Source organism: Picosynechococcus sp. PCC 7117 (assembly GCF_001693275.1).
Classification (GTDB): Bacteria; Cyanobacteriota; Cyanobacteriia; order Cyanobacteriales; family MRBY01; genus MRBY01.
In genome coordinates, this window is record NZ_CP016477.1 from 1,831,809 (window position 1) to 2,058,549 (window position 226,741).

Annotated in this window: 222 protein-coding genes, 2 tRNA genes, 1 other RNA gene and 1 pseudogene (2 of these 226 only partly in view); 123 read left to right on the forward strand and 103 right to left on the reverse strand. The window is 49.4% G+C overall.

The genetic code is table 11. The annotated features are described in order from the left end of the window. Positions 1–1,613 carry the 5' portion of a DNA polymerase III subunit gamma/tau gene (locus AWQ22_RS08815; RefSeq protein WP_065710845.1) on the reverse strand. Its footprint begins 622 nt before the window's first position, so the window shows 1,613 of its 2,235 coding nt (coding positions 1–1,613); it begins with the start codon at positions 1,611–1,613; the stop codon falls past the left edge of the window. A 170-nt stretch (positions 1,614–1,783) separates the two neighbouring features. Here AWQ22_RS08815 and AWQ22_RS08820 point away from each other — a divergent pair, with 170 nt between their 5' ends. The 5 genes and pseudogenes from AWQ22_RS08820 (at position 1,784) to phoU (ending at position 6,184) form a co-directional block, all read left to right on the forward strand. After that, positions 1,784–2,923: a tetratricopeptide repeat protein gene (locus AWQ22_RS08820; protein WP_065710846.1), complete on the forward strand. Its 1,140-nt coding sequence runs from the start codon at positions 1,784–1,786 to the stop codon at positions 2,921–2,923. A gap of 53 nt (positions 2,924–2,976) precedes the next feature. Continuing rightward, positions 2,977–3,402, forward strand: a pseudogene (gene rnhA / locus AWQ22_RS17385) (ribonuclease HI); the annotation flags it as partial. A gap of 162 nt (positions 3,403–3,564) precedes the next feature. Further along, entirely contained in the window at positions 3,565–3,858 is a 294-nt protein-coding gene (locus AWQ22_RS17390; RefSeq protein WP_315862037.1) for a hypothetical protein, read from the forward strand. Beyond that, complete coding sequence (locus AWQ22_RS08830) at positions 3,842–5,356, forward strand: DEAD/DEAH box helicase (protein WP_065710848.1); 1,515 nt, start codon at positions 3,842–3,844, stop codon at positions 5,354–5,356. The genes AWQ22_RS17390 and AWQ22_RS08830 overlap by 17 nt, the downstream gene beginning before the upstream one ends. A gap of 159 nt (positions 5,357–5,515) precedes the next feature. After that, positions 5,516–6,184, forward strand: a complete 669-nt coding sequence (gene phoU / locus AWQ22_RS08835) for a phosphate signaling complex protein PhoU (protein ID WP_065710849.1) — start codon at positions 5,516–5,518, stop codon at positions 6,182–6,184. Between the two features lie 116 nt (positions 6,185–6,300). On the opposite strand, the gene AWQ22_RS08840 is transcribed toward phoU, so the two are convergent. Beyond that, a complete protein-coding gene (locus AWQ22_RS08840) occupies positions 6,301–6,972 on the reverse strand; it encodes an L-threonylcarbamoyladenylate synthase (RefSeq protein WP_012307321.1) in 672 nt (223 codons plus the stop codon). A gap of 13 nt (positions 6,973–6,985) precedes the next feature. On the opposite strand from AWQ22_RS08840, the gene larC reads away from it, so the two are divergent. Further along, a complete protein-coding gene (larC, locus tag AWQ22_RS08845) occupies positions 6,986–8,224 on the forward strand; it encodes a nickel pincer cofactor biosynthesis protein LarC (protein ID WP_065710850.1) in 1,239 nt (412 codons plus the stop codon). Between the two features lie 29 nt (positions 8,225–8,253). Here larC and AWQ22_RS08850 read toward each other — a convergent pair whose 3' ends face one another. Together AWQ22_RS08850 and AWQ22_RS08855 are read right to left on the reverse strand one after the other, a co-directional pair. Beyond that, a complete protein-coding gene (locus AWQ22_RS08850; protein WP_157094604.1) occupies positions 8,254–9,402 on the reverse strand; it encodes a hypothetical protein in 1,149 nt (382 codons plus the stop codon). Between the two features lie 212 nt (positions 9,403–9,614). Then, positions 9,615–10,151, reverse strand: a complete 537-nt coding sequence (locus tag AWQ22_RS08855) for a hypothetical protein (RefSeq protein ID WP_232321326.1) — start codon at positions 10,149–10,151, stop codon at positions 9,615–9,617. Positions 10,152–10,833: 682 nt separating this feature from the next. On the opposite strand from AWQ22_RS08855, the gene AWQ22_RS08860 reads away from it, so the two are divergent. Continuing rightward, positions 10,834–12,033: a YihY/virulence factor BrkB family protein gene (locus tag AWQ22_RS08860; protein WP_065710853.1), complete on the forward strand. Its 1,200-nt coding sequence runs from the start codon at positions 10,834–10,836 to the stop codon at positions 12,031–12,033. A 38-nt stretch (positions 12,034–12,071) separates the two neighbouring features. Here the strand turns inward: AWQ22_RS08860 and metK are convergent, their stop codons facing one another. The 3 genes from metK to AWQ22_RS08875 form a co-directional block, all read right to left on the reverse strand. Then, the gene (gene metK / locus AWQ22_RS08865) at positions 12,072–13,325 is read right to left on the reverse strand and encodes a methionine adenosyltransferase (protein ID WP_065710854.1); all 1,254 of its coding nucleotides are present in this window, start codon (positions 13,323–13,325) and stop codon (positions 12,072–12,074) included. A 133-nt stretch (positions 13,326–13,458) separates the two neighbouring features. Further along, positions 13,459–14,451 carry a UDP-glucose 4-epimerase GalE gene (gene galE / locus AWQ22_RS08870; protein ID WP_065710855.1) on the reverse strand — a complete coding sequence of 331 codons (993 nt, stop codon included), beginning with the start codon at positions 14,449–14,451 and terminating at the stop codon, positions 13,459–13,461. Between the two features lie 91 nt (positions 14,452–14,542). Then, on the reverse strand, positions 14,543–14,890 hold the full coding sequence (locus AWQ22_RS08875) for a hypothetical protein (RefSeq protein WP_012307328.1): 348 nt from the start codon (positions 14,888–14,890) through the stop codon (positions 14,543–14,545). A 132-nt stretch (positions 14,891–15,022) separates the two neighbouring features. Between AWQ22_RS08875 and AWQ22_RS08880 the strand changes: the two genes are divergently transcribed. The 3 genes from AWQ22_RS08880 to AWQ22_RS08890 are packed head-to-tail and all read left to right on the forward strand — an operon-like array spanning position 15,023 to position 17,617. Then, positions 15,023–15,613, forward strand: a complete 591-nt coding sequence (locus AWQ22_RS08880) for a DUF3727 domain-containing protein (protein ID WP_030007472.1) — start codon at positions 15,023–15,025, stop codon at positions 15,611–15,613. Then, positions 15,603–16,691: an endolytic transglycosylase MltG gene (mltG, locus tag AWQ22_RS08885; RefSeq protein WP_065710856.1), complete on the forward strand. Its 1,089-nt coding sequence runs from the start codon at positions 15,603–15,605 to the stop codon at positions 16,689–16,691. Before AWQ22_RS08880 ends, mltG begins: the two co-directional genes overlap by 11 nt. Before the next feature lie 20 nt (positions 16,692–16,711). Next, entirely contained in the window at positions 16,712–17,617 is a 906-nt protein-coding gene (locus AWQ22_RS08890) for a tRNA (5-methylaminomethyl-2-thiouridine)(34)-methyltransferase MnmD (RefSeq protein ID WP_065710857.1), read from the forward strand. On the opposite strand, the gene AWQ22_RS08895 is transcribed toward AWQ22_RS08890, so the two are convergent. From AWQ22_RS08895 to AWQ22_RS08910, 4 genes are read right to left on the reverse strand one after another with little or no spacing between them, the layout of a single operon-like run. After that, entirely contained in the window at positions 17,568–18,698 is a 1,131-nt protein-coding gene (locus tag AWQ22_RS08895; protein WP_065710858.1) for an ABC transporter permease, read from the reverse strand. The two genes, AWQ22_RS08890 and AWQ22_RS08895, sit on opposite strands and share 50 nt — an antisense overlap. Positions 18,699–18,708: 10 nt before the next feature. Further along, on the reverse strand, positions 18,709–19,815 hold the full coding sequence (locus AWQ22_RS08900) for an ABC transporter permease (protein ID WP_065710859.1): 1,107 nt from the start codon (positions 19,813–19,815) through the stop codon (positions 18,709–18,711). 3 nt (positions 19,816–19,818) lie between these two features. Beyond that, positions 19,819–21,780: an ATP-binding cassette domain-containing protein gene (locus tag AWQ22_RS08905; RefSeq protein WP_232321327.1), complete on the reverse strand. Its 1,962-nt coding sequence runs from the start codon at positions 21,778–21,780 to the stop codon at positions 19,819–19,821. 2 nt (positions 21,781–21,782) lie between these two features. Continuing rightward, positions 21,783–23,024, reverse strand: a complete 1,242-nt coding sequence (locus AWQ22_RS08910; protein ID WP_065710860.1) for an HlyD family secretion protein — start codon at positions 23,022–23,024, stop codon at positions 21,783–21,785. Between the two features lie 66 nt (positions 23,025–23,090). On the opposite strand from AWQ22_RS08910, the gene AWQ22_RS08915 reads away from it, so the two are divergent. The 4 genes from AWQ22_RS08915 to AWQ22_RS08930 all read left to right on the forward strand — a co-directional run bounded on the left by AWQ22_RS08915 (position 23,091) and on the right by AWQ22_RS08930 (position 25,576). Next, positions 23,091–23,930, forward strand: a complete 840-nt coding sequence (locus tag AWQ22_RS08915) for a hypothetical protein (RefSeq protein ID WP_157094605.1) — start codon at positions 23,091–23,093, stop codon at positions 23,928–23,930. Beyond that, positions 23,927–24,310 carry a hypothetical protein gene (locus tag AWQ22_RS08920; protein WP_065710862.1) on the forward strand — a complete coding sequence of 128 codons (384 nt, stop codon included), beginning with the start codon at positions 23,927–23,929 and terminating at the stop codon, positions 24,308–24,310. Before AWQ22_RS08915 ends, AWQ22_RS08920 begins: the two co-directional genes overlap by 4 nt. Before the next feature lie 2 nt (positions 24,311–24,312). Beyond that, positions 24,313–24,945 (forward strand): hypothetical protein, encoded by a 633-nt coding sequence (locus AWQ22_RS08925; RefSeq protein ID WP_065710863.1) that lies wholly within the window; start codon positions 24,313–24,315, stop codon positions 24,943–24,945. A 124-nt stretch (positions 24,946–25,069) separates the two neighbouring features. After that, positions 25,070–25,576, forward strand: coding sequence for a hypothetical protein (locus AWQ22_RS08930; protein WP_065710864.1), 507 nt, complete (start codon positions 25,070–25,072; stop codon positions 25,574–25,576). Between the two features lie 297 nt (positions 25,577–25,873). Here the strand turns inward: AWQ22_RS08930 and AWQ22_RS08935 are convergent, their stop codons facing one another. Further along, positions 25,874–26,182, reverse strand: coding sequence for a type II toxin-antitoxin system prevent-host-death family antitoxin (locus tag AWQ22_RS08935; RefSeq protein ID WP_030007484.1), 309 nt, complete (start codon positions 26,180–26,182; stop codon positions 25,874–25,876). Between the two features lie 167 nt (positions 26,183–26,349). Here AWQ22_RS08935 and AWQ22_RS08940 point away from each other — a divergent pair, with 167 nt between their 5' ends. From AWQ22_RS08940 to AWQ22_RS08960, 5 genes are all read left to right on the forward strand, one after another. Next, positions 26,350–28,233, forward strand: coding sequence for a serine/threonine-protein kinase (locus AWQ22_RS08940; protein WP_232321328.1), 1,884 nt, complete (start codon positions 26,350–26,352; stop codon positions 28,231–28,233). 38 nt (positions 28,234–28,271) lie between these two features. Further along, positions 28,272–29,366, forward strand: coding sequence for a redox-regulated ATPase YchF (ychF, locus tag AWQ22_RS08945; RefSeq protein ID WP_065710866.1), 1,095 nt, complete (start codon positions 28,272–28,274; stop codon positions 29,364–29,366). Next, the gene (locus tag AWQ22_RS08950) at positions 29,359–30,147 is read left to right on the forward strand and encodes a DUF6816 family protein (RefSeq protein ID WP_232321329.1); all 789 of its coding nucleotides are present in this window, start codon (positions 29,359–29,361) and stop codon (positions 30,145–30,147) included. The genes ychF and AWQ22_RS08950 overlap by 8 nt, the downstream gene beginning before the upstream one ends. A 71-nt stretch (positions 30,148–30,218) precedes the next feature. Beyond that, positions 30,219–31,082, forward strand: coding sequence for a shikimate dehydrogenase (locus AWQ22_RS08955; RefSeq protein ID WP_065710868.1), 864 nt, complete (start codon positions 30,219–30,221; stop codon positions 31,080–31,082). Positions 31,083–31,209: 127 nt separating this feature from the next. Further along, positions 31,210–31,851, forward strand: coding sequence for a hypothetical protein (locus AWQ22_RS08960; RefSeq protein WP_012307343.1), 642 nt, complete (start codon positions 31,210–31,212; stop codon positions 31,849–31,851). A gap of 11 nt (positions 31,852–31,862) precedes the next feature. Here the strand turns inward: AWQ22_RS08960 and AWQ22_RS08965 are convergent, their stop codons facing one another. The 4 genes from AWQ22_RS08965 to AWQ22_RS08980 all read right to left on the reverse strand — a co-directional run bounded on the left by AWQ22_RS08965 (position 31,863) and on the right by AWQ22_RS08980 (position 35,347). Further along, entirely contained in the window at positions 31,863–32,498 is a 636-nt protein-coding gene (locus tag AWQ22_RS08965) for an L-threonylcarbamoyladenylate synthase (protein WP_012307344.1), read from the reverse strand. 156 nt (positions 32,499–32,654) lie between these two features. Beyond that, entirely contained in the window at positions 32,655–33,518 is an 864-nt protein-coding gene (locus AWQ22_RS08970) for a metal ABC transporter permease (RefSeq protein ID WP_065710869.1), read from the reverse strand. Continuing rightward, positions 33,515–34,315, reverse strand: coding sequence for a metal ABC transporter ATP-binding protein (locus AWQ22_RS08975; RefSeq protein ID WP_065710870.1), 801 nt, complete (start codon positions 34,313–34,315; stop codon positions 33,515–33,517). The genes AWQ22_RS08970 and AWQ22_RS08975 overlap by 4 nt, the downstream gene beginning before the upstream one ends. Before the next feature lie 54 nt (positions 34,316–34,369). Next, positions 34,370–35,347, reverse strand: a complete 978-nt coding sequence (locus tag AWQ22_RS08980) for a metal ABC transporter substrate-binding protein (RefSeq protein WP_065710871.1) — start codon at positions 35,345–35,347, stop codon at positions 34,370–34,372. A gap of 199 nt (positions 35,348–35,546) precedes the next feature. On the opposite strand from AWQ22_RS08980, the gene AWQ22_RS08985 reads away from it, so the two are divergent. After that, on the forward strand, positions 35,547–36,005 hold the full coding sequence (locus tag AWQ22_RS08985; RefSeq protein ID WP_065710872.1) for a tetratricopeptide repeat protein: 459 nt from the start codon (positions 35,547–35,549) through the stop codon (positions 36,003–36,005). A 10-nt stretch (positions 36,006–36,015) separates the two neighbouring features. Here the strand turns inward: AWQ22_RS08985 and recJ are convergent, their stop codons facing one another. Then, a complete protein-coding gene (recJ, locus tag AWQ22_RS08990) occupies positions 36,016–38,301 on the reverse strand; it encodes a single-stranded-DNA-specific exonuclease RecJ (protein WP_084448980.1) in 2,286 nt (761 codons plus the stop codon). 111 nt (positions 38,302–38,412) lie between these two features. Next, positions 38,413–39,084, reverse strand: a complete 672-nt coding sequence (locus AWQ22_RS08995) for a J domain-containing protein (protein WP_030007494.1) — start codon at positions 39,082–39,084, stop codon at positions 38,413–38,415. Positions 39,085–39,228: 144 nt separating this feature from the next. Between AWQ22_RS08995 and AWQ22_RS09000 the strand changes: the two genes are divergently transcribed. The 13 genes from AWQ22_RS09000 to AWQ22_RS09065 all read left to right on the forward strand — a co-directional run bounded on the left by AWQ22_RS09000 (position 39,229) and on the right by AWQ22_RS09065 (position 51,057). Beyond that, positions 39,229–40,485, forward strand: a complete 1,257-nt coding sequence (locus tag AWQ22_RS09000; protein ID WP_065710874.1) for an MgtC/SapB family protein — start codon at positions 39,229–39,231, stop codon at positions 40,483–40,485. A gap of 345 nt (positions 40,486–40,830) precedes the next feature. After that, positions 40,831–41,007, forward strand: a complete 177-nt coding sequence (rpsU, locus tag AWQ22_RS09010) for a 30S ribosomal protein S21 (RefSeq protein WP_012307353.1) — start codon at positions 40,831–40,833, stop codon at positions 41,005–41,007. Positions 41,008–41,150: 143 nt separating this feature from the next. Beyond that, entirely contained in the window at positions 41,151–42,257 is a 1,107-nt protein-coding gene (gene cobT, locus AWQ22_RS09015) for a nicotinate mononucleotide-dependent phosphoribosyltransferase CobT (RefSeq protein ID WP_065710876.1), read from the forward strand. Between the two features lie 122 nt (positions 42,258–42,379). Further along, positions 42,380–44,110 carry a diflavin flavoprotein gene (locus AWQ22_RS09020; RefSeq protein WP_065710877.1) on the forward strand — a complete coding sequence of 577 codons (1,731 nt, stop codon included), beginning with the start codon at positions 42,380–42,382 and terminating at the stop codon, positions 44,108–44,110. A gap of 64 nt (positions 44,111–44,174) precedes the next feature. Further along, positions 44,175–44,768 carry a recombination mediator RecR gene (gene recR / locus AWQ22_RS09025; protein ID WP_083500703.1) on the forward strand — a complete coding sequence of 198 codons (594 nt, stop codon included), beginning with the start codon at positions 44,175–44,177 and terminating at the stop codon, positions 44,766–44,768. Positions 44,769–44,770: 2 nt separating this feature from the next. Next, the gene (locus tag AWQ22_RS09030; RefSeq protein ID WP_065710878.1) at positions 44,771–45,268 is read left to right on the forward strand and encodes a TIGR00725 family protein; all 498 of its coding nucleotides are present in this window, start codon (positions 44,771–44,773) and stop codon (positions 45,266–45,268) included. Positions 45,269–45,368: 100 nt separating this feature from the next. Continuing rightward, on the forward strand, positions 45,369–45,734 hold the full coding sequence (hypA, locus tag AWQ22_RS09035) for a hydrogenase maturation nickel metallochaperone HypA (RefSeq protein WP_065710879.1): 366 nt from the start codon (positions 45,369–45,371) through the stop codon (positions 45,732–45,734). Positions 45,735–45,746: 12 nt separating this feature from the next. Further along, positions 45,747–46,442: a hydrogenase nickel incorporation protein HypB gene (gene hypB / locus AWQ22_RS09040; protein ID WP_065710880.1), complete on the forward strand. Its 696-nt coding sequence runs from the start codon at positions 45,747–45,749 to the stop codon at positions 46,440–46,442. Positions 46,443–46,524: 82 nt separating this feature from the next. Further along, complete coding sequence (locus AWQ22_RS09045) at positions 46,525–47,565, forward strand: ABC transporter substrate-binding protein (protein WP_065710881.1); 1,041 nt, start codon at positions 46,525–46,527, stop codon at positions 47,563–47,565. A gap of 65 nt (positions 47,566–47,630) precedes the next feature. Beyond that, positions 47,631–48,461 carry an ABC transporter permease gene (locus AWQ22_RS09050; protein WP_065710882.1) on the forward strand — a complete coding sequence of 277 codons (831 nt, stop codon included), beginning with the start codon at positions 47,631–47,633 and terminating at the stop codon, positions 48,459–48,461. Positions 48,462–48,468: 7 nt separating this feature from the next. Next, positions 48,469–49,245 carry an ABC transporter ATP-binding protein gene (locus AWQ22_RS09055; RefSeq protein ID WP_065710883.1) on the forward strand — a complete coding sequence of 259 codons (777 nt, stop codon included), beginning with the start codon at positions 48,469–48,471 and terminating at the stop codon, positions 49,243–49,245. 97 nt (positions 49,246–49,342) lie between these two features. Next, positions 49,343–50,515, forward strand: a complete 1,173-nt coding sequence (locus AWQ22_RS09060) for an agmatinase family protein (RefSeq protein WP_065710884.1) — start codon at positions 49,343–49,345, stop codon at positions 50,513–50,515. Positions 50,516–50,592: 77 nt separating this feature from the next. Further along, positions 50,593–51,057, forward strand: a complete 465-nt coding sequence (locus AWQ22_RS09065) for an LCCL domain-containing protein (RefSeq protein WP_065710885.1) — start codon at positions 50,593–50,595, stop codon at positions 51,055–51,057. A 138-nt stretch (positions 51,058–51,195) separates the two neighbouring features. Here AWQ22_RS09065 and hemB read toward each other — a convergent pair whose 3' ends face one another. After that, positions 51,196–52,179 (reverse strand): porphobilinogen synthase, encoded by a 984-nt coding sequence (hemB, locus tag AWQ22_RS09070; protein ID WP_065710886.1) that lies wholly within the window; start codon positions 52,177–52,179, stop codon positions 51,196–51,198. A gap of 480 nt (positions 52,180–52,659) precedes the next feature. Between hemB and AWQ22_RS09075 the strand changes: the two genes are divergently transcribed. Further along, positions 52,660–53,787: a helix-turn-helix domain-containing protein gene (locus AWQ22_RS09075; protein WP_065710887.1), complete on the forward strand. Its 1,128-nt coding sequence runs from the start codon at positions 52,660–52,662 to the stop codon at positions 53,785–53,787. A 187-nt stretch (positions 53,788–53,974) separates the two neighbouring features. Here the strand turns inward: AWQ22_RS09075 and AWQ22_RS09080 are convergent, their stop codons facing one another. Next, positions 53,975–54,595, reverse strand: coding sequence for a Uma2 family endonuclease (locus AWQ22_RS09080; RefSeq protein ID WP_065710888.1), 621 nt, complete (start codon positions 54,593–54,595; stop codon positions 53,975–53,977). A gap of 154 nt (positions 54,596–54,749) precedes the next feature. Here AWQ22_RS09080 and ileS point away from each other — a divergent pair, with 154 nt between their 5' ends. Together ileS and AWQ22_RS09090 are read left to right on the forward strand one after the other, a co-directional pair. Continuing rightward, a complete protein-coding gene (gene ileS, locus AWQ22_RS09085; RefSeq protein ID WP_065710889.1) occupies positions 54,750–57,641 on the forward strand; it encodes an isoleucine--tRNA ligase in 2,892 nt (963 codons plus the stop codon). Positions 57,642–57,683: 42 nt separating this feature from the next. After that, the gene (locus tag AWQ22_RS09090) at positions 57,684–58,388 is read left to right on the forward strand and encodes a diacylglycerol/polyprenol kinase family protein (RefSeq protein ID WP_065710890.1); all 705 of its coding nucleotides are present in this window, start codon (positions 57,684–57,686) and stop codon (positions 58,386–58,388) included. Here the strand turns inward: AWQ22_RS09090 and AWQ22_RS09095 are convergent. The 8 genes from AWQ22_RS09095 to AWQ22_RS09130 form a co-directional block, all read right to left on the reverse strand. Next, entirely contained in the window at positions 58,385–58,693 is a 309-nt protein-coding gene (locus tag AWQ22_RS09095; RefSeq protein WP_012307370.1) for a YkvA family protein, read from the reverse strand. The genes AWQ22_RS09090 and AWQ22_RS09095 overlap by 4 nt on opposite strands. Before the next feature lie 203 nt (positions 58,694–58,896). Next, positions 58,897–60,420, reverse strand: coding sequence for a photosystem II chlorophyll-binding protein CP47 (gene psbB / locus AWQ22_RS09100; RefSeq protein ID WP_012307371.1), 1,524 nt, complete (start codon positions 60,418–60,420; stop codon positions 58,897–58,899). Positions 60,421–60,789: 369 nt separating this feature from the next. Further along, positions 60,790–61,107: a hypothetical protein gene (locus AWQ22_RS09105; RefSeq protein WP_012307372.1), complete on the reverse strand. Its 318-nt coding sequence runs from the start codon at positions 61,105–61,107 to the stop codon at positions 60,790–60,792. A gap of 168 nt (positions 61,108–61,275) precedes the next feature. Further along, a complete protein-coding gene (locus tag AWQ22_RS09110; RefSeq protein WP_065710891.1) occupies positions 61,276–62,100 on the reverse strand; it encodes an MBL fold metallo-hydrolase in 825 nt (274 codons plus the stop codon). 22 nt (positions 62,101–62,122) lie between these two features. Beyond that, complete coding sequence (locus AWQ22_RS09115) at positions 62,123–62,737, reverse strand: aminodeoxychorismate/anthranilate synthase component II (protein WP_062436612.1); 615 nt, start codon at positions 62,735–62,737, stop codon at positions 62,123–62,125. A 48-nt stretch (positions 62,738–62,785) separates the two neighbouring features. Continuing rightward, entirely contained in the window at positions 62,786–63,274 is a 489-nt protein-coding gene (locus tag AWQ22_RS09120; protein ID WP_065710892.1) for a diacylglycerol kinase family protein, read from the reverse strand. Between the two features lie 25 nt (positions 63,275–63,299). After that, complete coding sequence (gene ybeY, locus AWQ22_RS09125; protein WP_030007516.1) at positions 63,300–63,791, reverse strand: rRNA maturation RNase YbeY; 492 nt, start codon at positions 63,789–63,791, stop codon at positions 63,300–63,302. Positions 63,792–63,797: 6 nt separating this feature from the next. Continuing rightward, positions 63,798–63,977 (reverse strand): DUF3285 domain-containing protein, encoded by a 180-nt coding sequence (locus tag AWQ22_RS09130; protein WP_030007517.1) that lies wholly within the window; start codon positions 63,975–63,977, stop codon positions 63,798–63,800. A 209-nt stretch (positions 63,978–64,186) separates the two neighbouring features. On the opposite strand from AWQ22_RS09130, the gene AWQ22_RS09135 reads away from it, so the two are divergent. The 9 genes from AWQ22_RS09135 to AWQ22_RS09170 all read left to right on the forward strand — a co-directional run bounded on the left by AWQ22_RS09135 (position 64,187) and on the right by AWQ22_RS09170 (position 72,846). Next, complete coding sequence (locus AWQ22_RS09135; protein WP_065710893.1) at positions 64,187–65,119, forward strand: NAD-dependent epimerase/dehydratase family protein; 933 nt, start codon at positions 64,187–64,189, stop codon at positions 65,117–65,119. 12 nt (positions 65,120–65,131) lie between these two features. Continuing rightward, complete coding sequence (locus tag AWQ22_RS09140) at positions 65,132–65,569, forward strand: DUF1493 family protein (RefSeq protein ID WP_065710894.1); 438 nt, start codon at positions 65,132–65,134, stop codon at positions 65,567–65,569. Positions 65,570–65,613: 44 nt separating this feature from the next. After that, positions 65,614–67,155: an NAD(P)/FAD-dependent oxidoreductase gene (locus AWQ22_RS17215; protein ID WP_065710895.1), complete on the forward strand. Its 1,542-nt coding sequence runs from the start codon at positions 65,614–65,616 to the stop codon at positions 67,153–67,155. 140 nt (positions 67,156–67,295) lie between these two features. Next, positions 67,296–68,273, forward strand: a complete 978-nt coding sequence (locus AWQ22_RS09150) for a YafY family protein (RefSeq protein ID WP_065710896.1) — start codon at positions 67,296–67,298, stop codon at positions 68,271–68,273. Between the two features lie 183 nt (positions 68,274–68,456). Beyond that, the gene (locus tag AWQ22_RS09155) at positions 68,457–71,765 is read left to right on the forward strand and encodes a type ISP restriction/modification enzyme (protein ID WP_065710897.1); all 3,309 of its coding nucleotides are present in this window, start codon (positions 68,457–68,459) and stop codon (positions 71,763–71,765) included. A 24-nt stretch (positions 71,766–71,789) separates the two neighbouring features. Then, positions 71,790–72,062 carry a hypothetical protein gene (locus AWQ22_RS09160; RefSeq protein ID WP_030007523.1) on the forward strand — a complete coding sequence of 91 codons (273 nt, stop codon included), beginning with the start codon at positions 71,790–71,792 and terminating at the stop codon, positions 72,060–72,062. Continuing rightward, positions 72,059–72,472 carry a type II toxin-antitoxin system VapC family toxin gene (locus tag AWQ22_RS09165; protein WP_065710898.1) on the forward strand — a complete coding sequence of 138 codons (414 nt, stop codon included), beginning with the start codon at positions 72,059–72,061 and terminating at the stop codon, positions 72,470–72,472. The genes AWQ22_RS09160 and AWQ22_RS09165 overlap by 4 nt, the downstream gene beginning before the upstream one ends. Position 72,473: 1 nt before the next feature. Continuing rightward, the gene (locus tag AWQ22_RS17285; RefSeq protein WP_255447889.1) at positions 72,474–72,599 is read left to right on the forward strand and encodes a hypothetical protein; all 126 of its coding nucleotides are present in this window, start codon (positions 72,474–72,476) and stop codon (positions 72,597–72,599) included. Between the two features lie 16 nt (positions 72,600–72,615). Continuing rightward, positions 72,616–72,846, forward strand: coding sequence for a hypothetical protein (locus AWQ22_RS09170; protein ID WP_065710899.1), 231 nt, complete (start codon positions 72,616–72,618; stop codon positions 72,844–72,846). An 84-nt stretch (positions 72,847–72,930) separates the two neighbouring features. Here AWQ22_RS09170 and AWQ22_RS16730 read toward each other — a convergent pair whose 3' ends face one another. The 3 genes from AWQ22_RS16730 to AWQ22_RS09185 all read right to left on the reverse strand — a co-directional run bounded on the left by AWQ22_RS16730 (position 72,931) and on the right by AWQ22_RS09185 (position 73,939). Then, positions 72,931–73,419, reverse strand: a complete 489-nt coding sequence (locus tag AWQ22_RS16730) for a hypothetical protein (protein WP_065710900.1) — start codon at positions 73,417–73,419, stop codon at positions 72,931–72,933. 126 nt (positions 73,420–73,545) lie between these two features. Next, positions 73,546–73,737 (reverse strand): hypothetical protein, encoded by a 192-nt coding sequence (locus AWQ22_RS09180; RefSeq protein ID WP_065710901.1) that lies wholly within the window; start codon positions 73,735–73,737, stop codon positions 73,546–73,548. Between the two features lie 128 nt (positions 73,738–73,865). Then, positions 73,866–73,939, reverse strand: a tRNA-Met gene (locus tag AWQ22_RS09185). A 169-nt stretch (positions 73,940–74,108) separates the two neighbouring features. Between AWQ22_RS09185 and AWQ22_RS09190 the strand changes: the two genes are divergently transcribed. Together AWQ22_RS09190 and ffs are read left to right on the forward strand one after the other, a co-directional pair. Beyond that, positions 74,109–74,576, forward strand: coding sequence for a YidH family protein (locus AWQ22_RS09190; RefSeq protein WP_030006344.1), 468 nt, complete (start codon positions 74,109–74,111; stop codon positions 74,574–74,576). Positions 74,577–74,613: 37 nt separating this feature from the next. Further along, positions 74,614–74,710: signal recognition particle sRNA small type (ffs, locus tag AWQ22_RS09195), an RNA gene on the forward strand. Positions 74,711–74,737: 27 nt separating this feature from the next. Here ffs and AWQ22_RS09200 read toward each other — a convergent pair. Continuing rightward, positions 74,738–75,328 (reverse strand): PAP/fibrillin family protein, encoded by a 591-nt coding sequence (locus tag AWQ22_RS09200; protein ID WP_012307392.1) that lies wholly within the window; start codon positions 75,326–75,328, stop codon positions 74,738–74,740. 58 nt (positions 75,329–75,386) lie between these two features. Then, the gene (gene proB / locus AWQ22_RS09205) at positions 75,387–76,511 is read right to left on the reverse strand and encodes a glutamate 5-kinase (RefSeq protein ID WP_012307393.1); all 1,125 of its coding nucleotides are present in this window, start codon (positions 76,509–76,511) and stop codon (positions 75,387–75,389) included. Between the two features lie 190 nt (positions 76,512–76,701). Here proB and AWQ22_RS09210 point away from each other — a divergent pair, with 190 nt between their 5' ends. Both AWQ22_RS09210 and AWQ22_RS09215 read left to right on the forward strand, forming a co-directional pair. Continuing rightward, positions 76,702–77,658: a class I SAM-dependent methyltransferase gene (locus AWQ22_RS09210; RefSeq protein WP_065710902.1), complete on the forward strand. Its 957-nt coding sequence runs from the start codon at positions 76,702–76,704 to the stop codon at positions 77,656–77,658. 22 nt (positions 77,659–77,680) lie between these two features. Further along, positions 77,681–79,384 (forward strand): NAD+ synthase, encoded by a 1,704-nt coding sequence (locus AWQ22_RS09215; RefSeq protein WP_065710903.1) that lies wholly within the window; start codon positions 77,681–77,683, stop codon positions 79,382–79,384. 15 nt (positions 79,385–79,399) lie between these two features. Here the strand turns inward: AWQ22_RS09215 and sfsA are convergent, their stop codons facing one another. The 3 genes from sfsA to AWQ22_RS09230 all read right to left on the reverse strand — a co-directional run bounded on the left by sfsA (position 79,400) and on the right by AWQ22_RS09230 (position 81,568). Further along, positions 79,400–80,158, reverse strand: coding sequence for a DNA/RNA nuclease SfsA (gene sfsA, locus AWQ22_RS09220; RefSeq protein ID WP_065710904.1), 759 nt, complete (start codon positions 80,156–80,158; stop codon positions 79,400–79,402). Between the two features lie 29 nt (positions 80,159–80,187). Then, on the reverse strand, positions 80,188–80,766 hold the full coding sequence (locus AWQ22_RS09225) for a late competence development ComFB family protein (protein WP_065710905.1): 579 nt from the start codon (positions 80,764–80,766) through the stop codon (positions 80,188–80,190). Between the two features lie 160 nt (positions 80,767–80,926). Further along, positions 80,927–81,568 (reverse strand): class I SAM-dependent methyltransferase, encoded by a 642-nt coding sequence (locus tag AWQ22_RS09230; protein ID WP_030006350.1) that lies wholly within the window; start codon positions 81,566–81,568, stop codon positions 80,927–80,929. 82 nt (positions 81,569–81,650) lie between these two features. Between AWQ22_RS09230 and AWQ22_RS09235 the strand changes: the two genes are divergently transcribed. The 5 genes from AWQ22_RS09235 (at position 81,651) to AWQ22_RS09255 (ending at position 86,940) form a co-directional block, all read left to right on the forward strand. After that, positions 81,651–83,861, forward strand: a complete 2,211-nt coding sequence (locus tag AWQ22_RS09235; protein WP_084448981.1) for a PP2C family serine/threonine-protein phosphatase — start codon at positions 81,651–81,653, stop codon at positions 83,859–83,861. Between the two features lie 97 nt (positions 83,862–83,958). Further along, positions 83,959–84,669, forward strand: coding sequence for a Crp/Fnr family transcriptional regulator (locus AWQ22_RS09240; protein WP_065711693.1), 711 nt, complete (start codon positions 83,959–83,961; stop codon positions 84,667–84,669). A gap of 51 nt (positions 84,670–84,720) precedes the next feature. Further along, positions 84,721–85,452 (forward strand): DUF2232 domain-containing protein, encoded by a 732-nt coding sequence (locus AWQ22_RS09245; RefSeq protein ID WP_065710907.1) that lies wholly within the window; start codon positions 84,721–84,723, stop codon positions 85,450–85,452. An 11-nt stretch (positions 85,453–85,463) separates the two neighbouring features. Continuing rightward, positions 85,464–86,321 (forward strand): methyltransferase domain-containing protein, encoded by an 858-nt coding sequence (locus AWQ22_RS09250; protein WP_030006354.1) that lies wholly within the window; start codon positions 85,464–85,466, stop codon positions 86,319–86,321. A 55-nt stretch (positions 86,322–86,376) separates the two neighbouring features. Next, entirely contained in the window at positions 86,377–86,940 is a 564-nt protein-coding gene (locus AWQ22_RS09255; protein ID WP_065710908.1) for a Uma2 family endonuclease, read from the forward strand. 101 nt (positions 86,941–87,041) lie between these two features. Here AWQ22_RS09255 and AWQ22_RS09260 read toward each other — a convergent pair whose 3' ends face one another. From AWQ22_RS09260 to AWQ22_RS09310, 11 genes are all read right to left on the reverse strand, one after another. After that, positions 87,042–88,286, reverse strand: coding sequence for an MFS transporter (locus AWQ22_RS09260; protein ID WP_065710909.1), 1,245 nt, complete (start codon positions 88,284–88,286; stop codon positions 87,042–87,044). Between the two features lie 219 nt (positions 88,287–88,505). Further along, entirely contained in the window at positions 88,506–88,910 is a 405-nt protein-coding gene (locus tag AWQ22_RS09265; RefSeq protein WP_065710910.1) for an NIL domain-containing protein, read from the reverse strand. A 184-nt stretch (positions 88,911–89,094) separates the two neighbouring features. Then, complete coding sequence (locus tag AWQ22_RS09270; RefSeq protein ID WP_012307407.1) at positions 89,095–89,430, reverse strand: ribulose bisphosphate carboxylase small subunit; 336 nt, start codon at positions 89,428–89,430, stop codon at positions 89,095–89,097. A gap of 30 nt (positions 89,431–89,460) precedes the next feature. Then, the gene (locus tag AWQ22_RS09275; protein WP_065710911.1) at positions 89,461–89,865 is read right to left on the reverse strand and encodes a chaperonin family protein RbcX; all 405 of its coding nucleotides are present in this window, start codon (positions 89,863–89,865) and stop codon (positions 89,461–89,463) included. A gap of 68 nt (positions 89,866–89,933) precedes the next feature. After that, positions 89,934–91,349: a form I ribulose bisphosphate carboxylase large subunit gene (locus tag AWQ22_RS09280; protein WP_012307409.1), complete on the reverse strand. Its 1,416-nt coding sequence runs from the start codon at positions 91,347–91,349 to the stop codon at positions 89,934–89,936. 472 nt (positions 91,350–91,821) lie between these two features. Continuing rightward, positions 91,822–92,529: a hypothetical protein gene (locus tag AWQ22_RS09285; RefSeq protein ID WP_198166481.1), complete on the reverse strand. Its 708-nt coding sequence runs from the start codon at positions 92,527–92,529 to the stop codon at positions 91,822–91,824. Between the two features lie 102 nt (positions 92,530–92,631). Further along, positions 92,632–94,620 (reverse strand): ribulose bisphosphate carboxylase small subunit, encoded by a 1,989-nt coding sequence (locus AWQ22_RS09290; protein ID WP_065710913.1) that lies wholly within the window; start codon positions 94,618–94,620, stop codon positions 92,632–92,634. A 134-nt stretch (positions 94,621–94,754) separates the two neighbouring features. Continuing rightward, positions 94,755–95,054 carry a EutN/CcmL family microcompartment protein gene (locus AWQ22_RS09295; protein WP_012307412.1) on the reverse strand — a complete coding sequence of 100 codons (300 nt, stop codon included), beginning with the start codon at positions 95,052–95,054 and terminating at the stop codon, positions 94,755–94,757. 35 nt (positions 95,055–95,089) lie between these two features. Further along, positions 95,090–95,428, reverse strand: coding sequence for a carbon dioxide-concentrating mechanism protein CcmK (locus tag AWQ22_RS09300; protein ID WP_012307413.1), 339 nt, complete (start codon positions 95,426–95,428; stop codon positions 95,090–95,092). Positions 95,429–95,524: 96 nt separating this feature from the next. Then, positions 95,525–95,836 (reverse strand): carbon dioxide-concentrating mechanism protein CcmK, encoded by a 312-nt coding sequence (locus tag AWQ22_RS09305; protein WP_012307414.1) that lies wholly within the window; start codon positions 95,834–95,836, stop codon positions 95,525–95,527. 354 nt (positions 95,837–96,190) lie between these two features. After that, positions 96,191–97,867 carry a SulP family inorganic anion transporter gene (locus tag AWQ22_RS09310; protein WP_065711694.1) on the reverse strand — a complete coding sequence of 559 codons (1,677 nt, stop codon included), beginning with the start codon at positions 97,865–97,867 and terminating at the stop codon, positions 96,191–96,193. 405 nt (positions 97,868–98,272) lie between these two features. Here AWQ22_RS09310 and AWQ22_RS09315 point away from each other — a divergent pair, with 405 nt between their 5' ends. Genes AWQ22_RS09315 through AWQ22_RS09325 form a run of 3 tightly spaced genes read left to right on the forward strand, consistent with a single transcriptional unit; the run spans position 98,273 to position 102,875 of the window. Beyond that, complete coding sequence (locus AWQ22_RS09315; RefSeq protein WP_062434703.1) at positions 98,273–100,171, forward strand: NAD(P)H-quinone oxidoreductase subunit F; 1,899 nt, start codon at positions 98,273–98,275, stop codon at positions 100,169–100,171. Positions 100,172–100,225: 54 nt separating this feature from the next. After that, positions 100,226–101,707 carry an NADH-quinone oxidoreductase subunit M gene (locus AWQ22_RS09320; protein WP_065710914.1) on the forward strand — a complete coding sequence of 494 codons (1,482 nt, stop codon included), beginning with the start codon at positions 100,226–100,228 and terminating at the stop codon, positions 101,705–101,707. A gap of 31 nt (positions 101,708–101,738) precedes the next feature. Beyond that, the gene (locus AWQ22_RS09325; RefSeq protein ID WP_041443893.1) at positions 101,739–102,875 is read left to right on the forward strand and encodes a CO2 hydration protein; all 1,137 of its coding nucleotides are present in this window, start codon (positions 101,739–101,741) and stop codon (positions 102,873–102,875) included. A gap of 96 nt (positions 102,876–102,971) precedes the next feature. On the opposite strand, the gene speA is transcribed toward AWQ22_RS09325, so the two are convergent. After that, the gene (speA, locus tag AWQ22_RS09330) at positions 102,972–104,906 is read right to left on the reverse strand and encodes a biosynthetic arginine decarboxylase (RefSeq protein ID WP_012307419.1); all 1,935 of its coding nucleotides are present in this window, start codon (positions 104,904–104,906) and stop codon (positions 102,972–102,974) included. 282 nt (positions 104,907–105,188) lie between these two features. On the opposite strand from speA, the gene AWQ22_RS09340 reads away from it, so the two are divergent. Then, on the forward strand, positions 105,189–105,947 hold the full coding sequence (locus AWQ22_RS09340) for a hypothetical protein (protein WP_065710916.1): 759 nt from the start codon (positions 105,189–105,191) through the stop codon (positions 105,945–105,947). Between the two features lie 50 nt (positions 105,948–105,997). Here AWQ22_RS09340 and AWQ22_RS09345 read toward each other — a convergent pair whose 3' ends face one another. From AWQ22_RS09345 to sufB, 4 genes are all read right to left on the reverse strand, one after another. Continuing rightward, positions 105,998–107,260 carry a SufS family cysteine desulfurase gene (locus tag AWQ22_RS09345; protein WP_065710917.1) on the reverse strand — a complete coding sequence of 421 codons (1,263 nt, stop codon included), beginning with the start codon at positions 107,258–107,260 and terminating at the stop codon, positions 105,998–106,000. Between the two features lie 57 nt (positions 107,261–107,317). Continuing rightward, on the reverse strand, positions 107,318–108,676 hold the full coding sequence (sufD, locus tag AWQ22_RS09350; RefSeq protein ID WP_157094606.1) for a Fe-S cluster assembly protein SufD: 1,359 nt from the start codon (positions 108,674–108,676) through the stop codon (positions 107,318–107,320). Between the two features lie 2 nt (positions 108,677–108,678). Beyond that, on the reverse strand, positions 108,679–109,452 hold the full coding sequence (gene sufC / locus AWQ22_RS09355) for a Fe-S cluster assembly ATPase SufC (RefSeq protein WP_062434719.1): 774 nt from the start codon (positions 109,450–109,452) through the stop codon (positions 108,679–108,681). A gap of 66 nt (positions 109,453–109,518) precedes the next feature. After that, a complete protein-coding gene (sufB, locus tag AWQ22_RS09360; RefSeq protein ID WP_012307425.1) occupies positions 109,519–110,958 on the reverse strand; it encodes a Fe-S cluster assembly protein SufB in 1,440 nt (479 codons plus the stop codon). 178 nt (positions 110,959–111,136) lie between these two features. Between sufB and sufR the strand changes: the two genes are divergently transcribed. Beyond that, on the forward strand, positions 111,137–111,793 hold the full coding sequence (sufR, locus tag AWQ22_RS09365; protein WP_065710919.1) for an iron-sulfur cluster biosynthesis transcriptional regulator SufR: 657 nt from the start codon (positions 111,137–111,139) through the stop codon (positions 111,791–111,793). A gap of 13 nt (positions 111,794–111,806) precedes the next feature. Here sufR and AWQ22_RS09370 read toward each other — a convergent pair whose 3' ends face one another. The 3 genes from AWQ22_RS09370 to AWQ22_RS17430 all read right to left on the reverse strand — a co-directional run bounded on the left by AWQ22_RS09370 (position 111,807) and on the right by AWQ22_RS17430 (position 113,408). Then, the gene (locus tag AWQ22_RS09370) at positions 111,807–112,640 is read right to left on the reverse strand and encodes a DNA-formamidopyrimidine glycosylase (RefSeq protein ID WP_065710920.1); all 834 of its coding nucleotides are present in this window, start codon (positions 112,638–112,640) and stop codon (positions 111,807–111,809) included. Positions 112,641–112,746: 106 nt separating this feature from the next. After that, a complete protein-coding gene (locus tag AWQ22_RS09375) occupies positions 112,747–113,157 on the reverse strand; it encodes a type II toxin-antitoxin system VapC family toxin (protein ID WP_065710921.1) in 411 nt (136 codons plus the stop codon). Beyond that, on the reverse strand, positions 113,154–113,408 hold the full coding sequence (locus tag AWQ22_RS17430) for a ribbon-helix-helix protein, CopG family (RefSeq protein WP_084448983.1): 255 nt from the start codon (positions 113,406–113,408) through the stop codon (positions 113,154–113,156). Before AWQ22_RS17430 ends, AWQ22_RS09375 begins: the two co-directional genes overlap by 4 nt. Before the next feature lie 125 nt (positions 113,409–113,533). Between AWQ22_RS17430 and AWQ22_RS09385 the strand changes: the two genes are divergently transcribed. Together AWQ22_RS09385 and AWQ22_RS09390 are read left to right on the forward strand one after the other, a co-directional pair. After that, complete coding sequence (locus AWQ22_RS09385) at positions 113,534–114,481, forward strand: NAD-dependent epimerase/dehydratase family protein (RefSeq protein ID WP_065710922.1); 948 nt, start codon at positions 113,534–113,536, stop codon at positions 114,479–114,481. A gap of 34 nt (positions 114,482–114,515) precedes the next feature. Next, complete coding sequence (locus AWQ22_RS09390) at positions 114,516–114,998, forward strand: Tab2 family RNA-binding protein (protein WP_065710923.1); 483 nt, start codon at positions 114,516–114,518, stop codon at positions 114,996–114,998. Positions 114,999–115,121: 123 nt separating this feature from the next. On the opposite strand, the gene AWQ22_RS09395 is transcribed toward AWQ22_RS09390, so the two are convergent. Next, entirely contained in the window at positions 115,122–115,286 is a 165-nt protein-coding gene (locus AWQ22_RS09395; RefSeq protein WP_030006375.1) for an NblA/ycf18 family protein, read from the reverse strand. 228 nt (positions 115,287–115,514) lie between these two features. On the opposite strand from AWQ22_RS09395, the gene AWQ22_RS09405 reads away from it, so the two are divergent. The 6 genes from AWQ22_RS09405 (at position 115,515) to AWQ22_RS09430 (ending at position 122,170) form a co-directional block, all read left to right on the forward strand. After that, on the forward strand, positions 115,515–116,111 hold the full coding sequence (locus tag AWQ22_RS09405; protein ID WP_030006376.1) for a phycobiliprotein lyase: 597 nt from the start codon (positions 115,515–115,517) through the stop codon (positions 116,109–116,111). Positions 116,112–116,256: 145 nt separating this feature from the next. Further along, entirely contained in the window at positions 116,257–116,526 is a 270-nt protein-coding gene (gene rpsO, locus AWQ22_RS09410) for a 30S ribosomal protein S15 (RefSeq protein ID WP_012307434.1), read from the forward strand. 15 nt (positions 116,527–116,541) lie between these two features. After that, the gene (locus tag AWQ22_RS09415; protein ID WP_062434734.1) at positions 116,542–117,021 is read left to right on the forward strand and encodes a PAM68 family protein; all 480 of its coding nucleotides are present in this window, start codon (positions 116,542–116,544) and stop codon (positions 117,019–117,021) included. Positions 117,022–117,245: 224 nt separating this feature from the next. Next, positions 117,246–118,301 (forward strand): 3-deoxy-7-phosphoheptulonate synthase, encoded by a 1,056-nt coding sequence (gene aroF, locus AWQ22_RS09420; RefSeq protein WP_012307436.1) that lies wholly within the window; start codon positions 117,246–117,248, stop codon positions 118,299–118,301. Positions 118,302–118,456: 155 nt separating this feature from the next. Further along, positions 118,457–120,430: a glycine oxidase ThiO gene (thiO, locus tag AWQ22_RS17395; protein ID WP_065711696.1), complete on the forward strand. Its 1,974-nt coding sequence runs from the start codon at positions 118,457–118,459 to the stop codon at positions 120,428–120,430. Positions 120,431–120,610: 180 nt separating this feature from the next. Further along, complete coding sequence (locus AWQ22_RS09430; protein ID WP_065710925.1) at positions 120,611–122,170, forward strand: ferredoxin--nitrite reductase; 1,560 nt, start codon at positions 120,611–120,613, stop codon at positions 122,168–122,170. 111 nt (positions 122,171–122,281) lie between these two features. On the opposite strand, the gene AWQ22_RS16735 is transcribed toward AWQ22_RS09430, so the two are convergent. Beyond that, positions 122,282–122,431 (reverse strand): hypothetical protein, encoded by a 150-nt coding sequence (locus AWQ22_RS16735; RefSeq protein WP_157094607.1) that lies wholly within the window; start codon positions 122,429–122,431, stop codon positions 122,282–122,284. Positions 122,432–122,848: 417 nt separating this feature from the next. Between AWQ22_RS16735 and hemF the strand changes: the two genes are divergently transcribed. The 3 genes from hemF to lnt all read left to right on the forward strand — a co-directional run bounded on the left by hemF (position 122,849) and on the right by lnt (position 126,508). Next, complete coding sequence (hemF, locus tag AWQ22_RS09435; RefSeq protein WP_065710926.1) at positions 122,849–123,883, forward strand: oxygen-dependent coproporphyrinogen oxidase; 1,035 nt, start codon at positions 122,849–122,851, stop codon at positions 123,881–123,883. Positions 123,884–124,098: 215 nt separating this feature from the next. After that, positions 124,099–124,887, forward strand: coding sequence for a 3-methyl-2-oxobutanoate hydroxymethyltransferase (panB, locus tag AWQ22_RS09440; protein ID WP_065710927.1), 789 nt, complete (start codon positions 124,099–124,101; stop codon positions 124,885–124,887). 28 nt (positions 124,888–124,915) lie between these two features. Further along, positions 124,916–126,508 (forward strand): apolipoprotein N-acyltransferase, encoded by a 1,593-nt coding sequence (gene lnt / locus AWQ22_RS09445; RefSeq protein WP_157094608.1) that lies wholly within the window; start codon positions 124,916–124,918, stop codon positions 126,506–126,508. Positions 126,509–126,604: 96 nt separating this feature from the next. Here the strand turns inward: lnt and AWQ22_RS09450 are convergent, their stop codons facing one another. The 3 genes from AWQ22_RS09450 to AWQ22_RS09460 form a co-directional block, all read right to left on the reverse strand. Further along, positions 126,605–126,946 carry a DUF760 domain-containing protein gene (locus AWQ22_RS09450; protein WP_065710929.1) on the reverse strand — a complete coding sequence of 114 codons (342 nt, stop codon included), beginning with the start codon at positions 126,944–126,946 and terminating at the stop codon, positions 126,605–126,607. Positions 126,947–127,132: 186 nt separating this feature from the next. Beyond that, positions 127,133–128,089: an RNA polymerase sigma factor, RpoD/SigA family gene (locus AWQ22_RS09455; protein ID WP_012307443.1), complete on the reverse strand. Its 957-nt coding sequence runs from the start codon at positions 128,087–128,089 to the stop codon at positions 127,133–127,135. Positions 128,090–128,396: 307 nt separating this feature from the next. Beyond that, complete coding sequence (locus tag AWQ22_RS09460; protein ID WP_030006384.1) at positions 128,397–129,104, reverse strand: TerC family protein; 708 nt, start codon at positions 129,102–129,104, stop codon at positions 128,397–128,399. A 283-nt stretch (positions 129,105–129,387) separates the two neighbouring features. On the opposite strand from AWQ22_RS09460, the gene psaM reads away from it, so the two are divergent. Further along, on the forward strand, positions 129,388–129,483 hold the full coding sequence (gene psaM, locus AWQ22_RS09465) for a photosystem I reaction center subunit XII (protein ID WP_012307445.1): 96 nt from the start codon (positions 129,388–129,390) through the stop codon (positions 129,481–129,483). 67 nt (positions 129,484–129,550) lie between these two features. Here the strand turns inward: psaM and AWQ22_RS09470 are convergent, their stop codons facing one another. Both AWQ22_RS09470 and AWQ22_RS09475 read right to left on the reverse strand, forming a co-directional pair. Continuing rightward, complete coding sequence (locus AWQ22_RS09470; protein WP_065710930.1) at positions 129,551–130,288, reverse strand: 2-phosphosulfolactate phosphatase family protein; 738 nt, start codon at positions 130,286–130,288, stop codon at positions 129,551–129,553. Between the two features lie 163 nt (positions 130,289–130,451). Next, positions 130,452–130,877 carry a Fur family transcriptional regulator gene (locus AWQ22_RS09475; protein ID WP_030006386.1) on the reverse strand — a complete coding sequence of 142 codons (426 nt, stop codon included), beginning with the start codon at positions 130,875–130,877 and terminating at the stop codon, positions 130,452–130,454. Between the two features lie 646 nt (positions 130,878–131,523). Between AWQ22_RS09475 and AWQ22_RS09480 the strand changes: the two genes are divergently transcribed. Beyond that, entirely contained in the window at positions 131,524–132,741 is a 1,218-nt protein-coding gene (locus AWQ22_RS09480) for an ABC transporter substrate-binding protein (protein WP_065710931.1), read from the forward strand. A 294-nt stretch (positions 132,742–133,035) separates the two neighbouring features. On the opposite strand, the gene acs is transcribed toward AWQ22_RS09480, so the two are convergent. The 3 genes from acs to AWQ22_RS09495 all read right to left on the reverse strand — a co-directional run bounded on the left by acs (position 133,036) and on the right by AWQ22_RS09495 (position 137,282). Next, the gene (gene acs / locus AWQ22_RS09485; protein WP_065710932.1) at positions 133,036–135,000 is read right to left on the reverse strand and encodes an acetate--CoA ligase; all 1,965 of its coding nucleotides are present in this window, start codon (positions 134,998–135,000) and stop codon (positions 133,036–133,038) included. Positions 135,001–135,137: 137 nt separating this feature from the next. Next, positions 135,138–136,487 carry a hypothetical protein gene (locus AWQ22_RS09490; RefSeq protein WP_065710933.1) on the reverse strand — a complete coding sequence of 450 codons (1,350 nt, stop codon included), beginning with the start codon at positions 136,485–136,487 and terminating at the stop codon, positions 135,138–135,140. A gap of 129 nt (positions 136,488–136,616) precedes the next feature. Next, positions 136,617–137,282, reverse strand: coding sequence for a nuclease-related domain-containing protein (locus tag AWQ22_RS09495; RefSeq protein ID WP_065710934.1), 666 nt, complete (start codon positions 137,280–137,282; stop codon positions 136,617–136,619). Positions 137,283–137,401: 119 nt separating this feature from the next. On the opposite strand from AWQ22_RS09495, the gene AWQ22_RS09500 reads away from it, so the two are divergent. Further along, entirely contained in the window at positions 137,402–137,998 is a 597-nt protein-coding gene (locus tag AWQ22_RS09500; protein ID WP_065710935.1) for a nitroreductase family protein, read from the forward strand. On the opposite strand, the gene AWQ22_RS09505 is transcribed toward AWQ22_RS09500, so the two are convergent. The 3 genes from AWQ22_RS09505 to AWQ22_RS09515 form a co-directional block, all read right to left on the reverse strand. Next, positions 137,995–138,660, reverse strand: coding sequence for a cytochrome b/b6 domain-containing protein (locus AWQ22_RS09505; RefSeq protein ID WP_065710936.1), 666 nt, complete (start codon positions 138,658–138,660; stop codon positions 137,995–137,997). The two genes, AWQ22_RS09500 and AWQ22_RS09505, sit on opposite strands and share 4 nt — an antisense overlap. A gap of 74 nt (positions 138,661–138,734) precedes the next feature. Next, a complete protein-coding gene (locus AWQ22_RS09510; protein WP_012307454.1) occupies positions 138,735–140,705 on the reverse strand; it encodes an AarF/ABC1/UbiB kinase family protein in 1,971 nt (656 codons plus the stop codon). Between the two features lie 116 nt (positions 140,706–140,821). After that, a complete protein-coding gene (locus AWQ22_RS09515; RefSeq protein WP_045441624.1) occupies positions 140,822–142,159 on the reverse strand; it encodes a S41 family peptidase in 1,338 nt (445 codons plus the stop codon). 738 nt (positions 142,160–142,897) lie between these two features. Here AWQ22_RS09515 and remA point away from each other — a divergent pair. From remA to clpP, 3 genes are all read left to right on the forward strand, one after another. Then, on the forward strand, positions 142,898–143,170 hold the full coding sequence (remA, locus tag AWQ22_RS09520) for an extracellular matrix/biofilm regulator RemA (RefSeq protein ID WP_012307456.1): 273 nt from the start codon (positions 142,898–142,900) through the stop codon (positions 143,168–143,170). Positions 143,171–143,205: 35 nt separating this feature from the next. Continuing rightward, a complete protein-coding gene (gene gmk / locus AWQ22_RS09525) occupies positions 143,206–143,760 on the forward strand; it encodes a guanylate kinase (protein WP_062434770.1) in 555 nt (184 codons plus the stop codon). 78 nt (positions 143,761–143,838) lie between these two features. Next, complete coding sequence (clpP, locus tag AWQ22_RS09530) at positions 143,839–144,435, forward strand: ATP-dependent Clp endopeptidase proteolytic subunit ClpP (RefSeq protein ID WP_012307458.1); 597 nt, start codon at positions 143,839–143,841, stop codon at positions 144,433–144,435. A 52-nt stretch (positions 144,436–144,487) separates the two neighbouring features. Here the strand turns inward: clpP and AWQ22_RS09535 are convergent, their stop codons facing one another. Continuing rightward, positions 144,488–145,300: a methyltransferase domain-containing protein gene (locus AWQ22_RS09535; RefSeq protein WP_065710937.1), complete on the reverse strand. Its 813-nt coding sequence runs from the start codon at positions 145,298–145,300 to the stop codon at positions 144,488–144,490. A 303-nt stretch (positions 145,301–145,603) separates the two neighbouring features. Between AWQ22_RS09535 and lexA the strand changes: the two genes are divergently transcribed. After that, complete coding sequence (gene lexA / locus AWQ22_RS09540; protein WP_012307460.1) at positions 145,604–146,221, forward strand: transcriptional repressor LexA; 618 nt, start codon at positions 145,604–145,606, stop codon at positions 146,219–146,221. 93 nt (positions 146,222–146,314) lie between these two features. Here lexA and AWQ22_RS09545 read toward each other — a convergent pair whose 3' ends face one another. Further along, positions 146,315–146,593: a DUF1816 domain-containing protein gene (locus AWQ22_RS09545; RefSeq protein WP_012307461.1), complete on the reverse strand. Its 279-nt coding sequence runs from the start codon at positions 146,591–146,593 to the stop codon at positions 146,315–146,317. Between the two features lie 279 nt (positions 146,594–146,872). Here AWQ22_RS09545 and AWQ22_RS09550 point away from each other — a divergent pair, with 279 nt between their 5' ends. Then, the gene (locus AWQ22_RS09550) at positions 146,873–147,232 is read left to right on the forward strand and encodes a ferredoxin-thioredoxin reductase catalytic domain-containing protein (protein WP_012307462.1); all 360 of its coding nucleotides are present in this window, start codon (positions 146,873–146,875) and stop codon (positions 147,230–147,232) included. Between the two features lie 5 nt (positions 147,233–147,237). Then, positions 147,238–147,621, forward strand: a complete 384-nt coding sequence (locus AWQ22_RS09555; RefSeq protein WP_062434776.1) for a DUF309 domain-containing protein — start codon at positions 147,238–147,240, stop codon at positions 147,619–147,621. A gap of 19 nt (positions 147,622–147,640) precedes the next feature. Here AWQ22_RS09555 and AWQ22_RS09560 read toward each other — a convergent pair whose 3' ends face one another. The 3 genes from AWQ22_RS09560 to AWQ22_RS09570 all read right to left on the reverse strand — a co-directional run bounded on the left by AWQ22_RS09560 (position 147,641) and on the right by AWQ22_RS09570 (position 149,922). Further along, positions 147,641–148,879 carry a lipid-A-disaccharide synthase-related protein gene (locus AWQ22_RS09560; RefSeq protein ID WP_065710938.1) on the reverse strand — a complete coding sequence of 413 codons (1,239 nt, stop codon included), beginning with the start codon at positions 148,877–148,879 and terminating at the stop codon, positions 147,641–147,643. Positions 148,880–148,882: 3 nt separating this feature from the next. Continuing rightward, positions 148,883–149,503, reverse strand: coding sequence for a YqiA/YcfP family alpha/beta fold hydrolase (locus AWQ22_RS09565; protein ID WP_065710939.1), 621 nt, complete (start codon positions 149,501–149,503; stop codon positions 148,883–148,885). A gap of 71 nt (positions 149,504–149,574) precedes the next feature. Further along, on the reverse strand, positions 149,575–149,922 hold the full coding sequence (locus AWQ22_RS09570) for a Uma2 family endonuclease (RefSeq protein ID WP_315862444.1): 348 nt from the start codon (positions 149,920–149,922) through the stop codon (positions 149,575–149,577). 41 nt (positions 149,923–149,963) lie between these two features. Here AWQ22_RS09570 and recG point away from each other — a divergent pair, with 41 nt between their 5' ends. Further along, complete coding sequence (gene recG, locus AWQ22_RS09575) at positions 149,964–152,432, forward strand: ATP-dependent DNA helicase RecG (RefSeq protein WP_065710940.1); 2,469 nt, start codon at positions 149,964–149,966, stop codon at positions 152,430–152,432. On the opposite strand, the gene AWQ22_RS09580 is transcribed toward recG, so the two are convergent. Next, positions 152,429–153,274 carry a DMT family transporter gene (locus AWQ22_RS09580; protein WP_065710941.1) on the reverse strand — a complete coding sequence of 282 codons (846 nt, stop codon included), beginning with the start codon at positions 153,272–153,274 and terminating at the stop codon, positions 152,429–152,431. The two genes, recG and AWQ22_RS09580, sit on opposite strands and share 4 nt — an antisense overlap. A gap of 239 nt (positions 153,275–153,513) precedes the next feature. On the opposite strand from AWQ22_RS09580, the gene AWQ22_RS09585 reads away from it, so the two are divergent. Continuing rightward, positions 153,514–154,152, forward strand: a complete 639-nt coding sequence (locus AWQ22_RS09585; RefSeq protein WP_012307469.1) for a DUF3386 domain-containing protein — start codon at positions 153,514–153,516, stop codon at positions 154,150–154,152. A gap of 40 nt (positions 154,153–154,192) precedes the next feature. Here the strand turns inward: AWQ22_RS09585 and AWQ22_RS09590 are convergent, their stop codons facing one another. Both AWQ22_RS09590 and pap read right to left on the reverse strand, forming a co-directional pair. Continuing rightward, complete coding sequence (locus AWQ22_RS09590; RefSeq protein ID WP_065710942.1) at positions 154,193–155,905, reverse strand: bifunctional diguanylate cyclase/phosphodiesterase; 1,713 nt, start codon at positions 155,903–155,905, stop codon at positions 154,193–154,195. 335 nt (positions 155,906–156,240) lie between these two features. Beyond that, positions 156,241–157,752 carry a polyphosphate:AMP phosphotransferase gene (gene pap, locus AWQ22_RS09595; protein WP_065710943.1) on the reverse strand — a complete coding sequence of 504 codons (1,512 nt, stop codon included), beginning with the start codon at positions 157,750–157,752 and terminating at the stop codon, positions 156,241–156,243. A gap of 241 nt (positions 157,753–157,993) precedes the next feature. Between pap and AWQ22_RS09600 the strand changes: the two genes are divergently transcribed. From AWQ22_RS09600 to AWQ22_RS09625, 6 genes are all read left to right on the forward strand, one after another. Continuing rightward, on the forward strand, positions 157,994–158,674 hold the full coding sequence (locus AWQ22_RS09600; RefSeq protein ID WP_065710944.1) for a Crp/Fnr family transcriptional regulator: 681 nt from the start codon (positions 157,994–157,996) through the stop codon (positions 158,672–158,674). Positions 158,675–158,690: 16 nt separating this feature from the next. Beyond that, positions 158,691–160,493, forward strand: a complete 1,803-nt coding sequence (locus tag AWQ22_RS09605) for a M61 family metallopeptidase (protein WP_065710945.1) — start codon at positions 158,691–158,693, stop codon at positions 160,491–160,493. Between the two features lie 61 nt (positions 160,494–160,554). Next, the gene (locus AWQ22_RS09610; RefSeq protein WP_065710946.1) at positions 160,555–161,469 is read left to right on the forward strand and encodes a branched-chain amino acid transaminase; all 915 of its coding nucleotides are present in this window, start codon (positions 160,555–160,557) and stop codon (positions 161,467–161,469) included. Positions 161,470–161,538: 69 nt separating this feature from the next. Beyond that, positions 161,539–162,318, forward strand: a complete 780-nt coding sequence (gloB, locus tag AWQ22_RS09615) for a hydroxyacylglutathione hydrolase (RefSeq protein ID WP_065711697.1) — start codon at positions 161,539–161,541, stop codon at positions 162,316–162,318. A gap of 349 nt (positions 162,319–162,667) precedes the next feature. After that, positions 162,668–165,001, forward strand: a complete 2,334-nt coding sequence (gene glgB / locus AWQ22_RS09620) for a 1,4-alpha-glucan branching protein GlgB (protein WP_065710947.1) — start codon at positions 162,668–162,670, stop codon at positions 164,999–165,001. Between the two features lie 175 nt (positions 165,002–165,176). Continuing rightward, positions 165,177–165,389, forward strand: coding sequence for a hypothetical protein (locus AWQ22_RS09625; RefSeq protein WP_030006408.1), 213 nt, complete (start codon positions 165,177–165,179; stop codon positions 165,387–165,389). A 179-nt stretch (positions 165,390–165,568) separates the two neighbouring features. Here AWQ22_RS09625 and AWQ22_RS09630 read toward each other — a convergent pair. Further along, positions 165,569–165,640: transfer RNA gene (locus AWQ22_RS09630), tRNA-Cys, on the reverse strand. A gap of 59 nt (positions 165,641–165,699) precedes the next feature. Here AWQ22_RS09630 and hisA point away from each other — a divergent pair. After that, positions 165,700–166,470 carry a 1-(5-phosphoribosyl)-5-[(5-phosphoribosylamino)methylideneamino]imidazole-4-carboxamide isomerase gene (hisA, locus tag AWQ22_RS09635; protein WP_065710948.1) on the forward strand — a complete coding sequence of 257 codons (771 nt, stop codon included), beginning with the start codon at positions 165,700–165,702 and terminating at the stop codon, positions 166,468–166,470. A gap of 133 nt (positions 166,471–166,603) precedes the next feature. Then, the gene (locus AWQ22_RS09640; protein ID WP_062434811.1) at positions 166,604–167,722 is read left to right on the forward strand and encodes a SpoIID/LytB domain-containing protein; all 1,119 of its coding nucleotides are present in this window, start codon (positions 166,604–166,606) and stop codon (positions 167,720–167,722) included. A 268-nt stretch (positions 167,723–167,990) separates the two neighbouring features. On the opposite strand, the gene AWQ22_RS09645 is transcribed toward AWQ22_RS09640, so the two are convergent. From AWQ22_RS09645 to rpmF, 3 genes are all read right to left on the reverse strand, one after another. Then, positions 167,991–168,437 (reverse strand): hypothetical protein, encoded by a 447-nt coding sequence (locus AWQ22_RS09645; protein WP_065710949.1) that lies wholly within the window; start codon positions 168,435–168,437, stop codon positions 167,991–167,993. Positions 168,438–168,700: 263 nt separating this feature from the next. Then, on the reverse strand, positions 168,701–170,242 hold the full coding sequence (gene crtH, locus AWQ22_RS09650; RefSeq protein ID WP_099240789.1) for a carotenoid isomerase: 1,542 nt from the start codon (positions 170,240–170,242) through the stop codon (positions 168,701–168,703). A 229-nt stretch (positions 170,243–170,471) separates the two neighbouring features. Then, complete coding sequence (gene rpmF, locus AWQ22_RS09655; protein WP_012307503.1) at positions 170,472–170,639, reverse strand: 50S ribosomal protein L32; 168 nt, start codon at positions 170,637–170,639, stop codon at positions 170,472–170,474. Positions 170,640–170,851: 212 nt separating this feature from the next. Between rpmF and AWQ22_RS09660 the strand changes: the two genes are divergently transcribed. The 6 genes from AWQ22_RS09660 to AWQ22_RS09685 all read left to right on the forward strand — a co-directional run bounded on the left by AWQ22_RS09660 (position 170,852) and on the right by AWQ22_RS09685 (position 177,161). Then, complete coding sequence (locus tag AWQ22_RS09660) at positions 170,852–171,952, forward strand: DUF389 domain-containing protein (protein WP_030006411.1); 1,101 nt, start codon at positions 170,852–170,854, stop codon at positions 171,950–171,952. A 344-nt stretch (positions 171,953–172,296) separates the two neighbouring features. Continuing rightward, the gene (gene pstB, locus AWQ22_RS09665) at positions 172,297–173,100 is read left to right on the forward strand and encodes a phosphate ABC transporter ATP-binding protein PstB (RefSeq protein ID WP_012307505.1); all 804 of its coding nucleotides are present in this window, start codon (positions 172,297–172,299) and stop codon (positions 173,098–173,100) included. A 293-nt stretch (positions 173,101–173,393) separates the two neighbouring features. Then, positions 173,394–173,870, forward strand: coding sequence for an FHA domain-containing protein (locus tag AWQ22_RS09670; RefSeq protein WP_012307506.1), 477 nt, complete (start codon positions 173,394–173,396; stop codon positions 173,868–173,870). A gap of 56 nt (positions 173,871–173,926) precedes the next feature. Continuing rightward, positions 173,927–174,721: a TIGR03943 family putative permease subunit gene (locus AWQ22_RS09675; RefSeq protein WP_012307507.1), complete on the forward strand. Its 795-nt coding sequence runs from the start codon at positions 173,927–173,929 to the stop codon at positions 174,719–174,721. 33 nt (positions 174,722–174,754) lie between these two features. Further along, positions 174,755–176,317, forward strand: a complete 1,563-nt coding sequence (locus AWQ22_RS09680) for a phospholipase D-like domain-containing protein (RefSeq protein WP_065710951.1) — start codon at positions 174,755–174,757, stop codon at positions 176,315–176,317. 55 nt (positions 176,318–176,372) lie between these two features. Next, positions 176,373–177,161 (forward strand): tetratricopeptide repeat protein, encoded by a 789-nt coding sequence (locus AWQ22_RS09685; RefSeq protein ID WP_065710952.1) that lies wholly within the window; start codon positions 176,373–176,375, stop codon positions 177,159–177,161. Between the two features lie 11 nt (positions 177,162–177,172). On the opposite strand, the gene recQ is transcribed toward AWQ22_RS09685, so the two are convergent. From recQ to AWQ22_RS09710, 5 genes are all read right to left on the reverse strand, one after another. Then, complete coding sequence (gene recQ / locus AWQ22_RS09690; protein ID WP_065710953.1) at positions 177,173–179,311, reverse strand: DNA helicase RecQ; 2,139 nt, start codon at positions 179,309–179,311, stop codon at positions 177,173–177,175. Positions 179,312–179,333: 22 nt separating this feature from the next. Next, positions 179,334–179,969, reverse strand: a complete 636-nt coding sequence (locus AWQ22_RS09695) for an exopolysaccharide biosynthesis protein (RefSeq protein WP_065710954.1) — start codon at positions 179,967–179,969, stop codon at positions 179,334–179,336. A 120-nt stretch (positions 179,970–180,089) separates the two neighbouring features. Beyond that, on the reverse strand, positions 180,090–182,063 hold the full coding sequence (gene htpG / locus AWQ22_RS09700) for a molecular chaperone HtpG (RefSeq protein WP_065710955.1): 1,974 nt from the start codon (positions 182,061–182,063) through the stop codon (positions 180,090–180,092). 119 nt (positions 182,064–182,182) lie between these two features. Beyond that, a complete protein-coding gene (locus AWQ22_RS09705) occupies positions 182,183–182,776 on the reverse strand; it encodes an HAD-IIIA family hydrolase (protein WP_012307513.1) in 594 nt (197 codons plus the stop codon). Next, a complete protein-coding gene (locus tag AWQ22_RS09710) occupies positions 182,769–183,728 on the reverse strand; it encodes a glycosyltransferase family 9 protein (RefSeq protein ID WP_065710956.1) in 960 nt (319 codons plus the stop codon). The genes AWQ22_RS09705 and AWQ22_RS09710 overlap by 8 nt, the downstream gene beginning before the upstream one ends. Before the next feature lie 82 nt (positions 183,729–183,810). On the opposite strand from AWQ22_RS09710, the gene ispD reads away from it, so the two are divergent. Continuing rightward, positions 183,811–184,506 (forward strand): 2-C-methyl-D-erythritol 4-phosphate cytidylyltransferase, encoded by a 696-nt coding sequence (gene ispD / locus AWQ22_RS09715; protein ID WP_065711698.1) that lies wholly within the window; start codon positions 183,811–183,813, stop codon positions 184,504–184,506. Here the strand turns inward: ispD and AWQ22_RS09720 are convergent. The 3 genes from AWQ22_RS09720 to AWQ22_RS09730 all read right to left on the reverse strand — a co-directional run bounded on the left by AWQ22_RS09720 (position 184,503) and on the right by AWQ22_RS09730 (position 187,231). After that, positions 184,503–186,170: an adenylate/guanylate cyclase domain-containing protein gene (locus tag AWQ22_RS09720; protein WP_065710957.1), complete on the reverse strand. Its 1,668-nt coding sequence runs from the start codon at positions 186,168–186,170 to the stop codon at positions 184,503–184,505. The two genes, ispD and AWQ22_RS09720, sit on opposite strands and share 4 nt — an antisense overlap. Before the next feature lie 228 nt (positions 186,171–186,398). Beyond that, on the reverse strand, positions 186,399–186,935 hold the full coding sequence (locus AWQ22_RS09725; protein WP_065710958.1) for an AMIN domain-containing protein: 537 nt from the start codon (positions 186,933–186,935) through the stop codon (positions 186,399–186,401). After that, the gene (locus tag AWQ22_RS09730) at positions 186,920–187,231 is read right to left on the reverse strand and encodes a DUF3067 family protein (protein ID WP_030006422.1); all 312 of its coding nucleotides are present in this window, start codon (positions 187,229–187,231) and stop codon (positions 186,920–186,922) included. Before AWQ22_RS09730 ends, AWQ22_RS09725 begins: the two co-directional genes overlap by 16 nt. A 227-nt stretch (positions 187,232–187,458) precedes the next feature. Between AWQ22_RS09730 and petC the strand changes: the two genes are divergently transcribed. Further along, positions 187,459–188,001: a cytochrome b6-f complex iron-sulfur subunit gene (gene petC, locus AWQ22_RS09735; RefSeq protein WP_012307519.1), complete on the forward strand. Its 543-nt coding sequence runs from the start codon at positions 187,459–187,461 to the stop codon at positions 187,999–188,001. A gap of 50 nt (positions 188,002–188,051) precedes the next feature. Next, complete coding sequence (gene petA, locus AWQ22_RS09740; protein WP_065710959.1) at positions 188,052–189,029, forward strand: cytochrome f; 978 nt, start codon at positions 188,052–188,054, stop codon at positions 189,027–189,029. 49 nt (positions 189,030–189,078) lie between these two features. Here petA and AWQ22_RS09745 read toward each other — a convergent pair whose 3' ends face one another. The 4 genes from AWQ22_RS09745 to miaB all read right to left on the reverse strand — a co-directional run bounded on the left by AWQ22_RS09745 (position 189,079) and on the right by miaB (position 191,843). Beyond that, positions 189,079–189,663: an HD domain-containing protein gene (locus AWQ22_RS09745; RefSeq protein WP_065710960.1), complete on the reverse strand. Its 585-nt coding sequence runs from the start codon at positions 189,661–189,663 to the stop codon at positions 189,079–189,081. Between the two features lie 81 nt (positions 189,664–189,744). Continuing rightward, positions 189,745–190,002 carry a hypothetical protein gene (locus AWQ22_RS09750; protein WP_065710961.1) on the reverse strand — a complete coding sequence of 86 codons (258 nt, stop codon included), beginning with the start codon at positions 190,000–190,002 and terminating at the stop codon, positions 189,745–189,747. Between the two features lie 3 nt (positions 190,003–190,005). Then, a complete protein-coding gene (locus AWQ22_RS09755) occupies positions 190,006–190,482 on the reverse strand; it encodes an MEKHLA domain-containing protein (protein ID WP_065710962.1) in 477 nt (158 codons plus the stop codon). 5 nt (positions 190,483–190,487) lie between these two features. Next, the gene (gene miaB, locus AWQ22_RS09760; protein ID WP_065710963.1) at positions 190,488–191,843 is read right to left on the reverse strand and encodes a tRNA (N6-isopentenyl adenosine(37)-C2)-methylthiotransferase MiaB; all 1,356 of its coding nucleotides are present in this window, start codon (positions 191,841–191,843) and stop codon (positions 190,488–190,490) included. 281 nt (positions 191,844–192,124) lie between these two features. Between miaB and pipX the strand changes: the two genes are divergently transcribed. From pipX to AWQ22_RS09805, 9 genes are all read left to right on the forward strand, one after another. Beyond that, complete coding sequence (pipX, locus tag AWQ22_RS09765) at positions 192,125–192,394, forward strand: transcriptional coactivator PipX (RefSeq protein ID WP_012307526.1); 270 nt, start codon at positions 192,125–192,127, stop codon at positions 192,392–192,394. A gap of 43 nt (positions 192,395–192,437) precedes the next feature. After that, a complete protein-coding gene (locus AWQ22_RS09770; RefSeq protein ID WP_065710964.1) occupies positions 192,438–193,106 on the forward strand; it encodes a YggS family pyridoxal phosphate-dependent enzyme in 669 nt (222 codons plus the stop codon). 418 nt (positions 193,107–193,524) lie between these two features. Beyond that, a complete protein-coding gene (locus AWQ22_RS09775) occupies positions 193,525–194,118 on the forward strand; it encodes a cell division protein SepF (RefSeq protein ID WP_012307528.1) in 594 nt (197 codons plus the stop codon). Positions 194,119–194,272: 154 nt separating this feature from the next. Next, on the forward strand, positions 194,273–195,082 hold the full coding sequence (proC, locus tag AWQ22_RS09780; protein WP_065710965.1) for a pyrroline-5-carboxylate reductase: 810 nt from the start codon (positions 194,273–194,275) through the stop codon (positions 195,080–195,082). After that, entirely contained in the window at positions 195,079–196,236 is a 1,158-nt protein-coding gene (cofH, locus tag AWQ22_RS09785) for a 7,8-didemethyl-8-hydroxy-5-deazariboflavin synthase subunit CofH (RefSeq protein WP_065710966.1), read from the forward strand. Before proC ends, cofH begins: the two co-directional genes overlap by 4 nt. A 91-nt stretch (positions 196,237–196,327) precedes the next feature. After that, on the forward strand, positions 196,328–197,344 hold the full coding sequence (ccsB, locus tag AWQ22_RS09790) for a c-type cytochrome biogenesis protein CcsB (RefSeq protein WP_065710967.1): 1,017 nt from the start codon (positions 196,328–196,330) through the stop codon (positions 197,342–197,344). 146 nt (positions 197,345–197,490) lie between these two features. Next, positions 197,491–199,254: a KGK domain-containing protein gene (locus AWQ22_RS09795; protein WP_065710968.1), complete on the forward strand. Its 1,764-nt coding sequence runs from the start codon at positions 197,491–197,493 to the stop codon at positions 199,252–199,254. 53 nt (positions 199,255–199,307) lie between these two features. Continuing rightward, entirely contained in the window at positions 199,308–200,336 is a 1,029-nt protein-coding gene (gene tilS / locus AWQ22_RS09800) for a tRNA lysidine(34) synthetase TilS (RefSeq protein ID WP_065710969.1), read from the forward strand. Between the two features lie 329 nt (positions 200,337–200,665). Beyond that, positions 200,666–201,445 (forward strand): RNA polymerase sigma factor SigF, encoded by a 780-nt coding sequence (locus tag AWQ22_RS09805; protein WP_012307534.1) that lies wholly within the window; start codon positions 200,666–200,668, stop codon positions 201,443–201,445. Here AWQ22_RS09805 and AWQ22_RS09810 read toward each other — a convergent pair whose 3' ends face one another. The 6 genes from AWQ22_RS09810 to AWQ22_RS09835 all read right to left on the reverse strand — a co-directional run bounded on the left by AWQ22_RS09810 (position 201,446) and on the right by AWQ22_RS09835 (position 207,785). After that, positions 201,446–202,423 (reverse strand): DnaJ C-terminal domain-containing protein, encoded by a 978-nt coding sequence (locus tag AWQ22_RS09810; protein ID WP_065710970.1) that lies wholly within the window; start codon positions 202,421–202,423, stop codon positions 201,446–201,448. 121 nt (positions 202,424–202,544) lie between these two features. Next, positions 202,545–204,779 (reverse strand): PBP1A family penicillin-binding protein, encoded by a 2,235-nt coding sequence (locus AWQ22_RS09815; protein ID WP_065710971.1) that lies wholly within the window; start codon positions 204,777–204,779, stop codon positions 202,545–202,547. 196 nt (positions 204,780–204,975) lie between these two features. After that, a complete protein-coding gene (locus AWQ22_RS09820; RefSeq protein WP_012307538.1) occupies positions 204,976–205,179 on the reverse strand; it encodes a phycobilisome linker polypeptide in 204 nt (67 codons plus the stop codon). Between the two features lie 225 nt (positions 205,180–205,404). Further along, the gene (gene apcB / locus AWQ22_RS09825) at positions 205,405–205,890 is read right to left on the reverse strand and encodes an allophycocyanin subunit beta (RefSeq protein WP_012307539.1); all 486 of its coding nucleotides are present in this window, start codon (positions 205,888–205,890) and stop codon (positions 205,405–205,407) included. An 83-nt stretch (positions 205,891–205,973) separates the two neighbouring features. After that, positions 205,974–206,459 (reverse strand): allophycocyanin subunit alpha, encoded by a 486-nt coding sequence (locus tag AWQ22_RS09830; protein ID WP_012307540.1) that lies wholly within the window; start codon positions 206,457–206,459, stop codon positions 205,974–205,976. 465 nt (positions 206,460–206,924) lie between these two features. Then, positions 206,925–207,785 carry a DUF72 domain-containing protein gene (locus AWQ22_RS09835; RefSeq protein WP_065710972.1) on the reverse strand — a complete coding sequence of 287 codons (861 nt, stop codon included), beginning with the start codon at positions 207,783–207,785 and terminating at the stop codon, positions 206,925–206,927. A 258-nt stretch (positions 207,786–208,043) separates the two neighbouring features. Here AWQ22_RS09835 and AWQ22_RS09840 point away from each other — a divergent pair, with 258 nt between their 5' ends. The 4 genes from AWQ22_RS09840 (at position 208,044) to crtB (ending at position 212,021) form a co-directional block, all read left to right on the forward strand. Further along, positions 208,044–208,223 carry an NblA/ycf18 family protein gene (locus tag AWQ22_RS09840; RefSeq protein WP_030006436.1) on the forward strand — a complete coding sequence of 60 codons (180 nt, stop codon included), beginning with the start codon at positions 208,044–208,046 and terminating at the stop codon, positions 208,221–208,223. Between the two features lie 249 nt (positions 208,224–208,472). Next, entirely contained in the window at positions 208,473–209,345 is an 873-nt protein-coding gene (locus AWQ22_RS09845) for a universal stress protein (RefSeq protein ID WP_065710973.1), read from the forward strand. Between the two features lie 182 nt (positions 209,346–209,527). Then, a complete protein-coding gene (gene pds / locus AWQ22_RS09850; protein ID WP_030006437.1) occupies positions 209,528–210,943 on the forward strand; it encodes a 15-cis-phytoene desaturase in 1,416 nt (471 codons plus the stop codon). A gap of 136 nt (positions 210,944–211,079) precedes the next feature. Beyond that, a complete protein-coding gene (crtB, locus tag AWQ22_RS09855; protein WP_012307546.1) occupies positions 211,080–212,021 on the forward strand; it encodes a 15-cis-phytoene synthase CrtB in 942 nt (313 codons plus the stop codon). A gap of 62 nt (positions 212,022–212,083) precedes the next feature. Here crtB and AWQ22_RS09860 read toward each other — a convergent pair whose 3' ends face one another. Further along, positions 212,084–212,479: a response regulator gene (locus AWQ22_RS09860; protein ID WP_012307547.1), complete on the reverse strand. Its 396-nt coding sequence runs from the start codon at positions 212,477–212,479 to the stop codon at positions 212,084–212,086. Positions 212,480–212,798: 319 nt separating this feature from the next. On the opposite strand from AWQ22_RS09860, the gene AWQ22_RS09865 reads away from it, so the two are divergent. Beyond that, a complete protein-coding gene (locus tag AWQ22_RS09865) occupies positions 212,799–215,315 on the forward strand; it encodes a DNA topoisomerase (ATP-hydrolyzing) subunit A (protein ID WP_065710974.1) in 2,517 nt (838 codons plus the stop codon). Here AWQ22_RS09865 and AWQ22_RS09870 read toward each other — a convergent pair. Further along, positions 215,290–215,481 (reverse strand): hypothetical protein, encoded by a 192-nt coding sequence (locus tag AWQ22_RS09870; RefSeq protein ID WP_030006439.1) that lies wholly within the window; start codon positions 215,479–215,481, stop codon positions 215,290–215,292. The two genes, AWQ22_RS09865 and AWQ22_RS09870, sit on opposite strands and share 26 nt — an antisense overlap. A 134-nt stretch (positions 215,482–215,615) precedes the next feature. On the opposite strand from AWQ22_RS09870, the gene AWQ22_RS09875 reads away from it, so the two are divergent. From AWQ22_RS09875 to AWQ22_RS09885, 3 genes are all read left to right on the forward strand, one after another. After that, positions 215,616–216,407 carry an ABC-2 family transporter protein gene (locus AWQ22_RS09875; RefSeq protein WP_065710975.1) on the forward strand — a complete coding sequence of 264 codons (792 nt, stop codon included), beginning with the start codon at positions 215,616–215,618 and terminating at the stop codon, positions 216,405–216,407. Between the two features lie 50 nt (positions 216,408–216,457). Further along, positions 216,458–216,685, forward strand: a complete 228-nt coding sequence (gene psb34, locus AWQ22_RS09880; protein ID WP_041443557.1) for a photosystem II assembly protein Psb34 — start codon at positions 216,458–216,460, stop codon at positions 216,683–216,685. A gap of 383 nt (positions 216,686–217,068) precedes the next feature. Beyond that, positions 217,069–217,392, forward strand: coding sequence for a translation initiation factor (locus tag AWQ22_RS09885; protein WP_065710976.1), 324 nt, complete (start codon positions 217,069–217,071; stop codon positions 217,390–217,392). Here AWQ22_RS09885 and AWQ22_RS09890 read toward each other — a convergent pair. After that, a complete protein-coding gene (locus tag AWQ22_RS09890; protein WP_065710977.1) occupies positions 217,389–218,282 on the reverse strand; it encodes a ChaN family lipoprotein in 894 nt (297 codons plus the stop codon). The two genes, AWQ22_RS09885 and AWQ22_RS09890, sit on opposite strands and share 4 nt — an antisense overlap. Before the next feature lie 137 nt (positions 218,283–218,419). Between AWQ22_RS09890 and AWQ22_RS09895 the strand changes: the two genes are divergently transcribed. The 8 genes from AWQ22_RS09895 (at position 218,420) to AWQ22_RS09930 (ending at position 224,841) form a co-directional block, all read left to right on the forward strand. Continuing rightward, the gene (locus AWQ22_RS09895; RefSeq protein WP_065710978.1) at positions 218,420–218,833 is read left to right on the forward strand and encodes a VOC family protein; all 414 of its coding nucleotides are present in this window, start codon (positions 218,420–218,422) and stop codon (positions 218,831–218,833) included. Between the two features lie 46 nt (positions 218,834–218,879). Beyond that, positions 218,880–219,476, forward strand: a complete 597-nt coding sequence (locus tag AWQ22_RS09900; protein ID WP_012307556.1) for a hypothetical protein — start codon at positions 218,880–218,882, stop codon at positions 219,474–219,476. Positions 219,477–219,555: 79 nt separating this feature from the next. Further along, positions 219,556–220,212: a YdcF family protein gene (locus tag AWQ22_RS09905; RefSeq protein ID WP_065710979.1), complete on the forward strand. Its 657-nt coding sequence runs from the start codon at positions 219,556–219,558 to the stop codon at positions 220,210–220,212. Positions 220,213–220,242: 30 nt separating this feature from the next. Next, positions 220,243–220,707, forward strand: coding sequence for an NADAR family protein (locus AWQ22_RS09910; protein ID WP_065710980.1), 465 nt, complete (start codon positions 220,243–220,245; stop codon positions 220,705–220,707). A gap of 88 nt (positions 220,708–220,795) precedes the next feature. Further along, the gene (locus AWQ22_RS09915) at positions 220,796–222,007 is read left to right on the forward strand and encodes an FAD-dependent hydroxylase (protein WP_065710981.1); all 1,212 of its coding nucleotides are present in this window, start codon (positions 220,796–220,798) and stop codon (positions 222,005–222,007) included. Positions 222,008–222,097: 90 nt separating this feature from the next. Further along, entirely contained in the window at positions 222,098–222,616 is a 519-nt protein-coding gene (locus AWQ22_RS09920) for a hypothetical protein (protein ID WP_065710982.1), read from the forward strand. Positions 222,617–222,674: 58 nt separating this feature from the next. Continuing rightward, entirely contained in the window at positions 222,675–223,565 is an 891-nt protein-coding gene (locus AWQ22_RS09925; RefSeq protein ID WP_065710983.1) for a hypothetical protein, read from the forward strand. A 97-nt stretch (positions 223,566–223,662) separates the two neighbouring features. Continuing rightward, positions 223,663–224,841: an esterase-like activity of phytase family protein gene (locus AWQ22_RS09930; RefSeq protein WP_065710984.1), complete on the forward strand. Its 1,179-nt coding sequence runs from the start codon at positions 223,663–223,665 to the stop codon at positions 224,839–224,841. Here the strand turns inward: AWQ22_RS09930 and AWQ22_RS09935 are convergent. Both AWQ22_RS09935 and AWQ22_RS09940 read right to left on the reverse strand, forming a co-directional pair. Further along, on the reverse strand, positions 224,787–225,560 hold the full coding sequence (locus AWQ22_RS09935) for an HAD family hydrolase (protein ID WP_065710985.1): 774 nt from the start codon (positions 225,558–225,560) through the stop codon (positions 224,787–224,789). The two genes, AWQ22_RS09930 and AWQ22_RS09935, sit on opposite strands and share 55 nt — an antisense overlap. 113 nt (positions 225,561–225,673) lie before the next feature. Continuing rightward, positions 225,674–226,741: the 3' portion of a sensor histidine kinase KdpD gene (locus AWQ22_RS09940; protein WP_065710986.1), read on the reverse strand. 249 nt of this gene lie beyond the right edge of the window; only the last 1,068 of its 1,317 coding nucleotides appear in the window; the start codon falls outside the window, past its right edge; the stop codon is at positions 225,674–225,676.

Below are 226,741 nucleotides of genomic sequence, written 5' to 3' on the forward strand. Positions count from 1 at the left end.
TTATTTTTGGCAATTTTGAGTAAATTGGCGCTTTTAATGCCAATAAGGGCAGTGTGCTCTGTAAGCTGAAGCAGTTTGCCATGGTCTCGAAACAAAGACTGGCTCAACAGGGGCAGTTGGCGCACAATGCCTTGCCACAGTTCCTCCCGTTCCAGGGCCGAAATTGTCGGGCTTGTGGTTGCAGGAGGTGACGGTGATAAAGGGGGGGGCTCGGTGGGCTGAACCGTTGGGGACGCGACATTCTGGGGCGGTGGCGCTTTGGCGATCGCCTTTGCTTCTGGTACAGGGGCCGGAACTTGGGGAACTTCGGGTTTGGGAGGAACTTGGTGAACTTGAGTATCTACCGGAGAGGGGGGCGTTCCAGAACCGTGGCCATTGGTTGCAGGGGGTGTTTCCCCAAAGGGATGGGGGATGTCCTGCTGTGGTGGCGGAGAAGTCGGCAGTGTCGCAGTAGGCTGCGTTTGTAGATTGATCTGAGTATTTAAAGGAGTGGTCGCGGTTCGAGTAGTTTGGGTCTGTCCAAAAGCAGCGGGAAGTAATCCCAAAAGGGTAATTTCTAACCACAGACGCGGTTGGGTCGTATTTTTGAGTTGATATTCACTTTCTTTGAGGTGTTGCTGTCCCTGCAAAATAGTTGAAAGCTCCCACTGGTTTGCTTCCTGGCAAAGGATTTCCCACGTCGGTTGGGTCACAGCGATCAGATCTCCCCGTTGGGGGGCAGTTTTGGCAATGAGCAAATTTAGATAAAAACTCGCCAAATTTTGCAGCACAACCAAGGGTTCCCGACCTCGGTTTAACAGGCTCCGGCATTGTTGAATAACTGCCTCTGGATCATTGCTGTGAATCACCTGGAGCAATTGCAATAGATCCCGCTCCGGCACGGCCCCTACTAAATCCCAGACCTTATCAGGGGTAATTTCACCGGACAATAAACTCAGTTGATCCAATAAACTTTCTGCATCCCGCAACCCTCCGTTGGCAATTTGCGCAATTAACGTCACCGATTCGAGGGGAATATCGATATTTTCTAAATGGGCAATTTTCCGTAGGTGGGCGACCATCGCATCGAGGGGAATGCGTCGATAGTCAAACCGTTGACAGCGGGAAATAATCGTGGGTAAAACCCTTTGGGGATCCGTTGTTGCTAGGACAAAGACGACGTGGGCAGGGGGTTCTTCGAGGGTTTTCAATAGAGCATTGAACGCCGCCACACTCAACATATGGCATTCGTCGATGACATAAACTTTGTAGCGGCACTGGACAGGGGCAAACTGCGATCGCTCGATGAGTTCGCGAATATTATCAACGCCCGTATTACTCGCCGCGTCAATTTCAATCACATCTAAGGCTGACCCATTGGCGATCGCCCGACAAACTTCACACTCGCCGCAAGGGTGGGGCGTCGGTTGGGCTGCATTTAGACAATTTAGAGACTTAGCCAAGATCCGCGCACTGGAGGTTTTCCCTGTTCCCCGTGGCCCTGAGAATAAATAGGCTGGGGCAATGCGTCGCTGTTCGAGGGCATTACTCAAGGTTGTGGCGATCGCCTCTTGGCCAACCAACTGCGCAAAAGTCTGGGGACGATATTTGTGGTGGAGCGGTTCGTAGGCCATGGGAAACAACGAAAAATTCGGTAAAGGACGGCGATCAGTAAACAGTTATGGATCCAGCAGCAACGATAAAGAATCGATATCTAACGTCCAATGTCTAATATCTGGGGGTTAACAACATAAAATGGGTGAGTACAAGAACGACTAGAGCAAGCAAAAGGATTATTAAGGATATGGCGGGTTGGTTAAAAAAGCTATTTTCTCCCTCTCAGGGTCGGGGCCAAACACCCACCGTAGACCTTCCCCCCCTCACCGACGCAGATTTTGAATTTTTATTGGCGCAGCTCCTCCAGGGAATCTCGCGGGGATGGCAGCCTGATCGCCTAGAAGTATTTATCGCTGATTTGGGGATTCGCGGTAAAGTCACCGCCTGGGAAGCATGGTTAGAACGCTACAGTACGCAAATACTAGCACAGGCACAACCCCCCCAACAACAACAGGTTGGCACACGACTGCTCTATATCAGTAATGCCTTTAAAAACTCACCAAAGCTACAGCGTTTCGCCCGTGCTTTCGGGGATACAGGGCAACAATTAGTGACCGGACGCGGAAAAATCGCCATTGAAATTTGGGAATATGCTGGTGCCGATAAACTCGCTGAGCAAGAAGTGGCCCCAGAAAATACCCCAACATCAGCACAACCCCAAGAAGCGTCCCCAGAAGTAGCAGAACCAGTTGTCACCCCCGAAGCAGAAATGATGGTGGAGCCCCTGCCTGAAGTTCCGGAAACAATCAAGCCAGAAGTAGCAGAACCCCCAACCCAAGAGGCACCAGAGGAATTCACCCAAGAAACCACGACCGAGGACACCACTCAAACAATCGAGGCCTTATTTCAGGCTGGTCTGACAAAAGCTGATCAAGGGGACTTTGCCGGGGCGATCGCCGCCTGGGATGAGGTGATTGAACTTAATCCAACAGTTTCTGCAGTGTGGCATAACCGGGGCAGTGCCTTTGGTCGCCTCAAGCAATATGACCAAGCCCTCGAATCCCTCAAACAAGCAATTCTGTTAGCCCCCGATAACGTTCTCATTTGGCGCGATCACAGCTATGTGCTTATGGCCCTTGAACAATGGCAGGCGGCTCTCAAGAGCTGGAATACCACCATCGAATTGCAAGAAGACCTCACCGAAGCTTGGTACCAGCGGGGCCTCACCCTCGAACAACTCAACAAACTAGAAAACGCCCAAATCAACTACCGTCGCGTTTTGCATCTTGCGCCGGATTTTGCCCAGGCCCAGGAGCGTTTAGAGGCCATCGAAGCAGTGCTCAATGCCCCGTCCTCACCGCTACCGACAGATCCTTGGGCTGAATAATTAAGCGCGGCCACTGCTCTGTCCCCATCTCCATTGTTCTTTCCCCGTATTTCATGGCACAACAACGCACAATTGACCGCATTTATACCGACGGTGGCTGTATTCGCAATCCTGGCCCCGGTGGTTGGGGAGTGGTGATTCAGTTTACTGATGGCACCGTTCTGGAAATGGGCGATCGCCAACCCGAAACCACCAATAACCGCATGGAAATGCAAGCCGCAATCCAGGCCCTCGAATTTGTCCGCGACTGTCCCCAGCCAGAACCAGTACGCCTTTTTACCGATAGCAAATATGTCATCGATGGCATCACCAAATGGATTAAAGGCTGGCAAAAAAAGGGCTGGAAAACCGCCACCGGCAACCCTGTTTTAAATCAAGACCTCTGGCAGCAGCTCAATCAACTGAATCAACCGACCATCTCTTGGTGTCACGTCAAAGGCCATAGCGGTGAGGCGGGGAATGAACGGGCCGATGCGATCGCCAATGGCTTTGCCCGGGGTCAAGCTCCTAACCTACGCAGCCCTAATGCAACCAAAGATCTACCAAAATCTAGAGGTACGAGCGCCAACAGCCCGCCACAATTGACGATAGATTACCCAAAATCTAACGTTGTAACGCCGAATCCATCTCCCCAAGAGCCCATGACAGATCTCACCAGCCTTGCCCCTGAAGACATTACCCTGCCCTACCATGAACGAGTTAAGCGCTTAACAGACCTCATCGAAAGTCTCCGTATTGCCGATGAAATTGCGGAAAATGGTTATTTTATTAGTAGTTCTGAGTTGGCAGATCTAATGGATGTGAATGCCAGTGCCGTCACCAGTCGGGGCCATGAATGGACTTGGCGCAATTGGATTGTCTCCCGGGTCAAACGAGAAGGTAATCAGATCCTTTGGCAACTCGACCGCATTATCGGTGATGAGACGACGACCTAAACTCACCTATGACCGGGGCACCCTGATCCTCCATCCCCCACCCCAGGGTAAAACTTGGCTAGATTTCGTCACTTGGGATGACCGCATTGAAAAATTTAGGCTCTCGGCCCAGGATTATCGCCCCCTCGTGGAACAGTTACGAAACGAAGGGGTAGATTTTATTGATGCGGCCCAACAATTTTCCCCCCTAGATTTTGATCCGGCTTTCCCCCTCGAACCCTATCCCCACCAACGGGAAGCTCTGTTAGCCTGGAAAAAAGGCGATCGCCAGGGGGTTGTGGTCTTACCTACTGCTGCCGGAAAAACCTACCTCGCCCAACTGGCCATGGCCAGCACTCCCCGCACAACCTTGGTGGTGGTGCCTACCCTCGATTTGATGCACCAATGGTATGCCCAGCTCAGCACCGCTTTTCCGAACATTGATGTGGGGCTGTTGGGAGGCGGCTCCCGTGATCGCACCCCTATCCTCATCGCCACCTACCACAGCGCCGCGATCCACGCCGAAACCCTCGGAAACCAATATGCCCTGATTATTTTCGATGAATGTCACCATTTACCCAGCGACTTTTTCCGGGCGATCGCCGAATATTCCATTGCCCCCTATCGTCTCGGTTTAACTGCCACCCCCGACCGGAGCGATGGCCGTGAGCAAGATCTAAAACACCTCATTGGGCCTGTCGTATATGACCGCACTCCCAGTTCCCTCTCCGGGAAAGCCCTAGCCGAGCACCAAATTATTCAGCTCAAAATTCCCCTAACTACCACCGAGGCCGACCAATATCAACAACTCATCGCCACCCGCAATCAATTTCTCCAGGACAATCATATCTATCTGGGTTCCCTCGAAGGTTGGCAAAATTTTGTTGCGCTCAGTTGTCGTTCCGCTGCGGGTCGCCGTGCCATGTTAGCCCACCGTCAGGCCAAAGATATCGCCGCTGGCACCGCCGGAAAATTGCGCACCCTCGCCCAGTTGATCGAGCGTCACTACCCCGAAAAAATTCTGATTTTCACCAACGATAACGCCACTGTTTATCGTATCTCCCAGGACTTTTTAATTCCCGCCATTACCCACCAGACTCCGGTCAAGGAACGACACCAAATCCTCGAAAAATTTCGTCGCGAAACATACCATATCCTGGTGACTTCCCATGTTTTGAATGAGGGGGTTGATGTGCCCAATGCCCGGGTGGCGATTATTCTCTCCGGTAGTGGTTCGAGTCGAGAATATGTACAACGTTTAGGGCGGATTTTACGCAAAGGTAAATCATCGACAAAGTTGGCCCTTTTGTATGAATTGGTAGCAGAAAATACAAATGAAGAGCAACTTTCCCAACGGCGACGTTCTCCCCTTAACCAAACAAAGCAACCACTTACCTCTGTCAATTTAAACAGCAATTTACCACGGGTTGCAGAATCTCAGAATTCTTACAGAACAAACTCTCCAGGAGAATCTACACCCCCCAAAGTTCCACCAGAGTTAGGTCTTCCTGACGACTAAAATGCCCTTGATTTCGCCCATAAAGTGCCTCTTTTTACAAAGAAAACTGCTCAGAAAAATCGTTAACCAAATTATAACTTAATCTTTTTTAAACTTTGGAATTATAATGTAAGAATAGTCTCTATAAAAAGCGATATAAAGAAACGCAATTTAAAATCTATGCAATTGTTTCATCAGCCACCCCAAAGAGAACGAACGCAATTTGAACGTTCCTTACAACGTTTAGAACAAGAAGTTTTGCGGATGGGGGCGCTGGTCGAGCAAGCCTTTCGTTTGGGTCATAATTGTCTGTTTAAAGAAGATTTAGAGGCCTATGAAACGCTCCGGGCCTTAGATAAAGAAATCGACCGCTACTATCGCCGGATTGAAGCTGATTGCTCGGCAATGCTGACTCTGAAGGCCCCAGTGAGCCAAGATTGTCGGTTTGTGAGTGCGTTTATGCAGTTGGTGCGAGATTTGGAGCGGATCGCTGATTATGCTGAGGATTTGGCGGAAAAGTCGATGCGTTTAGTCCCCTATCCGACCCACATTCTGATGGCGGATATTGAAGGGATGTCGGAACATGCCCAGTTGATGTTGTCCACAAGCTTGGTGGCCCTGGCGGATCTAGATCCCAATGCCGGTGCTTATGTAAAGAGATTAGATGATCGGGTCGATGATGATTATGATCGCATTTATGCAGCCCTGGCCCAGCAGCAAAATCAGCCTGGGGTGATTGAACCATTTATTTTGATGGCGTTGATTATTCGGGATCTAGAACGGATGGCTGACCACGCGACAAATATTGCCCAGCGCGTTTCTTATATCATTACTGGACAACGGGGCTAACGATAGAAAGAATACCCTTCTAGCTTTTCTCAAGTATTGACACCCCTCTAGCTCCCCTCAAGGGGAGAAGCCCCTTCCGGCCTAACGGCCACCTTCCCCAGGGAAGGATAGTGGGTTTATTGTGTGGCGTCGGAGAGGTCGACCACGTCAAGCCAGCCTTCGAGGGCATCCCAGCCGAGGCCTTTACGGATGAGGGTCGGTTGGCGATCGCAAAAGTCGAGAATCGTTGAAGTCTTGGTGCCGGGCTCGCTGTCACTGTCGATGATGATATCCACAAGGGGCTCTAGGGCATCAAAAAGGCGCGCTTTTTCAAGGCCGAGGGTAAAGGGTTCACCATCTTCATCAGGCAAGTGGGCCGAGGTGGAAATAATCGGATTGCCAAGGGCCTGGAGTAAACCCTGACAGATCGCATGGTCAGGGACACGGATCCCGGTGCTGCGGCGTTTGGGACTCATCACCAGTTTCGGCACCTGTTTTGTGGCGGGAAGCAAGAAGGTATAGGGGCCAGGAATTGCCCGTTTCATAATCCGGTAAGCTTCGTCACTGACCAGGGCATATTCAGAAATATTCGACAGGGACGAGCAGAGGAAAGTGAGGGGTTTGTCATTGGCGAGGCGCTTGAGTTGGCGCACTTTTTGCACGGCTTGCTTTGCGGTGAGATCACAACCAATGGCGTACACTGTATCTGTTGGATATAACATCACGGCCCCAGCCCGGAGTTGTTGGGCGATCGCCTCTAAATCCCGTTGTTGGGGATTTTTCGGGTGGAGTGAATAATAATTAGCCATTGTTTTTGCCGCTATGAAAAAAATTGCCTATCTCGAATGCCCGACGGGGATTGCAGGAGATATGTGTCTCGGTGCATTGGTAGATGGGGGCGTACCGCTGGAATATCTCAAAAATCAGCTAAATCGCTTGGGAATCGCCGCTGAATACGATCTTCGGGCGGAAACGGTGATTCGTCAAGGACAGCGGGCGACAAAGGTCTTTGTGGATCTCAAAACTAAGGCAGCTCACCATGACCATGATCATTCCCAGGATCAGACTCATCACCATCATGCTGACCATGCCCCCCACCGCCATCTGCCAGAAATTCAGGCCATGATTAAAGGGGCAGGCTTACCAGAGCGGGTTGAACGCTGGAGTTTGGCAATTTTTCAGAATTTGGCGATCGCCGAAGCAACGGTTCACGGTACAACCCCAGAGCAAGTACATTTCCACGAAGTTGGCGCGACCGATGCCCTGGTGGATATTGTGGGGACTTGTTTAGGGCTAGATTGGTTAGAAATTGATGAACTATATTGTGCGCCCATGCCCACTGGGGGCGGCACGGTGAAAGCGGCCCACGGAATTTTGCCTGTCCCGGTACCGGCGGTGCTCCAACTCTGGCAACAACGCCAGGTTCCGGTTTATAGCAATGGCATCGAAAAAGAATTAGTCACTCCCACCGGCGCGGCGATCGCCACCACTTTAGCAACGGACTTTTGTCAGCCACCCGCCATGACCCTCGCAAAAATTGCCCTGGGTTCCGGCACCATTGATTTACCCTTGCCGAATTTATTGCGGCTCTGGATCGGCCACCAGCCAGAAACGCCCCACTTAGAAACCATAGCTACCCTCGAAACCCAAATTGATGATCTCAATCCCCAGGCGATCGCCTATGCCTGCGAAAAATTACAAGCGGCCGGGGCATTAGACGTTTTCACCCAGGGGATTATGATGAAAAAAAATCGCTTGGGTACTCTCCTAACGGTGATTTGTCCCGTGGCATTGGTCGAGATTTGCGAAGAAATTCTGTTTACCGAAACCAGCACCCTCGGCATCCGTCGCCACACCCAAACCCGGTCAATTCTCCACCGGCGCTTTGAAACCGTTGCCACCCCTGCTGGAGAGATTCAACTGAAAATCGGCTACCGGGGTGACAAAATCTACAACGTCCAACCGGAATACGAAGACGTTAAGGCGATCGCCCAACGAACTGGACAATCCTGGCAGGCGATCGCCCAACAAGCCCTTTGCCAATTCCACACCGAGTCTTGACCCCTCAAAAAATCCAGCACCGTCGTCCCCTATGCCTTACGAATATTCAAAAAACGCTGGTATTTCTGATAGAGGGGTAAACCGGGGAAATCCTGCTTAAAAATATCCGGCACATCATAATCATTGGGGGGATAGGTGTCTTTAATCGTCTGTAACTCCCCGGCAATTTGTTCCCACTTTCTGAGATCCCCCAGGAGAGCCTTAAACTCAGCCCCTGCATTTTTATTGCGGTAGTTCAATGCGAGAAAGTGAAACACTTTGACGTGGCCCAAAAGGTTATTTTGGTTCCTCGGCATCCCCATCGCCGAACACAGCGTGTAAACCGTTTCCTCGATCTCCGAAACCCGCTGTTCCAAAACCTCTAGATCGGTGCCAATCGGCTGTGTCAACACTTCCTGGGCCAGTTTAAAGGTTGATAACAGCAGAGAATAGCGGGATTTCAGGTTTCTCAAAATGTTCAGCAACTTCACGCCACTTTTGTAGCGACTAACCTCTTTAATTGCCAAAATATAGTTTTTGGTGACCCGCAGGCCCTCATCGGTTTTAAATTCCTTGAGGAAAGGGGTAACTCTCGCTTTCATTTCGAGGACAATTTCGGTGCTGTCGGTGTGGTTGTCTAAGATATCGGCGATCGCCTCGTAGACCTTAAGCTGAGTCGGGCTGCGATACAGAAATTCCGTTTCGTTAATCAAGACAAAGCTTTCAAGGGAAAATAACATCACCTCAAACAAATCAATCGTATTCTTGAGGTTTTTGAAGGTGCCCATGTTCAGATCGATTAAAATCCGAATCCGAAAGAAATCAAGGAACTCCTGATTGCCGAATTTTCGATTTTCCAAGCCCTGGAGAGTGATCGCCTTCGTTTCAAGTTGCTTCCAAAGCTGCCCATAGCGATCAAGAGAATAAGGCGGAACCGCAGGCTTCGCAAAATAGTTTGTGACCTTCTCCACCAAGCTCTTGTTGCCAAAAATCGGCTTCTTCCAAAAAGAATCGGCGGTTTTTTCTTCCGTCGATGGAGACTCTGGGGCCGCAGTCGCCTGATTCGTCGTACCTTGAGGGGTGGGAGTTATTTTGAGGTCAAAGTGAGCCTGGAGTACACCAAACTCCTCCTGGGTAAGCTGACCTTCCTTGACTAAAGAGAGTAGACGCTCTAATTGTGGTGCGTTATTGATGGGCATGCTTTCCTCACTGATTTGATCAAATAACCCCAGCGCTACCATGTAGTGTATCTCTCCCCTGGGGTTTGTTACATTGCGTTGTTGATCTTTTACGAAACCGCCGAAAAATTACTGAAATAATTTTCCCATTGAGCGAGGCGTCAACCCAAGACCAAAAATTCCCCACCCCTTGCCCAAGATTGGGCCTCAACATTGGGTCTTACTATCCGTTCCTAGAAGCGAATTTGGCTAGAGTGAATCATCCCCATGCCGCCGCAGACATCGGTATAGAACCAATTTCCTTGGTTGCCGTAGAGGTTGATGGTTTGGCGCGATCGCACGGTGCACAAAATTGGTCTATTGGGGTAAGTGCGGACATTCGAGGGGGGAGCAAAGACAAAAGCAGTATCATTCGCGCCCGTATTACCAGGATTACCATCACAGACAAAGTTCAGCATATTTTGGGTGGCCGTGGATCTGGGGCTATGGGTCACACCATCATGGAAGCTCGTCCAGGTGTTATCCCAACAATGGGCCTGGGCATTAATCTTCATTTGGCCGAGGTAGTACGTAAAGTTAACACTACGTTCACTGGCCCGCCGGATGGAACAACGATCCACATTGATACTCGCGCCAGTCACCGCTTGACCCATATAGACGTTGCAGGATTGGGCATTGAGATTTTTCTGGGGGCCTAGGGCTGTGGCCAGGACTAAACCGAGGGGGACTAGCAACAGACTTAGGGATTGGTGCATTGTAGGGTGTAACATCTCAGTTACCTCCACCATCGAAAAAGTAATGTAGGGCTAATAATATTGTCGCTATTTTTCCCTGCAACAACGGCTTGTTTTTATAAAAAGTAATAACAAATGGCTTAAAAAATTTAATTTTTTCTTTATTTTATTTTTTGATCGATTTAAAAATTATTCAATAAGAGAATTGTCCTTAAAAACAGAGGATTTAAGCCATTAACCAGAAAAATCACTTTAGAAAATAAGGCTTGCCCCGATGGGGTTGAGGGGGGATTCCCCACATTCGGGGATCATTTGACTCTTTTAAAGGATTTATAACCCAGAGAAAAATAAAAAGTTCTGGGTCGTATTTCTATATTTTTTTATTGATATTTTCTCGCTACTTTTTATTCAGATTGAAAAAGATTTTTTTTCGGCAGCAATCTATCAAATATCGCACCATTGGTAAACTTTGGGCGTGATTTTCGTCATAAAGATGTACTTGATAATCCTGTCAGCTGACCAGATAATTTTTGGGTAGTGCGACAGCGGCCTGATGTGGCTTTGTGCTTTGGGGGGAGAAGCGAGGCGATCGCCAAGGGAGTTTTGACCGATAAACTAATAGGTAGTGGTACTGTACTTCTTGGAATCTCAAAATGTTTCAGCAAATGCAGCTGCATAAACGCGCTCCAGAAAATATGTTGCCCCGATCGGTCAGGCGATGAAACGTTTTTTGCGATTTTTTTTATTTCTTAATCACCGAACGCTGTATTGGACGATCCGCCAGGCGTTACGACGGCGACTGTTGGGGCTTTCGGCGGAGATTGCCTTTAACGTCATGCTGTCCTTGTTCCCGACGATTATTATGGCGTTGACGGCCCTAGGCTTATTCACGGCCACCCTCGATAACCAAACCATTCTACAGTTGGCGAGCTATTACGAAGATGTGATGCCGGTGTCGGTATGGACGCTTCTGCGGGAGTTCGCGGCAGAAATTAGCAAAACTCCCAGTAGAAGTTTATTTTCGGTTAGTTTTGTCGCGACGATCTGGGTCTCGTCCGGAGCGCTGAGTGCGGCAATGAATGCCCTCGATCAAATCCACGAAATCCCCCCGGAACAACGGCGTCCTTTCTGGAAAGCAAAGTTGATGTCGATTTTTATTACCCTGGGGGCGATCGCCCTTTTGATTTTTGCCTCATTTCTGGTGCTGGTGGGCGATAGCGTCATTAAAGTCGGACTCGATTTAATTGTGCGCTTACCTGTAGATACGACGGGGGTCAATGTTTTGGTCACCCTCTGGCGGCTGCTGAGTTTCCCGTTAGCGTTGGGGTTAGGGACGGGCATTATTGCGATGGTGATTAACATTCTGACGAGTCCCCCTGATCGGCGTCATCCCCTGCGCAAACTCAAACAGATGTCCTTTGGCTTAGTGATCGCCCTCATTGCCTTTTTCGCCCTGTGTTTTTCGATTCTCTTTATCCAAAATCTGATTGTCGATATGAAGATCAACTACGATCTGGCCAATCTGTTGGTCATTCTCTGGCGTTTTTTGAGCCTGCCCGTCGCCTTGGCGATCGTTTCCATTGCCTTTGCTTTTATCTACAGCATGGGTTCTAGTCGCCTGATTAAAGGGATGCCCATTTTGCCCGGTGCCGTTCTGGGGGCCGTTTCCTGGGCGATTATCTCTTCTCTATTTCGCCTCTATGTTGCCAACTTTGGCCAATATAACCGTGTTTATGGGGCTGTGGGGACGGCGATTATTCTGATGCTCTGGCTCCAACTCAGTGCCCTGGTGATGCTCCTGGGAGATCAGCTGAATGTCGTTGTCGGCGAAGCAATGCTTGCAGATGCCCTCAAACGCGGCGATCGCCAACTCAACAAAAATCCCCCACTGCCAGAAGAAGCACCAGGGGAAATTTAATTAGCTTTTTAGGTTTAGGACGTCAGTACGCAAGAAAACTAGGCAACTGTTGCCGTGGCCAGTTCCTGTTTGAGAATATCTACCTTATCCAAACGTTCCCAGGGAAGATCTAAGTCTGTCCGACCAAAATGTCCATAGGCGGCCACATCCTGATAAAAACGCCCATTACGTTGGCTCGGTAAATTGCGCAGATCGAAAGCTTGGATAATCCCCGCCGGACGCAGTTCAAAATGTTTCTGCACGACTTCGAGCAACCGATCCTCATCCACAGTGCAAGTACCAAAGGTCTCGATCATCACACTCACTGGACGAGCCACCCCAATCGCGTAGCTCACCTGCACCTCACATTTTTCCGCAAGGCCCGCTGCGACAATATTTTTCGCCACATAACGGCAAGCATAGGAAGCACTGCGGTCTACTTTAGTGGGATCTTTGCCGGAGAAAGCACCGCCCCCGTGACGAGAATAGCCACCGTAGGTATCGATAATAATCTTGCGGCCCGTAAGTCCAGAATCTCCCTGGGGGCCACCAATGACAAACTTACCAGTGGGGTTTACCAGGAACTTCGTACTGTCACTTAAACCCACCGTTGCCCCGACAAAAACAGGTTTAATCACTTTTTCCAACAGATCCGCCTTGATCTTGGCCTGAATCTCCGTATTGTCTGTGAGTGCCCCAATGGTCTCTGTGTGTTGGGTCGAAATCAAAATCGTATCGATCCCCACGGGTTTGCCGTCCTCGTAGATCACCGTTACTTGGGTTTTACCGTCGGGGCCGAGGTAAGGCAGTTCACCGCTTTTGCGCACTTGGCTCAATTTCAGAGACAAACGATGGGCCAAACTAATCGGGAGGGGCATGAATTCGGGTGTCTCGTTGCAGGCATAGCCAAACATTAACCCCTGGTCTCCGGCACCAATTTCATCGAGTTGGTCGTCACTGAGTTTGTCCCGTTGCTCCTGGGCGCTGGTGACCCCCTGGGCGATGTCGGGGGATTGTTCATCCAGGGCAACCATCACAGAGCAGCTATTGGCAGAAAAGCCATTGTCGGCATTGGTGTAGCCAATTTCTTTGATTTTCTGGCGAGCCACCTGGATAAAATTCACATTCGCTTGGGTTGTTAGTTCACCCGTAATTAGTACCAAACCGGTATTGGTCACAACCTCAGCAGCAACACGGCTACTGGGATCAGCAGCAAGTACGGCGTCTAAAATTGCATCGGAGATTTGGTCACAAATTTTATCGGGATGTCCCTCGGTGACGGATTCGGAGGTAAAGAGATAACGACGAGACAATGTTGTATATCCTCTTGAGTTTAGAAAGTGGACAAGCGGGGTAGTGGCTTTTTATTTTATCTGGTTGAGTTCCTTTCTCTTTCAGAATTCGGGAGTTTCTGCTGGGCGATCGCCAATTTTCCTGACTGCTAGGTTAACCATGCCGCCGTTGGTGCCAGTGCCAAGCGTGTTGCAAAATAGTTTCTAGATCAGCATATTGGGGTTGCCAACCCAGAACTGTACGGGCTTTTTCACTGCTCCCCACAAGGCTGGGGGGATCACCGGGGCGACGGTCGGTGGCGATCGCCTTGATCTCTTTGGCGGTAATTTTGCGGGCGGCCTCAATTACCTCTTTAACCGAAAAACCGTTGCCATTGCCGAGGTTAAAGGCATTGGTTGCCCCGCCTTGCCGTAAATATTCCAGACCTAAAACATGGGCGTCGGCGAGGTCACTCACATGGATATAATCCCGGACGCAAGTGCCGTCGGGGGTAGGATAATCGGTGCCAAAAATTGAAATACTGTCTCGCTTACCGAGGGCCGCAAAGAGCACCAGGGGGATCAAGTGGGTTTCGGGGTTGTGGTCTTCTCCTAGGTTGCCCTCTGGGTCTGCCCCAGCGGCGTTGAAATAACGGAACATCACTGACCGCAAGCCATAGGCCCGGTCAAAATCCCAGAGCATTTTTTCGACCATCAGCTTGCTCATGCCGTAGGGGTTGATCGGGTTTTGGGGATGAGCTTCGGGGATGGGAATTTCGCTTGGTTCGCCGTAGGTGGCACAGGTGGAAGAGAAGACAAACTGCGTGACTCCCGCTGCGATCATCGCCTCCAGGAGTGTTAAAGTCCCGACCACGTTATTGCGATAGTATTTGGCGGGCGCTGTGACCGATTCTCCCACATAGGCATAGGCGGCAAAGTGCATCACCGCATCGATTTTGTGGTCTGCAAATATTTGATCTAACAAAGGGCGATCGCCTGTGTCCCCAACGATCAATTCCGCTTTGAGTACCGACGCCACTAGATCTCGATGACCATAGACCAAGTTATCCAGCACGATGACCCGATAACCGCGCCGTTGCAGACTCAATACCGCCTGGGAGCCAATGTAACCCGCTCCCCCCGTGACTAAAACTGTTTTGTCTGCCATGGCTGTCCCCCTGTTTCTCTATCTAAATGACCGCTAGAACATTCGTGCAATTAACTGGTTCGGCATCCAATTCTTTTCTCAAATTCAGAAACTAGAATTTAGACACTTTCCCATGGAGCCAATTTACCAGGAGAGTCGGGCAATTTTTCATAAACCAACGCCAGGCCAAAATCCGAAAAATAGGCTTAGAAAATCGGGCAATGTATTTCGCCAAGCGATTGAGGGGGCGGCGGCGGACTTTTTTGTTGATTAAATTCACCGAGCCAATGTCGTAGAGGCATTCTAAAACCAGTTTGACCGTGGTCTCTTCCCGCAAAAACATGGTTTCAATGAGCAGCAACATATCCTGGAGGCGTTTCTCTTCAAATTCTTGCTCCTGGACGGTTTTTGTGAGGGGGGCTGTAACCTCGGATTGGACAGTAATTGGGGCTTTGGACATGGGCAGATCACAATGGGCGCATTGAAAACATCATAGTGGGAGTTTAGGGGGCCTGTACAAATCAAAACTTTGGCCCACTGCGTGATATTCTGAGAGAAATTATTTCTGTTCCTTTTTTGCCAGCCACTGTCTATGTCTTCGCCTTCTTTTGATTCCGGACGGGAGCTTGATGCTCAGGACATCGTTACCCTCACCGATGCCATGGGGCGATCGCTAGATTGTTACGTTGAGAATGAAATTACCCAGGATGGCACTGAATACTATTTTTTGATGCCAGTAGACCAGCCAGTGGTGATCCTCGCTTGGGACGAAGATGAAGCCGAGGAGAGCGATTTACCGGAAACGGAACTGGTTGAAGATCCAGAGGAACTTGCAGAAATTTTCCCCGATGCCAAGGCGGTACTGGCAGAACATGATTTAATCCTCCAGGATACAGCCCATGTGATGACCGTTCGTGGTGAGTTGCCCCCCCTGGAAGAGGATAAAATTCTCTCTTTAGAGATTGAAGATGATGACTTTGAAGACGAAGAGCTAGAGGCCGAAGAGTTACAGGAATTAGCGCGCTTCTACCACCTCGACCAACTGTATAGCATCTACACGCCCCTAGAGCCGATTCCTATTTTTGTGAAGGTGACTGAGGATGAAGAAATGGAGATCCTCGAACCTGGGGATCCGATGATCCAAAGTTTAGTTGATACGCTCCTGCTCCAAGATGCCGACTAATGCGCCCCCCAAAACGCAACCCTTAGCACAGCGAAAACGGGGCTTTCCTTGGTTTTCTGGGATCCTCGCCCTGACAGTGGGGATCGCCTTTTGGCAGAGTTGGGCCTGGTGGCGGTGGGCGATCGCCCCTGGGGAAAATGCTGACCAGACGGTACAACTCGACATTCCAGTTGGTACAGGCGCAGCCCAAATTGGCGAAGATTTAACGGCTTTGGGTTTAATCCAATCGCCCAAGGCATGGCAGATCTGGGTAAAGTGGCTCAGGCTCACGGATCGGGGCGGCAGTCTCAAGGCGGGCACCTATCAATTTCCGCCCAACCAAGATCTCCCGGCGATCGCCCAGCAAATTTGGTCGGGGGACGTGGTACAGACGAGCGTGACCATCCCCGAAGGTTGGACGATCCAACAGATGGCAAACCGTTTTGAAGCTCTGGGGTTTTTTCCGGCCACGGAGTTTATTGCGGCGACCCAAACCATCCCCCGCGAGCAATTTCCCTGGTTGCCAGCAGATTTAACCTCCTTAGAAGGCTTTTTATTTCCCGACACCTATTTTCTCGATACCGCCCAACCCAGTCCCCCAGCGATTATTGAGCAGATGTTAGGCCAATTTGAGGCGGTGGTCCTGCCCCTCTATGAGGCCGAAACGGTGCCTTTGGATTTGTCCCTCGCGGAATGGGTAACCCTAGCGAGCATTGTGGAAAAAGAGGCGGTGATCCCGGAGGAGCGGCCGTTAATTGCCGGGGTATTTATCAATCGCCTGGAACAGGGTATGCGCCTAGAAACAGACCCAACGGTGGAATATGGCCTGGGCATTCGCCAAACGAAGGAACAGCCCCTGACCCTTGAGCAGGTGCGCACCCCTAATCCCTACAACACCTATCTCAATGAAGGTTTACCACCAGGGGCGATCGCCTCACCGGGACTAGCCAGTTTTCGGGCCACCTCCAATCCTGAAGCGACGGACTTTTTATTTTTCGTGGCCAACTACGACGGCACCCATGTTTTCAGTGAAACCCTGGCAGAACATGAAGCCGCCACCCAACGGATCCGCGCCGCCATCGACGGTGAGACGGAATAGTTAAAAAAGCAATCGTGACGATGTCTAGCTTGGTGCCCCAGTTAACAGCCGACGGTTCCTATACGTTTTTCTCGGAGGAATTTCAGGAGCATTTTCACTCCCAGGTGGGGGCCAAACGGGAGGCTGAGGAAAAATTTCTTCTGCCCTGTCGGATCGCCGAACTCGCCCAACAACCCCAACTCCGGCTTTTGGATGTTTGCTATGGCTTGGGTCATAATACCGCAGCAGCCCTCACGGAAATTTGGCGCGTTAATCCCCACTGCCAAGTGACCTTATTTGCCCTAGAAAAAGACCAGGCGATCGCCCTCGATAGCCTTCAGCAAAATATCCTGGCGGCCTATCCCAAAACGGTAGTTTCCCTACTCCGGGAATTGAGCGAAAATCTTCAGATCGAAACAAGTCTATTCAAAGCTCAATTGCTCACAGGAGATGCACGGCAAACTATCCAACGGGTGATTCAAGCAGATTTCCAGGCTGATGCTATTTTCCTCGACCCCTTTTCACCGCCAAAATGTCCCCAGCTCTGGACGATGGAATTTCTCAATTTAGTGGCCCAATGCCTTGCCTCCGACGGCTATTTGGCGACCTATTCCTGTGCGGCGGCGGTGCGGGTGGCTCTCCAGGCAGCAGGTTTACAGCTCGGCAAAACTCCCGGTGTCGGTCGAAAGTCTCCCGGAACCCTAGCGCGGTTTATTCCTGAGAATCTGACGCCTTTGTCCCAACAGGAGCAGGAACATCTTCTCACCAATGCGGCGATCGCCTACCGCGATCCGACCCTCCGGGATGACGCAGACACAATCTTGCAGCGGCGACGGGACGAACAACAGTCCAGCCAGCGGGAATCCACGAGTCACTGGAAAAAACGTTGGTCAGCCCTCAATTCAACTGCGCCCGAAAACGATGCACACTCACCGACAACAAAATAATCGCAAACCCTAGCAATGCCAAAATATTCGGCCACAGGGAGTCAATCGCCACCCCTTTAAGAATCAAACTCCGGGCGATCGCCACATAATGGCGCAACGGATCAAACCACGAGAGAATCTGGAAAAATTTCGGCATACTCTCAATCGGGGCGATCGCCCCCGAAAGCTGGATAATTGGCGCATTAAAAAAGAATGACGTTAAGACCACCTGTTGCTGGGTGCGGGATAGAGTTGCCAGTAAAATTCCTAAACCGATACTCACAAAAACATACAGGCCAGAGAGGGCATAAAAAATCAAAAAATTGCCGCGAAAAGGCAAGTGAAAGATAAATTTTCCTATCGCCGATGCAATTAAAACATCCCCCATTAAAAGAATAAATAAGGGGATTATTTTTGCCAACAAAATCTCCCAGCCCGATGCCGGAGTCATGAGTAATTGCTCTAGTGTACCCACATCTTTTTCGCGAATGACAGTCACTGAAGAAATCAGAGAACCCGTTAATGTTAATACTAAACCAATCACTCCCGGTACAAAGAACCAACTACTGGTTAACCCCGGATTATATAAAAAACGGCTTTGGGTTTCGACGGGGGGCATTTTAAATTCAGGATTTTTTTGGCGAGTGTATTGATTTACAATTTGATTAATATAGCCATTTGTAATGCCTGCAGTATTGGCATCAACCCCATCAATAAAAACTTGTACTTCCGTTGAATTGCCTTGGTTTAAATCTCGATCAAAGTTGGGCGGAATAATTAATCCGGCGGTTAATTTACCATTCCGTACTTGCTCCTGTAACTGAGCTTCATTTTTAGGGATTGACTCAATTTGAAAGATGTCATTTTCCGTCAAGGCAGAAACAAATTCACGACTTTGGGCAGAGTTGGCGTAATCGATTAAACCTAAACTGAGGTGATCGACATTGGGGCTGAGGGCTAAACCAAAAACTAATAATTGAATCGTCGGCGGAAAAATTAACAGAAAAATAGATTGGCGATTTTTGAGGATTTGGCGAATTTCCTTGAGGGTTAATGCCCAGAAACGACCATCAAAAAAGCCTTGTAGTAAATTAATTTTCATACATCAATATTTAGTCCGATATCTGCATATTTTTCATGATTTTTGTGGCAGCCTTAAAAAGGATTAAACCAATAATCCCAACCACAATGGGTACATACCAAATACTGCGCCAACCACTACCCCGTACAAAGGCATCACGGGTGAGCAAAATGTAATAGCGAGCGGGAATAATATTGGAGATTAATGATAAGGGAAAGGGAATATTTTCTAAGCGATAAATAAATCCAGAGAGTAGAAATGAGGTTAAAAATCCGGCGATCGCCGTGCCTTGGACGGCGGCATTTTGGTTGCCACCCCGTGCGCCGATAAATAACCCGAAGGACACCGCCGCCGCGAGGTAAATACCTGTGCCGATAATTAATGGCAGGGGACTGGTTTGGAGGCGGATATGGAACAACACAAAGGAGATGGTCATCACAACAATGGTTTCGGCGATCGCCACTAGCCAGTACGCCAATCCTTTCCCTAACAGCCATTCCGTAGAACTGAGATCGGAGGCATAGACCTGCACAGCGGTTCCCTGTTCCTTTTCTCGCACGACTGCAATAGCGGCAAGCATCGACGGAAACACCCAGAAGACGACCCCAAAAATCCCCGGCACAATATACAGGGCTTCCTCCCGACCGGGATTAAACCAAATTCGCACCCGTGCTTGAATGCCTTCGGGACGCTGGGCATTGGGCAGAGTTTGGATAAAAAAGTTGGTTACCGCCCGCACGCTGTTTTGAATCACCCGCGCATTATTCACATCTGTCCCGTCAATCAACGCTTGCACCTTGGCATTGCCCGCCGCCACATCTGCCGCAAAGGTCGGGGGAATGACGATGGTCGCCTTGGCTGTGCCCCGATCCAGTGAGGATAACGGCGAAGTTCCAGCGAGGGGCGTGGGGATAAATTGATTGGTGGCAAAGAGCCGCTCCACGTAGCTGCGGCTCAGGGGCGAATTGTCGAAATCCTGAATGCTCAGGGGAATATTTTTGGTTTCTAACCGGATCGCGTAGCCATAAATTAACAACATTCCCAAGGGCAGCACCAACGCTAAAGCCACCGTGAGGCGATCGCGGCTAAATTGTGCCAGTTCCTTTTTCGCTTGGGACAAAATTCGTTTTAGGCTCATTATTTAACGTAGATCCTCCGCCCGTTGGACTGTGCCGATAAAGGAATCTTCGAGGGTAAAGGGAATGGTGCGCTGGCTATAAATTTCAATCCCTTCTTGCTGTAAGGTTTGCTGGACAAAATTTAAGTCTTGGGCGGGATTATCTAAAACGAGGTGCAGGCGATCGCCAAAAATCGACACCCGCCAATGGGCTAATTTTTCCTTGAGTAAATCCGAACTGTGCTGAATTTGGTTGGTACAAAACTCGATCAATTGTCCCGGTTGCGCCGCCTTAATTTCTGTGGGGGAACCCTGCGCCACGATCTCCCCCGCCACCATAAACGCCATCCGATTACAATTTTCCGCCTCCTCTAAATAGTGGGTCGTGACGAGGATCGCCGTCCCCTGCCGCGCAAAATCCCGAATTAAGCGCCAAAATTGCCGTCGCGCCACCGGATCCACCCCCGAAGTCGGTTCATCGAGAAATAAAATATCCGGCTCGTGCATCACCGACGCGCCAAATGCCACCCGCTGTTTCCAACCCCCCGGTAAACTGCCCGTTGTGATTTTTTCCCGACCGAGTAACCCACAGGTTTCCAACACCCACGCGATTTTTTCCCGTCGCAATTTTCGGGGAATGCCGTAAACGCCGCAATAAAATTCCAAATTTTGCTGAATACTCAGATCATCGTACAGGGTAAATTTTTGGCTCATGTACCCAAGGCGCGATCGCACCTCAGACCGATGCAAATTTTCGCTTTCGCCCGCTAACTGTATCAGTCCTGCTGTCGGTGGCAAGAGACCGCAGATCATTTTAATCGTGGTAGTTTTGCCTGCGCCGTTTGCGCCGAGGAGTCCATAAATTTCGCCGTAGTGGACATCGAAGGTGACATTTTTCACTGCCTGAAATTCCCCAAAGGTTTTTTGCAGTTGTTGGGCAGAAATGGCGAGTTTTGGAGCTTTTGGGTTGGCATTTCCCCGTTTTCGGTAATAGGGGAATGATTTATACACCGGATCTGCCCCTTGCTGCCGCAGATGGTTTACAAAGACATTTTCGAGGGTCGGTTCATTCGCCTCTAAACTTTGCACCTGAATGTTCGCAGCGGCTAGGGTTTGCGTAATATCTCGCCGGGCTTGGTCAACGTCGGGGGTCAAAATATCGAGGCGATCGCCAAAGGATTGCACATCGATCACCGTTTCCGGCGCCTGGTTGCGTAACAATTTTTCCGCTGCGGTTAAGGGAGTCGCCCGCAATTCCAAGCGATGTAACCCTAAATTTCGTTGCAATTCCCCCAGTGTGCCAAGCTGCTGAATTTCCCCCTCATAAATCAGGGCGAGGCGATGACAGCGTTCCGCCTCATCCAGATAGGGCGTTGCCGTCACAATCGTCACCCCCTGCGCCGCAATCCCCGCCAGCAAATCCCAAAACTCCCGCCGCGACACCGGATCAACCCCCGTCGTCGGCTCATCGAGCAACAAAATTTTCGGCTGGGCAATCAACGCACAACATAACGCCAGCTTCTGTTTCATCCCCCCCGACAACTGCCGCGCCAACCGATTTGGAAACTGATCCAAATTCATCAATTTCAGTAAATACCGATGGCGATCGCCAAATATCCGCTCTGGCACATTCCGTAAGCCCGCCACATAGCGTAAATTTTCCAGAATGCTCAGATCCAAATACAGCGAAAACGTTTGCGTTAAATAGCCCACATCCAAGTGGGACTCCTGCGGTGTTTTGCCGAGCATTGCCACCGTTCCCGCCGTGGCCCCCATTACCCCCGCCAAAATCTGAAACGTACTCGTTTTCCCCGCCCCATCCGGCCCAATCAGCCCAAAAATTTCCCCTGCCTTCACCGAAAAATCAATGCCCCGCACCGCCCGCACCGCGCCATAGTCTTTCCGCAGTCCCGCCACCTGAATCGTCGTTTCCCCGTAGCGTAACCCGTTGCTAAAAGTTGAATGATTGCTCGTCGCTGTCATCATCACTATCGCTGCACATTTTGGGTCGCATCCGTCAAAATCGTCGCATCCGCAGGCATTCCCGGTTTCGCAAAACCCGCTTCATTTTCAATCTGCAATTTCAAACCGAACACCTGGGTCACCCGATCATCCCGAAAATAAATATTCTCCGGCGTAAAGGAAGCCTCCGTATCAATTGCCGCCACCGTTGCCCGTAAAGGTTCCTCCGGCGCAGAGTCCAAAAACACCGCTGCCGTCTGCCCAATTTGAATCGCCCCTACTTCCTTTTCCGGAATAAAGCCCCGTAGATACACATCCCCCAAATTCACCAGGGTTAACAGGGTTTTTCCCGTCGCCACCACTTCCCCCGGTTCAGCAGTGCGGGTTAATACCACCCCATCGATGGGACTGACCAATTCTAAATCCTTGAGTTTCGCGGCAATTTCGTTGTAATTGGCTTGGGCATTTTGCACTTGGGCTTGGGCGGCATTGAGTTGGGTTTGGGCTTGGGCGAGTTGGGTTTGCAACCGTTGCACCTGTACAGCACGAATATCTGGATTGAACTGGCTGGCTTGGGTTTGGGTGAGATTTCCTTCGGCGGTTTTCACCTGTTCAGCGGCGGCAGCCACCACGGCACGGCGGGCATCGAGGTTTTCCTTCGTCGATAAATATTGGGTTTGGGCCTGTTCTAAGCGCTGCTTGGACACCACACCGGATGCGTACAATTCCTGAAAGCGATCGCCATCGGCTTTGGCAAGGGCGAGTTCTGCTTCGAGTTGTTTGACCTGAGCTTGGGCTTGGGCGAGTTGGGCTTTCGCGGCGGCAACATTGGCTTGGGCGGCATTCACCCGTCCGGTGGTGTCATCCTGGGCCTGCTGTTGGGTGAGTTGGGCTTCGGTGATCTGATTTTCAATGACGGTAATTTGCAGTTGGGCTTGGTTCACCTGTTGTTGGGCAGCGTTAATCCGTGCCTGGGCGCCATCAAGGGATGCTTGCAATTCCGCACTGTCGAGGGTGACGATAACTTGCCCCTTTTGTACCGTATCTCCTTCCCGCACGGCGATCGCCTCTATTTTCCCGCCCACCTTGGCGCTAATATTCGTTTCATAGCCTTCGATTCTGCCGCTGAGTTCGATGCCTTGGGTGGGTTCTGGACGGAGGAAATAGTTCACCAGACCAACGCCCAATCCCCCCACCAGCACGATGGGCAGCGCAATTTTAAGAAATTTTGGAATGCCTTTGTTTTGGGTCGTTGCGGCGGCAGTCATCACATTTCTAGGAGATTTTCGTCGTTAATCTAACTACCTTTCATTATGGAAGGGATAAGCCGGGGGATGGCTCAGCACGTAGTATTTCGACAAATTGCCATCGCTGATAAGGTTTATCTATTTTTGGCGACACCCGGCAAAATTCCAGGGAAAATGGTGGGCAACTTCAGGCGATCGCCCATGGCCAATCTCAAAATCCCGAAGCAAGAGTATTGCCCCTACGCCCAATATTGGGAACCGAAATCGACCCCAGAAGGTTATGTGCTCTCAGCAGAATCTCCCCAATCGAGAAGCTGGGCCGCGATGGGCTGTGCGGGTCTTTTTATTACGGTGTGGCTCGGCATTTGGTGCGGGGTTTCTTTTACGATGTTTGCGATCGCCTTAGTACAGATCTTCCAAGGCCCGACGTTGGGAGCCATATTTATGTTGCTGTTCCTAATTCCCTTTGTGGCCATTGGTGTGGGCGGACTGATTTGGGTGGGGCGACTCCTCTACCAAAAATACCGCATCAAAACTGGGGTACTGATTTTACCGACCTATCCGCTCTATGCTGGGGAAACCTATCGGGTGCGCTATCGTCGTCCCTTGCGTAACGGGCAAACAACCCAAACCGCCCTTTTATCTGCCACTTGGTTGCATTACGAATGGGTGCAATATTATCGCGGCACAGACCTCGAAACTGTGACCCACGGGCTTTCAACCCAGGCTTGTTTGGAGCGCGCCATTGGTCGGGGAGTCAAGCAACTGGAATACACAATCGATCTGACCATTCCCGCCGATGCCAAGCCGAGCATCTACGCGCCGCCCCACAATCAACTGCGCTGGGAACTTCAGGTGCGTTGTCATTTGCCCCAGGTTGTGCGGGATACATCTTTTTTTAAGTTAAGGGTGGTGAGTAGACCATGACAACGCTGAAAACGCCCATTACGCTACATCTCGACCGTGATGCAGTCAGTTTAGGCGGCAGATTATCGGGTGACTTTGTCTGGCGGTCAGAAAATCCAGACCGTTGCCCGAAAAAAGCGACGGTTTCTATCCTGTGGTCAACGGAAGGCCGAGGCAAAGGCGATCGCCACCGGGTCAGTTCCCAAATCCTTGACCAAAATATGGTGCTGAATCTCATGGGGCGAAACCATCCTTTTACGTTTGAGATTCCGTTGGATGCGCCTATTGCCTACGATGGCTTTTTATTTCGGTTGATGTGGTCTGTGGAAGTGCGGATCACGTTTCCAGGCTTGTTTAGCGACAAAGATACAGCGGTAGCTCCTTTTCAGGTATTGGCTTAGGCATGGCGACAAATCCTTACCAGGCCATCGGTTTACGGCACAATCCCTTTATCGGCACGGAACAACTGGCGCAGACGGTCACTTTTTGGCTGGATCACGGTTATTCTGAAGCGCCCTTGCCAGGGGGAAATCAATTTGTGCAAATCCTGGGGGAAAAGGGTTTCGGGAAAACGGCCCATCTGCACCATTGGCGATCGCAAACGGGGGGAAGTTATTGTTATGTGCCGCCCAATTATCTCCAGCGCTGGCAATGGCTAAAAACGGGGGCGATCGCCTATTGGGACGAAGTGGATCGCCTGCCCCTGGGGTTATTTCTGGGGGGACTGCTCCGGGTGCGTTTCCGGCGGGGGACGGTGGTGGTTGGTAGCCATGTGGATATTAGTTTTTGGGCGAAATTGGTGGGGCTAAAAACAATAACAATTCAGCTGCCGCCCCTCGACGTACCCACTTTGCAAGCTTGGGCCGCGTTCAAAATTGCGGCGGCCACCATCCCGGATCAGACTTGTCCTCTAACCCTTTCCCCAGAAAAGGCGGCGGAAATTGTGACCCAATCCCAGGGATCTTGGCGACGGGCCGCAGATTATCTCCACATCTGGGTGGCGGCGATCGCCTTTTCAAATTCACAACAAGATTGACTTAACTGTAATGGAAAAAAATTCAAGTCATCTTGTCGAGCCACTGCATCAGTAATTTGTTTGATTCACTACAAAAGTGCAGATATTCACCATCAGTTCTGTTTTTTTAAGTGGAGAAAAACCAATGACTATTTCTTTCAAAGCCCTTTCTTTCGCAACCCTCGGTACCCTTTCTTTAACTACTGGCTTCATGCTCAACGCAGCGAATGCTTCACCATTGCTCCGATCCAAGCCCCTGACTCAAATTAGTCAATCTAGACAATCCCAAACCTTTGATCTGCGACCGATTCCCGCCCAAAATATTTTTCAACCCCAGTTCGATCTGGCTGCTCCCGTTTCTCTCGTTGGTCGTTGGCAGGGGAATATGGGCAGTGTTGGCGATGATGTTTTAACTAACTTTGATGTGACGTTGTCCCCTGGGGGCAATGGTTCCTGGAAACTTTACGGTGGCCAGGGTGTGATGCAACAAGGAACCGCTTCGGCTTCACTTCAAGGGAGTAATGTCACCATTCAGCTCAATGGTTTTTCTGGGCAAACTGTCGTCCTCGAAGGCACCCTCCAAAATGGCGGCACGAAAATCTCTGGGAAATTAGCGGGCTATCCCAATAGTTTTTTCAATCTTCAGAAGTAAGACAATGTACAAATGATGCAAAATTTGGCAGCAGCACTGAAATTATCCCGCAAGATAATGGCAGTGCTGATTATTTTGTTGGCGATCGCCTCAATGTATGTATAGAGCATTACCCTCCTTTAGCAATAGCTTCATGTGGTAGGCAGAAATGGGTTAAACACAGGCACTTCCGCTTTCTCAAAATCTTCTACTCTGAGATCACGTTTGTATCCAGTAACCAGCCCTTCATAGCTCCACTTCTCTAACGGGACTCTGAACACGGGCTTTTGGCGATTTTCTGCCATTCATCCCAGACCTTCATAGCTCCACTTCTCTAACGGGACTCTGAACACCCGACGACTCAAAATCCAGGCTATTCAAAGGGGATTGAGAGAGTAGTTCGTGAATATTGGGTTGTTTCAATAAAGGTAAAAGTTTAGCGAATTGATCCGCAGCGAGGATAACAACTGCATCTTTTCCTCGTACTGTGACCAGTTGTGGATCAGCATCCCGCGCTAGACGCACCACCTCACTAAACCGGGCTTTGGCGTCTTCTAATTTCCAAGTCTGAAGATTCTCTAAACTGTGGACTACCGCATCGCCAGAAGAAACCGAAAATGAAGTCATTTTTCTTACCTGACTATATCTAGTTAGATACTAACCTAGAGGCGATCGCCTTGTAGATTGCACCTAAGGGATCTACAAAAATCTCCGGAAAAATAGGGAATCAATTTTCACTTTGGAAATTACAGGGACTATCCCCGTTAGTTTACGGGGAAAGTTTTAACGGAACGATGGCTTCCTGCCACAATGGAAAGGTTTCTGTGCGATCGCCACTGATGATTCTTTGCCTGAATCCCACTTGTTCCCAACCCCGTAACCCTGATCAGGGGAAATTTTGCATGGCCTGTGGTCAACCCCTGGTGTTAGGCGATCGCTATATAGTCCGGCAAGTTCTGCACCAAGGAACTAAGGGACGCACCCTCTTGGGCATTGACCGGGGCACTTTTCCCGAAAGTTATTGCATTCTTAAGCAAGTTTTTCTGACCCAGAGCGTGCAGGCTCAGCAGTTTGTGGAAATGTTCCAGGAGAATGCGGCGCGGTTAAAAACGTTAGGCGATCGCCCGGAATTTCCGACGGTTTTAGGGCTATTTTTACCGGAACATTGGCATCAAATCACGATTCCACCGACCCTTGTGTTTGAAAAAATTGCTGGGGAAAGTTTACGGCAGCGGCTCGATCTTATGGGGCCATTCTCCGAGGCAAAATTACGGGAGTTTCTCCAGGACATTCTCCCTTTAGTGCAGTTGATCCATGACCACGGGCTCATTCACCGGGATCTGAATCCGGATAATCTTCTGTTTACTCCAGCACAGCATTGGGCGATCGTCGATTTTACGGCGGCGAAGGTGACCTCAAAAATGGCCAGCGCGGAACCCGGCACCCTAATCGGTTCGGGAATTTACACCGCCCCAGAGCAACTGCGGGGTCAAAGTTATCCTGGCAGCGATCTTTACAGCCTGGGGGTGATCTGTCTGGAACTGCTCACCTCAATTCATCCCTTTGATCTCTACAGTGTGCGCGAAAATCGCTGGGTCTGGCGGGATTATCTCACAATACCGATTAGCAATAATCTGGGCCACTTGCTGGATCAAATGCTGGCTGAAGCCGTTGGCGATCGCCCCCAATCTGCCCAGGCGATCCTCGATCAACTTTTCCCAACCGCCAGACCAGTCACCCCAAAACCGATACCACGAGTTGCCCCCGAACCGCCTCAAATTATTTCCCTAATTGAACCCAGCCCCGTGCCCCAATGGTATTGTTTTCGCACCTTTACGGGTCACCACGCCTATATCACCGCTTTGCAGTTTGCTCCAGATGGTCAGTTCCTTGCCAGTGCTGCCGCGGATCAAACCATTCGCCTCTGGGATCTAGACCGCCGCCGGGAGTCTCGTTGTTTGCGGGGGCACCGGGGAATTATTTCTGGATTAGCCTTTTGGGGCGATCGCCTCATTTCTGGCAGTTGGGACTACACCATTCGTCTCTGGAATTGGCAACAGGGAGAACAGACCGCTTGTCTCCAGAAAAGATCGACTTGGATTCAGGGGCTTGCTTGCTGGGAAAAAACAGGGCAATTAGCCACTTTGGGGGCCGATCAAGAAATCGTTGTCTGGGATTTAACGACACAAAAAATTCTCTACACTTTTACCGTATCGGGTGCTCAACTGATCCGAGCATCCCAGACGAAAAACCAGCTCTGGCTCGCCCAGGGAAATCATTTAACTTGCTATGAACAAAGCCAGTCTGTTCAAACTCTCCCGGAACATCAGGGAGACATTCTTGATTTTCAAGTCAGTGCCGATGGTCAATTTTTAATCAGTATCGCCACGGATCGGACCCTCAAAATTTGGCCCCTCGCTTCTGATTACACACCCAAAATTCTTCGGCCAGTCATTCCCTTTACCCAATTGGCGATCGCTCCAAACCAGCGCTTTTTTGCCGGCGGCGATCGCCAAGGAAACCTTTCCCTCTGGCAACTCGGTCAGGAACAACCTTTCGTCGAACTAGTTGCCCACAGTGGTGAAATAAAGGCGATCGCCATTGCCCCAGACAGTCAGATTATTGCCACCGCTGCCGCCGATAAAACCATTAAACTCTGGCGATTCGGGATACAATGACCACCGAGCAAAAACAAGAATTTAAAACATAAAGCCCCATGCTACGAGCCGGAATCGTCGGACTGCCCAACGTTGGAAAATCCACCCTTTTTAATGCCCTCTGTGAAAATGCCAAAGCAGACGCGGCCAACTTTCCTTTTTGTACCATCGAGCCCAATGTGGGGGTGGTGGCGGTTCCCGATGGGCGTCTTGATGTCCTCGCCGATATTTCCAAATCCGCCAAAATTGTCCCCACCCGCATCGAATTTGTCGATATCGCTGGCTTGGTAAAAGGGGCAAGCCAAGGGGAAGGTTTGGGCAATCAGTTCCTCGCTAATATCCGTGAAGTGGATGCGATCGTCCATGTGGTGCGCTGTTTCGACGACGATGACATCATCCATGTGTCCGGTTCCGTTGACCCGATCCGCGACATTGAAGTGATTAGCCTAGAGTTGATCCTCGCTGATTTGGCCCAGGTGGAAAAACGCCTCGACCGCGCCCGCAAACAAGCCAAGAGTCGCGCCAAGGAAGCTCTGTTGGAAGTGGCCGTTTTAGAAAAGATTTTGCCCGTCCTTGAAGATGGTCGTCCGGCCCGGGAAGTGGAATTGGATGAAGAGGAAGAACTCGCGATCAAAGCCCTCGGTTTGCTGACCCGTAAGCCTGTAATCTATGCGACAAATGTTTCTGAGGAAGATCTCGCCGATGGTAATGCTTGGGTAGAACAGGTCAGGGAGTTAGCCCAAGGGGAAAACGCCCAGGTGGTCGTGGTTTCGGCCCAGGTGGAAGCAGAATTAGTGGAATTAGACGCCGCCGAAAAGAAAGATTTCCTCGAATCCCTCGGCGTAGAAGAAGGGGGGCTGCAATCTCTCATTCGCGCCACCTATGAACTGTTGGGTTTACGAACCTATTTCACCACTGGCCCAGAAGAAACCCGCGCTTGGACGATCCATGTGGGCATGAAAGCGCCCCAGGCCGCCGGGGTAATTCACACAGACTTTGAACGGGGCTTTATCCGGGCGGAAACGGTGGCCTATCAAGATTTGGTGGATTGTGGGGCAATGCCTGCGGCCAAGGAAAAGGGCCTAGTGCGTGCGGAAGGAAAAGAATACTTAGTCCAGGAAGGGGATGTAATGTTATTTCGTTTTAATGTCTAGGGAAATGGTCAAGGTTTGGGGGAAGGTTCTTGTTCTGGGTTTGTTGATTTGGTTTTTGGGGTGGAGTCCGGTTTGGGCTGAATCCCTAGGCGATCGCCTTGATCATTATCCCCAGTGGCAGGATTTACCAAGCTTGAATCCGGTGCAAACTGGAAAAGATCTGATTTATCCGGATTGGTTTGCGGGCACCTGGCAGGTGACGAGTACCCTGATCGACCAAGTGGCTCCCCTCGCGCCGGATTTAGTGACACCTGGCTTTGCTGCTAACGAAACGTTAATTGGTCAGCCTTTTGTGTTTCGGGTTCGGTTTCAACTCCAGACGAACTTTTTGGTAAAACCTTTATCTTTGCCGAGGCAGACTGGGGCGGCGATTGTGGCAGACCGGGCGTTTAATGGTGCTGAAATTGCCCAGGCTTATCTAGGCGAAAAAACGGTACAAAAAGTAGAAGTCGATCCCCAACATCCCAACCGCCAGTTAACGATTTTAAAAGGCGATCGCCGCCTCATTTCCACTGTCACAGGCCGCGCCCAAGCTCAACCTAAACCCGACCAGTTTTTCAGTAGTGAACTCACCCAACAGCAATTTCAAAGTAGCGAGCAAATCTACCTGAATCGCGTTGAAACAACGACGGATTATCAACAGCTTGACTCCGATCATGTTACAGCCAATCAAGTAACTGCGATTTATTTGTCTCCCAGTGATCCAGACTTTTTCCAGGCCCAAAATAAACCTGTAGCCCTTTACCATTACCATTTAGATTTAACGAAAATTTCTGAATAAATCAGGAATTTTAAACACGTTTCAGAACGATTTTTAATACAAAGCTAATCTTTTAAAAATTAAGGTGAATCATGAAAATTCTTGGCACAACAAAACTCCTCGGTGTGATTGGGGATCCGGTTAAACATTCCTTCTCGCCGATCATGCACAATGCGGCGATCGCCGAACTGGGAGTGGATTATGTTTATCTCGCGTTTCCGGTAGCAGGCGCGGCTCTAAAAACGGCCCTGGATGGGTTTTGGGCGATTGATCTCCAAGGATTTAGCATTACCATTCCCCACAAACAGTCAATCATGGCGCACCTAGAGGCGATCGCCCCGGAGGCTGAACTGGTGGGCGCGGTGAATACCGTTTGGCGCACGGCAACGGGTTGGCAGGGGACAAATACAGATGTGGCGGGCTTTGTGGCTCCTTTGCAGACGTTGGAACGGGACTGGTCGAACGTCACCCCGGTGATCCTCGGCAATGGCGGTGCGGCGCGGGCAGTGGTAGTCGGTTGTCATCAACTGGGTTGTCCGCAGATCCATGTCTTGGGTCGTGATCCCGAAAAATTGGCGCAATTTAGCGAAAGTTGGCAAAATACGCCCCTGGCGGGCAAGGTACAAACCCATCTTTGGGGCGATCGCCAACGGCTAATTCCCCAGGCCCAACTGCTGGTCAATGCCACTCCCATTGGGATGTCTCCCCAAGTAGATGCGTCTCCAGTCAGTGACGAATTAATGGCCAATCTTCCCCCAGGGGCGATCGCCTACGATTTAATTTATACACCTTCTCCTACCCAGTTTCTTAAACAAGCCCAGGCCCAGGGCGCAGCAATTATTGACGGGAGCGAAATGTTGGTCCAGCAAGGGGCGATCGCCTTAGAAAAATGGCTTGGTCAACCGGTTCCTGTCGATACCATGCGTCAAGCGTTACTTAATCATCTCGCTCGGTAAAATCAGAACCAGACAGATCTATCGGTTCCTCGATCAAAACTGCGTATGATAAAAGCATCTCCCTTGGCTAGGCCAGGGCCAACTCTCCCACTCTTCCTCGCCAGGCACTCACAAAAGATAAATTCCCATGGGCCTATACAAAAGAGTCTATAGAATCCAGAGCATCAGTCCTTCTGACCTCGTGCTCAAACAAGGCATTGATAAAAACACAGCGATAATCCTTGCCTTCGTGCCAACCCTCGCGATTATTTTATGGCCAATTTCTGATTTTTTGGGCTATCGCTATGCCGTTTATCTTGTGGGTTTATTTATCTATACTTTTATCTTTTTTCCCTTTTATCTTATGCCCTACGCTCGCTATCTAAAAGTAGATGCCGATGCGAACCAAATTATTTATTTAGAAGCCTATTTAATACAACTCTTTAAGCGGGGCCGCCCTTGGTTTCAATTCTTGCCCCAACCCAAGGTTTACGCCCTCAAAATTCCCCAACTCAAAGCACTCCACGTTACTCAATACGACACCCTGCGTTTCTTGGGCAAAGGAGAAAAAATTCTCTTTCCAGATTTTAAATTCGATAATATCTACGAATTAACGCGTACAGTGGTGCGAATTTTCCCCCTCCTGGAAGCGGAAGTTTGGGTTAACCCTTGGGAAGGGAATTATGGCAATCCCTACACCTACCTCCGCCGTAAATTAAAAGGGGCAAATATTATGTTTTTAACGGGCAGTTCTGGCTCAGAGCTGTTGGGTGATGATGAGCAACTGTGAACGACAAGCTTTTATTTCCGCAGGTGGGAAGGCAATTCGATGTGGGGAATGATCTCCCGCAAATCATCAAAGGACACCAGACCAAAATTCAAAATGGTCGGTAAAGGCAAGTGGCAATCAATGAGGGTAGTGCGGATGCGTTCCTTGGCCTTGCCGCCATCGATAATGAGTGAAACTTGTTGCCCAAAAAAGGCTTCAGCGGTTTTTGCATCATTTGCACGCATCTCACTCCCTAAACTTGCGGTGCCAGCGGCAATGGGAAAAGGAGCTTGGGCGGCGAGGTCGTAGATAAATTGGTCAGGACAGGACACAAAAACCTCACTATGACCAGCAGTTACGCCTTCAGCCAAGTTGTTGCGGTGGGGAAGAATAACGCTAATGGGATAGGGAAATTGATTGACGAGGGTTTGGGCCTCGGCACTGAGGATGCCGTATTCAGGCACCTTTGGGGGCGTTAAGAGAAGGGTCAGGGGCTTGCGGGGCTCCCAGCCTTTGAGTTCGTGGATCTGATTGGTCGCCTGGGGATTTAGGGCATTGGCAATGAGCAGATACACCACGTCGGTATGGATCACGACGACCTGCCCACGGTCTAGTTGTTCGATGATGGGGGCGATCGCCTGGGGAGATTTGGGCAAAAATGTTGCCATAGTAATTGCACCTAGCTATTTTTTCCATCCTAAGTGATGCAATTGCTGCATGATGCGTTTTTCGCATTAAAATATTTAATTTTTCGCATATCTAATCTAAATGGCAGCGAGGCTCGCCCTTTCTCAAGGCCAATGAACTGCTGGCAATATTTTTTCCTATGGCGAAGATTCCAGCGGTATCGAGGACTTGCCCTGGCTCAAAATGCCATACTTCGGCGCAAAAAACATCGCCAACACAAAGACAATCGTCAGTAAAACCACGATCGCCCCTCCTGTCGAAACATCAAAGTGATAGCTCAAGTAGGTGCCGAAAACACAGGAAAAAATGCTGCTCGCCCCAGAGATCCACAGCATATGATCAAAGCGGTCTGTCAGTAGATAGGCGATGGAGCCTGGGGTCACGAGCATCGCAATGACGAGAATAATGCCCGCTGTTTGTAGGGCCGTCACAATGGTCAACGCCAGCACAGACAAAAGCGTGTAATACATCAGTCGAGTATTTAGGCCGATGGCTTTAGCGTGATTTGGGTCAAAGCAAAAGAGTAACAGATCCTTCCGTTGAATGAGGATCACTACCAAGGTTAGGGTGCCGGCGATCAAGGTTTGCACAATATCACTGTTGGAGATCCCAAGAACGTTGCCAAACAGAATATGGAAAAGATCGATATTACTGGGGATTTTTGTAATTAAGACAAGGCCAAAGGCAAAGAACCCCGTGAAAATCACCCCGATGACAGCATCTTCTTTGAGCCTTGTTTTTGACTTTACATAACCAATGGCCACAGTTGCGCCAAAACCAAAGATGAAAGCGCCAATGGCGAAGGGAATATTTAGGGCATAGGCCACCACGACTCCTGGAACGACGGCATGGGAAACAGCATCCCCCATCAGTGACCAACCCTTGAGGGTGATATAGCAGGACAACACCGCACAGACGAGGCCGACAAAGGCACTTACCCAAATGGCTTTGACGAGAAATCCATACTGTAGGGGTTCAATAATCCAATTCACTAAGCTCATTGATCTACTTCTTCTAAACTGTTGGGCTGCTGTTGGTAATGGGAGGATAATTTTTCAAGACTAGTGACGGGTAACCCCCCAAAGGTCATCACGAGGTTTTCCTCTGTGAAGGTATCGGCGGTATAACCTTCGGCGAGGACGGTGCGATTCAGTAAGATAGTGCGATCGCAGAACGTTGAGATCGAAGCAAGATCGTGGGTCGAGATTAAAATCGTGTGCCCCTCATCCCGCAACTGCACCAACAGATCGATGATGCTTTTTTCTGTTTTGATATCAACTCCCGTAAAGGGTTCATCAAGCAAAATAATTTTGCCTTCCTGGGCCAAGGCCCGCGCGAGGAAAGCCCGTTTTTTTTGGCCGCCGGAGAGTTCGCCAATTTGACGGTGACGGAATTCCACCAGATCTACCCGCTCTAGACTTTCCATCACTAAACGACGGTCTTTTTGACTGGGAATCCGCAGCAGATTCATATAGCCATAGCGACCCATCATCACCACATCAAACACGCTCACGGGAAAGTTCCAATCCACTTCATCGGCTTGGGGAACATAGGCCATCAGTTGTTTTTTCTGGGCCTGCTGCACCGACTGACCCGCAATGGTGACACGCCCCTGGGTCGGTTTCAAAAACCCCATAATCGATTTAAACAGGGTTGATTTGCCACAACCATTGGGGCCAACCAGGGCGGTGATGGTGCCTGGTTTGACGTGACAACTGGTGTTGTAAAGGGCGAGGCGGGTGTTGCTGTAGGTGACGCTGATATTTTCAACGGCGATTTCTGGGATTGGGTAAGTCATCGCATTTTACCGGGGTAGTGGGTTTAGGAAAGTCTGATTAGAGCGGGTTTTCTCCTACTGGGCTGTTCCCGCGAGGAGGCCATTGGCGATCGTCCGCACATCATATTCGAGGAGATCTAAAAATGTTGGCACTGGGCCATCGGGGGTTGAGAGGGAATCAACATAAAGGTTCCCCCCAAAGCGGGCGCCCGTCGCCTTAGCCACTTCTTTTTGGCCTTCGTCGCTGACGGTGCTTTCACAGAAAATGGTGGGGACATCGTTAGCTTCAACTTGGGTGATGACGCTCTGGACTTGCTTGGGGGTAAATTGTTGTTCGGCGTTGATGGGCCAAATGTAGATTTCTTCGAGGCCGTAATCCTGGGCCAGGTAAGAAAATGCGCCTTCACAACTGACGAGGAACCGCTGTGCTGCGGGAACAAGGTCGAGATCAGCTTCAAATTCGGCGGCGATCGCCTCTAGTTCGGCACTGTAGGCAGCGGCATTGGCGTTATAGGTTGCCGCATTGTCTGGATCGAGTGCCACAAACGCTTGACGGATATTTTCGACATAAACCAGGGCATTTTTTGGCGACATCCAAGCATGGGGATTGGGCTTGTCGGTATAGGGGCCTTCAGCAATGGGAATCGGTTCAATGCCTTCGGTCACAATGACGGCGGGAACATCGTTGAGATTGCCTAAAAATTGCTCAAACCACCGTTCTAAATTCATGCCGTTATAGAGCAATAAATCCGCATCCTGGGCCCGCACGAGATCACTGGGGGTGGGTTCATAGCCGTGGATCTCGGCTCCAATTCTGGTGATGGATTCAACGATTAATTTATCCCCAGCCACATTCTGGGCGATGTCGGCGATCACGGTGAATGTGGTTAAGACTTTTTTGCGCCCGTCTGTGTCATTAACCGTTGTTTCGTTATTAGTCGAAACATCACTATTGACTGACGGAGCCGCTTGCTGGGTACAACCCACTAACCAAATGCCGCAGACAATACCGACTAGGCTGAGGGTTTGACGCGGTAAGTTTATCCGAATCATGAAACAATTATGAAAAGATCGTAGCCAGATTATCTCATTTTCTTTTCATATTTGCCAAGGTTGCCCTCCTAAAAACTGCTTTTGTAAAGTTTCTTTACTATTCGTTCCGTAGGTACTCCATCGTTAAGCTAGAGGAGTGGCCATAGTTGCCGATATCTAATGGGTCGTCGAAAAATTTATGTTGAATGTTGTATTTGCAATGGTTTCAGAACCCCAATTTCCCGTCGTTTCAGAGGTAGTACCGCCCTTAGCCCAGAGTTTGGAGTTGCCCCCAACTGCCGCGGGGAAAGCAGCTTATCAGTCGGGGGTTGAGTTCCATGAACTGGCTGATTTTGACCAAGCGATCGCCGCCTACCAAAGGGCGATCGCCGTTGATCCGAATTTTGTTGATCCCTACATCAATTTGAGCTTGATCTACATCAGTATGGGCCAGTTGGACGACGCAGAAGCGTTGTTGCAGACGGTGTTGTCATTGCCGGATCACCCGGAGGAACCCGCAAGCATCCATGCCCTCGCCCATTACAATCTGGGCATTATTTATAGTCGCCAAGGGGACTCAATCCAGGCATTGTCCCAGGTGAATCAAGCCCTGGCGATCGCCCCAAATTTTGCCCAAGCCCAAACTTTCTACCAACAGTTACAGACTGCGCCGGAGTAAGCTTTGCGATTTAGACCGGAATTTTTTCGAGGGTGGCTTGGATAACGGCGAGGGGAACCTGGGCAAAATACTGCCTTTGAAATTGCTCTTCGAGGATTGCCTGTTTAAATTGGGCAAAGGCTTCTGGATCAGGAGTGGCGGTCGTCTGCTGAAAACGCACTTGTTCCCCTTTAATTTCAGCGACAAAGCCGACATTCTTTAAAGCCTTCAGACCGAAATCTAAGGGGCGATCGCCACAATGGAGTTTTGCTTTCAGGTCAGCCAGGGAAACCGTTTGATCCTGGGCCAGTACATATTTCGCAATGCCAATCAGGGTTTTAAAACACTGTTCCGGAGTGTCGGCAGTTGGGGAAGCATAGTGGAGGGCCAAGGGTTTCCCCGTGGCGATCGCCTGTTGATAATTTCCATAAAGGTCCTGCCAAGTGACAGGGCAATCCCTTTGCAACACATACTGATCCAAAGCTTCCTGGGGGAGAGACTGATGCCGAAAGTCGAGTAATGTTTGTGGAGCCGATTCTGCGGTGGTCTTTGCGGTCGGCGCCACAGCCAAGAGACGCACAAAATATTGATCCTGGGTCTGGGCCTCTTTGCGGTCTAGCTCAACCACCACGTCCAGCCCCGCCCCCTGGGTTAAATCGTCGGGATGGCCGCCCCACCAAATGCCACTAATTTGATCCGTTTCATCCCAAAGTTCAAAGTTTGTCTTGAAATAATTCAGTTTACGATTGAATTTGTCCCGCAATTTGCTAAACCCAGTCATCGTCAGACCACAGTCTTTGATCAATAGTTTTGGTTTTGGATTCCCCATCCCAAAGGGTTCTAGGCATTCTAAAGATTGAAATAATGATTCCCCCAGGTCGGCGATCGCCACCACAAGATCAACGGTGATTTCTCCCTGATTCGTCTCAATGTGCTCGCCCCACTGCTGCCGGGCCTGCTGATTAATCGCCGTTTTAAACATCGCCAAATTTTCGGGCCGTATACTCAAACCCGCCGCGAAAGGATGCCCCCCAAAGTGATGCAGTAGATGGCCTTGGGCTTGCACCAAATCATACAAATCGATGCCGTGGGCGGAACGGGCGGATCCTTTCCAGAGATCTTGCTCCGGGTCGTAGGTTAAAAGAATGGTCGGGCGGCCAAAGGCTTGGGCAATTTGGCTGGCCACCAACCCTAGCACGCCTCCTTGCCACTGGGCATCACACAGCACTAAAACGCTCGTGGTCGACAAATCCAGGGTTTCGATCTGGGCCTTGGCCTGCTGGACGACCTTTTGCTGAATCTCTTTACGACGGGCATTGGCGAGTTCTGTCTGTTGGGCGAGGTAACCACAGCGGCCCCGTTCACGACTGGTGAGTAATTCGACACAAAAGCTTGCCTCTCCATAAATGCGACTGACGGCATTAATTCGTGGCCCGATGCCAAAGGAAATATCGGTTGGGCGATCGCCGGTTTTATGGCAATTGTCGAGGAGCGCTTTAATGCCTGGATGGACGACAGTTTTAGGGTTTGTTTGTTTTTGCAGGGCTTGGATCCCCACCTGGGCCAGATAGCGACAATCTCCTTTGAGGGCCACTAAATCTGCAATTAAACCAATCGCCACGAGGTCTAAGAGATCGGTAACAGGCGGCCTTGCCGAATTCGGTAGAGTTTCCGATAACGCCTCAACTAATTTATAGGCCACGGCAACCCCAGACAGATGAAATAGGGGATGATTTTCAGCAAAATAACGGGGATTAATAATCGATAAAACGTCGGGCCTAGTTTCCGGTAAAGTGTGGTGATCGGTAATAATCAGGTCAATATCAAGGCTCTTGGCGTAGGCAATTTCTGTCAAGTTTGTGCTACCAGTATCGCAGGTGATAATTAAACTTGCGCCCCAAGTTTTCAGGCGGTCAATGCCTGGATTATTTAAGCCGTGGGATTCCGTTAAACGATTGGGAATGTAATAGGTTAATTGGGTTTCTTGGGAAAAAAATTGCCCTAATCCTTCCCATAAAACACTTGTTGCGGTGACGCCATCGGCATCAAAATCTCCCCAGATGGCGATCTTTTTGCCCCGTTCTTTCGCTTGTATCAAGCGGTGTATTGCTCGTTTCATTTCTTGGCCAAAGGCAAAGGCAGAAGTTGGCGCGTAAGCCTCTGGGTTAAGGAAGCCAGCTAAGGTATTTTCATCATTAAAGCCCCGTTGCCATAGGAGTTGGGCTAAATGGCGATCGCCTTTGCCATCGGTCAGGATTTCGACCCGCCGAATAAAAGAGTCCGGCACCTCTGGTGTTGCTAAAACCTGCCAATTCACTTTAATGCTTTTTCCTCTGGGTTTAATAGCTTGACTGTTAGATTTTACTCAATAGCCAATTACGGCAAAATTATATTTTTATAATTTTCAAGCTTCGCTTAGATTGATTTCTTATAATTGAGCGATCGCCTCCTGGGCCTGCCAAGAAAACTGGTCGGCACGGCGAAACATTTCCTGGCCACTGTGGAGGTATTCTTCATTGTAATTAAGGGTAAACCATTCCAATTGCTCTAGCCCGTCACCCAGATGATTTAAACAATAATATAAATCCCGTGCGGCACGGGCGACATTGGCTGGATTTGGCAACGATTGAAATAATTTTTGGGCCTGGTCTAAAATGGCTTGGCAATCTTCTAAATAGGTTTGGAACGTTGCCATCAGATCATCATCAAAGGGGTCGGCTGCCAACTCATCAATTTGATCTTCTAGGGGTTTAATAATCTTTAAAATTGCCTGGTTTAACGGTCGATAAATGTGCTGTAACCAAACATCTAAATCCGTCTCTGTGGTTTGGCGGGGACGCACCGTTGTCCCCTGGGCCGAGCGAATTCCGCGATAGTTTGCCGCATCCCGACTGAGATCATACTGCTTGCGCTGGTGGGCATCCCCCAAGATTTCGTAGGCATGGTTTAGGGCCACAATGCGATCGCCGTTGGCGGTTTGACTTTTATCGCAGGTGTCTGGGTGGTATTGCTTCGCGAGGCGACGATAGGCGTTTTTGATCTCCTGCTGGGTGGCCTTCGGAGAAATGTTGAGCACTTTGTAATAATCTGGCGTTGTCATACTCCGAAATTCGCTGAAAATTGCGAGAAATTGCGGCGAGATTACGAGCTATGCTAACCGAAATTGGCGGCTGTTTCAGGCGTTTTTTAAATTTTTGTGACCCCTAAATGTGGGTAAGCTAAGGTTGAAAATTTGAGGAATGCGATGAATTTAGATGTGATTGTCGAGTTGGCGATCGCCTTAGCCTTGGGGGTGATTATTGGCCTAGAACGGGGCTGGCGCAACCGGGCCGACGATGAGGGTTACGGCGATAGCGGCCTCCGCAATTTTTCAATTTGTGGCTTACTGGGGGGAATTGCCGCTTTACTGGCGCAAAGTTGGGGATTTAGTATTCTTGTCGGCATTTTCCTCGGTTTAGCGGGTTTGGTGGCCACCTCCTACGTTTTAACCGCGAAAAAATCTGGTGATTATGGCAGCACGACAGAATTGGCCTTAATGATCACCTTTTGTCTGGGAGCCTTGGCCTTGAGTGGCTTTACCCAAGAGGCGATCGCCGTGGCGGTGGTGGTGGCCTGGATCCTAGGGGCAAAACCGGAACTCACAAAAACCCTCAATTGGCTCCAGCGCCAGGAATTAATTGCGACCCTCCAACTACTGCTGATTGCGGTGGTCGTGTTACCCCTTCTGCCCAACCAAGCCATGGGGCCTTGGAATGCTCTCAATCCACGGGCGATCGGTTGGCTGGTGCTCTTGATTGCGGGCATTTCCTACATCGGTTACTTTGCGATTCGCATTTTAGGTAGTCAAGTCGGGCTGATGTTAACGGGCTTTTTCGGGGGGATTGCTTCCTCCACTGCCTTGACGGTTTCCTTTTCTCGCATGGCCAAACAACAACCCAGCGAAACCATTTCCCTTGCGGCTGGCATTGTCCTTGCCAATGGCATTATGGCTCCTCGTTTGTTGTTGGTGATTGCTGTAGTCAGTCAAACTCTGGCCTACAAGTTAGCGGCTCCTTTATTAATTTTAGGTTTGATTCCTGTGATTGCCGCAGTGGCGATCGCCCGTTGGAAAACCCAACCCCAGGACAGACCCGCCGCCGAAGTGAGCGTGAATAATCCCGTTGAACTGGGTTCTGCACTCCAATACACCGCCCTCCTGGTGATCTTGTCGCTGTTGGTGCGGTGGGCCCAGGAAGAATTCGGTGAACAAGGGATTTATCTCCTCTCTGCCCTGTCTGGCTTTGCTGATGTCGATGCCGTGAGTTTATCCCTCGCCAACGCGGTACAAGACGATCTTCCCGAAAAAGTTGCCATGTACGGAATTTGGTTAGCCGTAACAGCCAACACCCTTGTGAAAGTCGGCTTCACTCGGACGATTGGCAATCTCAAACTCGCCTATTGGTGTGGCAGCATTATGTTGAGTGGTTTAATTGCCGGTTTTTTGGTATTGTTGGCAGTCTGAGTGAAATATTTTTTCCCATCAAGATTCACGAGCCTTTTGAATACCCCCTTTGGAGGTGGTGTACGGGACTTTAATTAAAGAATCAGCTTTATTGGCTGATAAACCTCGAAAAAACGACACTGACTACCGTGTTTTGATCCGGTGTTGCCTTTCCTTAAGTGGCTTTCGATTAAGCTCATTTTTCTGAATGCCTCACAGGACAAACCTTGCAACTCCCCCCAAAAAGATCCTAAGATCGTATATCTGGCAGTTTGCCAAATGTTTTTCGAGGAAATGACGTAAAAAATCATTTGCCCGGCTCCATTCATTTCAATTAATAACATCACCAACAAAGGAGGATACCCTATGACCCAAGTGGTTGTTGGACAAAACGAAAATATCGAATCTGCATTACGTCGCTTTAAGCGTCAAGTTTCTAAAGCTGGTATTTTTGCTGATATCAAACGTCGTCGTCACTTTGAAACGCCCATCGAGAAGCGTAAGCGTAAGGCTGTGGCCCGTCGGAAGAAGCGTTTCCGCTAAAGAATTTCTGTCTTGAGTTATTGAATCTTGATGTTCGGAAATATCACGAATAAGTAGGAAGATTAGGGGGATCATTGCGATTCTCCTAATTTTTTTAGGAGAGAAATATAGTTCTGGCTAGACTGAGGGCAAGAAAAGGCAAAATGATCCGCATTTATACACAACAGACCCAGGGCCAGGCTTGGCTCAGTAATCACCAGCAAAAATCGGTCGTTTTCGCCTGTGGCTTGGGCTTTACAGATACGGCTTTAATTCCGAACATTTCCGCTGCCGGGGCCACCCCAGAGGCGCGCAAATATACGGCGATCGCCGATGCCGAATGTATTTGTCATGGTTTCCGAGAACAGGCAATTTATCCCTTGCCGCCGTTAATTGTCGGGGCGTCGCCGGCGATTTTATCCCGTGCTATTTTGCAGCATTATCAAATTCCTGCCTATTTATTCGACACAGGATTATGGCTTAAACCAGACAAAAATACCGTGGATTGTATTGATGTTGGTGGTCAAAAAGCAAGGTGTGTTTCGACAGGAAAGGCCCTCGAACTTTCAACGGTGAACAAACTTTTCGAGCAAGGTTTAACCTGGGGCGAAACATTAGCAACCCAATATCCAAATCATTTATTCGTGTTAGGAGAATGTGTGGTCGCAGGCACCACAACGGCATTGGGGGTGTTAACAGGATTAGGTTATGACGCCAACCAGAAAGTGAATAGCAGTTATATCGAATGTAACCACGATTTAAAGTGGCAAATTGTGCAAACAGGTTTAAAAAAAGCGAATTTAAACCCAAACCCTGATCCTTTTGCAGTAGTGGCGGCAGTGGGCGATCCGATGCAGATTTTCGTCGCTGGCGTGGCGATCGCCTTAAGCAGGACTCAAGGAGTTTTGCTCGCAGGGGGAACACAAATGTTAGCGGTGTATGCCTTGATGGAACGGATTTGTGGGTACCATTCGCTTGATTTTGATCCGAAAAATATTGCAGTGGGAACGACGCGCTGGGTCGCAGAAGATCCGACGGGGGACACGGTGGGTTTGGCCAATTTAATCGGGAATGTGCCCCTATTAGCGACGCAACTCAGTTTTACGAATTCTCAATACTCACAACTGCAATCCTACGAACAGGGTTACGTCAAAGAAGGAGTCGGCGCGGGGGGATTGGCGATCGCCGCCCATTTGGCCTACGGTGCGACCCAGGCGGAATTGTTAGCGATGATTGAACGTACCATTGCCCCCTATCTCGCGGCAAATTAAGGGATTGGGGCATTGAGTTTGCCAATTGGGGCGATAAATTTTACGCATTGTCACCGAATGGCGATCGCCCGCCGAAGTTTGCGATACTGGGATTTGAAGCACATTTTGATCCCCAAAATTTTATGGCCGTTGCAACACCCCCCAGAGATATCCAGCCCTATTTGGTGAGTGATGACGTTCTGCTGCTGCGATCGCGCACCTGGGATCGCCTCAAATTCGAGATTGAGTACGGCTTACAAAAGGGGACAACAGCTAATAGCTACCTGATCACTGGGGAAAAAACGGCATTGCTTGATCCCCCTGGAGAATCTTTTTCTGAGCTATTTTTAACAGAAATTCAAAACCGCACAGACCTAAGCCAACTGGATTACATCGTCCTCGGCCATACCAACCCCAACCGCTGTTTTACCCTCAAGGCACTGCTCAAACTTGCGCCCCAAGTGACGTTGGTTTGTTCTAACCCAGCGGCGATCGCCCTCAAGGATTTACTCAAGGATGAAACCCCCAAGGTACAGATCGTTAAAAGTGGTGACACCCTCGATTTGGGCAAAGGCCATGGGCTGGAATTTATCCCGACGCCGACTCCCCGTTTTCCCGGTCACCTCTGCACCTACGATCCCCAAGAGGAAATTCTCTTTACGGATAAATTTTTTGGTGCTCACGTTTGCGGCAACCAAGTTTTTGACGAAGGCTGGCAATTTTACGACGAAGACCGCCGCTATTATTTCGATTGTGTGATGGCCAGTTCCATCCGCCAAACCCTCGCTGGTTTGAACAAAATTGAAGATATCCCTGCGAAAATCTATGCTCCTGGTCACGGCCCCTTAATCCGCTACAGTCGCCAGGAACTGTTTAATAACTACCGCCACTGGATCGAAAAACAGAAAAACGAACTGTCCGTGGCCCTCATCTATGCCTCTGCCTATGGGAATACGGCTACTGTCGCCCAGGCGATCGCCCATGGCATTTCCAAAGCGGGGGTGATGGTCGAAACCTTTAACGCCGAACATGCTGACCCAGAGGAAATTAAAGGGGCCATTTCCCGGTGCAGTGGCTTTGTGATGGGTTCCCCGACCCTCGGCGGCCATGCCCCGACCCAGATCCAAACGGCCCTAGGAATTGTCCTGAATAATGCCGATAAAAATAAACTGGCTGGGGTCTTTGGTTCCTTCGGTTGGAGTGGTGAGGCGATCGATCTCCTCGAAGGCAAATTTAAAGATGCGGGCTACCAAATGGGCTTCGAGCCAATCCGCGTCAAATTTAAACCTACGGCAGTGACCCTGAAAACCTGCGAAGAAACAGGGACAGACTTTGCCCAGGCGATTAAAAAAGCGGCTAAACGGCGGCAACCCAAACAAAATGTCGCTTCCACATCCCAATCGGACAACCTGGAACAAGCCCTGGGCCGGATTGTCGGTTCTCTCTGTATCGTTACAACCCAACAGGACAACCTTTCCGGGGCAATGCTGGCTTCCTGGGTTTCCCAAGCAACATTCAATCCCCCTGGCTTTACGGTAGCTGTGGCCAAGGAACGGGCGATCGAATCTTTATTACATAAAGGTACCAATTTTGTGATTAATGTCCTCCAGGAGGGGAACCATTTAGGGCTGATGAAACATTTCCTCAAACCCTTTGCCCCTGGGGAAGATCGTTTTGCTGGGGTGGCAACGGAAACGGCGGACAATGGCTGTCAAATCCTCACCGATGCCCTGGCTTATCTCGAATGTACTGTGGCGAATCGGCTCGAATGTGGTGACCATTGGGTGATCTATGCGACCACCGACAAGGGGCAAGTGCTGCAAAATAACGGCATGACCGCCGTCCACCACCGGAAATCAGGCACCCACTATTAAGGCTGAGGCGATCGCCTTTTAGAATAGGGTTCGGAGAATTTGACCGTCCCTGGAGGAACCTGCCATTTATACGCCCCCCCTCGCCCGCTTGATCGAACAGTTCCAGCGCTTACCTGGTATTGGCCCGAAAACCGCCCAACGCCTTGCCTTATACGTTATCAAGCGTCCGGAAAAGGATGTGGAAGCCTTTGCCCAGGCACTGTTGAACGCGAAAAAACAGGTGGGCGTTTGCCAAAAATGTTTCCATCTGTCGGCCACTTCGGTTTGTGATATTTGTCGCAATCCCCAACGGGAGCCGGACGTGATTTGTGTGGTGGCGGATTCCAGGGATGTGATCGCCCTCGAAAAAACCCGGGAATATCGAGGCAAGTACCATGTACTGGGAGGCGTAATTTCGCCGATGGATGGCATTGGCCCGGAGCAACTGACAATCCAGGCTCTAGTACAACGGGTGAGCGCCGAGAAAACCAAGGAAGTGATTTTAGCGATCAATCCCAGTGTGGAAGGGGAAACGACGACGTTGTACCTGGCGCAACTGCTGCGACCCTTTACTAGAGTCACCCGCATTGCCTTTGGCTTGCCCATGGGCGGTGATTTGGAATATGCCGATGAAGTCACTTTGGCCAGGGCCTTAGAAGGTCGCCGGGAACTAGATTAACAATGCGCAAACTGATCATCGGGGTGATGGGGCCGGGGGGCGGCGCTACTCCAGAAAATTTAACCGCCGCTTACGATCTGGGAAAGGCGATCGCCGAAGCAGGGTGGGTGCTGCTCACCGGGGGCAGGGCTGCTGGGGTGATGGCCGCTGCTAGTCAGGGAGCAAAAGTAGCTGGGGGGTTAACGGTGGGCATTTTGCCGGGAAAGAATCACCAGGGTTTAGCCGACAGCATCGACATTGCTATCTGTACGGATTTGGGACATGGGCGCAACAACGTTAATGTCCTCAGTGCTGATGTGGTGGTGGTAGTGGGTAATGGTTTGGGCACCGTCTCAGAAATTACCCTCGCCCTGAAAAACCACAAGCCCGTCATTCTCTGGCAACCCAGCCCGGCCACCCAAGCCTTTTTTACGGAACTTGCCCCCGGTCAGTTTTCGGTCGCGAAAGATATTCCAGGGGCGATCGCCCAAATTCAAGCCCTCATGGACAACCCCGCATGAGCATTCATCCATTCCTCCAGTCAACAATAAACTAAACATTTCTGTCCCAATTCCTGTTGTATCGTGGACGAAAGTAGCCCTCAATCCGGAGCCTCTGGCGATGCATGAAGTGGACATGACCAAGGCACTCATCTTGACCATTAAAGATTGGCAGGATCGCCATCCCGAACCCGTCAAGATCGAAAAAGTCCACCTCATCGTGGGGCAATTTACCTGCGTTGAACCCGTCAGCTTGGAGTTCACCTTTGCCGCCCAAACCAAAGGCACGTTTCTCGATGGGGTAACCCTGGTGATCCAAGAAACGCCCCTGATTGCCTACTGCCACACCTGCCAACAAGAATATGCCCCTAATATCGGCCTGCAATATTCTTGCCCAGACTGTCATCAGCCCATGGATGATATCCGCTCCGGTCGTGAGCTAAAAATCGACCGCATTGAATACGCTCCCTTAACTCTCCATTCCTAGGAACCAACCACCATGCACCAGACCTTTGACGCTGCCCTGGGGGTCAATCTCCTCCATGCCAACCAAGACCTTGCTGACCACAACCGTGAACATTTTGATGCCTGGGGCCTGACCTGCCTCAATGTGATGAGTAGTCCCGGTGCTGGCAAAACTGTTTTACTCGAAAAAACCCTGGCCGCCCTAAGAGATGACCTCAAAATGGCCGTCATCGAAGGGGATATGACCACAGAACTCGATGCCGATCGCCTCCGTCAATACGGCGTGCCTGTGATTCCCATTAATACCGGGCGTTCCTGTCATTTGGATGCCAAGATGGTCTCTGGGGGACTACACCGCCTCGAACAGGAATATAACCCCAATAACTTTGATTTGTTGCTTGTGGAAAATGTGGGCAATCTCGTTTGTCCCGCCGAATTTGAAGTGGGTGAACATGCCAAAATTGCCCTCCTTAGTGTGACGGAAGGAGAAGATAAACCCCTCAAATATCCCGTTATGTTCCAAGAAGCGGACTGTTTATTGGTTACAAAAATTGACCTGGTTCCTTATCTAAACATTAATGTTCAACGGATTATTGATCATGTCCGCCAAATGAATTCCCACGCGACGATTATCCCCGTTTCTGCCCAGACTGGGGAAGGTTTAGAAACTTGGTACGACTGGGTTAAAAAAAGTTGTCATCGAGAAGATGTAATGAAAGTTACAGCATAATTTGTCTGAAAACAGGATAAACAACAGGCAAGGTGCGATCGCCTTTTAATTGATCCCTTGCGTTTATTCTTGTCATTTTCCTATGCTAAAACTGCCTAGTCTTCTGATCCGACCGGCGCTATTTTGTGCGGGTCTTGCCCTGACCGTCGGCTGCCAAAGTACACCGCCCACAACAACAGGTGAAACTCCGGAAACCCCAACAGCGGAAACAGAAACAATTACCCTTGGTTTTAGCGCGTGGCCCGGTTGGTTTCCTTGGCAAATTGCCGCAGAAAAAGGCCTATTTGAAGCGAATGGCGTTGATGTAAACCTGACTTGGTTTGATGGTTATTTAGACTCAATTAATGCTTTTGCGGCGGGACAGCTAGACGCAAATACCCAAACCCTGAATGACACGATTAGTTCAGTGGCAGCGGGTTCTGAACAAGTGATTGTTCTGGTGAATGATAACTCCACAGGGAATGATCAAATTATTGTCAGCGAAGGCATTAATAGTATTGAGGATTTACAGGGAAAAACCATCGCCATTGAAGAGGGCACCGTCGATCATTTTCTCCTATTGCTGGCACTCCAGGAAGCTGGCCTTGGCCCCGATGATGTGATTATCAAACCCCTAGAAACGGGGGCCGCCGCTGCTGCATTTGTCGCTGGTCAGGTGGATGCGGTGGGAGCCTTTGCCCCTTTTACGACCCAGGCTTTAGAGCGGGAAGGCAGTAAAACGCTCATTTCTTCGGCGGATTTTCCGGGGGCAATTCCGGATCATTTGGTGGTCAGTCGGGAGCTAATTCAAAATAATCCCGAAGCCGTCCAAGGGTTAGTGGATACTTGGTTTGCGGTGCTAGATTTCATTGAAGAAAATCCAGAGGAAGCCCTGGAAATTATGGCCGCCCGGGCCAATGTTTCCGTCGAAGAATATCAAGAATATGATGCGGGAACGACAATTTTTAGCCTTGAAGATAACCTAACGGCCTTTGATTCTACGGAAGAAAGCATGATCTCCCTGAACTACGCCGCCCAGGAAATTAATACTTTCTTGGTGGATGCGGGGTTAATTGAGGCGCCAGCAGATCTCAGTGGTTTATTTGATCCTTCTTTCGTTAAAGCCTACGCAGAAAAACAGTAGCTTTTTGCACCCCTCGGTCTTCTTATTCCGGGGGATTTTTTAAATCCATTATTTTGGCGATCGCCATGACTAAAGCGCCCGTTATCAAACCCTCTTTCCGGATGCTCAAGCCCTCTTTATTTTGGGATATCACCTCTGGAATTCCCCCAAAGTTACGTTGGCTGTTGATGTCTGCCTCGATTCTGTTGCCTCTCATTTTGTGGGGGATTATCTCCAGCCAGGGCTGGGTTAAACCGCTCTTTCTACCGACCCCCATGGCTGTCTGGGAGGCGATCGCCAATTTGTGGGCCAGCGGCGACCTGCAAAAAGACATTATTTACAGCGTTTTGCGGGTGCTGACGGGGTTTAGTCTGGCGGTCATCATTTCGATTCCTTTAGGCATTTTGATGGGGGCCTTTGCCAGTATCCGGGCGCTGTGTGAGCCGATCATCGGCATTGTCCGCTATATGCCTGCCCCCGCTTTTATTCCCTTGTTGGTTTTATATTTCGGCGTCGGGGAAATTCCCAAGGTTTTATTAATTTTTATTGGCACCCTTTTCTTCAATACCTTGATGATTATGGACGCCGTCAAGTTTGTCCCCAAAGAACTGATTGAGGCCACCTACACCCTGGGGGGAAATCGACCCCAAATCGTGATCAAAGTGATTTTTCCCTATATTTTGCCCAAAATCATTGACGCTGGCCGGGTGAATATCGCCGCCTCCTGGAACTTGGTAATCGTCTCAGAATTGGTGGCCGCCACAGAAGGGCTAGGCAGGCGCATTAGTGTCGCCCAAAGATTTTTAAATACTGACCAAATTTTTGCTGGCTTAATTGTGATTGGCCTAATTGGCCTCCTCATTGACCTCTGTTTTATTTGGCTCCAAAGATTCCTCTGCCGCTGGTCTCTCGACTAGAAACATCATGCATTTAGAAGTTGATCAAGTTCACAAGTTTTTCCAAACCCGCCACGGAAAAATTACCGCCCTCCAAAATATTAGTCTCCACGTCGAAGGAGGCGAATTTGTTTGTGTAGTCGGGGCGTCTGGTTCTGGAAAATCGACCCTCTTGAGGATTATTGCGGGCCTCGAAACCCAGAGTACGGGCAAAGTCACCGTTGACCAGCAAGAAATTATTGGGCCTGGGGCCGACCGGGGCATGGTCTTTCAACGCTATACCCTCTATCCTTGGCTTTCTGTTTTGGATAATGTCACCTTTGGGTTGAAATTGCAGGGAGTACCGAAAAAAGAGCGTTACGAACGAGCTTATTACTACCTCAATGTGGTCGGCTTAGGGCCTTTCCAAGAAGCACTGCCGAAACAGCTTTCTGGGGGGATGAAACAACGGGTGGCGATCGCCCGCGCCCTCGCTTCCCAACCAAAGATTTTGTTAATGGATGAACCCTTTGGGGCCTTGGATGTTCTCACCAAAGAAAATATGCAGCAATTTCTCCTAGAAATTTGGGAGCAAACCGAAACCAGTATTCTTCTGATTACCCACGATGTCGAAGAAGCCATTTTTCTTGGTCAACGGATCTACGTCATGGCAGCCCATCCGGGACGTATCAAAGAAGAATTAAAGGTAGATTTTTCCCACCACCACGGCGACGAAATAAAGCGATCACCGGAATTTATCGATTACAAATACCATGTGATGCAACTAATGCGTGAAGTCCCCGTAGAAGCAGTACAGACCCCATAAAATGCAAAGCTATCTTGCGTAATTTGCCCAAAAACCAAGAATTTGCTTGGTTACTGCTATCGTTAACTAAATTCGTCCCAAGAAAGGCCCGATCACCATGAGTGAACAACCGAATTTTCGTCCCCCCAGCGAAGCCCAAGCAGCCCTCGAAAAAGAATCCCACCTCCCCCTCACCGGTTGGCAACAGGAAGTAGACCGGGGCCTGGAATACGGCCTCGAAGCTGCCGCCAGTATCAAAGACCGCAGCATTCCGACTTTTTCCCGGGGAGAACTGCCCCACTATGCCGGGATTAATACTTTCCTGAAGGCCCCTTACCTCGAAGATGTCCGCAAGGTCGGTGAATATGACGTGGCGATCCTTGGCGTACCCCATGATTCTGGTACCACCTATCGCCCTGGTACTCGCTTTGGCCCCCAGGGGATTCGCCGAATCTCTGCCCTCTACACGCCCTACAACTTTGAGATGGGCATTGATCTCCGGGAGCAAATTACCCTCTGTGATGTGGGGGATGTCTTTACGATTCCGGCCAATAACGAAAAATCCTTTGATCAAATTTCTAAAGGGGTCGCCCATGTGTTTAGTTCCGGTGCCTTCCCGATTATTCTCGGCGGCGACCATTCCATCGGCTTTCCCACGGTGCGGGGAGTTTGTCGGCATTTAGGCGATAAAAAAGTAGGCATTATTCACTTCGACCGCCATGTGGATACCCAGGAAACAGACCTAGACGAGCGGATGCACACCTGTCCTTGGTTCCACGCCACCAACATGGCCAATGCTCCCGCCAAAAATTTGGTGCAGTTGGGGATTGGCGGTTGGCAGGTACCCCGACAAGGGGTCAAAGTTTGTCGCGAACGGGCGACCAATATTCTCACGGTGACTGATATTACCGAAATGGGTATCGATGCGGCGGCGGAGTTTGCCCTAGAGCGTGCCCTAGATGGTACCGATTGTGTTTATATCAGCTTTGACATTGACTGCATTGATGCGGGATTTGTCCCCGGCACAGGTTGGCCAGAACCAGGCGGTTTATTACCCAGGGAAGCTCTGGCCCTCCTCGGTAAAATCGTCCGGAATGCCCCCGTCTGCGGTTTAGAAATCGTCGAAGTTTCACCGCCCTATGACATTAGTGATATTACATCCCTGATGGCGACGCGGGTGATTTGTGACACCATGGCCCACCTCGTTTTATCGGGTCAGCTACCCCGCAAAGAAAAGCCCGCCTACATTCACCCCGAAGCAAATATGGCAGTGGATCAGGCTTGGATTTAAACTTTGAGGAAGAGTGTTCTATTTCCTTAGCGGCAAAGCATAATCTTTGTCTGTGTTTTCTAGAGTAATTGTTTGCAATGAAGTATTTGACCCTTGGCAGTTGTGTGTTTTTGGGGTTGGCGATTGCCCCCGTTGCCCCCGTTGCCACCCTTGCCCACCATGACCCTGCACCCACCGTAGCCCACCACCAACCCACTACCCAGATCAGCCACCACCAGCCCAGCACCCAAACGGCCAAAGTCCGGGCCATTGACTGGGAAACAACCCCAGGAATGCTTGGTCTGCGGAGCCAAATAGGCCAGACCCTCAGCGTGATTTGTCCGGCGGGACAACCCACAGAAAAAATTTGGGGCACGGATATCTACAGTGATGGCTCATCGATTTGTACGGCGGCTGTCCACGCAGGCCTGGTAGAACCAACGACTGGGGGCAATGTGACGGTCAAAGTGCTGGGTTCCCAAACGGATTTTGTCGGCACAGAACGCAACGGCATTACAACCTCTAGTTATGGGCCTTGGGGTGGCAGTTTCGAGGTGGAATAGTTGTTAAAGTTCCCGAAAAAAATTTGGCTCCGTACATCCTACGGGGCTTTTTTTGGTCACAAAAAAGGGGACAACTGAAAAGCTTCCCCATGATTCATTCATTTGTTTGTTCGGGGAAAATATACCCCAGGCTAAGATTTACTCTGCTAACCAGCGCACAGCGTCTTTGGCGTGGTAGGTGAGGATCAAATCTGCGCCCGCCCGTTTAAAGCTCGTGAGGGTTTCGAGGACGACTTTTTTCTCGTCAATCCAACCGTTTAAGGCCCCGGCTTTCACCATGGAATATTCCCCAGAAACGTTGTAGGCGGCGACGGGTAGGTTGGTCATTTCCTTGACGCGCCAAATTATGTCCATGTAAGCGAGGGCCGGTTTGACCATGACGAAATCTACTCCTTCGAGGATGTCGAGTTCCACTTCCTTGAGGGCTTCGCGACCATTGCCCGGATCCATTTGGTAGGTGCGGCGATCGCCAAATTGGGGGGCAGATTCGGCCACATCCCGGAAGGGGCCATAGTAAGCCGAAGCATATTTTGCGGAATAGCCCATGATCGGAATATTCGTAAACCCAGCTTCATCTAAACCTTCACGAATCGCGGCGACAAAACCATCCATCATCCCCGAAGGCGCAATAATATCAGCCCCAGCTTTTGCCTGGGACACAGCGGTTTTTTTCAGCAATTCGAGGGTGGGATCGTTCAATACTCGTCCGGTTAAATCCCCCGTTTGCAGGTAGCCGCAGTGGCCATGGGGTGTATATTCACAGAGGCAAGTGTCATTAATGACGGTCATTTCCGGGATTGCTTCCTTGATCGCCGTGGTTGCCTTTTGGACAATGCCGCAGTCGTGCCAAGCCCCGGTTGCATCGTTATCTTTTTCGGGGGGAATGCCAAACAAGATCACCGCCGGAATGCCCAGTTCCCAAACTTCCTTGGCCTCGGTGACGATCTTATCGATGGAGAGTTGATACACGCCGGGCATCGACTTTACTTCGTTGGCGATCGCCTCTCCGGGCACTGCAAAGAGGGGATAGATCAAATCATTGGCCGTAAAGGTATTTTCCCGCACCATGCGGCGAAGCGACTCACTTTGGCGAAGGCGACGGGGGCGGCTAGAAGGGAACATAGTTGGCAAAAATAAAATCCAGATGAAAAATTGCTTCTGAATAGTTTAGGCGATCGCCCCCATTCCTTTACTGAAACGTAACAGTCCTCAATGATTAGCAATCTTTGGCTGGTCTGAGAGGGTTTTCGCCCACTCTCGAATGGCACAGCGGATGACCCAACCTCTCAAGAGTCTATTTTTAAGAATGACCCTAAAATCAAAAATCGCCTTTTTGCTCTGATCAAGCCCAGTGTCAGGGTCACTATGCTCAGGCTAATCACTCCCCAGAAAAAATCCAGAAGCTTATGCAGAGGTTATTGTTTATGATAGAAACGAAATCTGTACAATATCTGGATAACCACTTTATATGGATGTCGTCTGCATAACATCCTAGTAGGGAGTTTATACGGAATTATTCCAAATAAAAGTACTATGAGACATTTTAGATGGACTTTTTCCGCATAATCACTAGTTATGCCTACAAGTTTAAGCTAGTAAATTATGGAGTTGAAATTGGAATCAGAAATACTCCAGCTAATAAATAAAAGAAGAGAGGGCACATATTGGGACTTCAAGGAGAAACACCATGAAAATAAAGCAAGCCTACTACATGATATTTTGTGCTTGTCGAATGCAGTCTCTAAAAAAGATAAATATTTGATATTTGGAGTTTCAGATCCTTCATCAGGATGTGCAATAGTTGGTGTTCCAGAAGAAAATAGAAGAAGTCAATCTGACATCATTGACTTTATCCGTTCCAAAAAATTTGCTATCGATAATCGTCCAGAAGTAGAGCTTAGAACCTTGATTCTTAATGAGAAAGAGGTTGATGTGCTTATAGTGTATGACGATAGACGTAAGCCATATTACTTGAGAGAGAACTACAGAGATAAAGACAAGATTGTAAGAGCCAATTTTATTTACACTAGAAACTTAGATACTAATACACCTATTGATCAAAGTACGGATAATTGGCTGATTGAAAGTATGTGGAGAGAACGCTTTGGTTTAGATCTTCAACCTGCACAACGCATGGTTGAATTACTTAGAAAGCCACAAGAATGGGATAAAGATGTAGGAAATAAAAAGTTTGCCTATCATAAGTACAGTCCCGAATATCAAATCGAATTTGGCGAAGTCTCTGAATTCAAAGATGTTTACAGTTACTTCTACATCAATGAAAAATCTTTCATCGGTACCGCATCCTTTAGGTATCTAAATACTGAATTGTTTAGCCTGCCATATGTATATTGTGATGAAATGAGGGTTCAATTAGTTGATCCTACTAACGGGAGTATCAGAGTACAGGGACGAGAATTATGGTATCAGTATTTTATACTCAATAGTAGAGTCGGTGCATTTCTTGAATTTATTACTGATGGCACTTTAGATTTGAATAGCAGAATGAGCGAATCTGCTTTTGTAATTTATCGTGACGAGAAAGAACGAGATGATTTTGAGAATTATCTTTCGAGAAATCTAGACCAGTTGGATGCATTTCAAGATTCTGAGTTGGGATTGATGAAACAACAAAGAATCGTAGAGAGTGGTGAAAGCTTTGTGTTTAATCCTGTCGAAATGATCAAAATTTGCGAACTTTTTGAAGAATGGAGTTTACGAAAGGCATAACAACGCCCATGCACACCGACCGCCGAAAGCTTGTCTGTTGAGTGTTCAAGGTTGTCTGCGGCGGGTGATGGGCAACGTTAACACTACAGAGCATAAGGCAAGAGAGCATTCTATCGATCATCCCTCAATTTGAGAAATCAATCTATTAAGTGTTTCACATTGGCGATAGCGATTGATGGTTTAAGGATTACAGGGTTTTTGCCCACTCCCGAATGGCGCGGCGAATCGCTCGACGGCCTAGAGGACGATTTTCTTCGATCAAAGCCATCATTGTCGTCACTGAAATTTGCGGCAGGGCTAAACTCGTTTCTGAAACGCGATATTCTCCCTGGTCGAGGAGATAAATGGTGATTTTGCCATCCTCATAGCTCCAAATTTCCGGCACTCCTAACCGTGCATAGATGGGAAACCGTTCTAAAGATCGGCTTGTCAGTTCAATTTCTAAAGCCAAATCGGGAGGCGGATCTTTAGCGAGATCATAGTCCAACTGGCCCCGAATTAACGGCTCATGCTGGAAGTAAAAACAATTGTCCGGCTCTAAACCTGCTTTGGCCGCTGGTTTACGCCAGGTCGTCGAACCGAGACTTTCGTAATCAATCTCTAGTTTGTCGGCGCAATCTTTGATCGAGATACTAATCACTTCTTTGTAAAACTCATGCCTTGGCAGAGGCGTCATAATTTCCAAAGTTCCATCACAATAGGCCACGCGACTAGAACGAGTTTCTCCCAGATCCCGCAGAATATTTTCAAACTGCTGCCAACTGATATTACTCAACAGCACCCGATCCGCCCGTTGTTTTGTCAGCATCACTTTATCTCCCCTTGCCGATCACCCTCCATTCTATTTAATGAATCCCAGGACGTTGGCGATCGCCTTTTTTCACCGAGATTCACGGGACAAGCCACAGCAAGTTAAAATCAGCCATAGCAAACATTTGTAAACATCAGCCACCACAGCCACCGTGACAGACGCAAAGAGCTACAAAGATACCGTTAATTTGCCGAAAACTACCTTTAATATGCGGGCGAATGCTCCCCAAAAAGAGCCAGAAATCCAAAAATTCTGGCAAGAAAACCGCATTTATGAAGAATTAGCGCAAAATAACCCCAAAGACTTCTTTACGCTGCACGATGGCCCCCCCTATGCCAACGGTGACCTTCACATGGGCCATGCCCTGAACAAAGTGCTGAAGGACATCATCAATAAGTACAAGCTCCTACAAGGCTACAAAACCCACTATGTCCCCGGTTGGGATTGTCACGGTTTACCCATCGAATTAAAGGTACTGCAAAACCTCAGCGCCGATGCCCGGCAAAATCTCACGCCCCTCAAACTCCGCTACAAAGCCCGTGACTTTGCCCTCAAAACCCAAAAAGCCCAAGCAGCCGGATTTCAACGGTATGGCGTTTGGGGCGACTGGGAAAATCCTTATCTCACCCTCACCCCAGAATATGAAGCGGCTCAAATCGGCGTATTTGGCGACATGGCCCTCAAAGGCTATATCTATCGCGGCCTAAAGCCCGTCCATTGGAGTCCGAGTTCCCAAACGGCCCTCGCCGAGGCAGAACTTGAATACCCCGAAGGCCATACCTCCCAGAGTATCTACGTTTCTTTTCCGATCACGGATCTAAGCCCGGAAGCTAAAGCTGTTTTAGGCGAGTTTGCCGATAGTTTGGGCGTGGCGATCTGGACAACCACGCCCTGGACATTGCCCGGTAACTTAGCTGTGGCGATCAACCCGGCCCTGGAATACGCCGTCGTCGAAACCGATGGCAGCCTGTGCGCTCAGAAATATTTAGTGGTGGCCAAGGATCTCGCAGAAAGCTTAACGAAAACTTTTGACGCTGCCTTAACGATTAAAACCAGTTTTAAAGGGGAAATTCTCGAACATTGCACCTATCAGCATCCCCTCTATGATCGTCAAAGTCCGGTGGTGGCTGGTGGTGATTACATCACAACGGAATCTGGGACGGGCCTCGTCCATACCGCGCCGGGCCATGGTCAGGAGGACTATATCACAGGCCAGAAATATGGTTTGCCGATCCTTTCCCCAGTAGATGCAGAAGGCATCTTAACTGAAGAAGCAGGCGAGTTTGCAGGCTTAAATGTCCTCAACGGGGCTAACGACGCAATTATCACAGCTTTAACGGAAAAACGCGCCCTTTTAAAGCAAGAAGCTTACCAACACAAATATCCTTACGATTGGCGGACGAAAAAACCGACCATTTTCCGGGCCACAGAACAGTGGTTTGCCTCCGTCGAAGGGTTCCGCGATGAAGCCCTAAGCGCGATCAAGAACGTCCGTTGGATTCCGGCCCAGGGGGAAAATCGGATCACGGCGATGGTTGGCGATCGCAGTGATTGGTGTATTTCCCGGCAACGCAATTGGGGCGTCCCCATTCCTGTTTTCTACGACGAGGAAACCGGGGAAGCATTGTTAAATGAAACCACCATTAACCATGTTAAAGAAATTATTGCCAAGGAAGGTTCTGACGCTTGGTGGAAACGTTCGGTAGAAGAACTTTTACCGGAGGAATATCGCAATAATGGTCGCACTTACCGCAAGGGCACCGATACCATGGATGTGTGGTTTGATTCGGGTTCTTCCTGGGCGGCTGTGGCCAAACAACGGGACGGTTTAAATTATCCTGTGGATCTGTATTTAGAAGGTTCTGACCAGCATCGGGGTTGGTTCCAGTCGAGTCTTCTAACCAGTGTGGCTGTTAATAATATAGCCCCCTATAAAACGGTATTAACCCACGGTTTTGTGCTCGATGAAAAGGGCTACAAAATGAGTAAATCTCTGGGGAATGTGGTCGATCCCAATATCATTATCAATGGCGGCAAGAATCAGAAAACCGAACCGCCCTATGGTGCAGATGTGCTGCGGCTATGGGTTTCTTCGGTAGACTACTCTTCAGATGTGCCTATCGGCCAAACGATTTTGAAACAGTTGGCGGATGTTTATCGCAAAATTCGTAACACAGCCCGTTTCCTCTTAGGAAATATCCATGACTTTGATCCGGCGAAAGATGCAGTTGCTTACAGTGATTTACCGGAATTAGACAAATATATTTTGCACCAAACCCACAATGTTTTTACAGAAGTTACAGAAGCTTTTGAGGAATTCCAATTCTTTAAATTCTTCCAAAAAGTGCAAAATTTCTGCGTGGTGGATCTGTCGAATTTCTATCTCGATATTGCCAAGGATCGCCTGTATATTTCCGATGCGAATGCGCCCCGGCGCCGCAGTTGTCAAACGGTGATGGCGATTATCCTTGAAACTCTGGCCAAGGCGATCGCCCCGGTATTGTGTCACATGGCGGAGGATATTTGGCAGAACTTACCCTACGAAACGGGGCATCAATCGGTGTTTAACGCGGGTTGGTATCAACTCGATCCCCAATGGGCAGCGGACGCAACTTTATTCCAACGGTGGGAAGAACTGCGCAAAATCCGCAACGGCGTGAACCTCGTTCTCGAAAAAGCCCGCACAGAAAAATTAATCGGTGCTTCCCTCGAAGCAAAAATTCTGATGCGCGATGTGGATGGGGCCTTAACAGACTGGCTCGCGGCCCTAAATCCCGCCGACAGTTTAAGTGAGTCCCCACGGGTGGATGAACTGCGCTATTTGCTCCTTGTTTCCCAGGTGGAATTTGTGACGGCAGCCCTCGACGATCAGCAGTACCAAGACACCCTGGAGTTGGCTGCTGGCAAGCTCCAAATCGCCGTGGTCAAAGCGGACGGTCACAAATGCGATCGCTGTTGGAATTACTCCACACAAGTGGGCACCTTTACGGATGATCCCACCATTTGTGAACGTTGTAATGAGGCGCTAGTTGGTAACTTCTAAGTTGTGCTTTAGGGGTGGGAGTAATCTTGCCCTTAATTTTTTATGGATGTCAATCATCTCGTCGCGGAAATCTTTTCCCCAGCCCTCCGGATGCCCCTCGGAACGGTCATCACTTATCTGGGGGCGCTGTTGGCGATCGCCGAAGGTCTCAGCCGCAAAAATCACCTAAGCCCAGAACTGACCCGCAAGATTGTCCATATCGGCAGTGGTAATGTCATTCTCCTCGCCTGGTGGTTTGATATTCCGATGGAAATCGGCATTGCTGCCGCTTTTATTGCAGGCTTAATTGCGCTAATTTCCTACTTCCTGCCGATTTTACCCAGCGTGAACAGCGTCGGTCGCCAGAGCCTCGGTACCTTTTTTTATGCCCTTAGTATGGGGGTGTTGATCTGGTGGTTTTGGTCAATTCAGCAACCCGTATTTGCGGTGCTCGGCATTTTGGTGATGGCCTGGGGCGATGGTCTGGCTGCCGTGGTCGGTAGTCAATTGGGCAAACATCCCTACGAAATTCTTGGCAACAAAAAAAGCCTCGAAGGCACTGCCACCATGTTTGGGGTGGGTTTCTTGATTTGTGGTTTATTATTTCTCGGTTTTGACCTCATGCTTTGGCAAAAAGTGGCGATCGCCCTCGTTGTTGCCCTTTGTTCTACCTTGCTCGAAAGCATTGCCCAGTTTGGCATTGATAACTTTTTGGTGCCCGTCGGCAGTGCGGCGATCGCCTTTTTACTCGTACAAGCTTTGATCTAGGATTCGTCTACCGAAACCGAAGGGATATCCACCGTTGCCGTCGTTTCTCCCTGGGTTGTCGTTTTCCCTTGGGAATTTTCTTGGCGGGCTTGGAAAAAAGCCAAGGCCATTTGGGACAGTTCCGCAATCAACAAGGTCGCCAGCATCACATCATCAATCTGACCGGCAATGGGGAAAAAGTCCGGTGAAATATCAATGGGGCTGATCAAATATGCCAAAGTGCCTAGAATAATCCACCACCGGTATTTCGGATTGCGCAGGGTGTTGCGGTACCAATCATAAAGAGCCTTGGGAGAAAGCGACATAATATTTTTTTAATTCATTCAGGGAATACCTCAATTTTGCATAATCCTCTTCTTTCGCAACCAGTGTAGAAAACCGCCACCATCTCCCCCGAATTCAGTTAATTTTTCCCAAGAAAAAAGAGGCTAGGCTTAAAGGCCCAACCTCCTCAAAATGAATTATTGGAAAAAACTTTCCGATCGATGCAATAGATACCTGTGTTTAATTAGCTAGCACGGGTACTCTTGTCACCAACCTTCTGGAAGAAGCCCCATTCCACTTGCTCTTCTGCCAGTTCAGGGTCAACCCCAGCAAATACGTCACGGTACAACGTCCGAGAACCATGCCAAATGTGACCAAAGAAGAACAGCAGCGCAAATACAGCGTGACCAAAAGTGAACCAACCACGGGGGCTCGTCCGGAATACACCGTCAGAACCAAGGGTTTCAGTATCAAACTCGAAAGGCTCACCCAACTGGGCACGACGGGCGTATTTTCTGACAGTGGCAGCATCGGTGAAGGTTTGACCATTGAGTTCGCCACCCAAGAAGGAAACCGTAACCCCAGCCTGTTCAACGGAGAACTTAGACTCAGAACGACGGAACGGAATATCAGCCCGGAGGACGCCATCCGCATCGGTCATGACCACAGGGAAGGTTTCAAAGAAGTTGGGCATCCGACGAACAAAAAGCTCACGACCTTCTGCATCTTTGAAGACAGGGTGGCCGGCCCAAGACTGAGCAATGCCATCACCTTGATCCATCGGCCCTGTACGGAACAAACCACCTTTCGCAGGGCTGTTACCGACATAGTCATAAAAAGCAAGTTTTTCAGGAATTGTATTCCAAGCTTCCGCAGGTGTTGCCCCTGACGCAATTTCAGCATCCACACGGCGCTGAATTTCGTTTTGGAAATAACCCTGGTCCCACTGATAACGGGTCGGGCCGAAAAGTTCGATGGGGGTGGTAGCGTTGCCGTACCACATGGTGCCAGCGACGACGAATGCGGCAAAAAATACCGCTGCAATACTGCTGGATAAAACCGTCTCAATGTTACCCATCCGGAGTGCCTTGTACAGACGCTCAGGGGGGCGCACACTGAGGTGGAAGAGACCAGCAATAATCCCAACGATACCAGCGGCAATGTGGTGTGCAACAACGCCGCCAGGGTTAAAGGGGTTAAATCCACTGGGGCCCCAATCGGGGGCAACGGCTTGGACATGGCCTGTTACACCATAGGGGTCAGAAACCCACATTCCAGGCCCCCAGACGCCGCTGAGGTGAAAGGCTCCAAAGCCGAAGCAAAGAAGACCAGATAGGAACAGGTGAATCCCAAACATTTTCGGCAAGTCTAGGGCAGGCTTACCGGTACGGGAGTCAACAAAAAGATCGAGATCCCAATAAACCCAGTGCCAAACGGCAGCGAGGAACAGAAGACCGGACAGAACGATGTGTGCTGCGGCGACGCCTTCAAAAGACCAAAAACCGGGGTTAGTGCCTACGGCACCAGTGATATCCCAGCCATTCCAGGAGCCGGTTACGCCCAGCCGTGCCATGAACGGCAGTACGAACATGCCCTGCCGCCACATGGGATTGAGGACGGGATCACTGGGATCGAAAATTGCTAGCTCATAGAGGGCCATTGAGCCAGCCCAACCTGCGACAAGCGCAGTGTGCATGAGGTGTACAGAAATCAGACGACCTGGGTCGTTAAGGACGACTGTATGTACGCGGTACCAAGGTAGTCCCATTGACTACTCTCCTCCTAAACAATCGTGTCTACTATGACCAAATATTTTCTCATTATTAACGAGGATTGGTCTGAACCGAGAAAAACAACTTCAAATCTATAGGAAGATTTTGAGTTGAAATGGCTTTTTGACGGCAATGTCTTCGTAGACTTTAATAAAAACTTCCTCGGAAAAATTTACAAAAGTTTACAAAGCATCCTCAAGAAAGTTGTTTTGTTATTGCTAGTTGTCCCAAGGACTTAAGCGTTTTTTTCTTCTCTCTAAACTACGATACAAAGGGTTTGTGCTGGGTTTAGGGGGAAGATTGTTTAAAGAAGTGTAACTATTGTTAGAGGGCTTGGCAAGCGTATTACGGGAAATGTAATGGCGCTAATGGCTTGGAGTTGGGTCTTTGTAGAGGGTGTTGGCTTGGTTTAATTGGGCGATCGCCTCTTCGGGACTGATGAGGCGTTTGATCATCACTTGACCGATGTTCTCGGTTTTGACCTTCGTGGGATCGGGGGTCACTTCCAGCATCAGGATCGGGTCGTCTACTTGGTAGAGCCAGAGGCGCTCCCCCTGGTTTTCCATGGCGATGTTGGTGCGCTGAATCTTGGGGGGACGTCGCCAGGACAGAATATCCCAGGGGCCACCGGGTTCCCAAACGCGGCCAATGTGCCACCCTTCGGTGAGAAAAAAATATTGCATAAGCGAGAATTTAGGGCAGATCAATGTCCAAAATGATAGGCTCGATTGCCCTTTATACCCAGGGGTGGGGTCAATAAATCGCAAATATTTTCTAGGTTTTACCATCGCGATCAAAAAACCCCCAAGGATTTTGGAGGTTGTTCAATCAAAGGAAAAATGATGATCCGCCTAGGCCCGCAACAGGGGGCGATCGCTTAAAACTTTAATCTCTGAATTGGCTTGGGAAAGAGCCGCTCGATTGACCTGGAGGCGATTGGAAGCCACCGTTGTCACCTTAATTTCGTTACGGTCTACCAAGTTTAAAAAGGATTCAATGGACTGGAGCCCACAGGTGTCGTCCCCGGCCGTTGTTTTGTAGTGGGTCGGGATAACAATCTTGGGACGCAGCAACTCTAGGGCTTGGAGCGATTGGGCTGGGGTGTAACCCTTGGGGGGAATATTCTGTGGATCAGCATCGGTGCCCCCAACGGGGATCATCAGAATATCTGGGCTGCCCCCGGTCAAAATAAAATCATCGATGTCTACTTCTTCCCCAGCGCCGCCGAGGTGCAAGAAACTAATGCCTCCCTGGCGCCAACTCCAGGCAATGTTGGGCGGGAAACGCCAGCCTCGATAGCGTTCGATGTTGGCATGGGCGAGGCTAATACCGTCAAAGGTGATGTTATTCACGGGATATTGTCCGGCTTGGAATAAAATCCTGGGGTCTCCGGGTAAACCATCGGTATAGCCTTCGTCGAACAGTTGGCTACTCAACAGGACAATGTCTGCTTGGGGAAATGTGTCCCGATAACCTGCGGTACAACTGAGGGCACGGAAGGGATTAATGAGAACCTTAGTCCCCGCACCACTGACGGAAAAACAGGTGTGGCCCAGCCATTCGATGTCAAGGTTGCCGGTTTGGGCTTGGACGGCGTTTTTTTGCAATAGGGAAAAGCCGGCGATCGCCCCAAAAGCACTAATCCCTGCGGTCTGAATAAACTGTCTACGTTTCATGGTTATGTCGGGGAGCCCCTCACTAATTCGTTACAAGCAGCGGTACAGGCGACAGAGTAGCGAGGAAATTCCGCAAAAGCTGTTTACCTGCCGTGGTTAAGATACTTTCGGGATGGAATTGTACCCCCTGGATATGGGGATAATCCCGATGTTGTACGCCCATAATCGTACCGTCATCCACCCAAGCAGTGACCTCTAAACAATCAGGACAATTATTTTTGTCGATCACCAAGCTATGGTAACGGGTGGCGGGGAATGGATTTTCTAAACCAGCAAATACCCCTTTGTTGGCATGGTGAATCACGGAGATCTTGCCATGCATCAGGGTTGCGGCACCGATAATTTTGCCCCCAAACACCTGGCCGATGCTTTGGTGTCCCAGACAAACCCCAAGGATAGGAAGTTCCTGGCCCAATTCTTTGATCACCGCCAAGGAAATCCCCGCGTCTTCTGGACGGCCTGGCCCCGGCGAAATGACGATGCCCGCAGGTTGTTTGGCACGAATTTCAGCGAGGGTAATTTTGTCGTTCCGATACACTTCGATGTCCTGGGCCACGGGTAATTCTTTGCCTAATTCGCCGAGGTATTGGACAAGGTTATAGGTGAAACTGTCATAGTTGTCGATGACGATGATCAAAGGGGTCACACTCCTTTAGATAGTGATGGGGATTTGTACGGGGTTGAGCTAGGAAAACAAGGAAATTTTTTGCGGTAAAAAATAGGATTTTACAGGGGTTAAGATAGCAGGCTCTAGGAGTGCTTGGAAGTGGGGCCAAGCGATTAATCCGGCAATGGCTACAGAGGCGATCGCCCCGATGAGTACCGCCGCCGCCGCGCAGTCTTTGGCAATTTTTGCGAGCTCATGGTAACTCTGCTGTACTGTAAGATCCACCACCGATTCGAGGGCTGTATTCAGCAACTCCAGGACGAGCACTAGGGCGACCATGGCTGTGAGGATCGCTATTTCTAGATAATTGAGGGACAACAGCCAACACATTGTCCACACAAAAACGGCGATCGCTAAGTGAATCCGAAAATTTCTCTGGGTGCGGGTGGCGTACACAATGCCCTGCCAAGCGTAACGGAAGCTCGCGAGGAGGTCAGGGGCCACTTTCCAGGCTAGCGATCGCCGTTCCCGGTCGGGGGGTGAGAGGATTTTTTTGTGTTGTGTCATCTTCTCCCTCAATAGAATCACCCCATTATGGAATAAGTTGAACGTTTCGCAAGAGTACGGCTTGACGATCGAGCATTTCAATTAACCGGGCTTCATCGGGATGATCCCACCCCAGCAGGTGCAATAAACCATGGCTCACCAACCAACCCAGTTCCGTTTGGAGGCTGTGCTGCCGTTCCTGGGCCTGGCGTTGGGCCGTTTCTACCGAAACAATGATGTCCCCCAGATAGAGCGGTTCCCCAGGGGGTAAGGGGCTAGCAAAGTTGTCTTCGAGGGCCGCAAAGGAAAGGACGTCGGTGGGTTGGTCTTTGTGGCGATATTGGTGATTGAGATTGTGGATTTCGGCGTCAGTGGTAAAGCGGAGGGTTAACTCGTAACCGTCGGCTGGGGGTAAAGCCGCTGTTAATTCCGGTAGCCACTGCTCCAGGTAGTTTTCCCAAGGGGCGATCGCCAATTCAGGCAGTTCTAAACCAGAAGCATTTTCGACAAAAATTTCACACTCAAGCACGGGCTGCATCCCCATCTAACGGGTGAGGTAGGCCATGGTGACGAAAAACCCCAACAGGCCAGCGGTGGTGAGGAAGAAATGCCAGAGGGACTTACCCCCTTTGCGCACCATATTCCGCATGGCGAGCTTGACATAGCTGGGTTTAGGTTCAGTGGCTTCTGGGGCCTGGTCGAGGGAAGTTTGGGATTCAGACATGGTTCGGGACGAAGAATTTATTGCAACGGGTCGGAATTTTGAAAAAAATATTTGTTTGAAAAACGCCTCTCTAATGTAACAGTTTGTTGCAAAAAATAACGGCGGAAAGAGCCAACCCATTGAGACGAGTTTTTCTGATACGTCGCTCCAGTTCTGGAACCCCATCCGATACACTGAATGCTTAAGGCGATCGCTGTTTGGGAAAAATTATGCGCATTTTAATTATTGGTGGTACCCGGTTTATTGGGGTTTATCTCACCCAAGTTTTATTGGCGGCAGGCCACGAAGTAGTGCTGTTTAACCGGGGCAATCATCCGGCACCGACGGGGGTAGGGCAAATTATTGGCGATCGCCAGGATCCCGCTCAACTGAAAGAAAAACTGGCTGGCGAAACCTTTGACGCCATCTTTGATAACAATGGCCGCGAACTCGCCCACACCAAGCCCCTCGCCGAGATTTTTGCTGGAAAAGTGAAGCATTTTGTTTATGTCAGTTCCGCTGGCGTTTATCTCCCCACTGACCAGCCGCCCCATAAAGAAGCGGATCCCGTTGACCCCAACAGTCGCCACAAAGGTAAGCATGAGACCGAAGCCTATTTGGCCCAGAGTGATTTGCCCTGGACGTCGATTCGTCCCACCTACATTTACGGCGCAAAAAATTACAACGACCTGGAAGCCTGGTTTTTTGACCGCATCGTCCGCAACCGACCGATCCCAATTCCTGGAGATGGACAGCTAATCACTCAGTTTGGCCACGTTTACGATCTCGCCACGGCCATGGCAGCGGCGCTAGATAATCCGAAAGCGATTGGGCAAATTTACAATATCTCAGGCGATCGCTTTGTCACTTTTACCGGACTCGTCAAAGCCTGTGCGGTAGCAGCCGGGAAAGATCCAGCGGCTGTGGATCTGGTTTACTATGACCCGAAAAAATTTGACCTCGGCAAACGGAAGGCTTTCCCGATCCGCGCCCAGCACTTTATGGCGGATATTCACAAGGCCCTAAATGACCTGGATTGGCAACCGAAATATGATCTGGTGGGTGGCTTAAAAGATTCCTTCCAAAATGATTACCTTGCCAACGAACGAGACAAGGCTGCTATTGACTTTAGCCTTGATGACCAGATCCTAAGCCAGCAGTAGAGGAAAAACCCCATGCCCACCCTCGACGATATTTATCAGTTCATCCAAACAGAACTCCCCAAAACAGAAGGCGATCGCCTCAACGCAACAACTGATCTTTTTGGCACTTTTGACATCCAGGCCGATGACTGTGCCACCTTTATAGAAAAATTCGCCCAGAAATTCAAAGTCGATCTTGATGGCTACCTTTGGTATTTTCACCACGGCGAAGCGGGCCTTAACCTTGGCGGATTTTTGATCAAGCCTCCCTACGAACGGGTTGAACGCATTCCTATCACCCCAGAAATTTTATTAAAAGCAGCCACCAAGCGCCGCTGGAAACTCAGCTATCCCGACCACACCCTCCCGAAAAAACGTTGGGATATGGTGGTCAATAAAATTATTCTGTTCCTCGTCTTTTTCTACATCCTGAATCGTTTTGCGCCCCTCCTCATCGAAAAATTCATCTAAAGGCGTTTACCATACGTCGAAGCAGTATTAGGGAAAATGTGAAGATGAGTGCAAATCCAGAGGTAATCGTCATTGGTAGCGGCATTGGCGGGCTTTGTTGTGCGGGTCTTTTGGCTCGTTATGGTTATGACGTTTTGGTCTTAGAAAGCCATGCGATCGCCGGTGGTGCGGCCCACAGTTTTACCCGACAGGGCTACCATTTCGACTCCGGGCCATCCCTTTATTCCGGCCTTTCCTACAGCCCTTCCCCCAATCCCCTGCGCCAAGTCCTTGATCTCCTCGAAGAAGATTGCCAATGGCTCACCTACGATGCCTGGGGTGTTCATTTACCCGAAGGTTATTTTCGCGCAGCAGTGGGAGCCGATGGCTTTTGTGAAATGTTGACCCAGATCGGTAAGGCTGATGTGATTCCCCAATGGCGCCAGCTCCAAGAGACCATGCGTCCCCTCGGTGAAGCCGCCACCAAACTCCCCTTGGCGGCCTTTCGTAACGATCTTGGTGTTGTCCGCACCGTCGGTAAATATGCCAAAACTCTCCTGCCTTATCTCCCTTACACTCCCCAACTGAATGCCCCCTTTAGCCGGGTGATGGATCGCGTGATTACTGACCCCTTTATCCGTAATTGGCTGGATTTGCTTTGTTTTATGCTCTCTGGATTGCCAGCCAATGGCACAATTTGCGCGGAGATGGCCTTTATGTTCGCCGATTGGTATCGTCCGGAGGTGATTTTAGATTATCCCCAGGGAGGCAGTGGGGCGATCGTGGCGGCTCTGGTACGAGGCCTCGAAAAATTTGGAGGCAAATTGCGCCTGAATAGCCATGTGGAAAAAATCCTCACTGAAAATGGCAAGGCCACGGGAGTTCAACTGCGCAACGGTGAAATCCTTCAAGCACGACGGGCAGTGGTTTCTAACGCTTCTGTTTGGGATACCCTCAAGTTGATTGAGCCGCAAAATATTCCCCGAAAATTGCAAAAACAGGCCGATAAAATGCAGTCTTGTCGCAGTTTTATGCACCTTCATTTAGGGATTGACAGCAGCAATTTACCTGAAGATTTGGAGTGCCATTACCTCATCGTTGATGACTGGGAAAAGGGAGTTGATGCGGCTCAAAATGTGGTCGCTGTTTCGATTCCTTCACTGCTGGATCCGAGCCTAGCGCCCCCAGGAAAACATAGTATCCACGTTTATTTGCCTGCTACTGAAGACTATGCACCCTGGACAAACCTAGACCGTCGTTCCCCAGAATATGCTGCTTTGAAAGAAGAACGTTCCCAGGTTTTGTGGCAAGCTTTAGAAAAAGTGATTCCCGATATTCATCAACGCACGGAATTAACCCTTGTTGGTACACCTCTCACCCATAGTCGTTTCCTCAGACGCGATCGCGGTACCTATGGCCCCGAATTAAAAGCGGGGAAAGAACAGTTTCCGGGTTGTACAACGCCCATCGCCCAACTTTTCTGCTGTGGAGATTCCACTTTTCCGGGGATTGGCATTCCGGCAGTGGCCGGGTCTGGGATGATTGCCGCCAATACCCTCAGTCCCCTGGGTCAACATTTACAAATTTTGCAGATGATTGCCGATTGAAACCATCCTGCCATACCCTTCTCAGGCATCCTCTAAGACTTGATGTTTCTTTTAGTCACGCAATAAATATTTTTTGACCCGGTAAGTCTTTTGCCGGGTTTTATCTTTATGATGAAGAGCGCAGTCGATTTAGTGACACTATGTCCCGCCAATTAGAGCGCCTACTGGAAATTGATCGCCTGATCCGTTCAAGAGAGCGGCAAACACAAGTGAGTCTTGCTCAGACCTTGGAAGTTTCAGAAAGAACAATTCGTAATGATGTTAATTTTTTGCGAGATCGCTATGATGCCCCGCTGGAGTACGACAGAAATCAGGGTTGGTACTATACCGACTCTAATTGGCGATTGCCCACTATTCCGGTGACCCAAGGGGAACTTTTTGCTCTCACCCTCGGAGCAAGGATGCTGGAATCTTATTCAGGTTCTATTTATCAAATTCAATTGCGGGAAACTATTGAGCGAATTGCAGAACGTTTACCAGAACAGAGTGTGATTAATCTGCGACAGTTGGCAGAGGAGCGGGTTCATTTTCGGGTTGGGGGAGAAATCCAGCTTAATCCAGAAATTTGGCAAGCTCTCATTGAAGCCAGTGAGCGATCACAGTCGGTTTTGATGCGCTACTACTCTCCTAAACGACAGCAAATATCAGAACGTATTTTCGATCCCTATGTCCTGGATATTTACCGGGCGAGCAATCCTTATGTCTGGGGCTATTGTCACTTGCGCGAGGAGGTTCGGCAATTTCGGATTGACCGGATTCGTAAGCTTGAACCCACAGGGCAAACCTTTGAGCGGCGGGAATTCGATTTACAGGAGAAATTAAAAAATAGTTTTCAGTGTGAGGTGGGGGGAAAAACCTATGATGTGGCGATCGCCTTTGATGCTCAAACTGCACCCTACATCACTGAACGGCAATGGCATAGCACCCAAAGGATTGAGACCCTTGCTGATGGATCGATCACGCTGCGGTTTACGGCTTCGGGTTTGAACGATATGAAGCGTTGGATTCTTGGTTATGGCAGGGGGGCGATCGCCAAATCTCCTCCAGAACTAGTGAAGATGCTGGAACGAGAAACGGCGCAGATGGCACGACAAAACGAAACAGGAGAATTTGAGTAGATGAATTTTTTGGAAGTGCAGTTTGAGCTGCGGGGTAAAACGCTGCCTGCGGATCACGGTTACAGTCCCTATTCTGGGATTACATAAATTTGCCAACATTCTGCATCATGTTGTTGAACTTGATTCTTTGCGAATCTAGTAAGTCTATGATGAATACTATCGGCATTCTGAGTCAGTTATTCGATGTCTATTACTCTTCAATCAGCGATCGCCACATTTGGAAAAGCAGTTAAGGAAAAACTGTCTAACCCTGTAATGACAGGTCAACCAGAAGATCAGTTAAGAGCACCTTTTGAGACGTTATTGCTCGATCTTGCAGAACTTTGCCAAATCAAACGTGATGATGTGACGGCAGTGGGTGAGTCGGCTCTAACCGAGCTAAAAACAAGACCTGATTATTCGGTGACTGTCCGCAATGCCTTGGTTGGTTTTGTGGAATTGAAAGCGCCGGGGAAAGGGGCAAATCCGAAAAGATTTAAAGGGCATGACAAGGCTCAATGGCAAAAGCTTCAGACTCTACCTAATCTGATTTATTCGGATGGGAATAGTTTTAGCCTCTGGCAAAATGGGGAATTGGTTGGCTCTATTGTTTCGTTTGATGAGGATATCGAAACTGCTGGAAAAAATCTAACGCCTCCACAGGGATTGCTTGATCTGTTTCAGTCTTTCTTTCTCTGGGAACCAATCCCACCCACTAATGCCCAAGAGCTTGCCAGAATTACCGCTAATCTATGCCGTTTGCTACGGGATGAAGTCGTTGAACAGATGGCTTTGGGGAGTGAAGCTTTAACTTCTTTGGCAGAGGATTGGAGAAACCTGTTATTTCCTGATGCAACCGATGAGAAATTTGCTGATGGTTATGCTCAGGCTGTGACCTTTGGGCTACTTATGGCGCGGGCGAAAAATATTGAATTGGCGACGGGGTTAGATCGTGCAGCAAGAGATCTAAAAAGTGTTAATTCATTGATGGGGACAGCCCTTCGTTTATTGACTGACAATCTTGATGATGAAGCAATTCTGAAGACTTCGCTCAATTCTCTTGTTCGTGTACTTGATGCCGTGGACTGGGAGCAGATCAGTAAAGGTGATCCAGAGACATGGCTCTATTTTTACGAAGATTTTCTGGAAGTTTATGACAACAAGCTCCGTAAAGAAACGGGATCTTACTATACGCCTCCCGCAGTAGTGGAAAATATGGTGCGGCTCGTTAATGAATTGCTAAAAGATCCGAGTTTTGGATTGCAGGAAGGTTTAGCTTCTTCTGCGGTGACAGTGGTTGATCCGGCGACTGGTACAGGCACATATATGTTGGCAGTGCTCAAAAAAATTGCGGAATCTGTGAGTGATGATTATGGAGAAGGATCTGTAACATCGGCGATTAATGCGGCATTAAAACGATTAATTGCGTTTGAGCTTCAGTTGGGACCTTTCACCGTGGCGCAGTTACGAATTTTGGCGGAAGTGCTGGAATTAACGAATGGTTCGCCAACGGAATCCCTCAGAATGTTCGTCACAGATACCCTTGGTGATCCGGAAGATGATCAGGGCTGGATTCCCCAGATGTTTGCGCCTATTGCGGAATCTCGTAGGGCAGCAAATCAGATTAAGCGCGAGGAGCCTGTGACGGTTGTGATTGGCAATCCTCCCTATAAAGACAAGGCAAAAGGTCGTGGTGGTTGGGTTGAGTCCGGTAATCCTCGAACGGATACGCCTGCGCCCCTAGATGATTGGCAACCGCCTAAAAACTGGAAGATTGGAACCCACGCAAAACATTTGCGTAATCTATACATCTATTTTTGGCGGTGGGCGACGTGGAAAGTTTTTGATCATCATCCAGAAAACAATTCTGGGATTATCTGTTTTATTACTGTGGCTGGATTTATTGCGGGTCCTGGTTTTCAGAGAATGCGGCAATATTTACGGGAAACTTGTGACAATATCTGGGTGATTGATTGTTCACCAGATGGTCATCAGCCGGGAGTGAATACCAGGATTTTTCAGGGGGTACAGCAACCTGTTTGTATTGTCTTGGCAAGTCGTTCTAAAAAGAAACAAGATGGAAGCCTTGCGAATGTTAAATTTCGAGCTTTGCCCTTGGGAGCGCGGGAAGATAAATTCGCGGCTTTAGATCGAATTACGTTGTCTGGTGAGGCTTGGGAAGATTGTATGGAAGGAAGTCGCGCTCCTTTCTTGCCGGAATCTGAAGGAAAATGGTCAACTTATCCGACGCTCAATGATTTCTTTAATTATGATGGCTCTGGGGTTATGCCCGGTAGAACATGGGTAATTGCACCGGATGTCGAGTCTTTAGAAAAACGTTGGCAGGCACTTCAAAATGCTCCTATTGATAAGAAAGAAGAACTGTTTCATCCCCATGGTTCTGGGGATCGAACTGTTGCGAAAAAAATTTCTGATTCTCTGGCAGGACAGCCACAACGTAATCTTTCAGTAACAGAAGATAAAAATGATGTGGTTACTCCTGTGAAATATGGTTATCGTTCCTTTGATCGACAATGGATTATTCCTGATAAAAGATTGATCAATCGACCAAATCCGAAATTATGGGAGTGGCATTCAGATAATCAAATTTATTTAGCAACTCCTGATCGTCCTCCCACAGATAATTGTGCTGTGACGTATATGTCACTAATTCCAGACTTAAATTCTTACAATGGCAGAGGAGGTCGGATCATTCCACTTTGGCAAACAGCGGATTGTAGTGATAGCAATGTTAAACGAGCATTTTTAGATTTTTTGAGCAACTTTTACGAGGATAAGATTTCTGCTGAAGATTTCTTTGCTTATATTGCTGGTGTTGTGGCAAATCCTGCCTATACCAAACGCTTTCAAGAAGACTTACAAACCCCCGGTATCCGAGTCCCTTTAACCGCCGATCTCAAGTTATTTCAGGAAGCTGTAGCACTGGGTAAGCGAGTCATTTGGTTACATACCTTTAGCGAGAGGATGATTGATGCCACTGACAATAGACCATCAGGTCACCCTCGCTTACCCAAAACAGAACGCCCCACAATTCCCAAAGACGGCACAATTCCCAATACTCCAGAAGAAATGCCTGACGACATCAGTTACGATGCAAACAAAAAGCGTTTACTCGTTGGCTCTGGTTTTGTCGAGAATGTTCCACCGGAAGTCTGGCATTACAACGTTTCCGGCAAGCAAATTGTTAAACAGTGGTTTAGTTATCGTAAGAAAGATCGTAGTCGTCCGATTATTGGCGATCGGCGACATCCTTCTCCTCTGAATCAAATTCAACCCGATCATTGGCTAGATGAATACACGAGAGAACTTCTCAATTTGCTAAATGTGCTGGGATTACTCATCAAACTAGAACCTCAGCAAGCGGACTTGCTAGAACATATTTGCGAAGGAGAAACCATTTCCCTACAGACTCTGAAAAAGACAAATGCCTTAGCAGAATCATCAGTCTCTTGTTCACAGAAAAACAACCCAGATCAATTATCTTTACTCTAACTATTTAGATTGGAGAATTTTGTCATGACAGAACGCGAACAACTCATCCAAGAACTAGAGAAAACCCCAGATATCCTCGTGGGGGAAGTCTTAGACTTTTTGTTATTCATCAAGAAGAAAGCTTCCCAAGCAATTCCTCAAGAGAAGACTCAAATGGTCTCACAAACTTCTCCTTTTCTGAATTTTATTAATCAACTAGAAACTGATTTGCCTGTGCAAGAGGAAGAGAAGTTGCCGAGTGATTTTGCAAAAAATCTTGATCATTATCTGTACGGTTTAGCAAAAGAGGCAGAATGAAGAAAGTCTTTGCAGATACAGGTTATTGGATCGCTTTACTTAATCCTGATGATGACCTTGCTGATAAAGCTAAACAGCTTGCTTCATCCCTAACTTCAGCCAAAATCGTCACGAGCGAAATGATCTTTAGCGAACTACTGAATGCTTTTTCTAAGAAAGGTAGCATTTATCGAGAACGGGCAATTCGTTTGATCGATTACGCATCTCAGAGTTCAGAAATAGAAGTCATTCCCCAGACGACAGAACTTTTTAGCTCAGCCCTCGATCTCTACAAGCAAAGACCGGATCAAGGCTGGAGCCATACTGATTGTTCATCATTCTGCATTATGCAACAGCAAGATATTTTAGAAGCCCTCGCCTATGACAAGCATTTTGAGCAAGCTGGTTTCATAGCTCTCTTGAGAAGATGATATGGAAAAAGTTGAAAGTATGCCCTACAGCAAAACAGTTGAGACATTAAGCGTAAACGTTTGTCGCGGTGTGAAAGAGGCGATCGCCCTCACAAAACAATCTTTGCAGACTAAGCTAGAGGCATAATTTGGGAGAACAACCGATGCTGATCCAAAAAATTATCGATGAACTCCATGAAATTCCTGAAGATAAACTGAATCAGGTCTATGAACTCATTCATTATTTTCAGTTGGGGCTCAAACAAGAGCAAATAAGCATTCCATCAAACGATACAGTCCAAACTTGGTCACAGGGAAATCCTCTCAAAAATACGGTTATTGCCGAAGAGGATATTGTGAGCCCTATTGATGTTGCTTGGGATGCCCAAACATGATCATCCTAGATACCCATGTCTGGATCTGGTGGATGACCGAATCACCAAAATTATCTAGTCCAGCAGCAGCGGCGATCGCCGTTTTTATTTGCCGTAACGCCGTGTGTTATCTAGGCGCGTTTTCATGGTCTCGATCTGCTTCTGGATCTGGATTTTCTGATCCGTAAACCCATCAATCTGGGCCTGTTGCTCTTTAACTTTCAACTCAAGCCGCTTGAAATAATCGAGCTGGGAAACCGAGAAATAAGCAATAGGAAACCATATCCCTAGGAATGCAATCCAGGCTAAGTCAGATTCTGCTCCCATCAAAAACAGCCAAGGGATACTAGCAAAGAAGGCCGCAAAATGAGTGATCATATAGTTCAAGAAAACGATCCGCCATTTTTTATAAAACTTTTTGTAGATCCAGACTTCCAGGCTGAGCGCAAGCATCATCAAAAATAAGACCGCAAGCCACTCATCTCCATATTTCGGCCCCGTGGTTACAACTCCGTTAACGATAAAAGCAAATCCAAGGGAACCAAGACAAAATACCCCAAGCAGTTTCAGGGTTTTGAGGAAAGTATCAATCATGAGCTTTTTCCAGGGGCGCGAGGACGGTCGGGATTATCCGTAATCTATTGGGTAAGTGTTAAAATGCCGTCCTTCTGTTACTAATGATGATAAGTCCTAAAATGCGTATCTAAACCTGTGATTTAATCAAAATTCCCGCTTTAATCCTTCTTCACTGGCATAGACCCCAAGGGCGATCCGTTGCCGATGGGGAGCTGTCCGCCCCGTCCCAGGTTTAGGGGGGAGAAAGGCCCGCAGATAGACCCGTTTCCCCCGAATTTCCACAGACACGCCGATGTTTCCGGCGCTTAAATCCCGGTTAATCTCTTGAATGTTCATGGCTTTTCTGGCCTATATTTGACCTAAGCCTTACGAGGGGACAGGCATCCCAGGCCACCATGAAAAAGTAAGCGAAAATTCCCTACGCTACCGATAGCGCAATGGAAATTTGACCTACACTGTAAATATGGCTCGAGGCAGATTTGAACTGCCGACCTTGGGCTTATGAGTCCCCTGCTCTAACCAGCTGAGCTACCGAGCCAAAACCGTAAACAATAATAACTACCACAATAGTAGTTGTCAAGACTTTTCCTAAAAAAACTACCACAATGGTAGTTGTTGAGATTTTGCTGAAAATAACTACGGAAAGTCGAATATCGCAATGGAGTTTGCCCAATCCCCATACAATACGGGAAACTGCTGAAATCGTTATGCCCCAACTCCCAAAAATTGACCGACAGCGGGAACACCAAGCCAACGAACGCACCTTTCTGGCTTGGTTGCGTACCTCGATCGCCTTAATTGGTTTTGGCTTTGCGATCGCCCGTTTTGGTTTTTTTGTGCGTCAAATTGAAGAAACCCTAGTCTCCCAGAGTAATTTGCCCTTGCCGAACCTGGCCTCTTCCGAAACACTGGGTCGAGCCTTTGCGATCGCCGGCATTGTGATCATTGCTTTGGCTCTGTGGAACTATCACCAACATTTTCGCCAAATTGAACAGGGAAATTATCAGCCCAATCGCTGGATGATCACCACAACGGCGCTGGTGGCGATGGTTTTAGGGGGGCTGAGTTTGATTTTGATGATTGGCAGTAAACCCGATCCGACTCGGGAGGATTTTTCTCGATCCCAGGCCCTTCCTAGAGCCTCAAATGTGTTTAAGCGCCACACTAGGTACTAATTCCCAAGGGGAAGACTTCTGTGTTATATTTTTAGACGACTCGGATCTATGCGATCTCGACGCCCAAACCTTGTCAGGACCGGAAGGTAGCAGCAATACGGGATGCTCGTGGTAGGCGTAGGCTCCGGGTCTTTTAGTTTTTTGGGGATTGCAGCAGTCAGTTAGTACTTTTCACGGCTTAGGACAAACACGCTACCCTCATTCCCCCGGCCAATGCGCAGATCTTCATCAAGATAAGTGATATCAAGCCAGCCATTATTATTTTTGCTGTTAATTCCCACATCAACAGGAAAGAATTTTTTCCCGGCTAACATTTGCTCGACGAGTCCTTTCGGAAAACGGTAGTTCATCAGGCGTTGGGAGCCAATCACGTAGCGATTAAAGAAAACATTCACCCGCTGATCAGAGACAGGAGTGAAAGAGGCTTCCACGAGCACTAAGCCTTCAAGGAAAGGAATCCCCTCTAGTTCGGCGATGTTGTAGATTTTTTGCTGGAGTGGCCGCACACATTGGTAAACTTGCCCTAACTGCAAAAGGGGAAAGCGATTGATCCCCAAAATGCCTTTGCTGGTGGTATAAATCAGTCGCCAATCCCCTTCGAGTAAGGTTGTCGCTTCTAGGGGCTTGGGGGTCGGGTTTTGGTCTTCGAGGCGATCAACGATGGCGAGGATATTGGCGCGGTCTACTTCAGTGGCGATCAGACCACGATTTTTTCCGGCAATAGTTTCGAGGAGGTTCGTTTTTAGATTCATGGAAAGGTGAGCAGTGGTCAGCGCAGGTCTAAGGAAATTTAGGCCATAGATTATTTTCTCATATCCCTTCAGCGGCGATCAGCAGGGCCAAGTTATCTCTGTGAATCACGGTGTCGGCGCTGCCATAGCCGAGAATTTGGCGAATTTGGGTCGAATGTTGCCCTTGAATTTTTTCAATATCTTGGTGGTTGTAGTTTACTAACCCTCTGGCGATCGCCTGACCTGTTTGGGTTCTCAATTCTACGGGGTCATTAATGGTAAATTCCCCTTCCACGGCAACAATACCTGCCGCGAGGAGAGAACGACCATTTTTCAGGAGAGCCTGGGTTGCGCCATCGTCAAGGGTTAAAATTCCCTGGGGCACGAGGCCGTAGGCAATCCAACGTTTACGGGCATTATCGGCCTGGGGTTGGGCCTCAAAGTGGGTGCCGATATCTTCCCCAGCAACAATTTTCAGGAGATTCTGGGGGGTTTTGCCCTGGGTAATCACCGTGCGTACGCCAGCGCTGGTGGCAATGCGAGCAGCAGTGAGCTTTGTTTGCATGCCCCCTGTCCCCCATTGGGAGCCGCTAGATCCAGCATCGACTTGGAGGTTAAACAGTTCGCTGGAACTGACCAGGGGAATGGGGCGGGCGTCAGGATTTTGTCTGGGGTCAGCGGAATAGAGGCGATCCACATCGGTGAGCAGCACCAACCAGTCGGCATTCACCAAGCTGGCGACCAGGGCAGAGAGGGTATCGTTATCGCCGAATTTCAGTTCATCGACGGCAACGGTATCGTTTTCGTTCACAATCGGGATCACGCTGAGATCCAACATCGCGTTGAGGGCTTCCTGGACGGTCAGGTAGGAAGTGCGATCCACGAGGTCTCGACGGGTGAGTAATACCTGGGCGATCGCCTGTTGCAGACTGGTAAATAGATCATCATAGAGACGAATTAAGCGGCCCTGACCCACGGCGGCGATCGCCTGCTTTTCGGCAATTTTTTTCGGACGTTCTGAACGTTTTAACACCCCACAGCCCACGCCCACGGCCCCAGAGGAGACGAGGATCACCCGGTGGCCCTTTTGTTTGAGGCGGGTCAAGGTTTCCACGAGGGTACCGATGGTTGCCAAAGCCAACATGCCTGTTTTGGGATCTGTGAGGCTAGAGGTGCCAATTTTAACGACGATGGTTTGGGGCATAGAAGACTGTGAGGCTAGGTGAATTTTTCTATTATTTCAGCAAAAATTCCCTTGAGCCGAAAATCTTACCCCACGTCCACAGCATCCTTCTGGTCTTCCGTTAGGGAAAACAAGGGATTTCAGCAATGACGGTAAAATAGACCCAGTTTCTGTGTTTTACATCCGCTGACAAAAGCCCCCAACGTTATCCATGACCCACACTGCGATCACCAAAGAAAAACCCGATTGGGCTGGGGAAGACTGGTTATCCCGCCTCGTCAACCGTCTGATCCAAACAAAGCCCCTCTACGCTCTGATGAAACAACAGGCCCGGCGCGTTCTGATCAAAACCGCCGAAAAAAATGGTGTTCCCTGGCGGCAGACTGTGAAGGAACTGGAGCAATCCCCCGCTAAACAATATTTCCAAGACATCGCCAATCCCCACCTGGACTACCCCGACTATTACCGAGTCCCCTTCCATGCCTATAACGAAGGAAATTTGTGTTGGCAAGCAGCCTTTGAGGCAGCCCCAGCGACGGCAGCAATGGCCCTACGGGTTTGGAAAACGGAACCCCTCACCCCAGAAGTGGCCCAAGCCCGACTCCGCAATAGTTTTTTAGATGTTCTTGAACAATATTTACCTCAGAACGTAAACGAAGCCTTGGATATCGGCTGTTCCGTGGGGATTTCGACCTTTGCGCTTTTAGAACGACTCCAGGCCAAAAATCCAGCAGTCAAGGTAACGGGCCTCGATCTTTCGCCCCACATGCTCGCGGTGGCTAAGGTTCAAGATAAAAATCAAGTGATGCAATGGTGCCATGGCAAGGCGGAAACGACGGAGTTTACAGACGATCAGTTTGATTTAATTACCTTGCAATTTGTCCTCCATGAACTGCCCAACCAGGCCACCCGTGAGATCTTCCAGGAATGCCGACGCATTTTGCGGCCCGGAGGTTGTTTGGCGATCGTCGATAACAATCCGAAATCTCCGGTGATTCAGGGTTTACCGCCAGCCTTGTTTGTGTTGATGAAGAGCACAGAACCTTGGAGTGACGAATATTATACTTTTGATGTAGAATCGACACTAAAAGAAGTCGGTTTTGATTACCGCACCACCGTCGCTAGTGATCCGCGCCACCGCACGATCATTGCCCACAAGCCCCTTTAATTGTTTGCCAAATGTTTGCCGAATGAAAATTGCGATCGCCCAACTGAACCCCACCATCGGGGACTTGACTGGTAATGCAGAGCGGATCCTGGTCGCAGCAGAAGAAGCGGCGATCGCCAATGTCCGCTTATTGCTCACGCCGGAACTGTCCCTCTGTGGGTATCCGCCCCGGGATCTCTTACTCCATGCGGATTTTATTGACCGGATGCAGGCCCAGCTCACGACCCTAGCGGCAAAAATTCCGCCGACCCTCGCCGTTTTAGTCGGTTTGGCGACCCCCAACCCAGAGGCGATCGCCAAGGGGGAAAAAGCCCTCCACAACAGCATCGCTCTCATTGACCAGGGGAAAGTCCAGCACATTTTCCATAAGCAACTGTTGCCCACCTACGATGTGTTCGACGAAGACCGCTATTTTGAACCCGGCAAGCAGTCCAACTGGTTTTTCCTCCATCCCAGCCCGACGGTCGCCCCTTTAAAAATTGGCGTCACCATCTGCGAAGATCTCTGGAATGACCAAGCCTTTTGGGGCAAGCGCCAGTACGAAATTAATCCCCTCGAACAATTGGCCGAGGCCGGGGTCGATTTAATCGTGAACTTGTCGGCTTCTCCTTACACCGTCGGGAAACAGCGCCTGCGGGAAGGGATGCTCCACCATGGCGCCCAACGTTACCGCACCCCCATTCTCTACGCGAACCAAGTGGGGGGGAATGACGATTTGATTTTTGACGGCGGGAGTGTGGCCTTTGACCGAGAGGGACAACTGGTTGGGCGATCGCCAAGTTTTCAAGAGTCCCTGTTGGCGGTGGAATTTAGCCCCGACCCACAAACCCTATCACTGCCCCAGGGTTTACCTGCTGCTTTTCAGCAAACCATTAGTCCCGAATATGATGCCGATGAGGCGGAAATTTTTGCGGCCCTGGTGTTGGGTCTCCGGGACTATGCCCGTAAATGTGGCTTCTCGAAAATTGTCCTGGGTTTGAGTGGTGGCATCGACTCGGCCTTGGTGGCGGCGATCGCCGTTGCAGCGGTGGGGGCAGAAAATGTCCTGGGGGTGCTGATGCCTTCCCCCTACAGTTCGGAACATTCCCTCAGTGATGCGATCGCCCTGGTGGAAAATCTCCAGATTCGCCACGAAATTATTCCCATTGAGCCAGCAATGCAAGCCTTTGAGACGATGCTAGGCGATTTATTTGCGGGCACAGAATTTGGGGTGGCCGAAGAAAATCTCCAGTCCCGCATCCGGGGGAATCTGCTGATGGCGATCGCCAATAAGTTTGGTTATTTGCTGGTGTCAACGGGCAACAAGTCCGAAATGGCGGTGGGTTATTGCACCCTCTATGGTGATATGAATGGCGGCCTGGCGGTGATTGCTGATGTCCCGAAAATGCGGGTGTTTAGCCTTTGTAAATGGTTAAACCGCGACCGAGAACTCATTCCCCCGGCAATTATTACCAAACCCCCTAGTGCGGAACTGCGCCCCGATCAATTGGATCAAGATTCCTTGCCCCCCTATCCGGTGTTGGATGAGATCCTCAAACGGGTCATCCACCGCAATCAATCAGCCCCAGAACTCCACGCCGCTGGCTATGACCACGATACTGTGGCCCAGGTTTTAAAGCTCCTCCATCGTGCCGAATTTAAGCGCCGTCAAGCTGCTCCTGGTTTGAAAATTACCGATCGAGCCTTTGGTACGGGGTGGCGGATGCCCATTGCCTGCCGCTGGTAAAGCAGATCCCAAACGTTAACCAACCCCAGATATTTCAGTTGATTCCCAGGGAGCTAAACCCAAGTAACGAATGCCTTCTGGACTAACCGCAAAGCGACAGGGAAGAATTTGAATGTTGGCGGCGATCGCCTGACGAAATAATTCCCCATATTTCGGGTCTTTGCTATCCCCAGGGGCAAACCGGGTGCAATCGCCTCGATTGATGAAATAGAGCATCACCGCTTTTGCTGCGGGCACAATGTCGATGAGTTCTTGGAGGTGCTTTTGGCCCCTGGTGGTTTCAGTATCCGGGAAAAGCGCCAGTTCTCCCTTTGTCCAGGTGGTATTTTTAACTTCCACATAAATAGGCGATCGCCCTTCCCCCGTCAAAAGAAAATCAATGCGACTTTTGTTCTCTGTGCCATAGCGCACCTCTGGTCGCACCGTGTCGTAATGGTCGGCTAATTCAGGGATTTGCTTCGCCAAAAGCATCGCTTTGATCACCCGGTTGGGTAACGCTGTATTGACGCCGACCCAGGTCGGTTCTGGGGTGTGTAACTGGATCATCTCCCAGGTATAGGCTAGTTTGCGCTTGGGATTATCACTTTTTGAGAGCATCACCGGCGCTCCCAACTCACAAATCCCCGTCATCGGCCCCGTATTGGGACAATGGGCCGTAACGATTTCTCCGGAGGCCAATTCAATGTCTGCTAAAAAACGTTTGTAGCGTTTCCGCAGGATGCCAGGGATCAATTCAGGATAACGATAAACAAAAGGCTGTGTGGTCGCGGTCATCGGTGGAAAAATTAAGCTGGCGATCGCCCCTAAAACTTGTAATGGGGATCTTGCCAATCAAAGACAGGGGGAACGTAGGTTTGATATTCCCATTCTGTGATCACATCTTCAATGCGGCGGTGCACAATCCCCTGGGTGGCTGCTTTTTTGAGGGCTTTGGCCACAATGATTTTTAGGGTATCCCAATCCATATCCGGGGCATCTGATTCGATGAGATAGGAATCCCGTAGGAGTTTTTCGAGGTCCCGTAGGCAGGTTTCGGCGATTTCGTATTGGGCATATTGGGCTGGCACTAGGGGCGTTGAAGAACGCAAAGGATCCCGTTGGACAGCGGCGATCGCCTGGCGCACCGCAATATTAATTTGTTGCTTGAGATCCAGAACGCCTTTTTCTTCTTGGCGCTCTTTACCCCGTTCGCTGGAGGCATAGAGGGGAGGCACCCGGTTCAAAGCATAGGTGGCCACCTCCACCACATCAATATATTCAGCTAATTTCTGTGGGAGGCGCTTGAGTTGCCGATGGATTTCCTTGTGCACCAGGTTTTCCATAATATTTTGGTAAGCACGGCGATTGCCCTTTCCTGGTGAGGGCGCAGATGACTGATTCATAATAATGGCCCCTGGAGAGCAACGGGGGATTTTTTAGCAAAGACTGCAGATTTTGGCGAAAACAAGGGCAAAAAATACTTTTCTCTAAGTACCCATTTAATACTATAGTTTGCTTTCCCTGCAGACCCAGATTAAGTTAACAATTGTTGCGGCTCCCCATTTACTGCTTTCTGGCAGAAACCGCATAGAACGGATCCCGATGGCCCAGGCCCAGCATTTGTAACAGCAGGGGTTGGTCGCTCCGCTGTGTCACCACGGTCGGTTTGGCAAAGCCTGGGGTTTGCTGAAAGTAATGCTGCACGAGCTGGAGATGTTCGGCGTCGGTACTGTCCCGCCAAGCGGCGATCGCCTTTTGATAAAACATCCGATTTGAAAAACTAACAATACAAATTCCCCCTGGGGTCAGCACCCGTTGAATTTCTGCAAACACCGCCTCTGGATATTGGAGATATTGCACCGAGACCGCCACCAAAACCGCCTCAAAGCTTTGATCGGCCAAGGGTAATTTGGGATCGGCATTGAGGTTTTGAACAAAATAGCGATCCAGACGACGGTTTTTCGCCAATTCTGCCGCGTTCATCCCGTGGCCGACCACCTCCCGAAACGCGAGATCTGGCAAATGGGAGACCCAACTACTCATCAAATCTAGAACTCGATCATTGGGCTGCAACAATGTGCCATAGAGTTGGGTTAACTGGTCAATAAAGCCATCATCTACGTGGGTCACAAACCGGGGGTAATCGTAGAAAAGCTGATCATCGCTAGAATCGAGCTTCTGCCGTTGGCTAGGGGAAAGAATCATAGAAAATGCAGCGCAAAGAATACGTTAAATTAGTGATCATGCGGGGAAACCCCCAGTCAATCTGCCCCTCAGGCACAGATGTATGGATATTTCTAAGGTAACGATTTCTTGCGGGAAAAACGACTGCCCAGGGGTAGCTTCGTTGGCCCAATCCCATTGTCCCCTCTGCCAAGCGCCGGTGGTTAAGCGCTATCTGCGGGTTGTGGGGGCCCCCCAGTTGAACCTGACGCCCCAAACTCTCGTCGGGGAAGGCGATCGCTATTGGGTGACAGAAACCCCAGATATTGTCTTAGATACGAAGCCCGCATTGCCCCCGGTACTAACCGAAACGCTCCCCCCGGCCATCGAAAGTTATCTACGGCTCTCGACCCATCTGCTCCACATTCCCAAGGTATTTGGTCTGTTGACCCCCCAGGAAGGGTGGTTACTGGAATATCCATCGGTAGCCCTCGACGAAACCGGCTATCCTCGTTGGCCAAATTTATTTATGCCCCTCACGGAAGCTTGGCAGACCGCAACTCCCCTGCAACAACTCAACTGGCTGATGCAGATTGCGGCGCTGTTACCAGATTTTGTGGAACATGGAGTGGTTCCGAGTGTTTACTATCTGGGGGACTGGGCTGTCCACGGGGGCCTTATTCAGGTGCAAAAATTGCGCTTTGAACCCAACCAGCCCTTAAATTTGGTGCGCCTGGGGAATTTGTGGGCCGAGTTACTCGAAACCGTGGCCCCTGTGATTCAACCTTTTTGTCATCGCCTCCAGCAGGGGTTAAGCCAAGGCCAGATCCAAGATCCGCAGCAGCTCTATGGGATTTTGCGCCAGGGGGTTTTGGAATTGGGGCGATCGCCCCTGGAATATCATTACCGCCTCTATACCGAAACTGACGCTGGCCCCAGCCGTGATCACAATGAGGATGCCTGTTTTCCGCCCCCCGGCAAAGTTTATCCCGATGCGCCCCTAGCAATTGTCTGTGATGGCATTGGTGGCCATGAACAGGGGGAAGTGGCCTCGGCGATCGCCATTGAGCAACTGCAAACCCAACTGGAAAATCTCACCGATCATCCGCCGGAGCAGGCCGCCCAGATCCAAGAAAAATTAGCCGCCGCCGTGCTCCAGGCCAACGATGTAATTTGCGATCGCAACGACCAAGAAAATCGCCAAGACCGGAACCGCATGGGCACCACCGTTGTCATGGCCTGGGTTCATGCCCCCGAACTTTACCTGACCCACGTGGGAGACTCCCGCATTTATCGCATCACCACCACCAGTTGCCACCAACTGACCTATGACGATGACCTCGGTTCCCGGGAAGTCCGCCTTGGCTATGCCCTCTACAAAGATGCCTTGGCCTACCCTGGATCTGGGGCTTTGGTGCAAGCTTTGGGGATGAATCCGTCCCATTCCCTCCACCCCACCGTAACGTCCCTGGTGCTGGATCAAGACGCGATTTACCTCCTTTGTTCTGACGGCCTCAGTGATGATGGCCAAGTAGAAGCCCATTGGGCAGCGGAAATCGCCCCCCTAATCCAAGGCCAAAAAGATCTGACCCAGGTGGGCGATCGCCTGATTGAAATTGCCAATACCAAGAATGGCCACGACAACAGCACCATTGCCCTACTCCAGGTCAAAGTGCAAGGAGAAGTTCCCGAAACGCCGATTCCTTACCCGAAACTCACCCAACTACAACCAACCTTTATCCAACCCAAGGCACCGCCCCCCGTGGCAACCCAAATGTCTCGGCTCCGGGGACGCAAAACAGCAAATTCCCCCAGTCGTCTATTGCTGATTTTGGCTGGATGTCTGTGTTTGTTGGGGGTCGGCAGTTTGCTGTGGCAACGTTGGCAGCGGGAACCCCTAGGCAGTTCTCCCTCCACAACACCACCGACGATTAATCCTGTCCCCATTACAGATGTCACCGAAGATCCACCAACGGTAACAGTGCCCGCAGGGGAACCAGAGGAGACGACTTTACCCCTGAGCAAAAATCAAATTTTTCAGCTCCAGGAAAATCGTTCCCTCACGGCCTACGCCACACCAGAGGCGATCGCCACCGCCACCGCCGATCCGTTATTAATTTTGGGGGGCAGTATTCTTCGGGTCGAACAAATCAATGGGGATAATCAAGTGATGCTGAAACTTTGTCAAAAAGGCGATCAAAGCGCACCTCCAAGTCGCAAACTTTTGACCGAGGGCAATAATGCTTGGGTGGCCCTCGCTGACCTAGAGGGACAATTAACCCCTGATTTTACGGTGCCTGCCGCGAACCCTTGTGTGCCATCTGCTCTGGAATAAAAATGTTGGGGCTATCGATCTTCCGGAGGCATTGCATAATGGAGGGAGATTTAAGCCCCATGTGACCCTGCTGACCCTGCCCTTTGCCCCAAGAATTATGGCCGAATCCCCCACGAATCCGGTGAGTGATGACACAGCCCGCACCTTCCTCAAGGCGTTACCTTTTTTCCAGGGGCTACCGGAGGCAAGTCTACAAAAGGCGATCGCCCATCTGGTGACGCGGCCCTTCCCAGCCAACCAAATTATTCTTTTAGAAAAAGACTGGGGCGGTTCTGTTTACTTTATCCAGATGGGCTGGGTGAAAATTCGCACCTACAACCTCGATGGCAAAGAAATTACCCTGAATATCCTCGGCGCTGGGGAATTATTTGGCGAAATGGCCGCCCTCGAAGAAGCCACCCGTTCCACCGATGTGATCACCCTGACCGCCACCACCATTAGTAGTATCCCCGCCGCCGACTTCGTTGAATTGGTAAACACAGAGCCTCTGGTGGGAGTCCGTCTCGCCCAACTGATGGCCAAACGTCTCCGCCAAGTGAACCGTCGCCTCCAGGTGCGTGAAACCAATAGTCTGGCGCGAGTCGCTGATATCCTGGTCTTTTTGGCCGAAAGTCAAGGACAAGCCACAGACCAAGGGGAGATCTGCATTCCGAGTCTGCCCCATCGGGAACTGAGTAGTTTAAGTGGTCTGGCGCGGGAGACAGTCACGCGGGTTTTGACTAAGTTAGAAAAGAAAGGTTTAATTAGGCGCACCCCGGATGCTGTGTTTATCCCAAATCTGCGTGCCCTCGACGACATCATCCATTAGGCGATCGCTGTGACTGAGCATTTTTCTGATCCAAAGAATTCTCCAGAGGATATGAATTGGGTAGATTTAGATTCCCAAGCATCCCAACCCCCAAGCTCCTCCCTTACCCAGGTCAATAACCCAGAGATTATTGCTCCACCGGCTCCCACCTCAGCGACAAGACATCGCAAAACCTTGGTGGTAGTCGAAACGGCTTTTTTAGCCAGCACCGCCAGCTTAATTTGGCTGATTAATTATTACTTTCCCATTGGGCCATTGCTGCGACTATTTTTTCCGTTGCCCATTGCCTTGGTCTATTTGCGTTGGGGTTCCCGGGCGGCGTGGATGTCAACCCTCGTCTCTAGCTTGCTATTGTCGATTCTGATGGGGCCGACCCGTAGCATTATTTACACCATTCCCTATGGCCTGATTGGTGTGCAATTGGGTTGGATGTGGCGACGCCAGGTGTCTTGGTATTGGTCAGTCACCCTGGGGACGATCTTGGGCACCCTCGGCTTTTTCTTTCGGGTGTGGCTCCTGTCATTACTGCTCGGCGAAGACCTTTGGGTCTATGTAATCTCGCAAATTTCGGAGATGGCGGATTGGCTCTTTCTCAAGCTGGGCCTGTTGACCCAACCGAGTTTACTGGTGATTCAGCTTTTAGCCCTGGTCATGCTGACTATTAATAGTGTGTTATACCTATTCGTGGTGCATCTGGTGGCATTGTTGATGTTGGATCGTTTAGGAAATTCGATTCCGCGTCCGCCCCACTGGGTTCAGGTGTTAATTGAGTATGAAGAATAGGCTTAAGGTTTATGGGAGCGCAACTGTATCAGCAAATCCGCGAATTTTATGATGCGTCTAGTCCCCTCTGGGAATCGATCTGGGGTGAACATATGCACCATGGTTTCTATGGTCTAGGGGGCACAGAACGGCTCAATCGTCGGCAGGCACAAATTGAATTAATTGAAGAATTTCTGGCCTGGGGCAAAGTTGAACAAGTTGGAAATTTTGTCGATGTGGGCTGTGGTATTGGCGGCAGTACCCTTTATTTGGCTGATAAGTTTAATGCGCAGGGCGTTGGGATTACCCTCTCTCCGGTACAGGCCAATCGGGCGATCGCCAGGGCGACGGAACAGAATTTACAGGATCAGGTTGAGTTTAAAGTGGCCGATGCGCTAAATATGCCCTTTCGGGATGGGGAATTTGACCTCGTCTGGACCCTCGAAAGTGGCGAACATATGCCCAACAAGCGGCAGTTTCTCCAGGAATGCACAAGGGTGCTCAAGCCGGGTGGCAAGTTATTAATGGCGACTTGGTGTCATCGACCAACGGATTCGGTGGCGGGCACCCTGACCCCGGATGAACAAAAGCACCTTGAAGATCTGTATCGGGTTTACTGCTTGCCCTATGTGATTTCGTTGCCAGATTATCAGGCGATCGCCACCGAATGTGGTTTAGAAAATATCGAGACAGCAGATTGGTCTACCGCCGTGGCCCCCTTCTGGGATCAAGTGATCGATTCTGCCCTCACCCCAGAAGCAGTTTTTGGCATTCTCAAAGCTGGCTGGCAAACCCTGCAAGGGGCATTGGCCTTAGACTTGATGAAAAGCGGTTTTCGGCGGGGTTTAATTCGCTATGGTCTACTCCAGGCCACGAAACCAAAAGCATAAATTCCCATGGGCTCAATTTACCGCGTTTGGTCTATATTCTTCAGGAGATCTTGAGATGGTTCAAACTCCCTTAAAACAATTAACGCTCCCAGAATTCCTCTCATTACCCGAAACAAAACCAGCGGGGGAGTATATCAATGGCCAAATCATCCAAAAACCAATGCCCCAAGGAAAGCATAGTTCCATTCAAACAGAGTTGGCCTCAACAATTAACTTGAAGTTGAGATCTTCAAAAATAGCAAGAGCCTTTTCTGAACTGCGCTGCACCTTTGGCGATCGCTCTACAGTCCCTGATATTTCTGTGTTTACTTGGGCAAGAATTGTACGGGATGAAAATGGTGAGATTGCTAATGCTTTCCAGCTTGCTCCTGATTGGACAATTGAAATTCTATCGCCGGATCAAAGTCAAACGAAAGTCACGAAAAATATCTTGCACTGTCTCGATCATGGCACTGAGATGGGGTGGTTAATTGATCCTGCCGAAAGAACAATTTTTGTATATCAACCCAAACAGCAAACATTGGTTTTTGATGGGCCAACTCAGCAAATTGCTATGCCATCTTTTGCCCAGGCAATCCAGTTAACGGTCGAAGATATTTTTATGTGGCTTTTGGAATAAATCCGGTAATTTGTTAAAAAATCAAGGCTGATTGCTTGGTTCAGGTGATCAGCTAAAAAGTAGTCTTTTCAAAGCAGCATTCAAGGCGCGATATTATTCCCTTACTGGGGCGATCGCCGCCAAGGTACTTCCCACCAAAAAAACCTCAAGGCGAAGATCCCCGCTAGCAACTGGAACCCGCCAAAAATCCCCAAGGCCCAGGCAAAGCCCCAGGTGAGCAGCTTTCCGAATAGCAAACTACCGATCCCAAACCCCGTAAAGAGAGTAAAAACCTTGAGACCCATGGTTTGACCGAGATTGTCGTCGTCCCCCAAGTCCGTGACAATACCCACAAAAAGCGGTTGGGTCAAATCATAGCCGATGGACAAAATGACCACGGCCACCGTTGTCATCCAAGGGGTAATCGGTAAGATCATCACCAGACCCGACAGGGCCGCCATCACCAGACCTGCCGGCACTAACCAGCGTCTTCCCCAACGATCCACCGCTTTCCCAATCCAAGCACTCAACAATAGGCCCGGCACCCCATAACCCAAAATGGTTAAACCAATATTCAAGGGACTCATTGCAAACCGTTCCGAGAGATAAAGGCCCAACCAAGTAAAGACCCCTGCATGGTAAATCCCATTCCACAGGACATAGGCATAGGTGCGCTGGCCCCGAAAGCTACGGAGTACCTGCCAGTATCCCCGGAAGATTTGCTGGATCGAAGGAGGAGATTCCTGGGGGGCTTCGTCAAACAGTGCACCATAGGGTTGCAGTCGCCACAGCACTAAACCAGCGGCGATCGCCGTGCCGATAAACAAAGTCCGCCAGCCAATAAACGGCTCTAGGATTGCGCCCCCAGCAGAACCCGCAGCCATCCCCCCTTCCATTGCCGCAAAGATTAAACCCAACATTGCGCCCCGACGCTCAAAGGGAAATAGATCTCCAATTAGAGCAAAGGTCATTGGAATAATGCCACTGGCCCCAATGCCCGTTAATAGTCGCCAAGTAGCTAATTGGGACAGATTTTGGGATGTCGCTGTTAACCCGGTACAAATTACAAAAATAATCAGCGCGACTCGGATAATCGCCCAACGACCAAAACGATCCGAGAGAATGCCATAAAAAAGAGCCATTACAGCGTAGGACAGCATATAAATCGGCACAATAAAGCCAATTTCCTGGACAGAAACGCCAAAAATCTCCGATAAACGGGGAATTAAAGGCGCAATCATGTAACCCTGTAAAAAAATCAAGCCCGCCGCCACAGCCAATAAATAAAATAAATTGCCATGACTTTTTAGCCGCAAATTCTGATCTGCGGGCTCTGTGTGACGCTGAACGTTGGCCTGTTTTTTCATGAAGAATTAAAAAGTTAGGAATTCCTCACAATATCCTAAGGGATGCTCTGGCCTAGGATAATCTTCTCAATTGCTCAAAACAGACCCAAAAAGCTTAAAACACAATGGTTTCTACCTTTAAATATATTTTCTAACAGAATTTGTAATTACTCTGATTAGCAATTGCAATCTTTGGGTTGATTTCATCACCGCTAACAGCACTTTTTTGGGGAAGATACCTTAAAAATTCGTGGCGATCGCCTGCACCGGACAAGCGGGTAAACACTGTTCACAAACCACACATTTTTGGCGGGTAAATTTTAGTCGAAACGTTTGGGGATCTAGTGACAATGCCCCCGTCGGACAAACCCCCGTACAGAGACCACAATCCACGCAAATATCTTCGTTAATCACAATTTCTTTGCTCGCGAGGGAAACTAAAATCCCCTTGCCTTTCATCCATTCTAAGGCTATCTCAATGGCATCAATATCCCCCTGGAGTTCCACCACCAACTTGCCCACCTGGTTTGGAGCGACCTGGGCGCGGATGATATTCGCCGCAATATTAAAATCCTTTGCCAAGCGATAGGTGACGGGCATTTGCACCGTGTCCTGGGGAAATGTCAGAGTCACGCGTTTTTTCATCTTAAAAATTCCCCTCGAATTTTATCGCCATAATCATTTTGGTAGGGGTCTACCATGGTAAACCTCTACAACAGAATTTTCGTGGTGTATTCTGACAATTTTAAACAAAAAAATGCGACCGTCCTAAGGCGATCGCATTCCGCATGATTCAAATTAAATTCAGGTCACAAAAACCGACAAAACCTTAGTAACGGGTTTGGTTGGGCTTGTAAACGATGAAGCTAACGGTTTGGCACTGCTTGATGTTGTCGAAACCAACAACACGGATATAGCAGTCAGAATATTCACTACGGCACTCACGCACTTCGTTGAGTACTTCTTGAGCAGAGCTTGCGTTGAAAAGGGGCAGCTTCCACAGTGTCCAGTGGTGAAGTTCGGGAGTCGGATCTTTTTCGAACTCGATACCAGGAATATAGCCTTGATCCATCATGTACTGGACTTGGCGAGCGATTTGCTGGTCGCTGAGGGGGGGCAAGTAAGAAAGAGTTTCGTAACGCTTTTCTTTAGGTAAAGTTTTCATTGATTTATGTCCTCTTTATCGGATCAAAGTTTATTCAGAATCTTCTGAAGTATCAGACTCACCAGGGTCAGGTTCAGTCTGATCAGTTGATGAAGAATCAACTTGAGTTAAACGCTCTAATAAAGAACGGCGATGGTTTCCATTAGACTGCTTGATTTGGCTGAGGACCATCTCTGGTAAAAACTCCAGAACTCCTTCAGCAAGGTTTTCTCGCACTGTCAGGATTCTGAGGACGAGCTCTTTGTTTTCTAGCATCATCGCTTCGAGGTAAAGATCACTTTCCTGAATTGGATGACGTTTAGAGAACTCTCCTAACCAAATCGCTTGTCCAGGATTGGTTTCACTTAGCTGCTGACTAATCAGACGCACCGCTTGGTAGGTCAAATAGCTTTGCAAAGTGATGGCCGTTTCCTTCGCAACTTTTTTAAACTCCATGGGAGGAAATCATCAGTGAATAGGTAGATTCTGACAAACTTCCCCATCCACTGATGCTCATCAGGAGCTTAGAGAGTGTCAACGGTATCGAATTCGAACTTGATTTCCTTCCACAGGTCGAGGGCGGCTGCCAATTCAGGAGACCACTTACCTGCTTCACGGAGGACATCATTACCTTCACGGGCCAGGCTGCGACCTTCGTTACGGGCTTGAACACAAGCTTCCAGAGCAACACGGTTTGCAGTTGCACCAGGTGCGTTACCCCAGGGGTGACCGAGGGTACCACCACCAAACTGGAGGCAGGAATCGTCGCCGAAGATTTCAACGAGAGCAGGCATGTGCCATACGTGGATACCACCGGAAGCCACAGGCATGGTGCCGGGGAGAGAAGCGTAGTCTTGGGTGAAGAATACACCGCGAGAACGATCTTCTTCAACGTAGTCTTCACGCATCAGGTCTACGAAACCGAGGGTTGCGGCGCGATCGCCTTCGAGTTTACCCACAACGGTACCGGAGTGGAGGTGGTCACCACCAGAGAGGCGGAGACACTTGGCGAGAACCCGGAAGTGAATACCGTGGTTCTTCTGACGGTCAATTACCGCGTGCATTGCCCGGTGAATGTGGAGCAGAACACCGTTGTCACGGCACCACTTCGCCAGGGTAGTGTTCGCAGTGAAACCACCGGTTAAGAAGTCGTGCATGATGATGGGCGTGCCGATTTCCTTCGCGAATTCAGCCCGCTTGAGCATTTCTTCGCAAGTGCCAGCGGTTACGTTGAGGTAGTGACCCTTAACTTCGTTGGTTTCAGCTTGGGATTTTTCGATAGCTTCTTGAACGAACAGGAAGCGATCGCGCCAACGCATGAAAGGCTGAGAGTTGATGTTTTCGTCATCTTTGGTGAAGTCAAGACCACCACGGAGACATTCATAAACCGCACGACCGTAGTTCTTCGCAGACAGACCGAGCTTCGGCTTAATCGTACAACCGAGGAGAGGACGACCATACTTGTTGAGGAGGTCACGCTCTACAGTGATCCCGTGGGGAGGCCCTTGGTAAGTTTTGATTAACGCAACGGGGAAGCGGATATCTTCGAGGCGCAGGGCACGCAGCGCTTTAAAACCGAATACGTTACCAACCAAGGAAGTCAAAACGTTGGTTACAGAACCTTCTTCAAACAGATCGAGGGGGTAAGCAACGAAACAGAAATATTGGTTGTCTTCACCGGGAACGGGTTCAACGTTGTAGCAACGACCCTTGTAGCGGTCGAGGTCAGTTAAACCATCGGTCCATACAGTGGTCCAAGTACCGGTAGAAGATTCAGCCGCAACAGCCGCAGCACATTCTTCGGGGGGGACTCCAGGTTGGGGAGTCATCCGGAAACAAGCGAGTAAGTCGGTATCTTTCGGGGTGTAATCGGGGGTGTAGTAAGTCAGGCGGTAGTCCTGTACACCGGCATTAAACCCAGCAGATTTGGTCTGAACCATGCGGTTTTCCTCCAGCAAAAATGCTTATCTTTAACAGACAAATACCAGTAACGGTATCGTTGGTCGAAAACTTCAAAAATCTTACGTTGGCAAAACTGCTTTTTAAAATTCTGAAGATTCAAGTCTTATGACTTTCTTTAATCTGTGGGATATGTTACCACAGCCTCGACTTATTTTTATCTTTTAGCAACAAAAAAAGATTGCTTTTGTTTTTTGGGCTGATTAGCATTTCTAATGCTGTTTGATGGGCCTATTTTGCCCTTACAAAAATACCTAAAAAAGCCATAAAATCCCGCTCGAATTCAGCCATGCTACCTAATGAGACATTGGGCTAAAACCGTTTTCTGTCGGGATCTTTAGAGAGGGAAAGCGTTCAGGTGAGATGAATTAAGTATTTATGTTTCTCAACAATCTCCTTTAAGAACTTTAAACATTTAATTTTCATTCAAAAAATCATGAAAGCTTTGTGGGGCTAGGGCTTATCTGGTGGATTTGGGGTATTGAGAGAATTTTGGTGAGGGAATAGGGTCATTAATAGTTGATTGATATAAACTTGCCCGACAACTGGTGTTTTTTCGCCCGATTCTAGGGATTCCTTTGATTCTGGAACCGTCGGCATCACTTCGGTGTTTGGTGTTTCAGTTGGAGAGGATCCTGCTTCTGGTGGGGGCTGAACATTGGGACGGCTACCGCTGCTAGTGGGCGATCGCCCTGGTGGCGAAAAAGTTGTGGCAGTCTGGTTGGTTGTGTCCTCTGCCTGCCAAGGATCGAGGGGTTGGCTTGTCGATTGATTCGCGGGTTTTGACGGTTGAGTCTGGTAAGAAGCGGTAGTTTCTTGGCGGGACGGATCGCCAATGAGGCTTTGGGGCGGGAGAATTGCGGCGGCGGCGATCGCCGCTTGAAATAGGGTGGAGCCATAGCCTAAGCAGGCATTTTCTCCCACTGAGCATTGGCCAATGATCAGGCAGCCTGCCCCGATAATCGCGCCGGCATGGATCTCGATGTTGCCGCCATGGGCCTGGATAATCGCACCTGAACCAATACAAGCACCAGCGGCGATCGCCACATAATTGCCTTCGGTTGCTTGCAGAATAACACCGGGGGCAATAACCGCACGAGGATGAATCCTTACATCGCCATTAATTTGAATATCTGGATGGGTAATTGCCTGGAAAGTCACAATGATTTTGTCAACGGTGATTCAATTAATCACAGGTGGGGTAAGGGTTGGGGGATAGACATTCGTTTTCTCCCCCATAACGAAGTGGTCGCGTTACACAACCTAGGGGCGTTGGATAATTTCCTCAAGCACCCGTCGTTTAGCCGCTTCATCGACACCAATCATGCGGACATATTCGCCACTGTGCTCCTGGAGACAACCTTCGAGGTGACGTAAAACTTCTGCCTCTTGGGTGCTGTCAATGGTGCCACAGCTACTCCAGGACTTAACCCGGAAACGGCGCTTATCGGCGTGTTCTGTTCCAATCTTGTAGCCTTGCATCAAAAGCGAACGGACTTTAGAAACCACGTCCCCACTGAGACTCCCGCTACTGTGACCCCCGAAACCATTGCTGCTTGGGGCTGCTTTCGTGCCTCCCGAAAAACTACTGGTTGCGGTTGCTGTCTGGACAGGCGCATTGTTGCCAGGGCGTTGGATGATGATCTCTGCGGCCCGTGTTTTGGAGTTGGGGTCAACGGCGATTAACTGGACATATTCGTTGGGGAACTGGGCGGCGATCGCCTGGATATTTGCCAAAATCTGATTGGCAGAATGACCCTCAACAAAGCCTGCCCCTAGCCAAGACTGGGTTTTAAAACGGCGAGTGCTGGCGTGTTCTGCCGTAAAGCTACAACCCTGGGAAGCCAGAGCCGCGATTTGCCCTGCCACATCACCACCAGAGGCCGTGTTAACCACCTTGTTGCCACTGCGACGGGCGGAGGAGGCTGTTGCTTTAGTAGATAGAGTCCCCGTTTCCCCAGGACGCTGGACGATTAATTCCGCTACCCGAGACTTGCTATGGGGGTCAACGGCAATGACTTGCACATACTCATTGGGATATTGACCCAACAAGCCATTAACGTTGGCAATGATTTGTTCCGCAGAATGACCTTCGACAAAACCGGCGCTCAACCAAGATTGCGTCTTAAAACGACGGGTATTGGCGTGTTCAGCGGTAAAGCTACAGCCCTGGGACGCTAAAGCATGGATCTGAGACGTTAAATCGCCCCCAACCGCTGCCGCTTGACTTCCCGCACTGGTGCCGTTGCTGCGGTTGCCGTTGTTGCTGTAGCTAGCCGTTGTCGATGTTTGGACTGGGGCACTATCGCCTGGACGTTGCACAACAATTTCTGCCGCCCTTGATTTGCTATTGGGAGCCACAGCGATTAACTGGACATATTCTCCGGCGTGATCAGCCAGCACCCGGTTCAAGTTACCAATGATTTGATCGGCAGAATGACCTTCGACAAAACCAGCACTCAACCAAGATTTGGTTTTGAAGCGCCGCTTGTTGGCATATTCTGCGGTGAAGGTGCACCCTTGGGCGGCAAGGCCACGCACCTGATTGTAAAGATCTCCGTTTAAACTCATATTTCCCACCGATTGATGTTCGCTAGTACCGCTTGTATTTGTAGAAGAAGAGGGGGTTGGTTGCTGGTTGGCAGCAATTCGTGAACCATTATTAGTGGCCCCTGGGGAGACCTCCCGTAATGCTTCATTGATTTCCACCACCTGTTTGGCAAAGGCACGATCGGCCTCGGTCACATTGGAGAGGCGCTCCACCTGCTGCTGGTTCGTAATCACAGCTCCCGAAGGCACATACTTGCCGGGGGGAATGTCCACATCTTGAACGAGGGCGTGCATCATGATGACACAACCATCGCCGATGCGGGCATTAAACACCGTGGAACGAAAACCAACAAAGCAATCGTTGCCAATGTAGGCGGGGCCATGGACAAGGGCCATGTGGGTAATACAGCTGCGATCGCCAATCCAGACAGAATAGTCATGGCCATCTGCCCCAACGACACGGCCCTGCTCCAAACCATGGATCACAACGCCATCTTGGATATTGGTTGCTGCCCCGATATGGAAAGGTGCGCCCTCATCTGCCCGAATAGACGTTCCCGGAGAAATGAGCACATGTTCGCAAACTGTGACATCACCAATTAAATTCGAGAAAGAATGCACATAGGCACTTTCGTGAATCTTTGGTTCAGCTAAGTCCTTAGACCAAGGTGTTGGGGGAGCCGCGGTAATGCGGACTACCATGAATCAATCCCTCCTCTCAATGTCATTGATTGCTTCTCTCGCTAGCTTTTAACCATCCGCCATAAATTGCTTGAGATTACCAAACGAGCCACGCATTGACTTTGGGTAGTCCGGCTGGAAAGGATTCAGACCATTTAGCCTGCATCTTTCTTGCTGTAAAGGGAACGATTATCGACGTTGACCGTATCAATGATGCCAATGACCATCGCATCTAGGGGTCTTCCCTCCATTCCCGTTTCGGTACGGGCAGCACCACCACGACTGACCAAAACCCATTCATTGACGCCAGCGCCTACGAGATCTCCTGCCACTTCATATTTAGGAAGGGGCTGACCCTGTTCATCTATAAATTGAACGAGCAAAAATTTAATCCCCCGGAGGCTTTCTGCTTTGTAGGTGCTGACGACAGTGCCACGTACTTTGGCAATTTGCATGAAAATTTATAACTAAAAATTTTTTTATTAAAAAATTACACTCTTCTCAGAGGCTGGGGATTCACGCTTTCACGAAACTGTTCTACGGCTTCGGTGTACCGGATCGGCAGAACGTATTCGAGGTTCTCGTGGGGACGGGCGATGATGTGGGTAGAAAGCACTTGGCCACCGTTAACGCGGCTGACATTATCAGTACCGGCAGAAACGGACGCTTGGACTTCGGAAACATCACCACGGACAATCACAGTAACGCGGCCACTACCGATTTTTTCGTAACCAACGAGGGTTACACGGGCGGCTTTTACCATCGCGTCAGCAGCTTCTACAACTGCGGGGAAACCGAGGGTTTCTACCATTCCGACTGCAATAGACATTGAGTTTTTCTCCTCTTGCTTTTAATTAATGGGTTCTGGGAATCACAGAGGATGCGTGACCGAAAAAAGAATGGCGATCGCCCCTCTGTCCCAGGGTTAATAGGTTCTGAATTGTTCTACTTCTTCGGTGTAGCGAATCGGCAAGACGTATTCGAGGTTTTCGTGGGGACGGGCGATGATGTGGGTAGAAAGCACTTCACCACCATTGACACGGTTGGCGCTCTCAATGCCAGCGGAAACGGAGGCTTGGACTTCAGAAACATCACCACGGACAATCACAGTAACGCGGCCACTACCGATTTTTTCGTAACCAACGAGGGTTACACGGGCGGCTTTTACCATCGCGTCAGCAGCTTCTACAACTGCGGGGAAACCGCGGGTTTCAATCATTCCAACTGCAATAGGCATCTAATTTATCCTCGCTTATCAAGCTTAATGTCTTAAAAATACTAAGGAACAGGCGTCCCCCTGGGAGTTTGGTCTGCTTCTAGTTGGGATAACGGAAGCGGCATAAGACCGACCACTTGCCTCTGCGCAGGGGTTAGGGTCCTTTACAGGCTTTATAGTGGACAAGGCGATCGCCAGGAATCGCGTTTGTTACTAATTTTGATTTTGGCAAGCTATGAAGAGCATAAGCAACAATGGCACCTTTGACAACATAAACTGCAATGATATTTCGTAATACCAAGGTTAAGTAGAGTCAATGCTTCATCGTTTAAATAGACAGGGGTTTCTAGAAGAAGTTGCCCAAAGGTCAGAGGACTAAGCTTTTCGCTGCTGAATGAAGGCGATCGCCTGTTGGAGGGCATCTAAACGATTTGTTACACGATTGCGGGGTGGCAGCAACTTTAACACTTCTAATTTCCTCAGGCGATCGCGCACCTGGCCCCTGGCCCCCACTAAAAACACTTCCCGTCCCCGACCGTGGGCATCCCGGATCATCGTCTCCACCGCCAGGGAGGCCGTCACTCCCATCCGGGGTACCTCACTGAGGTCTAAAATCAAAACCTCGTATTTTTCAACAATGGCCATCCGTTGGGCAATCCCTTTAGCCGCCCCAAAGCTCATGGGGCCACCTAAACAAAAAAGAATAATGTGTCCCTGGGCCTGGTGTAACAGTTCCCGTTCGCGCTCATTTAACGTACTTGTATCGGCCCCAGCAGTGATGGTTTCTAGCCGCTGCATTTGCAAATCTGTGAGGCTTTTGACCGTCAGGAGATTCGCCACAAAAACCCCCGCTGCCACCGCCGTGATCAAATCGACAAAGACGGTTAGTAATAAAACACCATACATTAATCCCGTCGCTTTCCAGGAAATTTTGTGGGCCCGTTTCAAGAAACTCCAATCAATAATGTCAATGCCCACCTTAATCAAAATGCCCGCTAAGACGGCATGGGGGATAGGGGCCGTGAGGGGGGCCGCCCCAAGTAAAATCACCAATAACACCAAAGCATGGAGCATACCTGCAAGGTTGCTTTTGCCCCCAGAGCGCACATTGATCACTGTCCGCATCGTTGCCCCAGCCCCCGGTAGTCCTCCCACAAAGCCGGAGAGAAAATTGCCAATGCCTTGGCCGATTAATTCTTGGTCGGAGTCGTGCTGGGTACGGGTGATATTGTCCGCAACTAAAGAGGTCAGAAGGGAATCAATGGCGCCTAGGGTACCGAGAATCACGCCATAACCGAGCATTTGACGCAACAGAGGCAGGCTGAAGTAGGGCCAATGGAGGGTCGGAAAACCCTGGGGAATGTCACCAATGCGTGCCAAGTCAGGATTGGGAATTAACAGAGATAAAATCGTGCAGATGACCAGAGCAAGGAGGGGAGAGGGGACCAGACGATTGAGTCGGGCCGGTGAAGCAAATACAATCGCCAAAGTCAGAAGGCCCAGGGCCGTGGCCCCGAGGTAAGGATGGGTTAGATCGTAGGGAATTTCTTGAACGGCCCCCAAAATATTGGCGCCGCCGGGATAACCAAGCAAGGGGCCAAACTGAAGCACAATAATGATCACACCAATCCCAGACATAAACCCAGAAATGACGGTGTAGGGAATCAGGGTGATGTATTTTCCCAGGCGCAGGATGCCTAGAAGGATCTGAAAGAGACCCCCCAGCATAACCACGGTGAAGGCGATCGCCAGGCCTGTGGCCGGATCATCAGCGGTCTTCGCGGCGGCGGTAAAAACCGTTGCCATCACCACCGTCATCGGCCCCGTAGGTCCCGTGATCTGAGCGGGAGTTCCCCCAAACAACGCGGCAAAAAATCCAGTACAAATGGCCCCATACATTCCGGCGATCGCCCCGGCTCCGGAAGAAACCCCAAAGGCAAGGGCAAGGGGGAGTGCGACAATGGCCGCCGTTAGCCCCCCAAAAAAATCACCACGCCAATGTCTAAAGGTTGGGCGGGAGATCCAATGCCCGATATTTGCGATTGATGCCATGGAGAGTTTACTCCAACGAATGAGTTGGTGACGGGAAAGCGGCCCGCTGGGCATCAACTCAAAGTCATCTTTTTAGAATTTCAAATTGACGGTCAACAGCCACTACGCCAATCATAGGAGTGGTTCCCCTCGGCTGAATTTTAAGAAACATCAAAGGGTCGGCAAAGGCTGACATTTCGACTTAATAATTAACAAAACCATGTAGGTGATCGCCAAATTATTATTTCTTAACGCTATGCCAATTAAGCATCGCTATCACCACAAAAAAGCCTCAAACCTTTGGGAAATCGCCATCTAATCGATTACACTCTCTTACAAAGACTGTAGACCGACGATTTGAAATATTTTCTGGCCAATCCACCCAATGCCAACCAACCTTCTGTTGTGATTTTCTAGACACCCTCCATGAGTGAATTTCTTTTACAAAGCGTATGGCTAGTTCCAGTCTACGGAATTACGGGGGCACTCTTGACCTTGCCTTGGTCCCTCGGGTTAATTCGGCGCACCGGGCCTCGACCTGCCGCCTACCTCAACCTGATCATGACCTTTTTGGGTCTTTTACACGGTTCCTTTGCCTTCGCTTCCCTTTGGAACATGCCCCCCCAACAACTATCACTGGAGTGGCTCCAGGTTGCCGATCTAAATCTTTCCCTGGTTATTGAAATTTCTCCGGTTAACCTCGGTGCAATGGAACTGGTCACTGGCATTTGTTTCATGGCTCAACTCTACGGCCTTGGGTATTTAGAAAAGGATTGGTCTATTGCCCGCTTCTATGGCTTGATGGGCTTTTTTGAGGCGGCCCTATCGGGTTTGGCCATTAGCGACTCGCTGCTCTTGAGCTATGGCCTGTTGGAAGTATTAACTCTTTCTACTTACTTATTAGTTGGTTTTTGGTATGCTCAACCCCTGGTCGTGACGGCGGCTAGGGATGCTTTTTTGACCAAACGGGTCGGCGATATCTTGCTCTTGATGGGCATTGTTGCTTTGTCTAGCTATGGTACGGGGCTCACGTTTAGTGAACTAGAAACTTGGGCGGCGAATCCCCCCTTGCCCCCCTGGGAAGCCAGTCTCGTGGGCCTTGCGCTCATTTCCGGGCCGATTGGTAAATGTGCCCAGTTCCCGTTGAACCTCTGGCTTGATGAAGCGATGGAAGGGCCAAACCCAGCGGGGATTATTCGTAATTCGGTGGTGGTTTCTGCGGGGGCCTACGTGCTGCTCAAAATGGAGCCTGTTTTTACGATTACGCCGATCACCTCCGACGCTTTGATTATTATCGGTACCGTAACTACGGTGGGGGCTTCGTTGGTTGCCCTAGCTCAAATTGATATTAAGCGGGCCTTATCCCATTCCACCAGTGCTTACCTTGGTTTGGTGTTTATTGCGGTGGGGTTAAATCAAGTTGATATCGCCCTGTTGCTTTTGCTAACCCATGCGATCGCCAAAGCGCTCTTATTCATGAGCATTGGTGCGGTTATTCTCAATACCCACGGTCAAAATATTACGGAAATGGGTGGCCTCTGGTCACGGATGCCGGCAACCACTAGTGCCTTTGTGGTGGGGTCAGCGGGGCTTGTGTGCCTCTTTCCCCTGGGGACGTTTTGGACGATGCGCCGTTGGGTCGATGGTTTTTGGGATACACCCCCGTGGCTCGTGCTACTCCTTGTGGGCGTAAACTTCTGCTCCAGCTTTAATCTGACCAGGGTCTTTCGTTCTGTTTTCCTCGGTGCCCCCAAGCCAAAAACGCGGCGATCGCCTGAGGTGGTCTGGCAAATGGCTGTGCCTATGGTGAGTCTGATCCTAATGACCCTGATGGTGCCCTTCTTTTTGCACCAATGGCAATTGCTCTTTAATCCATCCCTGCCGACCCTTGTTGAACGGCCGCTCATCGTGACTTTAGCAATACCAGCACTGATGATCGCGGGAGGCCTCGGCTTAGTCGCTGGTCTAACGATTACTTTGAATCCTTCCCTGAGTCGCCCTCGACAGCTTTATCTGCGCTTTTTGCAGGATTTGCTGGCCTACGATTTTTACATTGACCGCATTTACAACGTGACGGTGGTTTGGCTGGTTACAACCCTTTCAAAACTCGCCGCTTGGTTTGATCGCTACGTTGTCGATGGCTTCGTCAACTTAACAGGTTTGGCGACACTTTTTAGTGGAAGCGCTCTACGTTACAACGTTTCGGGACAGTCTCAATTCTATGTTTTGACGATTGTTTTAGGGATGATCCTCGGCCTAGTCTGGTTTATGGCCACGGGTCAATGGACGATGATTACGGATTTTTGGTCGAATCAGTTGGCCTAAGGAGTTTCCCCCTTTGTTGTTAAATCTGCTTTTTTGTGAATTTTGGAGGAAAGAATGCTGAGTGCCTTAATTTGGCTGCCCTTGGCCGGAGCTCTGTTGGTAGCGATACTCCCCCAGGGAGAAAAAAATCAGTTTTCCCGGACGATGGCCCTGGGAGCGGCTGCCCTCGTTTTTGTTTGGACAGCTTGGTTGGGGTTCCATTATGATGTGGCGATCGCCGGCCTCCAATTTGTTGAACATTATCCTTGGATTGAGTGGTTGGGCCTGAACTACGATCTCGGTATTGATGGTTTATCGTTGCCCCTCCTTGCCCTCAATGCATTGTTGACCCTAGTGGCCCTCTGGATTAGCCCCAAGGATCTGCACCGCCCCCGCTTTTATTACGCCCTCTTTTTGCTCTTGCAGGCGAGTGTCAATGGGGCATTTTTGGCCCAGGATGTGCTGCTCTTTTTTCTGTTCTACGAAATTGAAATTATTCCCCTATATTTTCTCATTGCGATTTGGGGCGGCAAAAAACGAGGCTATGCCGCCATTAAATTTTTGCTCTACACAGCCGTTTCCGGAATTTTAATTCTGGCTTCTTTCTTGGGTCTGGCCTTCCTCACAGAATCTAATACCTTTGCCTACAGTGCCCTCCACAGTGATTTGTTGCCCCTGACCACCCAATTAATTCTCCTCGGCGGCATTTTGGTGGGCTTTGGGATCAAAATTCCGTTTCTGCCTTTCCATACTTGGCTCCCGGATGCCCACGTCGAAGCGTCTACCCCTGTATCGGTGATTTTGGCGGGGGTGCTCCTCAAAGTTGGCACTTATGGTCTGCTGAAGTTTGGGATTGGCCTATTTCCCTTGGCTTGGGCTGTCGTGGCCCCTTGGCTAGCGATCTGGGCGGCGATCAGTGCCTTGTATGGGGCTTCCTGTGCGATCGCCCAAAAAGACATGAAAAAAGTGGTGGCCTATTCTTCCATTGCCCACATGGCGTTTATTCTGCTGGCGGCGGCGGCGGCGACCCCCTTAAGTTTGGCAGCGGCAGAAATCCAGATGGTCAGCCATGGTTTAATCTCTGGGCTGCTCTTTTTGTTGGTGGGCATTGTCTACAAAAAAACGGGCAGTCGGGATGTCGATTATCTACGGGGACTGCTCACCCCAGAACGGGGTCTGCCTTTGACGGGTAGTTTGATGATCCTGGGGGTCATGGCCAGTGCGGGTTTGCCGGGGATGGCGGGCTTTATCGCTGAATTCCTCATTTTTCGGGGCAGCTTTCCGGTGTATCCAGTGGCGACTCTCCTGTGTATGGTGGGGACAGGTCTCACGGCGGTGTATTTTCTGCTGATGATTAATAAGGTCTTTTTTGGCCGCTTGACCCCAGAACTCATTAATATGTCCCCGGTCAATTGGGCGGATCAGTTTCCGGCGGTTATGTTAGTGATATTGCTGTTCGTCTTTGGGTTGCAGCCCCAGTGGCTGGTGCGCTGGAGTGAGATCGACACAGCGGCCTTGGTGGCATCCCCGACGGCTATTGAAATTTCTTTAAAGTAAAAGTAAGCGTTTAAGAATTGTGGATATGAATATGGTCACTGCTGTTTTAGAGCCTTCGCGGCATCCCCTTGCCCCTTTCATTCATCGCCTTGAGCAAGGTTTACCGATGCTGGAAAATAGCGATCAAAATGTGATGGAAGTGGTGGGCATCCTCAAGAGTTATGGGGTGGTCTTAGATGCCTACTCGAATAATCTGAACTATGTGGCCGAATCGCAATTTCTCAATGTTTTTCCCTTTTTTAAGTATTTCAACGGCCAATTAACGGGCGATCGCCTCCTGAAACACTGGTGGCATGACCGCATTAACTTTGAATATGCCGAATATTGCATGAAGTCGATGTTTTGGCATGGTGGTGGGGGTTTAGATGCCTACCTCGACACGCCAGAATTTATTGAGGCCGCCAAAAAGGCGATCGCCGCCCGCTGGAAAAATAATCCCTTCATGTTGGGTTTGAATAAACTCTTCCCCGATTTTCTCCTAGAGCAAACCCGCCAAATGGCCTACTACACAGGCTTAGGTCAGTTTTGGCGCGTCATGAGTGATATGTTTCTCGACTTGAGCGATCGCTACGATGCCGGCGAAATCAAAACCACCGCCGACGTGACCAACCACGTCCTAGCCGGATTGGTAGCTGATGCCAGCCGTCCCATCACCTACAAGGTCGAAATCAAAGGGGAAGTGTATGAGTTAATTCCAGAATCTGCGGGTTTAACTTTCCTGATGGATACCGCCGTTCCCTACGTCGAAGCGATTTTCTTCCGGGGAACCCCCTTTGCTGGCACCATCTCCTACAATGCCCAGGCCGCCCAAGTCCCCGCCGAACAAGGGATCTTTACCTATGGGGCTCTCTATGCCGACCCATTACCCATTGGTGGTTCGGGGATTCCGCCGACTCTGTTGATGCAAGATATGCGCCACTTCTTACCCGATTATCTCTGGGATTACTATATGGGCACCCTGCGCAAAGAGCAGGATTTGCGGGTCAAAATTTGCCAAACCTTCCAAAAATCGATGTTCTGTGTGACCAGTGCGGCTTTGATGGGGCTGGCTCCCCACGGGTTAGAACCCAAAACCCTCGCTGAGCAACAGGCAAACCGTGAATTTTTTGAACATTGGATGGATCGCCTCTTAAGTTCTCAAATTAAAGCTGTTAATAGCCAAGCATAGAGAGAACAGCTGCTTTTCTTGTCCTGTAGAAAAACAAGTCAATATTTGGGCTTGGAGTAAATACAGATTCCTTGTGAATTTGCGCTGATCGGATGATTAGTGGAGGTAGGTGTAGCTTTCTAAGCTTTGACGATAATGGTTAATCAAAAGTTGTGACTGCTGGAGGGTTAGGCGCTTTTCACTCAGGGCTTTCTCTGTGCGACACCGCATTGTTTCGAGGAGATCGGCCACGTCATATTGCACATACTGCAAAACTTCTTTGATCGTGTCCCCTTCTACGAGGTGTTCGAGATGGTAACCGTCATCGGTCAGGCGCACGTGTACTACATGGGTATCGCCAAACAGGTTGTGGAGGTTGCCCATAATTTCTTGGTAAGCGCCCATCAAAAAGAGACCCAGATAGTAAGGCTGACCATTGGGAGGGTGCAGTTCAAGAAGATTTTTACTTTCGGCCTTGGTATCAATAAAACGGTTAATACGTCCGTCGCTATCACAGGTTAAATCTGCCAGGATGCCTTTTTTTGTCGGTTCTTCGTGGAGTCGGTGGATCGGCATAATCGGAAAAAGCTGATCAATGGCCCAACTGTCTGGCACCGATTGAAACACAGACAAATTCACATAGTAGAGAGCGGCCATATTTTGCCAAAGTTCTTCAAAGTCTTCGGGGATGCTGGCTTGCCCTTGGATAATCGAAAAAATCTTTTGGCAACAAGACCAGTACAATTCTTCGGCATTGGCGCGATCGCCTAAGCTGAGATAGCCCAAATTAAACAGGCTGATGGCTTCGTCTTTGAATTGCACGGCATCGTGATAGTTTTCCTGGTAATTTTCTGGGGTAATGGTGTCGTAGGTTTCCCGCAAATTACGCAGCACCAAATGCTCTTTATAGTCGGGCTTCGGGGGCAAGATTGGGTCAACTTCACTACTGCCGAGGACATCAAAAATTAACACGGCCTGGTGGGAGGCGATCGCCCGCCCACTTTCACTTACCAGCACGGGCACGGGCACGTTGGTTTCATCGCAAGTATCCTGCACCGTCGCCACCACGTCGTTGGCGTAGTTTTGCATATTGTAGTTCTTCGAGGAGGGGAAATTGTTCTTGGAGCCGCTGTAGTCCACCGCGAGACCGCCGCCCACATCCAAAAAGCCCATGGGAGCGCCGAGTTTTACCAGTTCCACATAGATTTGTGAGGCTTCTCGGATGGCAGACTTAACAACACTGATCGAGGAAAGTTGGGAACCGATGTGGTAGTGCAACAATTGCAGGCAATCGAGCATTTCCTCTGCCTGTAGTTTTTCCACGAGCCGCAAAATCTGCGGAATAGTTAGCCCAAATTTAGCGCGATCGCCAGAGGAGCCCCCCCAACGACCAATGCCGCGACTGGCAAGCTTGGCGCGAATGCCCAACATCGGCCGGATGCCCAAACTTTGACTCGCCCGAATCACCAAGTCTAATTCTTCCGGCTGTTCGATCACGATCAAGGCGCGGTGTCCCAATTGGGTCGCCAGGAGGGCCGTTTCAATGTAATGCTGGTCTTTATAACCGTTGCAAATGAGCAGTCGCTCTTGATCGGCCTCTGGTTCTAACAGAGCGATCGCAATCATGAGTTCTGGCTTAGAACCCGCTTCTAGGCCCAGGTGGTGGGTGCGCCCCAACTCCACAAGATCTTCTACCAAATGGCGCTGCTGATTGCATTTGACCGGATACACACCCCGGTAATGGTTCGGATAGTCATACCGGGCGATCGCCGTCGCAAAACAGTCCTGGAGCCGTTCAATGCGATCGCGGAGAATATCCGGAAAACGAATTAAGAAGGGTAAACCAATGTTTCGCTGTTTGAGGGATTCTACCAGCTCAAATAGATCAATACTCGTCCCTGCGTCCCCAAGGGGAGACACCTGCACATGACCCTGGTTGTTAATCGAAAAATATGGTTCCCCCCACCCTGCCACTTGGTATAACGTCTCGCTATCCGCCACTGTCCAACGGGTATTCACTGACTGCTCCAAACAACCAAGGGCTTTGTTCATCGTGGGTTTGCAACCTATTCCATTAAATTTTTGCCGGGCCTGGACAATTTTTGAAAATTGCCACTCTCTTATTTTCCCAGAGACGCCTCATCATACACAATGTTTTTGTGAAAATGCTGGGGAATGATTCGGCGATCGCCCCGCCGCCAATTGTGGCCGATGAACTCTCCATGGTTCTAAATTTTTTCTATACTTCTGGAAACAGACCCTACCGACCCTTGTTAATCTGTTAATAACTTCTGGCCATACCTTCATCCTAAAATTTTCCGTTTATCCTTGCATATGCCGCCAATCCTCCCTTCCACAAAGCCGATCATCGCGCAACAGCCCACACCGATTACAACCTTAGATCGCCCGACCTTTGGTGGCATTGCCCTATGGATTGCCCTTGCTTCGGCCTTCTTCTGCACTACCCTAGGTCTTTTGTTCTATATTCGTGGCATTAATCAAAAGCACAAAAAAGAAGCCAAGCTCAATCGTTACAAAATTAACGATCTCAAGAAAAAACTCAAACTGGCCCTGAACACCATCAAGAAAATGGAAAGTAACCCGGATTTAGTACACTCCCGGGAGTTTAACCTCGATTACCTCCGGATGCGGATGGAAGAAGATCAGTTCCACTACGTGATTGTGAACCAGCTTAAAATTAAGGTACGTCTCATCATCAGCGTTGCTCTACGTCCCAGCACCGCCGATGTAGCTACCGTCGGTATTGCCACCAGTGGTCGCCCCGTGGATGAAATTTTTGACGTTTATTACGACACGATTAATCGAGAAGGTCAACGTCAAGAGGGGGTTTTATTTCGGGTAAATATTAGCCTTACAAAACTTCCCGCCCAAGCTAGCAGCATCACCGTTGAACAAATTATTGATTGTCTTGAAAAGTTCCTCAATCCCAGTGAAGCCCCGGACTATTGGCAGCCCACGGTGCAAGGGCGTGTCGTCACTATTGAATGGGATCAAAAAGCAAAACCCACACCGCTACTCCTCTTTAAACAGTCAGAAGAAGGAGACAATGTGAGTTTTCGTAGTATTGCCTGATGATCTCTAGCAATTAGCGAAAATTAGGGAGATTTGAAAAATATTTGTCATTAACTACCCATGCTGGTAAAGAAATCAATGGTGTCCTTCAGGGCAGCAATAAATTGATCGATTTCAGCGGTGGTGTTGTAAAAATAGAGGCTGGCGCGGGCACTACCAGAGGCATCGAACAGACGGTGGAGGGGTTGGGTACAGTGGTGGCCGGAACGAATGGCAACGCCGTCGTGGTCGAGGAGGGTCGCTAAGTCATTGGCATGGACACCAGCAACGTTAAAGGCCGCGAGGGCCGCCCGACCTTCCCCCTGGGTATCGGGTTGTTTGCCATAAATTTTTAGGTTCGGGATGTCCCGGAGTCCCTTAAAAAGATAGGCAGTGAGTTCAGCTTCGTAGGCGTGGATGCGATCCATCCCAATTTGAGAGAGATAATCCACCGCCGCTCCAAGGGCGGTCGCCTCACCGATGGCTGGGGTTCCCGCTTCAAATTTGTGGGGCAGTTCACCGTAGGTAGAATGATCAAAGAAGACCTCGGCGATCATTTCTCCACCGCCTAAGAAGGGAGGCATCGCTTCGAGAATGTCCCGTTTTCCATAGAGAAAACCAATGCCCGTGGGCGCACACATTTTGTGACCAGAGCCGACGAGCCAGTCACAGTCCATTTGCTGCACATCAACGGGCATATGGGGCAAACTCTGGCAGGCATCAATGAGAATTTTTGCGCCATATTTGCGGGCCGCTTGGATGATCTCCGTCACCGGATTCACATTGCCCAAGGTATTGGAGACATGAACCACTGTGACTAGCTTCGTTTTGTCGCTAAGTAGCGCTTGGTATTGCTCAAAATCAAAGGTTTCATCCTGGGTTAACGGTACATACTTCAAGACAGCCCCAGTTTTCGCCGCGATCATTTGCCAAGGCACAATGTTGCTGTGGTGTTCCATCACCGACAGGATAATTTCATCCCCCGGCCCCAGATTACTCAACCCCCAACTGTAGGCGACAAGATTAATCGCTTCACTGGCATTGCGGGTGTAAACGATTTCATCACGATTGGCCGCATTGATAAACCGGGCGACTTTATCCCGTGCCCCTTCGTAGCCATCCGTTGCCCGGGCACTCAGGCTATGGATCCCCCGGTGAACATTGGCATTATCTTGTTGGTAATAATGCAGCAACGCATCGAGGACGGCCTTGGGCTTTTGGGAGGTGGCAGCGTTATCGAAGTAGATCAGTGGCTTTCCGTGCACAGTTTGGTGCAGGATGGGAAAGTCGTCACGAACCTGTTCGGCAAGGGGTTTCGGTTGGGTTGTGATCATAGGGGATTCACTGGGTCGGATGGGTGAGCGGGAACAGTTGGGGCGGCAATTTACAAGTTAGTCAACGGTGCGACAGGCAACACAACCCGTAAGGGCCTGCTGTAAATGGGCGATCGCCACGGTATCGAGAATTTCCGCAGCAAAGGCATCAATCAGCAAATGGCGCGCATCATAGTCATTGAGACCGCGACTGCGGAGGTAGAAAATTTCCTCGGCTTCCAGTTGGCTGACGGTGGCGCCGTGGGCACATTTCACGTTATCGGCGGTAATTTGCAGTTCGGGTTTGGTATCGACTTTGGCCTTGGGAGACAGCAGCAAATTACGGTTCAGTTGGGCCGCGTTGGTCATTTGCGCTTTCTGGGGCACATGGATTTGGCCGTTGAAAACAGACCGGGCCGCATCGTCAATAATGCATTTATGGAGTTGATCAACGCTGCCGTAGGGATGCTGGAGATAAACGGCGGTGTGGGTGTCGCTGAGTTGTTCGGCGCCAACCATGGTTAACCCCTTGAGAATGGTTTCTGTTTGGGGGCCGTTTTGGGTCAGGGTCAGGGTATGGCGACTCAGTTGGGCACCAAAATTAACTTCTGTGAGTTGGTAATGGCTGTCTTGGGCTTGGGCGATCGCCGTATTACCGAGATGAATCGCGCCCCCAGCTTCCCGTTGTACCCGCACATGGTTAAGGCGGGCATTGGCCTGCACCCAAATTTCCGTTAAAGCATTGTTGAAATAGCGGTGGGTATCTTGATCGGTGCAACCCTGGGCGATCGCCCCGTAATATTCCACCACATTGGCCTGGGCTCCCGTTTCCGCAATCACGAGACAGCGGGACTGCATAGCCGTCGGTTGATCCGCACCGTTGCCCAGAAATAGCAGTTGGATTGGCTGTTCAACAACGGTATTTTTCGGCACCCAAACAATGGCGAGATCCCCAAGACCTGCATCATTGAGGGCGGCAAACACATCCAGTTGCTCGGTCTGCTGGCCAAGATATTTGGCGATCGCCACTTTTTGAGCCGTCGCTAATGCCGTGAAGTTGCCGACAAAAACGCCGTCAGGTAATCCCGAAACGCAGGACTGGTCAGGGGCATAGTGGCCATTCACAAATACCAAACGACTGTTGGTTGTTTCCGGTAGGGCGAAAACTTCCAAATCTGCTGCCGTTGGGGTTGTCGGTTGCGCCGCCTGAAAAGCCGTATTTTTGAGCACCGATAAATCCGTTACCCGCCAGGCCTCATCCCGTCGGCTTGGGAATTTTCCTTGGCGAACTTTTTCAAGGCCTTGATCGCGAATGGCTTGAAATTCCGCTGATTGGTTTCGGTCGAGTAATCCGAGAAATTTTTCCAGATTGGGATCGACTTCTGTGGGTTGACTCTGGGAAAAGGCGATCGCCGCTGTCATGGTACCGCTAGACATAGTTACACAACCCCCGCAGCCAGTTCTTGATCGAGGAAATCATAGCCCGTTGCTTCTAATTCCAGGGCAAGTTCCTTGCCGCCACTCTTCACAATCCGGCCATCGTACATCACATGGACAAACTGGGGCGTGATGTAATCCAATAAGCGTTGGTAGTGGGTGATTAAAAGAAACGCATTATCGGGTGTTGCCAATTGATTAACCCCTTCCGCCACAATTCGCAGCGCATCAATATCGAGGCCAGAATCAATCTCATCTAAAATGCCTAGGCTCGGCTCTAGTAGGGCCATTTGTAAAATTTCGTTGCGCTTTTTCTCGCCTCCAGAAAACCCTTCGTTCAAGCTTCTTTCGAGGAAACTGGGGTTCATTTTGACCACTTCGAGTTTTTCTTCGATCAAATCCTCAAAATCAAAGGCATCAATCTCCTCTTTACCCTGATGCTTGAGCTTGGCATTGTAGGCAACCCGCAGGAAATCAAGGTTGCTCACCCCAGGAATCTCTAACGGATATTGGAAGGCGAGGAAAATACCATCTAAAGCCCGTTCTTCGGCTTCCTTCTCCAAGAGGTTTTCGCCCTTGTAGATAATTTCGCCACCAGTGACTTCATACTCAGGGTGGCCCGCAATAATTTTTGACAGGGTGCTTTTTCCTGAACCATTCCGGCCCATAATTGCGTGGATTTCTCCTGCTTTGATCTCTAGATCAACGCCCTTGAGGATCGGCTGACCATCGACGGTCGCGGTCAAATTTTTAATCGCTAAAATAACGTCACTCATTGCCTTCAATTGCTTATTTCTGAACTAAAAAACGAATACTTATTTGCTGATAATTGAGGTTTGAAGCTACCCAACAGTGCCTTCGAGTTTGAGGCTGAGAAGTTTATCTGCTTCAGCCGCAAATTCCATCGGTAACTCACTGAGCACATCCTTACAGAAGCCACTAACAAGCATTGAAATGGCGTCCTCTTCGGCGATACCCCGCTGGGCAAAGTAAAAGAGCTGCTCCTCGCCAATTTTTGCAGTGGAAGCTTCATGTTCCACCTTGGCATTTTGATTATCCACTTGGATGTAGGGGAAAGTATTGGCTTCCGCCGTATCGCCAATGAGCATCGAATCACATTGGGAATAGTTACGCGCTCCGTCAGCTTTGGGGTGCATTTTCACCAAGCCCCGGTAGCTATTTTTCGATTTGCCCGCCGAAATGCCTTTAGAAATGATTGTGCTACGGCTGTTTTTACCGATGTGGATCATTTTGGTGCCTGTGTCGGCCTGCTGGTGATTATTCGTTAAAGCAATGGAATAAAATTCACCCACGGAGTTATCGCCGAGCAAGACACAACTGGGGTATTTCCAGGTGATCGCCGAGCCGGTTTCTACCTGAGTCCAGGAAATCTTAGAATTGATACCTTTACAGAGGCCCCGCTTCGTCACGAAGTTGTAGATACCGCCTTTGCCCTCTTCGTCCCCCGCAAACCAGTTTTGGACGGTGGAATATTTGATGTCAGCGTTGTCAAGGGCCACCAGTTCGACCACAGCAGCATGGAGCTGATTGGTGTCAAACATTGGTGCGGTACAACCTTCAAGATAGCTCACGGAGGCACCTTCTTCGGCGATAATCAGCGTCCGCTCGAATTGACCTGTTTCCCCATCATTGATCCGAAAATAGGTGGATAACTCCATCGGGCATTTCACGCCTTTGGGAATAAAGACGAAGGAACCGTCACTAAACACGGCGGAGTTGAGCGCCGCAAAGTAGTTGTCAGAAGTGGGCACAACGGTACCGAGATATTTTTTGACCAGGTCTGGATATTCCTGCAGTGCTTCGGAAATGGAGCAGAAAATTACACCGTGCTTGGCGAGGTCTTTTTTAAAGGTGGTCGCAATGGAAACGCTATCAAAAACGGCATCTACAGCGACATTGGATAGACGCTTTTGTTCTGAAAGGGGGATGCCTAGCTTCTCGAACGTTTCTAGGAGGGCCGGATCAATTTCGTCCAGGCTCTCGATTTTTTTAGTTTCTTTTTTAGGGGCAGCGTAGTAAACGATGTCCTGGTAGTCGATGGGGGGATATTTAACGTGGGCCCATTCTGGCTCAGCCATTTTAAGCCACTGGTGGTAAGCCTTGAGACGAAACTCCAGCATAAAGTCCGGTTCGTTTTTCTTGGCGGAAATTAAGCGAACGACATCTTCGCTGAGGCCACGGGGAATTTTTTCCGTCTCGATATCTGTGACGAAACCATATTTATAGGGCTGATTGACAAGGGTTTTGACAGTCGCACTCATGCTGGGGTCAGTCTCTCTACAGAATGGGTAATGCTTTCTGGGTTTGGCGTTGTCGGATTAAGAAAACGCGATATGATTAGTTTAACAACTGTTTGGTTGTTTTAGTTTCTATTCAAGGTACTTTAACAACAAAAAAGTTGTCAAATATTTGTGGTAGATCTTGTCTAACGGCTTATCCATGACCCTTTCTGACACCCGCGCCGAAACCCGTTCAACGAAGCATGACATTTTGGAATATTTATTGAAACATGGTCAAGTTAAGGCTGTGCAGTTGGCGAAATCTTTACAAATTAGCCCCCAGGCGGTGCGACGCCACCTGAAAGATCTAGAAGAAGAAGGCCTCATTGAACACCGGGTAAAGCAGGAAGGTTTGGGGCGTCCTAATTATTTTTATGGTCTGAGTCGGGCCGGCCGCGATCGCTTTCCGAACCGCTATAACGATTTTGCGGTGTCTTTTTTGGATACCTTAGCAGAGACGGCGGGGGAAGAGCAGGTCAAGGAAGTGCTCCGCAAACAATGGCAAAAGAAAGCCCATAGCTACCGCGATCGCCTTGGGGATGGTTCCTTACCAGAGCGTTTAGCCCGTTTGGTCAATTTACGCAAAGAAGAAGGCTACATGGCGGAGGTCATTCCGGCGACAGACCATGGTCATGACGGTTTTTTATTGACGGAACATCATTGTGCGATCGCCGATGTGGCCGAATCCTTTCCGATGGTCTGTGGTAACGAACTGGAGATGTTTGAAGAAGTTTTACCCGACTGCACCGTAACCCGCACCCAGTGGATCAACGAAGGGGAACACCAGTGCGGCTACATCATCCAAGCCAAAGATTAATCAAACAAACACATTAGCCCTGACATTGGGGACAAAAATGGGTTGATCGTCCACCGAGCTTGATCCGTTCGATGGGATGACTGCAAACGCGACAAGGTTCCCCCGTGCGCCCGTAGGTGAGGGCCATACCGCCATAGTTGCCGTTGGTGCCCGTGGTGCTGACAAAATCGCTAAAGGTAGTGCCGCCTTGGGAAATAGAAGTTTCCAGCACTTCAACAATTGCTTTATGTAGCCTCTCGATTTCTGGTCTCTTTAAGCTGCTAGCCTTGCGGGTGGGATGAATACCCGATTTAAACAGCGCTTCGTCAGCATAGATATTGCCCAAGCCAGTCACGATGCTTTGGTCAAGTAAAAACGTTTTCATTGGCCGCTGGCGTTTGTTGCAGAAATTGGCCAGCATATCCGCCGTAAAATCTGGGGAAAGCGGTTCCACACCCAAGCGTGTCAATCCCGTAATTACAGATTCCACAATAGTTCCTGCTGGTACCCACCAAATTTGCCCAAAGGTGCGCAGGTCAACAAATCTCAGTTCGCGATCGCCTGCCAGGAAAAACCGTAATCGTGTGTGTTTTTGCACAGGCACATCCGGGGTTGTCCAGAGAAATTTCCCCGTCATCCGCAGGTGAATCCCAAGGGTTGAGCCATCCGATAATTTTCCGAGTAAATACTTGCCACGCCGTTGCCAATCTTGAATGACCAAGCCTTGGATTGCCCCTAGAAAATGATCCGGATCCACAGGATGGGCTAGGGTTTTCCGGAGGAGAATTTTTGCCCCTGTAAACCGCTGATTTACACTAATCTGCATTAAACCGCGACGAACGGTTTCCACCTCTGGTAGTTCTGGCATGGATTCCCCTGAACGATGTTGCCTTTGCCGATTGAAGCAGTTTTTTAGGGATGGAGCAACTTGGACGAGCCTTGCGTTACAGAATGAAGAATTAATTCTGCATTTTTTAGGAAAGGATGATTTTAAATTTTTTTCGGCCCTTAATCCGATAAATAGAAAAATCGCGGTCAATGGTAGCGACGGTGTCTAAATTTAATTTTTCTGCGAGAAGCACTAAGCAAGAATCCGCAAAATCCATGGGTAAATCACGGTTCTTTTCTGTCAGTTCCCGTAGCCGCTGAAAATCATGGTTTTCAATTTGACAAATTTCTACACCACCTCTACTAATCCACTCCAGAAAATCAATTTGCGCATTGCGATTGAAATCTAGGAGATGGAGGGTTTCTGTGATTGAGGCAATCGTTGTGATCAGCGGCAGATTATTGTTTCTAATGAATTCCAAGGCTTTTGGATGATATTTATCCGACGCATCAAACAGGGCAATCAGCGGCCCAGAGTCAATCAGAATCTTTTTCATGCTCGCTTCGCTTTAAGCTTTTCTTTTAGGAGCATTTTTCGACAGGAAGATAAATCATCTCTACCACTGCTATATTTGCCAAACAAATCTTTGCCAGTTTCCCAAGCATTTTGTTGGTCGAGATTGTGAATGTATTCAACTAGGCTTCTGCGGATTAGTTCAGATTTTGTGATGCCTAAATTTTTGGCCGTATTACTAACTATTTTGTCTAGGTCTGGGTCAAGTCTTAGGGTAATCATTAACAACACCATTGTCGTATTGCATATTGTAATACAACAAAATTGGGGGAGTGCTAATGGCTGAAAAAAACTTTGCGATCGCCTAACCCCATCCTCTATTTTGGAAACATCAAATTTTTTCTCCCCCGAACATCATCATGTCGAAGGTCATTGTCACAGGCGCTGCGGGATTTATTGGCTCTAGCCTCGCAGAAACCCTACTCCAGCAGGGGATTACAGTGGTGGGTGTTGATCAGGTGAATGACTATTACGACACAACCCTCAAGCGTAAAAACCTAGCCACCCTCGCTCAGTACCAAAATTTCCAACTTATCGAAGCAGATATCCAGCACCTCAACTGGGAAGATCTGCTGAAAGGTGTGAGTGTGGTTTACCATCAGGCAGCCCAAGCCGGGGTACGGGCCAGTTGGGGCATCGGCTTTCGGGACTACACCGAACGAAATATTAATTCCACCCAGGTAATGCTCGAAGCGGCGAAAAAGGTCGGTACTTTAGAACGTTTTGTCTATGCGGGTACATCCTCGGTTTATGGCGATGCGGAAACCATGCCCACCCCAGAAACCATTTGTCCCCAGCCCGTTTCTCCCTATGGCATTACAAAATTAGCGGCGGAACGGCTCTGCTGGCTTTATTTAAAAAATTACGCTGTCCCGGTCACATCCCTGCGTTACTTCACCGTGTATGGCCCCCGACAACGGCCCGATATGGCTTTCCATAAGTTTTTCCGGGCGGCAATTCTGGGTGAAAGTATTGGTATTTATGGCGATGGAAAACAAACCCGTGATTTTACCCATATCAGCGATGCGGTACAGGCGAACCTTTTGGCAGCCCAGGAACCAAAGGCGATTGGCGAAATTTTCAATATCGGCGGTGGCAGTCGGGTGATTTTAAATGATGTGCTCGATGAAATTGACCAGATCGTTGGCAAACCAATTCCACGGAACTATGGCGATCGCGCCCGGGGAGATGCCAGACATACCAGCGCCGATGTGACCAAGGCGAAAACGATTTTGGGTTATGACCCCCAGGTGAAACTCAGCGAGGGCCTGCGGCGAGAATGGGACTGGATTCAAAGCCTGTATTAATTTGTATGAAAACAATCCCTGAGGCACATTGATTATGGCGCAAAATTTACCCGCTCCCCCCCAACCTTTGCCCGATGAACTTTGGGGCGAAAATTGGCGTTTTGGCAGCATTCCCGCTGGAGATTTTTGGGATTTGTTTGGCGATCGCCCGATCCCGATTGTGTCCTTGCCGGAGGAGTTACAGCCGGTGAAATTGGGGTTGGCCTCTAATGTGCTGATTCCGGGAACGATTATTTATGGCGGCAGGCGGTCGATGCAGTTGGCCCAGTGGCTCCAGGAGCAGCAACCCCAAACGGTTTTTTACCAGGAAACGGAGGCCAACCTCGCGGGCGGACTTGTCCTTACCGGGGCCGATACCCAACGGTGGGTGATCATGACTTTCCATGACCAGGCGATCGCCAGCGCCGGACAACGTTACCAACAACGGCTCCAGCAGGCCCAAGGGTTACATTTTCTCTTGATCCAACCGGACGATTCCGATGTGACCCACACTGCCCTTTGGCTCCTAAAAGCTTAGGGATTAGCAAAAATTTGCCCACAAAAAATCCCAATAAAAAGCGATCGCCACCTGAGAGGAATAGGAGAAGGGCGATCGCCGACAGTTTTTTTCAATACTATTTCTAGACACCTAAACCTGGGTCTAGCTTTCCGTTAACTTGGTGAACAGGTTGTCTTTCACCAGCATTTGCCGAAACATTTCCATTAAAAATTCTTGGGCTTGCTCCAGGCTCAGGTCTTGGGTACGGGTTTCAAAGATTTGCACCTGTAGCCTTTGTTCGAGGGTCAAATTGGTTTCCGGGGACATGGGCAGCTCCTTGCCAATAGCTCTGGCGAATATTGCGAATGTCTCTACTGCATTTAATCTAACCTCTGTCAATCGTTCTGTCAAAATTGAAACAAAAAGAAACAATGGGGCGATCGCCTATTTTCCAGGGAGCGGCCCGAAATTCGTTAAGCTGAAAGATGTTTTTAACAAACACCGATAAAACGATATTTTTGTAATCAGCCAAGACCCAGAGGACAATTTTTCGATATGCAAAGCTTTGCGGATGCCAAGGAATTTTTCCAATACAGTGCCGGACAATGGCAGTCTCGACGCGTTACCCACCATCTCCCCTTCCGGCGCGCCGAATCCGGTGGTTCTAATATCCAAGTCGAAACCCTCGAAAAAGACGACCCCCGCATCATTGAAATTTGCCAGATGCACGACATGGACGCTAGCCTCAGCGTCGGCGGCTCCTATGTCACCTGGGCTGGCACGATGCAATGGGACAAAGACGATGAAAACCACGAAGGTAGCACGGTTTTTGCCCTCATCCCCGATGCTGACAACCCCCGCCAAGGAAAACTGTTGCGGGAGCGCGGCTATGCGGAAATCGTCCCCGTCGCTGGTGAATATCATCTAGATCACGAAGATGGCCTCGTTCTGACCACCGAATACGAAACCATGACGATCTACGAACGGTTTTGGTTCGCCAACCCAGACCTACGCCTGCGCACTAGCACCGTAAAACGCTTTGGGGGCTTTAACACAACGACTTTTTGTATGGAAGAGCGTATCCAGACCTCCTCGGCAACGGCGACTGCGGCTGCGGAAACCAATCCCCTTTACGCTATTAGCGGTTGGTAGTGGGGAATTTTTGGCCATTTTGCCCCCCAGGGATATCCGTGTTACTACAGTCAAAAAGATTCCGCCTGTCCATAGGCTTTCGGAGCAAACAGTGTTAGCATAATAGACTGCAATATTTGTATTTTATTTTCTACAAAAACAGATTATGGCTTTAACGCAAGAGCGTAAACAGGAACTCATGGGCGAGTATCAGGTACACGAAACTGATACTGGGTCTGCGGATCTCCAAGTGGCCTTCCTCACGGAGCGCATTAACCAACTGACCGAACACCTCAAGGTCAACAAAAAAGACCATTCCTCCCGGCGTGGTTTGTTAAAAATGATTGGGAAACGGAAGCGCCTTTTGCAATTTATTAAATCCAACGACCAAGAACGTTATCAAACCTTGATTGGTCGCCTCGGAATTCGTCGTTAAGTTTTTACCCAACCCATGTCCTCTGAACCGAAGCGAGATCGACTCCCCTTCGAGCCAAAGCAAACGAAGCAAAAGGCTCCCAAAAAGCCCCCAGCAACGGCAACGACCCAGTCTAGTTCAGGATCAAATGCACCTAGGCGATCGCCAAAGGATGAGGCCAGTTTATCGGCGATCCCCGATGCAGTAAGCAAACGGATGATTCGTCGGATGGCCTTATTCTCCGGGATTCCCACGGCTATGGGGATCACATCTTTTGTGGTGTCCTACTATATTGTTTCCCGCGAACTGCTGGAGTTGCCCACCATCGCTGTTCTCCTAGTGAGCCTGGGTTGTTTCGGTTTGGGGGTTGTGGGGCTGAGCTACGGCATTCTCTCCACATCCTGGGATGAAAATCGTCCGGGGAGCCGTCTCGGTTGGGAGGAATTTAGTCTGAACCTCGGCCGGATGGTTCAAGCCTGGCGTGCCAGTCGCCGGGAAGCCCGCAGCAAATCTTAAAGTTTAGACCCTTGGTTTTTCAGGGTTTCCGAGCTTAAATATCACGTATGCAGCCTTGTCGGTTATCAAAATTTTCTCAGGTGAATGTGTCAAGATAAGACTGGGAGGGTGGCGATCGCCGACAACTTAGTTTTTAAGAACGTTATCCATAAAAAACGCCCTATTACATCGTTATTCCATAAATAAAATTTCTTTTACCTGTCGTAAATCTTCGAGGAAATACCATGATCGTAGTCATGAAAGTTGGCACTCCTGAAGCCGAAATCAACCGTTTAGGGAGTGAGCTTAAAGAGTTAGGCCTGACCCCCGAAAAAATTGTTGGGGCCCACAAAGTGGTCATTGGCTTGGTGGGAGACACCGCCACTTTTAACATTGAACTGATCCAAGAAATGAGCCCCTGGATCGAAAATGTACTCCGGGTCGAAAAGCCCTTTAAGCGGGTCAGTCTTGAGTACCGTCATGGTCAATACAGCGAGGTCGTTGTGCCCACTCCGAACGGGGATGTCACCTTCGGCCCCAATCATCCGGTGGTCGTCGTCGCTGGCCCTTGCTCCGTTGAAAATGAAGAAATGATCGTTGAAACTGCCCTCCGGGTCAAAGCAGCTGGGGCAAAATTCCTCCGGGGTGGGGCATACAAGCCGAGAACTTCTCCTTATGCGTTCCAGGGTCACGGCGAAAGTGCTTTAGAATTGTTGGCGGCAGCACGGGAAGCCTCCGGTCTAGGGATTATCACAGAAGTAATGGATACGGCGGACGTAGAAAAGATTGCTGAGGTTGCCGATGTGCTTCAAATCGGCGCGCGCAATATGCAAAACTTTGCCCTCTTGAAGAAGGTAGGAGCTCAGAATAAGCCGGTGTTGTTGAAGCGTGGGATGGCCGCCACCATCGACGACTGGTTAATGGCTGCAGAATATATTTTGGCGGAAGGAAATTCCCAGGTGATCCTCTGTGAACGGGGGATTCGCACCTTCGATAGTAAGTACACGCGCAATGTTTTGGATCTATCGGTGATTCCGGTGTTGCGCAGTTTGACCCACTTACCGATGATGATCGATCCGAGCCACGGTACAGGGAAGTCTGAATTTGTTCTCTCGCTGGCTAAAGGGGCGATCGCCATTGGCACTGATTCGCTGATGATCGAAGTTCACCCCAACCCGAAAAAAGCCCTTTCCGATGGCCCCCAATCCCTGACCCCAGAAGCTTTCGACCAGGTGATGCAAGAACTGGCAGAGGTTGAAAAATTAACGGGACGTGGCCAAAAGGAATTGGCAACAGTTTAAAGCCCCTGTGATGGCTGGTTAATGTCAGTACCCTAACGTGATATCCCTGCTACTTGGAGTGGGGATTTTTTATTTACAAGTCAAGGTTGCCGCAAAAATCTTGGCCGTTGTAGCTTAAAGGAAGGCACCGGAAGGAATTTAAGGTGATGGAAAAAATGGCACAGCAAGCGGACGTTTTAATTTTAGGAGGCGGGATCATTGGTTTGGCGATCGCCGTCGAATTGCAACAACAGGGTTGTGCCGTGACAATCCTGAATCGAAACTTTACCGAGGCTGCCTGCCATGCCGCTGCCGGAATGCTTGCCCCGGAGGCCGAAGGGTTAACGGGGACAATGCTCGAATTGGGGCAGCGATCACGCAATATGTACGCCGACTGGTGCCGCAAAATTGAACAACTCAGCGGCGTCGATGTGGGTTATTTGCCCTGTGGTATTTTTGCTCCCAAATCCGTTGCGCCGAACCAAACCGTGACCGATAGCGCTTCTGTTTGGCTAAACCGCGCCCAACTGACCCACCATGAACCGGGTTTTGGTGATGGGGTAGTGGGAGCCTGGTGGCACCCTGAAGATGGCCAAGTGGACAACCGTCGTCTGAGCCAAGCCCTACTCCAAGCAGCGCGGGGTCTGGGGGTGGTGATTAAAGAAGGCGTTACTGTTTTGGGTCTCCAACAAATCCAAGGACAGGTGCAAGCGGTGCAGACCGATCAAGGGCTATTCCAAGCGGGCCATTATGTCTTAGCCGCAGGTTCCTGGTCGAGTCAGATTACGCCCCTGCCCGTTTATCCGATTAAAGGGGAAATGATGTCCCTGAGGATGCCGAATCCTGAGGCCCTCCGGCGGGTGATTTTTGGTGATAATCTGTACCTCGTGCCGCGCACCAATGGCACCCTAATCATTGGGGCCACCGCAGAAACTGTACAGTGGCAACCCAACAATACCCCCCAAGGGATCCAAACCCTGCTGAATAAAGCGATTCAACTGTTGCCGAAACTCAAAGATTGGGAAATCACGGAACTCTGGTGGGGTTTTCGGCCCGCAACCCCCGATGAAAAACCGATTCTGGGGGCATCCCCTTGTGAAAATCTTACCTATGCCACGGGCCATTATCGCAATGGCATTTTATTGGCTCCCATCACGGCGAAACTCATTGGCGATCGCCTAATCCGCAACCAAGCAGATCCCCTCCTCCAACATTTTTCTTACCAACGCTTTTTAGATAACCCAACCCATCAACCCATGCAAAACGGTCACAACAGTCAGAATGGTCAAAACGGTTCAATGCCGAGCTTTTTTATCAGCCCCAAAACCACAACTGCAACGCCAAACCCCACGGAAACCCCTGATCAGCTGGTCATTGCCGGTCGTCGCTTTACCTCGCGTTTGATGACAGGAACGGGGAAATATCCCTCAATTGCCGCAATGCAAGCAAGCGTTGAAGCCAGCGGTTGCGAAATTGTCACGGTGGCAGTGCGTCGCGTCCAAACCAAAGCCCCAGGCCATGAAGGACTTGCCGAAGCCCTCGACTGGCAAAAAATTTGGATGTTGCCTAATACGGCGGGCTGTAAAACTGCCGAAGAAGCGATTCGGGTGGCCCGTTTAGGTCGGGAAATGGCCCGTCTGTTAGGCCAAGAAGATAACAACTTTGTCAAATTAGAAGTGATCCCCGATGCCCGCTACCTGCTACCGGATCCCATCGGTACCCTCGAAGCCGCAGCACAATTGGTCAAAGAAGGGTTTGCGGTGCTGCCCTATATCAATGCCGATCCTCTGTTGGCGAAACGCCTAGAGGAAGTGGGCTGTGCCACGGTGATGCCCCTCGGTTCTCCCATTGGGTCTGGCCAGGGGATTCAAAATGAAGCCAACATCAAAATTATTATTGAACAGAGCAAGGTTCCCGTGGTGATTGATGCAGGGATTGGCTCCCCTAGTGAAGCGGCCTACGGGATGGAATTAGGAGCCGATGCGCTACTGGTCAATTCGGCGATCGCCCTCGCTAAAGATCCCGTACAAATGGGTCGAGCCATGGGGTTAGCCACCACTGCCGGCCGCCTCGCTCACCTGGCCGGGCGCATTCCAGTTCAACATATTGCCAGTGCCAGTTCTCCCCAAACTGGACTGGTTAGCACCTAAATTCCTCTTGTCAATTGAATGCGGCGATCGCATCACCAATATTCTGATTTCGCAAAAGCGAGCCAGGCCCGTAGTTAACACTACAAAATCTCCCTGACTGAATGTTTACCTTGGTCAAATCACCCTGGATATCCAGCCGACGCCCATAGCAACATCAGTATTGAAATCAGGATTAACTCCATGACTGACGCCGCCACAATCCAAAAAATCAAACTCACAAAAATCGAACAAGCCAAACAAGCCAAACCCGGCTTAGCGATTAAAGATGAGTTGGCAACCCTGGCCCAGGCTGGCTGGGAAGCCATGGATCAAGATGACTTAATCATTCGTCTTAAATTTCTGGGACTTTTTCACCGACCGGTGACCCCAGGCAAATTTATGCTGCGTCTGCGGACTCCCCACGGCATCCTCAACAGTGCCCAAGTGCGCGCCCTAGCAGAAATTGTGCAACGCTACGGCGAAGACGGGAGTGCCGACATTACAACCCGCCAAAACATCCAATTACGCGGCATTCGACTGGAAGACACCCCAGAGATTTTGACGAAATTAAAGCAAGTGGGCCTCACCACGGTACAGTCTGGCCACGATAACGTGCGCAACATTACAGGGTCTCCCGTCGCCGGTATCGACCCCGAAGAATATTTTGATACCCGAGAACTCGCGGCCCAACTCCAAAATATGATCACCAATTACGGTGAAGGCAGCCTCGAATTTAGTGACCTCCCCCGGAAGTTTAATATCTGCCTAGAAGGAGCGCCGGATAATTCTTCCCACGTAGAAATCAATGACATTGGCTTTGTCCCGGCCTTTAAGGATGGGCAATTTGGTTTCAATGTTCTTGTCGGCGGATATTTTTCTGCCCAGCGACAAGCCGAAGGGATTTCGATTAATGTTTGGGTTCCCCCCAATGAGGCTGTCCTTGCGGTCAGTCGTGGCATTTTAGCGCTATATACCCGCCACAGTGCCGAGGAGGGTCTCCGGGGAAATCGGGCCAAAGCGCGGGTGTTGTGGCTGGTTGAAGCGTGGGGTGTCGATGCTTTCCGGGCGAGATTAGAAGCAGAAATTGGCCAATCTTTAGAACCGGCAGTCCCAGAACACGCCTTAACCATGGATAAGCGAGATCACATCGGTGTCTATGCCCAAAAACAAGCAGGTTATCACTATGTGGGCTTGCATGTCCCCGCCGGACGCTTGACCGCAGAAGACATGTTCGAGGTGGCACGCCTCGCAGAAACCTATGGCAATGGCGAAATTCGGGCCACAGTAGAAGAGAATTTCATTATTCCCTACGTCAAAAGCGAAAACGTTGAGGCGCTACTCCAGGAACCGTTACTAGAAAAATTCTCGGTGAATCCTTCGACCTTGGTACGTTCCTTTGTGTCCTGCACAGGGAATCGCTACTGCAATTTTGCCCTTGTGGAGACGAAGGAACAGGGGTTAGCTTTGGCCCGTGAATTGGATGCCGAATTAGATATTCCCCAACGGGTACGGATGCACTGGACTGGCTGCCCAAATTCCTGTGGTCAAGCCCAGGTGGGTGATATCGGCTTTATCGGGTCTAAAGCGAAAGTTGATGGGGCAATTGTCGAAGCGGTCAATGTGCTCACTGGGGGAACGGTCGGTAACCAGGCGAGCCTCGGTGCGCCGGTAGCTCAGAAAGTGCCTTGTGGGGACACCCTCAAGGCAACTGTGAAGAATATTTTAATCGAACAGTTTGGAGCAACGCCGAAGTCGGAGTAGGCTGAAGTCCTTCTAATTTTGCTTTAATCTTAAAAACTTACAAAAATCCCACAGAGTCACTGACGGATTCTGTGGGATTTTTGCTGGATGGAATTTGTTGGAACGAGGAGACTAAATTTTTTCACTGACCCAGATTCGATAGAGCTTACCATTCGCATCTGTTAACCAGTGGGCCACGAGGCGGGTCGGCACATTTCGATCTGTTTTGAGGGGAAAAGGGATCGAAGTTTGGGGGGTGGTTGGATTAGCAACATGATGCATTGTTCAAATCTCCTGGACACGCCAATAGGTAATGAAAGGATTAAGTCATAATTTACTTTTTCTTAACCTTAGTTTTAGTATACACCGAAGCTTTTGGGAGATTTCCTTTGTATCAGGGTTTTAAAACGGAAAAGTCCGTAAGGATATAGTTAATCTATTCTTAACCTTAGAGCGGGATTGGGGGCGATCGCCTTGCCTCTGGGGATAGCCTCAGGCGACGAATTCACGGGAGGCAGCTTTTTAATTATTCGTTACAAACTTCATGAAAAATCACATTCACCGAGGCCGAAAACGTGCCAATTCAGGTTAGTCTGGAATACTAGTTTGACCTGTGTCGACCTAAAGAAGCCTTGTAACATCAGCCTTTGGGCCATCAGGTAAACCCTTTTAATAAATAAAACTTCTTCCCACGCAACCATGACAGCTTTGCAAACAGAATCCACCAATGCCAGCCTCGCTAAGCCTGTGCCCCCTAGTGATTCCAAAGAACGGGTGAGCCAGTTTATGCAGCAAATCCAGGACAAAATTTGTCAGGGATTAGAGGTGGCCGATGGAAAAGGAAAATTCCAGGAAGATTCTTGGCAGCGCCAGGAGGGCGGCGGCGGTCGTTCCCGGGTAATGCGTGAGGGGAATGTCCTCGAACAGGGAGGGGTCAACTTCTCTGAGGTGTGGGGCGATCAATTGCCGCCTTCGATTTTGAAGCAGCGCCCTGAAGCCGCAGGCCACGGGTTTTATGCCACAGGCACATCAATGGTTTTGCATCCCCGAAATCCTTATATCCCAACGGTTCACCTCAACTATCGCTATTTTGAAGCTGGCCCCGTCTGGTGGTTTGGCGGTGGTGCAGATTTGACGCCCTACTATCCTTTTGCTGAGGATGCGGCTCATTTCCACAAAACCTACCAAGCCGCCTGCGATCGCCACCACAAGGAGTATTACAACGTCTTTAAGCGCTGGTGTGATGAATATTTCTACCTGAAGCACCGGGACGAAACCCGTGGGGTCGGTGGTTTGTTCTTCGACTATCAAGATGGTACCGGAGAACTGTATAAAGGCCCCCATCCCGATAAAGCTGCCGCTGCCTACAGTAAGGATTTAGGGGAACAGCCCCAGCGCAGTTGGGAAGATCTTTTTGCGTTTGTGCAAGACTGTGGTGGTTCCTTCCTCGATTCCTATGTGCCGATCATTGAACGGCGACGCAACACAGAATATGGCGATCGCGAACGGCAATTCCAGCTTTACCGCCGGGGCCGCTACGTCGAATTTAACCTCGTCTATGACCGGGGGACTATTTTTGGCTTGCAGACCAATGGCCGTACCGAATCGATTTTGATGTCTTTACCGCCCCTAGTGCGTTGGGAATATAGCTACAGTCCTGAGCCTGGTACCCCAGAGGCAGAACTCTATGAACGGTTCCTCAAGCCCCAAGACTGGGCCAACTGGCAAGCTTAAATAGATCTCTTATAAAAAGATCTAAGGCGAAAATTGAAACGATCGCCGGGGAAAATCTGGGGTCATGGACGCCGGAATTTCCCCAGAATTTTGATTTGGGGCATAATAGCTCAGGTATTACCGGAAAAGTCCCAACACCATCGGCTGTAGCTAAAGCTGCTTTGGGGTGTTGTTCACTAGCCCGGTCAGCTTTATTGTGCCCTAGAGAACGATTGATGCGGGTTACACCGAGAACACTACAAAACTATAAAAAAACGGCACGACCCATCGTGACCCTGACAGCCTGGGACTATGTGATCGCCCGCTTAGTCGATCAAGCTGGGGTCGATGTCATTCTAGTGGGGGACTCCCTCGCGATGGTGGCCCTCGGCTATGAAAATACGCTGCCTGTGACCTTAGAGGCGATGATTCACCATACCCAGGCCGTTTGTCGGGGGGTTAAAAATGCCCTCGTGGTCAGTGATCTTCCTTTTTTAACCTACCAAGAAAGCCTCTCCCAGGCGATCCATACGGCGGGTCGAATTCTCAAGGAAACCACCGCCCAGGCGATCAAACTGGAAGGGGGACACCCAGCGATGGCCGAAACGGTGGAACGTCTCACTCGCTTAGGCGTACCGGTGATGGGTCATGTGGGTCTCACTCCCCAATCGGTGCATACCCTGGGTTATCGGCAACAGGGCAATACGGAACTAGAAGCGACACGGGTAATCCAAGAGGCGATCGCCCTCGAACAGGCCGGGGCCTTTGCGGTGGTCTTAGAACATATTCCAGCAACCCTGGCACAGACGATTACCGAAAAACTGACAATTCCGACCATTGGCATCGGCGCGGGACGCCATTGTGATGGGCAAGTGCTGGTAACGGCGGATCTTTTGGGCCTCAGTGAAAAAGCGCCCCCCTTTGCCAAACAATATTTAGACTTAGACAATCTGATTACCAACGCAGTCCAACGCTATAGCGATGATGTTCGTACGCAGCAGTTTCCGCCCCATCTGGGCTCTTAGATTTCTCGTATTAGGGGCAGGGGTACTGATGGGCATGGCCTCGGCCCCCGTCGAAGCTTGGTATCTCGCTTGGATCGCCCTGATCCCCCTCTGGATCTATCTTGGGCGATCGCCCCAAAGGACTAAGTCATCCCCGTCTGCTCAAGGTCGTAAAGGTCTACGGGCGATGCGTAATTTTTACCAGAGATACAAACAGCCCCTCTGGTTGAGTTTTTATTGGGGTTTGGGGTACCAGGGTTTTACGCTGTTTTGGATTACGGGGATTCACCCGATGACCTGGATGGGGGTTCCTTGGTTGTGGAGTTTGGCGATCGCCATTCTTTGCTGGATCATAATCACCCTGTGGGGGGCGGGCATCCCGGTGCTCTGGGCGTTAGGGATGGTTTGTTTCGAGGAATTTCGTGCTTCCTTCGGGCCTTTAAGCTTTGCCGGGCGACTTTACCGGGTTGTTTATGGGGCGTCCTTGTGGTGTGTGATCGAATATCTCTGGAGCCAGAGTGATCTCTTTTGGCATTTCCTCGCCTTTAGCCAGAGTCCCCATAATTTAGCGATTTTACAATTGGCTCAACTGTCGGGATTTACCACCATTTCTTGGCTCATTGTGTTGGTGAATGGCTGTCTTGCGGAGGCCTGTTTCGATGCGACTGGGACTGTGCGCTTCCACCGTTGCAGTGGTCTGTTGGGGGGACTCACCCTAATTCTTCTGGGTAGTGCTCACCTGATTGGCTGGTCGCTACTGCAGACAACGCCCGTTACCAGCGATCGCCCTGCCCAAATCGGCATTATTCAGGGGAATATTCCCAACGAAATTAAACTTTACCAAGATGGTAATCAGTTGGCGATCGCCAATTATCGCGCGGGCTATGAAACCCTTGCCCAACAGCCCCTAGACTTGATTATCACCCCGGAGACAGCCTTACCCTTTCGCATTGAACAAATTCTCCAGGCAACCTTTTGGCCCCGCCTGATCCGCACAGAAAACGTCCCCCTTGTCCTGGGGGCTTTTGGTAGTGAAGCAAATAACTTTACCAACAGCCTATTTACCCTGAATCGCCAAGGCTACGTATTCAGCCGCTACAACAAACAGCGCCTCGTGCCCCTGGGGGAATATATTCCCTTTGAAGCTGTCCTGGGGAAGATTATTAACCGCCTGTCGCCCCTTGATGCTCACCTGGTGCGGGGCCAAAACCCAGCAGTGATGCAAACCCCCCTCGGCCCAGCCACCGTCGCTATTTGTTATGAATCTGCCTATCCAGAACATTTCCGTCGCCAAACCGCCGCCGGGGGAGAATTTATCATTGTGGCCTCCAATGACGCCCACTACAGTGAAACCATGCCAGCCCAACACCATGCCCTCGATGTGATGCAGGCGATCGCCAATGGTCGCTGGTTAGTGCGGGCTAACAATACGGGTCATTCGGGCGTGATTGACCCCACCGGAAAAACTTTGTGGTTATCTTCCCTAAATGAATTTGTCACCTACAGCGCACAAATATATTTAAGCGATAAAAAAACACCCTATGTCCACTGGGGAAATTGGCTCGTTAAAGGCCAAGGTTTATTTCTATTAGGAACGGGTTTGTCTGGATATATTAGCTACGCTCACAGAGCCAGGGTTTAAATTACTTATGCAGATAAATAAACAATAAAAAAGGGGAGGCTTTCCCCTTGAAGTTTCCTGAATTTTACAGCCTAAATTATTGCCAGAGAATAAACTTTAATCGGGTAAATTAAGGTCTTGCTCCTGGAGCGCTTTTTCGATCTGAAACCGTTGCTCGGCGTTACGGATAAAGTAGCCGCCCATCATTGCCGAGGCCAACAGTTGACCAAGCTGTTCGCGACTCATATTGACCGATACGTTAAATCCATCGGCGTGGGATAAAACCCCCAATAACCCAACAATATTACGCTCAATCACTTGATTAACCGCCGGAGATTGGGGCTTTGACATATGGGCAATCATTTCTGGAGACAAAGACTGGACATAATGCCAAAGCTCGTCTGAACCTTGTTGTTTGTTACCTGTGAGACCATAAAAACTTTGGGCTTCGTTATTCACCAGTCTTTCCTCCTAGATGCTCAATGGAAGTGATGGGTTGAATCACTGTGTTTTGATGCAATACTAACTAAGGCTAATGTAACAACTTATTGACAACCTAGAGGGGAGTGTAACCGAACTTTTGCGGTGGCATTTTTACGATTTTCTCCCCCTAGGTGATCGCCAAATTATCCTTTGACTGGGAAATCAACTGGCTAAATATTCACCCATTTCCGCTTTTCGTTTGCGGAGTTTCGCAAGGGCTTCCCGTTCAATTTGACGTACCCGCTCCCGGCTGATGCTCAGGTGTTCGCCGATTTTTGCGAGGGTGTGGGGCGTCCCATCCCGGAGACCAAAGCGGAGGGTTAAAACTTCCTGTTGTTGGGCGGTCAAATCATTTAGCATCCGCGCCAAATCCCGTTTTAGAGCCGCATGGGTCGCGTAGTCGTCGGGGGTTAAGCCATCGTCTTCGAGGAGCTCGATCAGTTCCGTGTCGTTGTTATCGCCAACCCGCAGGTCTAGGGAAAGGGGCTGGCGGGATTTTTCGAGGTAGTCCCTGACTTGCTTGGTGGTTAAACCTAGTTCATCGGCTAGTTCTGGGATTGAGGCAGAACGTCCGTTAGCTTGGGCCAGTTGGCGCTGGGCTTTCTTAATTTTATTGAGCTTTTCGGTGATATGAATCGGGAGGCGAATCGTGCGACTCTTTTCGGCGATCGCCCGGGTGATCGCCTGCCGGATCCACCAGTAAGCATAGGTCGAGAAACGATAACCCTTGGTCGGGTCAAACTTTTCTACCCCCCGTTGCATGCCGATGGTGCCCTCTTGAATCAAATCGAGGAGATCCATATTGCGCTTAATATATTTTTTCGCCACTGAGACCACAAGGCGGAGGTTCGCTTCGACCATTTTTTGTTTTGCCTGCTTCCCTAGGAGGAGTTGCTTTTTCAGCTCCCGCTGGGAAAGGTTCGCTGCCTGGGCCCATTCCTTGAGGCTCGGCTCTTGATCCTGCTTCTCTGCTAATTCGGCTTTAAGCTTCTCTAGGTTGACCATTTTCTGGACACGGCGAGAATAAAGAACTTCCTCTTCGTGGGTTAAAAGGGGAACTCTTCCAATTTCTTTGAGATAGGTACGGACAGGATCGGCGGAGTATTTGGCAGTTTTCATAGGTCAACTCGGCTAGAAAGGACGAAATTTAAAAAATGAAAATAAGAAGCTACTCCCTAGACTGGATTCGCCAGGGCTGCGGAAAAAGTGAGTTGTCCACTAAAGGAAACAGGCAAGGTCTGTACTGACGGAGCAGCGATTTAACCTTGGTGAAAAAACGAGAATCGAAATGCTTAATTTTTATTTATGAATTTATTTTACCAAAAAAATAGAGTTTTATTAAGTTTATTTAATAAATGTAAAGTTGCTGAGAATGACAAATGGGCCGTAGGGGAAACTACGGCGGACTAAGGGATCCAGGCACAAATTAGGGCGATGGCGAGTCCTCTTGGGGGACAAAATCAGGGTTGCGTTTAGAAAATCCCCAAATAAACATGGCGGCGATCGCCGTGATCATCAGCCATTCAGGCATCACAAAACTGGGATAAACCGCCTTAAGGAGGAGACGAACCCCCACAAAGCCCACGGTCACAAAACCCGCATCTTCTAAGTTGGTAAATTCATCGAGCCAGCGGATAAACAGCCCCGCCAGAAAGCGGAGGGTCAGAACGCCAATGGTGCCCCCAAGCACAATCAACCAAATGTCTTCCGCGACGGCGATCGCCGTTGTGACGCTATCGAGGGAAAAGGCTAAATCCGTGACCGCAATCATCGGGATCGCTTGCCAGAGGGACTTGAACTCTAGGCTATGGTGGTGATTTTTATCATCTTCAGGGGAGGTAAAGTAGCGAAAAACCAGCCACAGCAAATACAATGCCCCCAAAAGTTCTACTTGCCAATAATGGATCACCCAGGTTGCCGTGAAAATAAGGGTGATTCTGAGAATGTAAGCCACCATCAAACCAATGTTGAGGGCTTTGCGTTGTTGGGTCGGACTGGCTAACCCCTGGGCGATCGCCGCGAGGGCAATGGCATTATCGGCTGAAAGAACAGCTTCTAGGGCCACCAAAATCACGAGAATGAAAGACGTTTCTAAGCTGAAATGCAACTGGGGATGAAGAATTTGCTCGAGCATGGGAAAAATTCGACACAGTAAACTTTTGAGAACAATTCAAGACAAAAAAAGACCGCCCGTCGGGTTGCTGTGGCGGCAAATGGGTCACCTTAAGGCCATTGTAAACAAACTATCCAGTCAACGGCAGAAACTTCTCAGAATCAAGGTTAAAGCGACGCATTTTTGGTGAATGGGTGAAGGTTGGGGTGATATGTTGCGTCTTGTTACAAAACCTTGGGGAAACCAGAGGCAATATCGCAAATTAAGGGATAAACCTCAGTTTATATTCGGAGTTTTTAAAATTATGGGAATTTCTGATACCCAAGTGTTAGTGGCCCTTGCCATTGCCCTCATTCCTGGTGTTTTGGCTTTCCGGCTCTCCACTGAGCTTTATAAGTAAATTTGTCTAAATCTGCCACAGAAGCAGACTTGGGGGTTCCGTGCGGAACCCTTTTTTCATGGCTCCCTTAATTTTTTTTAGTGGCGAAGGCTTTGAGAACACCCGGCTCTGTTTGAATCGGTAAAACCGCCAGGGTATCACTTTGGGCACAGTAACGAATATCAATTTCATTGTCTAAGCGCAGGAGACGCTGGCCGTGGCTCGCGAGCTTAAAGAGGCCAAATAAATCTTGCTGCCACTGTTGATAAAGGGAAATTGCCCCAATCACTTCGTCATTCCCTAACTGGTCACTGTCTCCATTCCACAGGGCCTTGGCGATCGCCCCAGCACAGACGGTATCTTCGAGGGAATAATCCCCCTGCCAACCGGAACCAACGAACCAAACGGTTTCTGGCTGTTCTGTCTGGAGAAACTTCACCACGCTCTGGCGATTCACTTGGGCTGCGGTAATCACTGTGGACGCTTGCTCAACGCGCTTGAGGGCCCTCGTGCCGTTGGTGGTTGTTAAGAAGAGGCGCTTCCCAGCCACCATTTCTGGGGTGCAACTGCGAGGAGAATTGCCAAGCTCACAACCTTCTACCTGTTGCCCGCCCCGTTCCCCGGCCCGGAGAAAGGGGGTTTGCTGCCAAGTTTCACTAAATTGAAACAGCTCATCGAGGTCAGCAAAGGTTTGTACTGCTTCTGCTCCAGCGTGGAGCGCCGTAGCGATGGTCGTGGTGGCCCGCAGTACGTCAATAACCACAGCACAATCGGGGAGTTGATCCGTTGGCGTCGCCTCAGGCGTGTGATACACAAAAAGTTTCACGCAATAAAATCCTTCCTAACAATCCAGTCTAGATTCCAAAATACCTGATTTGGCGATCGCCCCGGACAAAACCTTCATGAGGTTAAGGGTTCTGACCAAGGCTGCCAAACAGCAAGGATCAACCCAAGCTGGCCGAGGCGAAATCCCAGATTATTTAAACAAGTTAAGCACGGCAGTCCGCACAGAGTCCCTTAACGGTTACTTCATAGCTCTCGGCGGTAACTTGCGTCGCAAACTGACCCAAATCAAAACAACTAAAGGCTTGCCAAGGCAGATCCTGGATGGCCCCGCAGTCTCGACAGACGAAATGGTGGTGCGGATTAACATTGGCGTCATACCGAGTTACGCCTTCATCTAAGAGCACCTCTCGCACAAGATTCACTTCCCGCAAGACCGTCAGGGCACTGTAAACACTGGCCTTAGAAGCAATGGGCAAATCCGCATTCACATCCTCTAGGATCTGTTCTACCGTGGGATGATCCTGCCGACCGAGTAGATTGGCATAAACCGCAAACCGCTGGGGCGTGATGCGCAACCCCTCTTGCTTCATCGTGTTACGAATTTCTGTGGCACTAAAGGCTTGGGACATGGTTTTGGGGGAAGAACAGACGACAAGGAAATAATGGGGGCTATTCTGACGAATGGGCCAAGGTGAAATCAAGGCTTGTTCGTTGCAAAATCAGCGATAAAAGCAATTCTTAAGAATTTTTTCGGATTACGGATAAGAAAAAAATATAGGTTAATAGTTCTTTAATGATCTTAGCACCTTAAATTAAGCTTTACGCCTATCTAGGAGAAAGTTCTATCTTATACCTTTCCCTAAGTAAGAATGAATCCAATCAGATCGAAAACGAATTGACGGCATTCTTTGGTCTCATTATTTGGCTTTGATGACATTTAACGGGCTAAATCTCTACCTCCAGTGATTTCCCTTGGGGCCAAGGGTGGGCAAACAGCACTTGAGTATTTATACTTAATAACAAGCAAAATCGATATTTCTTCGTTGCATATTTTGCTAGTGGAGCTGTCAAACCATGGAACTCAAAAAAGAAATTCAAGAAATCGGGATCATTTCGGGGCTAGCGTTATTGGTGTCTAGTTTTTTCACGGCCCTCGTCTGCCTGTAACGATTCATTAGGAGTTACTGATTCCCCATCGCTGCCAATCAGTTGAAGGAGCATCGAGCTTCGCAGTATTCTGGATGTCTGTTATATGAAGACTCTATAGAAATTTTTATGTTTAAATATCGACGCTTGCTCCAGGGGGCGATCGCCTTTTTGACGGCAGTGCTGGTGATTGCCTGTAATGCCCCATCTCCTCCTACGGATGCCGGTAATAATAATGGCAATCTGGCAGAAATTCCTCTGGGAGTCGCCGTCGCCCAGACCAGTAATGTTGCCCTGTTTGGCCAAGAGCAGATCCTCGGCACCCAGATTGCGGAAACCTACTTCAACGAAAACGGCGGGATCAACGGTAAACCCCTAAAAATCATTCTCCAGGATGTGGCCGCCGATGAGCAGGGCGCCATCAACGCCTTTAATACCCTGATCAACCAAGATAAAGTGGTCGGTATCGTTGGCCCGACCCTTTCCCAACAAGCCTTTGCCGCCGATCCGATCGCCGACCGGGCCCAAGTTCCCGTCCTTGGCCCTTCCAATACCGCCGAAGGAATCCCGCAGATTGGTACATTTATTGGCCGAGTTTCTGCCCCTGTCTCGGTGGTTGCTCCCAATGCCGTAGCCCAAGCCCTGAAGCTCAACCCAGAACTACAGCGCGTTGCGGTTTTCTTCGCCCAAAATGATGCCTTTAGTAAATCAGAGACAGAAACCTTCCAGACGGCTGTGCAAGATTTTGGTCTGGAATTAGTCACGGTACAAAGGTTTCAAACCACCGACACTGATTTTCAAGCCCAGGTGACTGCCGCCCTCAATGTTCAACCAGATCTAGTGATTATTTCGGGGTTAGCAGCCGATGCGGGCAACCTGGTGAAGCAACTGCGAGAATTAGGTTACAACGGCATTATTGTTGGGGGGAACGGCTTAAATACTTCTAATATTTTCCCCGTCTGCCAAGCAAAATGTGATGGGGTGTTGGTGGCCCAAGCCTACAGTGCCGAGTTAGATAATGAGATTAACCGCGCGTTTCGGGACGCCTATTTTCAACAAAACCAAAAAGAGCCGCCCCAATTTAGTGCCCAGGCTTTTACGGCGATCCAAGTTTTTGTTGAAGCCCTCAGCAGCCTCGACGAAAAAACGCCCCTAGAAACTCTTGCTCTACCGGACTTGCGACGACAACTGCGGGACGAAATTTTTGCAGGTACCTACGTCACGCCTTTGGGTGAAATTTCCTTCACAGAGGAAGGGGAAATTGTCCAGAAGGAATTTTTTGTGGCCCAAATTGAAATGGATGAATCGGGTCAACAGGGGCGTTTCGCCTTTATCGAAGGGAACTAGGTCAAAGCAAGCATTCGGAGGGACACCTAATGGAAATTTTCCCTCCGACTCCCCTCAAGAGAAGATACCCTCTGCCCTCTGGACATCTCCCTCAAGGGAAGACACCCTCTGTCCTTTGGACATCTCCCTCAAGGGAAGACACCCTCTGTCCTTTGGACATCTCCCTCAAGGGAAGACACCCTCTGTCCTTTGGACATCTCCCTCAAGGGAAGACACCCTCTGTCCTCTGGACATCTCCCTCAAGGGAAGACACCCTCTGTCCTCTGGACATCTCCCTCAAGGGAGAATGGGGGGTTAGCCCCGGAGTTGATCGAGGACGCTGCGGTCTTCGAGGGTAGAAGTATCGCCCACAATTTCCTGTCCTGCGGCTAGGTTTCGCAACAAACGCCGCATGATTTTCCCAGAACGGGTTTTGGGCATTACATCGGCAAAACGGATTTCTCCCGGACGGGCGATCGCCCCGATTTCCTTCACCACATGGGCCTTCAGTTCCGTGACCAGATCATCACTGGGACTGTAGGTTCCCTCAAGGGTAACAAAGGCAAATACCTCTTCTCCCTTGACTGGATCCGGCTTCCCAACCACTGCCGCTTCGGCGACGGCTGGGTGAGAAACGAGGGCCGATTCTACTTCCATGGTGCCGAGGCGGTGACCAGAAACATTTAGGACATCATCAACACGCCCCATAATCCAGAAATAGCCATCCTGATCCCGGCGTGCCCCATCCCCTGCAAAGTAGAGGTATTGTCCATCTTTTGGGGCGATGTGCTCCCAATAGGTAGACCGGAAACGTTCGGGATTGCCATAAACGGTGCGCATCATCCCAGGCCAGGGTTGTTTCACCACCAGATAGCCGCCCTCGTTGTCGCCGACAGGATTGCCATCGAGATCGACCACTTCCGCCACAATACCGGGGAAGGGGAAAGTTGCGGAACCGGGTTTGGTAGGGGTTGCACCGGGTAAAGGCGTAATCATCACGCCGCCAGTCTCAGTTTGCCACCAAGTATCAACGATGGGACAACGCTCGCCCCCAATCACTCGGTGGTACCACATCCACGCTTCTGGGTTAATCGGTTCACCCACAGTCCCTAAGAGGCGCAGGGAGCTCATATCGTATTGGTTGGGGATGTCTTCGCCCATTTTGATAAAGGCCCGGATCGCCGTGGGAGCTGTGTAGAAAATGGTGACGCCATATTTCTGGATAATTTCCCAATAGCAACCGGGATTAGACGGACGGGGCGCACCTTCGTACATCAAGACCGTTGCGCCGTTAGATAGGGGGCCATAGGTAATGTAACTGTGGCCTGTGATCCAGCCCACATCGGCACCACACCAGTACACATCTTCATCTTTAAGATCAAAAATCCACTTGGTAGTCATGTGAGTGTAGAGGTTATAACCGCCCGTAGTGTGGACAACGCCCTTGGGTTTACCCGTGGTGCCGCTGGTATAGAGGATAAAGAGCATATCTTCAGCATCCATCGGCTCGGCGGGACAGTCAGCGGAGACTTCTTTTTGCAGCTCGTGCCACCAGTGATCCCGCCCGGCTTCCATGTGGACAGGCTCTTTGGTGCGTTGAACGACCAAAACATTCTCAACGCTGGGGGCATGGTGATCGGCGATCGCCGCATCTACTTGATCCTTGAGGGGCACTGCTTTATCTTTGCGGAAGCCCCCGTCGGCGGTGATTACCAGTTTGGCTTCAGCGTCTTCGAGGCGACTGCGGAGGGCTTCGGCACTAAAGCCACCAAATACCACGGTGTGGGGCGCACCAATGCGAGCACAGGCGAGGAGGGCAACAACGGCTTCCGGGATCATTGGCATATAAATCCCGACGCGATCGCCTTTTTTGACGCCCAACTTTTTCATCGCATTGGCAAACTGGCAGACCTCGTGGTGTAGCTGGGCATAGGTGAGGGTACGGGAGTCACCGGGTTCCCCTTCCCAGATGAGGGCGGCTTTATTTTTGCGCCAGGTTTTGAGATGACGGTCGAGGCAATTGTAGGAAATGTTAATTTTCCCGTTGACAAACCATTTGGCGAAGGGCGGTTGCCAATCGAGCACCTTGTCCCATTTCTCAAACCATTCCAATTCCTGCTCGGCGAGTTCCCCCCAAAAGCCTTCGGGGTCATTTTTCGCCCGGTCGTAGAGGGCTTGGTACTGGTCTAAGCTCTTGATGTGGGCCTCGGCAGCAAAGTCTGGTGCAGGCGAAAAAAGGCGCTGCTCCTGGAGGATGGATTCAATGTTTTGTTCGGACATAACAGGGTTATTATCATGGGATTTATTTCACCCCATTGTCCCCCAAGTCCGCCCCATCAGGGGGTCTCGTGCTTAAGCCGTAATGGTTTGCAAGATTTTTGCGCTCAAGTTGATCGAATGTACGCCCCGGATATGACCTAGGGAGATTCTTCTAAAGCGAGCAGGGTTTGCCAAGTGGCGATCGCCTCAGGGAACCATAACCAACTTTGTTCGAGGCGGCGGGGGTTGAGCTGGGAACGATCGAGATCTAGGGCGATCGCCCGGAGTTTTTCGGCTTTCCCCACAAGAATTTCCTGGTCAACGTCGGTGGGTTGCCCTTGGGCCAAATCGTACATACTAATCGCCAGGCCCGCATAAATCTCCGCCTGGAGGACTGGGGGGAAATCCTGGGTCGTTGCCGCTGCTAAGGCTTCATACCAACGATCATTGGCGGCTTCGTAATCTGCATTGAGGTAATGGACAAAACCCAGGGCCATCAAAATTTCGGGGTCGTTGGGCTGTTGGGCTAGGGCCATGTCCCAATTTTCTTGCACCGTGGCGATCGCCGTTGCTTGGGTTGGCGATGGTGGGACGGCAGCCAAGGTTGTTTGCCAAATATAGCGTCCCCGCAAAAAAGCAATGGTTTCATTCTCCGGGGCGATCGCCGGATCAAACAGTAATGGTTGCACCGCACCAAAGGCTTGGCGATCGAGGAGTTCACCGAGGATCATTTCAGCGTTACCCCAATTGTCTTGGTCAATATCTGCCTGGGCCAACTGCACCAAGTCTGCATCAGTGAGCTTTTCTAATTCCTTTTCTGTCAGGCGCGTGATCCCCTCCGTGGTGGTCGGCGTTACAGAAATGTTTTGTAAATGTCGGCCCAATAGAATGCCCCCCAGGGTGAGCATGATGATCAAACCTAACCCTAGGAGGCTACGGGGAAAAGCCAATAGGGAGCGCCAGGAGGGAATCAAGAGCATTCCCCGATGGTCATTCTCAGTATCCGTCTCCGTCTCGGACGGTTCGGGCATATTCGCAAAAATATCTTGGATAAAGGCAACATCCTCTTCGGGTTCTGTTTCTCTCAGCCAAGACAAATCAACCGCTGTATCTAAATTTTCAGAATTGTCGGCACCAATGGCCCTGTCCCGTTGCCGAGAAAAGTGGACTGTGTAATTCTGCGGTTCGATAAACATCGCCTCCCATGGCAGAAACCACAAAATCCCATCCGGTAAGCCCAAATAAACGTGAATGGGAAGATTATCCACTTTGGCGATCGCCACCATGTCCTGCCAATGCTCGTAAATCTCTCCCGTAAAAAGGGCCGTAAACAGCATTTTCCCCCAGGTCTCTAGGGGGTAATTGGCCCAGGTTGCCAGCCAAGCTTCCGGTTGCCAAGTGACCACTGCCACGATGGGTTCCGCACCAGGGGTGATCGCCGAACTCAAACGCAATTGATACTGGTCATGGCCCAGGGCCAAGATAGACAATTGAAAATCGTGGAGCATAAAAAATCTGTCGTGTCCAGGGAGATGCTGTTACCTTGATCGTAAGCGAGTCTGAATTGTTTCTCGATCAAATTTTTGGGAAATGATGTAATTCGCCACCGCCTTGAACGACCACAGCTACCCCAGCGCTCAACCCAATTCCTGCAACTTTGCCACCAAATCCGCTTGGCCAATGACATAAACCCCGCGAATTTTTTTGTGGGAGACGGCCAACTGGGCACGGGTGAATACTAGCAACGGTGTGACAAAATCAAGCTTTTTTTTATCTCGTACCTGGAGCGCCTGCTTCATCACAATTTGTAAGAAATCCTTCTTAAAGCCATAGATCGTGCGTCCCATGCGGCGATGGAGCCGATGATCCTGGAAAATCACCGTGCCTTTATGGGATTTGACATCAATGACGTAGGTTTTTTGCTGGGGCGAAAAGCAAATCACATCGGCATCCCCCAGGCCATCATCAAGGCGCATCCCATATTCAAAAGACCACCCCTGGGGCTCTAGTTCCTGGAGAATTTTGGCGACATTTTCCTCGGCTTTAGCCCCCTGAACGGCACGGTTTGCGGCTTGCCAAAGATCTAAACCCCGGAAAATAAAACCCATTGCCCCAAAGGCGGCGATCGCCACAATGACGATGGCTGCAATAAACCCCAGACCAATCGCCAAGACCGGAAACATGAACACCACCAAGACCGGGAGTCCTCCCGCCGCCAAGAAAGCCCGCCAGGACTGGAGGCGACGTCTAAAGGCTAAGCGACGTACATTTTGACCCGCTGTTCTAGGGGAAGAGGCAACCATAACTAGCCCAGATAAAAGTTAATCCATCAATAATCCACCAAACATCCAACCCAAAAGTCGTTATCCTAAAGCTGGAATTTAGTTTTCTTTCTATTGCCCATTATTCTGTCGTAAGTTCCATGGAAAAACCCGCCCAAACTCAATATCCAATTCACCCCCTACTGCGTCAACGGTTTAGTACGGTCATCTTTGATGGCGATCGCCCCGTCGAAGCAGAAAAAATTGGGAGCTTATTAGAAGCCGCCCGGTGGGCTGCCTCTTGTTTTAATGAACAGCCTTGGCGGTTTTTGGTGGCCACAAAAGCTGATGCTGCTGCCTATGGCAAAATGTTGGACTGCCTGATGGAAACAAACCAGACCTGGGCAAAAAACGCATACATTCTGATGATTTCTGTCGGAAAACAGCGATTTACCCGCAATGATAACCCGAATCCCTACGGAATGTATGATGTGGGCCAAGCCTTGACCAGTTTAACGATCCAAGCTGAAGCCCTCGGTCTGCGGGTACACCAAATGGGCGGTTTCGATAAAGACAAAGCCCGTGACCGCTACAAAATTCCCGCTGGCTTTGAACCGGCCGCTGCCGTGGCCATTGGCTATCCGGGTGATATTACCACAGCACCAGAAGCCCTCCAGGAACGGGAACAGACCCCCCGTAGCCGCAAACCCTTCGCGGAAATTGTCTTTACTGGAACTTGGGAAAATCCCTATTTCTAAAAATTAAACAGGGGCACAACCAAGGCAAAAAGCACCCCTAAACCCACAATGATTTCTAGGGATTTCAGTAACAAGCTCTGTTGCTGCTGGAATCCCTGTAACCAGTTTTTGGGGCGATCGCCTTCCCGTTGCCCCAGACTAACCATCGAAGTTAATAGGGGGACACCTCCAACTTTAATGCCCAAAAGTAAGTGCAGAGCCAGCGCCCCAAACATGACCCCCCAGGCCAACAGATGACCAAGGTAGGCGAAATGATTGAGTTCTCCTGCCGGTAGCCATTCTTCCTTCATCATCCGGCCTGTAATGACGGCTAAGGTTCCCGCCAGCAGCATGCCTGTATTAATCAGTCGATGGGCCGAAACCCACCAAATCGGTTTTCCCAGTTGCTTTAATTGCGTCAGGGAATTCGGCTGCAACAAACGGCGATCGCCCAGACGAAAACTGTACACCGCAAAGAACGGTAGCAATAAAAAGAATGTTAAGGCGATCGTTCCATGGATGCCCTGCATCGCTTCAATCTGCGGCAGACCCAAACGGCCCCAGCGACCATCATAAATGTCGTAAACCCAAAACCCCGTATCTAAAGCCAGCAATACCAGAATCGCCGTTAAACCATGGAGCAAGCGCAATAAAATAGGTTGATACGGTTTAGATTGTGCCATGGCCCCACAATGTCTTTGAGATTGCTAATACTTACTCAATTTTACGCAAAAAAGCAACCCATTTCCCTAAGACATTACCGTAACGCAGACTTTGGCAGCGGCAGAGACCCAGGATAACGGATCACCTCCCGCTGACGAGTCTTATCTCCGTTGGGATCGGCCAACAAAACATTACGGATGAAACGGGCGGCAATGCGCTGCAAGAGTCCCTCAGCGATTTTCTGACCTAATTGTTGCGTTTCCGGCTTAATGAGCACTTTAGGAATCAAAGGCAAAATAAACATCGGGTCAAAATCAGGGGTTTCCTGGAGGATACGCCAAATATTTTGAATGTGCACCAGGTTCGCCCGGTCTTCTGCACTCATCCCCCTAGTCTGGTTGTGGGTCGGCTTTTGGCCCAACTGCTCTTGTACCAAACTGGTAATGTTTTGGAAGGTATTACGTCCGAGGATATCCACCGATTGAATAATTTCTTCGGCAAGGCGCTCCCGGATAAATTCACCCCGTTCTGAAAAGATATAGTCAATGGCTTGATTAACCGCCCCTTTAAGATCGTAGTCAGTAGAATCCTTCGCATTGTTCAGTAAATTTTCGAGGCGATTCCAGCGAAAACTGCCTTCTTTAAACAATAAATCCTTCAGAGAATGACGCAATTCCGGAGAATTATCGGTCAACAAGCGTTTTGCAACATAGGGATAAGCTTTACTCAAGACTTTAAATTCTGGATCAACACCAATGGCAATCCCTTCGAGGGTCACCATCGAACGAATAATCAAAGCATAGTAGGCAGGCACCTTAAACGGAAATTCGTACATAATGCCCGACATTTGATCCGTGATGCTCTTGAAATTAAGTTCCGCCACACTAGCCCCCAAAGCATTATTAAAAACGGTGCTTAGGGCGGGTACGATGGGCGCAAGATCAGTATCTGGCTTGAGAAAATCTAATTTGACATAGTCATGGGCCAGGGCTTCAAAATCGCGGTTAACTAGGTGCACCACAGCTTCGATTAACCCATAACGTTGGTAGGGTTCGATCATGCTCATCATGCCAAAGTCTAGATAAGCGAGGCGACCATCATCGAGGGCTAAAAGATTACCGGGGTGGGGATCAGCATGGAAAAAGCCAAATTCCAGGAGTTGGCGGAGGGAACATTCCACCCCGACTTCGACTAAATGGGTGGCATCAATCCCTTTGGCGGCGACTTCCTTGAGGTTAGTTAGCTTCGTGCCATCGAGCCACTCCATGGTGAGGACGCGCTTACCGGTATATTTCCAGTAAATTTTTGGCACATAGATTTCTGCCATGCCGCCGTAGAGTTTTTTGAATTTTTCTGCGTTACGTCCTTCCTGGGCATAGTTCATTTCTTCGAAAATACGCGCCGCAAATTCGTCGGTAATGCCAATCAGGTCGGAGCGGACTTGTTTAACATTATTTTGGAGCCAGCGGGCAATGCGCCGCATGATAAAAATATCGAGGTTGATGCGCTGTTGCAGGTCAGGGCGCTGAACTTTTACGGCAACTTTTTCGCCGGTTTTGAGGCGAGCTTGATAGACTTGGCCGAGGGAGGCGGCAGCAAGGGGATGATCTGAGATCTCGGCGTAGATTTTTTCGGGGGGTTGTCCTAATTCTTCTTCAATGAAGCGAAAGGCAATTTCATTCGGAAAGGAAGGGAGTTGATCCTGAAGACTGGTTAGCTCTGTCAGATAGACGGGAGGGACGAGGTCAGGACGGGTAGAGAGGGCTTGGCCAATTTTGATGTAGGTGGGGCCTAATTTCGTCAGAATCGCCTTGAGGTGATCGGCTTGTTTCTGTTGGGCTTTAGGATTGTTGTTGTTTCCAGTGGCCTTAGCCCACCAAATTCTGAGTAGCAGGCCACTAAAGCTGGAAATAATGGTGAGGAGGCGTCCCAGAACAGCAAAGGGACGATTGCGGTATTTGGCTTCGATCGCCTCTGGATTGTAACGCCACAGCTCGGACTCCTGGGCGGGCTGTTCGATGACCGAATTGACCGGGGTCGCGGGGGTACGGGTCTGGTATGGCATAGTTTATCCGATGCGATCGCCTACAGTTGAATGGGTTGCATTGTAAATGATTGTAACAAATGTTTCTGGGTTACTCATCTACGGGAACTGCAGACGATCAAAGCGGCGGGAGGTGCTTAATTAGAGATGGCACCAGATGAGCGGGCGCTGAGGGGGGCTTGTTTGCCTGGAGTTTCACTAAGGCGCTGGTTCTGGAGAATATTGACTGCCTTGAGAAACTGAGGATCAGCACTCGTCCCGATCAAACTCGGATCGAGACGCAGTTGCGTGAACTGTTCATTATCCAGTTCTACGGTAATGTCAGGACTAACCCCATTCATATTGATACTCATGCCACTGGGGGGATAGTACCGGGAGATTGTGACTGCCAGGCCCGCACCGTTGGATAATTCATGGACTGATTGGACGGTGCCCTTGCCGTAAGTACGAGTCCCTACCAGGGTTGCCCGTTGGTTGTCCTTGAGGGCCGCCGCTAAGATTTCGCTGGCACTGGCGGAGTTTTCATCCACAAGCACCACGAGGGGTAAATCGGTAATCGCTGTTTGGTTGGCGCTAAATTGGCGATCGCCCCCTTTGCGATCCACCGTGCGAACGATTGCCCCTTCTTCCATCCACATCCGGGCAATATCAACGCTGGAGTAGAGTAAGCCCCCAGGATTTCCCCGGAGATCCAGTACAAAACCCGTAACCGTTTCTGCCTTTAGGTCTTGGATCGCGTTATACATTTGCTCAGCGGCATGGGAACTAAACTCATCAAGGCGAATGTAGCCAACTTTTTCGTCCCCGATGGTTTGTACCCCGTAGTTCACCGTGGCCAATTCAATTTTTGCCCGCGTAATCGCAAGATCTAGGGAAGACTGGTCGCGGCGACGAATTTTTAAATTCACTTCAGTCCCTTCTAGGCCCCGAATCAGTTCCGAAGACTGCTCTAGGCTCAAAAGAGCGGTCACCTGACCATCAATTTGCATAATCTGATCTTCCGCTTGGACTCCCGCCGCCTCTGCCGGAGAATCCGGGAGGACATCGACCACCGTCAAGATCCCAGTTTCCGCATTAATTTCCATGCGGATGCCAATGCCAGATAGTTCTCCGGTGGTTTGGCTGGTTAGGGTTTCAAACTCCTCTGGATCAAGGAATCGAGTGTAGGGATCTCCCAAGCTTCTGAGGGCACCACGAATTTGACGATAGGCCGTGTCATAGGTATCGTAGTTCTGGCTTAATAAATCTTCGCGGAGCTTTAGCCAAGATTCCGGCTCAAAATTTTTGGCAACGGATTCTGTGTAGACGATCTGCCACATCTCATCAACGATGGCTTTCGGACTATCTTCCATCGCGGCGATCGCCGGACGAGACAAACTGGGCACAGTCAACAAAACTAAAACAGATAACGTTCTGAGGGCACCCTTTACAAAAGTATCTGGGCAACGAGGCAAAGACAGAGCAATCTTTTTCATGGAGATCTGAAGGCGAAAGAAAAAGGGGGGAGGAATGGCGCAAATCACCCCATTGGGACAGGTCAAAGTCAACAATCTACTTTCCTTCTGACTTCCCCACCGGAAAAACGGTTGGAAAAAGTTCCCTGGAAACCCCTGGGCTTGACCCTAAAAACGCTGTGGGCGAGAAATTTGCAAGTCTCGTACGCTTTTAGATCAGCTTAGAGGGGAGATTGACTCGACCGAATCTTGTGCGGTTGCCCTCCATTGTAATCAATTCAGTTTTGCTTTTATCGGGTACGACAGCACATTCTTACAAAGGGCTTAACGGGTCGCTGAAGCCATGGGACATCTGTATCTCAATTACTCCACCAATTAGCCCCAATTTTCAGCAATTATGCTGGGGTAGTAATCCGCTATTCCACAGAAGTCGAGGTGATTCTGTTACTATCTGCCGCTGAGCATCTTAGGGATCAAGAGATACCACGTTGCCACCCCGACTAATGAATCTGCGGAGAAGCTAGATCTCCGTAATAAATCTATGCAATGTAGGGCAAGAATGGTGCTTTTGCTTTAAGATAGGCGAGATTTTTCGTCCCATGGGTAAACAACTGTAAAAATCAAGAAATTTATATTATTTTTGCCCTTAAATCGTTGTATCTCCGATTTTTTCTCGCTACCATTGGACTTGAGTTATAAGTGCTCGATCAACCATCTGTAACCTTAACTGGCTGCTGCTAGTGAAAGCTCAAGCGACCTATGGAAATACAATTAATTAATATCGGTTTCGGTAATATTGTCTCTGCCAATCGTGTCATTGCGATTGTGAGTCCTGAGTCTGCACCGATCAAACGGATCATTAGCGATGCGCGCGATCGCGGCCAATTAATTGATGCCACCTATGGTAGACGTACCCGAGCAGTGATTATTACAGATTCCAGCCATGTGGTACTATCAGCGATCCAACCAGAGACAGTGGCCCATCGCTTTGTTGTGCAAAAAGATCCCGCCATGGCGATGACCAAAGTTTAACGGTTGAGTTATCATCTCCCGTCGCCGTCGAATCCATGACCACCCCCGGAAAATTAATTGTCCTCACAGGGCCCAGTGGTGTTGGTAAAGGAACCTTAGTTCGTTCTTTACTGCCGCGCCACCAAAATTTATTTCTCTCGATCTCAGCAACAACCCGTCAGCCCCGCCCCGGAGAAGTGGATGGGCAAGACTATTTTTTCAAAACCCGTGAACAATTTGAGGCGATGATTGCTGCGGGGGAGCTCCTCGAATGGGCCGAGTATGCGGGAAATTACTATGGCACCCCTCTGCCTCCGATGAAAACACAAATTCAACAGGGAAACTTTGTCATCCTCGAAATCGAGGTCATTGGGGCCAACCAAGTTAAAGACATCTATGCAGATGCCCTCAGAATCTTTATTTTGCCACCGTCCTTTGAAGAATTAGAACAGCGGCTGCGGGGACGGGGCAATGATCCAGAAGCGGCGATCGCCAAACGGCTCGTCCGGGCAAAAGAAGAACTGGCCATGAGCCACGAGTTCGACCATGAAATTGTCAATGACGACCTAGAAACAGCCTTAACAGAACTCGAAAAAGTGATTTTCAGCTAGCCGAAACGCCACCGCTGCCAACTGAATCCATTACAATCAAACAAATAAGACATAAACAACAACGAGCTTACAGACCCCATGATTCCAACCGTTATCGAAAGTTCTGGTCGGGGCGAACGTGCCTTTGATATTTACTCTCGTCTACTCCGGGAACGCATTGTGTTTCTCGGCACCCAAGTCAACGACGAAATTGCCAATCTCATCGTGGCACAGTTGTTATTCCTCGAAGCCGATGATCCCGAAAAGGATATTTACCTCTACATCAATTCTCCGGGTGGTTCTGTCTCAGCCGGCATGGGGATCTTCGATACGATGAACCAAGTGCGTCCGGATGTTTGTACGATCTGTATTGGTCTAGCGGCCAGTATGGGGGCGTTTCTGCTGAGTGCTGGGGCCAAAGGGAAGCGCATGAGCTTACCCAACTCCCGGATTATGATCCACCAACCCCTAGGCGGCGCCCAGGGTCAGGCGACGGATATTGAAATTCAAGCCAAAGAAATTCTTTATCTCAAAGGCAAGCTCAACCAACACCTGGCTGACCACACAGGCCAACCTTTAGAAAAGATTGAGATTGATACAGACCGCGATTTCTTCATGTCTGCGGCGGAAGCAAAGGATTATGGCCTCATTGATCAGGTCATTGAGAGAAGTCCTTCGGCCACAAATCCAGCTTAGATTTTTTTCTGTGGTGAATGATCGATCATCCTCCTATTCCTAGGGGGATTTTTTATGATAGGGGTTTGTCACCTGTGGCGCGATAAATGGTCAGGGTAATTGCGCCGTGGGGATGTTGCGGCACTTGGCGGAAGTGAATCAAGCCGTTTTCGAGGCGGTCTTGATTTTTGCCTAATTTCTCTACCATCTGGGGGATCATCAGTTTGATCCAGGTGTCGAGATGATCGACTAAGCCTTTTAGGTCTTGATTTTGGGGACTGTGCCAATGGTGAACGGCGATCGCCTCATTTTTAATCCCAGTAAAGCCTGCCTGTTCTAAATATCCCCCTAAGCTGCGACCAACGTAGGGATTGCCGTCTGCAACTTGAAATAATTCACAAAGAGCCTGCTGAAAATAGTCAAAATCAGGATGGGGCGGATAGATTAAAAGATTTTGGTAATCGGTTTCTGTTAGGCAAATTGTGCCCCCTGGTCGTAAAACCCGCAACGCTTCAGCAATAATTCCCGCTGGATCGGGTACGTGCTCTAGCAACCAAACCGTCAGGGCAAAATCAAAGGTATTTTCTGCCCAGGGCAAAGCGTAGGCATCTCCCACCTGGAGGTCAGTCTTGAACCCCAGGCGACGTAAATATTCTGTGGCATAGGCAATTTGACGGGGTTGGTGATCGATACCCGCAAAGGTTAGGGTGGGAAACTTTTCACCGATGATCCCAAGGACAGCGCCGACGCCGCAACCGATGTCTAAAATTTTCGCCTTGGGGTCAAATGCGAGATCTTTTAACAACAGGCGATCGCCCCAGTAGCATGCTTGATCAACGAGACGTTGTTGTTCCTCTGGATCATACCCGTGGATATATTCAGCCATATCCTTATTTTCTACCCAAAATATGCCTGCTCAACAATCTAACGCACTTAATCACCCTTTCTCTGTCATTGTGGCTTGTTTTTGGCGGATTCAAGTCAGGGTTGCGAGGGAGATCAAACGCGATAAAGCTCAAAAAATATTACAGATTGGCCGCGAAGTTGTTGCCATTGGGAACATAGTTTAGTACAAATCATCTTAAGATCATGTGTTTTGTACCATGGCACCATAAACATTCAACGCCTTCACGCCCCTGGCTTGTCTATTGAAGTGATTAGCTCGCGGCACTGGCGCAATATTTCGACTATGCAAAAATTAACCGTCGCCCAACAAGAACTCTACGATTGGCTTGTTTACTACATCCAGACAAACCAACATGCCCCATCCATTCGCCAGATGATGGTCGCGATGAATTTGCGATCGCCAGCACCAATCCAAAGCCGTTTAGAACGACTGCGCAAGAAAAAATACATCGACTGGATCGATGGCAAAGCCCGTACTCTCAAGATTTTGCGCCCCCAACAACAGCGAGAAGGTCTGCCGATTCTGGGGACAATTACCGCTGGTGGCCTGGTTGAACCTTTTACGGATGATCAAAGTGAGACCCTGATCCTCAATCAAGTCGTCAACCAACCCAATTGTTATGCCCTCAAAGTCACCGGTGACAGCATGATTGAAGCCTTCATTACCGAAGGGGACTACGCGATTATGCAAAAAGTATTTGACCCAGACCGTGTTAAAAATGGCACCATTGTTGCGGCGCGTGTGACAGGGGACGGCACAACCCTAAAGCACTTTTATCGGGAAGGAAAAAAAGTTGTTCTTAAGCCCGCAAACCCCAAGTATGACGAAATAAAAACCGATGCGCTCAATGTCGATTTACAGGGAGTTTTAGTGGGAGTTTGGCGCGGCTACGGCCAATAGGCGACGATAAACTTCAATAGAAATAGAAAGTACAACCCCTAAATTGTTTGACTTGCAGAGATATTCATTCAGGTTACTGTTAATCTTTGTTATTTATGCTTCTTCCGGACAAATGGTCAGTTGTGCCGGGGGCATCGTTTGATTTAAAACAACCTGGGTAATTGTGGCCTGTTCTCGTTCCAAGTCTTCTTGGTAACCCGCCAGATGACAGCGGGCTATTTTTTCACTGGAAAAAGGGCCAAAGTAGTAGACACAAAATGGATTCATGGTAGTCACTTTGAGCCACCAATCGCGGTTATAGGGTTGGTTGAGATAATAAAATACAGAACCCAGGGCTAGGGAATAAACCGCAAAAATAATTAAACCAGTCATTGTTCAAACCTCACTACAGCAAAAGTCAATATTTATGTAGATGCTTCAGCAGACGAATTTCGCAATTTCGACCAGAAATCAATGGTTTTCGCCAATATTTGTTGCTAGGCACTGGACGAGGAGACTTTTGGTTGAAAAATTCTCCTAGGCGATCGCCCACTGAATAATATGACTCCTTAAATGCTAGCGAAGTTTCCAGGGCACAGACCCCAAGCAGTTGAGGAAATTCACGAAAGCGTACTATCGTATAAACAGTCCCATACACCAGAAAATACCGCGATGACTGCTGAGAATAATGCTTCCGACAAGGCTTTAGAGTTGATGAAAAACTTTGCCGAAAAATACGCCCAACGCACAGGCACCTATTTTTGTGTCGATCCTTCGGTAACGGCAGTTGTGATCGAAGGCCTCGCTAAACATAAAGAAGAATTGGGTGCACCCCTCTGTCCCTGTCGCCATTACGAAGACAAAAAAGCGGAAGTCGACAATGCCTTTTGGAACTGCCCCTGTGTCCCCATGCGGGAGCGCAATGATTGTCACTGTATGCTCTTTATCACCGAAGACAACGATTTCGCTGGCGATAAGCAGGAAATTGAACTGGATTACGTCAAAGAAGTAGCGGCGAGCATGAAAGGATAGAGCCGATGACAATTCCAGAGACTTTTTTCGTGGGGGTAGAGCAACTAAACACTCAACAGTTTTATGCGTGCCACGATACCCTTGAGGCTCTGTGGTTTGAGGCTATGGAGCCAGAAAAGTCTCTTTACCAAGGTATTTTGCAAATTGCCGTGGCTTGTTATCACCTCAGTAATGATAATCTCAGGGGCGCGACAATTCTCATGGGAGAAGGGCTACGTCGCCTCCGCCAGACGGAAGAAGAAGTTTACGGTGGCCTGAATCTCGTGGACTTTATTCAGCAGGGAGAGGTGCTGCTCGCCAGTTTGCAACAGTTACCCACGGCAGAGGTGACAACTTTTTATCAGGCGCTCCAAGCAGAGAATCGTTTCCCACGCCTCAATCCCGTTTAGGTTGTTTCTTCTCTAAATATTAAAGTGCCAAAAGATGACTAGCGATACGGTGGGCCGCCCCAGCCGTCCCCATGCGCTCCTGGCCGTTGATGGCGATCGCCTGGAGTAAATCAGGATGACTCAGCAGAAAATCCACTTTGTCAGGAACGGCTTTGGGGCTAGAACAAAGAAGCACGGATTCTCCCAGGAGCCGGGTTTGGGCATCAGCGAAGGCCGGGGTAAATTGGGGGCCAGCACCGACGATGGTCAAAGCAGGCTTTCCAAGGCCAACAAATTGTTCGGTGGCCGTACCCGCCATGGCGATCGCCAAATCAGCACAGTGCAAACTTTCGGCATAGCGATGTTGGGTGAAGACAAGCTGAGCTTTATTTTGCTGGAAAACCTGGGCTTCAGGATCACCAAACGTGAGTTCAGTGGGCTGAGAATCGAGTTTTTGCCAACCTAGAGAGGACAAACAGTCGAAGAATTCTCCTGGGTCGAGACTAGGGGCGATCGCCGCAATAAAATTCACCGCCTGGTACTTTTCCACAAATAATTGTGCGGCTTGAAGAATTTTTTGCCAATTGTGCAGGGCTTCCGGGGGGCGCGAACCGGGCAGTAAGACAAAAGTCAAAGTTTGTTTTGTTTCCTTCTGGGGCAAATTTTCAGGAGGTTCGAGACCATCCATCATGGGATTGCCTAAATTTACGGCGGGAATCTTGTAGGTTCTTAAAACATCGGTGGTGAGGCGATCGCGCGGATAAACAGCCACACATTTTTTCCGACTGAGCAGCCACCGTTCCCAAGGCAAATAAACTGACCCAAACCACTTTTCAAGGGCAGAGGTTTTCGGGAGCCAATTTCCCTGGCGATCGCGCAAATAATATTCTGACTTTGCTGTCCCCACAAAAGCATATCGGCAACCACTGAGCCAAGCAAAAATGAGCGGGACAATATCACCCACCGCAAGAATTAAGGACTTTTCTTTTCCTTGATTTTTCCACCGTTTCACAGCCTGATATTGTTGCCAAGTGAGCTGCAGTAAACCCCCTTTAAGATCCCGCATTAATTGCCGATTATCCATATAAACAAAGCCCCCGGAAGGCATTTGCTGGGTACGACCAATGATCGGTATATCTAATTTTTGGTAGGCATGACCTGTACCAACAATAGGCAACGTAGCGAGGCTCACCTCTGGGTTTTGGGCTTGGATGGCGCTGAGGATTTGGACGGCGATCGCATCTTCTCCGTGGCCATTACTGAGACATAAAATCCGCATCGGTTAACCCCCAAATAAAAACTGTTTTGTTTCTTGCACAAGCGTGTCTAAGCAATTACCTAAACTGTGGTCACTGTCGAGGGAAATCAACGTTGTCCAGGGTCGATCTTTACAATAATCTTCGCTCACTTGAATGGGTACTGTCTCATCGTGAATGCCGTGGAGAATTAACGTTGATGTTGTATTTTTAAATGAATAATTCGCGTAAGTTTCTGCATCTTGAAAAAAGTTGTAGTGGAGAGGAATTTCCCGCTGGTAGCTGTAGTGAAACACCGGACGATAAATTTCTTTTTGCCATTCTGCGATGCTAGTTTCGCCTAAGCGACGACGCCAATTGGTGGTGAATTGGAAAGCCGGGGCCAGCAAAACAATTTTTTTAATCAGTTCTGGACATTGTTCCGCCAGGATTGCCGCAGTGAGGCCCCCCAAACTTGAACCAATGATGTAACTGGGTTCTGTGAGCAGGGGTTTAAGCTGCGCCAGTTGTCGGGAAATAGTCAAGCCACCGAAATCGTCTTGATTAAGATCGGGAATAACGAGATCAGGGATATGTTCGGCAAAATATTGGGCTTTGCGGGATTGGGGACTAGAAGCGAAGCCGTGGAGATAGAGGGTGCGGGTCATCAGCCAGGGAAACGGACAGCACAGACCATCATCTAATATTTTGGGTGTTTGGGCGAAGGGTGATCGCCTTTCTATTTGTCATCAAGAGTCTCAAGAATTGCATTTTCATAAAGATCAGCCACAGCACATTCAAATTCAATACTAGGGAGCCAAAAGGTTTCGTCGGGGCCGTAGTCGCTGTAGCCCCACATCCGGCCCGATTGCCGCTGGTAAAGGGCCACAGAAATTTGTTGACTGTCGATTAAAACATATTCCTGGAGGCTGGGGATTTGCCGATAGAGCTTTAGTTTACGGCTTTGGTCATAGTTGGCGGTGCTGGGAGAAAGGACTTCTACAACCACCGTGGGATGCTGAATCTCCTTTGCTGTGTGATTACCGTTTCCATTGCGGTACAGGCTTATTAGCAGATAAGGTTTAATGTTGGCAGAGGGGTTAGCCTGCGTTTTTTGTTTATGGTGTTATGAATCAGCCGGATTTTTTGCGATTACAAAAAGCCTTATCCATCGAAGCGGAACGGGGCTTTCAGGATCTCCAGGGCCATCAGCATCGTTTTAGTGAATTTCTTTGCCTGAGTTTTGGCGCAGTTCCCCCGGCAGGCATTGATCCGGATCAGCGACGCCGGTGGCAAGCATTTGCCCAGAAATTTGCCGATTACCCCGTGGCAACGTTAGGCGATCGCCGTCTTTTGGTGGCTGGGGCGAGACGTTTTTTGCAGCAACTTAAACAAGAACTAGAACAGCCAAGCCAGATTGCTCCCAAAGCGAAAGTTCCCCGCACCCAATCGGTTTGTGAAAGTAATGTCAAAAGTTCAACCTATGGCAAGAGAATTTCCCTAGATCAACCGCTAATGTATTTGCCAGGCATCGGGCCGAAACGCAGCAACCAATTGGCAAAACTAGGTTTAGAGACGGTGCGAGATGCCCTCTTTTACTACCCCCGACAGCACATCGACTATGCCAAGCAGGTTAAAATCACTGACCTAGAAGCGGGAGAAACGGTGACTCTGGTGGGCCATGTGGTGCGTTGCAATATTTTTACCAGCCCGAAAAACCAGAAGCTCAGTATTTTCGAACTCTGGCTGCGGGATAGCAGTGGCCGCATTAAGCTCAGTCGTTTCTATGCGGGCACCCGTTACAGTAATCGGGGTTGGCAAGAAAAAATGAAACGGCAATATCCCCAGGGGGTGGCGATCGCCGCGTCGGGATTGGTGAAAAAAAATAAATATGGCCTCACCCTCGACAACCCAGAAATTGAGGTGCTCGACAGCAGTGGCGCTGATATCAAATCCCTCAAAATTGGCCGAGTATTGCCCGTTTATCCCCTCACGGAAGGGGTTCCCGCTGACCTAATTCGGAAGGTGGTCATTAACTCTCTACCTGCCATTGCACAGCTTAAGGATGCCTTTCCCACCGCTTTTCGGGAGCAACATGGGCTGATGAAACTCCAAGAGGCGATCGCCAATATTCATTTCCCAGAAAATGCCGAAATTCTCCAACGGGCGCGGCAACGGCTGGTTTTCGATGAATTTTTCTACTTGCAACTGGGTTTCCTCCAACGGCGGCAACAGGAAAAAGCCAGTCAGAAAAGTGCTGTGTTTATTCCCCAGGGGGAACTCATTGAGCGTTTTGAAAAACTGCTGCCCTTCCAACTCACCAACGCCCAGCAACGGGTGATCACTGAAATTCTTGCGGATCTGGCCCAGTCAACGCCAATGAATCGCCTTGTCCAGGGGGATGTGGGGGCGGGGAAAACTGTGGTGGCAGTCTTTGCAATCCTCGCCGCGATCCAGTCCGGCTACCAAGCCGCTCTCATGGCGCCCACGGAAGTCCTTGCCGAGCAGCATTACCGGAAATTGGTGGGCTGGTTTAACCTGCTCCATCTGCCCGTAGAACTGCTCACGGGTTCGACAAAAACGAAAAAACGCCGGGAGATCCACAGCCAACTGCAAACAGGAGAGCTCAAAGTTCTGGTCGGTACCCACGCCCTGATTGAAGATCCGGTGCAATTTCAAAATTTGGGTCTGGTGGTGATCGACGAACAACACCGCTTCGGCGTCCAACAACGGGGTAAACTCCTCGCCAAGGGGAAAGCGCCCCACGTCCTCACCATGACTGCGACCCCGATTCCCCGGAGTTTGGCCCTCACCCTCCATGGGGATTTGGATGTTAGTCAAATTGATGAGCTGCCCCCCGGTCGCCAACCCATTGATACGCGGGTGATCAAAGGAGGCGATCGCCACAAAGCCTACGAACTGATTAAGCGAGAAGTGGCCCAGGGTCGCCAAGCCTACGTCATCTTTCCGCTAATTGAAGAATCCGAAAAACTCGAAGCCAAGGCCGCCGTCGCCGAACACCAAAGGCTTTCTGAGCAAGTGTTCAAGAGCTTTAACGTGGGTCTGCTGCACGGCCGGATGAAATCCGAGGAAAAAGACGCCGCCCTCAATGCTTTCCGCGATAACCAAAACCACATTATTGTTTCCACCACCGTGATCGAAGTGGGGGTTGATGTACCCAATGCGACGGTAATGCTGATCGAAAATGCCGAACGCTTTGGCCTCTCCCAGTTGCACCAGTTGCGGGGGCGCGTCGGTCGGGGTCAACATCAATCCCACTGTTTGCTCGTCACCAATAGTAAAAATCCTGATTCTCAAACTCGTCTCCGGGTGTTGGAGCAATCCACCGACGGTTTTTTTATCTCAGAAATGGATCTACGCCTGCGGGGGCCGGGGGAAGTGCTGGGGACGAAACAGTCGGGTCTCCCGGATTTTGCCCTAGCCAGTCTGACAGAAGATCAAGAAGTGCTCCTCATCGCCCGACAAGCGGCAGAACAATTGCTCAAAATTGATCCTCTCCTCGAACAATATCCCTTGATGCAACAGGAACTCCAGCGCAAATACCAAAAATTGTTGGGGGCTGACGTCCTGACCTAGGGGGCAACATCGCCGGTTTTTTTCAGACAGAAACTCCCTCCTAAAATTAGGGAAGCGCCCAGAATAATATTTACGGAAAGCTCTTCTTGGAAAAAGACGATGCCACAGACAATAGTGCTTAAAATTTCGAGATAACAAAGTAGGGCTGTGGTCGAGGCTTTGAGTTTACTAAGGGCAGAAAAAAACAGCATAAAACCAATAATCCCGATGGAAATACCGTAAATCCCTCCCATGGTGAACTGAAATAGGCTGGGCCAAGGTTGAGTTCCCAGCAGAAAAGGAAAGGAAACGACGCCAGCCACAAGGTTTTGGTAAAAAATCAGCCGATATACCGAAAAATCAGCGGCTTTAACTTTGTACATCACCACGGTAGACGCCACCAAAACGGCAGCAATGAGAACGCTGGTAAGACCCAAGAAGCTCCGGCTCGATAGACTAATTTCCGCATCAGCGTAGATAACGATGATCCCTAAAATGAAGCAGGGCAATAGCCACAGGTTACGGCGGGGAATCGTTTCTTTGAGAAAAATCCAACTCAATAGGGTCGTAAATAGGGGCCAGGTGTAGAGGATCACGACGGCACTGCTGAGGTCGGCATAGCTAAAGCCAATGATATAGCATAGTCCCCGCACAGCATCGAGAAAGGAGATAAGCAACAAAAAAGGAGTTGCGCCCCAAAAAAGGGGTTCCTGACGGTAGAGGAATAAACCTGAGACGAAGATTAGGGGAATGCCCGCCCGAAAAAAGGTCATCACGAGGGGAGACAAAGCGGCCAATTTGATAAAGACGCCGGAGGTCCCCAAAATCAGGGTGGCGATCGCCAATTGCAGTACAGGACTCATCAAAGGTTTTTAGACAGTGTAGAAAACAGGCCACAGAGACCGACCTATGTAAGGTAACCCTCAACAACTCCTAGCGCTAGCCCCTGACAAGATCAAAAACAACATGATCACCCAAAAATAGTCAATTAAATTCTCAATAATATTGAAAAACTCTTTTATTAGTAGATTGTACTTAAATGAACCTGTTATCTTAGAAAAGTTGAAATAACAGTGATTACATGCAAGCGCTGGAGCACACTATGACACAGACTCTCACCGCCCAGGATGCCTTTCGGGCTGCCTACGAAAACCGCTATACCTGGGATCAAGATTTTCCCGGCTTTACTGCCACCGTTACCTTTACCCATGGCGACCAGAGCTACACCGGCACAGTAGCCATCAAAGCCGATATGTCCTTTGAGGTCACAGGGATTGAAGCCGAAGCAGCAAAAAAAGAAATCGAAGGTCAACTGTGGGAAATCACTGTCCACCGAGTACGCCGCTCCTTTGAAGACAGCCACGGCAAAAATAGCTTTGAATTTGGCGAAAAGTTTGCCGACGGTGCCCAGGAAATCCAAGTGACTGGCGCGTCCATGGGGAATTCCTACAAAATCAAAAATAATGTCGTTACCTTTGTGAACCGCAAGATCCGCGACATCATCGTTAACATCAATACCTTTGACGTGCTCAATACCGACGAAGGCTATCTTTCTTTGGGCTATGATTCGGTCTACTTTGATGCGGCCACCAAAGAACCTAAAGCGGGTAAAAGCCTTTTCCGAGATAGCTTCGAAAAAGTTAGCGGTTACTATGTCCTCACCCGTCGGGAAATTACTTACCTAGAAAACGATCAAGAAGTTGATAAAAAAGTGTTTACTTTCACTGATATCCAATTTTAGAGTGTGATCTAGGACATCATGTCGTTCTATTTGTGGCAAACTAACTTTTTTCCAGATTTTGTTCCCAAAGTTCAGCAAAGTCTTTAGCACAAATAGGACGACTATAATAATAACCTTGTAACTTGTTACAACCAACACTTTTGAGATAATTAACTTGCTCAATAGTTTCTACTCCCTCTGCGATGACTTCTATCTGTAAGCTATGGGCAAGGGCAATGATAGAGTTAGTAATTGCAACATCGTCTTTGTCTAGGGGAATACCACGAACAAAAGATTGATCTATTTTTAAATAATCTAAAGAAAAACGCTTCAGATAGCTCAAAGAAGAAAAGCCAGTCCCAAAATCATCCAAAGCAGTAATCAAACCAAGATTGTGTAGATCCTCTAAAGTCTTTACTGCGTTTTGTATATTGTTAATCAATAATCCTTCTGTAATTTCCAATTCTAATTGATTTGGTTTAAGAGAAGTCTCTTTTAAAATCTTGGAAACATCATCTACTAACTGAGGCTGTTGGAACTGTTTTGCTGATAAATTAACAGCCACGCAAAGTTCAGGAAAACCATCTTTAGTCCATTGTTGATTTTGGTGGCAAGCAGTTTTAAGAACCCAATCACTGATGTTGATAATTAAATCACTTGCTTCTGCAATGGGGATGAATATACCAGGGGATATAAACCCATGCTCATGATGACGCCATCGCAATAAAGCTTCAGCACCAGTAATGTTTCCTGTTTTGACATCAATTTGTGGTTGGTAAAAAAGTTCTAACTCTTCTCTCTCTAAAGCACGATATAAATCTCTTTCTAACTGAAAACGGCTGCGTAATTTTTCATTGGTTTCCACCGAATAAAAGCGATAAATATTCCGCCCTTCTCCCTTGGCTAAATTGAGGGCGGTTTCTGCTTGATTGATAATTTCTTGGGGCTCTACCTTACCTTCATCATAAACAGTGATTCCCATAGTCGCACTTAGATAAATATCTTCATGTTTGACCGTCATTTTTTGATTGATGATAGTTAAGAGTTTTTGAGAGTATTTTTCTAAATCCTCTAAAGATATTAAATGGGGGTAAATAATCGCAAATGTATCAGTATTTATTTTTGCCAATAAGTTATTATCACCAATTGCCTGAGTTAATTGTTGAGCAATTGTTCTTAAAATTAAATTTCCATAGTCTCTACCTAAATGAGTATTGATATTGGTGAAATTGTCTAAATCTAGCAATAATACGGCTAAGGATTGATTGCGACATTGAGCATTGTGAATTTCTTTTTGTAGTAGTGCTTGAAATAAATGAAGATTCGGCAAGGATGTGATGCGATCGTAGTTTTTTAATTGTTCGATTAATTCATCCAATTTAGAAATCGTATATAGGGTATCGGCCATTAAAACGCCTACTTCGTCTTGAAAATGCGTTGGCAGCTTTGGGATTTGATTGTTTTCTAAATATTTCCTTAAACCTTTTGCTGTAACACTGATAGGCAATAAGAGTTTTTGTAACGTAAAAAGAGTAACAGCTGTTCCAATTAATGTAGCGAGGAGTGCGACTACTAAAACGCGAATTTTTGTATCTGTACTTAGGGTGGTAACGCTAATGGAATAAAAGAACAAAGTCAATAATGGTATATGAGTTCCTAGAAACGCCACTAACATTATCTTGCCTAAATAGCTCTTGGGACGACTGAGCCTAGAAATATTGGCGTACCAATTAAGCTGGTATTTTTCGTATTTCGCTTTGTATTGATTTACCATACAAAAAAAATCATTTTGTTTACAGGCTATTGAAATGATAATAACATTCAATTATTTCAACCAGAATGCATATTGCATAAATTAAATATTTGTTGCGATTTGATAATCCCAACACAGCAGAAAGTCAGGAGAAAAGAAAAATAAACTCTAGAACAATAAATGAGCTACTGTTTACGAATAAAAACAAATTTAAAGTTTATAAATTTCCAATAATCTATTTTTATTAAAGGCCATTAAAAGGACTTCCAAGAAACAATAAAAATATGTCTCTGTCGTTCTCGAAATCCCTTGAAATTGGAAGACAAGAGAGACTTTTAAGTGGTCTGTTGGTTAGCTTAGACAATGGCCTCACCATTTTTCAAACGTTTGAGTTTGTACTCGATCGCTTCGATAACGGTCTCAATCACAAAAACACGGGCATAAAGTTTGTCATTGGCCGGCACAATCGTCCAGGGGGCGGCGGGGGTGCTGGTGCGGGCGATCGCCTGATTAATGGCTACTGCATATTGATCCCATTTTTCTCGATTGCGCCAATCTTCGTCGGTTAGCTTATATTTTTTGAAAATATTGTCCTGTCGTTGCTCAAAGCGTTTTAGTTGTTCATCTGGGTCAATGTGGAGCCAAAATTTTACGAGCACATAACCCTTATGAATTAGCTGGGCTTCAAACTCATTGATTTCGCGATAGGCCCGCTTCCATTCCGCCTCCGTCGCAAAACCTTCGACCCGTTCAACTAAAACGCGCCCGTACCAACTGCGGTCAAAAATACCAATCGTCCCCATACCTGGTAAATGGCGAGAAAAACGCCAGAGGTAATGGTAACGGTTTTCTTCTTCGGTAGGCGCACCAAAGGCATCAACTTTATAGCTACGGGGATCGAGGACATCGGTTAAGCGTTTAATGGCCCCCCCTTTGCCCGCAGCATCCCAGCCTTCAAACAACAGCAGAACTGGTAATTTTTCTTGGTGAATCTTGAGTTGCAGTTGCCGTAATTTAATTTGGGCCGCCCGGAGACGTTTTTTGTAGTCTTTGTCTTCTAGTTCTAGGCTTAAATCCACCTTGGCAAGAAAGTCCGGTTCCGTGGGCAGGAGTTGGGACTGGGGACGAATATGAACCGCTTCAGGGAGGGTGATTTTGCGGCGATCCAGGGCTTCGACAATGGTCGCTACCAATTGGGAGAGCACCTTGATTTCCGACCACCGGTAATCGTTGCCCTCGACAAGAATCCAGGGAGCGGCACCGGTGCTGGAGTAGATCAACATTTCCTCCGCGAGGTGCCGATATTCTTTGTAGTTTTTCGCTTGTTGCCAATCTTCCGGACGCACTCGCCAGGCTTCTAATTCATCGGCTTCGGCGCTTTTGAGGCGTTTTTTTAATTCTTTTTGGGACAGATGAATCCAAAATTTGGCGATCGCCATACCATCATCTACTAGCTGCCGCTCAAAAGCATTAATTTCCCGCGTCACCAGGGGCACTTCCACCGGGTCCAGCCGCTCAAACAGACGGTCTTCGAGGACGTGGGTGTACCAACTGTGGTAGAAAAAAGCGATGCTCCCCTTCGCCGGGAGCTTATGCCAAAAGCGCCACAGGAATGGATATTGCTTCTCACGGGCCGAGGGTTCAAAGATCGGTAATACCGAAAACCCACGGGGATCCATATAATTGGTCATTTTTTTGACTAAAGCGCCCTTGCCAGCCGCCGCCCAGCCTTCGAGGACGACCGTTACGGGTAATTGGTGCTGCCAACAGGCATTTTGCAAAGACCGCAATTGCTGCATCAACTCCTCTAATTGTTCTTTGTAGGTGTCCTTTGCTAGGGTTCGCTTTAGATCAAGGGTATTTAACACGCGCCTTTTGTATTCCAAGAGTGCTTCACTACAAATTATGAATAAGGACACCCCGCGCCAGGGTTATCGTGACAAAAACTGTAATGTGAGGGGGCTGACTTTTCCCGTAGGGCGATCGCCCCATTTAGACCTCACCAGAAAGTGAGCTATTCTGAAAAGAAAACGTGCGAAAATAGCGCCTAACAGCCAATCACCTTGTATTCGTTGTATTGTTTCATTCTGCACATCCTGGCAAGATTTCATGGACATTGAAGCTTTTAGCGAGCTTTTCCCCCTCTTTAGCACCGCAAACCCCGAAACCATCGAATGGCTCCTGTCTGTCACCACCGAGCATGACTATCCCGCAGAACGAACCGTCTTAATGGAAGACTCCTGGGGTAATGCCGTCTATTTCATCGAATCTGGCTGGGTTAAAGTGCGCCGCCTCACAGGGGATGGTGAAACTGTGACCCTCGCAATTATGGGCAAAGGTGATTTTTTTGGGGAAATGTCAGTATTAGACGAATCGCCCCGTTCCACGGATGTGGTGGCCCTTTCGCCGGTCAAACTGTTTAGCGTTTCGGCCCAACGGTTTATCCAGCTACTGTTTAAAGATCCCCAACTGCACCACAAAATGCTGCAACTCATGGTGCGCCGCCTCCGTAATGCCAATGCCCGGTTCTATTGGCGTAAGCAGCCCCCCGCCCTCAAGTTAGTCAAAACTCTCCTCCTCCTGGCAGAAAACTACGGTCAACCCACGGAACAGGGCCTAGAAATCATTCAATTGTCGGTGTCTGACCTAGCCGATGTGGCTGATATCAGCACGAAAGAAGTTGAGATGATTCTGTCTAAACTGGAAGGGAAAGGGTGGATCGAAATGGGTGAAGGTCGCATTCATTTGGTCAACTTTAAGCAACTGACAAATTTAGCCAACCGAGCATAGGAGTAAATTTTTTCTGATGGTTCACACGGCAACTTCCATGGCAACGCCAGCCCCAAGCGCGCAAAATACGGTGGCGATCGCCTATCAAGTGGCAATGCCCCAACCCCAAACCCACCTGTTTGAGGTAACCATTCACATTAGCCAATGGGAAGCCGCAGTGCTGGATCTAAAAATGCCCGTATGGACGCCTGGCTCCTATATGGTGCGCGAATATTCCCGCCATCTCCAGGATTTTCGGGCGACTACAGCGGCAGGTGTTGACCTCAGTTGGCGCAAAGTGACGAAAAATCACTGGCAAGTTGAAACCGCTGACACCTCAGACATCCAAGTCCACTATCGGGTTTTTGCCAATGACCTCACCGTCCGCACCAATCACCTCGATGGAACCCACGGTTATTTCAACGGTGCGGCTTTATTTTGCTTTATTCCGGGCTACCAAGACCAAGCTTGCACCCTGACCGTCGAACCGCCCCACATCGCCTGGGAAGTAAATACCACCTTGCCCCTGATCGAAGACCAGGAAAATTGTTTCTGGGTCGAAAATTTTGATGTGTTGGTGGATAGTCCTGTGGAGGTGGGTCTCCATGAAAATTATGAATTTCTCTGCGCAGGGAAGCCCCACCGTTGGGTCGTTTGGGGGGAAGGCAATTTTGAAGCGGAAAAGGCGATCGCCGACACAAAAAAAATCATCCAGACCGAAGCCAAAATTTTCGGCGGCGAGTTGCCCTACGACGAATACATGTTTTTGTTGCACTTGTCTGGCAGTGGCTATGGCGGCCTCGAACATAAAGAAAGTTGCTCTTTAAATTATCCTCGGTTTGGCTTCCAAAAATCTGACCAGTACAACCGCTTTATGCAGTTGGTGGCCCACGAATTTTTCCACCTCTGGAATGTGAAGCGCATTCGCCCCAAGGAACTCGAAACCTTTGACTACGAAACAGAAAACTACACCCCTTCCCTTTGGTTTGCTGAAGGTGTGACCAGTTACTATGATCTGCTCATTCCTTTGTGGGCTGGCATCTATGACAAAGCCTTTTTCCTTGAAAGCCTCAGTAAGGACATCACCCGCTACCTCCTTACCCCTGGGCGTTTGGTGCAGCCCCTGGCCGAATCAAGTTTTGATGCCTGGATTAAGCTCTACCGCCGCGAGGCCCATAGCAACAATAACCAGATGTCCTACTATCTCAAGGGTGCTCTCGTGGCAATGCTGCTGGATCTCAAAATCCGCGATCGCCACCAAAACCAAAAATCCCTAGATGATGTGTTGCGGATCATGTGGGAAAAATTTGGCAAACCAGAAATTGGCTTTACCCCGGCCCAAGTGGAGCAGGTAATTAGTGAGGTGGCGGGCTTTGACCTGAGTGACTTTTTCCACGAATTTCTCCATACCACGGCAGAACTTCCCCTCGGCGCAGCCCTCGAAACCTTCGGCCTACAAATCAAACCCATCTACACCAACAAAGATCTCCCCTACCTGGGTCTCACCGTCACCGACCAAAACAATCGCACCCTGGTGCAAACGGTCAATGTTGATTCCCCGGCCTATCAAGCGGGCATTGATCCAGAAGATGAACTCCTGGCGATCGCCAACTATCGCACCAATGCCGAACAACTCAACCATCGCCTTCAGAACTACCAAGCAGGTGATACAATTTCGATCACGATTTTTCACCAAGACCAACTGAAAACCCTTGCCGTCACCCTCGCTGCCCCCCAACCGAGCAGTTATCAAGTCGTGAAAAATCCCCAAGCCTCTGCCAAGCAGTTGCAAAACCTCAAGGGCTGGCTGAATCCCAAAGATTCAGGTGCGGTAAGATAAATTTCTTGCTTCATTGTTCTTTCTGTAATTCATTTCGCACCCTACCGTTTGCCCCCAACCCATGCATAATTTCCTTCCCACTGCCTATTTCCAAGGAAAATTTGTTCCCTTCATTGACGCAAATATTTCCATTGCAACCCACGCACTCCACTATGGAACAGGGGCTTTTGGGGGCTTACGGGGTATTCCTGATCCCGCCGACGCAAACCAAATTCTTTTATTTCGTCTCGAACGCCACTGCCGCCGTCTCAGCAATAGCGCAAAATTTCTCCATTTCGATCTCCCGGCTGACAAAATTGAACACGTCATTGTGGACTTCGTGAAACAAAATCGGCCCACAAAATCCTTTTATATTCGCCCCTTTGTTTATACTTCTGATTTAGGCATTGCCCCCCGTCTCCACAACATTGAAAAAGATTTCTTCGTCTATGGCTTAGAACTGGGTGATTACCTTTCCCCCGACGGAATCGCCTGTCGCATCAGTTCCTGGACACGCCAAGAAGACCGGAGTTTTCCACTCCGGGGCAAAATTAGCGGTGCTTACATTGCCTCGGCCCTAGCCAAAACCGAAGCCGTTGCCTCTGGATTTGACGAAGCATTGCTGATGAACTCCCAAGGGAAAGTTTGTGAAGCATCTGGGATGAACGTTTTTATCGTCCGCGATGGCAAACTGATCACCCCTGGTTCTGACCAGGATATTCTCGAAGGCATTACCCGTGACAGCGTTGTTACCCTTGCTAAACATCTGGGTATTGACGTGATCGAACGCCCCATTGATAAATCAGAGCTTCTAATTGCCGATGAGGTCTTTTTAAGTGGGACGGCGGCCAAAGTCACCCCCGTGAAGCGAGTCGAAAACTACACCTTACCCACGGAACGGCCCATCACTGAGAAATTGCGAGAAAAACTAACGGCAATCACAGAAAACCGCGATCCAGAGTTTGCCGATTGGGTTTATAAAATTTCCCTCGATTAATGACTCGTTTTTTCGTACAAAATCCCCCTTGTTATGATCAGCATCAGTGACTCATGGGGGAATTCCGGCATGGAAATTATTCGTTTACCAGCTTTTAATGATAACTATATTTTTCTCTTGGTTGATCAAGCCACAGGGGATTGTGCGGTTGTTGATCCAGGCGACGCTGAGGTTGTTCTGGAGTATCTGAGTAAAGAAGATTTAACGCTTAAGACCATTCTGATTACGCACCATCACGCTGACCATGTGGGTGGCAATCGTCAACTATTAAGTCATTTTCCCGCAGCGGCTGTGTATGGTAGCGAGATAGATTTACAAAAAAGACGTATTCCAGGCCAAACGGTGAGCCTTAAGGCTGGTGATCACTTAGATTTATTTAATCGCACCGTCGAAATTTTATTCGTGCCAGGCCATACCCAAGGTCACATCGCCTACTATTTCCCTCCCCTACAGCCCGAAGACAGTGGCGATTTATTTTGTGGCGATACGCTGTTTGCCAATGGCTGTGGTCGTCTTTTGGAAGGAACGCCTGCTCAACTTTTTGCCTCGCTCCAGCAAATTTGTGATTTGCCGGATAACACGAATATCTGGTGCGCCCATGAGTACACCCTGAAAAATATTAAATTTTCCTTGACAGTCGATCCAGAAAATGAGGCTCTTCAGAGACGTTTTCAGCAAGTGCAGACCCAACGACAACGCCAGGAACCGACCATTCCAACGGTGTTAGCTTTAGAAAAACAGACAAATCCCTTTTTGCGCTGTGGCGATCGCCAACTGCAAGCTAACTTAAAAACAACAGATCCCCTGCGAGTTTTTACAAAATTGCGCGGCAAACGGGATCTCTTTTGAAGTTTAAACTGGTGGCAGCGACTTCCATAAAAAAATTCAACCATACCCCAGGGGAACGATTGCGGATTTGCTAAAACCGTTTACAGTGAGGATCAATCCCCTAAAATAAGGCTCAATTTATAGTTTTCTCTTCTTTTTTCCTGAAAAGTAAACCCCAGGGCCTCCGATCAGGAGCAAGGTATCACACACGACATTTCTCCCCTATCCTCTTTGTCACAATCATTTCCAAACGCCCACCACGTCCTATAATCTCCCTCGGATTACCCTATCCTGAGCTAGCCTTGTCCCATATCGCCAAACAAAAAAATTCCTTTAATAAACCTCTAATCGATTTTCGGTAATTGCCATAATGCCTACTCTCCTCACTCCAGACCAGATCAACCAAATTGTTTCTAACCACCATGACAACCCCCATGCTGTCTTGGGTTGTCATCCTACCAACGACGATCCCAATCCGAAAACCTGGTCAATTCGCGCTTATTTACCTTCTGCTAGCCAAGCTTGGGTGATTGATACCCCTTCCCAAACGGAACACCCGATGACAACGGTGCATCATCCCCACTTTTTTGAGTGCACCCTCCAGAGTGAAACAACACCGAAATATCAACTGAAGCTCCAAGAAGGCGATCGCCAACACATCATCAACGATCCCTATGCCTTTGCCGAAGCCCCCCACATCAGCGATCTCGATCTCCACCTCTTTGCCGAAGGGAATCACCACCGCATCTACAACAAACTGGGGGCACACCTCGTCGAAGTCGATGGCATCAAAGGCGTTTACTTTGCCGTTTGGGCACCCAATGCCCGCAACGTCTCCATCCTGGGCGACTTTAACAACTGGGATGGTCGCAAACACCAAATGCGCCGTTTAAACGTTGGTATTTGGGGAATTTTCATTCCTGACCTCGGCCCCAACACCAAATACAAATACGAAATCAAAAACCAACACGGCCACATCTACGAAAAATCAGACCCCTATGGCTTTCTCCGGGAAGTGCGCCCCGACACTGCTTCTATCGTTGCTGACCTTGATCAGTACCAATGGCAGGATCACGATTGGCTAGAACAACGTGCCAAACAAGACCCCCTCAAAAATCCTGTTTCCATCTACGAACTACACCTCGGCTCCTGGCTTCATGGTTCCGCCACCGAAAAAATGCGACTCCTTTCCGGTGAAGTCGATCCCATTCCCGTGGGCGATCAAAAACCCGGTGCCCGCTTCCTGAGCTATTACGAACTTGTCGATAAGCTCATCCCCTACGTTAAGGACATGGGCTACACCCACATCGAGCTACTGCCTGTCGCTGAACATCCCTTTGACGGCTCCTGGGGCTACCAAGTAACCGGCTACTATTCCCCTACTTCCCGCTTTGGCAATCCCGAAGACCTGATGTATTTCATCGATCAATGCCACGCCAATGGTATCGGGGTAATCGTTGATTGGGTTCCTGGCCATTTCCCTAAGGATGCCCATGGTCTCGCTTACTTCGATGGCACCTATCTCTATGAACATGCCGATCCCCGCAAAGGTGAGCACAAAGGCTGGGGCACCCTGATCTTTAACTACAATCGCAATGAAGTTCGTAACTTCCTGATTGCCAATGCCCTATTCTGGTTTGATAAATATCACATCGATGGCATTCGGGTCGATGCAGTGGCATCAATGCTCTACCTCGACTATGACCGGGAAGATGGCGAGTGGCTTCCCAATGACTACGGCGGCAACGAACACCTCGAAGCCGTAGAATTTCTCCGCCAAACCAACAATCTCATCTTCAAATACTATCCAGGGATTATCTCCGTTGCCGAAGAGTCCACCGCTTGGCCCATGGTTTCTCGCCCCACCTACCTCGGCGGCCTCGGCTTCAACCTCAAGTGGAATATGGGCTGGATGCATGACAATCTTAAATACTTCAGCATGGATCCCTGGTTCCGGCAGCACCACCAAAACAGCATTACCTTCAGTATGTGGTATCACCACAGCGAGAACTACATGTTGGCCCTTTCCCACGATGAAGTCGTCCATGGCAAGAGCTCGATTATTGGCAAAATGCCGGGGGACGAATGGCAGAAATTTGCCAATGTGCGGGCTTTATTCGCCTATATGTTTACCCATCCTGGTAAAAAGACCATGTTTATGAGCATGGAATTTGGCCAATGGAATGAGTGGAATGTTTGGAGTGACTTGAGTTGGGATTTGCTGCAACATGAACCCCACGCCAAACTCAAAGGTTTCTTCGGGGCATTAAATAGTCTCTATAAACAGGAACCGGCTCTTTACGAACGGGATTTTGAAGAGGAAGGATTCCAATGGATCGACTGCTCTGACAATCAAAATAGTGTTCTTTCCTTTATTCGACGGGCAAAAGATCCCAATGATTTTTTAGTTGTGGTCTGCAATTTTACGCCGCAACCCCATAGCCATTATCGAATTGGCATTCCAGAAGAGGGCTACTATCAAGAAATTTTGAATAGTGATGCCGAAACCTTTGGGGGGAGTAATTTGCTCAACTTCGGCGGCGTTTGGACTGAAGATTGGCGCTTCCATAATCTTCCCTATTCCATTGATCTGTGTTTGCCGCCCCTCGGCGTGGTTGTCCTAAAAATTGATCGAGAAAAAACAGCCGCAATGCTTGCTCAAAAACAGGCCGATAAAGCAAAGGCTCTATCCGGCGAAATATAGAAAGATCAAAAATCTTTGTCGTTAGCTGTTGAACTATATTTACAGGGTCTGGGAGTTTGTCTCCAGACCTTTCTTGTTGGGTTTAAGAGAGACTGGATATGAATCCTCATCATTATCCCTTGTAATTTTTAGATGACCACCCATTTAATAAAGCAAAAGTAAGGTAGCACAAACCATGACACAACGCTGGACAGACGAAATGCTCGACAAGCTCGCCGATGACGTACAGGAGCTTACTGAAGCTATCAAAACCCAACGGGACGAACAAAAAGAATTGACCATCCGCTTTAATGCCTACCAGATGGCATCTCAATGGGTAGTTAATCTCGCCTTTGGCCTACTGGCAACTGCCACAATCACGACGATCATCACTGCGGTCGTCAAATAAAAATTTATTTCATCTAATAATTAAGAGGGTTTGAGACTATTTCTTGAACCTTTTTGGTTCTTTGCAGAGAAATTCGTGTGTTTAATTAGCCTCTATTAGGGCATAAAAAAATAAAAAAACTAGGAGTTCTACTTACGGAGCGAGTTCTAGGTCGATTTCAGCTATTAACAATAACAATAAGGTGGTACCCAGATTCGAACTGGGGAGTGGAGGTTTTGCAGACCTCTGCCTTACCACTTGGCTATACCACCGGGTCAACAGTTCGCTATTATAACAGGGCTTTTGTTCACATCACAACATTTTTTTCGTTATGGAAGTTATTCCCGCTATTGATCTGCTCGGTGGCCAATGTGTGCGCCTCTATCAGGGTGATTATCAACAGGCGCAAGTGTTTAATAATGACCCGGTTCAGGTGGCACGGACTTGGGCTGAGCAGGGGGCAACGCGGCTCCATGTGGTGGATTTAGACGGGGCAAAACAGGGAGAGTCGGTCAATCTAGGGGCGATCGCCAAAATTGCAGCAGCGATTGATATTCCTGTACAGGTGGGCGGTGGTCTCCGTACGGTAGACAGTGTGGCGCAATTGTTTGATGTGGGTATAGAGCGAGCCATTCTTGGGACGGCGGCGGTAGATAACCCGGATCTCGTGACAGAACTCTGTGCCAAATATCCTGGCCGGATTGCGGTTGGGATTGATGCCCGCGATGGAAAGGTAGCGACAAAGGGATGGTTGGAAACGTCGGCGGTTTTGGCGACGGATTTGGCGAAACAGATGGCTACCCAGGGGGTCGCTGCCATTATTTACACAGATATTTATCGGGATGGCACCATGGCTGGGCCTAATTTGGAGGCGCTACGGGAATTGGCGGCCACCATTGAGATTCCGGTGATTGCGTCGGGGGGCGTAAGTTCTTTGGCGGATCTGGTTAATCTTGTGGCCCTCGAAGGGATCGGGGTCACAGGAGCGATTGTGGGCCGGGCGATTTATACCGGGGACATTAATTTGGCTGAAGCGGTGAAGGCGGTTGGCCCCCAACGTTTACAGGATGTTTTTCCGGATGATGGTACGGCGATCGCCTAATTTTCGTGCTAGATTGAGTCGTGAAATTGTAATGGAACAAACCACATCAAAAGCGATTCTAGAGTAAAGCTATATAGTGATCGACTGCACCACTTTATGCCATTGATATTTGTTGTAGATTTCTAATGTGTTTATGCTGAGACCCTTACGTAGATTAATCGGACATTCCTGGGTTCTTTCGGGGCTTGTATGGCTAGGAACCCTTGCACCTGCACAGGCAGCGGTTGATCTTCGGGTCGCTGTACGGCAGACGACGGCCAATCTTCAGGTGGGCAGTTCCACCAATGCTTTAATCAGAAATGGCCAAGGCCAAGTCCTCGGTGAAATTGCCGGAATGAGTTCCTTTGCTGTAGGACGCCAGGGTAATCAATTGGCGTTTGACCGTTGGCGGGCAACTGAGGTCTGGATTGAGCCCCAGGGTGATGGCTATGTGTGGATTGGCGATCGCTGGTACCGGGGGCGCACCCAACTCCGGCAGAGTGGCAACGGAATTCTCGCCATCAATCACGTCGATCTCGAAGACTATCTCTATAGTGTTGTCGGCGCTGAAGCAATTCCCAGTTGGCCCCAGGAAGCCCTCAAAGCCCAGGCTGTCGCGGCCCGTACCTATGCATTAAAAAAACGCTCGGAAAATGCTGGAAAACCCTACGACCTAGACACCACGACGGCGACACAGGTCTACAAGGGTCTAAATAGCGAGTACAGCACAACCCATGCTGCCGTTAACGCCACGGAAAGTCAGGTAATGACCTATAACGGTAGTGTTATTTTGGCGGTATTCCATTCTTCTTCGGGTGGCCATACCGAAAATGTTGAGGATATCTGGAGTCAACCTCTGCCCTATCTCCGGGGAGTCGTAGATTATGACCAATCTTCCCCAGTCTATCAGTGGAGTAAAACCATTTCTGCGACTCGCTTAGGGGAACTGGTTGGTGGTGTTGGTACTGTAAAGCAACTCATTCCCCAACGGGCTACCCCCCAGGGTCGGGTGATTACGATGAAAGTGATTGGCGATCGCGGCACCAAAAATATCAGTGGCGATCAACTGCGTAGTTTATTAGAACTGCGTAGCACTTTGATCAATGCCAGAATCCAACAGGGCGACGTTTATATCTACGGTAAAGGCTTTGGCCATGGCGTTGGTATGAGTCAATGGGGAGCTAATGGTTTAGCAGCCCAGGGCATTGATTATCAACAAATTCTGCGTCACTATTACCAAAATGCCACCATTGCCAAGTTGACCCCCCGGTAACTGTCAGTTTTCGGCGTAAAAAAATACAAGATTTCAAGAGGGGAATTTTACCCCTCTTTTTTTTCCAAGGGCGATCGCCTTTCGTTTAGATCATTATCATATTAGTGAAAACAATGGCTGTTAATGGCAGTATTTTGGGTCGGTTTTCAATCGATTGGCATATTCGTTTTGGGTTTAGTCCTTAGATTTTCTCTTAAAAATGGACGACTCGTCTTCTGGAATTTTTCTGCCATGACTCATCATGATCACAATAACACAAATTTTTAGATTATTTTTCTTCTTGGTTTTCTTCCTTTTCTTGAATTAATTTGTTGAATTCTGAAATACAAACTTCTCTTTTTCTTGACATCATTTTATATCTCTTGATTGTCGAAGAAAATGAAAACCATGTACAGAAAGAGTAGACCAAAAAAGTGCCAAATGAATTAGTCGTACAGACTGTTTGATAGGGTGTTGATTCACAAGTCCTTAATGGAGGAATTAGCCCAATAAGCAATGAAAAAACAATCATAAATATTATAAAACGAAGAATAAAGTAAAGTATTGCAGCCAAGGCAACATGATTACTAAAACTTTCTTCTTCTTTTAATAAATAAAAATCTTCGTAAATACTACCAATCCAGGAACCAATAAGTCTTTTATCTAAACCTAACGGTAATTCATATATAAGATTCGTAATAGCTTCAATTAAATCTAAATCGTTATTGTTAGACATATTTCTTGAAATTATGATTGCTTGTTTTGGTTTTCAGATAAAGCAATTATATAGATATATAAGAAGAATTGTAGTAAAGCCAGGTGCAGTAGGAGATGATCTCACTGGGATAGCAGTGGCGATTATAGTCTTTGCTGTAAGAGAAACTGAGTTAACTTGACAGTCCCATTTAGCGATGCAAGCCCTTGAGAAAGTCGGAGTTAGGGGAAGGATAAGCGGTGGTTGGTGTCGTTGCTTGTGGTAGCTAGCCATGTACCTGTCATTTAATAGCCGAGATCTGTCGCCACCTTGTGGGCACAGGCAAAACCAGAAAACGCCACAGCATTTAAGCCCTGTCCGGGGAAGGTACTATCGCCGACACAATAAAGTCCAGAGACTTCTGTTTTATTGACCCGGGGTGGAAAACCAGCAAAATTAAACATTCCCAATAATCCCAGGAGTTTGCGCTGGGGAATCGGCCCGTAGGAGCCATCGACCCGTCCGAGGAATTTACGGTGGGTGCGCGGTGTCCCCACTTCCATGTAGTCCAATCCCGCATCTAATCCTGGAAAAATAGCTTCAAGGCGATCCACGAGTTGCCAGGCGGCGGCTTCTTTTTTGGCTTCATATTCCTGGGGAGAAAGGCCTTGCCATTCGCTCAGCCAACTGGGGGTAAAGGTGTGAATGATGTGGTATCCCTCAGGGGCCAGACTCGGATCGAGGAGTGTTGGAATGGAAACAAAAATGGTGCCTTGCTCGGCTTCCATGGTGTCCCAATTTTCGAGCAAAATGTGGTGGCATTCCGTCCCAGGAGGAAGAACATCGGCTTTGACACCGAGGTGAACGCTGAGAAAGCTAGGGGATTTTTGATAATTTTCCGTCCACTTTTCTTCAAAAAAGGGTTTATTTTCACTGGGGAGCAGTTTTTCAAAAGTATCCCAACGGGTGGCATTGGAAATGACTTTTTTGGCGAAATACTCGGTGCCATTGGCTAAGCGCACGCCGACGGCCCGGCCTTGGTCGGTGATGATTTCGTAGACATTTGCACCATATTGGATTTCACCACCATGTTGTTCGAAACCTTCAGCCAACTTGAGGGCGATTTGGCCCACTCCGCCTTCTGGATAGTTGATGCCCCCGTAATGGCGATCGCTAAACACCATACCCGCATTAATCATGGGAGTCAGTTCAGCTGGCACCACTGACCAGCAGTAACATTCCATATCGATAAACTTCAGCAGTTCGGGGTCTTTAATATATTGACGGGCGAGATCCCCAGCATTTTTGGGTAAATATTTAAGTAACTCTAGGCAAGCAAAGGGTTTCTGCATAAAGACCCGCAGCAGGTAGCGAATTTCTTCGAGGGAAAGCAACTCAATGCTATTGAGGCAATTAAATACTTTCCAGCATTCATCATAAAATTTACGAATGCCCTTGGCTTCGTGGGGAAACCGTGCCGTTAACTCCGTTAAAAATTCTTCGTAGTCACGGTGTACCTTGACCTCAAGATCATTGGGGAGATGGTAATGAATTTGCACCGGATCTGGGATGGTCGGAATTGACATATCCACTGCGGCGAGGGCCCGGGTGAGGAGATTGGTGGTGCCGCGATCGCCAAAGCCAAAGATCATCGAAGCGCCCACATCAAACCGATAGCCCTGGCGCTCAAAATAACCCGCACTGCCACCGGGGATCACATAGCGTTCTAGCACCAGCACCTTGATCCCTTTTGCTGCTAATTGGGTTGCCGTGACGAGGCCCCCGATACCGGAACCAATGACAATCACATCGTACTGGGGAGCAGAAATGGCAGTTTTGGCGGTCATAAACGGTGAGGCTCGCAAGGTAGGCTAAATTTTGACTGTTACATAGTCTACCTTTATTTCCCTTGGGATTAGTAGGGCAGCTCTCCGGCGATGTTACGGCGACAGTTCTTTGTTGGGCATGGGCCTTTGTCACAAAAAAAGGCGGAAAACTTTCCACCTTGCTGTATCAGAACTATATTTATTTTTAATAAGAGATTTAGAGGGCACTGGGGCCAGAAAAATACTGAATTTACTCTTCGTCGTCTTCGGGGGAAGGATAAACAAAGCTAGAACGACCAGTAAGTACAGATTTGCCAAGGGAAAGGGCCTTTTGGGCTTCGATGGTTGCCTTACGCTTCCAGTGGGCCCGGCGTTGGTCACGCTTTGCCTTTGAGGTTTTCTTCTTTGGAACTGCCATGGGATTAACTACAGATTTTTACAGAATTACCATTATAAAATCTTCTCTCCCAAAAAGTAAGTCCTCCGTCAGAATCTCTTGAATTGTGGGGTTGAACGAAGGCGGGGTTTGTCACGGGTAAAGAAATCCATGCAAATCCCACCAGAGAGGAACCGAGCTTTTACAATCGAAATCGCATTTGTGTGTCTATTTGTCCAGGAGTCTTAACAGCGATGGTGTGGTATCGACGACGACTGTACCGTAATCCCCAAGCCTATGGGGTCGTGATGGAATGGTGGTTGGGTTGGGTCGATTTTGTGCAGTGGTTTATTCCTCGCCCGGTGACGGGGAAAAAGACGCGGCGTCTGTATCGGCAGCTTTTGATCGAGGCGAGCTGGCGGCTTAATTTTGTAATGTTGACCGTCAGCTCCTGTATTATTGCCACCTTCGGGCTCATTAGTAATAGTACGGCTGTGATTATCGGGGCGATGCTGGTGGCGCCGCTCATGTTGCCGTTGCGGGGATTAGCCTTTGCCGCCCTAGAAGGGGAATTGAAATTATTTTGGCGATCGCTGTATTCGATTACCGGCGCAACCGCCCTTTCCCTGGCTTTATCCTGGATGATCGGCGTCGTCATTGGTATCCCTGATTTTGGCTCGGAACTAACGGCCCGTACCCAACCGAACCTGATTGATCTTGGTATTGCCGTGGCCGCTGGGGGGATTAGCGGTTTTGCGAAGGTGCGCCGAGGCATTAGTGATGCCCTCGCAGGGACGGCGATCGCCGTTGCCCTGATGCCTCCCCTCTGTGTGGTGGGCCTATCCTTTTCCCAAGGTTATTTCAATTACTCCCGTGGTGCTTTTTTACTCTATCTAACCAACCTCCTCGGCATTACCCTTGCCTGCATGGTGGTCTACATCTTGGCCGGTTATGCCGAGATCAACCACGCCCTGGGTTGGACGATGGCCCTAACCCTGATTTTGTTAGTACCCCTGGGGGCAAGATTTGTTCAACTCGTGCAACAGCTCCGCCTACAACAAACCATCACCAGCCAGCTCACAACTAAAACCGTCACTGTTGGTCAAGATGTTGAAAATGTTCGGGTACGGGTTGACTGGACTTCTTCCCCACCGATTATCTACGTTAATCTCCAGGCGAAAAAAGAAATTACCCCCAGACAAGCCCTGCTTGTTGAAGAATTCTTACGCAAGCGTAATCGGCAAATTTTTAAAATTGTGTTTCAGGTCAGTCCAATCCAAGAAGTCAAAGCCGATGACATCGATCCCCATGATTTAGATTTACCCCAATTGGACATGGCTCCACCACGCCAATAAAAAATACTTCAATTGTCAACTAGAAATCCTTGAAATATCAAGCTTTCCGCTTTTGTTCAACCTAACAATAACCGACAAAGAACGACCTTATCTAGCGCCAGTCAAAAGGTTTACCTGTTCTTAAAGTCAAGATGTCGCAGGACTGATAATATACTGGAGCCGAAGGTTTTGTATTCTAATGGTCTAGGCAAAACTGATAAAGCTGGCAAACGCGGAAACCCTCTCCATCGTTAAGCTCTTCTCAGGTTTAAACAAGCCTCAACATTAGCTCCACCAAGTCATTCGGCAAGTGATTGACTATTTTCTTGACTCCCCGCATCCGGCCTAGATAAGCTGCTTTTCCAATGATTGAACTCGACAATGCAAACGCCACAGACTACGTTCTGCAGACAGAAAATGTCAGTGTCTATTACGGTAACTTCCTGGCGATCAAAGGCGTTTACCTCAACATTCCCAAAAATCAAGTAACAGCATTTATTGGCCCCTCTGGTTGCGGTAAAAGCACTCTGCTGCGTTGCTATAACCGTCTCAATGATCTCATTCCTTCTTTCCGCATAGATGGCGACATCGCTTACCACGGCAGTAGTCTCTACGGATCCGGTGTAGATCCAGTGGAAGTGCGCCGTCGCATTGGCATGGTGTTCCAGAAGCCAAACCCCTTCCCCAAATCGATCTATGACAATATCGCCTATGGGGCACGGATCAATGGTTACAAGGGCGACATGGACGAACTGGTAGAACGCTCGCTGCGCCAAGCCGCTCTTTGGGATGAGGTTAAGGATAAATTGCGTCAAAGTGGCCTCGCCCTATCTGGGGGGCAACAGCAACGGCTTTGTATTGCCCGGACAATCGCCATTCAGCCAGAGGTGGTGTTGATGGACGAGCCCTGTTCTGCTTTAGACCCGATTTCGACCCTCAAAATTGAAGAGTTGATCCACCAGCTCAAAGAGCAATACACGATTGTTATCGTGACCCATAATATGCAACAGGCTTCGCGGGTCGCTGATATGACGGCATTTTTCAACGTGAAGACCAATGATGATGGTACCCGCCAGGGCTATCTAGGGGAATGTGACCGCACGGAGGTTATTTTCCAAAATCCCCGGGAACAGGCCACCCAAGAATATGTCAGTGGCCGTTTCGGTTAATTTGGGGGAATGACTTTAGGGTCTGTTTTTCTCGCAACGCTACACTAAATTTTTGTCTCAGCCGTAACCCATGCCCGCTGTTGCCGGTAATGGGTTTTTTGTTTGTGATTGAATTTGTTACGGGTTGACCAAAAAAGACAGCACTTCGATAGGATAGGACAATCCTAGAGACTGAACATGAATTGGGCTTTGTGGGTTCATACCACGATTGAATGTTGAGCTGATATGTTTAAATGTGAGGACTTAGTATTGTCTTTGTTTAGCGACAATTTTTCTGCACTGATTTGGAATCCATGGCTGTTGCTCCTACCGTCACAATGAATCAACCTCAACATGTTTTTGTTGTCCAAGATGACACTGGACAACGGGAATATATTTTGACGGATGCTCGCTATTCTATTGGGCGTCGTAGTAGTTGCGCGATTCACCTCCAGTCTCAGTTTGTGTCTCGTCTCCATGCCACCTTAGTCCGGCATCTCACGGATGATCATGTTTACTATCGCATTGTTGATGGGGACGGTTTGCAGGAGGCGAGTGCCAATGGCATTTTGGTCAATGGGAACAAAGTGAATGCGGTCACACTCCAAGATGGGGATGTCGTGACGTTTGGCCCCCAAATTTTGGGTCGTTATGAACGGCGATCGCCGCGTGCTTCAAAGCGCACTCAGCCAGGGGAAGAAGATCCCTTTGACATTACGCTCATTGATCCGGCGATGTTGGCCGAAGATCAAGAACTGATGGCTGATGAAGAGGCAACACGTTTGTTTTAGGGTGGCCTTAACGGAAACGGGTGATAGTTGTTTGAGGTATTTTTTCCAGGAACGCAATGGTTAATTTTTCTGCTCCGAAAGCGGCTGGTTTGGCCCCTTGGTTTGATATTACGGCCCTGTTGTTGTGGGGAGCTTTGCTGCTCAAGTATGCGATTACGGGCCAGCTAGCTCTGTTGATCCACCCCAATTACTTCGGTTTATGTGTGGCGGCGGGGATTATTCTCCTCCTGCTGGGGTTGGGAAAATTACTACAACAGGTGCGTCCCCAAGTTAGTGGTGGGGAGTCGGTGCAGCATATTACGCTATTACCCCAGAATGTGGGGAGTGCCCTATTAATTGTGGTGGCGATCGCCGGATTTTTGATCCCGCCGACCATTTTGTCGAGCCAAACGGCGATTCAACGGGGTTTAACGGAAGAATTGCCTCTTACCCGGAGTCAACCGGAAAGTTTTCGGGTCGGCACCTCCCCAGAGGAGCGGACGTTATTGGATTGGATTCGGACGTTGAATGTTTACCCGGAACCCGATGCCTATACGGGGGATCCGGTAAAGGTGAACGGCTTTGTGACTCACCTGCCCCAGTTGCCAGACAATTACATGATGGTGTCGCGGTTTGTGTTGACCTGTTGTGCAGTGGATGCCTATCCGGTGGGATTGCCCGTGAAACTCGAAGGTGATCGCCAAGCCTTTGCGCCGGACTCTTGGGTAGAAGTCACGGGGGAAATGATTACCGAGGATCTCCAACTCACCACAGAAGCTGAGGGTGATAATAATTTGCCCCAGCGTCAGTTGGTGATCCAAGCCAGTGCCGTCGAACCGATTCCCACCCCCAGAAATCCTTACGATTATTAGGTATAAGGGTGGTGTCGCGCTCTTAAATCTTCGATGGTTAATCCCGCCGCTCGCCGCCCATTTTTCGCTTTTTGGGGTCTGTTGGCCGTTGGTCTGCTGGGTTGCCAGGGGGGAAGGGGGCGATCGCCCCAGGATGAATCCATTCAGGTGTATTTCAATCAGCGTCAAGGCCGACGTATTAGTTACACCGAACCCTACCGCCAACTGAAACGCCCAGGGGATAACCTCGAAGCTATTCTAATCGAGGGCATTAACAGTGCCCAAAGCACCATTGATATTGCGATTCAGGAGTTGAACTTGCCCCTGGTAGCTGAAGCTCTGGCCGACCAAGCCGCTGCGGGAATCACAATTCGCGTCATCGTCGAAAATAATTACCGTCAACCCTGGGCCGAACCTGATTCGACAGAAATTTTAGAACTCGATGAACGGGATCAGGGAAAATACCAAGAATTTGTCGCCCTCGCCGACGAAAACCAAGATGGCTTTTTGGATGCGGCAGAGACGGCTAAATATGATGCGATCGCCATTTTAGAACGGGCAAAGATTCCGATTTTAGACGACACCGCCGACGGTTCCAAAGGGAGCGGCCTGATGCACCACAAATTTATGGTGGTCGATGGGGAAACGGTGATCACCGGCTCAGCAAACTGGACATTAAGCGGCATCCACGGAGATTTCGCCAACCTGGAAACTAGGGGCAATGCAAATCACCTAATGCGGATCCAAGATGCGGCGATCGCCCAGGTTTTTACAACAGAATTTGAGGAGATGTGGACAGGGCGTAAGTTTGGAGTCCAGAAACTTCAGGAACCGCCCCAAACCTTTAGCGTGGGCAACAGTCGCGTCACCGTTCAGTTTTCGCCTTTCTCTAGTTCCCAGCCCTGGGAAAATACGAGCAATGGTCTCATTGGCAGCACCCTCGCCCAAGCCCAAGAGTCGATTAGCCTGGCCCTATTTGTTTTTTCTGAGCAAAAAATCGCCAATATTTTAGAAAAAGAAGCCCAAGCGGGCACTGCAATCCGCGCCTTAATTGATCCGAGTTTTGCCTTTCGGGAATATAGCGATGGGCTGGATCTGTTGGGGGTGAATCTCAAGGAAAAATGTGACCCCTTTAATCGGCCTTGGGCTAACCCCATTCAAACCGTCGGCACGCCCAAATTACCCAAGGGGGACAAATTTCACCACAAATTCGCTGTCATCGATGGCAAAACCGTGATTACCGGCTCCCACAATTGGTCAGCTGCTGCCAATAATCAAAACGACGAAACTCTCTTAATTATCCAGAACGAGGCGATCGCCCAACAATTTCAAGCTGAATTCGATCAGTTTTATACCACGGCCTACCTAGGAATTCCGCCCTTTATCGCCAGCAAACAAAAAACCATCCCTACTGACTGTACCGTAGCCGCCACCGATGGCCCTGTGAACCTTAATACCGCCAGTGCCATCGAACTTGAAACCCTACCTGGCATTGGCCCCAGCCTCGCCCAAGGGATTATCGAAGGCCGTCCCTACTCTGGTTTGACGGATCTGCAACGGGTGTCGGGCATTGGGGAAAAGAAAGCCGCCGATCTGGCCGGAAAAGTCACTTGGTAGAGACGCGTTATAGTACCCTTAGCCCTTTCTCTGAACGCCGTTGAGCGATTTATCTATGCGCCCAATTTTTAGTTTTCTGTGTAGTCTGCTGCTGTGGATTAGCCTTTGTTGGCCGAGCCTAGCCCTCACCAATGCTCAAATCTCTGAAGGAGACCGCCTCACCCAAACCGCGATCCAGGCGGCGAAAAAAGGCGATTTGTTTACCGCCGAAAAAATTTGGTCCGATTTAATTGAAGCATTTCCCCAAAATCCGGCCCTCTGGAGTAATCGGGGTAATACGAGGGCGAGTTTAAATCAGTTTGATGCAGCCCTTGACGATCTCAATGAAGCGATTCGCCTGGCCCCAGACCAAGTCGAACCCTACTTTAACCGCGGTGCGATCCTCGAACAACAGCAACGGTTTAGCGAAGCGATCGCCGACTATGACAAAGCCATCGAACTCGATCCCCAAGAGGCGATCGCCTACCACAATCGCGGCAATGCCTATGGCAGTTTGGGCAATTGGGAACAGGCCCGCCAGGACTACCAGAAAGCAACGGAACTGGATCCCCGCTTTGCCTGGGCCGCCGAAAGTTATGCCCTTTCCCTGTATCAAGTTGGCGAAAACAACCAAGCGATCCAGCGAATGAAAGGCCTGGTGCGCAAATACCCGATGTTTGCCGATGCGCGGGTGGCCCTGACAGCGATGCTCTGGGGGAACCATCAATTCGGCGAGGCTGAAAGTAACTGGGTGGCTGCAGCAGGTTTAGACGATCGTTACCGGGATTTAGAATGGTTAGAGGATATTCGTCGCTTTCCACCGAAAGTCCTTGAAGATTTAGATAATTTCCTCAATCTCCAGTAAATTTTAAAAATCTAGGCTGATTTTGCAGTTTGCAGCAGTTTAGCCCGCACCAGTTTAATCGCATCGTAGCTGTATTTTTCCTGGAGGTGTTCCCGCAACTGCGCTAAGGATTCTGCTCCCACGGTGGCGATCGCCTTTTCAATTTCCACTTGGGCGGCTGGTTTGACGAGGCGGTCTAGGTCAGTAATCTCGCCATTCTGGAGTAATGTTGCCAGGTGCTCGTTGATCGTCCCCGCCGTCAGACTGCGCCGCTTGGCAATTTCTGTAACCGAGAGGCCCTGTTGATAAAGCTGGAGGGTGAGTAACTGGGTGCCATTGACCTGGGGTTTTGGTGGCTGCTGGCTGGCGCAAAATTCCTGAATCGCCGCGAGGAAAGGCTCCCCATAACCCTGGTATTTCGCACTCGTTACCCCAGAAATCAAACAAAAATCTGCTTGGGTGCGGGGTCGCCGAGTTGCCATTTGCCGGAGGGTCGCATCGGAAAAAATCATATAGGGAGCAACCCAATTTGCATCGGCCAATTGTTTCCGCAGTTGTCGCAGTTGCCCAAAGAGAATTTTCGCATCGAGGCGACTCTCAGAAATCCCTAGAATTTCCTGGGCCGTTTGCCGCCGTTCCACAGCAATTTTCACTGTTTTCTGTTGTCGCAAAATCTCCCAACTGCGAGCGTTGAGCTTCAAGACCCGATAGCCGTCGCTTGTTTCTGCTACTAAGCCCTGATGTAAAAGCGATCGCCCTAAATTTTTCCATGCTTCCTTAGGGTGGTCGAGGCCAATGCCATAGGTAGACAGTTGGTGGTGCCCGTTTTGAATAATTTTTTCTTTCTTGGAACCCCGCAACACATCGATAATGTAAGTCATGCCATAGCGTTCTCGACAACGGGCAACACAGGATAAAAATTTCTGGGCCTCAATCGTCCAATCTTCGACAGGGCGAGGATTCTGGCAATTATCGCAACCGCCGCAGTCCCCCGGAAATTGTTCCCCAAAATAGCTCAGTTGGATCGTCCGCCGACAATCGATCCCCTCGGCATAGTCGATCATCTTTTGCAGTTGCTGGTAGGCAATTCGTTTTTCCTGTTCGTCTTCCTTGAGTTCAATGAAATATTCGGCCCTTTTAATATCCCCTGCCCGATAGAACAGAGTACAGTGGGCAGGCTCCCCGTCCCGACCCGCACGACCCGACTCTTGGTAATAGCGTTCTAAATTGGTCGGTAAATCATAATGCACCACAAAGCGCACGTCGGGTTTGTTGATGCCCATGCCAAAGGCAACGGTGGCGACCATCACAGGCACATCATCCCGGATAAACTGCTCTTGATAATCCGCCCGTAAACGATCCGCCAAGCCCGCATGGTAGGGCAAGGCTTTAACGCCATCTTGTTTGAGGCGATCGGCCAACTCGTCTACTTTTTTGCGGCTAGAGCAGTAGATAATTCCCGGTTGCCCACGCCGTTGACGAACATAGCACAGCAGTTGCGTATAACTTTTCCGGTCTTTGGGAAGAACCTCGTAGTAAAGGTTGGGGCGATTAAAGCTGGTGCAGTGAAAGCTGGGGTTCTGTAGGGCAAGTTGATCAATAATATCTTCTCGGACGCGCTGGGTGGCGGTGGCAGTAAAGGCCTGGCAAGGAGTCCGGGGGTAGCGTCTCCGGATGCGACTCAGTTGACGGTATTCGGGACGAAAATCATGGCCCCATTCTGAAACACAGTGGGCCTCATCCACCACAAAACCAGTCAGGCCAATGGTCTGATCCACATCTGTGAGTAGTTGCTGAAAGCCCTCGTTAAACAGCCGTTCTGGGGCAACATAGAGCAGTTTAATATTGCCGTTAAAAATTGCCTGGATTCGCGATCGCGCTTGGTCAAGGTTGAGGGTACTGTTTAGGAAAGTTGCACCAATGCCATTGTCTGTCAGGGCATCGACTTGATCCTGCATTAGGGCAATCAAAGGAGAAATCACCACCGTCAACCCCGGTTTCAGCAGGGCGGGCAGTTGGAAACAAAGGGACTTGCCCGCTCCTGTTGGCATCAGGGCGAGGACGTCGCGGTTTTCCAGGGCAGCGGTAATGACCGCTTTTTGGCCATGGCGGAAATTGTCATATCCGAAGAAGTGTTTGAGGGCGGCTTCTAGGGATGGGAACTGGGACATGGCGGCAACAAAACGAAAACAACTAGCCCCCTAATCGTACCGTGACCCAGTCTTTGAGCAGATCCAATAGGCTGAGGCCACCGTTGAAGAACACATAAATGACGGACACCATCAGCACGGCAATGACAACAGAGAAAACAACCCCAGCGCCACTGATCAAGCCATCGTCCTCTTGGAGGCCAAAGGCGGTGAGGAAAATCGCCATGGCCGGGAGGGTATTGGTGCCGGGAATGGGGATCATCATCGAGGTAGCCATCAGGGCAATGGTACAACCCATAACTGTGCGACCCAGGCGACTCTGGCAAACGATGGGAAACCGGGGGTGGGCGATCGCCTCAATTTTTTTGAGCCAAGGGAGACCTTTTTTCAGGATGCCCTGGGCCATGGTCGTTTTGATGGTTTTTCGTTGCCAAGCAACCGGAAGCCAGAGTTTTTTCCGCCCAAAAATCAACTGGAGGGCGATCGCAAAAATTAAAATCCCAAAGGGCGTTGAATAGCCTGGGGCCGGAATTGGCAGGGCCGACGGAAAGGCCAACAGCAGCAAAATGACCCCAAAGACTTTTTCCTCTGCGAGGGCGATCGCCTGGGCTAAACTAACGGTTTCACCACGGTCTTCTTCAAAAAAATAACGGTGCAATTCTTGGGAGAGGCGAGCCATAGCCAAATGTTACGCAGAGGGACAGCTACTGAGCATAGCGCAATGCCCGTCCGTTAATTGTGTTTACAAAAAAAATCTCCCCACCGGGGGGGGAGATCATCGGGCGAGTTAAATGAAGGCTTACTTCTGGGTTAAACGGGTCAACACTTGGTTCGAACGTTCCACAAACGCTTTCATCCCCTCCGCATCAAAGGCCTTCTGGGCCATCAATGCCAGGTCATAGACGTGCTGACACATCATATCGATGGTTTCCTGATTCGAGGCTTTGCCATCTGCTTGGATAATTGAACCCTGGCTGAGTTGGTAAATATTTTCGATCAAGGGGTGCGACAAATTAATCATCAACACATGATCTTCTGGGAATTGCATTGCCGTCTGTTGCATCATCGCCGTCATCTCTTGCAGACGTCGCATGGCCTCTGGTAAAAGCACCATTGCCGGGGGCGTTGCCGCTGTTTCTGCGGATTTAATCGATTGGGTTTTGATGTTGACCTTTGGTTTCCCAATCGCCTTTTCAAACAACTCTTTAATGACGTCGCCACGGGTTTTGTTGGTATTCGGGTCAACAATTTCACTGGCCTTATCGTCTTCTACGAGGCTTTGATCTAGCTCCGAGTCCACCCGTGAAAACTTCACATCGCTGTATTCCTGTTCTAGGAAAGGAATGAAGTAATTGGTGTCAATAAAGGAGTCCATGTAAAGGACTTCTAAACCTTGGTTTTTGTACAGTTCAATGTAAGTGCCCTGGGTGCTGGGATCGGTGCAATAAAAAACGCGATTTTCGTGCTTCTCTTTATTGCGCTCTAAATAATCTTTGAGAGTTGTATAGGGGGCCGTAGACGTTGCCTGGGTGTCTTCGGATTTCACGTCTTCCCACACATCACCGTCATTGCCCTGTACTTCTACTTTAGGGGTCGTTACTGCTGTTTCCGGTTGGTGGGTTGTGCGGTAAATGAGAATGTCTTCAACTTGTTTTTTAAACTTCTCATCGCGGATACTACCGTACTTCACAAAGGTGCCGACATCTTCCCAACTTTTAACGTAGTCACTATAGCTTTCGTTGTAGAGGGACTTCAGGCGATCGCCAACTTTTTTGGCGATGTAATTGGAGATGCGGCGCACTGTCCGGTGGTTTGTTAAGGCACTGCGGGAAACGTTGAGGGGAATATCGGTGCTGTCCACAACGCCCCGCAGCGGCATCAGAAATTCAGGGATGACTTCTTCGCAATGGTCACTGACAAAAACCTGATTACAGAACAGCTTGATTTGTCCTTTAGTAACATCAATGTCCGGGCGCAGTTTCGGAAAATAGAGAATGCCATTGAGCAAGAAAGGATAGTCCGTATTCAAGTGAACCCACAGCAATGGGTCTTCTTGGAAAGGGTAGAGATAGCGATAAAATTCGAGGTAATCTTCGTCGGTTAAATTCTGGGGAGATTCTTTCCAAATGGCCCGCTGTTTGTTGATTTGTTCCCCTTCAAAGCGAATGGCAACGGGCATAAAATCAGAATAGGTTTTAACCAATTGGCGAATCCGTTGGGATTCTAAATATTCTGTTTCCTCATCCATCATGGTGAGGGTAATGGTTGTGCCGATGCTGGTTTTGTCACTGGCACTCAGTTGAAATTCGGGGGAACCATCACAGCTCCAATGAACCGCTTCCGCACCATCTTTGCAGGAAAGGGTATTAATTTCTACTTGGGTGGCCACCATAAAGGCAGAATAAAACCCTAAACCAAAATGCCCGATTAAATCGTTCGCATCCTTGCCATATTTTTGAATAAATTCTTCGGCACTCGAAAAGGCAACTTGGTTAATATATTTTTTGATTTCGTCGGCGGTCATCCCAATGCCATTATCGGTAATGGAGAGTTGTTTTTTCTCCTTGTTAACGTCAATAATGATTTCCCCATCGGGCACATCAATGCTACTTTCACCGGCCATTTTTGCCATTTTGCGCTTGGTGATCGCATCGGCGGCATTGGAAATGAGTTCCCGTAAAAAGATCTCGTGGTCGGTATACAGAGATTTTTTGATTATCGGGAAAATATTCTCGGTATGGATTGTAATATTGCCTTTTTCGAGGACTGCCATAGGTCGTATGTTTCCAACTTGGTCTAAGGATTTGTCCTCTATTTTGCCGGAACTTGGGAAAACCTCAAGGCGGCGATCGCCCCCATCCCCAGATGCGGATTTCCGTATTTTCTTGATTCCTATGGCTTCTTTTGGAGCTGTTGTAATACCCAATTCACCCCATCTTGGAGATCCTTGGCGACATAATCGGGCTTGGTATGGTGTTGGTACTTGCCGCTGAGAACTTGTTTACCATAGCCTGTTTGGACCAAAATTCCCCGGAGGCCAGCGTTGTGGGCGAGGTCAATATCCGTCGCCTTGTCCCCCACCATAAAACTACGGCGTAAATCTAAATCATGTTCCCAGGCCGCTGTCACCAACATTCCCGTATTCGGCTTGCGCCAGGTGCCCCACTGGGTAAAGTCTGGGTGGGTGCCCCCGGCTGACTGGCTTAAATAAGGGCAATAATACAGCGCATCGAGGTGGGCCGCCGCTTCTTGGTTTAGGAGGGTACGCAGTCTGGTGTGGAGGGCTTCTACATGGTCAATGCCGTAGTAGTCCCGGGCTGGCCCCGATTGGTTGGAAACCAAGCAGCAAAAAATTCCTTGATCGTTGAGCGATCGCACAGCCGCCGCCACCCCTGGAATTAGATTCAGGTCTTCGAGGGTGTGAATATATCCTGCTTCGATGTTAAGGACACCATCACGATCAAGGAAAACTGCTGGTTTAGCCACGCCAAATTTGAGCCAATACGTCTTTGGGTTGAATATCTGCCATTTTTCCAGTGGGAGACTGGATGCCAATCAATTTATCATTCTTTGGCGGTAAGAGCTTTTCGGCGTGGGTCGCACCAAAGAGAGCAATGGTGTAAGTCCCCACGGCGGCGGCCAGGTGCATCGGCGCACTATCTGTACAAACCATCAAGTTGGCCCCGGCAATCATGGCTGCTGCTTTACCAATATCCTCAGGCCGTGTCACCTTTAGCGCTGGATAAAGGGCGATGAGTTCCGTGACCCAAGGGGCATCGTCCGGGCCTTGGAGCAAGACAATCGCGAGGTTTGGCTGCTTACTCTGGATATCTTCAATGATCGGTTGCCAATTTGCCACAGGGTAGAGTTTGTTGATGCCCTTGGCTTGGGAGAGTTGACTGGCACCACCGTGGATCAGGATATACCCCTCGGTTAAGCCCAGGCGTTTTTGTTCCCCTTCGGCCCACTGAATGTCCCCATTGGGCACTGTGATACTGGGGGATGGACAATCGGTGTCAATGCCTAAGCCTTTGAGGAGATCGTGGTAGAGGGCCGCTGCGTATTGGTTTTCGTTGAGGGGGGCTGGATTGGAGATAAACCAAGATGTTGCGGTTTTGTAGCCCACGCGGGTGGGAATTCCATTCAGCCAGAGCAGGAAGCCCACAGCCCAATTTTTGCCGAGGGAGAGGGCAATTTCGTATTCGCGATCGCGGATGGTGCCGAGAATATTGAGATAGTCAGCCGGGCCATTGCGATCTTTAAAGTCGAAGGTCAGCACTTCATGAACCTGGGGACAGACGCGATAGGCTGCCTTGGCACGGGGTTCGACCAGAACGTCAATCATGGCTTCGGGATAACGTTCCTTGAGATCAGCGAGGGTCGGGAAGAAGAGGATTTGGTCGCCAACTCCTCCGGGAACTAGGGCTAGTATGCGCATCTTGGGGGTATAAACTTACGTATCCAGCATCATTTTAGAAGAGAATAGGTGGAAACGTTTAGTAACTTAGGGAAAAGCCATGGTGCACTTGTTATTGCCTGCGGCGGGCGTCGGCAAACGGATGGGCGGCGATCGCAACAAACTGCTGATGACACTACAGGATAAACCGCTCTTTAGTTGGACGCTCCAGGCAGCGGCGGCGGCGGATTCGGTGGCCTGGATTGGCATCATGGGACAGCCTTTAGATTTTCCGGACTTTGAGGCAATTTTGGCCGATTTAAAGCTTTCTAAGCCTGTCCAACTGATTCGAGGTGGCAAAACTCGCCAAGAGTCAGTTTATAACGGTCTACAAGCCCTTCCCCCAGAGGCAACCCAGGTGCTGATCCACGATGGGGCGAGGTGTTTGGCCACCCCGGCGCTATTTAATCGCTGTGCAGCGGCCCTAGAAACCTGTGAGGGCTTAATTGCAGCGATCCCCGTCAAGGACACCATTAAGGTGGTAGATGGACAAGGTTGGGTCAAAGAGACGCCGGAGCGGGCGAAGCTTTGGGCTGCCCAGACGCCCCAGGGGTTTACGGTGCAGCGCCTCAAGGATTGCCATGAAAAAGGCAAAACCCTCGGCTGGGAAGTGACCGATGATGCGGCTTTGTTCGAGCGTTGTGGTCTGCCTGTGAAAATTGTCTCTGGGGAAGAAACAAATCTCAAAATTACGACGCCAGGAGATTTGGCGATCGCCGAATTTATTTTGCAGAGCCGTGATGAAATGCCAAAAACCTAGGAGCTGGAAACCTCGGTGCTTTTTAACGATAGCGGTTTGGGGTGGCGGTGCCGTTGGGTACGGTAAACCTGGATGGGGCGGTCAATGCCTTTAAATCGCCCAGCACCCATGGGAATAAATAAATCCTGGTGGCGATCGCCAATCGCTTGATATGTCGCATCGGTGATCACACATTCCCCCGGTGGACAAATGGTCTCAAGGCGGGCCGCAAGATTCACCGTTCCCCCCAGAACCGTGTAGTCTACCCGCTGGGAGCTGCCCACATCGCCCACAAAAGCCTTGCCGCTATTTACCGCAACCCGCAGTTGAATCGGTTGGGGCCAGATATTTTGTAAATTTAGCTGATCAAGGCGGTTGAGCATGCCCATGGCAGTGGCGATCGCCCGTTCAGCATGGTCGATCTGGGGTTCCGGTGCCCCAAAAAACGCCATAATGCAGTCGCCAATAAACTTATCGAGGGTTCCTCCTTGGGCAAACACCGAGTGGAGCATCTCCTCGAAAAAAACGTTCAGCAAATCCGCAATGGCACTGGGGGAAGACTGCTCCGCAATGGGCGTAAAATTAACGATGTCTGCAAATAAAATACTGATTTCCGCTTCCCTAGGGGGGAGTCGCCCATTTTTTAACGCTCCCACCGAAATTAATTGATGTACCACCGCAGGCGAATGGTAACGTTCTAGTTTTTGACGAATTTGAGCCTGTTCCTGGAGACGACGGCTCAGCAACCACCGTTGCACACTGGCCGCCAACAGATGGCCAATGGTCGAAAAAAAACTTAAATCATCATCGGTTAACGGTTCTGATTCATCTAACTTCAAGTGGGCATCACCATACAGAACCCCCACCACTTTTGTTTGATCCCATAGGGGCACCGCCAACACTCCCCGAATCCCCTTTGCCAAAATGCTATCTTCCCCCGCAAAGCGCTGGTCGCTCTGGGCATCTACGGATTTGAGGGCAACCCTTTCTTTAAAAACCTTTTGGCAGACCGATTGACTAATCCAAGCACTGGTGCGAATGGCCGGGTGATTATCCGGGAGACTCTGGGCCGCAGCACTGAGGAGTTCTAATTTGCCATTGCCCCGAATATCAATGAGCAGCGCCAGCCGTTCTAAGCCTGGCAATTCCTGAAAAATAACATTCCGGGTCAGGCGAAAAATAGCTTCAATGGATTCGGCAGAACTAAGTTGTTTCACAATGTCCACCAACTCCTTGAGGCGGGCGATCGCCGTTTCCGTGTGGGGCTGATGACCATAGCCTTCTTCCCCCTGTAGCCATTGCTCCTTGAGATCTTCGGCGTTACGGAGAATGGTGCGCCCCGATCCCCATTGGTCGGCCTGTAGATCTGTCGTTTCATCGAGGGTCACATTCTGGAACGTGACTAAAATTGAGGCATGGCCAAGACGGATTAAATCTCCTTGGCGGATCGTTTGGGGCTCAGTAATCCGGACGTGATTAAGATATGTGCCATTGGTGCTGCCCAAGTCCTCTAAAATCCAAGCCTGTTGTCGCCGTTTGATCCGGGCGTGGTACCGGGAAATTTGGGTCATCTGTAGCGAGAGACTACATTCAGGCAAGCGACCGATCACAAACTCCCCTTGATCGACCACCACAATACGTTCTGGGTAGCCCTCAGCTTGGATGCGGAGTTGCAGATCAGTCATAGGAGTTTCACGGGAAATAACACGTGCCAGTGGCCTGCGAAAAAAATTGCTGAATTTAAATAGTCAAAGCGATGACAGGGGAATTCTGCCCACGGAAGTTCAGAAAACAAGGGGAAATTTTGCTCGGCTTGTCATAAAAAGTCAGCACCCGAAGCGGAGATTCATCCCTGAGTGTAGCCCAAGGAGGATATTTTTCTGTCTAAAGATAGTGGCGATCGCCACAAACCGTTAAGGAAGTTCTGGCAATGGGGGGAGTTGGATCGGTATCGCCTGGGTGGGAGGCAAGAGGGCCGGGGGAAATGTAAAGAGGAGATCTGCACTGGCGATCGCCCCTTGAAATTCAAAGCGCCACACCACAGAACCATCAGCTTGGGGCAAACGTTGAAAGGTGGGCGACCAAGTGGGCGGAATTTCCCCAGCCCAGGTTAAGACGATGCGGGTGGTGCGGTCATTAAATTGGCCAATGCGCAGTTGACGAATGGTGCCGTCGTAAGCCTGGGTCAAGGTAGCAGCGGGCCAGCGGGTATCGGTCAGGTCAATGATCAGACGAGTCGGGTTACTGAGGCGAGAATATTGGGGAATCGTCGTTGGAGCGGTTTGGAGGCGGAGTTGCTGCGCTTGGGGGTCAAAGGCCCAATCTTGGAGGGAGGGCAACTCTGACGGCGGATCGGCGATCGCCTTGGGGCTGTGGCTCAGTCCGGCTACCAACACCAGCACTACACAGACACTCTGATTAAAATATTTTTGGATTAACCCAACAGCCATTCTGAGGCCCGTTCTCCCAATTCCAAACGAATACTAATTGCTTTGCCGACCCTGGGGCGTTCTGTGGTTTCTTCGAGGTAAGTATGGACTTGTTGACTCACACCCCATTCCCCTAAATAAGTGGCGATCGCCTGGAGATGTTCCTCATATTGAGCCTCCGAGAGGGGAAAAGAAACCTGTTCCAAATATTTCCACATCACCTGGAGATACCATTCCCCCTTAATTTGTCGCAGCTGGATGTCATAGGATCGTCCCCATTTACGCCACAAAAGTTCCCGTAGTTCTACACCATTCATCGCCCACTCCTCCTGCGGTTCATTGACATTTCTGTGGCCAAAAGCCTAATCTCAGCCGATCTGTAATAATTTATCTACAAAACTTTGTTAACCTTTTTAAAGGCTATCCGGCAACCAACTAAGGCTCAAGCTCAGGTAAAACGCCATCTTTGCTCGCCATTTGGATGATATTCTTCATAGGAAGTATTGTAGAAACGCTTACATAACTATACAAAAAGGCTCTGATTATGACTCAATTATCAGGTTCCTCCGATGTTCCAGATCTAGGTCGTCGCCAATTTTTGAACCTCCTCTGGGTGGGGACGGCGGCGGGAACGGCTCTCGGTGGTTTATATCCCGTTATTAAATATTTTATTCCTCCTTCTAGTGGTGGCGCTGGTGGTGGCGTGATTGCTAAAGATGCCCTCGGTAATGACATTATCGTGAGCGACTATCTCCAAACCCACACCGCAGGCGATCGCTCCTTGGCCCAAGGCCTCAAAGGGGATCCCACCTACGTGGTTGTCGAAGGGGATAACACCATCTCCAGCTATGGGATCAACGCCATCTGTACCCACCTTGGCTGTGTCGTCCCTTGGAATACCGCTGAAAATAAATTCATGTGTCCTTGCCACGGTTCTCAGTATGACGAAACCGGGAAAGTTGTCCGTGGCCCGGCTCCCTTATCCTTGGCCCTTGTCCATGCGGAAGTGACTGAAGATGACAAGATCTCCTTCACCGACTGGACAGAAACCGATTTCCGTACTGACGAAGCTCCTTGGTGGGCCTAAAGACCCCATACGGGTTCATCCATTAGAGAAAACGCTTGTAAAAATTTACGATGAAAACACCTGAACTGATGGCAATCTGGCAACGGCTAAAGACCGCCTGCCTCGTGGCGATCGCCACCTTTGGTTTATTTTTCGCCAGTGACGCCCTTTTCCCCCAAGCCGCTGCCGCCTATCCTTTTTGGGCCCAGCAAACCGCCCCAGAAACGCCCCGTGAAGCAACAGGCCGGATCGTCTGTGCCAACTGTCACCTCGCTGCCAAAGAAGCAGAGGTGGAAATTCCCCAGTCCGTTTTACCCGATCAAGTTTTTGAAGCCGTTGTCAAAATTCCCTATGACCACAGCCAACAGCAGGTTCTAGGGGACGGCTCCAAGGGTGGCCTCAACGTCGGTGCTGTTTTGATGCTTCCTGATGGTTTCAAAATTGCACCCGCTGATCGTCTTTCTGAAGAACTGAAGGAAAAAACTGAAGGTCTCTATTTCCAGTCCTATGCTCCGGATCAAGAAAACGTCGTGATCATTGGGCCGATTTCCGGTGATCAATACGAAGAGATCGTTTTCCCGGTACTCTCCCCCGATCCGAAAACCGATAAGAACATCAACTACGGTAAATATGCAGTCCACCTCGGTGCGAACCGTGGCCGTGGCCAAGTTTATCCCACTGGTGAACTAAGCAATAACAATCAATTTAAAGCGTCTGCCACCGGCACCATCACCAATATTGCGGTGAATGAGGCTGCGGGTACGGATATCACCATCTCCACTGAAGCGGGCGAAGTGATCGATACGATCCCGGCTGGCCCCGAAGTGATTGTTTCTGAAGGTCAGACGATCGCCGCTGGTGAAGCCCTCACGAACAACCCCAACGTCGGTGGTTTTGGCCAAAAAGATACTGAAGTTGTCCTCCAGAATCCCGCTCGCATCTATGGCTACATGGCCTTTGTTGCTGGGATTATGTTGACTCAAATCTTCCTCGTTCTGAAGAAGAAACAGGTAGAACGGGTTCAAGCTGCTGGCCAACTCGACTTCTAAATTACAAGAAATTTAAAATTGTGCGAAGGCAGACTCCGGTCTGTCTTTTTTATTGCTGATGTGCTTGATTTGCCGCCATCAATGTTTTCAAAGTTTCCATCGTGCGGTGCAATTCCTGGGCGAGGGGATGGGATAAATCAAAGATTTTCAAAAGTGAGTTGTAATACCAAAGGGTGCCCTCTTTTTCGCCTTTAAAACGGGGCCAGAGGGCTTCACCGATCCGTTGGTAATCCCGCAAAATAGATTGGGCATTGTAAAGTTTATCGGCCATGGCAACGAGGTGCATTGAAGCTGAAGCTGTTTGTAGATGCTGGAGGTAAGCTTCTTTGCGTTCCCGCCAAGGCTTCTTTTTTTCACCATCAAAACTATCGGAACAGCCTTCGACAATGGTTGCCACCCGCTCGCCAAATTTTTCACAGATTAAAGCTCTGGTTTCCCATCCCCCTTGGTCTTCGATGGCATCATGGAGCAGGGCGGCGATCGCCTCGTCTTCATCACCCCCGGCTTCGAGCACTAAACTGGCAACCCCCAGGAGATGGGCCACATAGGGAACGCCAGAACCTTTACGCACTTGCTGACGGTGTAATTTTTCCGCAAAAACCAGCGCTTCAGAAAATCGGTCAGAGAGTTTCATCAACTTAATGCCTAGGTTGCATTTGCACCAATCCTAACCAATGAACTAGGCAGGATTGTGCCTCATTAATGGGGAAGAGAATTAAGACAGTTCATCGGATTTGTCACCAAACCAGAGGCTCAGTTTTTTCACCACCCAACTGAGGATTGCCCCCAACATCAAAATACCAATGGCTGGCGTAAACACAGGCTCCCAGAGGGAATACCACAAATCCCAGCCCAGATTAACCCCCGATGAGCGGCCAACTAAGGCGATCGCAAACCAAAAAAAGGCGAATAACACCACAAACACATCCGCGACCAATAGACGATCTAACCACAGGATAAATTGCTCTTTCATGTCCTAATCTAAATTTGTCCATTTAGAATATACGGCAGCCTGCCCCCGGTAATTCCCCGCCGGGTCGAGTAAGTCCCAAAGCTTAACATCCTCAATCCGTACCCGCTTCCCGCTCTTGGTAATGCGCACCCCCGAAAAACCTGTTTTAAACCCATAACTACGGCTGCTCGCTAACAATTGATTGCGCTCTGCCTGTACCTGTGCCGAAGGTTCCGCCGATTGTCGGGAGGGCATCTGTAACAACTCCTCCCAAGACCGTTCCCAAAGTTCTAAACCGAGGCGAGAACCATAGTTATAAATTGGGTCGGCCTCTGTGCCATGGGAAAATACCACCAGCGGTGCATCAAATAAAATCGCCGCCTGCTTTTGGGGGGATTCACTGCGATCAATCAAATCCGCCCCAAACCAATGGTGATAACTATCCAAAATAAGCTGCACTTGGGCGATCGCCGCTGGGGTGAGCCAAGGTTGAGTGGTCATAGTATCTAAGCAGTTACGAGGGCTTCAATGGCTTCTCCGGTTAGGCTAAAGGCCCGTGCTTCGGTGATTTTGACCGCAACAATTTTTCCTTTGAGTTCGTTAATATCTCCCTCAAAAAAAGTGAGGCGGTTGCCCCGGGTCCGTCCCATAACCTGACTCGGATTTTTCGGATTTTGATCTTCAACAAGCACTTCTTCGATCCGTCCGGCATAGCGTTGGGAGCGTTCTGCTGCTTTTTGGGCGACCAAATGATTCAAACGTTGGAGGCGATCGCCTTTTACTTCCTCTGACAATTGATTATCCCAAGTGGCGGCGGGGGTGCCGGGTCGGGGAGAATAGGCCGCCGTATTTAATTGATCAAAACCAATCTCATCCACCAATTTGAGGGTGTTTTCAAACTGCTCTTCCGTTTCTCCGGGGAACGCCACAATCGCATCCGCACTAATGGAAGCATCGGGCATATAGTTCCGGATGGTATTGATAATGCGGCGATATTTTTCGTGGGTATAACCGCGTCGCATCGCCTTAAGCACCTCATTGTCCCCAGACTGGAAAGGAATATGAAAATGCTCACAAACCTTGGGTAATTCCTGGCAAGCCTTAATCAAGCGTTCCGTAAAGTACCGGGGGTGACTGGTGGCAAAGCGAATCCGCTCAATGCCCGGCACATCGTGGACGTAATATAAAAGGTCAGTGAGGGTATATTTATTCCGGCCTTCTGCTGTGGTACCCGGTAGATCCCGGCCATAGGCATCGATGTTTTGACCGAGGAGCGTGACTTCCTTAAACCCTTGTCGCCCTAGTTCTTCCATTTCTGCCCGGATCGCTTCTGGATAGCGCGATTGTTCCGTGCCCCGTACCCCAGGGACAACACAATAGGTGCAGTGCTCATTACAGCCGTAGATCACATTGACCCAGGCCGTAACCGTGCTGTCTCGCCGGGGTTTCGTAATGTCTTCAACGATATGGATTGGCTCCGTCGCCACCACCTGACTTCCCCCTTCAACTTGCTCTAACAAATCCTGGAGACGGTTGGCGTGTTGAGGCCCCATGATCAGATCCAGTTCCGGGACACGGCGCAGGAGGCTTTCTCCTTCCTGTTGGGCGACGCAACCAGCGACGATCAGGGTGAGGTCGGGTTTTTCTTGTTTCCGCTTAGCTTGGCGACCGAGGTAAGAGTAAACTTTTTGTTCCGCATTATCCCGAATCGTGCAGGTATTGTAGAGGACGAGATCTGCAGCATAGGGATCTTCGGTGAAGTGATAGCCCATCTCTTCGAGGATGCCCGCCATACGTTCAGAGTCGGCCTTGTTCATCTGACAACCGAAAGTGGTAATGTGATATTGACGAGGCTTAGTCATGGTCGTTTCAAAAATAATGGGCTAGGCAAATTAGCAGCTTTTTATTCTACCAATTTAGGTTTCGCTTGTGGGAGATGGGGATGTGAATCCGCCAAAACCTCAATGTGAGTTGTGAAAACTCTGGATCACGCTATCCCAGGGGGAGCCTTGCCTATATACTATGTCTAATATTTTTGATGTGTATTTTTGATTACAGCAAAGCTAACCTCTGATTTTTTGTGGTCGAAAACCGAATAAAGAAAGGGTGCTTTGTGGCTATTGGTGAACTCGCTAAAATTTGAATGAATACGGAATCTTATTTTAATCACCCGACATTTGGGATGCTCTTTCGGATTTGTGAACTGGAAGACAAGCAAGAGTTATTTACAACGCTCTATGCCCAGCGGTTATTTTTCATTGTGCACCAAGATACCAATGGCATGAGTTTTGAGTCGGTCACCCGGATGGATGCCCGGTTAAAGATGGAAAATCGCCTGCGTCAGGTACGCCGATCCGGTGCCATGGCTGAGTTTCAGGTATTACAGGCGCTCTATAAACGGACGTTCCAATAAGCGAGTTAGTTGAGTCTAAAATTTACGGGTCATTTTTTTAGTAATGTCAGATGAGATCGCCGAAAATATTGCCCGACTACGGGAAGAAATCCCCCCGGAGGTGCGCCTGATCGCCGTTAGCAAAACCCACTCTGCGGCAAAAATTCGCCTGGCCTACGCGGCGGGAATTCGAGATTTTGGCGAAAATCGGTTCCAGGAAGCCCAGCAAAAACAAGCGGAATTAGAGGACTTGCCGGATATCCGGTGGCATTTTATTGGCCATCTGCAAAAAAATAAGGCAAAAAAGGCGATCGCCCATTTCGATTGGATTCATACCGTCGATAGTCTCGCCCTCGCCCAAAAACTGGATCAGTACGCCGCCGATTTAGAAAATCCAGCCCGCTGCTGTTTACAAATCAAACCCCTGCCTGACCCTAATAAATTTGGCTGGGAAATTCCCCAACTCCTGAGCGATCTACCGCACCTCGCCACCTGTCAACACCTCAAGCTTCAGGGTTTAATGACAATTCTTCCCCTGGGGCTTTCCCGCACTGAGACCCAGATGGCCTTTGAACAAGTATTTTCTCTCAAGGAACAACTGAATCAGATGGCAAGCTTACCGGAGCAATTAACAGAATTATCCATGGGAATGTCCGGTGATTATCCCCTGGCGATCGGGGCTGGAGCAACAATGATTCGCGTTGGCCAGGGGATCTTCGGGGCACGGGAATAAGCCAATCTAACCGCTGAAAAATTTGTTGATCACCCCAGTGAATGGCCGCAGTTCCATAAAGAATTTTGAAATTGATCCTCTTGCAACAATTCTATTGATGAAAAATATCTAGAATTTGCAATGTTCGATTCACAAAATCTTATCAATGTCGATTCTCCAAAACTTCACTTTTAGGGCAAAATAAGCCATATGTCCCAAGGCGATCGCTAAGCTTAAGAATTTTAAATTGGCGAAACCCTAGATAATTCATCCCTTAGAATATGCTCAAAATTACCTAAGTCTTGGTCAAGTCTCTTCACCCTTCGAGCCTTATATCCTGGACAAACAATTTTTGGAGATGTTGCCCACCATCTACCAAGCCGACGAAGCATATCATCAATCAATATTGAAAACCCTATAACCAAGGATATTTAGCCCCATGTTCAACAGCATACGTAACTTCCTAGGCTTCAACGAACCAGAAGAATACGAAGAATACTATGAAGGGGAAATTGATAACAACGATTATCATGCCCTCTATCCTGCTGAAATGCCCACCCCTTTGCCCGAAGAGAGTGCGCCTGCCCCCCGTCGTCTACCTGAAAACCCTACCGTTGCTTCTAACTTTGCCATGAACTCTAACACCACCCCCACTCGTAACAATGTCATCGGCCTCCCTGGCGTCAGTAACTCCCCGGCTGAAGTGGTTGTTTGTGAGCCCCATTCCTTTGAAGAAATGCCTCAAATTATCCAAGCCCTTAGGGATCGACGTTCCATTGTCCTCAATCTCAACATGATGGATCCCGACGAAGCACAGCGGGCAGTAGATTTTGTTGCGGGTGGAACCTTTGCTATTGATGGCCACCAAGAACGGATTGGCGATAGCATTTTCCTCTTCACACCGAATTGTGTACAAGTCACAAATAGCTTAAGCCGCGAAGAAACTCCTGCCACCCCGGCAGCCCCGGCTCGTCCTGCCGCCCCGGCGCCTGCTTGGAGTGATGAGATGACACCGATGGCCCAGGCTCAATAAGAATTGGCCCAACAAAAACGCTGTAAGGTCTAAGGCGATCGCCAAATTTTGGGGATAGACTTTCTGTCCCCTTTTTGGTGCGCTACATTTGCCTTCTGGGAAAAAATCAGTCAAGATGAATGCGTCATTTCAGGGATGAATGTGAAGAATTAAGATGGCGGCAAAATTCGGCATGATTGGCGGCGGTGTTATGGGAGAGGCCCTCCTCGCACGGCTCCTCAAGGAACAAATTTACTTGCCAGCAGACGTGATTGTGAGTGAACCTGTGGCGGAGCGACGGGCCTATTTACAGCAGGAATATCAGGTGGGTGTCACGGCCAGTAACCAAGAAGCGGCGATCGCCTCTGAGGTTCTGATGTTGGCAATCAAGCCACAAATTTTTAATCAAGTCGCCACTGAACTCCAAGGTCAACAGCTATCAACGCGCCCCCTTGTGTTGTCAATCCTCGCTGGGGTGACCCTGGCTCAGTTACAAGACGGTTTTAGGGACTATCCTGTGGTGCGGGCAATGCCGAATACACCGGCGATTATTGGTCAAGGGATGACGGCGATCGCCCCTGGGGATCGCGTTTCAGAGGCCCAGATCGCCCTTGCAAAACAAATTTTTGGGGCTGTGGGTGAAGTGGTGGTAGTACCAGAGTCTCTGATGGATGCGGTGACTGGACTTTCTGGTTCTGGCCCGGCGTTTGTGGCCTTAATGGTAGAAGCCCTGGCCGATGGCGGCGTTGCATCTGGGTTACCCCGAGCCACGGCCCAACAACTCGCCCTCCAAACGGTCAAGGGAACGGCGGAATTACTCCAAACCTCCGGCTTACATCCCGCTCAACTCAAAGATCGGGTGACCAGTCCGGGGGGCACTACCATCGCTGGTGTTGCGGCCCTTGAAGCCCACGGGTTTCGCTCAGGGGTCATTGCTGCTGTTACCGCGGCGAAGGCCCGTTCTGTCGAGTTAGGCCAAGGATGAAGTTACTGCAGGTACTAGATGCGGCGATCGCCGGTGTTGATCTCACGGTTGAGGCCGGAGTATTCCTCATTTCCCAAACGGAGCCGGAGGCCATCGAAAGTATCCGCATGGCAGCTGATACCCTCAGACAGGCGCTTTGTGGGGAAACCGTTACCTACGTGGTGAACCGCAATCTAAACTTCACTAATATTTGTGAGCAGCACTGTCACTTTTGTGCCTTTCGACGGGATGCGGGAGATCCAGATTCCTTTTGGCTCGATCAAGCACAACTCCAGGAAAAAGCGGCGGCGGCCTGGGCGGAGGGGGCAACGGAACTGTGCATCCAGGGGGGGTTAAATCCCCAGGCGAAACGTAATGGGCGATCGCTCGACTACTACCTCGATTTGGTTGCTGCTTTGAAGGATGCTTTTCCGGGTTTGCATCTCCACGCCTTTTCTCCCCAGGAAATTGAATTTATTGCCCGCGAGGATCAGCTGTCCTTCCGGGATGTAATCATTGCCCTCAAGGATGCTGGTGTTGGTTCCCTACCGGGTACGGCGGCAGAAATCCTCGACGATCAGATTCGTCGTCAAATTTGCCCCGAAAAGTTAAAGGCGGCAACTTGGCTAGAAATTGTCAGTACAGCCCATCACCTGGGACTACCGACCACCAGCACAATGCTCTGTGGCCACATCGAAACACCATTGCACCAGGTACAACATTTAGCCCAGATCCGGCAACTGCAACAACAGTCGATCGCCGAGGGTAAACCCGCTAAAATTACCGAATTTATTCTGTTGCCCTTCGTTGGTCAAGCCGCGCCCCAGGTACTCCGCAAAAAAGTGGGCCGGGATCAACCAGATCTACAGAAAACCCTGTTATTAACGGCAGTGGCGCGTCTCTTCCTTGGCAAATGGATCATCAATCACCAGCCGAGCTGGGTCAAACTGGGCTTAGGGGGGGCCACCACTGCCCTCCGTTGGGGCTGCAATGATTTGGGCGGTACCCTCATGGAAGAGCACATTACAACCATGGCGGGGGCCCAAGGGGGAACCTGTTTAACGGTCTCTCAGCTACGAACGGCGATCGCCTCAGTGGATCGCCTTCCCGCAGAACGTACCACCCTCTATCAGGATCGACATAGCCGTCGGGGGAGCTCAGCCGATATGATCTAATGGGAAAATAAGTAACGATAAAAATTTTTTAATTACAGTCCGCTAAAAGTCCAAGCTTTTTTGATCGATATTTTTTTAGGAGAATCGCACAATGGATTTGGTCGCACTCCAAAGCCTTTTAGATAACACTTCTTTTCTGGTTCTTTTCTTGACGATGCTCCTCTACTGGGGCGGGGCTGCGTTTCCGAACATTCCGGGCTTAGCCGGTTTAGGTACCCTCGGCGTGGCGATCGCCAATCTCTGCATGGCCACCCTCCTGGGAGCCCGTTGGTTAGAAGCCGGCTATTTCCCCCTTAGTAATCTTTATGAATCGCTCTTTTTCCTCGCCTGGGGGGTAACCACCATGCACCTCGTCGCCGAATGGATGAGTCGCAGTCGTTGGGTCGGTGTAATTACTGCTCCGGTTGCCATGGGGATCACGGCCTTTGCTGCCCTATCGCTCCCGGCGGAAATGCAAAATTCTGCCCCTCTCGTCCCGGCTCTCAAATCTAACTGGCTGATGATGCACGTCAGTGTGATGATGATCAGCTATGCCGCACTCTTGGTGGGATCTCTATTGGCGATCGCCTTTTTAATTGTCACCAAAGGCCAGAAAATTGAATTGCGGGGCAGTTCCGTTGGTAATGGCAGCTATCGACTCCGCCAGCCCCAAAACACCACCGACGAAACCCCAGTGACCGTAGTCGCTTTTCAGAAAACCGAACCCCAAAGTAACGGTAATACCGCTGTCCTAGCATCCCCTGACCTCCAACAGCTCACCTCCTCCCCAGCTCTCAGCCCCCAGATGTTGAGCCTTGCCGATACCCTCGATAACATCAGCTACCGCATCATTGGCCTAGGATTTCCGCTTTTGACCATTGGGATTATTGCCGGTGCCGTTTGGGCCAACGAAGCCTGGGGTTCCTATTGGAGTTGGGATCCCAAAGAAACCTGGGCCCTCATCACTTGGTTAGTTTTTGCCGCTTATTTACACGCCCGTATCACCCGGGGTTGGCAAGGTCGACAACCCGCCTTTCTCGCAGCGGCAGGTTTTTTCGTCGTTTGGGTATGTTATCTAGGGGTCAATATTCTTGGTAAAGGATTGCATTCCTACGGTTGGTTTTTCTAAAAATCCGTAAATTTTAAAGAGAAAAAGACATTTCCGTAGGAAAAGCCCGATTAAAATAAGACACAAAGGCGGGAATTGTGATCAATCCGCCCGAACCCTCTTTTAGCTTGATGACCTAACTATTTTGACACTGTGGGGAAATAACCGTGAGCAAAAACTTTCAACCACTGAGCAGCGGTGAAGTGCTGTCGATTAATAGCGAATCCCGTTTTGTAATCGGCCATAGCACTTTTCGCGTTGACGAGTTCGCCGCCGCCTTAAAGCAACTCTTGCTAGAACAAGGGTTGGGGGGACTCACCGAAGAAACCGTTGATTGGTTAACAGATAACGGCATTGAATGTGATGTGCTGCGGTTTGGTGCCTCTGGTTGGGTCAAAGGAAAAGTCAGGCTACACCTTGAATTTGCCGAAGAAGACGGTGGGGAGGCAAGCGCAGACCCAAAGCCTAAGGCAGCTGCTGATCTCCTTCCTTCGGTAGCTGCCAGTGATTTCCCTAGTGCGACTGCCTCTACGACTTCTGAATCAGAATCAGACTTTGATGATTTGGAACTAGAGTTTAACGAAGCAGAATTTGCTGACCTTGGTTTGGATTTTGATGATTCTGCATCTGATACCCCAGAGACAGATCTACCAGACCTTGACCTGCCGGACATGGAGGTAGAACCCCAAGATGTTAGTGCAGATTTAGAAGATTTAAATCTAGCAACTGCCGATGGTGCTGATTTCTCTGATCAGGATGACCTGGATGATTTTGAGGCCCTTTTTGAAGAATCTAGCGACACGGCCGAAGCAGACTTGGCAGAACCAATCGACGACCTTGATGATCTGTTCGGGGAAGAAGACTTTGATTTTGATGCTGCTGTTGCCGAAGCAGAACCTGAGATTCATAGGCCTGACACAGCATCAGAGGAAACTGCGGGAGTCACTGATACCTTCTCAGAAGACCTAGACTCAGAGGAATTAGAAGAGCCGCCAGACTTTGCCGAGACAATGACTCCCGAGGCAGATCTTACCGGGATCGCCCCAGAAGCTGATCACGGTGAGGAGAATATCTCGACTAGCACCTCAGAACCCGTTGAAAAGTCCACCGTTAATGGTAAAGAAACCATTGTTTTTCAAGAGACCCTGGTGCAGCCGGATGAAGAGTTTTTAGAAAATATTTTTGATCAAGAAACTTCTGAATCCCCAGAGCAACAAACTTCAGACGCAGAAGCTGAGCTTCAAGAAACTGATGATTTAGAGACATTGTTTGCGGAAGATACACCAGCTAATGCACTAAATGAAGCAATTTCTGACGAAGATCTTAATGATTTGTTTGGTGATACAGAAGAGGGCGATTTTGATCTTGATTTAGATTTAGATTTAGATGAATTTGCCGACGACGATGAGCCAACTGCAATCACCGTCGATAGCATTGAAGAACAGGAAATGGCCCTTACAGACCTGTTTGATGAACCGGAGCAAATTCCAGAGGAAGACGATTTATTCCAATCCCTATTGGAAGAGAGCCCAACCCCTGAGACTGGTGATTTAGAAACTTTAGATCTACCAGAAGATCTACCGGAGATGGAGACAGAAAGTATTCCTGAAGCCCTAGAAACAGATTCTCTTGAGGCTCCTAATCCCTTTGGAGAGGTGACAGAAGATCAAGCACCAACCCAGGCGGATGTTTCAGAGGCAGATGATCCGTTTGCGGTGTTTACAGGTCAGGATGCCGAAAGTCTAGATGATCTGTCAGGGGATTTGGAGTTGTCTTTAGATGAGGCAGAAGAGCCATTATCCGAGGATAGTGATCTCGATTTAGACGATCTTTTTGATGACTCAGAAGTTTCAAGTCCCCAAAATACCCAAGCATCGGAGGATGATCTGGGCCAGTTTATTAATGTTGCGATGTTTCGTAAAAAGCCATAAGCCTGGATACGAAGGTAATGATCCTATGGGCGTATTAGTAGATCGATGATTCCATGAACTGGAGTCCTTTACACGCGCGGCTACACCAACATTTGAAGGAGTCAAATTTATTGCCTGCAGGGGCCAAGCTCATCATGGCTGTCTCCGGCGGGCAAGATTCTGTGTGTTTAAGTCGGTTAATGCTGGACTTACAACGCCATTGGCAATGGTCCTTGGCGATCGCCCATTGTTACCATGGCTGGCCCGGTGATGAAGAGATTGCCGCCCACGTACAAACTCTGGGGGCACAATGGCAGTTACCTTTCTACCTCTGCCGCGCGGCGTCGTCTCTTCCAGAAACAGAAAATGCGGCACGCCGCTGGCGCTATGAAACCCTAACTCACTTAGCAGAACAACTCGATCAGGCCTATGTGGTGACGGGTCATACCCAAAGTGACCGTGCAGAAACCTTAATATATAACCTGGTGCGGGGGGCGGGGACGGCTGGTCTAGGCAGTCTCACCGAACGGCGATCGCTCTCCGACAAGGTCAAGCTGGTGCGTCCTTTGTTGACAATTACGCGACAGGAAACGGGGGAATTTTGCCGACAATTTAATCTGCCTGTGTGTCTTGATCCTTTCAATCAACAAATGCGCTTTAAACGCAACCAAATACGCCAGCAAATCTTGCCCCATTTACGGACATTAAACACCCAAGCCGATAAACACCTTGCCCAAACAGCGCTCATTTTGCAGGATGAAAATGACTACCTTGAGGCGATCACCCAACAATATCTCCAGCAAGCCCTAACTCCCCAGCAACATCTCCATCGCCTTGTCCTACAGCCCTTACACATTGCCCTCCAACGCCGGATTATCCGGCAATATCTCCAGCAAGTTTTGCCCAAAATGCCTACCTTCGCCCAAATTAGCGCTACAGTCGAGTTGATCCATGGCTGCAATGGCGATCGCCTCAGCACTTTACCCGGTAAAATTCAACTGCAAGTCATGGGAGAATGGCTTGTGCCGGAAGCACTAAAATCAAATTTACCCAAATCAATTAATAATCAAGATCATTATCCGCCGCAGGCCAAAGACTATTAATTCCGTAGATTTAGGGAGTCTTTTGAAAGAATTTAAAAGGCAATCTTCCCTGGTTTTTCAGTAGTTTCACGGAGTTTTGTTGAAGATTCCGTAAAAAGTAGTGAATTTTGATAAAAATCAATACTATTTCGAATCTACCTATGCCAATATTATGATCACGAACAGTACAACTGACGGATGTTAGGGGTATCTAAATTTATCTTTCCCAAAATCCTCCCTTAGTCTCGCATTAATTTTGAAGTTTTTCATCAGAAAAATAGCGTATCTTTTTTAGTTTGCTCCAATCCATTTCTCAGTAATCGCTTGACCATTAATCTGGCCGAAAAATAATGGAACCTACGACGACAAAAGTTAGTGACAATATTAAGTCAAAAACCCTGGAACTGTTACAGGAATATCGGCAGTCCCAAGATGTCAAAATTCGTAATCAGATTGTAAGTTTAAATATTGGCTTGGTTCGCAAAGAAGCCCACCATTGGTCGAGACAATGTAGCGAAAATTTTGATGATCTCATGCAGGTGGGGAGCTTGGGTTTGCTCCGGGCCATTGAGCGATTCACCCTAGAGCGGGGCAATGCTTTCAGTTCCTTTGCGAATCCCTATATCCGCGGTGAAATTCAACATTACCTGCGAGATAAAAGCTCTACTGTCCGTATTCCCCGCCGAATGTTGCAATTGCGGCAACAGTCTAACCGCTTTATCCACACTTTTCGCCAAGAACATAATCGACAACCCTCTGCCATCGAAATCGCTGAACATCTCAACATTTCTGTAACTGAATGGCAATCCATTAATCTGGCTTATCAAAACCGTGATCCTGTCAGTCTTGATGTTTCTGTAAAAGCTGACCAAGGGGAAAATACTTCTTTAGGAGATCTGGTTCCGGATCCGGGTTACAAAAGCTTTCAACTGGCCATTGAAGATCAAATTCGCATTCAACAGGGCCTTGCTCAACTCGAAGAACATACCCGCAAGGTATTGGAATTTGTTTTTCTCCATGACCTTACCCAAAAAGAGGCCGCTGACCTACTAGGAGTGAGTGTTATTACCGTGTCACGACGGATTAAAAAAGGGATTAATTCCCTTAAGAAAATCCTCGGTGGTGATTAGTTAGAGGCTTACCTTTTGGAGGCGATCGCGGGGTTTAAAAGAATTAAGCGCCCGGAGCTTCTCATAACACTCTTGTTCCGCTTCGGTGGGTGCAGCAGGGACAGTAATCTCTATTTTGACAAGCTGATCTGTGCGGTTTCCCTTTGGTTTGGGCCAGCCCTTGCCTCGGAGTCGCAGTGATTGTCCTGATTTAATCCCTGGGGGAATTTTCATCGTCACCATACCATCCGGCGTTGGGACGGCGACAGATGCCCCTAGCACAGCCTCATCGGGGGTAATGGGTAAAGTACAGATTAAGTTATCCCCTTCAAAGTGGAAAAAGTGATGGGCCTGGAGCTGAACAATTAAATACAGATCACCCCTCTGGCCGCCCATGGCACTGGGAGAACCTTTGCCCTTGACACGGATTTTATTGCCGTTGGTTACTCCTGCTGGGATTTTGACTGTAATTGTCTCTGTGCCTAGGCTCAACCGTTTTTCAACACCGCGAAAGGCTTCGGACAATGTCAGTTGAATATTTGCTTCTCGATCGGCGCCTTGGGTTGTACCACTCGCTGCTGTATTGAAACCAAAATCACTGTAGGGATTCCCTGTGCCTCTTGGCCCAGCACCCGCTGCGGCTCGTCCGAGTAAATCGTTAATAAATTCATCAAAGCTGCCAAAATTACCAAAGTCGAAGTTACTAAAGTTCTCAAAATCGACGTTTACGCCAGCACCATAGGGACTACCGCCCCCGCGAGCAGCCTGTTGCCAGTATTGGCCAAACTGATCATATTTTTGTCGTTTTTCTGGATCAGAAAGAACTTCGTATGCTTCACTAATTTCCTTAAACTTCGCTTCAGCGGCATCATTACCTGGATTGCGATCAGGATGGTATTGGAGAGCGAGCTTGCGAAACTTTTTCTTAATTTCATCGGCAGAGGCACTTTTACTGACCCCAAGGATGGAATAGTAATCTTTAAAATCCGTTGCTGCCATCGAAATTAAGCCTCCTTGCGGGGGTCATGATTCACTACACCATAGAATAGCAAATTGCTCTGCCAAGAATGGTTTGGTTTTCCCGATGGTGCGTTGTTAGATTTCCGTATTGGAAGCGGTTTTAAAAGGCCTCACGCATATAAGCGCCCCACAGTTTAGCCGCGTATGAGCTCCCGCCCCGGGTTGGACTATTATCGTCGTTTCCCAACCAAATGGCCGTTACTAAATCTTGGGAGGGGACATAGCCAACAAACCACAGGTCAACATTACTGTTCGTTGTCCCTGTTTTGCCGGCTTCATCAAGGCCCAGACGGGCGGCGGTGCCTGTGCCCCCTTGAATCACTCCCTGAAGCATACTGGTCATGGTGCGGGCGGTATCGCGGGAAATGACTTGTTCTCGGTGGAGATCGGCGCGGTTACTGAAATCGTAGAGTAAATGACAGCTATCAATGGTTTCACCAGTACAGTCGCTGCTGTCAAAAATCCGACGGATGGCGTGGGGTTTATTCCAGGTACCGTCGTTGGCAAAGGTCGCATAGGCCCCTGCCATTTCTAAAACAGAGACTTCACTTTCTCCCAAAATCAAACCAGGGGAGGGTCTCAGTTGTGAGTCTACGCCTAACTGTTGGGCAAAGTTAATGACGCCATCTAACCCCACTGTCTGGGCAATGCGCAGGGCGATCGCATTTTCCGATTGGGCCATGCCGCGAAACATATCGGTACTGGCGGTGCTGGTGCGCTCACAACCACGGTATTGTTGTCCTTGCCAATTGAGAGGCGCACAGGAAAAGGCAGTGTAGGGGGAAATGCCCTGTTCAAGGGCAGCACCATAGCCAAACACCTTAAAAGTTGAACCCGGTTGTCGTTTCGCCTGGACGGCGCGATTAAATTGGCTTTCGGCATAATCTTTGCCGCCAACCATGGCGAGAATTTCACCCGTGTCGCTATCGAGGGTGGTGATCGCCCCTTGGGAAAATCCGACCTGGGTGCCATCCTGCTCAATGGAGGCCTTGAGAGCCGAGGCCGCTTTCTGTTGCATCGTGATATCCAGCCCCGTTTCGATGTAGAGATTCCCCATTTTCAGGGCATCTTCCCCCAGTAATTCCGTCAACTCCTGCTGTACATAGCCATAAAAGTAAGGAGCAGCATTGTTCGATAGCGAACGGCGGGCTTCTTCACTTAAACGCTCTTCGATGGGGGTTAACTTTGCCTGACGTTGTTCTTGATCGGTGATCATCCCCAACTTGTGCATCCGGTCAATCACAAGATTGCGCTGTTCGCGGGATTTATCCGGATCAACAATGGGATTAAAGGCATTTGGGGCGGGCAACATGGCGATCAAAGTCGCAGATTCCAGCAAATCGAGGTCTCGGGCTGACTTGTCAAAATAAAACTGAGCCGCATCCTCAAAACCCGATTGGCCCACCCCCAGGTAAACCTTGTTTAAATACAGCAGCAAAATTTCATCTTTACTGAAGAAAGTTTCCATCTTCAAGGCGACAATTATTTCCCGCAATTTACGGCTGGCACTTTTTTCTCGCCCCACCTCTGGAAATAGACTCCGGGCCACCTGTTGCGTAATTGTACTTGCCCCTTGGGTCGCGCTTCCCCGTAAAAGGGCCACCCTGATCGCCCGCGCAATCCCAATGGGATCAATGCCTGGGTGCCAATAAAAACGGGCATCCTCAGAAGCCATTACCCCGTTTTTTAGGTAAGGTGAAAAATCCTTGAGCCGCTGCAGTTCCCGATGGCTATCGGTAGTAACAGGATTAATTGCGGTCTCTCCGTCCCGGGAAAAAATCACGACAGGGCCTGTAACGCCGGAGGGAAGAGGATTTAAAGGATATTTTGTCCATTGCCATAGCAAGAATAGGGTCAAGAAACCGACGAAGCCACCACCGCTTAACAGACTATACCGAATAATTTTGACCCAGACCGGCATTTCATAACGGTAGGTCAAACAAGCGGCCTGGGCTAATTCGGGGGGCGCAAGATGAATCACGTCACCATGGCGGAGGGGAAAATGTTTAACTTTACGCCGATTGACATAAATACCATTAGAAGAGCGTTCGTCATGGATGAGGTAATGGCGCGGATTTTCGGGATCTTTACTAAGTGAAAAATGTTGGGCACTCACCGTTTCGTTGCGGATGGTGATGTCTTGGCTCGAACTCCGGCCCCCTGTGTGGCGATCGCCAATCAACGGAAAAGGTTGTGTCTGGCCTTCAATGTGTAACTCAGGTACGCGAGCACCAGGCTTGAGGGTATGCTGCCCAAAGTGAACCATCGTGTTGAAGGCTTGGGTGACCATCTGTCCCAATTGTGTTTTTGGAGGTTGGGGATTTTGTTGGGTCATCGCGAGTACCACCACAAAGAGACACTGAAAATACAAGATCTAGGGTAGTCAATTTTGGCGTGAAATTTAGACTTCGTTACCCATTCGTGAACCAAATTTTTGCCAATGACCCCAGATTTTGCCAAAAAAATAAGAGGCCGTTAATCGACCTCCCCAAGTCAAACCCAAAAACAGATGGACACTTGACGATTTGTTTTTAGGTCAAACCAGTATTGGTGCCGGGCTTACCAGTTGCCAGTTGCACCTTAACAATCTTGCCGCCCATCTTCATGATGCGTTGTTGCTCACGGAACCAATTGTCGTAGGGAACCAGCTTGGTGAAGTATGTATTTTGTAATTCACGCTGTGTCCGAATTCGGCTTTGGCTTGGTACACAGGCCGTAATTTTAAACATCCGCATAGCTTAATGATCTCCTTAAAAGTTTTTGAACCCAGTCGTTTATCTGAAAGAGTTTTATTATCAAGGCTGATATAGCAAAGTTCGGAAGTCGCAACCCAGATCCTAGATCCCCAAAACTTGTACCCAGATAAACCTAGTAAAAGCTTATAAAGAGCTAGACAGTGAGCGCATACCTCCGAACTCAATTGGGTTACTACACCATTTGCATCCGACAGATGCGAAGCATTAGCTTAAGCCAGAGCAGATGTAGTCGAAGTAAACACCCATTTCACGGCCAGCGTCAGCACCGACAAGACCAGCAGTGACTTCTTTCATTGCTTGGATTGCTTGAACAGTAGAACCAACGGGTACACCGAGGGAGTTGTAGGTTTCTTTCAAACCGTTGAGCACACGCTCATCGAGGATGGAAGGATCGCCAGCAAGCATTGCATAGGTTGCATAGCGGAGGTAGTAGTCGAGGTCACGAATACAAGCAGCGTAACGACGAGTGGTGTACATGTTGCCACCAGGACGAGTTACATCGGAGTAAAGGAGAGACTTAGCAACAGCTTCCTTTACAATTGCTGCAGCGTTAGCACTGATGGTGCTAGCAGCACGGACACGGAGAGCACCAGTTGTGAAATAAGCCTTGAGCTTATCCATTGCACTGCCATCAAGGTACTTACCTTGGACGTCAGCAGAGTTGATTACAGAAGTAATTGCGTCTTGCATTGTTATAATTCCTTATCTTAGTAGGTCTTAACGAAGTTCCAGAGGGTAAAAACCACTATGGAGAAAGTAATCAAATTTTATGATTACTCCATTGCTCCGATGACATAGTCAAAGTAAGCACCAGCTTCAGCTGCATCGTCGCCAGACATCATGCCAGTCGCAACAGCTTTCATTTCACGAACGGCCTGAGCAACCGCATCAACGGGAGTGCCCAAGGACTTGTACATTTCGCGAACGCCAACAAGACCGATTTCTTCGATGGGAGTTACATCACCAGCAACGACACCGTAGGTGATTAGACGGAGATAGTAGTCCATGTCACGGAGGCAAGTTGCAGTCATTTCTTCGCCGTAAGCGTTACCGCCGGGAGAAACAACGTCGGGGCGCTTCTGGAAGAGGGCATCACCAGCAGATTTGATGATGCGCTCACGGGAGCCAGTCAGGGTTTCAGCGATCCGAAGACGGCTTTCACCAGAAGTAACAAAAGCTTTGATGCGATCGAGTTCACCGGGGCTGAGGTAACGAGCTTCAGCGTCGGCATTCACGATGGATTTCGTGACAATACTCATCTATGGATTCCTCCTCTAGATATGAGACTAAATAAAGTAAATAATTACCAGATTTTAGGTTTAAACTGGTTTTTTATCAAATGAATGGTGGCTTTCTTTAATTTGCTTTATATTGCTCAAATTAAAACCAACATTGTGGGTGTGTGAAGCCCCTAAGCGTCCGGATTACTACCTAAATGTTTCATCAGAGAAATAAGCCGACACTGTCCTAGGTTTTCCTACAGCCATCCGCAAATATTTTGCGTTACTGTGTCACCTCTCCTTGTTGTTTCGTAACAGTTTTTAACATCTACAGGGGCTAAGGGGGATCTTGGGTTGAGTGCTGTCCTGAGGGACTAGAGCTGGTATTTTTCTCAGGTGCTGGCAGGTTTACTGAAAAATAGACCTCGAATTTTGTCATGGAATAGACTTTGACACGCACGAAAATGCCAGGATTGGGGGGTCGATGCCGAAAGCCAATGGTTTTTAGAAAAGACTGAGTTGTTCTGGTTCGGGGGTGAGCTGCTGCCAGGGGAGGGACGGCACTGGAATCTGGGCTTGCTGTAGTTGTTCTTGGAAATAGCGGGCATGGCCGGGGGAGTGATCTTCGATGGGACAGTGCATGAAGAAATAGATGGAGTGGCCAGCGGCATACCATTGCTGAATCTGCCGGCACCATTGCTCGAAGTAGGGCTGATTTAAGGAACGTTTGGGATGGCTGATAAAACGGACAATGGCTTTCTGGTTCGTTACTGTTGGGATCAGCGGCACTTCTGGTTTGGGGCGTTGGGAATGGGCCTGGGGGTTATCGGGGCAATTGTAAATGGGGCGGGTATCTAATAGAACTTTACTCACACTGTGGTGAGCGAGCAGGGTGTCAAGGCGATCGCGGTGGGGCGCTTGAAACCAGTCGAGGTGGCGTACTTCTACGCCTAGGGTGACGGGAGAATCTGCTAGAGCGAGTAGAAATGCCTGTAGATCGTCGTAGTAATTCGGGGAATAGTAAGGGGGAAGCTGGGCAAAGATACAGCCTAGGCGATCGCCTAAAGGTGCAACCCGGTCGATAAACGCCTTTGCCTGGTCTAATTGAGCCATTAACGGGCCTTGGTGGGTCACGGTCTGGGGAAATTTCAAGCAAAAGCGGAATTCGGGGGGTGTTTGTTCCCGCCAGCGTGTCACAGTTTCGGCGGATGGCACCGCATAAAACGTCGTATTTCCTTCTACGGCATGGAGGCGATCGCCATAGAGCCTCAAAAAATCTTTCGCAGCACTGCCCCTTGGGTAAAAATCCCCTAACCAACCCCGGTAGGCCCAGACTGCACACCCCAAACGAAATTCCTGTACCACGAAGACATTTCTCCCTACTGCTAGTTTGGCTGTCCCTGATTTTTACTGATTTTATCTAGAAATCCAGACAAACAAGTATTTTTACTCATTGCTTTGTTCACTTTGAGCAACTTCTTGGGGGAAGAATCGCTAAAAACGAATTGACGCAATCACACAGTTGTCAATAATTGTTTACAATATGTAATAGTTGGCCGGGTATTTCTGCATCAGTAGAAATTCAGCCCAGTATTAATTGTCAAAACTGTTCAGGAGATAACTATGTTTCCAACAAATAACGAACTCTCATTAGAACAACAATTCAGTCTCCGTTCCTTCGAAAGCCAAGTGCAACAGATGAACCGTGAGCAAGCCCTGGAGCACCTCGTGAAACTTTATGAGCAAATGCTCTCACGGGAGAATATGTACAAAGAAGTGATCAAACACCAATGGGGACTCTAGGGAATAGTCCAAATGCTGGAAACAGCACTAATAGTCCGGTTTATTTCGACTAAGAGCATCCACTGGTGAACGTGAATATTTTTCACTGGCCTCCTTCTCAAGCCTGATCACAACGGCATCACGCTAGGGATGTGGGGGTAGGGAAAAAATTCCAAACGATTTATTGACTTGCAGTTCAACTTCTTCGGGGAGAAGTGCTACCGTAAAGAAAATTTTGATTCTTAGCCCACAATTTTTAGCGATATTGCCATGTTTCATAGCGCCTTAGTCTGTACAGATTTTTCCGATGGCTTAGATCGACTCACTGGCTGCATCGCAAATCTGGTACAGGGAGGACTATCCCGGATTGTTTTTTTCCATAGTGTGCCCCTCTGGACAGAAGGCAATATCCCCCGCATTGACAAAGAAAAAGTTGCCGCTGCCCAAGCCCATCTTTCCAAGGCCCTCACCCAGGTGCCGGCTGGTGCAGATGTCAAAGTAGAAATTGTTTCTGGGAATGCCCTCGATAACATTCCCCAAGTCCTTGAGCAATATCAATGTGATGTCATCTTGGTGGGCACCCCCATCAAAAATTTAATCCAAGAAAAAATGTTTGGCAGTACGAGCCTGGGTCTGATCAAGTCTCTGAAAAAGCCGATCATGATCCTCCGGCCCCAGATTGTCTCTACCTATACTTGTGAGGAGTTGGCGCTGCGTTGCCGCCATCTGTGGCGATATCTGCTGCTTCCCTACAATGGCAGTGATGAGGCGAAATATTTAATTGAACAGGTGAAGACTTTTGCAAAAAATGCGCCCCAAGGGGCGATCGCCAATTGTTTTTTGTTGTCTGTCTTTGATAATTCTGGTATCCAGCGCATTCAGATTGAATATCTCCAAAAAGAGGCCGAGGAAAAACTCGCGAAGGTTAAAGGAGAGCTAGAAGCCTTGGGACTGACGGTCAAAACCGCCGTTAAAATCGGCAATCCTCTCAGTGAAACCCTTGATATTGCCGTCAAAGAAGATATTAGTGCGATCGCCATCGCCAGCAAACCCCGCAATCAACTCCTTGAACTCACGGTACATAGCTATGCGAGCGATTTGTTGCACCGCAGTTGGTTCCCGACCCTATTTTTCCCGATGTAGGTAATCTGGCATCAAAATAAAGGCGATTGATAAAGGCGATCGCCCTTGCCGCAATTCAGACCGTTGATTTTGTTGAAAATCAAGGGATTTCTGGAGAAAAACTCAAATGTAACGAATTGCAAAGTATAATGAACAACATCTAATTTTTAGTTGTCGTTCGTTAGAGTAGGAAGCCCTTCACCATGCGAGTTGCGATCGCCGGAGCCGGATTAGCAGGATTATCCTGTGCGAAATACCTTGTTGATGCAGGACATACTCCTATTGTCCTCGAGAGAAGAGACGTTCTCGGTGGCAAAGTCGCCGCATGGCAAGACGAAGATGGTGACTGGTATGAAACTGGTCTACACATCTTTTTCGGAGCCTATCCCAATATGCTCCAGCTCTTTAAAGAACTCAACATCGAAGATCGTCTGCAGTGGAAAGAACATACGATGATCTTCAATCAACCCGACGCTCCTGGTACCTATTCCCGGTTTGACTTCCCCGATCTGCCCGCTCCCATCAACGGTGTGTTTGCCATCCTCCGCAATAACGACATGCTCACCTGGGAAGAAAAGATCAAATTTGGCATCGGCTTAATCCCGGCGATGGTACAGGGCCAAAAATATGTCGAAGACATGGACAAATATTCCTGGTCTGAATGGATGAAGAAACAGGGAATCCCTGAGCGGGTCGAAAAAGAAGTCTTCATCGCCATGTCCAAGGCCTTGAACTTCATCAACCCCGATGAAATTTCTGCCACCATTCTGCTCACCGCCCTTAACCGCTTCCTCCAAGAAAAGAACGGCTCAAAGATGGCCTTCCTCGATGGCTCTCCCACCGAACGCCTCTGCCAACCCATCGTGGACTACATCACTGAACGGGGCGGCGAAGTCCATCTCAACCGTCCCCTCAAAGAAATTCAACTCAACGAAGATGGCTCTGTAAAAGGCTTCCTGCTGCGTGGTCTAAACGGTGCCGAAGACGAATTCTTTACCGCTGATGCCTATGTATCAGCGATGCCTGTTGATCCCCTCAAGGTAATGTTGCCCAAGCCTTGGAAAGAAATGTCCTTTTTCCAGAAACTGGATGGCCTCGAAGGCGTCCCGGTAATCAACCTGCACATGTGGTTTGATCGCAAATTAACCGATGTGGATCATCTCCTCTTTTCGCGATCGCCTTTATTAAGCGTGTATGCGGACATGAGCAACACTTGCCGTGGCTACTACAGCGACAAATCCATGTTAGAGCTGGTCTTGGCCCCCGCAAAGGACTGGATTAGCAAGTCCGATGAGGAGATCATCGCCGCCACCATGGAAGAATTGCAACAACTCTTCCCCGATGACTTTACGGGTGATAATCAAGCCAAACTTTTGAAGTACCATGTGGTGAAAACTCCCCGCTCCGTTTACAAGTCAACCCCCGGTCGCCAAGATCACCGTCCCTCCCAGGAGACACCCATCTCCAACTTCTTCCTCACTGGGGACTACACAATGCAGCGCTATCTCGCCAGTATGGAAGGGGCCGTCCTCTCCGGGAAACTCACCGCCCAAGCTGTTGCGAAAGCGGCTGAAACCACCCTTGCTGACCAGGCCACCACTGTTTCCGTTGCCGCATAAAATCAGTCTGTGGGAGACTTCTTGACAAAATTAAGATTAATTTCCCATTTGACTCGTACAATGCGACAATCATTATGGCTTTTTTTGCCCACGGGGAGGCCCGGAAACGACTCCCCAGACACTTCGCCCGCAACGCATGCTGCAATTGTCTAGACTTCAACCTTCCCCACCCACTGCCTCGTCCTTCATCTCCCGTGAAGAGGCCTACGAATATTGTCGTACTGTTACGGCGATGTATTCTAAGACGTTTTACCTAGGCACCCTCCTCATGCCCAAGGAAAAACGCGAGGCAATTTGGGCCATTTATGTCTGGTGTCGTCGCACCGATGAACTGGTTGATGGGCCAGAAGCGGTTAATACTACCCCAGAAACCCTCGATCAATGGGAGCGGGATCTCGAATCTGTATTTGCGGGGCAACCGGTTGCCGATCCAGATGTGGCCTTGGTGGATAGCTTGAATCGCTTTCCCCTCGATATCCAGCCCTTTCGGGACATGATTGCTGGGCAACGCATGGATTTATATCGCAGTCGCTATGAAACATTTGAGGACTTGGAGCTCTATTGCTATCGAGTCGCTGGGACTGTGGGCCTGATGTCCGGGGCGGTCATGGGTTTAGAAAATCGCACGAATACGGCCCCCTGGAATCGCCAAAGCCAGTCTCAGATGCCGACGGAAGAGGCGATCGCCCTAGGGATTGCCAATCAACTAACAAACATTCTCCGGGATGTGGGGGAAGACCGGGGCCGTGGTCGCATTTACCTGCCCCTAGAAGATTTAGCGTTATTTAACTATTCCGAAAAGGACTTGTTCGCGGGGGTCATCGATGAGCGGTGGCGATCGCTAATGAAATTTCAAATTAAGCGGGCCCGCCATTACTACCAAATTGCCGAGCGGGGAATTCGGTCGCTCCATCCCGATGCCCGCTGGCCGGTGTGGTCTGCCTTGATGTTGTACCAAGGGATCCTCGATATCATCGAGAAAAATGACTACGATGTCTTTAACCGCCGCGCCTATGTGCCGACGGCCAAGAAAATGGTTTATCTACCCGTCGCCCTACTGCGATCGCAAGTGTTGTAAACCATTAACGTCAACGGATTTTTACTGAAGCCAAGAAAAAGGCGATCGCCAAGTTTTATTTGTTACTCTCCGATTAGGCGATGAATCTGTTGCAGAAAATCATCATAATCAACCACTGGCTTAGAAATATACCCCTCAGCCCCACTCTTGCTCAGGAAGGTTTCGCGATCGCCTTGCATCGCGTGGGCTGTCACTAAAATCACTGGAATTTCCTTCGTCTGGGGATCTGCTTTGAGCATTTGGGTAATCCGAATTCCATCCACTGACTCCCCTTCATAGAGACTTGCCGTTAGGGAAACATCCATCATCACCAGATCAACCTTTCCCGCTGATGTTAAGGCCATAATTTCCCCGACATTCTCAGAGCAGAGCACATCAAACTGGCCCCGTTTCTGCAAAATTGTGCTGAAAACACGCACATTAATCGGATCATCTTCAACTATCAATATCGTGGCCATAACTACTTTCTTGAGATTAGGGACAACTGCAAACAATCAATTCTGGGATTCACTATGGCGTAATCACTGGGGTCTTGCGGGCCATTGAGCAGAAGCACAATATATCATCTCTGCCACCTCGATTATTACCCCCTTAAATTAAAGACATCGCGTAACTTATTTCTACCCAAAGCAAAGCGAATCCATAACAATGTTTTTTGCGACAGAGAGCCCTATGCCTTTATGGTGAAAAAGATGCAAACGCTTGTAAAGATTTAAGAATCAACAGTATATTCCTTGAAAACAGCGTTCCCCATTATTGTCCAATCAGCATAAATTCATGGCACAACAACTCGATCTGCTCCAGTCCGGTCACATTATCCCGACAGCGCTCCATGTGGAAATGGAACAGTCCTATATGGAATATGCGATGAGTGTGATCGTCGGACGGGCATTGCCGGATGTGCGGGATGGTCTTAAACCAGTGCATCGGCGGATTTTGTATGCGATGTATGAGTTGGGCTTAAGTCCGGATCGCCCTTACCGCAAATGTGCGCGGGTGGTGGGGGATGTGTTGGGGAAGTATCACCCCCACGGCGATCAGTCCGTTTATGATGCGTTAGTGCGGTTGGTGCAGGATTTCTCGACGCGCTATCCGTTGTTGGCGGGACATGGAAATTTTGGTTCGATTGATAATGATCCGCCGGCGGCGATGCGGTATACGGAAACGCGGTTATCGCCCGTGAGTTTTGAGGCGATGTTGGCACAGATTAGTGAAGATATTGTTGATTTTACGGATAATTTTGATGGGTCGCAGCAGGAGCCAGTGGTGCTGCCGGTACAGTTGCCGATCTTGCTGCTGAATGGCTCTTCGGGGATTGCGGTGGGGATGGCAACGAATATGCCGCCGCACAATTTGGGGGAAGTGGTGGATGGGTTGATCGCTTTGATTGATGATCCAGAAATTGAGGATGAGAAGTTATGGGCAATTATTCCTGCGCCGGATTTTCCGACAGGGGGAGAAATCGTTGATCTCGCTGGGGTGCGCGACGCCTACCGGACGGGACGGGGCATTATTCCGATGCGGGGCATTGTCCATTTGGAAGTGCTGCAGGTGGGGCGGAAACGGAAGCGGGATGTGAATGCGCTGGTGGTGACGGAACTGCCCTATCAGGTGAATAAGGCGGCGTGGATTGAAAAGATCGCGGATCTGGTGAATGATGGCAAGATTGCGGGGATTTCGGATATTCGGGATGAGAGCGATCGCCAAGGGATGCGGGTAGTGATTGAACTGAAGCGGGATGCGGAACCGGAGAAGGTTTTGAAGCTGCTTTATAAGAAAACGGCGTTACAGTCGAATTTTGGGGCAATTTTGCTGTCTTTGGTGAATAATCAGCCGCGCCAGTTGTCGTTAAAGGCGATTTTGCAGGAATTTCTTGAATTTCGAGAAGAAACGGTCACTCGGCAATATCGGTATGAGTTAGAGCAGAAGGAAACGCGGCAACATTCGGTGGAGGGGTTATTACTCGCGCTGAATAATTTGGATGCGGTGATTGATATTTTGCGGAATGCGGCGGATGGCACGACGGCAAAACAGCAGTTTCAGGCGGCATTGGGGTTTAGTGAAAGTCAGTCGGATGCGATCTTGGCGATGCCGATGCGACGGTTAACGGGCTTGGAACGGCAAAAACTGGAACAGGAGTCTACGGAACTGGCGACGGAGATCGCCAAGTTAAATAAGTTGTTGAGCGATCGCCACGAATTACTCAAGGCACTAAAGCGGGAATTGCGCAGTTTAAAACGGAAATTTGCCGACCCGCGTCGCACCCGTTTACCGGATGTGCCATCCCCTGAACCGGAACCTGTTACAGTCGAGGCGGAGCCAGACACCCCCGCAGCGACCCCGAAGAAAAAACGCCAATCCCGCAAAAAGGAGGAACCTGTGCTTGCCCTCCTGCCGCAACTAACGGAGACTTCCCATGTGGCGATCGCCGCGTCGGGGGGAGTGTATTGGGGTAATGATGATGCGGGGCTATTGGACGAGGAACCGACCATTTTTAAGGCGCAGATTGGCACGCAGGAAAATTTAATCGTCTGCACCGATCAAGGGAAAGCTTTTCCGGTGGCGATCGCCGATTTACCCTACCAAGAACAGCGGGATAAACCCCAATTAATCGATTTATTACCGGATCATGCCCTACGGGATAATCATCAGCCGATCACCCAGTTTTTATTGCCCAATAATTTAGCAGAGTACGATTTACTTTTACTTACAGCCCAAGGACGAATTAAACGTCTCCCGGCGATCGAACTCGAAAGTTTCACCAGTCGCGGCTTGAGTTTGATTAAGCTCAAGGATAAAGACACCCTCAAATTCGCCTGTTTCGTGAAGGGGGGTGAACAGGTGGCGATCGCCGTCAGCAGTGGGCGGGTCTTGCATTTACCCGTAAACGATCACGAAATCCCTGTCATGGGCAGAACCTCCCAAGGGAACCAAGCCCTGCGCCTCCGCTTTAATGAGCAAATTGTCGCCTGTGTTCCCTGCCAACGGCACAACGAACTTTACTTAATCTCCGAGGAAGGCTACGGCAAAAAATTAGCCGCCAGCAGCTTACGGCTCGGTAAACGGGGTGATATGGGCAACCATGTGATGCGCTTTGAATCAAAAACCGATCTGCTCCTCACACTTTTCGTTCCCGATCAACAGGAATCCCTGTTGGTAAAAGATTCCCGAGAAAACCTCGATCTGTTGCCTTTAAGTAAATTTAATCTGGCTGAAAAGGATAGCGCCGGACAAAGACTGGTGAAATTAACTGGGGGCGATCGCCTCGTTAATTGTTATCTGAGTGGGTCGTAGAAGCCATAAAAAAGAGGGGATTAATTTCCCCTCCGTGGTCATTGCCTTTGAGCTTGTTTTTGAGCATTTTATTGCGTTTTTTTAGTTGCCGTTGACGGGCCGCGCCGCCTTTGCCTTTGTCGTTACGACCCCGACGCCGGGGACTTTCCCAACTTTTGATGCGCATCGGATTAATGGTAATTTTCTGAACTTCTTTTTTCGACAATAACACAAATAGCCTAGATTTTTCTGCGCGGCCTAAAACTCAGCCATGGGTTAGACTTTCAGCCTATGATAAAAACGACTTTTTTCTGGGAGATTATGGTGCGATCGCCGTTTCGAAAAGCACAGGTTTTATTCACCACCTACTACGCCTACATGGTGGAATATCGGGCCGAGCTATTTTTTTGGGTACTCAACTCGTCCCTACCGATTATCCTGTTGGGGGTGTGGACAGAAGCCTCGAACCAAGTGGAGTTGCCCCTGTCTGCGATTGAATTTGCCCGCTACTTTATCGCCGTCTTTTTTATTCGCCAACTGACTCTCGTCTGGGTGATCTGGGAATTTGAAAAGGAAGTCTCCCAGGGAAAACTGTCCTTTGCCCTACTCCAACCCATTGATCCCGTTTGGCGACATTTTGCGAGCCATGTGTCGGAACGGTTTGCTCGCCTGCCCTTTAGCATTGCCCTGGTGCTCTTGTTTTTTGCCCTTTATCCCCAGGCATTTTGGGTACCGAGCTTGACCCAGGTGTTGCTCTGTATTCTCACAGCGGCGATCGCCTTTGGTCTGCGTTTCCTCCTGCAATACACCTTTGCGATGGCGGCCTTTTGGGTGGAACGGGCCAGCGCCATCGAACAAATTTGGTTTTTGTTTTATATTTTCCTCTCTGGCTATATCGCTCCCCTAGAAACCTTTCCGCCCCTCATGAAAGAAATTGCCCTGCTGACTCCCTTCCCCTATGTGGTGTACTTCCCCTCGGCGATCTTGATGGGGTTGCCGGTGCGTCTCACCGAAGGCTTCATTGTCATGGGCGTCTGGAGTTTGATTTTCTATGGCCTAAATCGCTACTTTTGGCGTAAAGGTTTGAAACATTATTCCGGCATGGGTGCGTAGGAAGCTTAACTTTTGTTGAGTTTTATTGATAGCTATAAAGTCCGGTTCCTATGATGATCGAACCCCCAGGGGGTTTAAAGATTGACAAATTTGAAGGAGCCACCATGCGCTACATGGAAGATGAAGACGGTAAGCTGAATAATTTTGCCCAAGAGCCCAAAATGTACCAAGCAGAGGCAAAAACAGCGAAAGAACAAAAAAATTTGCTGGTTATTGGTGTTCTAGGAGGCGTACTTGTGGCGACCCTCATCGGTGTCACGGTGCTGATCTCCGGTTAGGGGTCTGGTCTGGTGGCGAAGGAAGTCAGGCTACACTAAAGATGTGATGGATCAATCACATTTAAGAGGCGATCGCCATGAATGAAGGACTTCTTGCTGTTGAGATTATTGGGATTTTTACGGTTGCGTTTATAATTTTGACCCCAATTCTTTATTGGGTTTTACCGCACCATTTTTCTCTTTCCTGAAAGCAGTTTTGGTCAAGTTTTCTCGGGCTGTACCTGGCCCACCACAAGGACATTGATGGAATCAAGTTCACCAAGGGCGGCTATGTCGCTCTTTTTTGTGGGCATTTAAAATTTCAAAAAAAGTAGCTTGTAATCCAAGATCCCATAAAACCCGTAAGCTAGGGAAAAGTACACCCAATCGATTAAATGTGAACGATGGCGCGTAAAAAAGTTATCTATCAAGAATTTGGTAACACTGTCCCAGACGAGACCCCGGAAATCGTTGATCTGCCGCCCCAACAACAAAGTCCCCGCATCCAAGCGAGCCGCTCTGGTCGTAAGGGCAAGACGGTAACTGTAATTACGGGACTACAACATTCCCCAGAGACGTTACAAAAACTCTTAAAGCAATTGAAAAATAAATGTGGCTCCGGGGGCACCCTCAAGGACAATACCCTAGAAATCCAGGGGGATCAGCGCCAGCCGATTCTCGCATTCCTCCTTGACCAAGGTTACAAAGCGAAAATTAGTGGTGGCTAGGGAATGGTCGGCGCTTCCGTCCACCAGAAGAGATCGGCAACCTCTGGCGTCGGGGTGAGATCTGGATTGGGATTGAGTAAAACTATCTGCTGTTTTAGATTTTCGCCGAGGCGACGTTGCACCCGATCAGGAATGCCGTAGCCATAAATGACATGGCCTTGACCCGCAAGGGTAATAATTTGGGTATTGGGGTTGCGTTGAGCAAAATTGGCGATCGCCTCAGCCATGGTTTCATCCCACACCACCTGGGCGGCGAAAAAATTGTCAAAGTCAAAGTTGCCATGCTGACCATGGCCCGTAAAGGCTTCCTGGAGAAGCGCCTGATAACTTTCATTGCTCAAGTCTAAATCGCTGCGGGGAGGCAAATATTCAAAATCCGCCGCCTCTAAACTAGCCAAACCAACTGAGGACACCTGACGTACCACTTCATTGGGGGCATTGAGGGCGATCACTGGAATCTGTTTTTCCTGGGCAAAACGAAGAATGGGCGCATACAATTCCCAGTCAAAACCCCAACGGGTTTCATATTCTGTTTGGGCGACAAGGTCAGCTTCGCTAATTTCCCCGGCAATGTATTGATCTAAAACCCCTTGGAAGGGCCGTTGAAACATTTCCATGGCGATCGCCACCTGGGGATGATGGTCGTGGAGGGCTTTGATAATTTCTAACTGGGCGATGTGGTCAGCCTCGCTGGTGTGGTGTTCACCGAGGTAAATGACTTGCGCTGTTTTCAGGGTGGCGAGGGCAGCCCTGGCGTCGGTTGTGGGCGCGGTTTTGACAGTGATCGTCTCTAAAGTATTGCCGAAACTGTCATCGGCATAGGCGAAGGAGCCATAGAAAAAAATGCTTCCCCACAATAGCCAACCCCAAGCACTGCGCCATGCTCCCATAAACTTTTCCCCACAAATCTTTTTTTAGAAAACAAAGAGAACGCAAAAAACTATGGCTATGGTAACGCAGGGGATTTTTGGCGACAGATTTAGCCCTGGGGGAAAATTGATCTGTCCTCTACCGAAACCAGTCAACCATGCACCACGCTTCAATTCGCACCGCCGATATCCACCGGGCGATCGCCTTTTACGGACAGCTCGATTTTGCCATGGAAACCCAGTTCACCACAGGGTACACCCTCGCCTGTTGGCTTAAAGGCCCCCTTGGACGTTTGGAACTCATCCAAATCCCCCAACCAAAGCCCGCCCCCGATGCCTTTGGTGATGAACATTATGTCGGCTACTATCATTTATCCTTTGACCTGACGGAAATCACGCCAGATTTAGCCACTTGGCTCGCCGATTTGCAACAAAATGCCCCGGAACCGATCACGGTTCTTCTAAAACCCCAACAACAGATGATTGGCGATCGCATTTATGAGGTGATGTTCCTTGCCGATGCCGATGGTCTGCCCCTCGAATTTATCCGGTATCAGGGAGAACGAGCTTAAAATTGCCCTTTGCTACACTGGAGAGCCTGTGAATTTTTTCTCGCCCATGACCGACGAACAGCTCAAGCTTTTTTCCGTGGCCGATGCCCCCAATCCTTACCGCGTCGAACGCGCCCCCAGGCTTACCATGGGCCAAGAAAGCCTCCTGCAATGGAAGCAACGACTGCAAAACTTTCAGGATAAGGTTCGTCAAAATCCAGCCGCAAGCCAAACCAGTTTACTTTTTGAGACCCAGTCGAAGCCAGACCACTGGGATGCCGAAAAAATTGACCCCTTTACCCTGCCGCCGAAGCCCTGGGATTTCTATCGAGAGCGTTATGATCCCCTCCAGGAAGGTCAAGCGAATATTTACTTTGTCCTCGACCATGCGGTGCCGTTGCTGCTCTATGTGGGAGAAACTAAATTATCGATTAAGCAACGCTGGAAAGGGGTTCACGATTGTAAAGATTACATTGATGCTTACATCAGCTTGCACCGTCAGTACGGCTTGAATGTGGCGGTTAATTTAGCGTTTAATGTGTCAGTCCCCACAGACCGTTCCCAACGGCTCGCCCTAGAACGGGATTTAATCTTGAAGTGGCGATCGCCGTTTAATAAAGAATGTTGGCGCTACTGGGGACAACCCTTCCAGCGGCGGGGCTAAGATGGGGCTATGCTCTCCGTAAATTTTTCTACCCATTGCCTATAATTGGCGATGTTTCGCTTCCTCTTTTTCTTTTGGCATGGCTATTTCTCCTAGAAAAGTGGCGCGACCGCGATCGCCCCGACAGCAGCAAACAACGTTTTTCCGACGGCGCTGGTTTGTTTTGGGTCTAATTGGCCTAACCTGTGGGGCGATCGCCCACCAACGTATCCAAGGCGCTTTACGTCCAGCCAAAGCCATTTTTGTCCTTGGGGGCCACGAAGAACGGGAGCGGTTTGCGGCCCAGTTTGCCCAGGAACATCCGGAGTTAAAAGTTTGGGTTTCCTCCGGTAGCCCACCGGAATATGCCCGCCAGATTTTTGCGAACTATCAAATCGAAGGCGATCGCCTCCAGCTCGATTACCAGGCCGAAGACACCGTCACCAACTTCACCAGCCTCGTAGACGAATTTAAACAAGAAAATATCGATAGCGTCTACCTCATCACCTCCGAAAACCACATGAACCGCGCCAAGCTCGTGGCCAGCATTGTTTTCGGTACCCGTGACATTGCCATTAAACCAGTGCCTGTCCCATCGGATAATCCCCCGGAAACGACGATGAAATGTATCCGCGATGGACTCCGCTCAATCCTCTGGGTGGTTACCGGCGAAACGGGCCGCGAGTGGCAAACCCTGACTCAAATTTCTCCCCAGGCGATCGCCCCCAGCGCCAGACGACCAGAGGAGAATTTATAATAGCTGAGGTTTTGCTTGCGTACAGGAGTCATGATGGAGTCAACCGCCGAACCGATTTATTTCTACAAGGCCCATGACCCCTATGGCTGTTTCTCGAATTTTTCCTTGCACCCGATCCACTGCGAAGCCCTAGATTGGCCTACCGTTGAACATTTTTACCAGGCCCATAAATTTCTCCCTACCCACCAACAAGATCTCATCGACAAAATTCGCGCTGCCCCGACCCCAGAAATTGCCGCCGCCCTAGGCCGCGATCCCCAGCACCCCAAACGCCCCGATTGGGAAGACATTAAACGAACCGTGATGTGGCAAGGGGTTTGGACAAAATTTAAAACCCACCCTGACATTGCCCAAATTTTGCTGGCAACGGGGGACGCAGCAATTATTGAAAATTCCCCGGTGGACTATTACTGGGGCTGTGGTGCCGATGGCAGCGGGCACAATTATCTTGGCAAAGTGTTAATGCAGGTACGCAGCCAACTACGCCAGGGGTAATAACCCCATGGCCTTCCCTCTCGCGAAAATGTTACCTTTTGTTTAGGAGCAGCCATGTCCTACGGTCTTTAGTTTCTCGCACTCAGTAATGGAAAAATCTCACCTTGGGTTTGATGTGATCATTGTCGGTGGCGGTATTGTCGGGGTCACCCTCGCGGCCTGCCTCAAGCAAACGGATCTGCGGATCGCTATCGTGGAAGCACAACCCCTTGATGTGGTGACTCAACGGCAGCGAGCCTATGCGATGTCCCTGCTTTCCCAGCGGCTTTTTCAGGAGTTGGGGGTTTGGGAGACGATCGCCGCCCGCAGTGGCAAATACCGCAATATTCAACTATCGGACGAAAATTTTTCTAGTGTCGTTAGATTCTCCCGCCAGGATCTCAAGACCGATTTCCTCGGTTTTTCGGGGCAGCACCAAGTTGTTCTTGAAACTCTCCAGGCTTCTCTGCGGGGCTATGGCAATATCCGCTGGTTCTGTCCAGCCCAAGTCACCGCCATTCACTACGAGTCTGAGCAGGCGATCGTGGAGCTATCTAGCGAAACCCAGGGGCAGATCACGATTCAAGGGGCTTTGGTAGTTGGAGCCGACGGGCCACGCTCTCTTGTGCGCCAAGGGGCAGGCATTAAAACGAGGGGTTGGAAATATTGGCAATCCTGTGTCACCTGCGTTGTTGAACATGACGCCCCCCGCAATGATGTTGCCTTTGAACGGTTTTGGGGTACGGGGCCGATGGGAGTTTTGCCCCTAACCGAAAATCGCTGTCAAATCGTCTGGACAAATCCCCACGCCGAAGCCCAACGCCTAAAGGAATTGCCTCCGGAAGTTTTCCTAGAATATTTAGAACAACACACCGGCCCCCAGCTCGGTCGCTTAAAATTGCTTGGCGATCGCCAGGTCTTTCCGGTGCAACTGATGCAAGGCGATCGCTATGTGGATCATCGTCTCGCGTTGGTGGGAGATGCGGCCCATTGCTGCCACCCGGTGGGGGGCCAGGGTCTCAATTTAGGCATCCGTGATGCGGCGGCCCTCGCCCAAACCTTGATCGAAGCCCAGCAACGGGGCCAGGATCTAGGAAGTTTGGCTGTGTTGAAACGCTATGAACGGTGGCGCAAGCGCGAAAATCTGGTAATTCTTGGCTTTACGGATTTCCTTAACCGTCTTTTTTCCAACCGCATTTGGCCTGTGGTCTGGGTGCGCCGTCTGGGGCTGATTGTGATGGCGAAATTTAATCCCCTGCGCCTGTTTGCGCTCAAACTCATGACCGGACAAAAGGGCCGTCAACCCCGCATTTTGGCGTAACTTTCTTGCTAGATTATTAATTTTTCGGGAGATTCTAGGGATTTGCGTTCAAAATTGAAACCAAGTGAGCGTAAATTTTCCAATCATCCCATGCGTTTTCAATTTATCTATCGGGCGATCGCCCCTGTGCTTCTGGCGAGTCTACTGTTCCTGACGGCCTGTGGTGGCAATGCCCCGATCCCCCCCCCTGACCCGAACCCTGGGACTAATACTGAAGTCACCACCCCGGCAACGGAGACGGCCCAAACACCCCAGAAGGGCAGTGCTTTTAATCAATTTTTCCCAGCGGACAAAACCGAGGGCTATGACCGGGTCTTTACCCAAGAAAAAGAGGGTTTCGCGGAAATTAAATTAACCCTCAACGGTACGGAAATGGCAAAAATTTCCATCTCAGATACCGCCACCAATCTCGCTGCCCGCAGTAAATTTGCTGAAGCCGAAGAAACCGTTGATGGGTTCCCCCTCGTGGCCCAGGGAGCAAATGCCCATGCGGTTTTAGTGGGCGATCGCTATCAAGTGAAAGTGATGTCCCGAGATCCTAGTTTTGGCCCCGATGAGCGCAAGGCTTGGCTCGCCAAGGTGAACCTACAGGGTTTAGCGAGTTTATAGGTCAGTTTTTCGTAAACCACAGCCGTAATTTTCTATTGACTAAATTAGGAGGTTTTTCATGAGTGCTTCGATTGTGGAGTTGATGGACCAGTTACCCGAAAAAAATCTCACGACCATGCTTTTAAATGGTCTGGATTTTGTGGTGCCTGGGGAATGGACTAACATTGTTGGCTTCGACAATATGGTTAAAGCGGTGACGCGGGAAACCGACCCGGCAATCCTTCAAGCGGTGCGCGATCGCGCCATTGTCCTCTACAGCGACAAATCCCAGGGTTATCAGCGGGCGATGTGGATCTACCAAACCGTTGACCAGGCGGATAAAGCATTGGCGGCGGCGGCCCTGGCGAATAAAGTGGGCGACAAAATCCCCTTGGTGGGTGGCTTGATGCAGAAAGTGACCCCCAACGCGGATAAGGCCCAGGCGATTGATTTATGTCTAAAGCTGGTCGCCGAAATTACCTGTTTTTGTCAGATTAATGGCATTCCGGGGGATAGTCTGGGAGATTTCATGAAGGCGATCGCCGACTACAGTGGCGAAGAATTGATGCGGATTGCGACCCTGATTTGTGTGGATGGTTTGATTCCCCTGGGGCCAGATTTCCTCCAAAAAATTGACCGCACCTTAAATAATCTTTCGGCGGGAGAACTCAGCAATAATCCGGCCTTTGGTCGTGTCGGAGAATTCTTGCCGGGTGGGAATCCTGCGGGGAAATTGGCCTTTATTAACCGCAGTTTTAGCTCCATGCAGGGCTGGATGAGCGGCTTTGTGAGCGCCCGTGGTTTGACCCCCGAAAAAATCATGGATCATATCCAAGGGTTTGTGGAAGTTTCCGATAACAAGCTCGATTATGTGGCGGCCTTCTTGGATCTCAGTACCAACTATTACGAACACACAGGCACCCAAACCGTTGCCCGGCGGCTCATTGACCGCGCCTACGGAGAAATCTAAAACCAGCCATTACCAGGCAAATTTTGATAATCTGCTAGTTTAAGGGAGGAAAATCACCTCTCTTTTTTGTTGTGTTGTGGGAAAGCCAAAAGCCGTGATGAAGCCGAAAAATACCTGGTGGCGATCGCCAAAAATTTTATGGATCAAGTTTTGTCTGATTGGCGGCTTACTGATCGGTTGTGCCCCCGTTGTGCCCCCGGCAGAAAGCAATCCCCGCACCTTTGCCCCCCTGAGCGTAGAGTTTCTAGACGAATATTGGTTACCCAAAACAGAGTTTCAAGGGACAACGGTCGGCGGCCTATCGGCTCTCTATTACGATGCCCAGACCGGTGATTATTACGCCCTGAGTGATGACCGCTCCCAGTTTGCTCCGGCCCGCTTTTATACCTTCGATCTGACAATCGACGAAACCGGAGCCATTCCCCAAATCCAGCAGCTCAACCTCAAGGGCATGACGCCTTTAACCACCCCTGACGGTGAAACCTTTGCCCCAGGAAGCCTTGACCCAGAAGGATTGATTCTCTCGCCCCGCAATACGTTATTTATTTCCAGCGAGGGAGATACCGACGCCGCCATTGACCCGTTTGTAAAAGAATTTGACCGCGAAGGTCGCGAATTAACGTCCCTCAGAATTCCCCAGCGTTTTCTAACAGGCGATCGCCAGCGGGGTGTGCGCAATAATTTAGGATTTGAATCCTTGGCCATTTCTGCCCCTTCCCAAGCAGCCGTTGACCCTTTTCGGATCTTTGTCGCTCCAGAATCATCCCTTCATCAAGACACGCGTTCTGATAATGTGGGTGCGCCCATCCGTCTACTGCATTACGTCATCAATCCCATCGGCGAACCTGTGTTAATTGCCGAACACCTCTATCCTTTAGAACCTGCGCCCCAAGGAACCTTTTCCAATGGCCTGGTGGAAATGATTGCCCTCCCCCAGGAAGGTTATTTTCTCAGCCTGGAGCGCAGCTATGGCCTTGGGGGGGTTGGTGCGAAACTGTTCCAGGTGACCATTGGTAATGCCACCGACACCGCCCGCATCGAATCCCTTGCCGGAAATCCAGAGACCGTTGTGCCCATGCAGAAAACCCTATTGCTGGATTTACGACAGTTGGGGATTGGCCTCGATAACCTAGAAGGTATGACCCTAGGGCCACGGCTTGTCGATGGCAGCCAAAGTTTACTGTTGATCAGCGATGATAATTTCAGTACCGATCAGGTAAATCAACTTTTGCTTTTTCGCTTGAGTAATTCGGCGGCCAAGGTCACATCAAAATAAGGCCAAGTGCCGACTTCTCCGGCCAATACTGTAAAGGGTTGATCGGGTTCCCCTAGATCACTGAGTACCAGGTCAGCCCCTGTAAAATCTTGGTTAGCGGTGTAGTTATTCACTGTGACAACGGTGGTGAGGCCCGCATCCCGTGATGAAAGCCAGCCATTACCGGAATCCTCAAGAGCGACACATTGATCGGCCCGGAGATTCATTTTTTCGAGGGCATAGAAAAAGATATCGGGGGCCGGTTTTTTCTGGGGGACCATGTCGCCAGCGGCAATAACCTCAAACCAATCCATCGCATCGGGGGCGAGGGAATGGGTCAATAGGGCGGTGACATTGGCTGGAGTGGTGGTGGTGGCGATCGCCAAACGAATGCCTTGATCCCGTACTTCTTGGATCAGTCGTCTAACGCCGGGGCGCAGTGGTAAAACTTCATTGGCTAACAAATCGCAGTAATGCTGGGTTTTGCGGGCGTGAAGATCCTTGATAAAAGCAGTCAGATCACCGACCGATGGCATTTGTGGCTGCCAAGATTCAATGTAAAAGCGAATTCTTTCTTTACCCCCCGTCACCTTCAGGAGCTGACCGTAAAGATCCACCGACCAATCCCAGGGCAAACCGACATCCGCAAAGGCGCGGTTAAAAGCAACGCGGTGGGCATCCTTTTCTGTATTGGCCAGGGTGCCATCCACATCAAAAATTAGGGCTTCTAGTTGTCCCATGTAAAACCTCAACTATTTTTATCGTCCCCACTGTACTGGGAAATTGTCTGAAATACTGAAAAGTTGCTTAATGCAAAAACAGCATTCTAAATCTCAAAAATCAAATAATCAAATCAATTGCCTTGGGGAAGCTCAGCAGAGGTAACTTGATGAGGATTTGACGCGACTTTAAGCCACAACATAAAAGTGCTACCGGGGAGAGCTTCGGTATGGGGTAAGCCAATGGTTGGGCTATATACTTCAATGTCCCCGGCCATTTTTCCCACAAGATCAGCGGCGATCGCCAACCCCAGCCCAGTACCTTCAATGGTGCTTTCCGCCTGCACTCCCCGGTAATGCCGTTCAAAGACATGGGGCAAATCCGCCGGGGGGATGCCGTAGCCCGTATCGTGGACGGCAATGGTCAGTTCCTGGGCCTGGGCTTCTACCTGCAAGAACACTTGTCCCCCGGATGGTGTATATTTCAGCGCATTTTCTAAAAGATTATTCAAAACTTCCATTAGGGCTGTGTGATTCCCCAAGACCCAAGGAGACGGTTCTGGCAGCACGTAATTTAAAGTGATTCCCCGCTCGGTGGCGATCGCCCCCAGGGAAGCGACGAGGGGAAGTACCACTTCTGCCACGGGTAACGGTTCTACGGAGAGGGAACGGTCTGGGGCAAAACTCGGTTCACCATTGGGCGGTAAAGCCAAACTTGGCCCTCCCTCCAACTGGGGAATTTGGGCCGTTAAGAGATCCACCTCTTCACTAAATTGGGTGAGCAATCCTTTCAGGCGATCGCTTTCCCGGACAATGCCTTCGGCGACCGGATAATTTTTCTCCGTCGGCAGTAACCGCTTCAACAACAACTTACCGAAGGTACTGATCGCCATTGTTGGATTACGGAGCTGGTGTAGCAGATCATGGAAATGCTCTTGCTCTAGGGCCTGGAGATGTTGCTGTTGGGTGAGCCGCTCCGTGGCCCAACTCTTTTGCTGATCCAACACACAGGCCAGCACTAAACTTTCGGCGATCAATTCAATCTGGGTCACCTCTGGCGATCGCCAACCCCGATCCCGGCGTCCCGTCGCTAAAATCCCCAAAATTAAATCACCATGCCACAGGGGAAATGCCCGAGCTGGTTCCCCCAACAAACCCACAAGGTCATCCGGCAAAGCAGCCGTTTCCTCGCCCATCGGGAC

What these genes read in the sequence shown, in the direction of transcription:
- AWQ22_RS17285 (WP_255447889.1), top strand. Translation starts at nt 72,474, where the DNA reads ATGGAAAAAGTTGAAAGTATGCCCTACAGCAAAACAGTTGAGACATTA.
- AWQ22_RS09075 (WP_065710887.1), top strand. Translation starts at nt 52,660, where the DNA reads ATGGAGTTGAAATTGGAATCAGAAATACTCCAGCTAATAAATAAAAGA.
- AWQ22_RS09720 (WP_065710957.1), bottom strand. Translation starts at nt 186,170, where the DNA reads ATGACTGATCTGCAACTCCGCATCCAAGCTGAGGGCTACCCAGAACGT.
- AWQ22_RS09140 (WP_065710894.1), top strand. Translation starts at nt 65,132, where the DNA reads ATGCCCACCCTCGACGATATTTATCAGTTCATCCAAACAGAACTCCCC.
- AWQ22_RS08880 (WP_030007472.1), top strand. Translation starts at nt 15,023, where the DNA reads ATGTCTTCGCCTTCTTTTGATTCCGGACGGGAGCTTGATGCTCAGGAC.
- AWQ22_RS09055 (WP_065710883.1), top strand. Translation starts at nt 48,469, where the DNA reads ATGCATTTAGAAGTTGATCAAGTTCACAAGTTTTTCCAAACCCGCCAC.
- AWQ22_RS09610 (WP_065710946.1), top strand. Translation starts at nt 160,555, where the DNA reads ATGCATAATTTCCTTCCCACTGCCTATTTCCAAGGAAAATTTGTTCCC.
- petC (WP_012307519.1), top strand. Translation starts at nt 187,459, where the DNA reads ATGACTCAATTATCAGGTTCCTCCGATGTTCCAGATCTAGGTCGTCGC.
- AWQ22_RS09840 (WP_030006436.1), top strand. Translation starts at nt 208,044, where the DNA reads ATGTTTCCAACAAATAACGAACTCTCATTAGAACAACAATTCAGTCTC.
- AWQ22_RS08905 (WP_232321327.1), bottom strand. Translation starts at nt 21,780, where the DNA reads ATGATGACAGCGACGAGCAATCATTCAACTTTTAGCAACGGGTTACGC.
- AWQ22_RS09860 (WP_012307547.1), bottom strand. Translation starts at nt 212,479, where the DNA reads ATGGCCACGATATTGATAGTTGAAGATGATCCGATTAATGTGCGTGTT.
- AWQ22_RS09505 (WP_065710936.1), bottom strand. Translation starts at nt 138,660, where the DNA reads ATGGCACAATCTAAACCGTATCAACCTATTTTATTGCGCTTGCTCCAT.
- miaB (WP_065710963.1), bottom strand. Translation starts at nt 191,843, where the DNA reads ATGACTAAGCCTCGTCAATATCACATTACCACTTTCGGTTGTCAGATG.
- AWQ22_RS09240 (WP_065711693.1), top strand. Translation starts at nt 83,959, where the DNA reads ATGGCCGAATCCCCCACGAATCCGGTGAGTGATGACACAGCCCGCACC.
- AWQ22_RS09105 (WP_012307372.1), bottom strand. Translation starts at nt 61,107, where the DNA reads ATGCAATATTTTTTTCTCACCGAAGGGTGGCACATTGGCCGCGTTTGG.
- crtB (WP_012307546.1), top strand. Translation starts at nt 211,080, where the DNA reads ATGCTGCAATTGTCTAGACTTCAACCTTCCCCACCCACTGCCTCGTCC.
- AWQ22_RS09120 (WP_065710892.1), bottom strand. Translation starts at nt 63,274, where the DNA reads ATGACACAACACAAAAAAATCCTCTCACCCCCCGACCGGGAACGGCGA.
- rpmF (WP_012307503.1), bottom strand. Translation starts at nt 170,639, where the DNA reads ATGGCAGTTCCAAAGAAGAAAACCTCAAAGGCAAAGCGTGACCAACGC.
- AWQ22_RS09280 (WP_012307409.1), bottom strand. Translation starts at nt 91,349, where the DNA reads ATGGTTCAGACCAAATCTGCTGGGTTTAATGCCGGTGTACAGGACTAC.
- AWQ22_RS09155 (WP_065710897.1), top strand. Translation starts at nt 68,457, where the DNA reads ATGTCTATTACTCTTCAATCAGCGATCGCCACATTTGGAAAAGCAGTT.
- AWQ22_RS09580 (WP_065710941.1), bottom strand. Translation starts at nt 153,274, where the DNA reads ATGAGTCCTGTACTGCAATTGGCGATCGCCACCCTGATTTTGGGGACC.
- AWQ22_RS09845 (WP_065710973.1), top strand. Translation starts at nt 208,473, where the DNA reads ATGTTTCATAGCGCCTTAGTCTGTACAGATTTTTCCGATGGCTTAGAT.
- AWQ22_RS09775 (WP_012307528.1), top strand. Translation starts at nt 193,525, where the DNA reads ATGTTCAACAGCATACGTAACTTCCTAGGCTTCAACGAACCAGAAGAA.
- AWQ22_RS09600 (WP_065710944.1), top strand. Translation starts at nt 157,994, where the DNA reads ATGGACATTGAAGCTTTTAGCGAGCTTTTCCCCCTCTTTAGCACCGCA.
- AWQ22_RS09560 (WP_065710938.1), bottom strand. Translation starts at nt 148,879, where the DNA reads ATGCGGATTTTATGTCTCAGTAATGGCCACGGAGAAGATGCGATCGCC.
- AWQ22_RS08970 (WP_065710869.1), bottom strand. Translation starts at nt 33,518, where the DNA reads ATGAGCTTAGTGAATTGGATTATTGAACCCCTACAGTATGGATTTCTC.
- clpP (WP_012307458.1), top strand. Translation starts at nt 143,839, where the DNA reads ATGATTCCAACCGTTATCGAAAGTTCTGGTCGGGGCGAACGTGCCTTT.
- acs (WP_065710932.1), bottom strand. Translation starts at nt 135,000, where the DNA reads ATGTCCGAACAAAACATTGAATCCATCCTCCAGGAGCAGCGCCTTTTT.
- recG (WP_065710940.1), top strand. Translation starts at nt 149,964, where the DNA reads ATGAATCAGCCGGATTTTTTGCGATTACAAAAAGCCTTATCCATCGAA.
- AWQ22_RS09385 (WP_065710922.1), top strand. Translation starts at nt 113,534, where the DNA reads ATGTCGAAGGTCATTGTCACAGGCGCTGCGGGATTTATTGGCTCTAGC.
- AWQ22_RS09290 (WP_065710913.1), bottom strand. Translation starts at nt 94,620, where the DNA reads ATGGTAGTCCGCATTACCGCGGCTCCCCCAACACCTTGGTCTAAGGAC.
- AWQ22_RS09160 (WP_030007523.1), top strand. Translation starts at nt 71,790, where the DNA reads ATGACAGAACGCGAACAACTCATCCAAGAACTAGAGAAAACCCCAGAT.
- remA (WP_012307456.1), top strand. Translation starts at nt 142,898, where the DNA reads ATGGAAATACAATTAATTAATATCGGTTTCGGTAATATTGTCTCTGCC.
- AWQ22_RS09645 (WP_065710949.1), bottom strand. Translation starts at nt 168,437, where the DNA reads ATGTCTAACAATAACGATTTAGATTTAATTGAAGCTATTACGAATCTT.
- AWQ22_RS09095 (WP_012307370.1), bottom strand. Translation starts at nt 58,693, where the DNA reads ATGTCGCTTTCTCCCAAGGCTCTTTATGATTGGTACCGCAACACCCTG.
- AWQ22_RS09315 (WP_062434703.1), top strand. Translation starts at nt 98,273, where the DNA reads ATGAGTGAATTTCTTTTACAAAGCGTATGGCTAGTTCCAGTCTACGGA.
- AWQ22_RS09675 (WP_012307507.1), top strand. Translation starts at nt 173,927, where the DNA reads ATGGTTAATTTTTCTGCTCCGAAAGCGGCTGGTTTGGCCCCTTGGTTT.
- AWQ22_RS09300 (WP_012307413.1), bottom strand. Translation starts at nt 95,428, where the DNA reads ATGTCTATTGCAGTCGGAATGGTAGAAACCCTCGGTTTCCCCGCAGTT.
- proB (WP_012307393.1), bottom strand. Translation starts at nt 76,511, where the DNA reads ATGCCCCAAACCATCGTCGTTAAAATTGGCACCTCTAGCCTCACAGAT.
- cofH (WP_065710966.1), top strand. Translation starts at nt 195,079, where the DNA reads ATGAAGTTACTGCAGGTACTAGATGCGGCGATCGCCGGTGTTGATCTC.
- AWQ22_RS09405 (WP_030006376.1), top strand. Translation starts at nt 115,515, where the DNA reads ATGCAAAGCTTTGCGGATGCCAAGGAATTTTTCCAATACAGTGCCGGA.
- hemB (WP_065710886.1), bottom strand. Translation starts at nt 52,179, where the DNA reads ATGTTCCCTTCTAGCCGCCCCCGTCGCCTTCGCCAAAGTGAGTCGCTT.
- AWQ22_RS09320 (WP_065710914.1), top strand. Translation starts at nt 100,226, where the DNA reads ATGCTGAGTGCCTTAATTTGGCTGCCCTTGGCCGGAGCTCTGTTGGTA.
- AWQ22_RS08895 (WP_065710858.1), bottom strand. Translation starts at nt 18,698, where the DNA reads ATGAAAATTAATTTACTACAAGGCTTTTTTGATGGTCGTTTCTGGGCA.
- AWQ22_RS09230 (WP_030006350.1), bottom strand. Translation starts at nt 81,568, where the DNA reads ATGATTCTTTCCCCTAGCCAACGGCAGAAGCTCGATTCTAGCGATGAT.
- AWQ22_RS08960 (WP_012307343.1), top strand. Translation starts at nt 31,210, where the DNA reads ATGGGCCTATACAAAAGAGTCTATAGAATCCAGAGCATCAGTCCTTCT.
- AWQ22_RS09830 (WP_012307540.1), bottom strand. Translation starts at nt 206,459, where the DNA reads ATGAGTATTGTCACGAAATCCATCGTGAATGCCGACGCTGAAGCTCGT.
- AWQ22_RS09020 (WP_065710877.1), top strand. Translation starts at nt 42,380, where the DNA reads ATGGCCGTTGCAACACCCCCCAGAGATATCCAGCCCTATTTGGTGAGT.
- AWQ22_RS09000 (WP_065710874.1), top strand. Translation starts at nt 39,229, where the DNA reads ATGAATTTAGATGTGATTGTCGAGTTGGCGATCGCCTTAGCCTTGGGG.
- AWQ22_RS09165 (WP_065710898.1), top strand. Translation starts at nt 72,059, where the DNA reads ATGAAGAAAGTCTTTGCAGATACAGGTTATTGGATCGCTTTACTTAAT.
- AWQ22_RS09210 (WP_065710902.1), top strand. Translation starts at nt 76,702, where the DNA reads ATGACCCACACTGCGATCACCAAAGAAAAACCCGATTGGGCTGGGGAA.
- AWQ22_RS09815 (WP_065710971.1), bottom strand. Translation starts at nt 204,779, where the DNA reads ATGACCCAACAAAATCCCCAACCTCCAAAAACACAATTGGGACAGATG.
- AWQ22_RS09890 (WP_065710977.1), bottom strand. Translation starts at nt 218,282, where the DNA reads ATGGGAGCATGGCGCAGTGCTTGGGGTTGGCTATTGTGGGGAAGCATT.
- AWQ22_RS09750 (WP_065710961.1), bottom strand. Translation starts at nt 190,002, where the DNA reads ATGAAAGAGCAATTTATCCTGTGGTTAGATCGTCTATTGGTCGCGGAT.
- AWQ22_RS09065 (WP_065710885.1), top strand. Translation starts at nt 50,593, where the DNA reads ATGAAGTATTTGACCCTTGGCAGTTGTGTGTTTTTGGGGTTGGCGATT.
- AWQ22_RS09045 (WP_065710881.1), top strand. Translation starts at nt 46,525, where the DNA reads ATGCTAAAACTGCCTAGTCTTCTGATCCGACCGGCGCTATTTTGTGCG.
- AWQ22_RS09905 (WP_065710979.1), top strand. Translation starts at nt 219,556, where the DNA reads ATGGCTATTTCTCCTAGAAAAGTGGCGCGACCGCGATCGCCCCGACAG.
- AWQ22_RS09255 (WP_065710908.1), top strand. Translation starts at nt 86,377, where the DNA reads ATGGTTCAAACTCCCTTAAAACAATTAACGCTCCCAGAATTCCTCTCA.
- petA (WP_065710959.1), top strand. Translation starts at nt 188,052, where the DNA reads ATGAAAACACCTGAACTGATGGCAATCTGGCAACGGCTAAAGACCGCC.
- AWQ22_RS09755 (WP_065710962.1), bottom strand. Translation starts at nt 190,482, where the DNA reads ATGACCACTCAACCTTGGCTCACCCCAGCGGCGATCGCCCAAGTGCAG.
- gmk (WP_062434770.1), top strand. Translation starts at nt 143,206, where the DNA reads ATGACCACCCCCGGAAAATTAATTGTCCTCACAGGGCCCAGTGGTGTT.
- ybeY (WP_030007516.1), bottom strand. Translation starts at nt 63,791, where the DNA reads ATGCAGCCCGTGCTTGAGTGTGAAATTTTTGTCGAAAATGCTTCTGGT.
- psb34 (WP_041443557.1), top strand. Translation starts at nt 216,458, where the DNA reads ATGATGATCGAACCCCCAGGGGGTTTAAAGATTGACAAATTTGAAGGA.
- AWQ22_RS09500 (WP_065710935.1), top strand. Translation starts at nt 137,402, where the DNA reads ATGGAAAAACCCGCCCAAACTCAATATCCAATTCACCCCCTACTGCGT.
- AWQ22_RS08850 (WP_157094604.1), bottom strand. Translation starts at nt 9,402, where the DNA reads ATGCCCATCAATAACGCACCACAATTAGAGCGTCTACTCTCTTTAGTC.
- AWQ22_RS09895 (WP_065710978.1), top strand. Translation starts at nt 218,420, where the DNA reads ATGCACCACGCTTCAATTCGCACCGCCGATATCCACCGGGCGATCGCC.
- AWQ22_RS09915 (WP_065710981.1), top strand. Translation starts at nt 220,796, where the DNA reads ATGGAAAAATCTCACCTTGGGTTTGATGTGATCATTGTCGGTGGCGGT.
- AWQ22_RS08975 (WP_065710870.1), bottom strand. Translation starts at nt 34,315, where the DNA reads ATGACTTACCCAATCCCAGAAATCGCCGTTGAAAATATCAGCGTCACC.
- glgB (WP_065710947.1), top strand. Translation starts at nt 162,668, where the DNA reads ATGCCTACTCTCCTCACTCCAGACCAGATCAACCAAATTGTTTCTAAC.
- AWQ22_RS08890 (WP_065710857.1), top strand. Translation starts at nt 16,712, where the DNA reads ATGTCTAGCTTGGTGCCCCAGTTAACAGCCGACGGTTCCTATACGTTT.
- AWQ22_RS08860 (WP_065710853.1), top strand. Translation starts at nt 10,834, where the DNA reads ATGAAACGTTTTTTGCGATTTTTTTTATTTCTTAATCACCGAACGCTG.
- AWQ22_RS09310 (WP_065711694.1), bottom strand. Translation starts at nt 97,867, where the DNA reads ATGGCATCAATCGCAAATATCGGGCATTGGATCTCCCGCCCAACCTTT.
- AWQ22_RS09565 (WP_065710939.1), bottom strand. Translation starts at nt 149,503, where the DNA reads ATGACCCGCACCCTCTATCTCCACGGCTTCGCTTCTAGTCCCCAATCC.
- AWQ22_RS09430 (WP_065710925.1), top strand. Translation starts at nt 120,611, where the DNA reads ATGACTGACGCCGCCACAATCCAAAAAATCAAACTCACAAAAATCGAA.
- hemF (WP_065710926.1), top strand. Translation starts at nt 122,849, where the DNA reads ATGACAGCTTTGCAAACAGAATCCACCAATGCCAGCCTCGCTAAGCCT.
- AWQ22_RS09265 (WP_065710910.1), bottom strand. Translation starts at nt 88,910, where the DNA reads ATGAAAAAACGCGTGACTCTGACATTTCCCCAGGACACGGTGCAAATG.
- AWQ22_RS09030 (WP_065710878.1), top strand. Translation starts at nt 44,771, where the DNA reads ATGCGCAAACTGATCATCGGGGTGATGGGGCCGGGGGGCGGCGCTACT.
- AWQ22_RS09695 (WP_065710954.1), bottom strand. Translation starts at nt 179,969, where the DNA reads ATGGCTCGCCTCTCCCAAGAATTGCACCGTTATTTTTTTGAAGAAGAC.
- ychF (WP_065710866.1), top strand. Translation starts at nt 28,272, where the DNA reads ATGCTACGAGCCGGAATCGTCGGACTGCCCAACGTTGGAAAATCCACC.
- AWQ22_RS09770 (WP_065710964.1), top strand. Translation starts at nt 192,438, where the DNA reads ATGTCAGATGAGATCGCCGAAAATATTGCCCGACTACGGGAAGAAATC.
- aroF (WP_012307436.1), top strand. Translation starts at nt 117,246, where the DNA reads ATGATCGTAGTCATGAAAGTTGGCACTCCTGAAGCCGAAATCAACCGT.
- sufC (WP_062434719.1), bottom strand. Translation starts at nt 109,452, where the DNA reads ATGAGTGACGTTATTTTAGCGATTAAAAATTTGACCGCGACCGTCGAT.
- AWQ22_RS09375 (WP_065710921.1), bottom strand. Translation starts at nt 113,157, where the DNA reads ATGAAAAAGATTCTGATTGACTCTGGGCCGCTGATTGCCCTGTTTGAT.
- sufD (WP_157094606.1), bottom strand. Translation starts at nt 108,676, where the DNA reads ATGTCTAGCGGTACCATGACAGCGGCGATCGCCTTTTCCCAGAGTCAA.
- AWQ22_RS09910 (WP_065710980.1), top strand. Translation starts at nt 220,243, where the DNA reads ATGATGGAGTCAACCGCCGAACCGATTTATTTCTACAAGGCCCATGAC.
- AWQ22_RS09395 (WP_030006375.1), bottom strand. Translation starts at nt 115,286, where the DNA reads ATGTCCCCGGAAACCAATTTGACCCTCGAACAAAGGCTACAGGTGCAA.
- AWQ22_RS09660 (WP_030006411.1), top strand. Translation starts at nt 170,852, where the DNA reads ATGGTGTGGTATCGACGACGACTGTACCGTAATCCCCAAGCCTATGGG.
- AWQ22_RS08840 (WP_012307321.1), bottom strand. Translation starts at nt 6,972, where the DNA reads ATGGCTAATTATTATTCACTCCACCCGAAAAATCCCCAACAACGGGAT.
- AWQ22_RS17430 (WP_084448983.1), bottom strand. Translation starts at nt 113,408, where the DNA reads ATGGTGTTGTTAATGATTACCCTAAGACTTGACCCAGACCTAGACAAA.
- AWQ22_RS09245 (WP_065710907.1), top strand. Translation starts at nt 84,721, where the DNA reads ATGAATTGGGTAGATTTAGATTCCCAAGCATCCCAACCCCCAAGCTCC.
- AWQ22_RS09415 (WP_062434734.1), top strand. Translation starts at nt 116,542, where the DNA reads ATGTCCTCTGAACCGAAGCGAGATCGACTCCCCTTCGAGCCAAAGCAA.
- AWQ22_RS09930 (WP_065710984.1), top strand. Translation starts at nt 223,663, where the DNA reads ATGAAGCCGAAAAATACCTGGTGGCGATCGCCAAAAATTTTATGGATC.
- AWQ22_RS09710 (WP_065710956.1), bottom strand. Translation starts at nt 183,728, where the DNA reads ATGCGCATACTAGCCCTAGTTCCCGGAGGAGTTGGCGACCAAATCCTC.
- AWQ22_RS17390 (WP_315862037.1), top strand. Translation starts at nt 3,565, where the DNA reads ATGACAGATCTCACCAGCCTTGCCCCTGAAGACATTACCCTGCCCTAC.
- AWQ22_RS09805 (WP_012307534.1), top strand. Translation starts at nt 200,666, where the DNA reads ATGGAACCTACGACGACAAAAGTTAGTGACAATATTAAGTCAAAAACC.
- AWQ22_RS16735 (WP_157094607.1), bottom strand. Translation starts at nt 122,431, where the DNA reads ATGCATCATGTTGCTAATCCAACCACCCCCCAAACTTCGATCCCTTTT.
- AWQ22_RS09555 (WP_062434776.1), top strand. Translation starts at nt 147,238, where the DNA reads ATGACAATTCCAGAGACTTTTTTCGTGGGGGTAGAGCAACTAAACACT.
- AWQ22_RS09820 (WP_012307538.1), bottom strand. Translation starts at nt 205,179, where the DNA reads ATGCGGATGTTTAAAATTACGGCCTGTGTACCAAGCCAAAGCCGAATT.
- AWQ22_RS08900 (WP_065710859.1), bottom strand. Translation starts at nt 19,815, where the DNA reads ATGAGCCTAAAACGAATTTTGTCCCAAGCGAAAAAGGAACTGGCACAA.
- AWQ22_RS09235 (WP_084448981.1), top strand. Translation starts at nt 81,651, where the DNA reads ATGGATATTTCTAAGGTAACGATTTCTTGCGGGAAAAACGACTGCCCA.
- sfsA (WP_065710904.1), bottom strand. Translation starts at nt 80,158, where the DNA reads ATGACCGCGACCACACAGCCTTTTGTTTATCGTTATCCTGAATTGATC.
- sufR (WP_065710919.1), top strand. Translation starts at nt 111,137, where the DNA reads ATGACCCTTTCTGACACCCGCGCCGAAACCCGTTCAACGAAGCATGAC.
- rpsU (WP_012307353.1), top strand. Translation starts at nt 40,831, where the DNA reads ATGACCCAAGTGGTTGTTGGACAAAACGAAAATATCGAATCTGCATTA.
- AWQ22_RS09510 (WP_012307454.1), bottom strand. Translation starts at nt 140,705, where the DNA reads ATGCCATACCAGACCCGTACCCCCGCGACCCCGGTCAATTCGGTCATC.
- AWQ22_RS09190 (WP_030006344.1), top strand. Translation starts at nt 74,109, where the DNA reads ATGCCCCAACTCCCAAAAATTGACCGACAGCGGGAACACCAAGCCAAC.
- AWQ22_RS09875 (WP_065710975.1), top strand. Translation starts at nt 215,616, where the DNA reads ATGGTGCGATCGCCGTTTCGAAAAGCACAGGTTTTATTCACCACCTAC.
- AWQ22_RS09215 (WP_065710903.1), top strand. Translation starts at nt 77,681, where the DNA reads ATGAAAATTGCGATCGCCCAACTGAACCCCACCATCGGGGACTTGACT.
- AWQ22_RS08875 (WP_012307328.1), bottom strand. Translation starts at nt 14,890, where the DNA reads ATGTCCAAAGCCCCAATTACTGTCCAATCCGAGGTTACAGCCCCCCTC.
- speA (WP_012307419.1), bottom strand. Translation starts at nt 104,906, where the DNA reads ATGAACAAAGCCCTTGGTTGTTTGGAGCAGTCAGTGAATACCCGTTGG.
- htpG (WP_065710955.1), bottom strand. Translation starts at nt 182,063, where the DNA reads ATGGCAGTCCTCGAAAAAGGCAATATTACAATCCATACCGAGAATATT.
- mltG (WP_065710856.1), top strand. Translation starts at nt 15,603, where the DNA reads ATGCCGACTAATGCGCCCCCCAAAACGCAACCCTTAGCACAGCGAAAA.
- AWQ22_RS08920 (WP_065710862.1), top strand. Translation starts at nt 23,927, where the DNA reads ATGACAACGCTGAAAACGCCCATTACGCTACATCTCGACCGTGATGCA.
- AWQ22_RS08985 (WP_065710872.1), top strand. Translation starts at nt 35,547, where the DNA reads ATGGTTTCAGAACCCCAATTTCCCGTCGTTTCAGAGGTAGTACCGCCC.
- AWQ22_RS09060 (WP_065710884.1), top strand. Translation starts at nt 49,343, where the DNA reads ATGAGTGAACAACCGAATTTTCGTCCCCCCAGCGAAGCCCAAGCAGCC.
- crtH (WP_099240789.1), bottom strand. Translation starts at nt 170,242, where the DNA reads ATGACCGCCAAAACTGCCATTTCTGCTCCCCAGTACGATGTGATTGTC.
- AWQ22_RS16730 (WP_065710900.1), bottom strand. Translation starts at nt 73,419, where the DNA reads ATGATTGATACTTTCCTCAAAACCCTGAAACTGCTTGGGGTATTTTGT.
- AWQ22_RS08935 (WP_030007484.1), bottom strand. Translation starts at nt 26,182, where the DNA reads ATGACTTCATTTTCGGTTTCTTCTGGCGATGCGGTAGTCCACAGTTTA.
- sufB (WP_012307425.1), bottom strand. Translation starts at nt 110,958, where the DNA reads ATGAGTGCGACTGTCAAAACCCTTGTCAATCAGCCCTATAAATATGGT.
- phoU (WP_065710849.1), top strand. Translation starts at nt 5,516, where the DNA reads ATGCAATTGTTTCATCAGCCACCCCAAAGAGAACGAACGCAATTTGAA.
- hypA (WP_065710879.1), top strand. Translation starts at nt 45,369, where the DNA reads ATGCATGAAGTGGACATGACCAAGGCACTCATCTTGACCATTAAAGAT.
- pipX (WP_012307526.1), top strand. Translation starts at nt 192,125, where the DNA reads ATGAATACGGAATCTTATTTTAATCACCCGACATTTGGGATGCTCTTT.
- AWQ22_RS09460 (WP_030006384.1), bottom strand. Translation starts at nt 129,104, where the DNA reads ATGCTCGAGCAAATTCTTCATCCCCAGTTGCATTTCAGCTTAGAAACG.
- lexA (WP_012307460.1), top strand. Translation starts at nt 145,604, where the DNA reads ATGCAAAAATTAACCGTCGCCCAACAAGAACTCTACGATTGGCTTGTT.
- AWQ22_RS08820 (WP_065710846.1), top strand. Translation starts at nt 1,784, where the DNA reads ATGGCGGGTTGGTTAAAAAAGCTATTTTCTCCCTCTCAGGGTCGGGGC.
- pstB (WP_012307505.1), top strand. Translation starts at nt 172,297, where the DNA reads ATGATTGAACTCGACAATGCAAACGCCACAGACTACGTTCTGCAGACA.
- gloB (WP_065711697.1), top strand. Translation starts at nt 161,539, where the DNA reads ATGGAAATTATTCGTTTACCAGCTTTTAATGATAACTATATTTTTCTC.
- AWQ22_RS09885 (WP_065710976.1), top strand. Translation starts at nt 217,069, where the DNA reads ATGGCGCGTAAAAAAGTTATCTATCAAGAATTTGGTAACACTGTCCCA.
- galE (WP_065710855.1), bottom strand. Translation starts at nt 14,451, where the DNA reads ATGGCAGACAAAACAGTTTTAGTCACGGGGGGAGCGGGTTACATTGGC.
- psaM (WP_012307445.1), top strand. Translation starts at nt 129,388, where the DNA reads ATGGGAATTTCTGATACCCAAGTGTTAGTGGCCCTTGCCATTGCCCTC.
- apcB (WP_012307539.1), bottom strand. Translation starts at nt 205,890, where the DNA reads ATGCAAGACGCAATTACTTCTGTAATCAACTCTGCTGACGTCCAAGGT.
- AWQ22_RS09110 (WP_065710891.1), bottom strand. Translation starts at nt 62,100, where the DNA reads ATGAAACGTAGACAGTTTATTCAGACCGCAGGGATTAGTGCTTTTGGG.
- recQ (WP_065710953.1), bottom strand. Translation starts at nt 179,311, where the DNA reads ATGTCCCAGTTCCCATCCCTAGAAGCCGCCCTCAAACACTTCTTCGGA.
- AWQ22_RS09150 (WP_065710896.1), top strand. Translation starts at nt 67,296, where the DNA reads ATGTCCCGCCAATTAGAGCGCCTACTGGAAATTGATCGCCTGATCCGT.
- AWQ22_RS09745 (WP_065710960.1), bottom strand. Translation starts at nt 189,663, where the DNA reads ATGAAACTCTCTGACCGATTTTCTGAAGCGCTGGTTTTTGCGGAAAAA.
- AWQ22_RS09495 (WP_065710934.1), bottom strand. Translation starts at nt 137,282, where the DNA reads ATGGTTGCCTCTTCCCCTAGAACAGCGGGTCAAAATGTACGTCGCTTA.
- proC (WP_065710965.1), top strand. Translation starts at nt 194,273, where the DNA reads ATGGCGGCAAAATTCGGCATGATTGGCGGCGGTGTTATGGGAGAGGCC.
- AWQ22_RS09050 (WP_065710882.1), top strand. Translation starts at nt 47,631, where the DNA reads ATGACTAAAGCGCCCGTTATCAAACCCTCTTTCCGGATGCTCAAGCCC.
- rpsO (WP_012307434.1), top strand. Translation starts at nt 116,257, where the DNA reads ATGGCTTTAACGCAAGAGCGTAAACAGGAACTCATGGGCGAGTATCAG.
- AWQ22_RS09490 (WP_065710933.1), bottom strand. Translation starts at nt 136,487, where the DNA reads ATGCTCCACGATTTTCAATTGTCTATCTTGGCCCTGGGCCATGACCAG.
- AWQ22_RS09370 (WP_065710920.1), bottom strand. Translation starts at nt 112,640, where the DNA reads ATGCCAGAACTACCAGAGGTGGAAACCGTTCGTCGCGGTTTAATGCAG.
- AWQ22_RS09480 (WP_065710931.1), top strand. Translation starts at nt 131,524, where the DNA reads ATGTTTAAATATCGACGCTTGCTCCAGGGGGCGATCGCCTTTTTGACG.
- AWQ22_RS09295 (WP_012307412.1), bottom strand. Translation starts at nt 95,054, where the DNA reads ATGCAAATTGCCAAAGTACGTGGCACTGTCGTCAGCACCTACAAAGCA.
- AWQ22_RS09250 (WP_030006354.1), top strand. Translation starts at nt 85,464, where the DNA reads ATGGGAGCGCAACTGTATCAGCAAATCCGCGAATTTTATGATGCGTCT.
- AWQ22_RS09515 (WP_045441624.1), bottom strand. Translation starts at nt 142,159, where the DNA reads ATGAAAAAGATTGCTCTGTCTTTGCCTCGTTGCCCAGATACTTTTGTA.
- tilS (WP_065710969.1), top strand. Translation starts at nt 199,308, where the DNA reads ATGAACTGGAGTCCTTTACACGCGCGGCTACACCAACATTTGAAGGAG.
- AWQ22_RS09725 (WP_065710958.1), bottom strand. Translation starts at nt 186,935, where the DNA reads ATGGCTGTTGGGTTAATCCAAAAATATTTTAATCAGAGTGTCTGTGTA.
- AWQ22_RS09670 (WP_012307506.1), top strand. Translation starts at nt 173,394, where the DNA reads ATGGCTGTTGCTCCTACCGTCACAATGAATCAACCTCAACATGTTTTT.
- AWQ22_RS09340 (WP_065710916.1), top strand. Translation starts at nt 105,189, where the DNA reads ATGCCGCCAATCCTCCCTTCCACAAAGCCGATCATCGCGCAACAGCCC.
- AWQ22_RS08940 (WP_232321328.1), top strand. Translation starts at nt 26,350, where the DNA reads ATGGCTTCCTGCCACAATGGAAAGGTTTCTGTGCGATCGCCACTGATG.
- AWQ22_RS09325 (WP_041443893.1), top strand. Translation starts at nt 101,739, where the DNA reads ATGGTCACTGCTGTTTTAGAGCCTTCGCGGCATCCCCTTGCCCCTTTC.
- AWQ22_RS08855 (WP_232321326.1), bottom strand. Translation starts at nt 10,151, where the DNA reads ATGTTACACCCTACAATGCACCAATCCCTAAGTCTGTTGCTAGTCCCC.
- AWQ22_RS09475 (WP_030006386.1), bottom strand. Translation starts at nt 130,877, where the DNA reads ATGTCCCAAGCCTTTAGTGCCACAGAAATTCGTAACACGATGAAGCAA.
- AWQ22_RS09170 (WP_065710899.1), top strand. Translation starts at nt 72,616, where the DNA reads ATGCTGATCCAAAAAATTATCGATGAACTCCATGAAATTCCTGAAGAT.
- AWQ22_RS09870 (WP_030006439.1), bottom strand. Translation starts at nt 215,481, where the DNA reads ATGCGCATCAAAAGTTGGGAAAGTCCCCGGCGTCGGGGTCGTAACGAC.
- AWQ22_RS09730 (WP_030006422.1), bottom strand. Translation starts at nt 187,231, where the DNA reads ATGAATGGTGTAGAACTACGGGAACTTTTGTGGCGTAAATGGGGACGA.
- AWQ22_RS09810 (WP_065710970.1), bottom strand. Translation starts at nt 202,423, where the DNA reads ATGGCAGCAACGGATTTTAAAGATTACTATTCCATCCTTGGGGTCAGT.
- AWQ22_RS09080 (WP_065710888.1), bottom strand. Translation starts at nt 54,595, where the DNA reads ATGCTGACAAAACAACGGGCGGATCGGGTGCTGTTGAGTAATATCAGT.
- AWQ22_RS09680 (WP_065710951.1), top strand. Translation starts at nt 174,755, where the DNA reads ATGGTTAATCCCGCCGCTCGCCGCCCATTTTTCGCTTTTTGGGGTCTG.
- AWQ22_RS09640 (WP_062434811.1), top strand. Translation starts at nt 166,604, where the DNA reads ATGCTGAGACCCTTACGTAGATTAATCGGACATTCCTGGGTTCTTTCG.
- hypB (WP_065710880.1), top strand. Translation starts at nt 45,747, where the DNA reads ATGCACCAGACCTTTGACGCTGCCCTGGGGGTCAATCTCCTCCATGCC.
- AWQ22_RS09225 (WP_065710905.1), bottom strand. Translation starts at nt 80,766, where the DNA reads ATGAATCAGTCATCTGCGCCCTCACCAGGAAAGGGCAATCGCCGTGCT.
- AWQ22_RS08965 (WP_012307344.1), bottom strand. Translation starts at nt 32,498, where the DNA reads ATGGCAACATTTTTGCCCAAATCTCCCCAGGCGATCGCCCCCATCATC.
- AWQ22_RS08995 (WP_030007494.1), bottom strand. Translation starts at nt 39,084, where the DNA reads ATGACAACGCCAGATTATTACAAAGTGCTCAACATTTCTCCGAAGGCC.
- cobT (WP_065710876.1), top strand. Translation starts at nt 41,151, where the DNA reads ATGATCCGCATTTATACACAACAGACCCAGGGCCAGGCTTGGCTCAGT.
- AWQ22_RS09920 (WP_065710982.1), top strand. Translation starts at nt 222,098, where the DNA reads ATGCGTTTTCAATTTATCTATCGGGCGATCGCCCCTGTGCTTCTGGCG.
- larC (WP_065710850.1), top strand. Translation starts at nt 6,986, where the DNA reads ATGAAAAAAATTGCCTATCTCGAATGCCCGACGGGGATTGCAGGAGAT.
- AWQ22_RS09180 (WP_065710901.1), bottom strand. Translation starts at nt 73,737, where the DNA reads ATGAACATTCAAGAGATTAACCGGGATTTAAGCGCCGGAAACATCGGC.
- AWQ22_RS09590 (WP_065710942.1), bottom strand. Translation starts at nt 155,905, where the DNA reads ATGGTAAATCAATACAAAGCGAAATACGAAAAATACCAGCTTAATTGG.
- AWQ22_RS09535 (WP_065710937.1), bottom strand. Translation starts at nt 145,300, where the DNA reads ATGGCTGAATATATCCACGGGTATGATCCAGAGGAACAACAACGTCTC.
- AWQ22_RS09130 (WP_030007517.1), bottom strand. Translation starts at nt 63,977, where the DNA reads ATGTCTGAATCCCAAACTTCCCTCGACCAGGCCCCAGAAGCCACTGAA.
- AWQ22_RS08950 (WP_232321329.1), top strand. Translation starts at nt 29,359, where the DNA reads ATGTCTAGGGAAATGGTCAAGGTTTGGGGGAAGGTTCTTGTTCTGGGT.
- AWQ22_RS09900 (WP_012307556.1), top strand. Translation starts at nt 218,880, where the DNA reads ATGACCGACGAACAGCTCAAGCTTTTTTCCGTGGCCGATGCCCCCAAT.
- AWQ22_RS09935 (WP_065710985.1), bottom strand. Translation starts at nt 225,560, where the DNA reads ATGGGACAACTAGAAGCCCTAATTTTTGATGTGGATGGCACCCTGGCC.
- AWQ22_RS09545 (WP_012307461.1), bottom strand. Translation starts at nt 146,593, where the DNA reads ATGACTGGTTTAATTATTTTTGCGGTTTATTCCCTAGCCCTGGGTTCT.
- AWQ22_RS09260 (WP_065710909.1), bottom strand. Translation starts at nt 88,286, where the DNA reads ATGAAAAAACAGGCCAACGTTCAGCGTCACACAGAGCCCGCAGATCAG.
- thiO (WP_065711696.1), top strand. Translation starts at nt 118,457, where the DNA reads ATGGCACAGCAAGCGGACGTTTTAATTTTAGGAGGCGGGATCATTGGT.
- AWQ22_RS17215 (WP_065710895.1), top strand. Translation starts at nt 65,614, where the DNA reads ATGAGTGCAAATCCAGAGGTAATCGTCATTGGTAGCGGCATTGGCGGG.
- psbB (WP_012307371.1), bottom strand. Translation starts at nt 60,420, where the DNA reads ATGGGACTACCTTGGTACCGCGTACATACAGTCGTCCTTAACGACCCA.
- AWQ22_RS08830 (WP_065710848.1), top strand. Translation starts at nt 3,842, where the DNA reads ATGAGACGACGACCTAAACTCACCTATGACCGGGGCACCCTGATCCTC.
- AWQ22_RS08910 (WP_065710860.1), bottom strand. Translation starts at nt 23,024, where the DNA reads ATGACTGCCGCCGCAACGACCCAAAACAAAGGCATTCCAAAATTTCTT.
- AWQ22_RS08925 (WP_065710863.1), top strand. Translation starts at nt 24,313, where the DNA reads ATGGCGACAAATCCTTACCAGGCCATCGGTTTACGGCACAATCCCTTT.
- AWQ22_RS09625 (WP_030006408.1), top strand. Translation starts at nt 165,177, where the DNA reads ATGACACAACGCTGGACAGACGAAATGCTCGACAAGCTCGCCGATGAC.
- ccsB (WP_065710967.1), top strand. Translation starts at nt 196,328, where the DNA reads ATGGATTTGGTCGCACTCCAAAGCCTTTTAGATAACACTTCTTTTCTG.
- AWQ22_RS09090 (WP_065710890.1), top strand. Translation starts at nt 57,684, where the DNA reads ATGGATGTCAATCATCTCGTCGCGGAAATCTTTTCCCCAGCCCTCCGG.
- AWQ22_RS09925 (WP_065710983.1), top strand. Translation starts at nt 222,675, where the DNA reads ATGAGTGCTTCGATTGTGGAGTTGATGGACCAGTTACCCGAAAAAAAT.
- AWQ22_RS09345 (WP_065710917.1), bottom strand. Translation starts at nt 107,260, where the DNA reads ATGATCACAACCCAACCGAAACCCCTTGCCGAACAGGTTCGTGACGAC.
- AWQ22_RS09865 (WP_065710974.1), top strand. Translation starts at nt 212,799, where the DNA reads ATGGCACAACAACTCGATCTGCTCCAGTCCGGTCACATTATCCCGACA.
- AWQ22_RS09605 (WP_065710945.1), top strand. Translation starts at nt 158,691, where the DNA reads ATGGTTCACACGGCAACTTCCATGGCAACGCCAGCCCCAAGCGCGCAA.
- AWQ22_RS09455 (WP_012307443.1), bottom strand. Translation starts at nt 128,089, where the DNA reads ATGAAAACTGCCAAATACTCCGCCGATCCTGTCCGTACCTATCTCAAA.
- panB (WP_065710927.1), top strand. Translation starts at nt 124,099, where the DNA reads ATGCGGGTTACACCGAGAACACTACAAAACTATAAAAAAACGGCACGA.
- AWQ22_RS09685 (WP_065710952.1), top strand. Translation starts at nt 176,373, where the DNA reads ATGCGCCCAATTTTTAGTTTTCTGTGTAGTCTGCTGCTGTGGATTAGC.
- AWQ22_RS09585 (WP_012307469.1), top strand. Translation starts at nt 153,514, where the DNA reads ATGACACAGACTCTCACCGCCCAGGATGCCTTTCGGGCTGCCTACGAA.
- AWQ22_RS08915 (WP_157094605.1), top strand. Translation starts at nt 23,091, where the DNA reads ATGGCTCAGCACGTAGTATTTCGACAAATTGCCATCGCTGATAAGGTT.
- AWQ22_RS08955 (WP_065710868.1), top strand. Translation starts at nt 30,219, where the DNA reads ATGAAAATTCTTGGCACAACAAAACTCCTCGGTGTGATTGGGGATCCG.
- pds (WP_030006437.1), top strand. Translation starts at nt 209,528, where the DNA reads ATGCGAGTTGCGATCGCCGGAGCCGGATTAGCAGGATTATCCTGTGCG.
- AWQ22_RS09135 (WP_065710893.1), top strand. Translation starts at nt 64,187, where the DNA reads ATGCGCATTTTAATTATTGGTGGTACCCGGTTTATTGGGGTTTATCTC.
- AWQ22_RS09200 (WP_012307392.1), bottom strand. Translation starts at nt 75,328, where the DNA reads ATGAATCTAAAAACGAACCTCCTCGAAACTATTGCCGGAAAAAATCGT.
- AWQ22_RS09390 (WP_065710923.1), top strand. Translation starts at nt 114,516, where the DNA reads ATGGCGCAAAATTTACCCGCTCCCCCCCAACCTTTGCCCGATGAACTT.
- hisA (WP_065710948.1), top strand. Translation starts at nt 165,700, where the DNA reads ATGGAAGTTATTCCCGCTATTGATCTGCTCGGTGGCCAATGTGTGCGC.
- AWQ22_RS09270 (WP_012307407.1), bottom strand. Translation starts at nt 89,430, where the DNA reads ATGAAAACTTTACCTAAAGAAAAGCGTTACGAAACTCTTTCTTACTTG.
- AWQ22_RS09550 (WP_012307462.1), top strand. Translation starts at nt 146,873, where the DNA reads ATGACTGCTGAGAATAATGCTTCCGACAAGGCTTTAGAGTTGATGAAA.
- lnt (WP_157094608.1), top strand. Translation starts at nt 124,916, where the DNA reads ATGGGCATGGCCTCGGCCCCCGTCGAAGCTTGGTATCTCGCTTGGATC.
- AWQ22_RS09305 (WP_012307414.1), bottom strand. Translation starts at nt 95,836, where the DNA reads ATGCCTATTGCAGTTGGAATGATTGAAACCCGCGGTTTCCCCGCAGTT.
- AWQ22_RS09275 (WP_065710911.1), bottom strand. Translation starts at nt 89,865, where the DNA reads ATGGAGTTTAAAAAAGTTGCGAAGGAAACGGCCATCACTTTGCAAAGC.
- AWQ22_RS08980 (WP_065710871.1), bottom strand. Translation starts at nt 35,347, where the DNA reads ATGATTCGGATAAACTTACCGCGTCAAACCCTCAGCCTAGTCGGTATT.
- AWQ22_RS08930 (WP_065710864.1), top strand. Translation starts at nt 25,070, where the DNA reads ATGACTATTTCTTTCAAAGCCCTTTCTTTCGCAACCCTCGGTACCCTT.